Origin of the sequence: Paragemmobacter straminiformis (assembly GCF_014243445.1) — a bacterium.
GTDB classification, from domain to species: Bacteria; Pseudomonadota; Alphaproteobacteria; order Rhodobacterales; family Rhodobacteraceae; genus Paragemmobacter; species Paragemmobacter straminiformis.
In genome coordinates, this window is the sequence record NZ_JACLQD010000001.1 from 56,593 (window position 1) to 285,134 (window position 228,542).

At 64.3% G+C, this 228,542-nt stretch carries 201 protein-coding genes and 2 tRNA genes (1 of these 203 running past the window's edge); 99 read left to right on the forward strand and 104 right to left on the reverse strand.

Annotation, left to right across the window (positions count from 1 at the left end; translation table 11 throughout):
• The first annotated feature begins 44 nt into the window (after positions 1-44).
• On the forward strand, positions 45-1,871 hold the full coding sequence (locus H7F16_RS00260; RefSeq protein WP_185795556.1) for a M3 family oligoendopeptidase: 1,827 nt from the start codon (positions 45-47) through the stop codon (positions 1,869-1,871).
• 164 nt (positions 1,872-2,035) lie between these two features.
• Here H7F16_RS00260 and H7F16_RS00265 read toward each other — a convergent pair whose 3' ends face one another.
• From H7F16_RS00265 to H7F16_RS00290, 6 genes are all read right to left on the reverse strand, one after another.
• Positions 2,036-3,019 (reverse strand): Gfo/Idh/MocA family protein, encoded by a 984-nt coding sequence (locus H7F16_RS00265; RefSeq protein ID WP_185795557.1) that lies wholly within the window; start codon positions 3,017-3,019, stop codon positions 2,036-2,038.
• 124 nt (positions 3,020-3,143) lie between these two features.
• On the reverse strand, positions 3,144-3,767 hold the full coding sequence (locus H7F16_RS00270; protein ID WP_185795558.1) for a class I SAM-dependent methyltransferase: 624 nt from the start codon (positions 3,765-3,767) through the stop codon (positions 3,144-3,146).
• On the reverse strand, positions 3,767-4,528 hold the full coding sequence (gene pssA / locus H7F16_RS00275) for a CDP-diacylglycerol--serine O-phosphatidyltransferase (RefSeq protein WP_185795559.1): 762 nt from the start codon (positions 4,526-4,528) through the stop codon (positions 3,767-3,769). The genes H7F16_RS00270 and pssA overlap by 1 nt, the downstream gene beginning before the upstream one ends.
• A 5-nt stretch (positions 4,529-4,533) precedes the next feature.
• On the reverse strand, positions 4,534-5,232 hold the full coding sequence (locus tag H7F16_RS00280) for a phosphatidylserine decarboxylase (protein WP_185796583.1): 699 nt from the start codon (positions 5,230-5,232) through the stop codon (positions 4,534-4,536).
• Between the two features lie 366 nt (positions 5,233-5,598).
• On the reverse strand, positions 5,599-6,495 hold the full coding sequence (gene rpoH, locus H7F16_RS00285; protein ID WP_185795560.1) for an RNA polymerase sigma factor RpoH: 897 nt from the start codon (positions 6,493-6,495) through the stop codon (positions 5,599-5,601).
• 330 nt (positions 6,496-6,825) lie between these two features.
• Positions 6,826-7,884 (reverse strand): RluA family pseudouridine synthase, encoded by a 1,059-nt coding sequence (locus H7F16_RS00290; RefSeq protein ID WP_185795561.1) that lies wholly within the window; start codon positions 7,882-7,884, stop codon positions 6,826-6,828.
• Between H7F16_RS00290 and H7F16_RS00295 the strand changes: the two genes are divergently transcribed.
• From H7F16_RS00295 to H7F16_RS00325, 7 genes are all read left to right on the forward strand, one after another.
• Positions 7,883-8,179, forward strand: a complete 297-nt coding sequence (locus tag H7F16_RS00295) for a DUF6476 family protein (RefSeq protein WP_185795562.1) — start codon at positions 7,883-7,885, stop codon at positions 8,177-8,179. The genes H7F16_RS00290 and H7F16_RS00295 overlap by 2 nt on opposite strands.
• Positions 8,180-8,483: 304 nt before the next feature.
• Positions 8,484-9,914 carry an amidase gene (locus H7F16_RS00300; RefSeq protein ID WP_185795563.1) on the forward strand — a complete coding sequence of 477 codons (1,431 nt, stop codon included), beginning with the start codon at positions 8,484-8,486 and terminating at the stop codon, positions 9,912-9,914.
• A gap of 94 nt (positions 9,915-10,008) precedes the next feature.
• On the forward strand, positions 10,009-11,058 hold the full coding sequence (locus H7F16_RS00305) for an ABC transporter ATP-binding protein (protein ID WP_185795564.1): 1,050 nt from the start codon (positions 10,009-10,011) through the stop codon (positions 11,056-11,058).
• 2 nt (positions 11,059-11,060) lie between these two features.
• Positions 11,061-11,978, forward strand: coding sequence for an ABC transporter permease (locus H7F16_RS00310; protein ID WP_185795565.1), 918 nt, complete (start codon positions 11,061-11,063; stop codon positions 11,976-11,978).
• On the forward strand, positions 11,971-12,774 hold the full coding sequence (locus H7F16_RS00315) for an ABC transporter permease (protein ID WP_185795566.1): 804 nt from the start codon (positions 11,971-11,973) through the stop codon (positions 12,772-12,774). The genes H7F16_RS00310 and H7F16_RS00315 overlap by 8 nt, the downstream gene beginning before the upstream one ends.
• A gap of 43 nt (positions 12,775-12,817) precedes the next feature.
• Positions 12,818-13,843 (forward strand): extracellular solute-binding protein, encoded by a 1,026-nt coding sequence (locus H7F16_RS00320; protein ID WP_185795567.1) that lies wholly within the window; start codon positions 12,818-12,820, stop codon positions 13,841-13,843.
• Positions 13,844-13,908: 65 nt separating this feature from the next.
• Entirely contained in the window at positions 13,909-15,321 is a 1,413-nt protein-coding gene (locus H7F16_RS00325) for an amidase (protein ID WP_185795568.1), read from the forward strand.
• 24 nt (positions 15,322-15,345) lie between these two features.
• Here H7F16_RS00325 and thpR read toward each other — a convergent pair whose 3' ends face one another.
• The 3 genes from thpR to H7F16_RS00340 are packed head-to-tail and all read right to left on the reverse strand — an operon-like array spanning position 15,346 to position 17,515.
• Positions 15,346-15,885, reverse strand: coding sequence for an RNA 2',3'-cyclic phosphodiesterase (gene thpR / locus H7F16_RS00330; RefSeq protein ID WP_185795569.1), 540 nt, complete (start codon positions 15,883-15,885; stop codon positions 15,346-15,348).
• Positions 15,882-17,051: an acetoin utilization protein AcuC gene (locus H7F16_RS00335; RefSeq protein WP_185795570.1), complete on the reverse strand. Its 1,170-nt coding sequence runs from the start codon at positions 17,049-17,051 to the stop codon at positions 15,882-15,884. The genes thpR and H7F16_RS00335 overlap by 4 nt, the downstream gene beginning before the upstream one ends.
• Positions 16,985-17,515 (reverse strand): glutathione peroxidase, encoded by a 531-nt coding sequence (locus H7F16_RS00340; protein ID WP_185795571.1) that lies wholly within the window; start codon positions 17,513-17,515, stop codon positions 16,985-16,987. Before H7F16_RS00340 ends, H7F16_RS00335 begins: the two co-directional genes overlap by 67 nt.
• Before the next feature lie 229 nt (positions 17,516-17,744).
• On the opposite strand from H7F16_RS00340, the gene H7F16_RS00345 reads away from it, so the two are divergent.
• The 3 genes from H7F16_RS00345 to H7F16_RS00355 all read left to right on the forward strand — a co-directional run bounded on the left by H7F16_RS00345 (position 17,745) and on the right by H7F16_RS00355 (position 19,507).
• On the forward strand, positions 17,745-18,230 hold the full coding sequence (locus H7F16_RS00345; protein WP_185795572.1) for an NUDIX hydrolase: 486 nt from the start codon (positions 17,745-17,747) through the stop codon (positions 18,228-18,230).
• Between the two features lie 60 nt (positions 18,231-18,290).
• Positions 18,291-18,716, forward strand: coding sequence for a DUF1178 family protein (locus H7F16_RS00350; RefSeq protein ID WP_185795573.1), 426 nt, complete (start codon positions 18,291-18,293; stop codon positions 18,714-18,716).
• A 161-nt stretch (positions 18,717-18,877) separates the two neighbouring features.
• The gene (locus H7F16_RS00355) at positions 18,878-19,507 is read left to right on the forward strand and encodes a Hint domain-containing protein (protein WP_185795574.1); all 630 of its coding nucleotides are present in this window, start codon (positions 18,878-18,880) and stop codon (positions 19,505-19,507) included.
• On the opposite strand, the gene H7F16_RS00360 is transcribed toward H7F16_RS00355, so the two are convergent.
• Positions 19,504-19,827, reverse strand: a complete 324-nt coding sequence (locus tag H7F16_RS00360; protein ID WP_185795575.1) for a 2Fe-2S iron-sulfur cluster-binding protein — start codon at positions 19,825-19,827, stop codon at positions 19,504-19,506. The two genes, H7F16_RS00355 and H7F16_RS00360, sit on opposite strands and share 4 nt — an antisense overlap.
• 322 nt (positions 19,828-20,149) lie before the next feature.
• On the opposite strand from H7F16_RS00360, the gene H7F16_RS00365 reads away from it, so the two are divergent.
• The 3 genes from H7F16_RS00365 (at position 20,150) to H7F16_RS00375 (ending at position 21,835) form a co-directional block, all read left to right on the forward strand.
• The gene (locus tag H7F16_RS00365; RefSeq protein WP_185795576.1) at positions 20,150-20,584 is read left to right on the forward strand and encodes an OB-fold nucleic acid binding domain-containing protein; all 435 of its coding nucleotides are present in this window, start codon (positions 20,150-20,152) and stop codon (positions 20,582-20,584) included.
• Between the two features lie 76 nt (positions 20,585-20,660).
• Entirely contained in the window at positions 20,661-21,209 is a 549-nt protein-coding gene (locus H7F16_RS00370) for a peptidoglycan-binding domain-containing protein (RefSeq protein WP_185795577.1), read from the forward strand.
• The gene (locus tag H7F16_RS00375) at positions 21,206-21,835 is read left to right on the forward strand and encodes an HD domain-containing protein (protein ID WP_206682557.1); all 630 of its coding nucleotides are present in this window, start codon (positions 21,206-21,208) and stop codon (positions 21,833-21,835) included. The genes H7F16_RS00370 and H7F16_RS00375 overlap by 4 nt, the downstream gene beginning before the upstream one ends.
• Positions 21,836-21,986: 151 nt before the next feature.
• Here H7F16_RS00375 and H7F16_RS00380 read toward each other — a convergent pair whose 3' ends face one another.
• The 7 genes from H7F16_RS00380 to H7F16_RS00410 form a co-directional block, all read right to left on the reverse strand.
• Positions 21,987-23,420 (reverse strand): DegQ family serine endoprotease, encoded by a 1,434-nt coding sequence (locus H7F16_RS00380; protein ID WP_185796585.1) that lies wholly within the window; start codon positions 23,418-23,420, stop codon positions 21,987-21,989.
• Positions 23,421-23,632: 212 nt separating this feature from the next.
• Positions 23,633-23,821 carry a DUF2065 domain-containing protein gene (locus H7F16_RS00385; RefSeq protein ID WP_185795578.1) on the reverse strand — a complete coding sequence of 63 codons (189 nt, stop codon included), beginning with the start codon at positions 23,819-23,821 and terminating at the stop codon, positions 23,633-23,635.
• A complete protein-coding gene (gene hflC, locus H7F16_RS00390) occupies positions 23,818-24,720 on the reverse strand; it encodes an SPFH domain-containing protein (RefSeq protein ID WP_185796586.1) in 903 nt (300 codons plus the stop codon). Before hflC ends, H7F16_RS00385 begins: the two co-directional genes overlap by 4 nt.
• Complete coding sequence (gene hflK, locus H7F16_RS00395; protein WP_185795579.1) at positions 24,717-25,910, reverse strand: FtsH protease activity modulator HflK; 1,194 nt, start codon at positions 25,908-25,910, stop codon at positions 24,717-24,719. The genes hflC and hflK overlap by 4 nt, the downstream gene beginning before the upstream one ends.
• Before the next feature lie 84 nt (positions 25,911-25,994).
• Positions 25,995-27,353, reverse strand: a complete 1,359-nt coding sequence (gene gor, locus H7F16_RS00400; protein ID WP_185795580.1) for a glutathione-disulfide reductase — start codon at positions 27,351-27,353, stop codon at positions 25,995-25,997.
• A complete protein-coding gene (gene rpiA / locus H7F16_RS00405; protein ID WP_185795581.1) occupies positions 27,350-28,135 on the reverse strand; it encodes a ribose-5-phosphate isomerase RpiA in 786 nt (261 codons plus the stop codon). Before rpiA ends, gor begins: the two co-directional genes overlap by 4 nt.
• A 506-nt stretch (positions 28,136-28,641) precedes the next feature.
• Positions 28,642-29,193 carry a hypothetical protein gene (locus H7F16_RS00410; protein ID WP_185795582.1) on the reverse strand — a complete coding sequence of 184 codons (552 nt, stop codon included), beginning with the start codon at positions 29,191-29,193 and terminating at the stop codon, positions 28,642-28,644.
• Positions 29,194-29,379: 186 nt separating this feature from the next.
• Between H7F16_RS00410 and H7F16_RS00415 the strand changes: the two genes are divergently transcribed.
• Positions 29,380-30,759: an L-serine ammonia-lyase gene (locus tag H7F16_RS00415; RefSeq protein ID WP_185795583.1), complete on the forward strand. Its 1,380-nt coding sequence runs from the start codon at positions 29,380-29,382 to the stop codon at positions 30,757-30,759.
• A 69-nt stretch (positions 30,760-30,828) separates the two neighbouring features.
• Here H7F16_RS00415 and H7F16_RS00420 read toward each other — a convergent pair whose 3' ends face one another.
• Positions 30,829-31,485 carry a sulfotransferase family protein gene (locus H7F16_RS00420; protein WP_185795584.1) on the reverse strand — a complete coding sequence of 219 codons (657 nt, stop codon included), beginning with the start codon at positions 31,483-31,485 and terminating at the stop codon, positions 30,829-30,831.
• A 143-nt stretch (positions 31,486-31,628) separates the two neighbouring features.
• Between H7F16_RS00420 and H7F16_RS00425 the strand changes: the two genes are divergently transcribed.
• Positions 31,629-32,633: a DMT family transporter gene (locus H7F16_RS00425; RefSeq protein ID WP_338401930.1), complete on the forward strand. Its 1,005-nt coding sequence runs from the start codon at positions 31,629-31,631 to the stop codon at positions 32,631-32,633.
• Here the strand turns inward: H7F16_RS00425 and H7F16_RS00430 are convergent.
• A complete protein-coding gene (locus tag H7F16_RS00430; RefSeq protein ID WP_185795585.1) occupies positions 32,593-33,276 on the reverse strand; it encodes a thiamine diphosphokinase in 684 nt (227 codons plus the stop codon). The two genes, H7F16_RS00425 and H7F16_RS00430, sit on opposite strands and share 41 nt — an antisense overlap.
• A 140-nt stretch (positions 33,277-33,416) precedes the next feature.
• On the opposite strand from H7F16_RS00430, the gene H7F16_RS00435 reads away from it, so the two are divergent.
• Complete coding sequence (locus H7F16_RS00435; RefSeq protein WP_185795586.1) at positions 33,417-35,735, forward strand: hypothetical protein; 2,319 nt, start codon at positions 33,417-33,419, stop codon at positions 35,733-35,735.
• Between the two features lie 67 nt (positions 35,736-35,802).
• Here the strand turns inward: H7F16_RS00435 and H7F16_RS00440 are convergent, their stop codons facing one another.
• Complete coding sequence (locus H7F16_RS00440; protein WP_185795587.1) at positions 35,803-36,039, reverse strand: DUF2842 domain-containing protein; 237 nt, start codon at positions 36,037-36,039, stop codon at positions 35,803-35,805.
• 124 nt (positions 36,040-36,163) lie between these two features.
• Positions 36,164-37,456: an adenylosuccinate synthase gene (locus tag H7F16_RS00445; protein ID WP_185795588.1), complete on the reverse strand. Its 1,293-nt coding sequence runs from the start codon at positions 37,454-37,456 to the stop codon at positions 36,164-36,166.
• Positions 37,457-37,743: 287 nt separating this feature from the next.
• Here H7F16_RS00445 and secG point away from each other — a divergent pair, with 287 nt between their 5' ends.
• A complete protein-coding gene (secG, locus tag H7F16_RS00450; protein WP_185795589.1) occupies positions 37,744-38,115 on the forward strand; it encodes a preprotein translocase subunit SecG in 372 nt (123 codons plus the stop codon).
• A 162-nt stretch (positions 38,116-38,277) separates the two neighbouring features.
• Complete coding sequence (locus H7F16_RS00455; RefSeq protein WP_185795590.1) at positions 38,278-39,921, forward strand: CTP synthase; 1,644 nt, start codon at positions 38,278-38,280, stop codon at positions 39,919-39,921.
• A gap of 280 nt (positions 39,922-40,201) precedes the next feature.
• Here H7F16_RS00455 and H7F16_RS00460 read toward each other — a convergent pair whose 3' ends face one another.
• Positions 40,202-40,858, reverse strand: coding sequence for a TerC family protein (locus tag H7F16_RS00460; RefSeq protein ID WP_185795591.1), 657 nt, complete (start codon positions 40,856-40,858; stop codon positions 40,202-40,204).
• A 274-nt stretch (positions 40,859-41,132) separates the two neighbouring features.
• Between H7F16_RS00460 and rlmJ the strand changes: the two genes are divergently transcribed.
• The 12 genes from rlmJ to H7F16_RS00520 all read left to right on the forward strand — a co-directional run bounded on the left by rlmJ (position 41,133) and on the right by H7F16_RS00520 (position 52,902).
• Complete coding sequence (rlmJ, locus tag H7F16_RS00465) at positions 41,133-41,909, forward strand: 23S rRNA (adenine(2030)-N(6))-methyltransferase RlmJ (RefSeq protein ID WP_185795592.1); 777 nt, start codon at positions 41,133-41,135, stop codon at positions 41,907-41,909.
• 60 nt (positions 41,910-41,969) lie between these two features.
• Positions 41,970-42,407, forward strand: a complete 438-nt coding sequence (locus H7F16_RS00470; protein WP_185795593.1) for a tellurite resistance TerB family protein — start codon at positions 41,970-41,972, stop codon at positions 42,405-42,407.
• The gene (locus tag H7F16_RS00475) at positions 42,404-43,174 is read left to right on the forward strand and encodes a phosphate/phosphite/phosphonate ABC transporter substrate-binding protein (RefSeq protein ID WP_185795594.1); all 771 of its coding nucleotides are present in this window, start codon (positions 42,404-42,406) and stop codon (positions 43,172-43,174) included. Before H7F16_RS00470 ends, H7F16_RS00475 begins: the two co-directional genes overlap by 4 nt.
• Before the next feature lie 103 nt (positions 43,175-43,277).
• The gene (locus H7F16_RS00480; RefSeq protein ID WP_185795595.1) at positions 43,278-44,060 is read left to right on the forward strand and encodes an ATP-binding cassette domain-containing protein; all 783 of its coding nucleotides are present in this window, start codon (positions 43,278-43,280) and stop codon (positions 44,058-44,060) included.
• 38 nt (positions 44,061-44,098) lie between these two features.
• Positions 44,099-44,821: a transporter substrate-binding domain-containing protein gene (locus H7F16_RS00485; protein WP_185795596.1), complete on the forward strand. Its 723-nt coding sequence runs from the start codon at positions 44,099-44,101 to the stop codon at positions 44,819-44,821.
• A gap of 81 nt (positions 44,822-44,902) precedes the next feature.
• On the forward strand, positions 44,903-45,784 hold the full coding sequence (locus H7F16_RS00490; protein ID WP_185795597.1) for an ABC transporter permease: 882 nt from the start codon (positions 44,903-44,905) through the stop codon (positions 45,782-45,784).
• A gap of 2 nt (positions 45,785-45,786) precedes the next feature.
• A complete protein-coding gene (locus H7F16_RS00495; RefSeq protein ID WP_185796588.1) occupies positions 45,787-46,614 on the forward strand; it encodes an ABC transporter permease in 828 nt (275 codons plus the stop codon).
• A gap of 147 nt (positions 46,615-46,761) precedes the next feature.
• Positions 46,762-48,099: a glutamine synthetase family protein gene (locus tag H7F16_RS00500; protein ID WP_185795598.1), complete on the forward strand. Its 1,338-nt coding sequence runs from the start codon at positions 46,762-46,764 to the stop codon at positions 48,097-48,099.
• A gap of 133 nt (positions 48,100-48,232) precedes the next feature.
• Positions 48,233-48,913 (forward strand): type 1 glutamine amidotransferase, encoded by a 681-nt coding sequence (locus H7F16_RS00505; RefSeq protein ID WP_185795599.1) that lies wholly within the window; start codon positions 48,233-48,235, stop codon positions 48,911-48,913.
• 40 nt (positions 48,914-48,953) lie between these two features.
• The gene (locus tag H7F16_RS00510; RefSeq protein WP_185795600.1) at positions 48,954-50,309 is read left to right on the forward strand and encodes a glutamine synthetase family protein; all 1,356 of its coding nucleotides are present in this window, start codon (positions 48,954-48,956) and stop codon (positions 50,307-50,309) included.
• Positions 50,306-51,607, forward strand: coding sequence for an NAD(P)/FAD-dependent oxidoreductase (locus H7F16_RS00515; protein WP_185795601.1), 1,302 nt, complete (start codon positions 50,306-50,308; stop codon positions 51,605-51,607). The genes H7F16_RS00510 and H7F16_RS00515 overlap by 4 nt, the downstream gene beginning before the upstream one ends.
• A gap of 104 nt (positions 51,608-51,711) precedes the next feature.
• Positions 51,712-52,902 (forward strand): DegT/DnrJ/EryC1/StrS family aminotransferase, encoded by a 1,191-nt coding sequence (locus H7F16_RS00520; RefSeq protein WP_185795602.1) that lies wholly within the window; start codon positions 51,712-51,714, stop codon positions 52,900-52,902.
• A gap of 81 nt (positions 52,903-52,983) precedes the next feature.
• Here H7F16_RS00520 and H7F16_RS00525 read toward each other — a convergent pair whose 3' ends face one another.
• The 4 genes from H7F16_RS00525 to H7F16_RS00540 form a co-directional block, all read right to left on the reverse strand.
• Positions 52,984-53,931 carry a LysR substrate-binding domain-containing protein gene (locus tag H7F16_RS00525; protein WP_185795603.1) on the reverse strand — a complete coding sequence of 316 codons (948 nt, stop codon included), beginning with the start codon at positions 53,929-53,931 and terminating at the stop codon, positions 52,984-52,986.
• Positions 53,932-53,943: 12 nt separating this feature from the next.
• On the reverse strand, positions 53,944-54,510 hold the full coding sequence (phaR, locus tag H7F16_RS00530) for a polyhydroxyalkanoate synthesis repressor PhaR (protein ID WP_185795604.1): 567 nt from the start codon (positions 54,508-54,510) through the stop codon (positions 53,944-53,946).
• A 161-nt stretch (positions 54,511-54,671) separates the two neighbouring features.
• Complete coding sequence (locus tag H7F16_RS00535) at positions 54,672-55,124, reverse strand: Phasin (protein WP_185795605.1); 453 nt, start codon at positions 55,122-55,124, stop codon at positions 54,672-54,674.
• Positions 55,125-55,289: 165 nt separating this feature from the next.
• A complete protein-coding gene (locus tag H7F16_RS00540) occupies positions 55,290-57,086 on the reverse strand; it encodes a PHA/PHB synthase family protein (protein WP_185795606.1) in 1,797 nt (598 codons plus the stop codon).
• A 104-nt stretch (positions 57,087-57,190) separates the two neighbouring features.
• Between H7F16_RS00540 and phaZ the strand changes: the two genes are divergently transcribed.
• The gene (gene phaZ, locus H7F16_RS00545) at positions 57,191-58,465 is read left to right on the forward strand and encodes a polyhydroxyalkanoate depolymerase (protein WP_185795607.1); all 1,275 of its coding nucleotides are present in this window, start codon (positions 57,191-57,193) and stop codon (positions 58,463-58,465) included.
• Here phaZ and H7F16_RS00550 read toward each other — a convergent pair.
• Together H7F16_RS00550 and H7F16_RS00555 are read right to left on the reverse strand one after the other, a co-directional pair.
• A complete protein-coding gene (locus tag H7F16_RS00550; protein WP_185795608.1) occupies positions 58,446-59,177 on the reverse strand; it encodes an alpha/beta fold hydrolase in 732 nt (243 codons plus the stop codon). The genes phaZ and H7F16_RS00550 overlap by 20 nt on opposite strands.
• Entirely contained in the window at positions 59,174-59,926 is a 753-nt protein-coding gene (locus H7F16_RS00555) for an alpha/beta hydrolase (protein ID WP_185795609.1), read from the reverse strand. Before H7F16_RS00555 ends, H7F16_RS00550 begins: the two co-directional genes overlap by 4 nt.
• Before the next feature lie 164 nt (positions 59,927-60,090).
• Here H7F16_RS00555 and thrS point away from each other — a divergent pair, with 164 nt between their 5' ends.
• Positions 60,091-62,037 carry a threonine--tRNA ligase gene (thrS, locus tag H7F16_RS00560; protein ID WP_185795610.1) on the forward strand — a complete coding sequence of 649 codons (1,947 nt, stop codon included), beginning with the start codon at positions 60,091-60,093 and terminating at the stop codon, positions 62,035-62,037.
• 50 nt (positions 62,038-62,087) lie between these two features.
• Here thrS and H7F16_RS00565 read toward each other — a convergent pair whose 3' ends face one another.
• On the reverse strand, positions 62,088-62,444 hold the full coding sequence (locus H7F16_RS00565) for a hypothetical protein (RefSeq protein ID WP_185795611.1): 357 nt from the start codon (positions 62,442-62,444) through the stop codon (positions 62,088-62,090).
• A 206-nt stretch (positions 62,445-62,650) separates the two neighbouring features.
• On the opposite strand from H7F16_RS00565, the gene H7F16_RS00570 reads away from it, so the two are divergent.
• Complete coding sequence (locus tag H7F16_RS00570; RefSeq protein WP_185795612.1) at positions 62,651-62,857, forward strand: cold-shock protein; 207 nt, start codon at positions 62,651-62,653, stop codon at positions 62,855-62,857.
• Positions 62,858-62,921: 64 nt separating this feature from the next.
• Here the strand turns inward: H7F16_RS00570 and H7F16_RS00575 are convergent, their stop codons facing one another.
• Both H7F16_RS00575 and H7F16_RS00580 read right to left on the reverse strand, forming a co-directional pair.
• Complete coding sequence (locus H7F16_RS00575) at positions 62,922-63,248, reverse strand: arsenate reductase family protein (protein WP_185795613.1); 327 nt, start codon at positions 63,246-63,248, stop codon at positions 62,922-62,924.
• Positions 63,249-63,325: 77 nt separating this feature from the next.
• Positions 63,326-63,718 (reverse strand): DUF2177 family protein, encoded by a 393-nt coding sequence (locus H7F16_RS00580; RefSeq protein WP_185795614.1) that lies wholly within the window; start codon positions 63,716-63,718, stop codon positions 63,326-63,328.
• Between the two features lie 171 nt (positions 63,719-63,889).
• Between H7F16_RS00580 and H7F16_RS00585 the strand changes: the two genes are divergently transcribed.
• Together H7F16_RS00585 and H7F16_RS00590 are read left to right on the forward strand one after the other, a co-directional pair.
• Complete coding sequence (locus H7F16_RS00585) at positions 63,890-64,114, forward strand: type II toxin-antitoxin system RelE/ParE family toxin (RefSeq protein ID WP_338401932.1); 225 nt, start codon at positions 63,890-63,892, stop codon at positions 64,112-64,114.
• The gene (locus tag H7F16_RS00590; protein WP_241741106.1) at positions 64,098-64,388 is read left to right on the forward strand and encodes a HigA family addiction module antitoxin; all 291 of its coding nucleotides are present in this window, start codon (positions 64,098-64,100) and stop codon (positions 64,386-64,388) included. Before H7F16_RS00585 ends, H7F16_RS00590 begins: the two co-directional genes overlap by 17 nt.
• Positions 64,389-64,507: 119 nt before the next feature.
• Here the strand turns inward: H7F16_RS00590 and H7F16_RS00595 are convergent, their stop codons facing one another.
• Both H7F16_RS00595 and H7F16_RS00600 read right to left on the reverse strand, forming a co-directional pair.
• Positions 64,508-64,984 carry a dihydrofolate reductase gene (locus tag H7F16_RS00595; protein ID WP_185795617.1) on the reverse strand — a complete coding sequence of 159 codons (477 nt, stop codon included), beginning with the start codon at positions 64,982-64,984 and terminating at the stop codon, positions 64,508-64,510.
• 13 nt (positions 64,985-64,997) lie between these two features.
• Positions 64,998-65,777: a thymidylate synthase gene (locus H7F16_RS00600; RefSeq protein ID WP_185795618.1), complete on the reverse strand. Its 780-nt coding sequence runs from the start codon at positions 65,775-65,777 to the stop codon at positions 64,998-65,000.
• A 106-nt stretch (positions 65,778-65,883) separates the two neighbouring features.
• On the opposite strand from H7F16_RS00600, the gene H7F16_RS00605 reads away from it, so the two are divergent.
• Positions 65,884-66,312 carry a VOC family protein gene (locus H7F16_RS00605; protein WP_185795619.1) on the forward strand — a complete coding sequence of 143 codons (429 nt, stop codon included), beginning with the start codon at positions 65,884-65,886 and terminating at the stop codon, positions 66,310-66,312.
• 74 nt (positions 66,313-66,386) lie between these two features.
• Here the strand turns inward: H7F16_RS00605 and ribD are convergent, their stop codons facing one another.
• From ribD to H7F16_RS00670, 13 genes are all read right to left on the reverse strand, one after another.
• Positions 66,387-67,454 (reverse strand): bifunctional diaminohydroxyphosphoribosylaminopyrimidine deaminase/5-amino-6-(5-phosphoribosylamino)uracil reductase RibD, encoded by a 1,068-nt coding sequence (ribD, locus tag H7F16_RS00610; RefSeq protein ID WP_185796589.1) that lies wholly within the window; start codon positions 67,452-67,454, stop codon positions 66,387-66,389.
• Between the two features lie 14 nt (positions 67,455-67,468).
• Complete coding sequence (gene nrdR / locus H7F16_RS00615; protein ID WP_185795620.1) at positions 67,469-67,936, reverse strand: transcriptional regulator NrdR; 468 nt, start codon at positions 67,934-67,936, stop codon at positions 67,469-67,471.
• Positions 67,937-68,104: 168 nt separating this feature from the next.
• Complete coding sequence (locus H7F16_RS00620) at positions 68,105-68,359, reverse strand: Txe/YoeB family addiction module toxin (protein WP_185795621.1); 255 nt, start codon at positions 68,357-68,359, stop codon at positions 68,105-68,107.
• Positions 68,356-68,628, reverse strand: coding sequence for a type II toxin-antitoxin system Phd/YefM family antitoxin (locus H7F16_RS00625; protein ID WP_185795622.1), 273 nt, complete (start codon positions 68,626-68,628; stop codon positions 68,356-68,358). The genes H7F16_RS00620 and H7F16_RS00625 overlap by 4 nt, the downstream gene beginning before the upstream one ends.
• Before the next feature lie 248 nt (positions 68,629-68,876).
• Positions 68,877-70,868, reverse strand: a complete 1,992-nt coding sequence (rpoD, locus tag H7F16_RS00630; protein ID WP_185795623.1) for an RNA polymerase sigma factor RpoD — start codon at positions 70,866-70,868, stop codon at positions 68,877-68,879.
• A gap of 170 nt (positions 70,869-71,038) precedes the next feature.
• A complete protein-coding gene (gene dnaG, locus H7F16_RS00635) occupies positions 71,039-73,000 on the reverse strand; it encodes a DNA primase (protein WP_185795624.1) in 1,962 nt (653 codons plus the stop codon).
• A gap of 185 nt (positions 73,001-73,185) precedes the next feature.
• Positions 73,186-73,761, reverse strand: coding sequence for a sarcosine oxidase subunit gamma family protein (locus H7F16_RS00640; RefSeq protein ID WP_185795625.1), 576 nt, complete (start codon positions 73,759-73,761; stop codon positions 73,186-73,188).
• The gene (locus H7F16_RS00645; protein ID WP_185795626.1) at positions 73,754-76,675 is read right to left on the reverse strand and encodes a sarcosine oxidase subunit alpha family protein; all 2,922 of its coding nucleotides are present in this window, start codon (positions 76,673-76,675) and stop codon (positions 73,754-73,756) included. Before H7F16_RS00645 ends, H7F16_RS00640 begins: the two co-directional genes overlap by 8 nt.
• Positions 76,672-76,947 (reverse strand): sarcosine oxidase subunit delta, encoded by a 276-nt coding sequence (locus H7F16_RS00650; RefSeq protein ID WP_185795627.1) that lies wholly within the window; start codon positions 76,945-76,947, stop codon positions 76,672-76,674. Before H7F16_RS00650 ends, H7F16_RS00645 begins: the two co-directional genes overlap by 4 nt.
• Positions 76,948-77,119: 172 nt before the next feature.
• Positions 77,120-78,370, reverse strand: a complete 1,251-nt coding sequence (locus H7F16_RS00655) for a sarcosine oxidase subunit beta family protein (protein WP_185795628.1) — start codon at positions 78,368-78,370, stop codon at positions 77,120-77,122.
• Between the two features lie 155 nt (positions 78,371-78,525).
• Positions 78,526-79,863 carry a TadG family pilus assembly protein gene (locus H7F16_RS00660; RefSeq protein ID WP_185795629.1) on the reverse strand — a complete coding sequence of 446 codons (1,338 nt, stop codon included), beginning with the start codon at positions 79,861-79,863 and terminating at the stop codon, positions 78,526-78,528.
• A 5-nt stretch (positions 79,864-79,868) separates the two neighbouring features.
• Positions 79,869-80,282 carry a TadE/TadG family type IV pilus assembly protein gene (locus tag H7F16_RS00665; protein ID WP_185795630.1) on the reverse strand — a complete coding sequence of 138 codons (414 nt, stop codon included), beginning with the start codon at positions 80,280-80,282 and terminating at the stop codon, positions 79,869-79,871.
• Between the two features lie 109 nt (positions 80,283-80,391).
• Positions 80,392-81,822 carry a Glu/Leu/Phe/Val family dehydrogenase gene (locus tag H7F16_RS00670; protein ID WP_185795631.1) on the reverse strand — a complete coding sequence of 477 codons (1,431 nt, stop codon included), beginning with the start codon at positions 81,820-81,822 and terminating at the stop codon, positions 80,392-80,394.
• A 323-nt stretch (positions 81,823-82,145) separates the two neighbouring features.
• Between H7F16_RS00670 and H7F16_RS00675 the strand changes: the two genes are divergently transcribed.
• From H7F16_RS00675 to H7F16_RS00715, 9 genes are all read left to right on the forward strand, one after another.
• On the forward strand, positions 82,146-83,825 hold the full coding sequence (locus tag H7F16_RS00675) for a hypothetical protein (protein ID WP_185795632.1): 1,680 nt from the start codon (positions 82,146-82,148) through the stop codon (positions 83,823-83,825).
• A 5-nt stretch (positions 83,826-83,830) separates the two neighbouring features.
• Positions 83,831-84,358, forward strand: coding sequence for a TadE/TadG family type IV pilus assembly protein (locus tag H7F16_RS00680; protein WP_338401964.1), 528 nt, complete (start codon positions 83,831-83,833; stop codon positions 84,356-84,358).
• The gene (locus tag H7F16_RS00685; RefSeq protein ID WP_185795634.1) at positions 84,355-84,942 is read left to right on the forward strand and encodes a TadE/TadG family type IV pilus assembly protein; all 588 of its coding nucleotides are present in this window, start codon (positions 84,355-84,357) and stop codon (positions 84,940-84,942) included. Before H7F16_RS00680 ends, H7F16_RS00685 begins: the two co-directional genes overlap by 4 nt.
• Positions 84,943-85,057: 115 nt before the next feature.
• A complete protein-coding gene (locus H7F16_RS00690; protein WP_185795635.1) occupies positions 85,058-85,969 on the forward strand; it encodes a pirin family protein in 912 nt (303 codons plus the stop codon).
• A 144-nt stretch (positions 85,970-86,113) separates the two neighbouring features.
• Positions 86,114-86,329, forward strand: coding sequence for a hypothetical protein (locus tag H7F16_RS00695; RefSeq protein ID WP_185795636.1), 216 nt, complete (start codon positions 86,114-86,116; stop codon positions 86,327-86,329).
• Positions 86,330-86,430: 101 nt separating this feature from the next.
• Entirely contained in the window at positions 86,431-87,723 is a 1,293-nt protein-coding gene (locus H7F16_RS00700) for a homoserine dehydrogenase (RefSeq protein WP_185795637.1), read from the forward strand.
• Complete coding sequence (locus H7F16_RS00705; RefSeq protein ID WP_185795638.1) at positions 87,723-88,115, forward strand: VOC family protein; 393 nt, start codon at positions 87,723-87,725, stop codon at positions 88,113-88,115. The genes H7F16_RS00700 and H7F16_RS00705 overlap by 1 nt, the downstream gene beginning before the upstream one ends.
• 61 nt (positions 88,116-88,176) lie before the next feature.
• Positions 88,177-89,040, forward strand: a complete 864-nt coding sequence (locus H7F16_RS00710) for a carbohydrate ABC transporter permease (protein WP_185795639.1) — start codon at positions 88,177-88,179, stop codon at positions 89,038-89,040.
• The gene (locus H7F16_RS00715) at positions 89,037-89,834 is read left to right on the forward strand and encodes a carbohydrate ABC transporter permease (RefSeq protein WP_185795640.1); all 798 of its coding nucleotides are present in this window, start codon (positions 89,037-89,039) and stop codon (positions 89,832-89,834) included. The genes H7F16_RS00710 and H7F16_RS00715 overlap by 4 nt, the downstream gene beginning before the upstream one ends.
• Positions 89,835-89,898: 64 nt before the next feature.
• On the opposite strand, the gene H7F16_RS00720 is transcribed toward H7F16_RS00715, so the two are convergent.
• From H7F16_RS00720 to H7F16_RS00735, 4 genes are all read right to left on the reverse strand, one after another.
• Positions 89,899-89,973, reverse strand: a tRNA-Glu gene (locus H7F16_RS00720).
• Between the two features lie 81 nt (positions 89,974-90,054).
• Complete coding sequence (gene recJ, locus H7F16_RS00725; RefSeq protein WP_185795641.1) at positions 90,055-91,806, reverse strand: single-stranded-DNA-specific exonuclease RecJ; 1,752 nt, start codon at positions 91,804-91,806, stop codon at positions 90,055-90,057.
• Between the two features lie 319 nt (positions 91,807-92,125).
• Positions 92,126-93,091, reverse strand: coding sequence for a class II fructose-bisphosphatase (gene glpX / locus H7F16_RS00730; RefSeq protein ID WP_185795642.1), 966 nt, complete (start codon positions 93,089-93,091; stop codon positions 92,126-92,128).
• 340 nt (positions 93,092-93,431) lie between these two features.
• Positions 93,432-94,328 carry a LysR substrate-binding domain-containing protein gene (locus tag H7F16_RS00735; RefSeq protein ID WP_185795643.1) on the reverse strand — a complete coding sequence of 299 codons (897 nt, stop codon included), beginning with the start codon at positions 94,326-94,328 and terminating at the stop codon, positions 93,432-93,434.
• 129 nt (positions 94,329-94,457) lie between these two features.
• On the opposite strand from H7F16_RS00735, the gene katG reads away from it, so the two are divergent.
• Positions 94,458-96,668, forward strand: coding sequence for a catalase/peroxidase HPI (gene katG, locus H7F16_RS00740; RefSeq protein ID WP_185795644.1), 2,211 nt, complete (start codon positions 94,458-94,460; stop codon positions 96,666-96,668).
• A gap of 202 nt (positions 96,669-96,870) precedes the next feature.
• Here the strand turns inward: katG and H7F16_RS00745 are convergent, their stop codons facing one another.
• The 3 genes from H7F16_RS00745 to H7F16_RS00755 form a co-directional block, all read right to left on the reverse strand.
• The gene (locus H7F16_RS00745; RefSeq protein ID WP_185795645.1) at positions 96,871-97,359 is read right to left on the reverse strand and encodes a hypothetical protein; all 489 of its coding nucleotides are present in this window, start codon (positions 97,357-97,359) and stop codon (positions 96,871-96,873) included.
• 266 nt (positions 97,360-97,625) lie between these two features.
• The gene (locus H7F16_RS00750) at positions 97,626-99,125 is read right to left on the reverse strand and encodes a pyridoxal phosphate-dependent decarboxylase family protein (RefSeq protein WP_185795646.1); all 1,500 of its coding nucleotides are present in this window, start codon (positions 99,123-99,125) and stop codon (positions 97,626-97,628) included.
• An 18-nt stretch (positions 99,126-99,143) separates the two neighbouring features.
• Positions 99,144-100,223 (reverse strand): PLP-dependent cysteine synthase family protein, encoded by a 1,080-nt coding sequence (locus H7F16_RS00755; protein ID WP_185795647.1) that lies wholly within the window; start codon positions 100,221-100,223, stop codon positions 99,144-99,146.
• Between the two features lie 114 nt (positions 100,224-100,337).
• Between H7F16_RS00755 and H7F16_RS00760 the strand changes: the two genes are divergently transcribed.
• The 13 genes from H7F16_RS00760 (at position 100,338) to modC (ending at position 113,854) form a co-directional block, all read left to right on the forward strand.
• Entirely contained in the window at positions 100,338-102,014 is a 1,677-nt protein-coding gene (locus H7F16_RS00760) for a winged helix-turn-helix domain-containing protein (protein ID WP_185795648.1), read from the forward strand.
• A gap of 68 nt (positions 102,015-102,082) precedes the next feature.
• Positions 102,083-103,141 carry a substrate-binding domain-containing protein gene (locus H7F16_RS00765; protein WP_185795649.1) on the forward strand — a complete coding sequence of 353 codons (1,059 nt, stop codon included), beginning with the start codon at positions 102,083-102,085 and terminating at the stop codon, positions 103,139-103,141.
• A 171-nt stretch (positions 103,142-103,312) separates the two neighbouring features.
• Positions 103,313-104,629: an ABC transporter substrate-binding protein gene (locus tag H7F16_RS00770; protein ID WP_185795650.1), complete on the forward strand. Its 1,317-nt coding sequence runs from the start codon at positions 103,313-103,315 to the stop codon at positions 104,627-104,629.
• A gap of 193 nt (positions 104,630-104,822) precedes the next feature.
• Positions 104,823-105,767: a carbohydrate ABC transporter permease gene (locus tag H7F16_RS00775; RefSeq protein WP_185795651.1), complete on the forward strand. Its 945-nt coding sequence runs from the start codon at positions 104,823-104,825 to the stop codon at positions 105,765-105,767.
• Positions 105,764-106,705 (forward strand): carbohydrate ABC transporter permease, encoded by a 942-nt coding sequence (locus H7F16_RS00780; RefSeq protein ID WP_185795652.1) that lies wholly within the window; start codon positions 105,764-105,766, stop codon positions 106,703-106,705. Before H7F16_RS00775 ends, H7F16_RS00780 begins: the two co-directional genes overlap by 4 nt.
• 127 nt (positions 106,706-106,832) lie before the next feature.
• Positions 106,833-107,021 carry a hypothetical protein gene (locus tag H7F16_RS00785; protein WP_185795653.1) on the forward strand — a complete coding sequence of 63 codons (189 nt, stop codon included), beginning with the start codon at positions 106,833-106,835 and terminating at the stop codon, positions 107,019-107,021.
• Between the two features lie 2 nt (positions 107,022-107,023).
• Positions 107,024-108,118, forward strand: coding sequence for an ABC transporter ATP-binding protein (locus H7F16_RS00790; RefSeq protein WP_185795654.1), 1,095 nt, complete (start codon positions 107,024-107,026; stop codon positions 108,116-108,118).
• Positions 108,111-109,103 carry an ABC transporter ATP-binding protein gene (locus H7F16_RS00795; protein ID WP_185795655.1) on the forward strand — a complete coding sequence of 331 codons (993 nt, stop codon included), beginning with the start codon at positions 108,111-108,113 and terminating at the stop codon, positions 109,101-109,103. Before H7F16_RS00790 ends, H7F16_RS00795 begins: the two co-directional genes overlap by 8 nt.
• Positions 109,104-109,112: 9 nt before the next feature.
• Positions 109,113-110,735: a dihydroxyacetone kinase subunit DhaK gene (locus H7F16_RS00800; RefSeq protein ID WP_185795656.1), complete on the forward strand. Its 1,623-nt coding sequence runs from the start codon at positions 109,113-109,115 to the stop codon at positions 110,733-110,735.
• Positions 110,736-110,835: 100 nt separating this feature from the next.
• Positions 110,836-111,201 (forward strand): winged helix-turn-helix domain-containing protein, encoded by a 366-nt coding sequence (locus H7F16_RS00805; protein ID WP_241741109.1) that lies wholly within the window; start codon positions 110,836-110,838, stop codon positions 111,199-111,201.
• Positions 111,202-111,273: 72 nt separating this feature from the next.
• Complete coding sequence (modA, locus tag H7F16_RS00810; protein WP_185795657.1) at positions 111,274-112,035, forward strand: molybdate ABC transporter substrate-binding protein; 762 nt, start codon at positions 111,274-111,276, stop codon at positions 112,033-112,035.
• Positions 112,036-112,055: 20 nt separating this feature from the next.
• Positions 112,056-112,754 carry a molybdate ABC transporter permease subunit gene (gene modB / locus H7F16_RS00815; protein ID WP_185795658.1) on the forward strand — a complete coding sequence of 233 codons (699 nt, stop codon included), beginning with the start codon at positions 112,056-112,058 and terminating at the stop codon, positions 112,752-112,754.
• Complete coding sequence (gene modC / locus H7F16_RS00820; RefSeq protein WP_185795659.1) at positions 112,751-113,854, forward strand: molybdenum ABC transporter ATP-binding protein; 1,104 nt, start codon at positions 112,751-112,753, stop codon at positions 113,852-113,854. Before modB ends, modC begins: the two co-directional genes overlap by 4 nt.
• A 44-nt stretch (positions 113,855-113,898) precedes the next feature.
• On the opposite strand, the gene H7F16_RS00825 is transcribed toward modC, so the two are convergent.
• Positions 113,899-114,597: a hypothetical protein gene (locus H7F16_RS00825; RefSeq protein ID WP_185795660.1), complete on the reverse strand. Its 699-nt coding sequence runs from the start codon at positions 114,595-114,597 to the stop codon at positions 113,899-113,901.
• A 25-nt stretch (positions 114,598-114,622) separates the two neighbouring features.
• Between H7F16_RS00825 and H7F16_RS00830 the strand changes: the two genes are divergently transcribed.
• Positions 114,623-115,690 (forward strand): helix-turn-helix transcriptional regulator, encoded by a 1,068-nt coding sequence (locus H7F16_RS00830; protein ID WP_241741113.1) that lies wholly within the window; start codon positions 114,623-114,625, stop codon positions 115,688-115,690.
• Positions 115,691-115,694: 4 nt separating this feature from the next.
• Here H7F16_RS00830 and H7F16_RS00835 read toward each other — a convergent pair whose 3' ends face one another.
• Together H7F16_RS00835 and H7F16_RS00840 are read right to left on the reverse strand one after the other, a co-directional pair.
• Entirely contained in the window at positions 115,695-117,809 is a 2,115-nt protein-coding gene (locus tag H7F16_RS00835; protein WP_185795661.1) for a VIT domain-containing protein, read from the reverse strand.
• Between the two features lie 3 nt (positions 117,810-117,812).
• Complete coding sequence (locus H7F16_RS00840) at positions 117,813-118,157, reverse strand: MerR family transcriptional regulator (RefSeq protein WP_185795662.1); 345 nt, start codon at positions 118,155-118,157, stop codon at positions 117,813-117,815.
• Between the two features lie 198 nt (positions 118,158-118,355).
• On the opposite strand from H7F16_RS00840, the gene H7F16_RS00845 reads away from it, so the two are divergent.
• Genes H7F16_RS00845 through H7F16_RS00855 form a run of 4 tightly spaced genes read left to right on the forward strand, consistent with a single transcriptional unit; the run spans position 118,356 to position 122,539 of the window.
• Complete coding sequence (locus H7F16_RS00845; RefSeq protein WP_185795663.1) at positions 118,356-119,492, forward strand: metallophosphoesterase family protein; 1,137 nt, start codon at positions 118,356-118,358, stop codon at positions 119,490-119,492.
• Positions 119,489-122,098: an AAA family ATPase gene (locus H7F16_RS00850; RefSeq protein ID WP_185795664.1), complete on the forward strand. Its 2,610-nt coding sequence runs from the start codon at positions 119,489-119,491 to the stop codon at positions 122,096-122,098. Before H7F16_RS00845 ends, H7F16_RS00850 begins: the two co-directional genes overlap by 4 nt.
• 19 nt (positions 122,099-122,117) lie before the next feature.
• The gene (locus H7F16_RS19940; protein ID WP_338401933.1) at positions 122,118-122,246 is read left to right on the forward strand and encodes a hypothetical protein; all 129 of its coding nucleotides are present in this window, start codon (positions 122,118-122,120) and stop codon (positions 122,244-122,246) included.
• Entirely contained in the window at positions 122,243-122,539 is a 297-nt protein-coding gene (locus H7F16_RS00855) for an SDR family oxidoreductase (protein WP_338401934.1), read from the forward strand. The genes H7F16_RS19940 and H7F16_RS00855 overlap by 4 nt, the downstream gene beginning before the upstream one ends.
• On the opposite strand, the gene H7F16_RS00860 is transcribed toward H7F16_RS00855, so the two are convergent.
• From H7F16_RS00860 to H7F16_RS00870, 3 genes are all read right to left on the reverse strand, one after another.
• Complete coding sequence (locus H7F16_RS00860; protein WP_185795666.1) at positions 122,536-122,883, reverse strand: Hpt domain-containing protein; 348 nt, start codon at positions 122,881-122,883, stop codon at positions 122,536-122,538. The two genes, H7F16_RS00855 and H7F16_RS00860, sit on opposite strands and share 4 nt — an antisense overlap.
• Before the next feature lie 11 nt (positions 122,884-122,894).
• Entirely contained in the window at positions 122,895-126,956 is a 4,062-nt protein-coding gene (locus H7F16_RS00865; RefSeq protein WP_185795667.1) for a response regulator, read from the reverse strand.
• Positions 126,957-127,576: 620 nt separating this feature from the next.
• Positions 127,577-128,482: a LysR family transcriptional regulator gene (locus tag H7F16_RS00870; RefSeq protein WP_185795668.1), complete on the reverse strand. Its 906-nt coding sequence runs from the start codon at positions 128,480-128,482 to the stop codon at positions 127,577-127,579.
• Between the two features lie 104 nt (positions 128,483-128,586).
• On the opposite strand from H7F16_RS00870, the gene H7F16_RS00875 reads away from it, so the two are divergent.
• From H7F16_RS00875 to H7F16_RS00885, 3 genes are all read left to right on the forward strand, one after another.
• The gene (locus H7F16_RS00875; protein WP_277818340.1) at positions 128,587-129,261 is read left to right on the forward strand and encodes a glutathione S-transferase family protein; all 675 of its coding nucleotides are present in this window, start codon (positions 128,587-128,589) and stop codon (positions 129,259-129,261) included.
• Between the two features lie 99 nt (positions 129,262-129,360).
• Positions 129,361-129,918 (forward strand): DUF2269 family protein, encoded by a 558-nt coding sequence (locus H7F16_RS00880; RefSeq protein ID WP_185795670.1) that lies wholly within the window; start codon positions 129,361-129,363, stop codon positions 129,916-129,918.
• Between the two features lie 70 nt (positions 129,919-129,988).
• The gene (locus H7F16_RS00885) at positions 129,989-130,291 is read left to right on the forward strand and encodes a putative quinol monooxygenase (protein WP_185795671.1); all 303 of its coding nucleotides are present in this window, start codon (positions 129,989-129,991) and stop codon (positions 130,289-130,291) included.
• 134 nt (positions 130,292-130,425) lie between these two features.
• On the opposite strand, the gene H7F16_RS00890 is transcribed toward H7F16_RS00885, so the two are convergent.
• Together H7F16_RS00890 and H7F16_RS00895 are read right to left on the reverse strand one after the other, a co-directional pair.
• Positions 130,426-130,803 (reverse strand): GFA family protein, encoded by a 378-nt coding sequence (locus H7F16_RS00890; protein ID WP_185795672.1) that lies wholly within the window; start codon positions 130,801-130,803, stop codon positions 130,426-130,428.
• 3 nt (positions 130,804-130,806) lie between these two features.
• Complete coding sequence (locus H7F16_RS00895; RefSeq protein WP_185795673.1) at positions 130,807-131,439, reverse strand: NADPH-dependent F420 reductase; 633 nt, start codon at positions 131,437-131,439, stop codon at positions 130,807-130,809.
• A 74-nt stretch (positions 131,440-131,513) separates the two neighbouring features.
• Between H7F16_RS00895 and H7F16_RS00900 the strand changes: the two genes are divergently transcribed.
• The 17 genes from H7F16_RS00900 to H7F16_RS00980 all read left to right on the forward strand — a co-directional run bounded on the left by H7F16_RS00900 (position 131,514) and on the right by H7F16_RS00980 (position 149,937).
• Entirely contained in the window at positions 131,514-132,440 is a 927-nt protein-coding gene (locus H7F16_RS00900) for a LysR family transcriptional regulator (protein ID WP_185795674.1), read from the forward strand.
• A gap of 378 nt (positions 132,441-132,818) precedes the next feature.
• Positions 132,819-133,736 (forward strand): dihydrodipicolinate synthase family protein, encoded by a 918-nt coding sequence (locus tag H7F16_RS00905; RefSeq protein WP_185795675.1) that lies wholly within the window; start codon positions 132,819-132,821, stop codon positions 133,734-133,736.
• A gap of 3 nt (positions 133,737-133,739) precedes the next feature.
• Entirely contained in the window at positions 133,740-135,248 is a 1,509-nt protein-coding gene (locus tag H7F16_RS00910; protein WP_185795676.1) for an aldehyde dehydrogenase, read from the forward strand.
• A 7-nt stretch (positions 135,249-135,255) separates the two neighbouring features.
• Positions 135,256-136,602 (forward strand): NAD(P)/FAD-dependent oxidoreductase, encoded by a 1,347-nt coding sequence (locus H7F16_RS00915; RefSeq protein ID WP_185795677.1) that lies wholly within the window; start codon positions 135,256-135,258, stop codon positions 136,600-136,602.
• Positions 136,602-137,537, forward strand: a complete 936-nt coding sequence (locus H7F16_RS00920) for a LysR substrate-binding domain-containing protein (RefSeq protein ID WP_185795678.1) — start codon at positions 136,602-136,604, stop codon at positions 137,535-137,537. The genes H7F16_RS00915 and H7F16_RS00920 overlap by 1 nt, the downstream gene beginning before the upstream one ends.
• Before the next feature lie 326 nt (positions 137,538-137,863).
• On the forward strand, positions 137,864-138,718 hold the full coding sequence (locus H7F16_RS00925; protein WP_185795679.1) for a glycine betaine ABC transporter substrate-binding protein: 855 nt from the start codon (positions 137,864-137,866) through the stop codon (positions 138,716-138,718).
• Positions 138,719-138,782: 64 nt separating this feature from the next.
• Positions 138,783-139,241 carry an ATP-binding cassette domain-containing protein gene (locus H7F16_RS00930; RefSeq protein WP_185795680.1) on the forward strand — a complete coding sequence of 153 codons (459 nt, stop codon included), beginning with the start codon at positions 138,783-138,785 and terminating at the stop codon, positions 139,239-139,241.
• 311 nt (positions 139,242-139,552) lie between these two features.
• Complete coding sequence (locus H7F16_RS00935; RefSeq protein WP_185795681.1) at positions 139,553-141,175, forward strand: phage tail protein; 1,623 nt, start codon at positions 139,553-139,555, stop codon at positions 141,173-141,175.
• A 1-nt stretch (position 141,176) separates the two neighbouring features.
• Complete coding sequence (locus H7F16_RS00940) at positions 141,177-142,319, forward strand: hypothetical protein (protein WP_185795682.1); 1,143 nt, start codon at positions 141,177-141,179, stop codon at positions 142,317-142,319.
• 8 nt (positions 142,320-142,327) lie between these two features.
• The gene (locus H7F16_RS00945) at positions 142,328-142,840 is read left to right on the forward strand and encodes a hypothetical protein (protein ID WP_185795683.1); all 513 of its coding nucleotides are present in this window, start codon (positions 142,328-142,330) and stop codon (positions 142,838-142,840) included.
• A gap of 125 nt (positions 142,841-142,965) precedes the next feature.
• Positions 142,966-143,175, forward strand: a complete 210-nt coding sequence (locus tag H7F16_RS20020; RefSeq protein ID WP_185795684.1) for a Com family DNA-binding transcriptional regulator — start codon at positions 142,966-142,968, stop codon at positions 143,173-143,175.
• Positions 143,147-144,046 carry a DNA cytosine methyltransferase gene (locus tag H7F16_RS00955; RefSeq protein ID WP_185795685.1) on the forward strand — a complete coding sequence of 300 codons (900 nt, stop codon included), beginning with the start codon at positions 143,147-143,149 and terminating at the stop codon, positions 144,044-144,046. Before H7F16_RS20020 ends, H7F16_RS00955 begins: the two co-directional genes overlap by 29 nt.
• A gap of 92 nt (positions 144,047-144,138) precedes the next feature.
• Positions 144,139-144,948 carry a DNA adenine methylase gene (locus H7F16_RS00960; RefSeq protein WP_185795686.1) on the forward strand — a complete coding sequence of 270 codons (810 nt, stop codon included), beginning with the start codon at positions 144,139-144,141 and terminating at the stop codon, positions 144,946-144,948.
• A 130-nt stretch (positions 144,949-145,078) separates the two neighbouring features.
• Positions 145,079-146,011: a hypothetical protein gene (locus H7F16_RS00965; RefSeq protein WP_185795687.1), complete on the forward strand. Its 933-nt coding sequence runs from the start codon at positions 145,079-145,081 to the stop codon at positions 146,009-146,011.
• 3 nt (positions 146,012-146,014) lie between these two features.
• The gene (locus H7F16_RS00970; RefSeq protein WP_185795688.1) at positions 146,015-146,524 is read left to right on the forward strand and encodes a hypothetical protein; all 510 of its coding nucleotides are present in this window, start codon (positions 146,015-146,017) and stop codon (positions 146,522-146,524) included.
• Between the two features lie 665 nt (positions 146,525-147,189).
• Positions 147,190-148,566, forward strand: a complete 1,377-nt coding sequence (locus H7F16_RS00975) for a tyrosine-type recombinase/integrase (RefSeq protein WP_185795689.1) — start codon at positions 147,190-147,192, stop codon at positions 148,564-148,566.
• 171 nt (positions 148,567-148,737) lie between these two features.
• The gene (locus H7F16_RS00980) at positions 148,738-149,937 is read left to right on the forward strand and encodes a Fic family protein (protein WP_185795690.1); all 1,200 of its coding nucleotides are present in this window, start codon (positions 148,738-148,740) and stop codon (positions 149,935-149,937) included.
• Between the two features lie 149 nt (positions 149,938-150,086).
• On the opposite strand, the gene H7F16_RS00985 is transcribed toward H7F16_RS00980, so the two are convergent.
• Together H7F16_RS00985 and H7F16_RS00990 are read right to left on the reverse strand one after the other, a co-directional pair.
• Positions 150,087-151,853, reverse strand: coding sequence for a GmrSD restriction endonuclease domain-containing protein (locus H7F16_RS00985; RefSeq protein WP_185795691.1), 1,767 nt, complete (start codon positions 151,851-151,853; stop codon positions 150,087-150,089).
• Between the two features lies 1 nt (position 151,854).
• A complete protein-coding gene (locus tag H7F16_RS00990) occupies positions 151,855-156,720 on the reverse strand; it encodes a DEAD/DEAH box helicase (protein ID WP_185795692.1) in 4,866 nt (1,621 codons plus the stop codon).
• A 973-nt stretch (positions 156,721-157,693) separates the two neighbouring features.
• Between H7F16_RS00990 and H7F16_RS00995 the strand changes: the two genes are divergently transcribed.
• Entirely contained in the window at positions 157,694-157,954 is a 261-nt protein-coding gene (locus H7F16_RS00995) for a hypothetical protein (protein WP_185795693.1), read from the forward strand.
• 21 nt (positions 157,955-157,975) lie between these two features.
• On the opposite strand, the gene H7F16_RS01000 is transcribed toward H7F16_RS00995, so the two are convergent.
• The 4 genes from H7F16_RS01000 to H7F16_RS01015 all read right to left on the reverse strand — a co-directional run bounded on the left by H7F16_RS01000 (position 157,976) and on the right by H7F16_RS01015 (position 165,962).
• On the reverse strand, positions 157,976-159,223 hold the full coding sequence (locus H7F16_RS01000) for a PDDEXK-like family protein (protein WP_185795694.1): 1,248 nt from the start codon (positions 159,221-159,223) through the stop codon (positions 157,976-157,978).
• Between the two features lie 160 nt (positions 159,224-159,383).
• Positions 159,384-162,533, reverse strand: coding sequence for a UvrD-helicase domain-containing protein (locus tag H7F16_RS01005; protein WP_185795695.1), 3,150 nt, complete (start codon positions 162,531-162,533; stop codon positions 159,384-159,386).
• Positions 162,530-165,172 carry a PD-(D/E)XK nuclease family protein gene (locus tag H7F16_RS01010; protein ID WP_185795696.1) on the reverse strand — a complete coding sequence of 881 codons (2,643 nt, stop codon included), beginning with the start codon at positions 165,170-165,172 and terminating at the stop codon, positions 162,530-162,532. Before H7F16_RS01010 ends, H7F16_RS01005 begins: the two co-directional genes overlap by 4 nt.
• Before the next feature lie 67 nt (positions 165,173-165,239).
• Positions 165,240-165,962, reverse strand: coding sequence for a hypothetical protein (locus tag H7F16_RS01015; RefSeq protein ID WP_185795697.1), 723 nt, complete (start codon positions 165,960-165,962; stop codon positions 165,240-165,242).
• A gap of 93 nt (positions 165,963-166,055) precedes the next feature.
• Between H7F16_RS01015 and H7F16_RS19945 the strand changes: the two genes are divergently transcribed.
• Positions 166,056-167,048, forward strand: a complete 993-nt coding sequence (locus H7F16_RS19945) for a WCX domain-containing protein (RefSeq protein ID WP_185795698.1) — start codon at positions 166,056-166,058, stop codon at positions 167,046-167,048.
• A gap of 6 nt (positions 167,049-167,054) precedes the next feature.
• Here the strand turns inward: H7F16_RS19945 and H7F16_RS01025 are convergent, their stop codons facing one another.
• Both H7F16_RS01025 and H7F16_RS01030 read right to left on the reverse strand, forming a co-directional pair.
• Complete coding sequence (locus tag H7F16_RS01025) at positions 167,055-167,462, reverse strand: hypothetical protein (RefSeq protein ID WP_185795699.1); 408 nt, start codon at positions 167,460-167,462, stop codon at positions 167,055-167,057.
• Positions 167,459-169,228, reverse strand: a complete 1,770-nt coding sequence (locus tag H7F16_RS01030; RefSeq protein ID WP_185795700.1) for a DUF262 domain-containing protein — start codon at positions 169,226-169,228, stop codon at positions 167,459-167,461. Before H7F16_RS01030 ends, H7F16_RS01025 begins: the two co-directional genes overlap by 4 nt.
• A 226-nt stretch (positions 169,229-169,454) precedes the next feature.
• On the opposite strand from H7F16_RS01030, the gene H7F16_RS01035 reads away from it, so the two are divergent.
• Positions 169,455-169,697, forward strand: a complete 243-nt coding sequence (locus H7F16_RS01035) for a helix-turn-helix domain-containing protein (RefSeq protein WP_185795701.1) — start codon at positions 169,455-169,457, stop codon at positions 169,695-169,697.
• Between the two features lie 15 nt (positions 169,698-169,712).
• Here H7F16_RS01035 and H7F16_RS01040 read toward each other — a convergent pair whose 3' ends face one another.
• The 5 genes from H7F16_RS01040 to H7F16_RS01060 all read right to left on the reverse strand — a co-directional run bounded on the left by H7F16_RS01040 (position 169,713) and on the right by H7F16_RS01060 (position 174,488).
• Positions 169,713-170,624, reverse strand: a complete 912-nt coding sequence (locus H7F16_RS01040; protein ID WP_185795702.1) for a recombinase family protein — start codon at positions 170,622-170,624, stop codon at positions 169,713-169,715.
• Between the two features lie 87 nt (positions 170,625-170,711).
• Positions 170,712-171,212 (reverse strand): hypothetical protein, encoded by a 501-nt coding sequence (locus H7F16_RS01045; RefSeq protein ID WP_185795703.1) that lies wholly within the window; start codon positions 171,210-171,212, stop codon positions 170,712-170,714.
• A gap of 171 nt (positions 171,213-171,383) precedes the next feature.
• The gene (locus H7F16_RS01050; RefSeq protein ID WP_185795704.1) at positions 171,384-172,319 is read right to left on the reverse strand and encodes a hypothetical protein; all 936 of its coding nucleotides are present in this window, start codon (positions 172,317-172,319) and stop codon (positions 171,384-171,386) included.
• 408 nt (positions 172,320-172,727) lie between these two features.
• Positions 172,728-173,945 (reverse strand): DUF429 domain-containing protein, encoded by a 1,218-nt coding sequence (locus H7F16_RS01055; protein ID WP_185795705.1) that lies wholly within the window; start codon positions 173,943-173,945, stop codon positions 172,728-172,730.
• Positions 173,946-174,488 carry a hypothetical protein gene (locus tag H7F16_RS01060; protein WP_185795706.1) on the reverse strand — a complete coding sequence of 181 codons (543 nt, stop codon included), beginning with the start codon at positions 174,486-174,488 and terminating at the stop codon, positions 173,946-173,948. It abuts the gene before it with no gap.
• Between the two features lie 117 nt (positions 174,489-174,605).
• On the opposite strand from H7F16_RS01060, the gene H7F16_RS01065 reads away from it, so the two are divergent.
• Both H7F16_RS01065 and H7F16_RS01070 read left to right on the forward strand, forming a co-directional pair.
• On the forward strand, positions 174,606-175,229 hold the full coding sequence (locus H7F16_RS01065) for a hypothetical protein (protein WP_185795707.1): 624 nt from the start codon (positions 174,606-174,608) through the stop codon (positions 175,227-175,229).
• Entirely contained in the window at positions 175,226-177,568 is a 2,343-nt protein-coding gene (locus H7F16_RS01070) for a hypothetical protein (RefSeq protein ID WP_185795708.1), read from the forward strand. Before H7F16_RS01065 ends, H7F16_RS01070 begins: the two co-directional genes overlap by 4 nt.
• Positions 177,569-177,613: 45 nt before the next feature.
• Here the strand turns inward: H7F16_RS01070 and H7F16_RS01075 are convergent, their stop codons facing one another.
• From H7F16_RS01075 to H7F16_RS01115, 9 genes are all read right to left on the reverse strand, one after another.
• The gene (locus tag H7F16_RS01075; RefSeq protein ID WP_185795709.1) at positions 177,614-178,507 is read right to left on the reverse strand and encodes a metallophosphoesterase; all 894 of its coding nucleotides are present in this window, start codon (positions 178,505-178,507) and stop codon (positions 177,614-177,616) included.
• Positions 178,508-179,343: 836 nt separating this feature from the next.
• On the reverse strand, positions 179,344-179,745 hold the full coding sequence (locus H7F16_RS01080; RefSeq protein WP_185795710.1) for an XRE family transcriptional regulator: 402 nt from the start codon (positions 179,743-179,745) through the stop codon (positions 179,344-179,346).
• Positions 179,746-180,232: 487 nt separating this feature from the next.
• Entirely contained in the window at positions 180,233-181,873 is a 1,641-nt protein-coding gene (locus tag H7F16_RS01085) for an OmpA family protein (RefSeq protein ID WP_185795711.1), read from the reverse strand.
• Positions 181,874-181,946: 73 nt separating this feature from the next.
• The gene (locus H7F16_RS01090) at positions 181,947-183,287 is read right to left on the reverse strand and encodes a hypothetical protein (RefSeq protein ID WP_185795712.1); all 1,341 of its coding nucleotides are present in this window, start codon (positions 183,285-183,287) and stop codon (positions 181,947-181,949) included.
• A gap of 1 nt (position 183,288) precedes the next feature.
• The gene (locus tag H7F16_RS01095) at positions 183,289-184,098 is read right to left on the reverse strand and encodes a hypothetical protein (RefSeq protein WP_185795713.1); all 810 of its coding nucleotides are present in this window, start codon (positions 184,096-184,098) and stop codon (positions 183,289-183,291) included.
• Complete coding sequence (locus H7F16_RS01100; RefSeq protein WP_185795714.1) at positions 184,095-185,735, reverse strand: hypothetical protein; 1,641 nt, start codon at positions 185,733-185,735, stop codon at positions 184,095-184,097. The genes H7F16_RS01095 and H7F16_RS01100 overlap by 4 nt, the downstream gene beginning before the upstream one ends.
• 383 nt (positions 185,736-186,118) lie before the next feature.
• Positions 186,119-187,654: a GTPase gene (locus tag H7F16_RS01105; protein ID WP_185795715.1), complete on the reverse strand. Its 1,536-nt coding sequence runs from the start codon at positions 187,652-187,654 to the stop codon at positions 186,119-186,121.
• Positions 187,641-189,560, reverse strand: a complete 1,920-nt coding sequence (locus H7F16_RS01110; RefSeq protein WP_185795716.1) for a TerB family tellurite resistance protein — start codon at positions 189,558-189,560, stop codon at positions 187,641-187,643. Before H7F16_RS01110 ends, H7F16_RS01105 begins: the two co-directional genes overlap by 14 nt.
• A gap of 2 nt (positions 189,561-189,562) precedes the next feature.
• Positions 189,563-190,000, reverse strand: coding sequence for a hypothetical protein (locus H7F16_RS01115; protein ID WP_185795717.1), 438 nt, complete (start codon positions 189,998-190,000; stop codon positions 189,563-189,565).
• A 729-nt stretch (positions 190,001-190,729) separates the two neighbouring features.
• On the opposite strand from H7F16_RS01115, the gene H7F16_RS01120 reads away from it, so the two are divergent.
• Together H7F16_RS01120 and H7F16_RS01125 are read left to right on the forward strand one after the other, a co-directional pair.
• Positions 190,730-195,844: a RecQ family ATP-dependent DNA helicase gene (locus H7F16_RS01120; RefSeq protein WP_185795718.1), complete on the forward strand. Its 5,115-nt coding sequence runs from the start codon at positions 190,730-190,732 to the stop codon at positions 195,842-195,844.
• Positions 195,845-196,141: 297 nt separating this feature from the next.
• A complete protein-coding gene (locus H7F16_RS01125) occupies positions 196,142-199,903 on the forward strand; it encodes a hypothetical protein (protein ID WP_185795719.1) in 3,762 nt (1,253 codons plus the stop codon).
• A gap of 339 nt (positions 199,904-200,242) precedes the next feature.
• Here the strand turns inward: H7F16_RS01125 and H7F16_RS01130 are convergent, their stop codons facing one another.
• From H7F16_RS01130 to H7F16_RS01140, 3 genes are all read right to left on the reverse strand, one after another.
• The gene (locus tag H7F16_RS01130; protein WP_185795720.1) at positions 200,243-201,970 is read right to left on the reverse strand and encodes a DUF927 domain-containing protein; all 1,728 of its coding nucleotides are present in this window, start codon (positions 201,968-201,970) and stop codon (positions 200,243-200,245) included.
• Positions 201,967-202,233, reverse strand: coding sequence for a helix-turn-helix transcriptional regulator (locus H7F16_RS01135; protein WP_194308388.1), 267 nt, complete (start codon positions 202,231-202,233; stop codon positions 201,967-201,969). The genes H7F16_RS01130 and H7F16_RS01135 overlap by 4 nt, the downstream gene beginning before the upstream one ends.
• A 316-nt stretch (positions 202,234-202,549) precedes the next feature.
• Positions 202,550-202,625 (reverse strand) — tRNA-Phe (locus H7F16_RS01140).
• 155 nt (positions 202,626-202,780) lie between these two features.
• Here H7F16_RS01140 and H7F16_RS01145 point away from each other — a divergent pair.
• Entirely contained in the window at positions 202,781-202,975 is a 195-nt protein-coding gene (locus H7F16_RS01145) for a hypothetical protein (protein WP_185795721.1), read from the forward strand.
• Between the two features lie 1,008 nt (positions 202,976-203,983).
• Here the strand turns inward: H7F16_RS01145 and H7F16_RS01150 are convergent.
• The 13 genes from H7F16_RS01150 to H7F16_RS01210 form a co-directional block, all read right to left on the reverse strand.
• A complete protein-coding gene (locus tag H7F16_RS01150) occupies positions 203,984-204,169 on the reverse strand; it encodes a DNA gyrase inhibitor YacG (RefSeq protein ID WP_185795722.1) in 186 nt (61 codons plus the stop codon).
• On the reverse strand, positions 204,166-205,200 hold the full coding sequence (locus H7F16_RS01155) for a ribonuclease E/G (protein ID WP_185795723.1): 1,035 nt from the start codon (positions 205,198-205,200) through the stop codon (positions 204,166-204,168). The genes H7F16_RS01150 and H7F16_RS01155 overlap by 4 nt, the downstream gene beginning before the upstream one ends.
• The gene (locus H7F16_RS01160; protein WP_185795724.1) at positions 205,197-205,772 is read right to left on the reverse strand and encodes a Maf family nucleotide pyrophosphatase; all 576 of its coding nucleotides are present in this window, start codon (positions 205,770-205,772) and stop codon (positions 205,197-205,199) included. The genes H7F16_RS01155 and H7F16_RS01160 overlap by 4 nt, the downstream gene beginning before the upstream one ends.
• Positions 205,769-205,987: a translation initiation factor IF-1 gene (gene infA / locus H7F16_RS01165; RefSeq protein WP_108434436.1), complete on the reverse strand. Its 219-nt coding sequence runs from the start codon at positions 205,985-205,987 to the stop codon at positions 205,769-205,771. The genes H7F16_RS01160 and infA overlap by 4 nt, the downstream gene beginning before the upstream one ends.
• 163 nt (positions 205,988-206,150) lie before the next feature.
• A complete protein-coding gene (locus H7F16_RS01170; protein ID WP_185795725.1) occupies positions 206,151-206,942 on the reverse strand; it encodes a hypothetical protein in 792 nt (263 codons plus the stop codon).
• Positions 206,939-208,036, reverse strand: a complete 1,098-nt coding sequence (locus H7F16_RS01175; protein ID WP_185795726.1) for a GSCFA domain-containing protein — start codon at positions 208,034-208,036, stop codon at positions 206,939-206,941. Before H7F16_RS01175 ends, H7F16_RS01170 begins: the two co-directional genes overlap by 4 nt.
• 91 nt (positions 208,037-208,127) lie before the next feature.
• The gene (locus tag H7F16_RS01180) at positions 208,128-208,733 is read right to left on the reverse strand and encodes a GNAT family N-acetyltransferase (RefSeq protein WP_185795727.1); all 606 of its coding nucleotides are present in this window, start codon (positions 208,731-208,733) and stop codon (positions 208,128-208,130) included.
• Positions 208,730-209,140: a ketosteroid isomerase-related protein gene (locus tag H7F16_RS01185; protein WP_185795728.1), complete on the reverse strand. Its 411-nt coding sequence runs from the start codon at positions 209,138-209,140 to the stop codon at positions 208,730-208,732. Before H7F16_RS01185 ends, H7F16_RS01180 begins: the two co-directional genes overlap by 4 nt.
• Positions 209,137-209,565, reverse strand: coding sequence for an arsenate-mycothiol transferase ArsC (locus tag H7F16_RS01190; RefSeq protein ID WP_241741210.1), 429 nt, complete (start codon positions 209,563-209,565; stop codon positions 209,137-209,139). The genes H7F16_RS01185 and H7F16_RS01190 overlap by 4 nt, the downstream gene beginning before the upstream one ends.
• A 68-nt stretch (positions 209,566-209,633) precedes the next feature.
• The gene (locus H7F16_RS01195) at positions 209,634-210,113 is read right to left on the reverse strand and encodes a UPF0262 family protein (RefSeq protein ID WP_185795730.1); all 480 of its coding nucleotides are present in this window, start codon (positions 210,111-210,113) and stop codon (positions 209,634-209,636) included.
• 238 nt (positions 210,114-210,351) lie between these two features.
• Positions 210,352-211,656, reverse strand: coding sequence for a histidinol dehydrogenase (gene hisD / locus H7F16_RS01200; RefSeq protein WP_185795731.1), 1,305 nt, complete (start codon positions 211,654-211,656; stop codon positions 210,352-210,354).
• A gap of 52 nt (positions 211,657-211,708) precedes the next feature.
• A complete protein-coding gene (locus H7F16_RS01205; protein WP_422121093.1) occupies positions 211,709-212,350 on the reverse strand; it encodes an aminotransferase class IV in 642 nt (213 codons plus the stop codon).
• The gene (locus H7F16_RS01210; protein WP_185795733.1) at positions 212,305-213,447 is read right to left on the reverse strand and encodes an aminodeoxychorismate synthase component I; all 1,143 of its coding nucleotides are present in this window, start codon (positions 213,445-213,447) and stop codon (positions 212,305-212,307) included. The genes H7F16_RS01205 and H7F16_RS01210 overlap by 46 nt, the downstream gene beginning before the upstream one ends.
• 521 nt (positions 213,448-213,968) lie before the next feature.
• On the opposite strand from H7F16_RS01210, the gene H7F16_RS01215 reads away from it, so the two are divergent.
• The gene (locus H7F16_RS01215; RefSeq protein WP_185795734.1) at positions 213,969-215,528 is read left to right on the forward strand and encodes an amino acid permease; all 1,560 of its coding nucleotides are present in this window, start codon (positions 213,969-213,971) and stop codon (positions 215,526-215,528) included.
• A 320-nt stretch (positions 215,529-215,848) separates the two neighbouring features.
• Positions 215,849-219,193, forward strand: a complete 3,345-nt coding sequence (carB, locus tag H7F16_RS01220; RefSeq protein WP_185795735.1) for a carbamoyl-phosphate synthase large subunit — start codon at positions 215,849-215,851, stop codon at positions 219,191-219,193.
• A 268-nt stretch (positions 219,194-219,461) separates the two neighbouring features.
• On the opposite strand, the gene H7F16_RS01225 is transcribed toward carB, so the two are convergent.
• A complete protein-coding gene (locus tag H7F16_RS01225; RefSeq protein ID WP_185795736.1) occupies positions 219,462-219,935 on the reverse strand; it encodes a BrnA antitoxin family protein in 474 nt (157 codons plus the stop codon).
• A gap of 323 nt (positions 219,936-220,258) precedes the next feature.
• On the opposite strand from H7F16_RS01225, the gene H7F16_RS01230 reads away from it, so the two are divergent.
• Both H7F16_RS01230 and H7F16_RS01235 read left to right on the forward strand, forming a co-directional pair.
• The gene (locus H7F16_RS01230) at positions 220,259-221,650 is read left to right on the forward strand and encodes a DEAD/DEAH box helicase (protein WP_185795737.1); all 1,392 of its coding nucleotides are present in this window, start codon (positions 220,259-220,261) and stop codon (positions 221,648-221,650) included.
• A 147-nt stretch (positions 221,651-221,797) separates the two neighbouring features.
• Positions 221,798-222,376, forward strand: a complete 579-nt coding sequence (locus H7F16_RS01235; protein ID WP_185795738.1) for a thymidine kinase — start codon at positions 221,798-221,800, stop codon at positions 222,374-222,376.
• Positions 222,377-222,545: 169 nt separating this feature from the next.
• On the opposite strand, the gene H7F16_RS01240 is transcribed toward H7F16_RS01235, so the two are convergent.
• Positions 222,546-223,466 (reverse strand): DMT family transporter, encoded by a 921-nt coding sequence (locus H7F16_RS01240; protein ID WP_185796593.1) that lies wholly within the window; start codon positions 223,464-223,466, stop codon positions 222,546-222,548.
• A 104-nt stretch (positions 223,467-223,570) separates the two neighbouring features.
• On the opposite strand from H7F16_RS01240, the gene H7F16_RS01245 reads away from it, so the two are divergent.
• Positions 223,571-225,199, forward strand: a complete 1,629-nt coding sequence (locus tag H7F16_RS01245; protein WP_185795739.1) for an AMP-binding protein — start codon at positions 223,571-223,573, stop codon at positions 225,197-225,199.
• A gap of 120 nt (positions 225,200-225,319) precedes the next feature.
• On the forward strand, positions 225,320-226,339 hold the full coding sequence (locus H7F16_RS01250; protein WP_185795740.1) for a hypothetical protein: 1,020 nt from the start codon (positions 225,320-225,322) through the stop codon (positions 226,337-226,339).
• Positions 226,340-226,402: 63 nt separating this feature from the next.
• Here the strand turns inward: H7F16_RS01250 and H7F16_RS01255 are convergent, their stop codons facing one another.
• The 3 genes from H7F16_RS01255 to H7F16_RS01265 form a co-directional block, all read right to left on the reverse strand.
• Positions 226,403-227,647, reverse strand: a complete 1,245-nt coding sequence (locus H7F16_RS01255; protein ID WP_185795741.1) for an SPOR domain-containing protein — start codon at positions 227,645-227,647, stop codon at positions 226,403-226,405.
• A 68-nt stretch (positions 227,648-227,715) separates the two neighbouring features.
• Positions 227,716-228,348: a uracil phosphoribosyltransferase gene (gene upp, locus H7F16_RS01260; RefSeq protein ID WP_185795742.1), complete on the reverse strand. Its 633-nt coding sequence runs from the start codon at positions 228,346-228,348 to the stop codon at positions 227,716-227,718.
• Between the two features lie 9 nt (positions 228,349-228,357).
• Positions 228,358-228,542, reverse strand: the final stretch of a protein-coding gene (locus H7F16_RS01265; RefSeq protein WP_185795743.1) for an adenosine deaminase. It continues 793 nt past the right edge of the window; only the last 185 of its 978 coding nucleotides appear in the window; its start codon lies beyond the right edge, outside the window — the gene reads right to left on this strand; its stop codon occupies positions 228,358-228,360.

The window sequence follows — 228,542 nt, forward strand, 5'->3', positions numbered from 1 at the left end:
CAGCCCCCTAGATACATCCCAGCACGTTAGATGAGGTTTGCCGAATGACGCTTCCCCTTCCCCGCCCCGTTTTCGACGCCAACGCCGCAGGCGGAGCCTTTGGCAAGCTTCCCGACTGGGACCTGACCGACCTTTACCCCGCCACGGACGCGCCCGAATTCACCCGCGACATGGGCTGGCTTGAAACGGCCTGCGCCGGTTTCGCCGCCCGATACGAAGGCAAACTCGCCAGCCTCGACGCAGCCGCCCTTCTCGCCTGCGTCAAGGAATACGAACAGATCGACGTGATCGCGGGCCGCATCATGTCCTTCGCGGGCCTGCGCTACTACCAGAACACGATGGACAGCGAGCGCGCCAAGTTCATGGCCGACGCGCAGGACAAGATCACCACCTTCACCACGCCGCTCGTGTTCTTCACGCTGGAATTCAACCGCCTCGACGAAGCCCACCTTGCAGGGCTGCTGGCGCAGAACGCCGACCTTGCCCGCTACAAGCCGGTGTTCGACCGCATGCGCGCCATGCGCCCCTACCAGCTGTCGGACGAGCTTGAGAAGTTCCTCCACGACCAGTCCACCGTCGGCTCGGCCGCATGGAACCGGCTCTTCGATGAAACCATGGCCGGCCTCATGTTCAGGGTCGCGGGCGAAGACGAGGAGCTGAACCTCGAAGCCACCCTCAACCTGCTCACCGACACCGACCGCAGCAAGCGCGAAGCCGCCGCCCGCGCGCTGGCCGAGGTGTTCGACAAGCACATCAAACTCTTCGCCCGCGTCCACAACACGCTGGCCAAAGAGAAAGAGATCGAGGACCGCTGGCGCAAGATGCCGAACCCGCAGACCGCGCGGCACCTTTCCAACCACGTCGAACCCGAGGTTGTCGAAGCCCTGCGCAATGCCGTGGTCGCGGCCTATCCCAAACTCTCGCACCGCTACTACCGACTGAAAGCGAAATGGATGGGGCTGGACAAGCTGCAAATCTGGGACCGCAACGCCCCCCTGCCCATCGAAAATCCGAAAACCGTCGACTGGGACACCGCCCGCAGCATGGTGATGGACGCTTACGGCGCCTTTGCCCCCGAAATGGCCGACCTTGCCAAGCCCTTCTTCGAAAAGGGCTGGATCGACGCAGGCGTGAAACCCGGCAAAGCCCCCGGCGCCTTTGCCCATCCGACCGTCACCACCGTCCACCCCTATGTCATGCTCAACTACCTGGGCAAACCGCGCGATGTGATGACGCTGGCCCATGAACTCGGCCACGGCGTGCATCAGGTCCTCGCCGCAGGCCAGGGCGAACTCCTTTCCTCCACCCCCCTCACCCTTGCCGAAACCGCATCCGTCTTCGGCGAGATGCTGACCTTCCGCAAACTCCTCGACAACGCCAAAACCCCCGCCGAGCGCAAGACCCTCCTCGCCGGCAAGGTCGAGGACATGATCAACACGGTCGTGCGCCAGATCGCTTTCTACGATTTCGAATGCAAACTCCACGCCGCACGGGCGACAGGGGAACTCACCCCCGACGACATCAACGCCCTGTGGATGAGCGTTCAGGCCCAATCCCTCGGCGATGCCTTCGACTTCATGGACGGGTATGAGACTTTCTGGGCCTATATCCCGCATTTCGTCCACTCGCCCTTCTACGTCTATGCCTATGCCTTCGGCGACGGCCTCGTGAACGCGCTCTATGCCGCCTATGCCGATGGCCTGCCCGACTTCCAGACCAAATACTTCGACATGCTGAAAGCGGGCGGCTCGAAACACCACAAGGACCTTCTCGCCCCCTTCGGCCTCGACGCCTCGGACCCGAAGTTCTGGGACAAGGGCCTGTCCATGATCGCGGGTTTCATCGACGAACTCGAGGCGATGGAAGACTGACACAGCAAAAAGGCGCGGGATACCCCCCGCGCCCTTTCAGCCTTGCAAGAAATACTCCGGGGGGGATCGGCCATGGGCCGATCGGGGGGCTGGCCCCCCTCCTCGCCGGGTCAGGCAAATACCCCGCCCCAAGAAGGGGCGGGATTTTTCGCAGAAAAATCGCCCTAAAGCGAAATCTCCCGCGCCGTGGCAAAGGCCGCGTCGATCATCTTCTGCGTGCCGATGGTGAACTCCAGCGGGCAGGGATAGGCGGCACCCGTCCGCAGCGAACGCCCGAAATTCTCGACCTGCAACTTGTAATGGTTCGCCGCGGGCCAACGCTCGCTCGTCACCGTCTGCCCGTTGTGCAACTCGATCCGCGCCTCGGCAAAAAGGTTCGCGTTGAACGGCCCGTTCGCCACCTTGAGCAAGCCCTTGTCGCCGTGGAACGTCACCTCCTGCCGGTTCTGCAACCGCATCGAGGTCATGGCGGTATAGGTCGCGCGTCCCAGCGGCCCTTGCAGGATCGCATCGACCTCGGCCCAGACATCGACGCCATTCTCGCGGATCATCCGGCAGGACAGGTCCACCGCCTCGGCCCCCGTCACGAAGCGCGCCGATCCATAGGTGTAGACCCCGATGTCGCGGATACCGCCGCCGCCCGTATCGGGGCGGTTGCGGATGTTTTCCGGCTCATCCTCGTTGTTGTAGCTGAAAAAGGCATCCACATGCTTCAGCTTGCCGATGGCCCCGCCCTGCACCAGTTCGCGCGCGCGGATCCATTGCGGATGGTGCACGATCATATAGGCCTCGGCCACCAGCAGCCCCGATTTGTCCCGCGCCGCGATCAACTGGTCGATCTCTGCGGCGGTCATCGAAATCGGCTTCTCGGTCAGCACATGCTTGCCCGCCGCCACCGCCTTCAGCGTCCATTCCACATGCACGTGGTTCGGCAGCGGAATATAGACCGCGTCGATCGTCGGGTCGGCCAGCAACTCGGCATAGCTCATCTGTTTCAGCGAGGGGCAGAAATCCCAGCCTTCCGCCGCTCCGGGCTTCGAGGTGCCAAGCGCCACCAACTCGGCATTGTCGGCCATATGGATGGCGGGCGCCATCTGCTCGCGTGCGAATTTGGCGTTGCCAAGCACGCCCCAACGGACGGTTTTCATCGCGGTTTCCTCCCAAGGATTGTGATGCGGACGCTATTGCCAAGCGCCGGCGGGCGCAAGCGCGGCCACGCCATGCCCTTGCGCGGGGTCCGGCACGACGGGCGGGCCCGATGCCCGCCGCCGCTCAGTCCTTGCGCAGGCGCAACAGGGTCATCATGCGGAAAGGCGGCAGATAGGCTTCCTCGACCAGCGTGACGCCCTTGGTGCCCAGAACCACCTCGCGGCGGAAATCCGAATGCCAGCCGATCAGGTTCGCCAAGGGGGCCGCCCAGTCCTCGAGCGTCGCAAGCAGGCCCTTGTCCGACGGGTCGCGCGCGAAATGGTTCACCACCAGCAAGGTGCCGCCGGGGCGCAGCACGCGCACCATCTCGGCCATCACCCGTTCGGGTTCGGGCACCACCGACATGATATGCATCGCCGCCACGGAATCGAAGCTGCCATCGGCAAAATCCATCCGCCGCGCATCCATCTCGCGCAGCGCCGCCACATGGCCAAGCCCAAGTTCGGCCACCTTTTCGCGCGCCTTCTCAAGCATCTCGGCCGAAGCGTCGATCCCCGTCACCTCGACACCCGCGCCATAGTGCTGCAAGGCCAGCCCCGTGCCGACCCCGACTTCCAGCACCCGCCCCCCCAGACCGTTCAGCACCGAAACCGCACGCCGCCGCCCGACGCCCGTGACCCGCCCGAAGGTCAGGTCATAGACAGGCGCCCAAAGCGCGTATGATTTCCGAACGGCCTGAATATCCATCAATGCGCCTTTCTTTCCGCGACTTCACGCCGCCACAGGAACCCGATCGCCACCAGATAGGCCACAGCCAGCCCCAGCAGCGTCACCCAAGGATAGGTCAGCAGCGCGGCAACCACCGCCGCCCCGCCAACCAGATAATACTTCGCGTTCTCGGCATAGACCGTCACCCGCTTGAGCGAGGGCGTGCGGATGCGGCTGATCATCAAAGCCCCCATCGCCACCATCCAGATCGCGATGGCCGCCCCGGGCACCTTCAGCCCGCCATACCAGCAGAACGACAGATACATCGGCGCCAGCACCAGCATCGCCCCCGCAGGGCTGGGAACGCCGATAAAGGTGGTGCGTTCCGCAGGCTCGGCCCCGACCGCGGCCTTGTTGCCCACGTTGAACCGCGCCAGCCGCAACATGCAGCAGATGGCATAGATCAAAGCCGCGATCCAGCCGAGCGACGCCTCCCCCTTCAGCCCCCAGAAATAGAGAACCATCGCCGGGGTGACGCCGAAATTGACGAAATCGCCAAGGCTGTCCAGTTCGGCCCCGATGGCGCTTTCCGATTTCAGGATCCGCGCCAGACGCCCGTCAAGCGCATCGAGCGCCGCCGCCAGCCCGATCAGCGCAATCGCCGTGGCATAGCGCCCGTCGACCGCGAAGCGGATCGCCGTCAGCCCCGAACACAGGCCAAGGATCGACACGAGGTTCGGCAAAAGCTGGAGGATATGCAGCTTGCGGCGCGGCGTCGGCGCGTTGTGGGGCGCGTCCATTCCCGTCACTCCATCCGCGCCATGCGCTGCGGCGTCTCCTGTCCCAGCACCGCGATCACGGTTTCGCCCGCCACGCAGTTCTGGCCCAGCGCCACCTGCGGCTGCACGCCATCGGGCAGGTAGATGTCAAGCCGCGACCCGAAGCGGATCAGCCCGAACCGCTCGCCCGTGCGCAACTCCTGCCCCTTGACGGCGAAGCAGACGATCCGCCGCGCCACCAGCCCGGCAATCTGCACCACCGCGATCGAGCGGCCATCGGCCATGTCGATCCGCAGCGAATTGCGCTCGTTGTCGATCGAGGCCTTGTCCATCGCCGCATTCAGGAACTTGCCCGGACGATAGGCGATTTCCGCCACACGCCCCGCGATCGGCGCGCGGTTCACATGGCAGTTGAATACCGACATGAAAACCGACACCCGCATCAGCGCCTCGGGGCCCATGCCAAGCTCTTCCGGCGGCACGGCCCGCTCGATCAGCGACACCACCCCGTCGGCGGGCGAGACCATCAGCCCCGCATTCAGCGGCACGGCGCGTTTCGGATCGCGAAAGAAGTAATAGCACCAGACCGTCAGCCCGACGCCAACCCAGCCCAGCGGCTCCCAGACCCAGAACAGGACCAGCGTCACGGCGGCGAAAGCCGCGACAAAGGGATAACCCTCGCGGTGCATCGGCTTCAGGAAAGTCTCAAGCATCGTCATCGGCATCACTCCGGGTTCGGGCGTCGTAACGGCTGCCCCCCGAACGGGCAACCGGAAACGACGCTTCATCACGAAAAAACGTCAGACACGGCGGCCCGACGGGTTCACGGGGTTAGATAATGCAATCCCGCCCCCGCAACCACCCCGACAAACCGCCCCGCCCCGCTGCCTCCCGCCAAAGGGGGGCCGTCTGCCCCCCTCGCGCCCCTGGCGCTCACCCCCCGAGAGTATTTGGGCAAAGGTGACGCACAAAAAAGAAAAGGCGCAGGCCGGAAAGCCGCGCCTTTGCCCATTAGCGCTTGCCAAAATAGGCGGGGTGGGTCGGGCGGCGGAGGGGCTGGCCCCCCGTCTTTGCCGGGGCAAGGGGCAGGCTCAGCCCGGAACGACCATGCCCTTGCCCTTGGCCAGTTCGCGCATCCGCACCTGCAGCTTTTCAAAGGCGCGCACCTCGATCTGGCGGATGCGCTCGCGGCTCACGCCATAGCTTTCCGACAGTTCTTCCAGCGTGACGGGCGTGTCGGCCAGACGGCGCTGCATCAGGATGTCGCGCTCGCGCTCGTTCAGCACCGAAAAGGCCTGCGTCAGCAGGGCGCGCCGCGTGTCAAGCTCGTCGCGCTCGGCATAGGCGCCCGCCTGATCGCTGTCCTCGTCCTCCAGCCAGTCCTGCCACTGGGTCGACCCGTCGCCATCGGACCCGACCGTCGCATTCAGCGAGGCATCTGCCCCGGCCATGCGGCGGTTCATGTCGATGACTTCCTCTTCCGTCACCGACAGGTCCTTGGCGATCTGCGCGACATTCTCGGGGCGCAGGTCACCCTCCTCGAGAGCGCCAAGCTTGGCCTTGGCCTTGCGCAGGTTGAAGAACAGCTTTTTCTGCGCGCTGGTGGTGCCCAGTTTCACAAGGCTCCACGACCGCAGGATGTATTCCTGGATCGACGCGCGGATCCACCACATGGCATAGGTCGCAAGCCGGAAGCCGCGCTCGGGATCGAAGCGCTTGACGGCCTGCATCAGACCGACATTCGCCTCCGAGATCACCTCGGCCTGCGGCAGGCCATAGCCGCGATAGCCCATCGCGATCTTGGCGGCGAGCCGCAGGTGGCTTGTGACCAGCTGGTGTGCCGCGCCCGCGTCCTCGTGGTCGACCCAGCGCTTGGCCAGCATGTATTCCTCTTCCGGTTCCAGCAGGGGAAACTTGCGGATCTCCTGCAGGTAGCGGTTCAGCCCCTGTTCCGGACTCGGCGCCGGAAGGTTGGTATAGGTGCTCATGTCGTGCCCCCTCTCTGTCCCCCGGTCTTTTCTAAGCCCCGGCGGGATCGGCTAAGTTAGGAAAGCCCGGCGTCGCTTGCAAGACCGCCGCGCATTCCAGATTTTAACGCAAGATGGTGACCATTCCGTTGCGACCCAAGGCCCGCTTCGGTGCGCTCACGCACATGTCAGCGATTGTTTCAGCATCCGCCGGCGCTGTTTGCGCCGGACATGTGCACAGATGCGCGGCACATGCGCCGACCCAACGCCCGACTCTGCCTGCCGTTCCCCCCGAACGCCCGCCCCAGACCGCCCGCGCCCGTCTGACGGCGCCCGACTGGCAGACCGCCTTCACACGCCTGCCCGCAGCGCCTCGACCAGTGCCGCCAGATCGTCGGGCAGAGGGGCCTCGAATTCCATCCGCGCGCCCGTCACCGGATGGTCGAAGCCAAGCGAGGCCGCATGCAGCGCCTGCCGCGCAAAGGCGTTGCCCAGGGCCGCCGCCGCATCGCCCACCGCCTTGGGAGACAACCGCCGCTTGCCGCCATAGGTCTGGTCGCCCAAAAGGCCGTGCCCCGCATGGGCCATATGCACCCTGATCTGGTGCGTCCGCCCCGTTTCCAGCCAGCATTCCACCAGCGCGGCCCCGCCCATCGCCTGCCGCCCGCCATAGCTTTCCAGAACCCGCGCCCGCGTCACCGCATGCCGCCCGGCCCCGTCCCAGACGACCGCCTGCCGCTGGCGGTCGGTCTTATGCCGCGCAAGGCCCGTGGCGATCCGGACGATGCCGCCGGTCTCGAAGGTCACCCCCTTCATCCCGCGCAGGCGCGGGTCGGCGGCATCGGGCGTGCCGTGGACAAGCGCGATGTAATGGCGCGTGACCGAATGGTCCTCGAACTGCCGGGCAAGGCCGTGATGCGCGCGGTCGGTCTTGGCCACGACCAGCAACCCCGTCGTGTCCTTGTCGATCCGGTGCACGATGCCCGGCCGCCTCTCTCCGCCGATCCCCGACAAGCTGTCGCCGCAATGATGCAGAAGCGCATTGACCAGCGTGCCATGCGGCGTGCCGGGGGCGGGATGCACCACCATCCCCGCCGGCTTGTCGATCACCACCAGATCCGCATCCTCGTAGATGACCGCCAGCGGAATATCCTCGGGCAGGGCGTCATATTCCTCGGCCGGCGCGAGGATGAGGGTGAACACCTCCCCCTCGGCCACCTTCGTCTTGGGATCGGTGACCGCGACGCCCTCGCGCAGCACGTCCCCCTCGGCGATCATCTTCATCAACCGCGACCGCGACAGCGCCGCTTCCTCTGGCACCTCGCGCGCCAGCGCCTTATCAAGACGGTCAGGCGGGTTTTCCCCGATCACCACGGTCAAACGGGCATCCGTCTCGGAAAGGGCTGGCATGGACGACGCTCCGCAGGTTACCGGTCTGACGCCGGGTCTGAAATTTCTCAAGGCGCTCGTGATCCTTCTGATGATCACGATGATCGGGGGTGTCATAACCATCGTGGCCGTGCTTGTCACCCGCATGCCGGACGGCAACACCATTCCGCTTCCCGAAAACCTGACCTTGCCCGACGGGGCGCAGGCCGCATCCTTCACCCTCGGCACCGATTACATGGTCATCACCACGACCGACGGGCGCATTCTGGTCTTTGGCCGCGACGGCACCTTCCGCAAAAGCGTGCCGCTGGACTGACGCGCAAGGGGGGCTGTCCGCCCCCCGCCGCCGCGGCATCGCCTCGCCGCCTCCCCCCGAGGATATTTGGACGAGCATGAAAGGGCCAAGGGCGCGCCTCCGCCCTTTCAGCCTTGCACAAATACTCTCGGGGGGCGCGGGGGGCAGACGGCCCCCCGCTCCGCCGGCCGCCGGTGCCGCCCCGCGATCAGACCTTGCCCCTTCCCCCCCCGAAACGCCGGAAACCGACCCGGCCACGCCGCATCGGGGCTGGACCTCGCGCGCCCTTGCCGCCACCCTTGCCGCGACCAACAGGAGAAGCGACATGATCGGCGACCTCGGCGCGGAAGATGCAACCGAACTGGCAAACTGGGTCGCGCGCGGCGATGTCAGCCCCTCGGAACTGCTTGACGCAGCCCTTGCCGCCACCGCCAAACGCAACCCCGTGATCAATGCGGTCGTGCTGGTCCAGGAAGAAACCGCCCGCAAATCCATTGCCGACGGCCTGCCGCACGGCCCGTTCCGCGGCGTGCCCTTCCTGCTGAAGGACCTCGGGGCAGAGGCCATCGATTTTCCCAGCCACAACGGCTCGCGGCTGCTGGCCAACACGCGATACGCCCGCGATTCGGCCATCTTCGAACGGATGCGCGCCACCGGCGTCGTCACCTTCGGCCGCACCACCAGCCCCGAGATGGGCATCGGTGCCGCAACCGAATCCGCCGTCTACGGCGGGCCGACGCGCAATCCGTGGAACCTCGACCACACCTCGGGCGGCTCGTCAGGGGGCGCGGGGGCGGCGGTTGCGGCGGGCATCGTGGCCTTCGCCCATGGATCGGACGGGGGCGGCTCGGTCCGCATCCCCGCCTCGAGCTGCGGGCTTTTCGGCTTCAAACCCACCCGCGCCCGCCTGCCCGACGGCCCCTATGCCGGCGAGGGCTGGGCCGGCATGGCCATCGACGGCTTCCTGACCCGCTCGGTCCGCGACACGGCCACCATGCTCGACGCCTGCATGGGCCCCGACCTCGGCGCGCCCTATGTCGCCCCGCCCCTGCTGCGCAGCCATGCCGATGCCATCAGCCGCCCGCCGCGCCGCCTGCGCGTGATGCTCTGCGACACCACCTTCACCGGCACCGCCATCGACCCGCAGGTCGCTTCCGCCGTCCGCGCCGCAGGCAAACTGCTCGAGGACCTCGGCCACCATGTCACCCCCGGCTGCCCCAAGGCCGACGTGCCGATGATGATGCGCGCATGGACCGACATCGTCGGCATCGGCACCGCCCTTTCCGTCCGCTCCGCGCTCGGGGGCCGCGACGCGGCCGCGCTTGTCGAGGGCGTCTCGCGCGGGGCGCTGGCCCATGCCGAAACCCTCCACCCCACGCGCTACCTGCAAGCCGTGGGCGAAATCCACGACTTCGGCCGCCAGATGGCCCGCGCCATCGAGGGGTTCGACATCATCCTGTCGGCAACCCTGGCCGAACCGCCCGCGCTGGTGGGCCGCTTCTCGCACAAGACCGATGATTACGTCGCCTTCCGCATGGGGCCGGACGGGGTATTCCCCTATTCCCCCTTCTGCGCCGTTTTCAACGCCTCGGGCCAACCCGCGGCCTCGGTTCCCTTGGGCCAATCCGACACGGGCCTGCCCATCGGCATCCACCTTGCGGCACCTTTCGGACAGGACGAAACCCTCATCGCCCTATGCGCAGAACTTGAGCGCGCAACCCCCTGGGCCGCCCGACGTGCGCCTATGGCGGGGTGAACGCGCGTATAACGCTTGCATTACGGCGAATCGACGGTCCTAATATGATCAAAAATACGGGGAGACCGCCGCTTTGACCGCAGCGACGCAAAGCATGATCGAGGCCCGCCACACGGTGAAGGCTTTCGGTCAGGGTGACCACATCGTCCGCGCCCTCGACGATGTCTCGATCACCATAAACAAAGGTGAATTCTTTACCCTGCTCGGGCCTTCCGGCTGCGGCAAGACCACGCTCTTGCGCCTGATCGCCGGGTTCGAGATGCCGACCGCGGGGCACATCCTGCTCGACGGGGTCGACATCACCGACCTGCCGCCGAACCGGCGGCCCGTGAACACCGTGTTCCAGAGCTACGCGCTCTTCCCCCACCTCACCGTGGCGCAGAACATCGGTTTCGGCCTCGAAATGCAGGGCCGCCCCAGGGCCGAGGTGGCAAAGACCACCGCCGAGATGCTCGCCCTCGTGAAACTCGAGCCGATGGCCAACCGCAAGACCAGCCAGCTTTCCGGCGGCCAGCAACAGCGCGTGGCGCTTGCCCGCGCGCTGGCGCCGAAGCCCAAGGTGCTGCTGCTCGACGAACCCCTGTCCGCGCTCGACCTCAAACTGCGCAAAGAGATGCAGGTGGAACTCAAACGCCTGCAACAGGAAACCGGCATCACCTTCGTCTTCGTCACCCACGATCAGGAAGAGGCCCTCACCATGTCCGACCGCATCGGCGTGATGAGTGCGGGCAAACTGCAACAGGTGGGCAGCCCGAAAGACATCTACACGCGGCCCGTCAACCGCTTCGTTGCAAGCTTCATCGGCGAGACGAACTTCCTGCCCGCCACCCCCGTTGCGGGCGGGCTGCAACTCGGCTGCGGCGCGGTGGTCGAGGGGCTGACGACGGCGAAACCCTCGGTCACCCTGACGATCCGCCCCGAACAGATCCGCATCACCCCCGCCGATGACGCGGGCGCGATCCCCGCCACCGTCACCTCGCTCGTCTATTTCGGAACCGACACGCATTGCCACATGGCGCTGTCCGACGGGGCCGAGGTCGTCGTCCGCGTCCAGTCCCCCGCCTCGGGCGAAGCGGGCGTCAGAACGGGCGACAGCGTCGGCCTGCGCTTCCAGCCCGCCGCGGCCCAAGTGCTGGAGGACTGACCTTGGCAAGCGAAGCCGAAACCCGCCAAGTCGCCGCCTCGACCCGCGCAGGCTGGCTGCTCTCGACCCCGGCGCTGGTGCTTCTGGCCTTTGGCGCCATCGGCCCGCTCCTGATCGTCGTGGTCTATTCCTTCCTGCTGCCGGGCAAATACGGCAACGTGGAATGGGGCTTCAGCCTCGATGCATGGCGCGGCATCCTCTTCACCCGCGACATCTTCGACGACACCCTCGTCCTTGCCGACGCGCATCTGTCGATCTTCTGGCGTTCGGTCAAACTCTCGACCCTGACGACTCTTTTCACCTTTGCCGTGGGCTTTCCCACCGCATGGTTCATCGCCACGCGCCCGCAGAAGCAACGCGCCTTCTGGCTGTTCCTCATCACCATCCCCTTCTGGACCAACCTGCTGATCCGCACCTTCGCGATCAACGAGATCATCCGCTCCGAAGGGCTGTTGAACACGCTGCTGCTGTGGCTTGGCGTGATCGACCGGCCGCTCGAGATCATCTACACCGATTTCGCGGTCTTCGTCGGCATGACCTATGTCTACCTGCCGCTCATGGTGCTGCCGCTCTTTGCCGCCATCGACCGTTTCGACATGCGCCTTCTGGAAGCGGGCTACGACCTGTATGCGAGCCGCTGGCAGGTGCTGCGCCGCATCATCCTGCCCATCGTCAAACCGGGCATCATCGCAGGCTCGATCCTCGTTTTCGTGCCTGCACTGGGGGCTTACGTCACGCCGCGCATCCTTGGCGGCGGCAAGCAGATGATGATCGGCAACTTCATCGAACTGCAATTCGGTCAGGGCCGCAACTGGCCGCTCGGCGCCTCGCTTTCGGTGACGCTGCTCGTCATCGTGACCGCCGCCCTGCTGGTCTATGTCCGCTTCGCCAACCGCGACCGCGAGGTGAACCATGGCTGACCGCGGTTTCTCCGTCTCGCGCCTGCCGGGCTTCACCCCCACCGCGATGCTTGTTTTCGTGGCGCTTTACCTGCCCATCCTCATGCTTGTGGCCTTTTCCTTCAACGCGGGCAAATCCGTCGCCTCGTTCGAGGGCTTTACCCTGCAATGGTTCGTCAAGGCATGGGCCAACGACCATGTGAAAGACGCGACCCTGCGCTCGCTCGTCATTGCGGTCGTCGCGGCCAGCGTGGCCACCGTGGTCGCCACCGCCGCGGCACTTGGCACCACGCGCAGGAAAGCGTTCAAGGGCCAGACCTTCATCTATGTCGTCATCAACCAGCCGCTGATGGTGCCCGAAATCGTCACCGCCGTGGCCCTGCTGATCTTCTTTGCCCAGATCAAGGTGCTGACCGGCTATCAGGGCTTGGGCTACCTTGTCACCGCCCATGCGGCCTTCTGCATTCCCTTTGCCTATCTGCCCATCCGCGCGCGGCTCGAAGGCATGGACCTCACGCTCGAATCCGCCGCGGCCGACCTTTATGCCAGCCCGTGGCAGACCTTCCGCTTCGTCACCCTGCCGCTTCTGCTGCCGGGCATGATCGCGGGCTTCATGCTGGCCTTCGTCACCTCGCTTGACGATGTGGTCATCACCCTCTTCGTCAAATCCGCCGGTCAGGACACGCTGCCCACCTATATGCTGGGCCAGATCCGCCGCCAGATCACGACCGAGGTCTACGCCATTTCCACGGTGCTGCTGGGACTTACGGTCGTGCTTCTGACCGCCTTCTTCCTGCTGACCCGCAAGAAAGACTGACAACGACACTCTGCCAATAAGAAACCAACGGGAGCCTGAGACCATGAAAAGACTGCTGACAGCCACGGCGATGCTTCTCGCCACCGCCGCGATGGCGCAAGCCGAGGGAGAGCTGCAACTCTTCAACTGGGGCGACTACACCAGCCCCGAACTGCTTGCGAAATTCGAGAAAGAGACGGGGATCAAGGTCACCGTCACCGATTACGACAGCAACGACACGGCCCTTGCCAAGATCGAGGCGGGCGGCCACGGCTTCGACCTCGTGGTGCCGTCGGCCAACTACGTGCCGATCTACGTCGAAAAGGGCCTCGTGCAGGAACTCGACCTGTCCAAGCTGCCCCACCACGGCAACATCGCCCCCGAATGGGTCAATGTCGACTACGATCCGGGCCGCAAATACTCGGTTCCGTGGCAGTGGGGCCTGACCGGCATGGCCGTCAACCAGACCGTCTATTCCGGCGACATCAACACCTCGGCCATCTTCCTCGACCCGCCGCCCGAACTGGTCGGCAAGGTCAACGTGACCCCCGAGATGAACGACATCATCTCGCTCACCACCATGTATCTGGGCGGCGAGCTTTGCTCGGAAGACCCCGAGCTGATGAAGAAGGTCCGCGACAAGCTGCTGGAAGCCAAGCCGAAATGGGTGTCGATGGACTACGGCATGACCGAGAAGATGGCGACCAACGACGTCATGGCCTCGGTCTACTGGAACGGCGCCATCTTCCGCTCGCGCCTGCAGAACCCCGATGTGAAATTCGGCTTCCCGAAAGAGGGTTTCCCGATCTTCATGGATCAGGTCATGCTGCTTGCCGACGCGCAGAACGTGGAAGAGGCGTATAAATTCCTCGACTTCATCGAACTGCCGGAAAACGCCGCGCTGATTTCCGGCTTCGCGCGCTACGCCAACGGCATCTCGGGCTCGGGCGAATTCATGCCCGCCGACATGAAGGACGCGCCCGAAATCAACATCCCCGAAGAGTTCAAGTCGAAGGGCGTGTTCCTCAAGACCTGCACCGGCAAGGCGCAGGACTACATCACCGCCATCTGGACCGAACTCCAGAAGTGATGACCAACGCCGGAGGGGGCCAGCCCCCTCCGGACCTCCCCCGGAGTATTTGGGCAAGGATGAACATGCAGGATCTGTGCGGGCTTTCCGCCTCTGACCTCGCGCGGCTGATAGCGGGGCGAGAGGTGAAACCCTCCGAACTGATGGAAGCCACCCTGGCCCGCATCGCTGCGGTGAACCCTTCGGTCAACGCCATCGTCTCGATGCCCGATGCCGATGCGCTGATGGATCAGGCCCGCGCCGCCGATGATGCGGCGCCCGCAGGCTGGCTGCACGGCATCCCGATGGCGGTCAAGGACCTGTTGGCCGTCAAGGGCATCCGCACCACATGGGGCTCGCCGCTCTATGCCGGGCACATCCCGCAAGCCGACGATCTTCTGGCCGCCCGCATGCGCGCGGCGGGGGCGATCTTCATCGGCAAGACCAATACGCCCGAATGGGGCCACGGCTCGCACAGCTTCAACCCCGTCTTCGGCGCGACGCGCAACCCCTATGAGCTGTCGCGCAGCGCGGGCGGGTCCTCGGGCGGGGCCGCGGCGGCGCTTGCCACGCGCATGGTGGCGGTGGCAGACGGCTCGGACATGATGGGATCGCTGCGCAACCCCGCCGCCTTCTGCAACGTCTACGGCTTCCGCCCCAGCTACGGCCTTGTCCCTGCCGATGCCGAGGGCGACACCTACCTCGCCACACTCGCCACCGAAGGCCCGATGGCCCGCAACGTCGAGGACATCGCCCGCCTTCTGGCCGTGCAAGCGGGCGAAAACCCCGCCGTGCCCTTCGGCCGCCCTGCCGAACCCTTTGCCGACAGGCTGCACAGCGACCTGCGCGGCAAGCGCATCGCATGGCTTGGCGACTGGGGCGGCGCCTACCGGTGCGAGGACGGCATCCTGCCGCTCTGCGAAACGGCGCTTGCAACCTTTGCCGACCTCGGCGCCACGGTCGAGGCGCTTACCCCGCCCTTCCCCGCCGAAAAGCTGTGGTTCGCCTGGACCACGCTGCGCGCCATGCTCAACTCGAACGGCAAGCGCGCGCTTTACGACGATCCGGCCAAGCGCGCGCAGCTCAAGCCCGAAACCCTGTGGGAGATCGAGCAGGGCCTCGGCCTTTCTGCCGACGCGGTCTTTGCCGCCTCGGAAATCCGCTCGCGCTGGTATGCCCATGCCGCGCGCCTTTTCGACCGCTATGACGCCCTTGTCATGCCGACGGCGCAGGTCTGGCCCTTCCCCGTCGAATGGCGCTGGCCGCAATCCATCAACGGCCATCCGATGGACACCTATCACCGCTGGATGGAGGTGGTCATTCCCGTCTCGCTTCTTGGCCTGCCCGCGCTGAACATCCCCGCGGGCTTCGGGCAGAACGGCCTGCCGATGGGCATGCAGCTCGTCACCCGTTTCGGCACCGACGCGGCCTGCCTTGCGCTTGGCCACAGCTACCACATGGCGACCGACTGGCCGAACCGCCGCCCGCCCGTCCTCTAGCAGCCCGACCTTTAGAGACCCGTCCTACAGATCGTAGCGGAACAGTTCGTCATAGCGCGCCCCCTTGGGCGACAGATGCGACTGGAACAGGCAGAAATGGTCCACCTGCCAAGGATCGGTCGCGAACCCTCCGCCCAGCGCCACGGCGCGTTCCAGCCGCATCGCCTCGTCCGGAGGCGGCGGGGCAAAGCGCCCCAGCGTCACATGCGGCACGAACTTGCGCGCCGCGCAGTCGATCCCGGCCACCTGCGCCGCCCGCTCCAGCTTGGCCTGCAGGCGCACCAGCGGCCCGGACGCCGCCACCCCGGCCCAGGCGGCCTTGGGCTTGGCCCCGCCGAACAGCCCCAACCCCTGCAAGCGCAGCTCGAACGGCGGCACCCGCACCTCGGCAAAGCGTTCATGCGCGGCCTCGAGCGCCCAATCCTGCACCTCGCCCAGAAACACCAGCGTCAGGTGGAACCCCTCGGGCTCGACCGACTTGGGCAAAGGCAGCAGGAACTGCTGCACCCGCAGCGCAGACATCACCGCCTCGGGCAGGGGCAGCGCCAGAAACACCCGCATCATCGCCGTGCCAATGCCTCCAGCCGCGCCTTCACCTCGTCGCGCAACATGCCCTCGCGCGCGGGGTCAAGCAAGGTCTCCATCATCGCGGCCCCGGGCAGCGCCCGCCCGCCGCCGTTCCACGACAGGCCGCGCAGCACGGCGCAGGCCGCCTCGGGCAGGCGCAGCGGCAGCTCGAACCCCGCCAGCACGCCCCAAAGCGCCGTCCAGCAGCGCCCGACCGACCACGGGTTATAGCCGCCCCCGCCCAGCAGCAGGAACCGCTCGGCCAGCGGCAACAGCCCGCGCAACACCCCGATATAGGCGCGGTTCGACAGGCACAGCCGCGACAGCGGATCCTCGAGCAGACTGTCGGCCCCTGCCTGCAACACGATGACATCGGGCCGGAACGCCGCCACGCGCGGCAGGATCAACTCCTCGCGCACCGCCCGCATTTCCGTATCGTTGAACCCCTTCGGCACCGGCAGGTTGAAGGCATTGCCCCCCGCATCCTCGGCAAGTGCCCCCGTAAAGGGCCAGCGCGCCTCCTCATGGACCGAGATCATCAGCACATCGTCGCGCCCCGCAAAGACCGGCTCCACCCCGTCGGCGTGATGCGCGTCGATATCGACATAGGCCACCCGCAACCCCGCCCGCAGAAAGGACAATATCCCCAGCACCGGATCGTTCAGATAACAGAAACCGTTGGCGCGGTCGGGCATCCCGTGATGCGTCCCGCCGCCCGGCACGTAAATGCGCCCCGCCCCCTGCGCCAACATGTCGGCAGCCAGCAGCACGCCCCCCGCCCCCGTCGCGGGCCGCGAATAGATCTGCGGAAAAACCGGGTTCGACGCCGTCCCGATCTGGTGGCGCGCCCGCGTTCCGGCATCGACAGCGCCCTCCGCCTCGGCCCGCAGAAGGGCTGCGATATACTCGGGCGTGTGAAAGGCGGTCAAAGCGGCAGGTTTCGCCTTGGGGCTGGTGCGATAGCGCCCGTCAAGCCAGCCCAGCGCGCGCGCCAGATCCATCACCACCGGCACGCGCGGAATACGCAGCGGATGCGCCCCGCCATAGGACGAGCCGCGATAGACCTCGGCGCCGATGAACAGCGCCTCGCCGCCTGTCACGGCAGCAGCGCCTCGATCTTGCGCGTCACGGCACTTGCATTGGGCCGCATCAGGCTGCCCCATGTCGCCACGACCCCGCCTTGCCCGTCCAGCAACACCTTGTTGAAATTCCAGTTCGGCTCGAAGCCGTGATCGGCCTTGAGCATGGCATAGAACGGATGCGCCTCGGGTCCGGTGACATGGGTGATGTCGGTCATCGGAATGGTCAGGTCGAAGTTGGTCGCGCAATACTCCTTGACCGCCTTGCCATCGCCCAGCTCCTGGTTGAAATCGTCCGACGGCACCGCCAGCACGACAAGCCCCTTGGCGCCATATTCATCCTGCAAGGCCTGCAAATCGTCGAACTGCGGCGCGAACCCGCAAAGCGAGGCGGTGTTGACCACCAGCACCGGCTTGCCCCTGTAATCGTCCAGATCGATCTTTCCCCCGTCGATCGAGGGGAAGCTGTATCCGGCCAGCGCAGGAACCGGCAGCAGTGCTGCGGCGCTGACAAGGGCGGCGGCAAAGGCTTTGGCAAGGGTGCGCATGTCTGTCTCCGGGTTCATCTCTGTTGCTAGATAAGCCCCGAACCGCCGCCGTCAAACGCCAAAGCTGCGACAAACGTGGCCGCAGCGGCACAGCTTTGCCCTCTTCGCGCCGCTCAAGCGGAAATGATCACGGCCAAGGCTGGAAATAGCGCCCCGGCCAGCGCATAATATCCACCAGAGCAGGCATGCCCTTTGCACATATAGATCGCCAAGATCAAAACGGGGCCGAATGAAACGGACAACCGAAGCCAGCCTACAAGGGGCCGAACAGGCCCCGCGCAGCCAGTACGGCGCGATCTGCTGGCGCATGCACCGTGGCCATGTCGAAGTGCTGCTGATCACCTCGCGCGATACGGGGCGCTGGGTCATTCCCAAGGGCTGGCCCATCGACGGCCTCGCCCCCGCCGCCTCTGCCGCGCGCGAGGCGTGGGAGGAAGCGGGCGTCCACGGCGAACCCGACCCCGAGGCGCTTGGCCTTTACACCTATGACAAGGTGCTCAACCCCGACGCCTCGCTGCCCTGCGCGGTCGTCGTCTTTCCGCTGCGGGTAGAGGAACTGGCCGCCAAGTTCCCCGAACGCAAAGAGCGTCGCCGCAAATGGTTCGCCGCCGCCAAGGCCGCCAAGAAGGTCGCCGAACCGGAATTGCGCAACCTGTTCAAGACCCTTGCCGAAGACCCTTCCCTCCTCTCGGGCGCGGCGGTTGCCCCGGCTTGATTTTCCGCCCATGATGCCTAGCTGTCATCGGTCCCTCTCATCGCAAGCAGCCGCACCGGAATGATCCGCTTCTCGCTCAAATGCCCCTCCGACCACGGCTTCGAAAGCTGGTTCCAGTCGGGCGCGGCCTTTGAAACGCTGCGCGCGGCGGGCCATGTCGCCTGCCCCGTCTGCGGCAGCACCGGCGTCGAAAAATCGCTGATGGCCCCCAGCGTGCGCCCCGCCCGCAACGCGGCGGGCAAGCCCGACCTCTCGACCCCCGAAACCGATGCGGAAAAGGCGCTGGCCGAACTGCGCCGCAAGGTTGAAGAGACGTCGGAATATGTCGGCCTCGATTTCGTGACCGAGGCCCGCCGCATGCACGAAGGCGCGGTCCCCGAACGCGCGATCTACGGCGAAGCCCGCCTCGACGAGGCGAAGAAACTCGTGGAAGACGGCGTCCCCGTCGCACCGCTGCCCTTCATGCCGCAGCGCCGCACCAACTGATCCGGTCACATTCCGTTAACCACTTTCCCCGACTTCGGTGCCTTTCCGTCGCAAACCCGCCCGAATCCCGGGCCACCTTTCCGGCAGGGGCATGTTGCCCCCCTGTGTAAGTGGTGCCCCGTCCTTGTCCGGGGAATGTGTGTGTGTGGAGCCTGCCCGAAATGACCGTTGTCCCCCCTCCTTCCGTCTCGCTGCTCGACCTTGCCGAGCGGATCTTCCATGAAACCGAACTCGCCTGTTTCGTCGCGGGCAGTTGCATCGACACCGTGTCGGGCGAAATCGCGGTCGAAGAGATCACCGCAGGCACGCTCGTGCTTACCGCCGATCACGGCCCGCAGCCCGTGCGGCGGGTTCTGTCGAAAACGGTGTCCGGCCGGGGCGCGCTTGCGCCCGTCTGCTTCGACGCCGGAGTGCTGGGCAATCATCGCCCGCTTCTCGTCTCGCCCAACCACCGCATGATGGTCTGGGGCTGGCGGGCCGAAATCCTGACGGGCGAGCCCGAAGTGCTGGTGCCGGCCGATCTTCTTGCCCAAGGCAGCGACCGCATCCGGTCAAGGCCGATGGACAGCGTGACCTATTACCACCTGCTCTTCGACCGGCACGAAATCATCTTTTCACAGGGCGCGCCGAGCGAAAGCTACCAGCCCTTCGGTCAGGACGCCGAAGAGCGCGCGCCCGCCGTGATGGCCGAACTGCGCGCGCTTTTCCCCGAACTCGTTCCCGAACTGCTGCGCGCGGCCCCTGCCCGTCCCTGCATGGCACCGCACGAGGCCGCCTTGCTGCGGCTTTAGATCTGCTTTTCGGGCATCTGCACCCGCAGGCCGTCCAACGCATCGGAAACCTTGAGCTGGCAGGTCAGACGCGACCGGGCCGGATCGGGGTTCCATGCAAAGTCGAGCATGTCCTCCTCCATGCTGTCCTTCTTGGGCAGCCGGTCCACCCATGCGGGGTCGACATAGACATGGCAGGTCGAACAGGCGCAGGCGCCGCCGCAATCGGCCTCGATCCCCGGCACGCCATTGTCGCGCGCGCCTTCCATCACGGTCAGCCCGTTGGCCACGTCGATGACGTGTTCCTTGCCGCCGAATTCCACATAGGTGATCTTGGCCATCGTCCACATTCCCTGAAAAGATACGTCCTTTGCCCACGACATAGGCGAATTGCAGGGCTTTTGCCATAGGTCGGCAAGAACTGTCGCGACATCGTGGCCTTGCACGGCTGCGCTTCGCGCGGCTGGGGTGTCAGGGCGGCAGGCGGCAACGTCATCCGCTTCCGGCGGATGAAAGTCTCACGCTCCTAACGGGCAACTTGCCGCCCCCCCCTGCATGGCTTCCCCCTGCATGGCCGCCCATACCCCTCCCGCATACCCCTCCCGCATACCCCTCCCGCATACCCCCTTGCCTCCGTTCGCAAATGTTCTACATTTGTTCACCATGCAACCTGTCGCCCCCCGCTTCCGCAGCGTCACCGAAATCTGGCAAACGCCCGCGCGGCCGCCGAACACATGGCCGCGCCCGCCCTCGGCGCTCGTGGCCGAACGGCTCGACGAACCGCCCGCGGGCGCCCGGGTCTGCGTGGCGGGCCTCGTCCTCGTCCGCCAGCGCCCCGGCACCGCCAAGGGCGTGATCTTCCTCACGCTCGAGGATGAGACCGGCACCTGCAACGTCGTCGTCTGGGCCAAGCTCTACGAACGCCACCGCCGCGCCGTGATCGCGGGGCGCATGCTGCGCGTCACCGGCCGCCTGCAACGCGAGGCGGGGGTGGTCCACATCGTCGCCGAACAGATCGAGGATATCTCGCATATGCTCGACACCCTCCTGCGCCCGGATTTCCGCCATGACGGCACAAGGGCGGGCGACCAGCCCTGACCCTTTGCGCAAGCCCCGCCTTGCCGCTATGCTGCGCCAAAGGTCCGGACAACGGGCAGCACAGGCAGGGGCATCCATGACATTCCACCACAGGACCGGCGCGGCGCTGCTTGCTGCCCTTGCGCTTTCCGCCTGCCTGCAACGCCCGCCCGTCCCCGAAACCCCGAAACAGGCCGATCTCTCCGCCGAAATCGTCACCACCCGCGACGACACGGCCCCCACCGGCCCCGATGGCGCCTGCTGGGCCACCGACTCAAGCCCCGCCGTGATCGAGACCGTCACCGAACAGGTGCAGGTCACCCCCGAAGAACGCGCCGAGGATGGCAGCATCACAGCCCCCGCCTCTTACCGCACCAAGACCCATACCCGCATGCTGCGCGACCGTCAGGTCATCTGGTTCCGCGCGCCCTGCCCGATCGACATGACCCCCGATTTCATCGCCACCCTGCAACGCGCGCTCAAGGCACGCGGCTACTACCTTGCCCCCCTGACCGGCACGCTCGACGCCGCGACCGTCGATGCGATCCGCCGCTTCCAGACCGAACGCGGCCTTGCCAGCCGCCAGCTCTCGCTGGCCGCCGCGCGCGAACTGGGCATCGTCCCGACCGAGCTGGACGCGCTGTGATCTGGGCCACCCGCGCCCGCGCCCGCATCGCCGACCTCTGGGCCAACCAGACCGACGGCGCGCATGATCTGGGCCACCTCGACCGCGTCTGGCGCGCCTGCCGCCTGATCGCGATGGACGAAGCCGCCGACCTCGACATCCTCGCCGCCGCCGCCTATTTCCACGACGCGGTCAACCTGCCCAAGGATGCGCCCGACCGCGCCACCGCCTCGCGCCAAAGCGCCGATCTGGCCGTGGCCGAACTGGCTGCAATGGGCTTTCCGCCCGCGAAACTCGCGGCCCTGCACCACGCCATCCTTGCCCACAGCTTTTCGGCCAACATCCCCCCCGAAACGCCCGAGGCGAAAATCCTGCAAGACGCCGACCGCCTCGAAGCCCTTGGCGCCATCGGCATCGCCCGCATGTTCCTGATCTCGGGGCAAATGGGCGGCGGCCTGTTCGACGCCGCGGACCCGATGGCCCTGAACCGCCCGCTCGACGACCGCCGCTACGCGCTCGACCATATCGCGGTCAAGCTGACCCGCATCGCCGAAACCATGCAGACCGCGACAGGCCGCGCCATCGCTGCCGAGCGTCTGGAATGGATGGAAAGCTTCCGCACGCGGCTGTTGTCCGAAATCGGCTGACAGCGGTTCCCGACACAAGACCCTGAACCGGCGCGAATGCCGCCCCGCTCTGGCGTAAGCAAAAAAGGCGGGGCCCAAGCAAAAAAGGCGGGGCGCAAGCAAAAAGGGCGGCAGGTTCCCCCGCCGCCCCCTTGCCTGCAAGGCTTGCGCCTTACTTGATCTCGTCCACCGACAGCGCCACGAAGCGCGGGTCACCGCCACGGCGCACCAGCAGCAGCAACGACTTGCGCCCCGCGTCCTTGGCTTCCTTCAGCCGGTCCTGCAAGTCCTGCAGACGCACCACCTTTTGCTGGCCCGCCTCGGTGATCACGTCGCCTTGCCGCAACCCCTTGCCAAAGGCTTCCGACTCTTCGCTCACCTTGGTCACGACCAGCCCTTCGGTGCCGACCGGCAGGCCCAGTTGCTGGGCCGCATCCGCCGTCACCGGCTCGAGCGTCAGGCCAAGCAGTTCGACCGATTGCGGCTCGGCAGGCTTTTCGGCCACCGCAGGCACCGCCTCGTCGGCCTCGGCCTCTTCGCGGCGGCCCAGCGTGACCGACAGCGTCTCGGTCTTGCCCTCGCGCAAAATGATCACCGGCACCGCCGAACCGACAGGGCTGTCCGCCACTTGCCGCGTCAGGTCGCGCACCGTGCCGATCTCCTTGCCGTCAAAGGTGGTGATCACGTCGCCCGCCTGCAATCCGGCCTCTTTCGCCGGGCCTTCCGGAACGTCGGTGACCAATGCGCCTTTCGACGCCGCAAGCCCCATCGCCTCGGCCACATCCGGCGTCACGTCCTGGATGCGCACACCCAGCCAGCCGCGCCGCGTCTCGCCGAATTGCTTGAGCTGCGCCACGACCTTGTCGACCACGTTCGACGCCATCGAGAAGCCGATCCCGATCGACCCGCCATTGGGCGACAGGATCGCCGTATTCACCCCGATCACCTGCCCGTCCATGTTGAACAACGGCCCGCCCGAGTTGCCGCGGTTGATCGCGGCATCGGTCTGGATGTAATCGTCATAGGTGCCCTGCAACTCGCGGCCACGGGCCGAGACGATCCCGGCAGAAACCGAGAAGCCCTGCCCCAGCGGGTTGCCCATCGCCACGACCCAGTCACCCACGCGCATCAGGTCCGAATTGCCGAACTGCACGAAAGGCAGGGGCTTTTCCGACTTCACCTTCAAAAGCGCGATATCGGTCTTGGGGTCGGTCCCGACCAGCTCGGCCTTGAGCTTCTCGCCCGAGAAGAACTCGATCGAAATGTCGTCGGCCCCCTCGATCACGTGGTTGTTGGTGACGATATAGCCGTCCTCGCTGATCACGAAGCCCGAACCAAGCGCCTCGGACCGGCGCGGTTCGGCAGGGGCGCCGTCGCCGCCCTGCCCGTTGCGATCCTGAAAATCCTTGAAGAACTCTTCAAAGGGTGACCCTTCGGGCACCATCGGCCCGCCCTCGGTCGAGGCGGCGACCACCGAGGTCGTGGTGATGTTCACCACGCTGGGGCTGATCTGTTCGGCCAGATCGGCAAAACTTTCCGGCGCCCCGCGGGCGGCGGCGACATCGGCCTGACCAAGGCCGAGCGACAGGCCAAGCGTCGCAGCCATTGCCAACCGCGACAGGCCACGGGCAGGGTTTGCCCTCTTGATATGGGATTGGACCAGAGACTGCACTCCGAACTCCTTTTCGTTTCCAGTGACCGCAAGGCAACAAACACCCTGCGGCCGAGCACAGTGCGGATCATCGCCCAACGCGGGCCGAACGCAATGCAAACCCGGTCGCGCCGCGTCAAAGCCATGTGATGCCAAGGCACCGATTGTTACAATCCGCCCGCCAGCCACAGCAATCCGACACCCGAGGCCAGCACCGCCAGCCCGATGGCCCGCCTCTGGTCACGGCTCAGCGCCGCAAGGGTGGCAAGCAAACGCTCCATGCGCAAAGGGGCCAGCGCCATGGCCAGCCCCTCGATCACCAGCACAGCCCCAAGGCCATGCAGCAGCGCCGTCATTGCCCCTCGGCAGGCGCGGGTTTCGCCGCATCCGCCCCCACGTCCGACCGCAGATAGTTGAAGAACTCGCTGTCCGGGTTCATCACGATCGAGGTGTTGTTCGACTGCAAGGCCCGCTCGTAGCTCGTCAACGAACGGGTAAAGGCGAAGAACTCGGGGTCCTGCCCGAATGCCTCGGCATAGATTCGGTTGCGTTCGGCATCGGCCTCGCCGCGCACCACTTCCGCCTGCCGCCGCGCGTCCGAGGTCAGCTCGACCACCGTCCGGTCGGCACTCGCCCGCACCCGCTGCGCCGCTTCGCCACCGCGCGCGATCTCGTCCGCCGCCTCGCGCTCGCGCTCGGCCCGCATACGGGCAAAGGTCGCCTCGAGGTTCTGCTCGGGCAGGTCCGTCCGCGTCAGCCGCACGTCGACCACGTCGATGCCCAGCGATGCCCCCTCGCGCCGCGCGATATCGCGGATCTGGTTCATCAGCGACGACCGGTCCTCGGACAGCACGCGGTTGCTTTCCACCGCGCCCAGCACCTGCGGGATGGCATCGTTCAGAATGCCCTCAAGCCGCGTCATGGCCTGCCCCACGCCATTGGCGCCCACCGCCTCGCGGAAACGGACCGGATCGACGACCCGCCAGCGCGCAAAGGCATCGACCACAAGGCGGCGGTCATCGCTCATCGTCACTTCGATGGGCCGCGTCGGCAAGGACAGGATACGGTCGTCATAGCGCACCACGTCCTGAATCAGCGGCAGCTTGAAACCGACACCCGGTTCGTCGCGCACCTGCTTCACCTGTCCGAACTGCAACACCAGCACCTTTTCACGCTCGTCCACGATGAACACCGACGAAAGGCCCAGCGCCGCCACAATCGCGATTCCGGGAAGAATGAATGCAGCTTTCATCAGTTGCTCCCCACGCTGTTGACCGCCGCCGCAGGCGCACCCGCCGGACGGTTCAGCTCGTTCAGCGGCAGGAAGGGCACCACGCCCCCGCCCCCGCCTTCGCCCGATCCGACGCCGTCGAGGATCACCTTGTTCATCCCGCCAAGCACCTTTTCCATCGTTTCCAGATACATCCGCTTGCGCGTCACCTCCGGTGCCTTCACATATTCGGCATAGACCGACAGGAAGCGGCTCGCCTCGCCCTGGGCGTTGTTCACCACCTCGGCGCGGTAGGCTTCCGAGTTTTCAAGCAACCGCGCCGCCTCGCCGCGCGCGCCCGCCGTCACCTTGTTGGCATAGGCATCGGCCTCTTTCTCGAGCCGGTCGCGTTCCTGCTGCGCGGCCTGCACCGCGCGGAAGGCATCGATCACCTCGCTCGGCGGGGCCGCCTGCTGCAGGTTGACCCGCACCACGTTGATCCCGGCATTGTAGCTGTCGAGCGTCTTTTGCACATTCGCCCGCAAATCCGACGCAATCGCCCCGCGATCCCGGTTCAGAATGGGCGACAGCTCGGACCGCGCGATGATATCGCGCATGGCCGATTCCGACACCGCGCGGATCGTGTCCTCGGGGTCGGCAAGGTTGAACAGGTATTTCGACGGGTCGGAAATGTTCCAGACCACCTGAAACCCGATATCCACGATGTTCTGGTCACGCGTCAGCATCAGCCCCGCAGCGGTCGGGTCGGTGCTGGACCGCCCCACTTCCGTCTGCCGCTCGCCCGTGACCTGCACGATTTCCGCCGTCACGAAAGGCCAGGGCGCAAAGTTCAGCCCCGATTCCCCGATGGTGGAAAACTCGCCAAGGAACAGCTCGACCGACCGTTCTTCCGGCTTCACCGTGTAGAACGACATAAAGGACCACAGCGCCAGAACACCCAAAGCGCCCAGCGCGACCCCCTGCCGCGACAGGACCGGCCCGCCGCCCGAAGGCCCGCGCCCGCCGCCACCGCCGTTAAAGCCGCCACGGCCACGCCCGCCCATCAGAACGCGAAGCTGCTCCTGCCCCTTCTTCATCAGGTCTTCGATTTCGGGAATCTGCGGCCCGCCCTCGGGTCTGCGGCCGCCGTTTCTCCGGTCATCGCCACGCCCGCCATTCCGGTCATCATCGCCCGGGCCGCCACCGCCGCCCCAGGGACCTCCGCTACCTGCCATCTACCTTACCCTTTTGCCTGTCGTCGGGTCTAAACTGTGTATCACCCGCCGAATTTCAAGAAGCCAACCGCAATACGTCGGGCCTCAGCCCCGCCGAACGGGCTTCCTCATCGTCACCAGTTCTTCCGCCATCGTCGGATGCACGGCGAGCGTGCGGTCGAAATCCTCTTTCGTCGCCCCCATCCCGATGGGAATAGCGGCAAGCTGGATCAACTCGCCCGCCTCGGGCGCCACGATATGGCAGCCCAGAACCCTGCGCGTCTCGGCGCTGACGACCAGCTTCATCATCACCCGGTCCTGCCGGCCCGCGAACAGCGATTTCATCGGACGGAACGAGGTGGCGTAAACCTCGATCGGCCCCGCCGCCCGCGCCGCCTCCTCGGTCAACCCGACCGAGCCAAGCTCGGGCTGCGTGAACACCGCCGAAGGGATCAGCCCGTGGTCGAACCGCGTGGGCCGCGCGCCAAAGACCGTATCGGCAAAGGCATGCCCCTCGCGGATCGCGACGGGGGTCAGGTTGACGCGGTTGGTCACATCGCCCACGGCAAAGATCGACGGAACGGCGGTCTGCGACCACGCGTCCACCACGATCTCGCCCTGCCGCCCGAAGGCAACGCCCAATTCCTCAAGACCCAAGCCGCGCGCATTCGGCACCCGCCCCGTGGCGTAAAGCACCAGATCGAACTCCTGCGCGGTTCCGTCGGTGGCCACGGCGACAATCCCGCCCGCGCTTTTCTCCAGCCGGATCACATCGGTTCCGCAGTGAACGCCGATACCGCGCGCCAGCATGGCATTGGCCACATGCCCGCGCGCCTCGTCGTCGAAACCGCGCAGGATCTGCGCGCCGCGATAATACTGGCTGACATTCACCCCCAGCCCGTGCAGGATGCAGGCGAATTCGCTGGCAATATAGCCGCCGCCCACCACAAGGGCCCGCTTGGGCAATTCGTCCAGATGGAAGATCTCGTTCGAGGTGATCGCCAGCTCGCGCCCCGGAATATCGGGCACGAAAGGCCATCCCCCCGTGGCGATCAGGATGTGCTTTGCCGAAAAGCGCGTGCCGTCGGCCAGCTCCACGCAATGCGGGTCCACCACCCGCGCGCGGGCATCATGCACCGTCACACCCGCGTTTTTCAGCGTGTTGCGATAGGCCCCTTCCAGCCGGTCCAACTCGCGCTCGAGTGCGGCACGGAACAGCGGCCAGTCGAAGCGCCCGCCCTGCACATCCCATCCATAGGCCCGCGCATCCTCGATCGCCTCCGGAAACCCCGAGGCAAAGACCATCAGCTTTTTGGGCACGCACCCTCGGATGACACAGGTGCCGCCCATGCGGCTTTCCTCGGCCAGCCCGACCTTTGCCCCCCAGTCGCCCGCAGCGACCCGCGCCGCCCGAACCCCGCCCGAGCCGCCGCCGATGACGAAAAGATCGTAATCGAAGCTCATTCCATATCCGCGAAAATGTTGTCGCTGGGTTTGAACTCGACGAAATCGTCGCGCTCCGATCCTTGGTTGATGTCGCGCACCGTCACCCGCCCGTCGCCATGGCCGATCACCACGATGTCGCAGATGTCGATGAAAAGGCCATTCTCGACCACGCCCGGAATCTGGTTCAGCACCAGCGCCAATTGCCGCGGATTGCCGATCCGCTTCAGATGCAGGTCGATGATGTAATTGCTCTCGTCCGTGATCAGCGGCTTCGCCCCGTTCATCCGCAGGCTGCAATCGCGGTTCATCACGTCGAGGCTGACCAGCGTCTCCTCGATCAGCGCCTTGGTGGTCTGCCAGCCAAAGGGGATCACCTCCACCGGAAGCGGGAATGCGCCCAGCTGCGCCACTTCCTTGGCCGCATCGGCAATCACGATCATCTGGTCCGATGCGGTGGCGACGATCTTCTCCTGCAACAGGGCCGCCCCGCCCCCTTTTATCAGCGCAAGATTGGGGTCGAACTCGTCCGCCCCGTCGATGGTCAGGTCAAGCCACTTGGCCTCGTCCAGCGTGGTGATCGGAACCCCCACCTGCCGCGCCAGCTCCGCCGTGCGGCTCGACGTCGGCACGCCCACCACCTTCAAACCCTCCTCGCGGATGCGCTCGGCCAGGCACCGCACCATCCAGGCCGCCGTCGATCCGGTGCCGAGACCGACCTTCATTCCGGTCTCGATGAACTCGGTCGCACGCTTGGCGGCAACGAATTTGGCCTTGTCGATGGGCGAGAGATCGGCGGGCATGGCGGCTCCTCGGATGGTCACGGCCCACTTATAGGCAAAGCCCCGTCAGGGTGTAAGCAGGAATTGCCGCGCCAAAGCGGCGCAATCCCCGCTTTCCGCCCGACCCGCCCCGCCGAACCCGCCCCGCCCCCGAAGATCGCCACCGCGCAGCGCCAACCTCAGGCCCCGCACCCGCGCCCCCCTCCGCGCCCCCGTCCCACCCCGATTTTTCTGCGAAAAATCCCGCCCCCCTCCCACCGCCGCCCGGAAACAAGCCCCGCAAGCCAAATCCCCCCGTTCAGCCTTGCCCAAATACTCACCACGCAACGCCCCAAACCGCGCGCCACCAGCCACCCGCCCCCTTGCCCCGACACACCGCAAGCCAAATCCCCCCGTTCAGCCTTGCCCAAATACTCACCACGCAACGCCACACCCCGTCACGCCGCCAGCCATCTTGCCAGCCACCCCGTCACCCCCCCCCCGAATTTTCGCAGAAAATTCGTCTGGCGCAGACCGGGCCCGAGGCGTCATCCCGCCGACAGCGCCGCCCGAAGGGCCTGGACCTCTTCCACCGTCAAGCGCCCGTCCCCGTCGAGGTCGAAAGCCATGTAGCGTTCCGCCCCCTGCCCTGCCCGCAGGGTCGCTGCGGCCTCGGCCACGGCGCGCATCTCGGCCCCGCTCACCACCCCGTCGGCATCGCCGTCAGCGGCGGCGAATCCCGCAAGCAGCCGCGCCCGCGCATCGGCCCCTTGCACCGCCGCCCGCGCCTCGGCCTCGGCCCGGGCCACGGCCCCGTCATTGTCCAGATCGCTTTGCACAAAGGGCGCCAGCGCCCGCGCCCGCCGCTCGGCGCGGTCGATGGCATCGGCCTGTTCGGCCTCTTCGCGCCGCAGGGCCCCGCCCTTCCCGTAGCCGAAGATCAGCGCCATCGCACCCGCGGCGAAACGGTCCGGATCGGCCCGCAGCCGCTTCAGCTGCGCCTCGGGCAGGCCGGCCAGAACCCGCGCCACCCCATCCTCTTGCGCCACGGCCTGAAACGGCAAGACCGCCAGAACCGACACCCAGAGCCATCGCCGCATCGTCACCTCCGTGAAAACCCTGCCGCGATCCTGCCGCATGATTGGTTAACACCCCGTGAATCGCCCCCCGCGACCCGCTTTGGCAAAATTCGCATCAACCATGTCGCTTTTCGCCCTTGCCGGACCCCGCCATATGCCCACTTTGTCGCAGGCAGGCGCGGATGGTCACGCGCGGGGGGTCTTGCGATGTTCCTTTCGGTTTTCGACATGTTCAAGGTGGGCGTCGGCCCCTCATCGAGCCATACGATGGGGCCGATGGTGGCCGGCGCGCGGTTCCTCGAGCTGCTCCGCGCCTCGCCGTTCCACCCGCGCGGCCTGCGCGCCTCGCTGCACGGCTCGCTCGCCTTCACCGGCGTGGGCCACGCGACCGACCGCGCCACGATCCTCGGCCTTGCGGGGTTCGAACCCGCCACCTATGACGCCGAAAAGGCCGAAGCCACCCTCGCCGCGATCAAGGCGACCGGATCCATCACCCCCCCCGGCCTGCCCGAACTGCATTTCGACCCCTCGGCCGACCTTCTGTTCGACTACGGCCCCGCCCTGCCGGGCCATGCCAACGGCATGATCCTCAAGGCGACCGACGCGCAGGGCGACGTGATCCTCGAGGAAACCTACTACTCCATCGGCGGCGGTTTCGTGCTGACCGCGGGCGAGATGGCCGAGGCCGGCGGCTCGAAGGCCAAGGCCCGCGCCGATGTCCCCTACCCGTTCGACTCCGCCGACGAGATGATGGCGATGGCCAAGGCCTCGGGCCTTTCCATCGCGCAGATGAAACGCGCGAACGAGCTGAAATTCCGCAGCGCCTCCGATCTCGACCGCGGGATGGAGCGCATCTGGCAGGTGATGAACGACTGCATCACCCGCGGGATGGCGGGAACGGGCATCCTTCCCGGCGGCCTGAAAGTGCGCCGCCGCGCCAAGGGCATCCATGACGCCCTGATCGCCGAACGCGGGCTGAACATGACCGCCCCGCATACGATCAACGACTGGATGTCGCTTTACGCGATGGCCGTGAACGAAGAGAACGCCGCCGGCGGCCAGGTCGTCACCGCCCCCACCAACGGTGCTGCGGGCGTGGTTCCGGCGGTCATCCGCTACTGGCTCGACCATGTGCCGGGCGCCTCGGCCTCGCGCGTGGGGGAATTCCTGCTCACGGCCTCGGCCATCGGCGGGCTGGTCAAGCACAATGCCTCGATCTCGGGCGCGGAATGCGGCTGTCAGGCCGAGGTCGGATCGGCCGCCGCCATGGCTGCGGCGGGCCTTGCGGCGGTGCTGGGCGGCACGGTGGAACAGGTGGAAAACGCCGCCGAAATCGCGCTGGAACACCACCTCGGCATGACCTGCGATCCGGTCAAGGGGCTGGTGCAGGTGCCCTGCATCGAACGCAATGGCCTTGGCGCGATCAAGGCGGTCTCGGCCGCCTCGCTTGCCCTGCGCGGCGACGGCATCCACCTCGTCAGCCTCGATGTCTGCATCGAGACGATGCGGCAGACCGGCCGCGACATGCACGAGAAGTACAAGGAAACCTCGCTCGGCGGCCTTGCGGTCAACGTGCCCAACTGCTGATCCGGCAGGACCGGGGCGCTGCCCCGGACCCCGGAGTATTTGGGCAAGGATGAAGCCGGGGCGGCAGGGCTAGTCGTCCGCGAACAGCACACCCGTCTCGGCCACCGCCGCGTGCAGCGCGAACTCGCCCGCCATATGGCTGTGCAGCGCGGCAAGCAGATCGGGCGCCACCTCGGGCAAAGCCGCGCGCGGCACGGGCGAGACGTTCTTTTGCGGCAGATGCAACCGCTGTCCGACGCGATCGGCAAGGAAATCCATCATCAGATCCAGCCTGTCATAGTCGAACAACACATCCACTCCTGCCCGCGCGCCGGTCCAGCCGACAAAGCGGTCCTGCGCGCCGACGCGGGCGAAATCGGGCACGGGGTCGGAGAGCACCGCGCGCAGGAAATCCTCGAAACCCATGCCTTGGGTGCTGCGCGCCTCGCCCGCGGGGTTGCGCTGGCGGTAGCGGTACCAGCTGTCCAGACGCGCCAGGGGCGCGCGGACCACGGCAAAGACCTCGACCGGGCCGCCGACACGTTCTTCCACCAGCTTGCGCCATTTGCGGTCAAAGGGCGCAATCCCCGCATGGCGCGCGTTCGGGTCGTTCTGCCATTCCCCCGACAACGCGCGCGGGCGCAGCATGGCCCGCACCGATTGCGTGGCCGTCTTGGGATTGGCAAGAAACACCAGCCGCGACGCTTCAAGCACCAGCAAAAGAACGGCCCCCACTCGTTGTTCCACACCTCGCCCAGCAAGGGCACCGCAAGGTTAGGCCAAGGCGCGGCGGTTGAAAAGCCGCGATCCGCGCGGCGATGGCGGCAAAGCCCCGCATCCCTGTCGCTTTCGGAATGGACGCATGCCGCCCCGCCCGCTAGGGCGACAGTATGACATCCGCACCCGCCCCGACCCGCCCCGCCGCCCGCGCCTCTGCCAGCGCCCCGGCCAGCACCACGGCCAGCACCACCGACCGCATCCTTCCCGGTGTGGCGCTGATGCTTTCCTTCTGCGTTCTGGCACCGCTCCTCGACGTCTCGTCGAAACTCGCGGCCGAGGCGGGGATGCCCGTGGGCCAGATCACCACCGCCCGCTTCATCGTGCAGGGCGCGCTGATGCTTCCGGTGCTTCTGGTCATGCGCCTGCCCTGGCGCATCCCGTCGCGCGTGGCGGGGCTTGTCCTGCTGCGCGCCTTCTTCCTGATGCTGTCGACCTTCTCCTTCGTCTCGGGGATCGCGGTGATGCCGCTGGCCGATGCGCTGGCCATCGCCTTCGTCGAACCCTTCGTGCTGCTCATCCTCGGCTACCTGATCTTCGGCGACGAGGTCGGCCCCCGCCGCATCATGGCCAGCATCGTGGGCTTTGCGGGCGCGCTTCTGGTCATCCAGCCCTCGCTTGCCGCCTTCGGCCTCGTGGCGCTCTGGCCGCTCGGCACGGCCTTTGCCTTTGCCTTCTACATGCTGGTCACCCGCGCCATGTCGACCATGATCCACCCCGTCGCCATGCAGCTGCACACCTCGGTTGCAGGGATGGCGCTCTGCCTGCCGGTGATGGTGTTCTTCGACGGGTCGGGGATCGCGCCGCTCGATCCGGTCATGCCTGCGGGCATCAACTGGCTCTGGCTCTTCGGCGTGGGCTTCTGGGCGGCGGTGTCGCATATGTGCATGACCTACGCGCTGAAATTCGCGCCCTCGGCGACCCTTGCCCCGCTGCACTACACCGAGATCATCGCCTCGGTCATCCTCGGCTACCTGATCTTCTCCGATTTCCCCAACGCGCTGACATGGGCGGGGATCGCGGTCATCACCTCGTCGGGTCTCTATATCATCCACCGCGAGCGCAGCACCGCCGCCCTCAAGCAGCGCGAGGCGTCCATTCCGGTCGAAGTGCCGTAAGCGCCGCGCCAAGCCGTCCGCGCGGCAGGATCACCAGCATCCCCGCCCCGTCCATCTCGAGCCGCACGCGGGACGAGACCACGCGGTTCGAGGTGCCGATCATCCCGTCGGGCGCAAAGCCGATGCCGTCGATGGGCCATTCCAGCCCCGCGCTGCGCCCCGTCACCTCGCGCATCGGAAACAGCGACAGCCGGTCGCCCACCCGCAACCGCAGATCAAGCCGCGCGGGCGCGTGGAACACCACGTCACGCGGCCCGATCAGCAGGCAGACCCGCTCGGCCTGCCGCACCATCCCGTTCAGCACCGCAAGCCCGTGGTCGATCCGCGCCCCCGCAAAGCCCAGCGCCAGCACGAAGGGCGCATCGACCGACCGCAGCGCCTTGTCGAAATCCGTCGTCGCCTGTTCGGCGATCACATGCTGCCGCCCGGCCGGAATGACGCCCCGCGCATGGGCCGAGATCGAATCGAAATCCCCGACCACCGCCTCGGGCATCAGACCTGCCGCCAGCACCCGGTCCGCGCCGCCATCGGCCGCAACGATCCGCGGCGCGATGCGCAGCGCCAGCGCCAGTTCCGCCTTGGAAACCGGCCCCCCGCCCACCAGCGTGATCCCATCTCGGGATTGGACAATAGGCCGATTCATGGTGATACTGTCTCTCGAATAAGGCAGGTGGGCTGGGCTTGGGCCATAATCAATCCTTCAAATCACCCCAGTCTGTCCATGAAAAGGATCGGCCGGTCAGGTGATGTGAAGCGGCGAAGTTGGTGGAAGGCAAGCATCCGATGATCGGTGCGAGTAAGATCCTCACGGTCTCCTACGGGACCTTCTCTTGTACGTTGGAAGGGTTTGACGACCCTTTCAACACGATGCGTGCCATTGCCGAGTATTTCCGCGACCTTGCCGCAGAAGACCGCTATTTCGGCGCCGAACCGCCCACGCCCGATGCCGCAATGCTGCACCGCATCGCCGAACGCGAGGTGCAGCGCCGCGTCGATGCCAAGGTGCAGGAAAACGGCATCGTGCTGCGCGCCACCGGTGACAGCACCGCCGCACCCGCCGAACGGCCCGCCGTCGCCCCCGCCGTCGCAGAAGCCCCCGCTGTGGTCGCCGCCGCAGCGCCCGCTATGGTCGCTGCCGCAGCCCCCGCTATGGTCGCTGCCGCTCCGGCCCCGTCGGTCGCCGCCGTCGCTTCCCCCGCCGCACAACCCGCCGCCGACGCCGCGCCCGCTTCCGCAGCACCCGAATCCATCGCGGAACGCCTGCTGCGCCTGCGCTCCGAAGTCGCCGCGCAACAGGAAAGCCCCGCCGTTCCCGTGCCCGGCCCTGCCAGCCGCGAAACCGTCGTCCTTCCCGACTATGTCGAGGATGCGATCGACACGGCCGGCACCGCCGCCGCCGCACAGGCCGCCTTCATGGCCGATGCCGATGCCGAACCCCGGCCCGTCACCGCCGACACGGTCGACGCGCCCCCCCCCGCGCATCCGGCCGCCGCCGAAGCACCCGCCGCAGATACCCCCGTCGCCGCTGAGGCCGAGGCCGAAGCCGACCAGTCCCCCGTCGCCGCTGAGGCCGGGGCCGAAGCCGACCAGCCCCTCGTCGCCGCCATCCTCGCCAGCCTCGACCCGCTGCCCGAAGACCGCGCCGCCGAAACTGCCGACCTGCCCGAAGACGCCGCCGAAGACGACCTTCCCGAATCCGGCGACCTGCCCGAATCCCTCGTCGCGGCCCTTGCCGGACAATCGGGGCACATGCTCGACTTTGCCGAGGATCTCGACGCCGAGGCCCCCGCCCCGTCCACCTTCGCCGAAGCGGAAGCCGAAACCGAAACCGCAAGCGCCGCCAAAGTCACCTCCGACGACGAAGACGACCTCGACGACATCTTCGCCGAAGCCGACCTTGCCGACGAGGCCGACGAACCCTCCCTCGCCGCCCTGCAACCGGATTTCGAGGACGACACCCCCGCACCGGCCCTGACCGCCGCCAAAGCCGAAGCGCCGCTCGAACTGCGCCCCGGTGCCGCCGACAAGCTGCAACGCGCCCGTGCGCGCGTCATCCGCATCCGCCGCTCGGATATCTCCGATGCCGCGCCCGCCGACACCGCGCCCGCCGCCGCCCCGCTTTCGCCCGAGGCCGAGCTTGATCTCGAACGCGAACTCGCCGGTCTCGACGCGCAAGACACTCCCGCACAGGACACCGCCGCACAGGACACCGCCGCACAGGACACCTCCGCACTGGGCGCCCGCGCTTCGGCCAACCCCTTCGGCGACGACCCGTCAGCCGAGGATGCGGTCAGCCGCCTCATGGCGCAGGCCGATACCGAAATGGAAGGCGAAGAGACCAAGCGCCGCCGTTCTGCCATCGCGCATCTGAAAGCGGCGGTCGCCCAGACCGTCGCCGAACGCCGCGCGGGCGAAACCAAGCCCAGCCCCGAACCCTCGCGGATCGCGCGCTATCGCAACGATCTGGCAATGGTCGTCCGCTCCGCCCTTCCGGGTGGCACGCCCACCCCGCCGAAACCGGCAGGAGAGCGCCCCGCCCCCCTCGTCCTCGTCTCGGAACAACGCATCGACCGGCCCCGCCCGCCGGGCGGGCCGATCCCTGCCGCCGCCACGACATCGGCCCCCGCCATCGCCCAGCCCGTCCGCCCGCGCCGCGTCAGCAGCTCGGGCTCTGGCCTTGCCATGCAGGCGCAGGCCTATGACGCGGGCGACATCGACGATCTGGACCTCGACCTCGACCTCGAAGATGCCCTCGCCGACGACATCGCCGCCGAAGGCCAGCCCGAAGGACTCGTCGACCCGCAGGGCGCAAAGCACGCGTTCCGCGACTTTGCCGAAAGCCTCGGCGCGACTTCGATGCGCGACATGATGGAGGCCGCCGCCGCCTACCTGACCTGCGTGCTGAACCGCCCGCACTTCACCCGCCCGCAACTGATGCGGCAGATGTCCGACATGATTCCGCAGATCGAGACTCTGCGCGAAGATGCCCTGCGCGTCTTCGGCACGCTTCTGCGCGACGGCCACCTCGTCAAGGTCCGTCGCGGCCAGTTCACGCTGACCGAAGCATCGCCCTTCCATGCAAGGGCCAAAGACCTTTCGTGACACAGGCGCGGGGCTGCCACCCGCATCCTGACGGAAAAGGCGGACGGGTCACCCCGTCCGCCTTTTCTCATTTCCGCGTCCCGTTCTCCGGCGCGTCGGGGTCGGCCTGACCTATCCCCTTGAACACGAATTTGAACGGCAGCGCCCAGACCACGCCCAAAGCGACATAGACCAGCAATTCCACCCAGATCGACGGACGCTCGAACAGGCTCACCGCCTTGACCGCCACCACGATGTAGAGCGGCAAACCCACCAGCAGGATCAGCAGCGAAAGCCGCCGCCGCGTCTTGTAACCCAATGCCATTCCGCTTTCCTTTCGATGCCCGCCGCAGATAGCGCGGCAGGCCCGCGCATCAATTCGCGCCCGATCTGTCGGTGTCCGATCCGTCGGCGCCCGATCAGTCCGCGCCCGATCAGTCCGCGCCCGATCAATCCGCGAAAGGATCGGTCACAAGGATCGTGTCATCCCGCTCGGGGCTGGTCGACAGCATCGCCACCGGGCACTGGATCAGTTCCTCGATCCGCCGCACATATTTGATCGCGGCACCCGGCAGGTCGGCCCAGGACCGCGCACCTGCGGTCGACTCCTGCCAGCCTTCCATCTCCTCGTAGATCGGCTTGACCCGCGCCTGAAGGTTGGCCGCCGTCGGCAGGTAATCCAGCTTCTGCCCGTCCAGCTCGTAGCCCACGCAGATCTTCAGCGTCTCGAACCCGTCCAGCACGTCAAGCTTGGTCAGCGCGATCCCCGAAACCCCGCTCGTCGCGCAGGTCTGGCGCACCAGCACCGCATCGAACCAGCCGCAGCGCCGCTTGCGCCCGGTCACGGTGCCGAATTCATGCCCCCGCTCGCCCAGACGCTCGCCATCGGCGTCGAACAGCTCGGTCGGAAACGGCCCCTCGCCCACGCGCGTCGTATAGGCCTTCACGATCCCCAGCACGAAATCCACCGCCGTCGGCCCCAGCCCCGTGCCCGTGGCGGCCATGCCCGCAAGCGTGTTGGAACTGGTGACATAGGGATAGGTGCCGAAATCCACGTCGAGCAGCGACCCTTGCGCCCCCTCGAACAAGATGCGCTTTCCGGCGCGGCGGGCGTCGTGCATCACCTTCCACACGGGCTTGGCATAGGGCAGGATCTTCGGCGCGACCTCTAAAAGCTGCGCCTTCAGCGCCACCGGATCGACCGGACCAAGGCCCAGCCCCGCCCGCAGCGCGTTATGATGGCCAAGCAACCGCCCGATGCGCAGATCCAGCGTCGCCTCGTCGGCAAGGTCGGCCACACGGATCGTGCGCCGCCCCACCTTGTCCTCATAGGCCGGCCCGATGCCGCGCCCCGTGGTGCCGATCTTGGCCACCCCCGTCTGGCCTTCGCGCGCACGGTCCAGCTCGCCATGCACCGGCAGGATCAGCGGCGTGTTCTCGGCAATCATCAGGTTGTCGGGATCGACCGTCACACCCTGCCCGCGCAGCTTCTCGATCTCCGACAGCAGCGCCCAGGGGTCCAGCACCACCCCGTTGCCGATGACGGAAAGCTTGCCCCCGCGCACGATCCCCGAAGGCAGCAGCGACAGCTTGTAGACATTGCCGTCGATCACCAGCGTATGGCCCGCATTGTGCCCGCCCTGGAAGCGCGCGATCACATCGGCCCGCTCCGAGAGCCAATCGACGATCTTGCCCTTCCCCTCGTCGCCCCACTGGGCGCCCACGACGACGACATTGGCCATGAAGGATTCCTTTCAAGGGTTCGCTGAAACCGTGCGTCCTATAGCCGCCCGCCCCCGCAAGGGAAAGGCAAAACCGCCGCCCGCCGCACGGGCGCGCCGCAGCCCGCCCCGCCCGCGCCCTTCCCCCTATCACTCCCCCCGTTCCTCTTGCCCCAAATATCCTCGGGGGGTGAATTGCCGCCTGCGGCAAGAGGGGGGGGCGAGCCCCCCCTTTCCCCGCTAGGGGCTTGCACCCCTGCCCCCTTCCGCCTAGATAGGCGCGTCAGTTCCGAGCAAAAAGCGGCCCAATGGAAAACGTCATCCTCACGATCCACCTGATCCTCGCCCTTCTCCTGATCGGCGTGGTGCTGTTGCAGCGGTCGGAAGGTGGCGGTCTGGGCATGGGCGGCGGTGGCGGCGGCAATTCCGTCATGACCGGACGCGGTGCCGCCAGCGCGCTTGCGAAACTGACATGGGTCTTTGCCGTCTGCTTCATCGCAACCTCGGTCACGCTGACCGTCCTCGCCGCGCAGAAAGCGGGGTCCGGCTCGGTCCTCGATCAGGCCGGCATCGACGCGCCTGCCGCACCCGCCCCGACCGACGCGCCGCTCGGCACCGACCTGCTGCCCCCGCAACCCGCCGACGCTCCGCTCGCCCCGCCCCCGGCGAACAGCAACTAAACCACCATTCATTGGGTAGCTTTTCCGGCCAGGGACTGCATCTAGCGGTCAGGTTGCGCGCGGCCGAAAGCTGCGTTACAGCTTGTCTCCCGTGATGATGCGATTCCCGCGCCCCGAATCGCCGCTCGATCGCACCGATTGAACCAACACGGGAGTTTACCGATGGCACGCTATATCTTCATCACAGGCGGCGTCGTCTCCTCCCTCGGCAAGGGTCTCGCCTCCGCCGCCCTCGGTGCGCTCTTGCAGGCCCGCGGCTACACCGTCCGCCTGCGCAAACTCGACCCCTACCTCAACGTCGACCCCGGCACGATGTCGCCCTTCGAACATGGCGAGGTTTTCGTCACCGACGACGGCGCCGAAACCGACCTCGACCTTGGCCATTACGAACGCTTCACCGGCGTCTCGGCCCGCCAGACCGACAGCATCTCCTCCGGCCGCATCTATTCCAACGTGCTGGAGAAAGAGCGCCGCGGCGACTACCTCGGCAAGACGATCCAGGTCATTCCCCACGTCACCAACGAGATCAAGAACTTCCTCCGCATCGGCGATGACGAGGTCGATTTCATGCTCTGCGAAATCGGCGGCACCGTGGGCGACATCGAGGGTCTGCCCTTCTTCGAGGCGATCCGCCAGTTTATCCACGAACGCCCGCGCGGCCAGTCGATCCTGATGCACCTGACGCTGCTGCCCTATCTGGCGGCCTCGGGCGAGCTGAAAACGAAACCCACCCAGCACTCGGTGAAAGAGCTGCAATCCATCGGCCTCGCCCCCGATGTGCTGGTCTGCCGATCCGAACACCCGATCCCGGACCGCGAGCGGGAAAAGATCGCCCTCTTCTGCAACGTCCGCAAGGACTCGGTCATTCCTGCCTATGACCTGAAAACCATCTACGAAGCGCCCCTTGCCTATCACCGCGCGGGCCTTGACCAGGCGGTGCTTGACGCCTTCGGCATCACCCCCGCGCCCAAGCCCAACCTCGCCCGCTGGGAAGACGTGATGGACCGCCTGACCCATGCCGAAGGCACGGTCCGCGTCGCCATCGTCGGCAAATACACCCAGCTCGAAGACGCCTACAAATCCATCGCCGAGGCGCTGACCCACGGCGGCATGGCCAACCGCACCCGCGTCAAGGCCGAATGGATCGACGCCGAAATCTTCGAACGCGAAGACCCCGCCCCCTATCTGGAAAACTTCCACGCCATCCTCGTCCCCGGCGGCTTTGGCGAACGCGGCACCGAAGGCAAGATCAAGGCCGCGCAATTCGCCCGCGAAAAGAAGATCCCCTATCTCGGCATCTGCCTCGGCATGCAGATGGCCGTGATCGAAAGCGCGCGCAACCTTGTGGGCATGAAGAACGCAGGCTCCGAGGAATTCGACGTCGAGGCGGGCGAGAAACGCTTTACCCCCGTGGTCTACCACCTCAAGGAATGGGTGCAGGGCAACCATGTCGTCGCCCGCAAGCTGTCTGACGACAAGGGCGGCACGATGCGGCTGGGCGCCTATACAGCCAGCCTGACCCCCGGCTCCAAAGTGGCCGGCGTCTATGGCACGACCACCATCGAGGAACGCCACCGCCACCGCTACGAGGTGGACATCCAATACCGCGACAAGCTGGAAAATTGCGGGCTGATCTTCTCGGGCATGTCCCCCGACGGCCGCCTGCCCGAGATCGTCGAGGTCAAGGATCACCCGTGGTTCATCGGTGTCCAGTTCCACCCCGAGCTGAAGTCGAAACCCTTCGCCCCCCACCCGCTGTTCGCCGATTTCGTCCGCGCCGCGGTCGAGGTGAGCCGTCTGGTCTAAGCGAAATCTGACGCAGATTTCGCGCCGTTTCCTGACGCAGGAAACGGTGCCGACCGGCGGTCGCCTGTTGAAGACACCACCAGACCGACCCGACGGTCGAACCGCGGAATTTGCGTCAAATTCCGCCGCGATTTCTGCGACAGAAATCGCCCTTCGCCCCGCTCGGAACGCGGTCACCGGGCTTTGCTCCCCCGTGGTCAACACGCCGTAGAAAGCGCAAAAGGCGGCCCCACCGGACCGCCTTCCCTGCAATTCCCGATCTTTGGCGCAGCCGAGGGGTTCAGCCCAGCGACGACAGCACCACGGGCTGCACCTGATGCCAGCCCTCCCAGATCATGCGCAGCGCCACATAGAAGATGATGGCAAGCCCGACATAGGCGATCCAGCGGTGCTTGTTCAGCAAGCGCGCCACGAAACTCGCGGCCAGACCCATCAGCGCGATGGACAGGATCAGCCCCACCACCAGCACCGTGGGATGTTCCCGCGCCGCCCCCGCCACTGCCAGCACGTTGTCGAGGCTCATCGACACATCGGCCACGACGATCTGGATCGCCGCCTGCCGGAAGGTTTTCTTCGGCCCGCCGCCCACCGTGCCATCGGCGTTCAGATCGGTGCCCGTCAGCGCCTCTTCGGCGGCATTGTCGTTGCCATGCCCCTCGCGCAGCTCGCGCCACATCTTCCAGCAGACCCACAGAAGCAGGATGCCCCCCGCCAGCAGCAGGCCCGTCATCGCCATCAGATAGGTCGTCACCGTGGCAAAGATGATCCGCAGCACGGTCGCCGCGATGATGCCGACCAGAATGGCCTTGGTGCGCATCTCCTTGGGCAGACCTGCCGCCGCAAGGCCGATGACGATGGCATTGTCGCCCGCCAGAACAAGGTCGATGGCGATGACCTGCGCCAAGGCGGTCAATCCGGCGAGCGTAAAGATTTCCATAAGACCCTCATCCAAGCTTCCGCAGCATCCCTACGCAATGACCGCGCTTTCGGCAACCGCCTGGACGACATGGGGCGCGCCACCCCGCCCCGCAACCCCGCCGCTTCGGGTTCGGCCCGCCGCATCCACGGTGGCGGAATGTCCTGACAAAGGCTTAAGCCCGCTTGCCCCGCGTCTGCATCCCCTGTGCATCCGCGCCCCATAACAGACAGCTAACGCCAACCGCCGCCCAAGCCCGCTTGATCCAACGCCCGCAACAGGTTAGCCAAGCGGCATGCTCTCCTACCAGCACATCTACCACGCCGGGAATCTGGCCGATGTCCAGAAGCACGCGCTTCTGGCCTTCATGCTCGATTACATGACCCGCAAGGACAAGCCGCTCAGCTACATCGAAACCCACGCAGGCCGCGGCGTCTATGACCTGACCGCCCCCGAGGCCGCAAAGACGGGCGAGGCGGCGGCCGGAATTTCCCTTCTGGAACAGCGGTTTCCGCCCGACCACCCCTACCGGCAGCGCCTTGCCCAGACCCGCGCGCTCTTTGGCCCGAACGCCTATCCCGGCTCGCCCCTCGTCGCGGCGCTCGGCTTGCGCGAAACCGATGCGATCCATCTGGCCGAATTGCACCCGCAGGAACACGCCGCCCTGACCCGCGCGATGGGCCAGTGGGGCCTGCACATCGAAAAGCGCGACGGTCTCGAAATGGCCCTTGCCCTCACCCCGCCCACCCCGCGCCGCGGGCTGCTGCTGATCGACCCCTCCTACGAGGTCAAGACCGACTACCAGACCCTTCCCAAACTCGTCGGCCAGATCGCCCGCAAATGGAACGTCGGCACGATTGCCCTTTGGTATCCAATACTTGTCGACGGCCCCCATACCCCCATGCTGCGCGAGCTGATGGCCGCCCACCCCGACAGTTTCCGCCACGAACTCCGCTTCCCCCCCGTCCGCGACGGGCACAAGATGATCGGCACCGGCATGTGGATCCTCAACCCGCCCTACGGGATCGAGGCCGAAGCCGCCGCCCTTTCCGCGCTCTACAAGACCCTCTGATCCCGCAGGCGTGACCCGCCACGGCTTGCCCCGCCCCGAAGCGCGGCCTATCCTCGGGCCATGTTCGAACATCTCCTGCGCGGCCTTCTGGCCCCCGCCCCGTCCCGCCTGCCCGAACCCGATGCCCGCCTTGCCTTGGCGGCGCTGCTCGTGCGCATCGCCAAAACCGATGGTCTCTATTCGGCCGAAGAGGTCGAGAACATCGACCGTATCCTGATGGCCCGCCACCACCTCGGCCCGTTCGAGGCCGCGCGCCTGCGCTCGGACGCCGAAACGCTCGAGGCGGAAGCCCCCGATACCGTCCGCTTCACCCGCGCCATCAAGGCCGCGACCGACCTCGAGGACCGCTCCGCCCTGATGCAGGCCATGTGGTCCGTCGCCCTGTCCGATGGCCTGCGCGACGCCGAGGAAGACCGGCTGTTGCGCATGGTCGCCTCGCTTCTCGGCCTTTCCGATGTGGAATCGAACCTTGCCCGCAAAAGGGCCGAGCGCGCATGATCGCCGCCCTTCCCATGTATGACCGCGCGGAAAACCGTGCGGCGACAGACCGTTACTGGTCGCTCATCCGTGCAGGCCTGATCGCGCGCGGCATCGACGCACCGCAATTCCTGCGCCGGGACGATGCCGAGTTGATGCCGCAATGGACCGACCCTTCCCTGCTGCTGTCGCAGACCTGCGGCTTTCCCTTCCGCGCGAAACTGCACGGTCGGGTCCAGCTTGTCGGCACCCCCGATTTCGGGGTCGGGGGCTGCCCGCCGGGCTATTACCGTTCGGTCCTGATCGCGCGCCGCGACGACCCGCGCCGCACCCTCGCCGATTTCGACGGCGCCGCCCTTGCCTACAACGACGCCATGTCACAATCGGGCTGGGCCGCACCGCAGACCCACGCGGCCAAGCTTGGCCTCACCCTTCGCGCAGGCGTGCAAACCGGCTCGCACGCGGCCTCGCTTGCTGCCGTTGCGACAGGCCGCGCCGATCTTGCGGCGCTCGACGCCGTGACCTGGTCCCTGCTGGCCGAACACGATCCGCAAGCCGCCGCGGTCCACGGCATTGCCCTGACCGACCCGACCCCCGGCCTGCCCTACATCACGGCGGCAGGCCGCGACTCGGCCGGCATCTTCGAGGCCATTGCCGGGGCCATCGGCCAGCTTGACGCAACGCAAACCAGCGCCCTGCGTCTTAGGGGAATCGTTTACATTCCGGCCGAAACTTATCTCGCGGTGCCAACTCCCCCCGCGCCCGATGCGCTTGCACCGGAAAAATGATCAAATTCCGCCGGACTCGGCCCCAAACCCGCGCAAAGCGCGTTGCAAAGCGTCCGAACCTGCGCCTTACTCGACTGTCATAAAAAGCAACATCCAGACCTAAGTGCCAGACGCAACCGCCGACACACCCGTTATCCGCATCCGCAACCTGCACAAGAGCTATGGCCCGCTCGAAGTGCTGAAGGGTGTAGACCTGACCGCGCCGCGTGGTCATGTCGTGTCCCTCATCGGCTCGTCGGGGTCGGGGAAGTCGACGCTGCTGCGCTGCTGCAACCTGCTCGAGGAAAGCCAGGAAGGCGATATCGAGTTCGAGGGCGAAGCCGTCCGCTGGCGCGGGCAGGGGCTGAACCGCCACCCCTCCGACCGCGCGCAGGTCACGCGGATGCGCACCAACCTGTCGATGGTTTTCCAGCAGTTCAACCTGTGGTCCCACATGACGATCCTGCAAAACGTCATGGAAGCCCCGGTCACCGTGCTGAAACGCGATCCGGCCGAGGTTGAAGCCGCCGCGCGCAAATACCTTGCCAAGGTCGGCATCGCCGACAAGGCCGATGCCTGGCCCGCGCAGCTTTCGGGCGGCCAGCAGCAACGCGCCGCCATCGCCCGTGCGCTGTGCATGGAACCCCGCGCCCTGTTGTTCGACGAACCCACCTCGGCGCTGGATCCGGAACTCGAGCAGGAAGTTGTAAAAGTCATCAAGGCGCTTGCCGAAGAAGGGCGCACGATGATCCTTGTGACGCATGACATGAAACTCGCCGCCGATGTGTCGGACCATGTGGTCTTCCTGCATCGCGGCAAGATCGAAGAAGAGGGTCCGCCGGACCGTTTGTTCGGCAACCCGCAGACCGACCGTCTGCGCGGTTTCCTCTCGGCCACCTCGGCCTGAAACCTACGACCAAGACCAAAACGAAGGGGAGCTACCACATGAAGAAACTTATGCTTGCGACAGCCCTTGTCGCCCTGTCCGGCATGGCCGCCAGCGCGCAAGACACTGTCCGCATCGCCACCGAAGGGCTGTACCCGCCCTACAACCTCGTCAATGACGCGGGCAAACTCGACGGCTTCGAAGTCGACCTCGGCACCGAAATCTGCAAGCGCGCGGCACTGACCTGCGAATTCGTGCAGAACGACTGGGATTCGATGATGCCCAACCTGAACTCGGGCAACTTCGACGTCATCATGGCGGGCATGTCGATCACCGAAGAGCGCAAGGCCGACCGCCTCTTCACCCAGAACTACTACCCGCCGGCCACCTCGTACTACGTGGCAGCCAGCGCCGATGTCGATCTGAAAGCCGGCGTCGTCGCCGCGCAGACCGCCACGATCCAGGCGTCGCATGTGGCCGAATCCGGCGCGCAGCTTCTGGAATTCAAGACGCCCGACGAAACCGTCGCCGCCGTCCGCAATGGCGAAGCCGATGCCGTTCTGGCCGACAGCGAATTCCTCGACCCTGTCGTGGCCCAGTCGAACGGCGAGCTTCAGATCGTCGACAAGGTCCAGCTTGGCGGCGGCGTGGGCGCGGCCTTCCGCCAGTCCGACACCGAACTGGCCGGCAAGTTCGACAAGGCCATCGGCGAAATGAAGGCCGACGGTTCGCTGAACGAGCTGATCACCAAGTGGTTCAAGGACAAAGCCGTCCTGTTCTGATGATCTTTCGGGAAACCGGCCCCGCGCCGGTTTCCCCTTTTTCCCGTCACCCTTTCCCCCGTAACCCAGGCCCGAGGTGCGATGTTTTCCCAATGCGCAGACCCCTCGACCCTGTCGGGGTTCAACTGGATGCTGTGCTACCTGACATCGGGCAAGCACCTTCTGTTCTATTACAGCTTCGGCACCGTCCTGATCCTTCTGGCCGTCACCGCCCCCGTGGCGCTTGGCTTCGGTTTCATGGGGGCCATCGCCGCGCGGTCGCACAGCCGCGCGCTCTCGCTGCTGGGCAAGGCCTATATGCTGATGGTGCGCGGCATCCCCGATATCATCTTCTTCATGTTCTTCGTGATCGCCCTCGATCAGGCGTTCGAGACGGGTCTGCACTATATCCGCTGCCCCGACTGGACCGAACCGATCCGCACGGGCCTTGAATTCAAGGTCTGTCCTGAAGCGAAAATCCCGCCCAATTCCGCCCCGCAGATCTTTCACCAGATCTACGGCTTCGCCTTGGCCGTGGTGACCTTTGCCATCGTCTTCGGCGCTTTCACCGCCAACGTCCTTTACGGCGCGATGAACGCCGTCCCCCGCGCCCAGCTCGAAACCGCCGAGGCCTATGGCCTGTCCAACCGTCAGGTGTTCCGCCGCATCCTCGTGCCGCAGATGTGGGTCTATGCCCTGCCCGGCCTGTCCAACCTGTGGCTGATTCTCATCAAGGCCACGCCGCTGCTGTTCCTGCTCGGCGTCAACGACATCGTCTACTGGGCGCAGGAACTGGGCGGGTCCAAGACCGACAGCTACGCCTACCCGCATGACGACTGGCGGCTGTGGTATTTCCTGTTCCTTCTGGCCTTCTACCTTGCCTTCACCCGCGTCTCGGAAATCGTGCTGGGCCGCCTGACGGCACGCCTGTCGCACGGGCAGGCCACGATGGCGGGCGAAGCGATGCGAAAGGCCGCCGCATGACGATGACCTGCGCCGAGACCATCGCCGCCTATGCTTTCCGCTCGATCGGTCTGGGCGAGCGGATGCTGCCCAAGACCGGCTTCACGCTGTGCGAGCAGTTCACCCTCATCGGCTCGGGCCTGATCTGGAACATCTACTACGGCGCGCTTGCGCTTTTTGCGGGGTTCTTTCTGGCCAACGCTCTGGCACTGGCAAAATCCGCCCGCAGCCCCTGGCTGCGCAAACCGGCCGAGTGGTTCATCTTCACCTTCCGCGGCTCGCCGTTGTTCATCCAGTTTTTCCTTGGATATCAGGCCTTTGTGCTGCTTCCCAAATCCGGCATCGACCTGCTCGGGGTAACGATCCACACAGATTGGTTAACAAAAGCCTGGTGTGGCGCGCTGGTCGTGCTGTTCCTCAACACGGCCGCCTATTCGGCCGAAATCTTCTACGGCGCGCTGCGCTCTGTGCCAAAAGGCGATCTCGAAGCCGCCGACGCCTATGGCATCACCGGCTTCAAACGCTTCCGCCGCATCCTCTGGCCCACCATGCTGCGCTTGGGCTGGCCTGCCTACACGAACGAGGCGATCTTCCTGTTCCACGCCACGACACTGGTGTTCTTTTCCAGTTTCCCCGCGTTCCGCCAACAGGGCGACGCGCTCTACTACGCCAGCTATTTCGCCGACAAGACCTACAACCCCTTCATCCCCTACCCCATCGTGGGCTTTTACTTCATCTGCCTGACGCTGACCCTGACCTTTGCCTTCAACGCCGTGAACAAGCGGTTGAACCGCCATCTGCCATCGAACCAACGCGCAAGAATTCGCTTGCGTCCTCAACTGATCCGATAGTAGCCTAGATTTGATCAAATTCCTCGGGCGTCTTGCCCGGGTCCGCCCAAGGGGTGGCAGTGCGGCATGGGGCTGCATGGGAATAGGGTCGAACACAAAGGGAAGGACCGGGGCCGGGCACATCGCTCCCCCGCCTTATGAACGATGATGAAAGATTGGCTGAGAAAGCACCCGGACGTGCGGACCATCCGCGTGGCCGCTGCCGACTTGAACGGACAGGCGCGCGGCAAACGCGTGCCCGCCCGCTTCGCTGAAAACGTGACGAAGAACGGAACCCGTTTCCCGTTCTCGGTCCTGAACCTCGACATCTGGGGCGAGGATATCGACGACAGCCCGCTGGTGTTCGAACAGGGCGATCAGGACGGGGTTCTCAAACCCACCGAACGCGGCTTCATGCCCATGCCCTGGCTCGAGGCGCCCACCGCGCTGCTGCCGATCTGGATGTTCCGCGAAAACGGCACCCCGTATGAGGGCGACCCCCGCCACGCCTTGCGCGCCGTGGTCGAGAAGTTCAAGGAACGCGGTCTGACCCCCGTGGTCGCGATGGAGCTTGAATTCTTCCTGATCGACGACTCGGGCAAGACCATGCAGGTCCCCGCCTCGCCCCGGTCGGGCAAGCGCCGCAAGGCCGCCGAAACGCTTTCGATCCGCGCGCTCGACGCCTTCGACACCTTCTTCACCGACCTCTACGATGCCTGCGAGGCGATGGACATTCCCGCCGACACCACCACCTCGGAAACCGGCCTCGGCCAGTTCGAGGTGAACCTGATGCATTGCGACGACGCGCTGCGCGCCGCCGACGACGCATGGTTCTTCAAGATGCTGGTCAAAGGTCTGGCCCGCCGCCACGGCTTTGCCGCCAGCTTCATGGCCAAGCCCTATCCGGAATACTCCGGCTCGGGCCTGCACACCCATTTCAGCCTGATCGACGAAGACGGTCGCAACGTCTTTGACAGCGGCGGCCCCAAGGGCACGGCGACCTTGCGCTCGGCGGTGGCGGGGTGCCTCAATGCCATGCACGATTCCGCGCTGATCTTCGCGCCGCACCAGAACAGCTACGAACGCCTCGTTCCGGGGAAACATGCGCCCACCTCGATCTGCTGGGGCTACGAGAACCGCACCGCCGCCATCCGCATCCCTGCCGGCAACCCCGGCGCACGGCGGATCGAGCATCGCGTGGCGGGCGGCGACGTGAACCCCTATCTCATGCTTGCGGCCATCCTCGGCGCGGCACTCGACGGGATCACGCAGGCGATGGAACCCCCCGCCCCGATCACCGGCAACGCCTATGCGATCGAGGATCTGCCCCAGATTCCCGACAGCTGGGAAGCCGCGATCGACGCGCTCGAGCAAAGCCCGATCGTGCCGCGCTTCATCCACCCCGAGCTGATCAAGAACCTGATCCACACCAAACGGCAGGAACTGCACTACATCGGGGAACTCACGGAAACCGAACGGGTCGAGCTTTACCTCGACACGGTCTGACGGGCCCTGAATTTTCGCAGAAAATTCGTTGGGCCCGACCAAGGGGGCAACGATTTTTCTGCGAAAAATCAGCCCCCTTGCCGAAAGTGCAGCGCAGACACTACCTTTCTTCTATCGGCAATCAGGCAAACCCATGCTCATCGGCATCCTGCAGACTGGCCTCGCCCCCGAAATGCTCGCCCCCGAGATGGGCGATTATCCCGACATGTTCGCACGCCTGCTGGGCGGGCATGGTTTCACCTTCCGCACCTGGCGCGTGGTCGAGGGGGAATTTCCCGCCTCGGTCCATGATGCCGACGGCTGGCTCATCACCGGCTCGCGCCACGGGGTCTATGAAGACCACGCATGGATCCCGCCGCTCGAGCAATTCATCCGCGACAGTTTCGCGGCCCATGTGCCGGTGGTGGGAATCTGCTTTGGTCACCAGATCGTGGCGCAAGCCATGGGCGGCAAGGTCGAACGCTACGCGGGCGGTTGGGCCGTCGGCGCGCAGGACTACGATTTCGACGGCGAGACGCTGACCCTGAACGCATGGCACCGCGATCAGGTGGTCGAGGTGCCAAAGGGCGCCAAGGTCATTGCCAGCAACGATTTCTGCACCAACGCGGCACTGCTTTATGACGACCGCGCCTTCACGGTGCAGGCCCATCCCGAATTCCGCCCCGAATTCGTCGATGGGCTGATGAAGACACGGGGCAAAGGCGTCGTCCCGGACGAGGTGATGGCCAAGGCCGCAACCCGCCTGACCGACCCCTTGCAAGACAAAAGCATCGCGGCCCGCATCGCCGCCTTTTTCAAGGAACCCCGCGCCTGAACCCCTTCCGGCGCGGCAACCCCGAACCATAGTGTGACCCATGTCCAACTGGACCGACAAACTGCCCGAAGCCGCCCGCGACTGGATCGCCGGACGCCGCGTGGACGAGGTGGAATGCATCATCGGCGATATCGCCGGCGTGGCGCGTGGCAAGGCCATGCCCGCCTCCAAATTCGCCAAGCAGGCCAACTATTTCCTGCCGAATTCCATCTTCCTGCAAACCATCACCGGCGAATGGGCCGATAACCCCACGGGTGCCTTCACCGAACCCGACATGATCCTCGTGCCCGATTTCAGCACGGCGACGGCGGCCCCCTGGACCGCCGACATCACGCTGCAAATCATCCACGACGCCGAAGACCAGCAGGGCCGCCCCGTTCCGACCGCCCCGCGCAACGTCCTCAGACGCATCGTCGAGCTTTACAACGCCGAAGGCTGGCAACCCATCGTCGCCCCCGAGATGGAGTTCTTCCTTGTCGCGCGCAACATCGACCCCAACATGCCGATCATCCCGCCCATGGGCCGCTCGGGCCGCCGCGCGGCGGGCAAACAGGCCTATTCCATGTCGGCGGTCGACGAATACGGCAAGGTCATCGACGACATCTACGACTTTGCCGAAGCGCAGGGCTTCGAGATCGACGGCATCCTTCAGGAAGGCGGCGCGGGACAGGTCGAGATCAACCTTGCCCACGGCGACCCCGTGGCGCTGGCGGACGAGATCTTCTTCTTCAAACGCCTGATCCGCGAAGCCGCCCTGCGCCATGACTGTTTCGCCACCTTCATGGCAAAGCCGATCGAGGGCGAACCCGGATCGGCCATGCATATTCACCACTCGGTGGTCGATACCAAAACCGGAAAGAACATCTTTTCCGACAAGAAGGGCGGCGAAACCCCCGCATTCCTGCATTTCATCGCCGGTATGCAAAAGCATCTTCCCGGCGCGGTGGCGCTGCTTGCGCCCTATGTCAACAGCTACCGCCGCTACGTGCCGGACTTCGCGGCGCCGATCAACCTCGAATGGGGGCGCGACAACCGCACCACGGGCCTGCGCGTGCCGATCTCGCCGCCCGAGGCGCGGCGGCTTGAAAACCGCCTCGCTGGGATGGATTGCAACCCCTATCTCGGCATCGCCGCCAGCCTTGCCTGCGGCTATCTCGGTCTCAAGGCGCAACAGATGCCCAAGCCCGAATGCACGGGCGATGCCTATATGAACGAAACCGACCTGCCCTATAACCTCGGCGATGCGCTTGACCTGCTCGAAGAGGACAGCGCCCTGCGCGACATCCTCGGCGTCGAGTTCTGCGAGGTCTACACCAGCGTGAAGCGGAACGAATACAAAGAGTTCCTGCAAGTCATCAGCCCGTGGGAGCGGGAGCATCTTCTGCTGAACGTATGAACCTGCTGCACGTCAATGATCGGGCGGGGGAATACCCCGCCTCATACTATGCCGCGACCCGCGCGCCGCTCGGCCCGTTCGCCCCGTTGCAAGGGGCGGTCCGGGCCGATGTCTGCGTCGTGGGGGCGGGATATACCGGCCTGTCGGCAGCCTTGCATCTGGCGCAGCGCGGGCTGTCGGTCGTGGTGGTCGAGGCGCATCGCGTGGGCTTCGGCGCATCGGGACGCAACGGCGGGCAGGTCGGCTCGGGGCAGCGCAACGATCAGGACGATCTGGAGCGCGTGGTCGGTGCCGCGAACGCCCGACACCTGTGGGATTTGGCGGAAGAGGCGAAAGGGATGGTCAAATCCCTGATCGCCGATCACGCCATGCCGCTGCGCTTCCATCCCGGCATCGCCCATGCCTGCTGGACACAATCGCAGGTGCGCCATGCCCGGGACTACGCCGAGAAGCTGCGCCGCGACTACGGCTACGACGAAATCGAACCGCTCGACCGCGAGGCCATCGGGCGGCTCATCCCCTCGGGTGTCTTTGCAGGCGGCGACATCGACCGCGGCGCGGGCCATGTGCATCCGCTCAACTACGCCATCGGCCTTGCACAGGCCGCCGTGGCGGCGGGGGCCACGATCTTCGAGCGGTCCGAGGTCACGCGGATCCACCACGGCGCAAAGGCGCAGGTGCTGACCGCCCAAGGCAGCGTCACGGCCGACCATGTGATCCTTGCCGCGAACGGCTATCTTGGCGGGCTGGAACCACAGGTCGCAGCCCGCGTCATGCCGATCAACAACTTCATCGTGGCGACCGAACCCCTTGGCGACCGCGCGGCAGGCGTCTTGTCCGAACCCGTGGCCGTGGCCGACACGCGCTTTGTGGTGAATTACTGGCGCCTGTCCGATGACAACCGCCTGCTTTTCGGCGGGGGAGAAAGCTATGGCTGGCGCTTTCCCGATATCGTCAAGACCGTGATGCCCGCCCTGACCGACATTTACCCCGATCTGCGGGGCGTAAGGATCGACCGCGCATGGGGCGGCACGCTTGCCATCACCATGACCCGCAACCCCTGTTTCCTGCGTGTTGCACCGAATGTCCTCTCTGCCTCGGGTTACTCGGGCCACGGGGTGGCGATGGCGACGCTGGCCGGACGTGTCCTTGCCGAGGCCGTGGCCGGACAGGCCGGCCGCTTCGACCTGATGGCCAGCCTGCCCACCCCCCGCTTTCCGGGCGGTGTCGCCTTGCGCTGGCCGCTCTTGGTGCTGGCGATGACATGGTATTCGCTGCGCGACCGGCTGGGCCTCTGAACGGCAAAAACCGCCGACTTCCCGCGCGTCATCAACATGTCACTGGAAAACCCGCGCTGCAGCATTTACAGGTTTCCGGAATGTCAGTTTCAGGAAAGCTGTAGATGGCACCCGACGGTCAAGCCTCCCTCGCCCCCAATGTCTATGACGCAGACCCCATCCCCGATGCCGCGCGGGACGAGATCGACCGTCTGCTCTCGACCGGCGACCTGTTCCGCTACACCGCCGCGTCCGGATCACCCGTCGCCCTTCTCGAGGCCGAATTTGCCGATCTTCTGGGGTCGCGTTACGCGCTTGCCGTGTCGTCCTGCTCGGCGGCGCTGTTTCTCTCGCTCAAGGCGCTGGACCTGCCGCGTGGCGCGCGGGTGCTCATCCCCGCCTTCACCTTCGCCGCTGTGCCCTCGGCGGTCGTCCACGCCGATTGCACCCCCGTTCTGGTCGAGGTCGGCAGCAACTATCGCGTCGATCTGGCCGATTTCGAAGCAAAGCTCGATGGCGCGCATGCCGTCCTCATCAGCCATATGCGCGGCCATACCAGCGACATGGACGCGATCATGGCGCTGTGCGATGCGCGCGGCCTTCCGGTGGTAGAGGATGCGGCCCACAGCCTTGGGACCGTCTGGGGCGGGAGAAAGATCGGCACGATCGGCAAGGTCGGCTGCTTCTCGTTCCAGTCCTACAAACTGGTCAACGCGGGCGAAGGCGGGATCATGGTGACGGATGACCCCGAAATCGCCGCCCGTGCGATCATCATGTCAGGGGCCTACGAGCAGAACTGGAAGAAACATCCCGGTTTGCAGAACAGTTTCGGCCACTGGCAAAACCGGCTGCCGCTTTATAACCTGCGGATGCAGAACCTGTCGGCGGCGGTGATCCGCCCGCAACTGCCCGAAATCGCGGGCCGCGTGGCGCAGGGCCGCGCCAACCATGACTGGGTGGCCGACCGGCTGAACGCCAGCCCGTGGCTGTCCGTCCCCCCTGCCCTGCCGCCCGAAGAACGCGCGCCCGACTCCATCCAGTTCAACCTGCAAGGCGATTGGACCGACGCGCAGGCACTGGCCTTTCAGGCCGCAGCCAAGGCGCGGGGCGTGACGGTTCAGGTCTTCGGCCTGTCCGAAGGCAATGCGCGGGCCTATTGGAACTGGCAATTCCTGCCCGACCTGCCCGACCTGCCGCAGACCCGCGCGATGCTGATGCGCGCCTGCGACGTGCGCCTGCCCGCGCGGCTGACGGAAACCGAACTGGCCTATATCGCCGACGCGATCCTGACAGCGGTGCGCGACGTCATGGGGTAAAAGGGGGCTGTCTGCCCCCTCTTGGCCTGCGGCCAATTCACCCCCGAGGATATTTCGGGCAAGAGGAAGCGGGGGAAGGCCCTAGAGGACACGCAGCGCGGGGGCCATCCACGGCCATTCGCGCAAGGCGGGGGCCACGACCTGATCCTGCACCTGCGCCTTCAGCCTTTCAGCGACTTGCGCCGGAATGTCCCGCAAGACCCCGGCCCGTGCCGACAGCGACAGCGACCGGTTCAGCGGTTCGACCGGCAGCGGTTCGACCGTGACCGCATCGCGGAAGCGCGACGCATGGTGCAGCGCAAGCGGGGTCAGGATCGTCCAGCCCGCGCCCGCCGCCACCATCGCAAGGATGGCGTTGTAGCTGTCCAGCTCGAAGCGCGTGGCAAGCCTTTGCCCGTGCCGCGCCAGATGCGCCGCGATCTGCCGCCCCATCAGATGACGCGACGTGTACTGGATAAAGGGCAAACCCTCGCGCGGGGCCGCTTCGGGCCGGATGGCGACGAAAGGCTCGGCCAGCAGCGGATGCACCTCGCGCCATCCCGCCTCGGCCCCGTGATCGGCACTGTCGGCGGCCACCACGATATCGAGCGCGCGGCTTTCCAGCTGTTCCAACAGGCGATGGCTCGCCCCGGTTTCAAGCAGGAAGCGGCACCCCTTGAGAGCGCCCGACAGGCCGTCGAGCAGGCGCGGCGTCACTTCGGCGTCGAAATCCTCGATCATGCCCAGTCGCAGCGTCGTCAGCCCCGACAGATCGGCCATCGCCAGATCGGCCCGCGCCTCGGCCTCGGCGTTCAGGATGGTCTGGGCGTGGCCGCGGAACATCCGCCCTGCCGGCGTCATCCCCATGGGCCTTGCGCCACGGTCCAGCAAGACCGCCCCCAACGCCGCCTCGAGCGAGGCGAGCTGCTGGCTGACCGCAGAGGGGCTGACGCCAAGCCGCCGCGCGGCTGCGGAAATCGCGCCCTCTTCGGCAGCGGCCAGAAAGACCTCGATCCCCCAAAGCGTGACGCGGCCCTGACCTTCGGACACGGCGGTATCCGCTTACAGCTTGGACAGTTTCTTCTGCAATTCGGCCAACTGTCGCTTGATCTGGGCGATGTCGTCCTCTTTTCCGGGGGTCGCCTCGTCCGTGCCATCCTCGCGCGCGGGGCCGGATGCGCTCCACCCCGGCAGGCCGCCCATGAAGGCCTTCATGAACACTTCCTGCTGCTGGCGCATCGCTTCGAACCCCGGCATGGCGGCCATCGGGTTCGGGATGGTCGACAGGTTTTCGAGCATCTTCGACTGCCCTTCGCGCAGCATCTCGAAGCTGGCCGACAGGAACTGCGGCACGACCGATTGCATTTCGGTGGTGTAAGAGCGGACAAGATCGGTCAACACGTTGATCGGAAGGACGTTCTCGCCCTTGGATTCATGTTCGGCCACGATCTGGAGCAGGTATTGGCGCGTCAGGTCATCACCGGATTTGAGGTCGATGATCTGCACCTCGCGCCCGGCACGGATGAAACCTGCGATGTCTTCCAGCGTCACGTAATCGGACGTCTCGGTGTTATAAAGGCGGCGGCTCGCATAGCGCTTGATCAGCAGCGGCTTGTCAGTCTCGGCCATCGGCCAGCCCTCCCCGGCGAAAGCATTTCGCAGCCGCAATGGCTGCAGTGCAGAAGAAAAGCTTAAGACAAGGATATTGAAAAAGAAAGGGCGGGCACAAGGCCCGCCCGAAGACGCCGACAGACAGGGAGGATGCCGTCGGCGTAGATTTTTCCGGCGAATTACTTCGCGGCAGCGGCGGCCTTCTTGGCAACCGTGGTCACGTCGGCAGTGGCTTTCTTGACGGCAGCGGTGGCGTCTTCCGAAAAGTCCTTGCCGGCAGCCAGAACCAGTTCAACGGTTTCCATCTGCACTTTTTTCGCGACTTCGGCGAAAGCGGCGAGGTTCTCGGCGGCCATTTCAGCAGCCGACGAAGCGAAGTCGGTCACCGATTTCGAGTAGTCGGTCACTTCCGATTTGGCTTTCGAGACGTCGCCCAGCTTGGCGATGGTGTCTTTGGCCCATTTCGAGGTGATCTCGGTCGACTTTTCAGCGGCTTCGAGAGCGACTTTCGACAGTTTCTCGGCCATTGCGGCCTGGGTCTTGAACGCGTTCTGCAGCGCCGAAGCGTCGACGGGGAACGAGGCCATCATGTCTTGCATGACTTTGGTGAAATCGGTTGCTTTGTTGGTCATGATCTTCGCTCCTGGCGTTCCGGACGATCCGGCGGGGTTACGTGTTTCCTGAGCCAAGATATACATGCTGCGGTGCAGCATTTCAAGTTTTATTCTGCATCGCAGCATAAATTCCGCAACCGCAGGCTGTGCGGAGGAAATCCCCGCACAGGTTCAAGCACTTGGTCAGGCCGCGGGCGCGGCAGTGACATAGGTTCCCGGAGCGGGGCACAGCACTTCGGCCCCCGAATCACCCGGAACCCGCGGCTTGATCTGCTTGCCCGACCGCTCGGACAGCCAGTCTTTCCAGCGCGGCCACCAGCTTCCCTGATGAAAACGCGCCCCCGCCTTCCACGCCTCGGGTTCACCGGCCACGGGGGCGTCGTTGGTGTAATGGCCGTATTTGCCCTTGGACGGCGGGTTGATGATCCCGGCGATATGGCCGCTTTCCGAAAGGATGAAGGTCTTGTCCTTCGATCCCATCTTCTTCACCCCGTTGAAGCTGCCGCGCCAATGGGCGATGTGATCGGTCTCGCAGGCGATGGCGCAAAGCGGAAGCGTCACGTCCGAGAGCGAGACCTTCTTGCCAAAGACAGTAAATCCCCCGGTGGCGAATTCGTCGCGCTGGCACAGGCCACGCAGGTATTCGACCGCCATCTTGGCCGGAAGGTTGGTGCCGTCGCCGTTCCAGTAAAGCAGGTCGAAAGCGGGCGGCGCCTCGCCCAGCATGTAGCTTTTGATGGCGGGCTGGTAGATCAGGTCGTTCGAGCGCAGGTAGCTGAAGGTCCGGCTCATGAAAAGCCGGGACAGGATGCCGTCGTGCTTCGACTGCCGCTCGATCCCGTCGACGAAATCGTCGTTCAGGAACACCCCGACCTCGCCCGGATCGGAAAAGTCGGTGAGCGTGGTGAACAGCGTGGCCGATTTGACCGACCTGTCGCCCGCCTTTTGCAGATGCGCCAGCGTCAGCGACAGCGTGGTGCCCGCGATGCAATAGCCCACGGCGTTGATCTGCTTCTCGCCGGTGATGCGCCGCACCTCGGCCATCGCCTGGATGAAGCCGTCGCGGATGTAGTCATCCATGCCCACATCGGCATAGCTGGCATCGGGGTTGACCCACGAGACCACGAACAGCGTGAAACCCTGATCCACGATCCATTTGATCAGCGAATTGGCGGGCTTCAGGTCCATGATGTAGAATTTGTTGATCCACGGCGGAAAGATCAGCAGCGGTGTCTGGTAGACCGTTTCGGTCGTGGGTGCGTATTGGATCAGCTCGAACATGCGGTTGCGGTAGACGACCGATCCGGGCGTGGTGGCGATGTTCCGGCCGACGTGGAAGGCTTCCTTGTCGGCCAGCGTGACCAAGACCTCGCCATTGTTGGCCTCGATGTCGTGGACAAGGTTCTCGAGCCCTTTGACAAGGCTTTCGCCATCGGTCGCCACGGCCTTTTCCAGCGCATCGGGGTTGGTCGCCAGAAAATTCGTGGGCGAGAACATGTCGACGATCTGCTTGGTGAAATACTCCACCCGCTTGCGGTCGGCCTCGTCCAGGGTTTCCAGATCGCCCACTGCGGCCGAGACCGCCTCGGCGTTGATCAGATATTGCTGCTTTATGTAGTTGAAGAACGGGTGCGTCTCCCACAGCGGATTGGCAAAGCGCCGGTCCTTGGGGGTATTGTCCTCGGGGGCCTTCAGCTCGCCGCTCGCCAGCGCCTGCTGGGCCTCGACATAATGCCGCAGGCTTTTTCCCCAGTAGCCGATCTGATGTTCCAGAATCTTGGCCGGATTTTGCATCATCTCGGCCAGATAGGCCGCCGCCGCCTTGACGTAGACATCGTTCGACGGCCCGTCCAGCGCCTTGTCATGCGCCTTCTTCTGCGTCATCGCCGCGACAAGCCGCTGCGTAAGCTGTTCAACACGGAGGAGATTTTCGTTCAACCGCTGAAGCTTGGCGCCTGCGTCATTCTCTTGCGTTGTCATGCCGCCAATTCCCCCGTATCCTCGCACCTGCAGCATACCGCCGGCACCCTGTCGGGGAAAGCTGCGATTTCGAAGGAGGTTCGCCTTCGGCCAAGGAGACGCACGTGCGGTACATGTACACCTACGACCTGATGGAAACGGCCCGCAACACCAATGAGTGGCTGGGCGCGACCGCAAGGGCGATGGCCTCTTATCCCGCGTTTGCCTTGTCGATGAACCCGGTCCTGCCGCTGATGGCCGCTTGGGGAGAGGTGACGGAACGCGCCTTTTCCCGCATGGTCGTCAAACCCGACTGGGGCATCCGCTCGATCGTCGGCCCCGACGGGCAGGACCATCTGGTCGATATCGTTCCCGAAGTGGAAAAGCCCTTCGGCAGCCTGATCAAATTCTCGGTCCGCCGCCGTGCGCCGATGGCGCGCAAGGTGCTGCTGGTCGCGCCCATGTCGGGCCACTACGCCACGCTTCTGCGCTCGACCGTGGCAAGCCTGTTGCCCGATGCCGACGTCTATGTGACCGACTGGCACAATGCCCGCGACATTCCGGTGTCGGCCGGCAAATTCGATGTCGAGGACTATACGCTCTACCTCGTCGATTTCATGCGCGCGCTGGGGCCTGACACCCATGTCATCGCCGTCTGCCAGCCCGCGCCGCTGACCCTTGCCGCGACCGCCTATCTGGCCGCCGAGGATCCGGCAGCACAGCCGCGCAGCCTGACACTGATCGGCGGGCCGATCGATCCCGACGCCGCCGCGACCGACGTGACCGATTTCGGCCGCCGCATCACGATGGGCCAGTTGGAACAGATCGCCATCCAGCGCGTCGGCTTCAAGCACAAGGGTGCGGGGCGCTTGGTCTATCCGGGCCTGTTGCAGCTTCAAAGCTTCATGTCGATGAACGCCGACCGCCATTCCAAGGCGTTTTCCGAACAGATCATGCGCGTCTCGCGCGGCGAGGCTTCGGACCATGACGCCCATAACCGCTTTTACGACGAATACCTTGCCGTGATGGACATGACGGCCGAGTTCTACCTTTCGACCGTCGAGCGCATCTTCAAGAACCGTGAAATCGCGCTGAACGCCTTTGTCGTCAACGGCAAACGGGTCGACATCGGCGCGATCACCAATGTTGCGGTGATGACGGTCGAGGGCGCGAATGATGACATCTCGGCCCCCGGCCAATGCGTCGCGGCGCTGAAAATGCTGACCGGCCTGCCCGAGGAGAAAAAGGCCAACCACCTCGAACCCGGCGCGGGCCACTATGGCATCTTCGCGGGCAAAAGCTGGCGTCTGAACATCCGTCCGCTGGTGCTCGGGTTCATCGACGCGCATTCGGGCGCGCCGGTTCCGGCTGGCAAGAGGGTCAAACTGGCTTCCGTTTGACCTGACGCAGCATCAGGGGTCCGTTCAGGAACTCTTCCAAGGCTGCCGTCACGGCTTCGGGCTGCTCCAGCATGGGCAGGTGGCCCGCCTCGGCAATGGTGACCAGCTTGCCATAGGGAAACAGCGCCGCCGTGAAATCCTGCCGCCGCACGGGGGCGATGGGGTCATGCTCGCCCGCGATGACCAAGGCCGGAAGCATTGCCCGCCGGATGGTCTTTTGCTGGTCCGGCCTGCGCTGCAGGGCGCGGGACTGGCGCATGAAGACCCCCTCGCCCAAGGTCAGGCCCATATCCTGCAACAGGGCCATGATCTCGGGCCGCCACGGGTTCGGGACAAAGCTTTCCGCCGGAAACTCGCCCGCGATCGCCTCTTTCAGCCGCCCCGATTTCGCGGCGACGATCCGCGCCTCACGCGCGGCGGCGATGGCGGGTGCCTCGGCCAAGGGGTCGGTCGCGATCAGCGCCACCCGCGTCACGCGGTCCATGTCGCGGCGCAGGATATCGAGTGCCACCGCACCCCCCAACCCGTGCCCCACCAGAGCGAATTTCGCAGGGGCCGTGGCAAGCACCGCTTCGGACATCTGCTCGACCGTTTCGCCCTGTGCGGGCGTGGCGATATGCACGGCGTGCTTCGCCCCCAGATGCACGATCTGCGGCAGAAACACCCGCGCGTCAGACAGGATGCCGGGGATGAACAGGACGGGATCGGTCACGCTTGCACCTGCGCCAGCACGTCGGCCAAGGCGTCGGTCACCATGTCCAGACAGTCTGGCGTCGAGAAGCGGTGGTCTGCCCCCTTGACCAGCACCAGCCGCGCATCGGCGCAGGTGATATGGTCAAGCAGCCGCAGCGCCACGGCGGGCGGCACATCGGTATCCGCCGTGCCCTGCAATATCCTGACCGGAAAGGGCAATCCGAGAGGGCTGCGCAGCACGAGATGGTTGCGCCCGTCCTCGATCAGCCGCCGTGTCAGGATATAGGGGTCGGGCGAATAGTCCGAAGGCCGCGCCACGCGACCCGTTGACGCCAGTTCCTGCCGCTCGGCCTGCGTGAAGCCGGCCCACATGCTGTCCTCGGTGAAATCGGGGGCCGGAGCGATGCCGACGAAACCCGCCACACGTTCGGGCAGGGCGCGGGCGGTCAGCAGGGAAATCCATCCCCCCATGCTCGACCCCACAAGAACCTGCGGCCCTGCGGTCAGGGCCGTGATCGCGGCAAGCGCGTCCTGCGCCCAATCGCCGATGCAGCCGTCAAGGAAATCGCCGCTGCTTTCGCCGTGGCCCGAATAGTCGAAGCGCAGGAAGGCCCGTCCCTGTGCCTGCGCCCATGCTTCAAGATGCACGGCCTTGGTGCCGCCCATGTCGGATTTGAACCCGCCAAGGAACACGACCCCCGGCCCCCTCCCCGCGCTTTGATGATAGGCGATGCGCCTGCCTTGCGGTGTCGTCAGATACTGGGTCATGCGCGTCTCCTGCCTTGCACCCTTTTACCCGCCCCGCCGCGCCATGCCAGTGTCTTTGCGCCCTTTCGCACGGTTGACTTTCCCCATGCGTTTCTGCACGTAAGCGCCAATACCAACCCGCAACCGGGCGTTCCGTGGGCGCCAAACCGACGAGGAGCATGGCCATGAGCCAGATTTCCCTGACCTTTCCCGATGGCAATGTGCGGCAGTATGCGGCGGGCGTGACCCCTGCCGAAGTGGCGGCCAGCATTGCGCCGTCCTTGGCCAAGGCCGCGATTTCCGCGCAGGTCGATGGCGCGCATTGGGACCTGCAATGGCCCATCACGGCGGACGCCAAGGTTGCGATCAACACCTTGAAAGACGACAAGGCCGCGCTGGAACTGATCCGGCACGACTGCGCCCATATCATGGCCCGCGCCGTGCAGGACATCTGGCCGGATGTAAAGGTCACCATCGGACCGGTGCGCGACTATGGCTGGTTCTACGATTTCGACCGCGCCGAACCGTTCACGCCCGAAGACCTTGGCCAGATCGAGGCGCGGATGAAGCAGATCATCAACGCCCGTGATCCGGTGAAAACCGAAATCTGGGACCGCGCCCGCGCCATCGCCTATTACGAAGAGCGCGGCGAGCCTTACAAGATCGAACTCATCAACCGCATTCCGGGCGATGAACCGCTGCGGATGTATTGGCACGGACCGTGGCAAGACCTGTGCCGCGGCCCGCATCTGGCCCATACGGGGCAGGTTCCGGCCGATGCCTTCAAGCTGATGAACGTGGCCGGAGCCTACTGGCTGGGCGATTCCACCCGCCCCATGCTGCAACGCATCTATGGCGTCGCCTTCAAGAACCGCGATGACCTCAAGGCCCATCTGACCATGCTGGAAGAGGCCGCAAAGCGCGACCACCGCAAGCTGGGCCGCGAGATGGGCCTGTTCCACATGCAGGAAGAGGCGCCCGGTCAGGTGTTCTGGCACCCCAACGGCTGGACCATCTACACCACGCTTCAGGACTATATGCGCCGCCAGCAGCGCCGCGACGGCTATGTCGAGGTGAACACCCCGCAGGTGGTGAACCGCAACCTCTGGGAAGCCAGTGGCCATTGGGAGAACTACCGCGAGAACATGTTCATCGTCGAGGTGGACGAGGAAGGCGCGCGGGAAAAGGTCATCAATGCGCTCAAGCCGATGAACTGCCCCTGCCATGTGCAGATCTTCAACGTGGGCCTGAAATCCTATCGTGACCTGCCGCTGCGGATGGCGGAATTCGGGTCCTGCGCGCGCTATGAACCCAGTGGCGCGCTACACGGGATCATGCGGGTGCGGGGCTTTACCCAAGACGACGCGCATATCTTCTGCACCCTCGATCAGGTCGAGTCGGAGTCGAAGAAGTTCATTGAATTCCTTGCGAAAATCTACTCGGACCTCGGCTTTGACAAATGGCGGGTCAAGCTGTCGACGCGGCCCGAAAAGCGGGTCGGGTCGGACGAGATCTGGGACAAGATGGAAGCGGCGTTGGCCAATGCCTGCACCGCGGCGGGCTATCCGTTCGAGCTGTTCCCCGGCGAGGGGGCGTTCTATGCGCCCAAGCTGGAATTCGTGCTGACCGATGCCATCGGCCGCGACTGGCAGTGCGGGACGCTGCAACTTGACCCGAACCTGCCCGAACGGCTGGATGCGTCCTATATCGGCGAGGACGGGGCCAAGCACCGTCCCTTCATGCTGCACCGCGCCTGTCTCGGGTCATTCGAGCGGTTCATCGGCATTCTGATCGAGAACCACGCGGGCAAGCTGCCCTTCTGGCTGGCCCCGCGTCAGGTGGTCGTGGCCTCGATCGTGTCGGATGCCGACCCCTTCGTCCACGAGGTGGTGGCCGCGCTGACCAAGGCGGGTGTCCGGGCGGAAGCCGATGTTCGCAATGAGAAAATCAACTACAAGGTCCGCGAACATTCGGTCGGCAAGGTGCCGGTGATCCTTGCCGTCGGGATGAAAGAGGTCGAGGAGCGCACCGTTTCGGTCCGTCGGCTGGGCGAGACCCAGACCAGCACCGCGACGCTTGATGCCATCGTGGCCGAACTGGTGGCGGCCGCCTTGCCGCCCGATCTGCGTTAACGGTTCTGTTTACCTTTGCTTAAGAAAAGCGCCCTGCGGGGCGCTTTTTGCTAATGCGCGTCGGGTTCGCGCGCGGCCAGCGCCAAGGCCCCCCCGAGCAGGCAGAAACCGATGGGGAACATGGTAAAGACGTTGAAACCGAAGGCCAGATAGACCGCGAGGGCCGAGGCGAAGAGTAGCACGGCCGCCGCCATGTTGCGCGACCGCGCCATCGCACCGCCCGCTATGGCAAGGATCGGGGCAAGGAAACTGGCCGCGCGGATCAACCCCGGATTGTCGACCTGCGTTGCAAGCGTTCCGATTTCGCCATGTTGTTCGATGAACTGGGTGTAACCGAAGCCGAAGAAACCGACAATCATCGCCCAGATCCCGCCGATGATCCCCAGAACCAATGCCGCGTTCCGCATGGTTTTTGCCCTTTTCCCTTGGTTTTCCGTGGCTTGAGGGCCGCCGGATTCGCACTTGATTTTACAATAGGCTTTGGCATGATTTTGACCAGTGACGACTGCTTTCCTGCCGCCTACCCCCTATCCGGTTGCCGCAGCATTGAAAGACTAGGGCGCACGGCCTGTTGGCATGTCGCCAGCAGGGGGGACGCAAAGGGAGATGCGGAATGCCGACAGGCACCGTTAAGTGGTTCAACTCGACCAAGGGTTATGGCTTCATCGCGCCGGACGATGGCGGAAAGGATATCTTCGTCCACATCTCGGCGGTCGAGCGGGCGGGCCTCAAGGGTCTGAACGACAACCAGAAAATCGGCTATTCGCTGCAATCCGGCCGTGACGGCCGTGAATCGGCAAGCGACCTGCAACTGCTCTGACGGGGCGGCACCGCGCAGATTTCGCCGCGCTGACGGGACGCACCCGACAGCGCGGTAAAACGCTTTATTTCAACAGCTTGGCCTGAACCGCATCGTCCCAGCCGATGTACCACGCGTCACCATCGCGGATGATCGGGCGTTTCATCACCGTCGGCTGCGAGGAAATCTGCGCTTCGGGTTCCGACATCTTCAGGAAATCGGAAAACCCGCGATAGGTGGTCGAGGTCTTGTTGATCGCGCGGTCACCGAATTCTGTAACGATATCAGCAATTTCCTGCGTCGAAAGCGGGGTGGCGCGGATGTCGCGGAAGGTCACGTCATGGCCTGCCGCTTCCAGCGCCTTGAGCGCCTTTTTGCAGGTGTCGCAGGTCGAGATGCCAAGCAGGATCATTTACGTCTCCGAAAGGGGCGCGGATGCACAGGGCGTGCATATCGATGCACGGCCGCATTAGGAAAGCCGTAACGCTTCTAGCCGATCATGCGCGCCGCGTTAACCCCTGCCCAGGCCGAAAGCGCGGTCAGGATCGCGCCCCAGGTGACGTCGGTCGCCACCATCTGCCAGTGCCAATCCTTCATGATGGCGTAGCTGGTGAATTCGTAGGTGCCGTAGGCCATCGCCCCGATCACCGCCGCCGGAACGACAAGCGGCGCGCCCGATTTCAGCGCGGGGATGGAGACGAGGTAAAGCAGCCCCGCCACATAGGCGAGGTAGAACACCGCCGCCGGACCCATGCGCGGGCTTTCCAGCATCAGGGGGCCGATGTGGGTGGTGAACAGGGGCTTCATCACGAAGGTCAGCATGATGCCGTCGAGGATGAGGAAGGTGGCGGTGGTCACAAGGTACAGGACGATGAGTTGCATGGGTGTCTCCCTTTGGAAGGAAGCTAGCACGGGGCGCGGGAGTGGAAAGGGGGCGTTAACCATTGGGGGTGTATGGGGGTGGACAGGTGCGGGAGCGATATGGGATACGTATAGCGTATGATTGTAGGCTTTGCGGATCGGGAGACCGAAAGGCTGTTCCGAAGGCAGCGCGTGCCGCGGTTTCAGGCGGTGGAACGGGCGGCGCTTCGGAAGCTGGCGATGCTGGATGCGGCGCTGCGGGTCGAAGACCTGACCGCACCACCCGGCAACCGGCTTGAGGCGTTGCGGGGCGACCGTTCGGGCCAATGGTCCATCCGCGTCAACGATCAGTGGCGCATCTGTTTCGTCTGGAGGGACGGTCATGCTGAAGCGGTTGAGCTTGCCGACTACCACTGACAGGCTTGCCCCCGTCCATCCGGGCGAAGTGCTGGCCGAGGAATTCCTTGCCCCCAAGCGGCTAAGTGCGGCGGCGCTGGCGCGGCATATCGGGGTGCCCGCGAACCGCATATCCGAGATCGTGGCGGGGCGGCGGGCGATAACCGGCGACACGGCGCTGCGTCTTGCGACGGCGTTTGGCACGACGGCCGAGTTCTGGATGGGGTTGCAGATGCGCTGGGAGTTGGAGGTGGCGCGGGACGCCCCGGCTTTGCCGATTCTACCGTTGGGGTAGATGTCGGGGGCGTCAGTTCGCACCCCCCTTTCCCGTTCGCGCAGGGCTTGGGGTGCGCACCTTTTTTCCGAAATGCCGGGGATGTGTGGTGCGCAGCAAGTGCGCACCCTACGGGCGGTTTAACCCCTGATCCATTCGCGCAACACACACCCCGGCCCGCTTTCGCGCAGGCGGTGTTCGTAGATCACCCGCCATTCCCCCTCATCGAAGGCGGGGAAGAAGGCGTCGGCGTCGGGGATGGCAAGATCTACCTCGGTCACCAGCAGGCGGTCGGCCAAGGTGAGCATGGCGCGGTAGATCGCCTCGCCGCCGATGCCGTAAAGCCTTGCATAGCCTGCGGCGCGGGCGGTGGCGATGGCGGCCTCGGGCGATGGGGCTGTGTGGTCGCAGAGCGCTGCATCGCGGGTGACGACGATGTTCAGGCGGTTTTTCAAGGGCTTGAAGGGCAGGCTTTCCCATGTGCGCCGCCCCATGATGACAGCCCCCCCCGTGGTTTCGCGCTGGAAGGCGGCGAGGTCCTCGGGCGCGTGCCAGGGGATTTCGTTCCCCTTGCCGATAGCTCCGTTACGGGCGCGGGCGACGACGAGGGTAAGCATCAGACCGCCCCCGTCATACCGCCACCGGCGCCTTGATCGCGGGATGGGGGTCGTATCCGGTGATCTCGAAATCATCGAACCGGAAATCGAAGATCGACGGCACGTCGCGCGTGATGCGCAAGGTCGGCAGCGGGCGCAGCGGGCGGGAAAGCTGGGTTTCCACCTGTTCCATGTGGTTGGAATAGATATGCGCATCGCCGATGGAATGGACGAAATCGCCGGGTTCGTAGCCCGTGACATGGGCGAGCATCACCGCAAGCAGCGCGTAGGAGGCGATGTTGAACGGCACGCCAAGGAACATGTCGGCGCTGCGCTGGTAAAGTTGCAGGTGCAGCTTGCCGCCCAGAATGCGGACCTGCCACATCGTATGGCAGGGCGGCAGCGCCATATGCGGCACGTCGGGCGGGTTCCATGCCGAGACGATCAGGCGGCGGCTGTCGGGGGATTTGCGGATCATCTCGACCAGCGTGGCGATCTGGTCCACCCCGCCGAAATCGCGCCACTGGTGGCCATAGACGGGGCCGAGATCGCCGTTTTCATCGGCCCATTCGTCCCAGATGCTGACGCCGTTCTCCTTGAGATACCGGATGTTCGTATCGCCTGCGAGGAACCAGAGCAGTTCGTGTATGATGGATTTGAGGTGCAGTTTCTTGGTCGTCACCAGCGGGAAGCCATCGGCCAGCGGGTAGCGGGCTTGCAGGCCGAAATACGAGATCGTCCCCGTGCCGGTGCGGTCGGACGAGGGCGTGCCAAGGGTCAGGACGGTGCGGAGCGCGTCGTGATATTGCTGCATGGGAACCTCTGGCGGGGGACGAGTCGGGCGCTACCATATCTTGCGATGGAAATGGGGCTTTCGCCATGTGTAATGTGGCAGCCGGACGGAATTGAAGGAGCGGACGATGGGACTGAAATATCTGCATACGATGGTGAGGGTGAAGGATCTGGACGCCTCGCTTGCCTTTTACCGGCTTCTGGGGCTGGAGGAGACGCGGCGCTATGACAACGAGGGCGGGCGGTTCACGCTGGTCTTCATGGCGCCCCCCGGCCAGCCGGAATGCCCTGTGGAGCTGACCTATAACTGGGATGGCGATGACGGGTTGCCGAGCGACAGCCGGCATTTCGGGCATCTGGCCTATGAGGTGGACGACATCTACGCCACCTGCGCGCATCTGGCGGCCAATGGCGTGGTGATCAACCGTCCCCCGCGCGACGGGCGGATGGCCTTTGTCCGCTCGCCCGACAATGTGTCGATCGAGCTGTTGCAGAAGGGCACGGCGCTGCCGCTGGCCGAGCCGTGGAAATCGGCGCCGAGCGTCGGGCATTGGTAACCTGCGCGGGGGGCCGGCCCCCCGCACCCCCCCCGCCTCGCACGCCCCGGAGTATTTGACCAAGGATGAAGGGGTCAGAAGCGCCAGCGGGTGAGGATATCGGGGCCGCAGGTTTCGGTGGTCACGAGGCGTGGGCGCGGGGCTTCGGCAAGGGCGGTCAGGCCGAGGGGGCCCAAGACAGGGATGCCTTCGGAGCCGATCAGCGCGCCGGCGCTGAAAAGCGCGAGTTCGTCGACGAGGTTTGCGCGGATCAGGGCTGCGGCAAAGCGGCCTCCCGCTTCGATCAGGATGCGGGTAAGACCCTGATCGGCCAGATGGTGAAAGGCGGCGGAGAGGTCGATATGCGGGCCGTTTGCCGAAATCCCGGAAAGACGGGCGCCTGTGGCCTGCCATGCCTGCCGCGCCGTGTCGGGTGCTGCTGCGGTGTGGAGAAGCCAGACGGGGGTTTCGCGCGCCGTGCGGCCTAGGCGGCTGTCGGGGCGGTGTTTCAGTTGTGAGTCGAGCAGGACGCGCAGCGGCTGGTGGCTGGAGCCGAGATCGCGCACCGTCAGGTCGGGATCGTCGGCCAAGGCGGTGGCGCTGGAGGTCAGCACGGCGTCATGCGTCATCCGCATCAGATGCACGGCGCGGCGGGCGACCGGACCGGTGATCCAGCGGCTTTCGCCGCTGGCCGTGGCGATGCGCCCGTCAAGCGTGGCGGCGAGTTTCAGGGTGACGAAGGGCAGCCCTTGGGTCACGCGCTTCAGGAAACCGGCTTGCAGGGCGCGGGCTTCGGCCTCGCAGACGCCTTCGGTTACGGCGATCCCTGCCGCGCGCAGCAGGGCATGGCCGCGCCCCGAGACGCGGGGGTCGGGGTCGGTCTGGGCCGAGACTACGCGGGCGATGCCCGCCGCGATCAGCGCTTCGGCGCAGGGGCTGGTCTTGCCGTGATGGGAACAGGGTTCAAGCGTCACATAGGCCGTGGCGCCGCGCGCGGCATCGCCCGCCTGCGCCAAGGCCATGCGTTCGGCATGGGGCCGCCCGCCCGCCTGCGTGTGGCCGCGCCCGACGACGCGCCCCCCCGCGACGATCACGCAGCCCACCGCCGGATTGGGCCAGGTGCGCCCGAGCCCCCGCGCCGCAAGCGCGAGGGCGTGTTTCATATGGTCGAGGTCGCTCACTCGTCCGAGGCGGTATTGGGGCGCAGTTCGGAGACGAACTTGTCGAAATCATCCGCCGCCTGGAAGTTCTTGTAAACGCTGGCGAAGCGCACGTAGCCCACGGTGTCGATGCGGGCCAGCGACTCCATCACGATTTCGCCGATCACCTTCGAGGGGATGTCGGTTTCGCCCAAGGATTCCAGACGCCGCACGATGCCGGAAATCATCTGGTCGATGCGCTCGGGGTCGATGGGGCGTTTCTGCATCGCGATGCGGATCGAGCGTTCGAGTTTGGAACGGTCGAAATCCTCGCGCTTGCCCGATGATTTGATGACGACGAGGTCGCGCAGTTGCACGCGCTCGTAGGTGGTGAAGCGCCCGCCGCATGCGGGGCAGAAGCGGCGGCGACGGATCGAGACGTGATCCTCGGCCGGACGCGAGTCTTTCACCTGGGTGTCGATATTGCCGCAGAACGGGCAGCGCATTGGCCACCTCCCCTTGCTTGTTGGTTGTTTGCCTGCCTCGGTAACACACGATCGTCGGGGTATGCCCCGATCTGGCCCAAACTATAGGGGGAAGGCAGAGGTTTCGGCTAGGGGGAAGGTTAATGCCGCAGGATATGGGGTGCGCGGGTGTGGCGAAGCGGACTCAGGTCAGTAGTGATAACGGCATTGGACGATGATCAGCGTTTCGCCCTCGACGCGGTAGACGAGGCGGTGTTCGCGGTCGATCCGGCGAGACCAATGGCCTGCGAAGTCACCCCTGAGCGGCTCGGGCTTGCCTGTGCCGTCAAACGGGTGGCGTCGGCATTCTTCGATCAAACGATTGAGCTTTCGCAGGGTTGCGCGATCTGTGTCGATCCAATGTTGGTAATGATCCCAGGCTACGCCGTGGAATTCGACCCTCATTCGGTTTCATACCGCAGGAGTTCTTCCATCGTCTTGACCACGACTTTGCCTTCGCGGCCTTCGCGGATCGCCCTGTCGAGTGCTGCCTTGTTGGCGGGCGAGGCGGTGAGATAGGTCGTCTCGTCCATGCTGGACCAGTCTTCCAGACTGACCATGACGACGGGCCGCCCACCCGCACGGGTGACGATGACGGGTTCATGGTCATCGTTCACGCGGTCCATGACAGCGGAGAGATTGGCGCGGAGTTCGGTGGAGGTGAGGGTTTTCATGAGTGGGAATGTACGTGAGGGTGTACATTATTGCAAGCCTTAGGTGAAGCTTGCAACGGCAAGCTCAGATCGGCACGATCGGATTACGCTCAAAGCGAAACAGACAAACGTGAGTAGCAAGAGTTTTGTAAACGCTGAGGGTATGCAATGGTTGATACAGGGGCGCACTTGCTGCGCACCTTGGGGGGCGGAATGGTGCGCAGCGCGTGCGCACCCTACGGAAAAGCGCCCCGCGGGGCGCTTTTCGCTTATTGGTCGAGGAAGCTGCGCAGTTTGCGGCTTCTGCTCGGATGCTTCAGCTTGCGTAGCGCCTTGGCCTCGATCTGGCGGATGCGTTCGCGGGTCACGCTGAATTGCTGGCCCACCTCTTCCAGCGTGTGGTCGGTGTTCATGCCGATGCCGAAGCGCATGCGCAGCACGCGTTCCTCGCGCGGGGTAAGGCTGGCCAGAACGCGGGTGGTGGTTTCCTTGAGATTCTCCTGAATGGCCGAATCCAGCGGCAGGATCGCGTTCTTGTCCTCGATGAAGTCGCCGAGCTGGCTGTCCTCTTCGTCGCCGATGGGCGTTTCCAAGGAAATCGGTTCCTTGGCGATCTTCATCACCTTGCGGACCTTTTCGAGCGGCATTTGCAGCTTTTCTGCCAGTTCCTCGGGCGTGGGTTCGCGGCCGATCTCGTGCAGCATCTGGCGGCCCGTGCGCACGAGCTTGTTGATCGTTTCGATCATATGGACCGGAATACGGATCGTGCGGGCCTGATCGGCGATGGAGCGGGTGATGGCCTGACGGATCCACCATGTCGCATAGGTCGAGAATTTGTAGCCGCGGCGGTATTCGAATTTGTCCACGGCCTTCATCAGGCCGATGTTGCCCTCTTGGATGAGGTCAAGGAATTGCAGGCCGCGGTTGGTGTATTTCTTGGCGATGGAGATGACGAGGCGCAGGTTGGCTTCGACCATTTCCTTCTTGGCTTGCCGCGCTTCTTTCTCGCCCTTTTGCACCTGATTGACGATGCGGCGGAATTCGGAAATGTCGACGCCGATGTATTGGCCGACCTGCGCCATTTCGGCACGCAGTTCCTCGACCTTGTCGCGCGATTTCTCGAACAGGGTCTGCCAGCCGCGACCGCCCTTGGCGGCCATGCGGTCGGCCCAGTTGGGGTCAAGCTCGTAGCCCTGATATTCGTCGATGAATTCGCGGCGGTTGATGCGGGCGGCATCGGCCAGTTTGACCATGTTCGAGTTGATCGCCATGATCTTGCGGTTGATGCCGTAAAGCTGGTCGATCAGGGCTTCGATCCGGTTGTTGTGCAGGTGAAGTTCGTTCACCAGCACCACGATCTCCGAGCGCAGCTTCTGGTAGGCCGCTTCGTCCACCGCCGAGAAGTTCGACTTTTCCGACAGCGTGGCCGACATGCGCAGGTCTTGCATCTCGGCAAGCTTCACATAGTCGCGGGCGATGATTTCCAGCGTTTCCAGCACTTTGGGCTTCAACGCGGCTTCCATCGCGGCAAGCGACATGTTCGAGGCTTCGTCATCCTCGTCGTCGTCCTCGGCGCGCGACAGCGGGTTGCCGTCGGCGTCAAGCTCGGGTTCGTCGCTGGCTGCGCGGCGCGGGGCGGCGGGGTCGATCTCGACCCCCTCGATTTCCGGCCCGTCCATTTCGTCATCGCCGTCGAGCGAGCGGCCGAAGGTGGCCTCGAGGTCGATCACGTCGCGCAGGAGGATGTCTTCGGACAGAAGTTCGTCGCGCCAGATGGTGATGGCCTGAAAGGTCAGCGGGCTTTCGCACAAGCCCAGAATCATGGTGTTGCGGCCGGCCTCGATGCGCTTGGCGATGGCGATCTCGCCCTCGCGGCTCAGCAACTCGACCGAGCCCATCTCGCGCAGGTACATGCGCACGGGGTCGTCGGTGCGGTCGAGCGTTTCGGTGGTGGCCCCCACGACGGCGACTTCGCGCGAGGTGGTCTCGGTGGTGACAAGCTCGCCCACCACTTCGCCCTCTTCGGCCTCGTCATCCTCGATGATGTTGATGCCCATTTCCGACAGCATCGACATCACGTCCTCGATCTGTTCGGACGACACCTGTTCGGGCGGCAGCACGGTGTTGAGCTGTTCGTAGGTGATGTAGCCCCGCTCGCGCGCGTCGGCGATCATCTTCTTGACGGCGGTCTGGCTCATATCGAGCGAGACGTCGGCTTCCTGCTCTTCGGGCTTCGCGTCATCGGTGTCTTTGAGGGCCATGAGTGCTCCTGAAGATGCGGTCGAGGGGGGCGCGGCTGGGGTCGCAAAGGCTATATGGGGCGGGCCGGAACGAATCAAAAGGGCCCAACGCGAATCAATAACGCGAATCAGGCGGGGGGGAAGGGGCGGCGGGGTGATTCTTTGCGCCTGTGCGGCGGAAAGGGCGGGTTTCAATCGCGGTGGCGCGGCTTTTCGAAGCGGATGCTGCCAAGGATGCGGCGCGATTCCTCGAGTTCGTCCTTGTCGAGCGCCACGCCATTGGCGGCGATGACCGATTCGCCCGACTTGTCCTGCGGGCCGCGCTGCGCCTCGGCGCGGGCCTCGGTCGCCTTGCGCAGGCGCCATGTCAGGCCTTCGTCCACCACGCCCTCGATATCCTGCGCGGCCTCCTCGATCTCGCGCAGGCGGCCGCGTTCGGCGGTCAGCAGGAACAGGTCTTGCGCCACGGCGAACTCGGCCTTGTCGAGATCGTCGCGGTCGTGGATGGCGGGGGCGTTGCGCACATGGGGGTGGGAAAAGATGGTCTCGACGGCTTCGGGGCGCTGGCTTTCGATCACCGCGCGGGGGTCGGGCGCGTCGACGTGGATCAGCAGCAGGTCGCGCAGATGGGCATGGCCGGGGCCGACGAACTCGCAGCGGTCGAGGGCGGATTCGAAACGGGCGATCAGGCGCGGATGCGTCATCAGCGTGGCAAGGATCACGGCCTCGCGCAGGGCCTCTTCCAGCATGTCGCTTTGCGCCAGAAGCGAGGCGCGGGTCGTGGGCATGGGCGAGACGGGCTGCGGCGGGGCGAACCGCCCCCCTGCCCCCGCGACGCGCGGCGTCCAGGGCTTGAAGGGCCGCGCGTCACGGCCAAAGAGGGTCAGGCGCAGGGCCTTGATATCCTCGCCGTAGTGGCCGCGGATCGAGGGATCGGCGATCTTGGACAGCGCCGCGCGCAGTTTCTTGTCGAGCGCCGCCTTGCGTTCGGGGCTGTCGAAAACCTTGCCTTCGGTTTCGCGCCGCCACAGCAGGTTGACCATCGGCTGCGCCTCGTCGAGGACCTTTTGCATGGCGGCGGGGCCCTGGGCCTTGATCAGGTCGTCTGGGTCCTGCCCCTGCGGCAGCACGGCAAAGCGCAGGCCCTTGCCCGCTTCCAGAAGCGGCAGGGCAAGGTCGATCACGCGCAGCGCGGCGCGGATGCCGGCGGTGTCGCCATCGAGCGCGATCACGGGCTCGTCGCTGATGCGCCACAGAAGGCGAAGCTGGTCCTCGGTCACCGCCGTGCCGAGCGGGGCCACGGTGGCGCGGAAGCCCGCCTCGGAAAGGGCGATGACGTCCATGTAGCCTTCGGCCACGATCAGCGGCAGGCCCTTGCCCGCAGCCTCGCGCGCGGGGGCCTGATTGTAGAGGTTGCGGCCCTTGTCGAACAGTTCGGTTTCCGGACCGTTGAGGTATTTGGCCCGTGCATTCGGGTCCATCGAGCGCCCGCCAAGGCTGATGGCGCGGCCGCGACCGTCGCGGATGGGAAAGATGATGCGGCCGCGGAAGCGGTCATAGGGTGCGCCGTTGTCCTCGGGCTTTGCGCAAACGCCGCTGTCGACGATCAGGTCGGGCGCGATGCCCTTTTGCGTCAGCGCGTGGAACAGGGCCTGACGCTGGTCGGGGGCATAGCCGATTTCCCAGCGGTCCTGCGCTGCGGGCGACATGCGGCGCTTTTCGAGATAGGCGCGGGCCTCGGCGGCGGCGGCGGTTTTGAGTTGCAGGCGGAACCACTTGACCGCCTCTTCCATCACCTCGGCCAACTGGCTGCGGCGGTCGGCTTTCTGCACCGCCTGCGGGTCGCGTGCGGGCATCTGCATTCCCGCCTCGCGTGCGAGGATTTCGACCGCCTCCATGAACGAGACGTTGTCGCTTTCCTTGACGAAGCCCACCGCGTCGCCCTTGGCGTGGCAGCCGAAGCAGTAATAGAACCCCTTGCGGTCATCGACATGGAACGAGGCCGACTTTTCCTGATGGAAGGGGCAAGGTGCCCACCAGTCGCCCTTGGCCATGTTCGACTTGCGCAGGTCCCACGTGACCTTGCGGCCCACCACTTGGCTAAGCGGCACGCGGGTGCGGAGTTCGTCGATGAATCCGGGCGGCAGGGACATGGGTTCTATATCGGCCCGCGCTCCGGCCTTGTCAAAGGGCGAAAGGGGGGCGCTGCCCCCCTCGGGACGCGTGCCGCGCCCCCACCCCCCGGAGTATTTCCGGCAAGGATGAAAGGCAGGGTTTCAGCCTTGCCCAAATACTCTGGGGTGAGCCGCTTGCGGCGAGGGGCGAAGCCCCTGCCCTGTCAGGACATCGCGTCCAGACGGGCGGCCTGGGTTTGCAGGGCCTCGGCCAGTTCGTGCCAGGCGGTGCGGGCCATCGAGCGGAAGACCATGACCTCGTAAGTGGCGGTATCGCTGCGGGTCAGGATCATCTGCATGTGGTTCAGCCCCGAGCGCGCGACCGCGCCCACGGCAAAGGCCGTGTCGCGCAGGTCGAGCGGGACAAGCCGCGCCAGCGTCTCGCGCGCGAGCGGGCCCGAGAGGGTCAGCACCGCCCAGCCGTCGCTCTGGTCGGTAACGGCTGCGGCCCCGTCCAGAGTGGCGGCCAATCCGGGGGCCATTTCGGGGGCGGCAGGCCCGACCAGAAAGGCCTGTTCGCGGCCGGTCCAGACCAGCCGCATCGCGCCGTTCACGCTTTGGCGGTTGGGATCGGGAAAGGTCAGGCCGAAGGGCCGCAGCGCGGCCGCCACGGCCTTTGCCCCGCCCGGAAAGGGCAGGATGGCGGTGATCTGCGTCATGGGCGCCTCGGCCAGCGTGGTGGCGGCCAGCGTCAGGGGCGCATGGCCCGCGAGGGCGGATTTGGCGATGAGTTCAGCCACGGAGTTTCACCCCCTCCTTGTCGTGGAACACGGGATCGCAGACCTCGCACAACAGGTCGATCCCGCGCAGATGGTCGACGAGCCGGATGCGTTCGCCGATGCGGGCGCGGCCGTTTTTCAGGAAGCCGAGTCCGAGCCATGATTTCAGCACGGGCGAATAGCCGACCGAGGTGACGTAGCCCTGATCCGTCTCGCGCTTCACCTGTTCGCCGGGGGTGAAAAGATGCGCCCCCGCCGAAAGGGCGGCATCGGTCACGGGTTTCAGGCCCACGAGCTGCTCGCGTTCGGCCCCGACCATGCCGGGACGGGCGGCGGCGGCCTTGCCGATGCAGTCCTTCTTGGCCGAGACCATCTTTTCGAGGCCGATGTCGAAGGCCGTGGTGCGGCCGTGGATTTCGGCATGGGTGATGAAGCCCTTTTCGATGCGCAGGACGTTCAGCGCCTCCATGCCGTAGGGGCCGCCGCCCATCGTTTCGGCGCGGGCGAGAAGGTCGCGGAACAGCGCCTCGCCATAGCGGGTGGGCACGGCGAGTTCGTAGCCCTGTTCGCCGCTGAACGAGATGCGGAAGAGGCGGGCGGCAACACCGCCCAGCGTGACGGGGGCGACGCCCATGAAGGGCAGGTCGGGCATGTCGCCAAGGGTGGCGAGCAGCTCGCGCGCCTTTGGTCCCGCGATGGCGAATTGCGCCCATGTCTCGGTGACCGAGATGAAGCGCACATCCCAATCGGCGCAAAAGGCCTGATGCACGAAATCGAGGTGGCGCATCACCAGCCCCGCGGCGGCGGTGGTGGTGGTCATCAGGTAGTGGTTTTCGCCCAGCCGTGCGGTGGTGCCATCGTCCAGCACATGCCCGTCCTCGCGCAGCATCAGCCCGTAGCGGACACGGCCCGTGGGCAGGGTGGAGAAGGTGTTGGTATAGACGAGGTCGAGGAAGCGCGCCGCGTCCTTGCCCTGTATGTCGATCTTGCCGAGCGTCGAGACATCGGCCACGCCCACCGAGGCGCGCACCATCATGACCTCGCGGTCGCAGGACTCGCGCCAGGTCGTCTCGCCGGGTTTGGGGAAGTAGCCGGGGCGATACCACAGCCCCGCCTCGATCATCGGCGCGCCACGGTCGCGGCTGGCCTGATCCGAGGTCATGTAACGCTGCGGGGCAAAGCCCGCGCCGCGGCCCCCTGCCCCCATCGCGGCGATGGAGACGGGCGTGTAGGGCGGGCGGAAGGTGGTGGTGCCGGTTTGCGGAATGCCGCGCCCCGTGGCATCGGCCAGCACGGCGAGCGCGCCCACGTTCGAGTTCTTGCCCTGATCGGGGGCCATGCCTTGGGTCGTGTAGCGTTTCATATGCTCGACCGAGGCGAAGTTTTCCTGCGCCGAGAGCTTCACGTCCTTGGTGGTCACGTCATTGGCGAAGTCGAGCCACTGGCGGCCCGACACGTCGGGTGTCTGCCAGAAGGGGGTGATGGCATAGGGCGCATCCTCGGCCTGCGGCAGGTCGATGTCGGGTGCGGTCTTGCCAAGGGCCGCGAGGGCGGCGCGGGCGGCCCCGGCGCCTTCGGCCAGACAGGCGGCGGTGCTGAAGGTGCCGTTGCAGGCCCCGGCCGGGGTCAGGCGCGGCACCGCCTTGGGGGCTGGGACGAAGGCTGCGATATCCTCGCGCCAGACGGGGCGGCCGTTGAGGTGGCAGGTCAGGTGAACGGTCGGGTTCCAGCCGCCCGACATGGCGAGGCAGTCGGTCTCGATCCGCGAGGTGCCGCCGGAATGCGACACGGTGATCGAGGTCAGCCCCTTGCGGCCCGTGGTCGAAAGGATGGTGGCGTCAAGGTAGACGGGGCATTCCTCGACCGCGCTCGCATCGGGGCGGGTGTCGAGGATGGCCGCGACCTTGACCCCTGCCGCCATGAGCTGGCGCGCGGTGGCGCGGGCGGAATCGTTGTTGGCGACCAGCGTCACGCGCTTGCCCGCCGCCACGCCGAAGCGGTTGAGATAGGCGCGCACGGCACCCGCCATCATGATGCCGGGGCGGTCGTTGTCGGGAAAGGCGAGCGGGCGTTCCAGCGCCCCGGCGGCCAGCACGGTCTGGCCCGCCACGATGCGCCAGAAGCATTCGCGCGGCAGATGCGGCGCGGGGCTGCGGTGCAGCGAGACACGCTCGAGCGCGCCGAAGGTGCCGTCGTCATAGGCCCCTGTCACGCTGGTGCGGGGCATGAGGCGCACGTTGGGCAGGGCGGAAAGCTCGGCCAGCACGCCCTCGACCCAGTCGGCCGCGGGCTTGCCGCCCACCTCGCCGCCATCGGCCAGCAGGCGGCCGCCCATGCGGAAATCCTCGTCGGCAAGGATCACATCGGCCCCCGCGCGCGCCGCCGTCAGCGCGGCGGCAAGGCCGGTCGGCCCCGCGCCGATGACCAGCAGGTCGCAAAAGGCCCAGGCCTTTTCGTAATGGCCTTCGTCATGCTTGCGCGACAGGCTTCCCAGCCCCGCGGCGCGGCGGATGACCGGTTCGTAGAGCTTTTCCCAGAAGGGGCGCGGCCACATGAAGGTCTTGTAATAGAACCCCGCCGAGAGGAAGGGCGAGACATAGTCGTTCACTCCCATCACATCGAAGGCGAGCGAGGGGAAACGGTTCTGGCTGCGCGCCCGCAGCCCGTCGAACAGTTCCTGCACCGTGGCGCGGGTGTTCGGGGTCTGCTGGTGCTGGCTTTCGAGGATTTCGACCATCGCGTTCGGCTCTTCCGAGCCTGCGGTCAGAACGCCGCGCGGGCGGTGGTACTTGAAGCTGCGCCCGACCAGCCTGATGCCGTTGGCCAGCAAGGCCGAGGCCAGCGTATCGCCCTTGAAGCCCGAATAGATGCGCCCGTCGAAGCTGAAGCGCACCGGTTTGCTGCGGTCGATCTGGCCCTTGCCCCCGAGTCTCATTTCGCACCGCCTTTCGCGGGGGCGGCGACGGCGTCGACCGCATGGATCTCGTGCGTGACGGTGTTGCGCGTCACGCGCAGCCACGAGGAACAGCCCATGTCGTGATACCACAGGTCATGCGTGATCCCCGCAGGGTTGTCGCGCAGGTGCAGATAGGCGTCCCATGCCTGCGGCCCGTCGCCTTCGGCGGGGCGGTTCAGGTAATCGTCGGACCCGTAATAGTAGAATTCGCGCCGGTCGCGCGGTCCGCAAAGGGGGCAGGTCAGGCGCATGGCATAGCCTTGTGGTTCGTCGTTACGGTTGGAGAGAGGGGCGCTGCCCCTCGCCCGCTGGCGGGCTCACCCCGGAGTATTTGGGCAAGGCTGAAGCGATGCGGCTTCATCCTTGGAAAAATACTCTCGCCGAAGGCATCCGGCAGTGTGGCAGGGCGCTGGCGGTTCATGGTCAATGCAGGTTGTGCTGCGATCCCGTGCCTTCCTCGTCGAGGATATGGCCGGTCTCGAAGCGGTTCAGCTTGAAGCGGGCGGCGACGGGGTGGGACTCACCGGTCGCCATGAGATGCGCCATGCACCAACCGCTCGCGGGCACGGCCTTGAAGCCGCCGTAGTTCCAGCCGCAATCGACGAAGAGGCCGTCGATATGCGTCTTGTCGATGATGGGCGAGCCGTCGGGCGACATGTCCATGATCCCGCCCCATGAGCGCAGCACCTTGGCCCGTCCGATCATCGGCATGAGGGTCATGCCCGCTTCCATCACATGTTCCACCATCGGCAGGTTGCCGCGGCTTGCGTAGGAGGCGTAGAAATCGAGGTCGCCACCAAAGACCAGACCGCCCTTGTCGGACTGGCTGATGTAGAAGTGGCCCATGCCGAAGCTGATGACATGGTCGATGACGGGCTTAAGCCCCTCGGTCACGAAGGCTTGCAGGATGTGGCTTTCGATGGGCAGGCGCATTCCGGCCATCGCGGCCACCTGTGACGAGCGGCCCGCGACGACCATGCCGACCTTTTTGGCCCGGATCGCGCCGCGCGTGGTCTGCACGCCGGTGACGCGCCCGTTCTCGATGTCGATCCCCGTCACCTCGCAATTCTGGATCAGGTCGACGCCGCGCCGGTCGGCGCCGCGCGCGTAGCCCCAGGCCACGGCATCATGCCGCGCCGTGCCGCCGCGCGGGTGCAGAAGGCCGCCGTAGATGGGAAAGCGGGTCTGTTCGAAATCGAGGTAGGGCAGATGTTCGCGCACGCCTTCGCGGTCGAGAAGGATGGCGTCGTCGCCCTGGTTGACCATCATGTTGCCGCGCCGCGCGAAGGCATCGCGCTGGCCGTCGGAATGGAACAGGTTGATCAGCCCGCGCTGCGAATGCATCACGTTGTAATTCAGTTCGGATTCGAGCCCTTCCCACAGCTTCATGGAATGGCTGTAGAATTCGCTGTTGCCTTGCAGGAAGTAGTTGGCGCGGACGATGGTGGTGTTGCGCCCGATGTTGCCCGAGCCGAGATAGCCCTTTTCCAGCACGGCGATGTTGGTCAGGCCGTGGTTCCTGGCAAGGTAATAGGCAGTGGACAGGCCGTGCCCGCCGCCGCCGATGATGATGGCGTCATATTCGGCCTTGGGGGCGGGGTCGCGCCATGCGGGTTTCCAGCCTTTGTTGCCGAAAAGCCCTTCCTTGATGACCTTGAAGCCTGAATAGCGCATCGCGTCCCGTCCCGTTCGTGGCCCGTTCGTGGCCCGATCTCAGCCCGCGCCCGACCCGACCGAGTCAAAGCGCGTCGGGGCGGAGGATGCAACCCCCGCCCCGTAAAGCCATTGCCGGATGCGACAGGATGGTGTCGCTTTAGCGATCTGCGACGTCAGAGCACGAGCTTGGCGTAGATCATGCGGAAGTTCTGCTCCATGCCCGCGCCGCTGCAATAGGACATGGTCACGCCCGAGGTGGTCGAGATCGTCCCGCCCGAGACGAAGGCCGCGCCTTTCACCCCCAGCGCCGAGGCGGAAAAGGCGATGTCCTTCACCGCGAGCAGCTGCGCGCCATAGACTTCGAGGCCCGAGGCAAAGCTCATCCCGCCCATCGTCAGGATCTGCGCGCCGCCGCCCGTGCCGCAGTTGTCATTCTTGCCGAGGACGATGCCGTTCGGCCCGTCGATGGATTTGACATCGGTGTTCGTGGTGGCGATCACCGCATCCTCGACCTTGGCCCCGTTCGAGAAGGTGATCGGGCAATTCGTCGTCACGACCGTCTTGGTCACCACGAAATCCGAGCCGATGGTCATTTTCTGGTTGCCCGTGCAGGTGACCGTATACATCCGCCCCTGCTGGAACGAATTCTTCTTGACCGACGAGGGGTTGACCGAGATCGGGGTGCGGTTGGTGATGTAGGACGGCACGTAGAGCGTGTTGCCCGCGTTCAGCCCGTCGATGATCGTGGTGATCCGGCTGAGGATGCGGATGTCGTAGCGGTTCGACGACAGCGCCGCTTCGAGGCCGGGGCTTGAGGAAAAGCCCGAGTTCGGCATCTGCACCAGTGTCTTGTCGGGCATCGAGACCTTGACGCCGGTTTCGAAGTAATTGCCCGAGCTGACTTTGACGACCGAGTTGGAATGGATGCAGAAGCCGTTCTTGAAGGTGTTGTTGGACTGGATGTCGACCATGCCCTGCGCGACGAAGCCTTCGCGCAGGCAATCGGGGTCATAGCCCAGCATGATCGAGCGGCGGGTGAGGTCGAGCTGTTTGGTCCCGCGGAAGCGCATCAGGAAGGTGCGGACCGGATTGGAATTGGCCGCCGTGCGGCGCAGCGTGACCTGAACGGCCTCGGTCGATCCGGCGACGGGGGTGAAGGTGCGCGAGACAGAGTTCCACGTGCCGAACTGGATATCGGCCGCGCTGAGGACGGTGCCGAAGGTGGCCGAGGGCATGTTGCGGGTGGCGATGTTCACGGCGGTCGTCTTGGCATCGGCCTCGACCTGCGTCGAGCGGGCGATCATCGCGGCATGGGCGGCGCTGTCGGCCACGGCCTGCAACTGCACCTGAAGCGTCGAGGCGCGTTCGAGGTCGATCGCAAAGCCCGCAAGGCCGACGCAGATGGCCATGAAGAACACCGCCAAGGCCGTGCCGCTGCCATCCTCGCGGAGGAGGAAGCGGCGCAGAAGCGGGTGGCGGCGCGACAGGGAAAGGGCGGGACGGTCGGACATCACACTCAGATCTCCTTCATCTGCTGCAGGACGACGCGGACGTTCATGGTGCGCATCATCGGGATGACCCCTGTTGCCACGAGGTCGCGCGCGGGCATGGTGACGGTCGTGGTGATGATGCCGTTGTCCAGAACCGAGGTGGCGGTGGCATTCGGGCTGGTCGCGCGGACGACGCCGAGGATATAGGCGACCGTCGCCGGACCGTCGGCGAACTTGCCCACGGCGAACTGGCGGTTGGCATCCTGCACGACCCGCAGCACCTGGCTTTGCTTGGCGTAGATCAGCGCGGTGTCGGCGCACATGCTGAGGACGACGACGAAGATGGGCAGCCAGAACAGCGCCTCGATGGTGAAGCTGCCCTTGTCATCGCGAAGAAAGCCGCGCAAGCGCGACTTCAGGGAAAAGACCCGGCTCGACATGGGAAAGACTCCGTTAGCATTCCTTAACAAACCTCAGGAATGCTTCCGGAATCCGGCAAAAGTTCGCCCGACCAAAGTCGGCAATGTGTCCACGCCAAAGTATGGGGGATCAGAGCCCCTTGGAGCGGTAGGTCGCGGCCACCCGCCCGATCGAGACGATATAGGCCGCGACGCGCAGGTCCTCGACATCCTCGCGCCCGTGCCAGACCGCCCGCATCGCCTGATAGGCGGTGCGCATCGTGTCATCGAGGCCCGAGCGGACGAGGGCGAGTTCGTCCGACCCCGTCAGGAAACGCTCCTTGAAATCGGCGGTCAGCGTCCAGCCGAGGTTCTGGTCGGCCGAGAGGCGTTCGAGTTCCTCGACCAGAAGGCGCGAGCGCGATTCCTCGGCCCGGCGCTGCATGCGGCCGAAGCGGATGTGGGACAGGTTCTTGACCCATTCGAAATAGCTGACCGTCACCCCGCCCGCATTGGCATACATGTCGGGGATGATGACGCAGCCTTTCTTGCGCAGGATTTCGTCGGCGCCATAGGTGACGGGGCCGTTGGCGGCTTCGATGATGAGCGGCGCGGTGATGCGGTCGGCGTTGGACAGGTTGATGACCCCTTCGAGTGCGGCGGGGATCAGCATGTCGCAGGGACGTTCCAGCACGGCGGCGCCGTCTTCGGTGAAGCTGGCACCCGCGTAGCCTTTGAGCAGGCCACCCGTGGCGTTCATGTGCTGGCGCACGGCTTCGACGTTCAGGCCCGCCTCGTCGATCAGCGCGCCGTCGCGTTCGATGATGGCGGTGATCTTCACACCGTCCTCTTCCGACAGGAATTTGGCTGCGTGATAGCCCACGTTGCCCAAGCCCTGCACCACGGCCCGCTTGCCCGACAGCCCGCCCGCGAGATTGGCCTTGGCCACATCCTCGGGGTGGCGGAAAAACTCGCGCAGCGCGTATTGCACGCCGCGCCCCGTGGCCTCGACCCGGCCCTGAATGCCGCCCGCATGGGGCGGTTTTCCGGTGACGCAGGCCTTGGCGTTGATGTCGGTGGTGTTCATCCGCGCGTATTGGTCGGCGATCCATGCCATTTCCCGCTCGCCCGTGCCCATGTCGGGGGCGGGGACGTTCTGGGCGGGGTGGATCAGGTCGCGCTTGATGAGTTCATAAGCGAAGCGGCGGGTGATCTGTTCGAGTTCGTGTTCGTCCCATGCGCGGGGGTCGATGCAGAGCCCGCCCTTGGACCCGCCGAAGGGGGTTTCGACAAGGGCGCATTTATAGGTCATCAGGGCGGCCAGGGCCTCGACCTCGTCCTGATGCACGGACAGGGCGTAGCGGATGCCGCCCTTGACGGGTTCCATATGTTCGGAATGGACCGAGCGGTAGCCCGTGAAGGTTTCGATCTTGCCGCGCAGGCGCACCCCGAAGCGGACGGTATAGGTGGAGTTGCAGACGCGGATCTTCTGTTCAAGCCCTGCGGGAAGGTCCATCAGCCGCACGGCGCGGTTGAACATGAGATCGACGGATTCGCGAAAGCTCGGTTCCTTGGCGGTCATGGCGCTTGTCCCTTTCCTGTCCGGCCCGTTACGGGGGCGATGTAAACACGAAAACCGCATGGTCCCTAGAGCAATACGGCAGGCTGCGCCGGAGTTGGGCAGGCAGATCGCCGGGCTTTCCGGCAAAGCGCCGGAGGCCGTGGCGGCGTTTACGCTTCGGGCGAAACCGTGACCCGCCTTGCCCGCCTGCCCCGACAGCCCCGCACAGCCGCCGCAAAAGCGGCCAAATCGCCCGGTAGACCCGAAGCGTAACCCCGGAGTCGGGGGTGTTTGTTCCGTCCCGCGATCCGGGCGGATTGGTGCGAGTGGATGCGATGGTACGAGTGAGAAATCTGTTCGGGGCGGTCCGGCGCCTGCGCGAGAACATCCTGCGCGAAGACGGGGCGATGACCTACCCCTCGTTGGTGTTTCTGGGCCTTGCGGTCTTGGCGGGCGGGGTGTCGGTCGATGTCATCCGGCACGAGGCGACCCGATCCAAGGTGCAGCAGGCGCTGGATTCCTGCACCGAGACCGCCGCGACGACCGAAGCCTACAGCTCGACCAGCCAGTCCATCGCGACCACGATCAACGATTGCATGGCGCGTGCGGGGGTGTCGGGCCTGATCAATCCGGTCACGGTGTCCTACAATGCGGGTCTGATCACGGCCTCGGTCACGGGGACGCAACAGAATTTCTTCATGAACATGGTGCAGAAAAGCACCCTGACCTTTGCGGGCGGATCGGTGGCGCGGATCGCGGCACCGCAGTTCACCACCGAAGTCGCCCTGGCCTACGAGGCGACGAACTACATTAGCACCAGCGGGCTGGCCGATACGGTCAAGGGCGGAATGACCGATTTCGTCGACCGCTTCTTCCAAAGCGACGCGGTCGGGCGCAACACGCTGGCGCTGGTGCCCTATAACAGCGGGGTCAACCTGCAACCGGCCCTGCTTGCGCGCTACAACGTCGTGAACGTGGCGAACCTTGCCAATTCCAACTGCCTCGACCTTGACGCGGCGGAATTCGGCAAGGCCGACATGTCGCGGTCAAAGGCGTTCAACACGATCACGCCCGTCGACCTGTTCACCGCGACAAGCACGTCGATCCTGCCGTCGCCCTATTCGAAGCCCACCTCGACCTCGGGGACGCGGTCCGGCCCGTCGACGACCTGCCCGCCCTATGCGGCCACGGTGTTGCGCCTGCCCGCGAATGACGCCACCGCCATCAAGGCGAACATCTCGACGGCGGATTTCCGGGGCGGCACGCGCTGGGACCACGGCATGAACTGGGCTGCGGCGATCCTCGACCCCTCGGCGCAGAACGCGATTTCGGCGCTGATGCCGCAGGCCCTGTCGGACCGGCCGCTGGCCTATGGCACGACCAACACGCGCAAGGTGATCGTCTTCGTGAACAGCTTCGGGTCGGGCGACGACCCGCTGACGGGTGATGCGGTCTTGCTGACCCCGGCATTCAACGTGGCAGCACCGGGCGGATCGGGGCCGCTGTCGCCCGTCTACCAGTCGAAGAACGCGACGGACACCTTCTATTCGATCTATGTCCCGACCGCGAGCACGGCCAACAAATACTGGCGGCCCGACAACGGAACATGGGAGGCGGGACCCTATACGCCCCCCTCGGCCACCCAGAGCGCGCGGCAGCTGAGCTGGGCAGAGCTGTGGTCGAACGTGCGCGCGACATGGGTGGCATGGCAGCTTTACGGACGCTCGGGCGGGACGACGACGGCCACGATGAATGCGGCCTATACGGCGGCGCTGAACAGCATGAAGGCCACGCTGCCCTTCGCCACGCAGTCGAGCCAGTTCCTTGCGGAATGCACGGCCGCCAAGGCCAAGGGGGTCGTGGTCTATACGGTGCTTCTCGATCCGCCCAATGGCCGCGCCGCAGGCCCGATGGCGTCTTGCGCGACATCCTCGGCCCATGCCTTCACCACCAGCTCGGCGAATTTCCGGGCGACGATGACCGCCATCGCCGCGGCGATCCGTGCGCAGGAGACCCCGACGTGAGCAGGATGCACAGCTTTGCCAGACCGGGCCGCCGCTTCCGGCGCAGCGAGACGGGGGCCGCGACGATCGACTTTCTGCTGATCCTGCCGGTGATCTTCGGGATGATGTGCCTTGCCGTGGAAACCGGCGTGGCCACGACACAGGCAGCCCTGCTTGACCGGGCGCTGGACCGCACGGCGCGGTCGCTGCGCTATGGCGAGTTGGCCGACCGGTCGCTTGCGGGGATCCGCGCCAACATCTGCGCCAACATGGCGGGCATGGCCGATTGCGCGACCAAGCTCAAGGTGCAGGTCGTGGCCATCCCGCGGGCGATGACGAACCTGCCGGGATCGCCCACCTGCGCCGATCAGGGCAGCGCGCCCCGGCCCGCGACCAGCCTGATCGCGCAGAACCAGAACAGTTTCGCGCTGCTGCGGGTCTGCATTCCCGTCACCGTGCTGGGCACCGACCTTGCCCGCACCCCGGGGACCGGAACCGAAAGCGCGGGCACCTTCGACATCAGTTCGGAAACCATCATCGCGGTGACAGGATGACAGGCAAGATTTCGCGCTTCGACCCGCGCCAGCGTCTGGGCGGCTTTCTGAGTGGCGAGGGCGGCAGCGCCATCGTCGAAGGTGTCGTCTGGCTGCCGGTGCTGCTGTTCGCATGGCTGACAGTCTTTGGCTTCTGGGATGTCTACCGCGAGCGCGCCACGGTGCAGAAGGCGACCTTCGTCGCCGCCGATCTGCTCTCGCGCGAGATGGTGCCGGTGGATACGGCCTATCTTGACGGGTTGGGTCGCCTGATCGACCGGCTGTCGGACAAGAACATGACGGTGACGAAGCGCTATACGCTTTACCGCCGCAACGGGAGCAACGATTCGGAACTGTCGGTGATCTGGTCCTATGCCCCGAATGCCGGCACGCCGCGCGACGGGGCGCAGTTGCAGTCGATCGCCTCGAGCCTGCCCAAGATCCGGCAGGGAGAGACGGCGATCCTTGTGGAAACCTCGGCCACCTATGCCAAGACGCTGACGCGGCCCTTCGAGAGCCTTGTGCTTGGCGGGACGATGGAGACGCGCGTCGTGCTGCGCCCGCGCTTCTTTCCGACGGTGTGCCTGAACGCTGTGTCGTGCTAGGATGCGATCTGTGCGCGCCTGCACAATATCACTGCGACGCGGCCCGCCGGGTGGCGTTGCCAGACGGGGGTGGGGCCACTAGCTAAGGGGCAGCCCTGAAGCAAGGAGTGTCCCGATGTCGATCCGCCCCGTCACCTATGAAGCCCGCGCCATGCCGACGATGGAGGGCGCAGGCGTCCACCTGCACCGCGCCTTCGGCTTCCAGAACCCCGAACAGATGGACCCGTTCCTGCTGTTCGACGATTTCCGCAACGAGGACCCGCGCGACTATGTGCGCGGCTTCCCGTGGCACCCGCATCGCGGGATCGAGACGATCACCTATGTTCTGGCGGGTGCGGTCGAGCATGGCGACAGCCTCGGCAACCGCGGCACGCTCAAGGGCGGGGATGTGCAGTGGATGACCGCAGGCTCGGGCATCCTGCACCAGGAGATGCCCAAGGGGAACGCCAAGGGCCAGATGCACGGCTTCCAGCTTTGGGCCAACCTGCCCAAGCACCTGAAGATGACCGCCCCGCGCTATCAGGACGTGAAGTCGAACGACATTCCCGAGATCATGGATGATGACGGGACGGTGGTGAAGGTGATCGTGGGGTCGTTCTGGGGCAAGACCGGCCCCGTCGACGGCATCGCCGCCGATCCGCAATACCTCGACATCTTCGTGCCGCCGGAACGGAAGAAAACCTTCAAGGTCGACACGCGGCGCAACGCCTTTGCCTATGTTTTCGACGGCAAGGCGAGTTTCCGCGATGCCGCCCGTCCGCGCGGGGTGCTTCTGGAGAAAGAGGTGCAGGGACAGGAGGTCAACATCCGCGACATGTCGGGCGACCGGACGCTGGTGCAATTCGGCGCGGGCGACGAGGTGACGGTGCAGGCGGGGCCGGATGGCGTGCGCTTCCTGCTGATTTCCGGCGCGCCGATCCAGGAACCCGTGGCATGGCACGGGCCGATCGTGATGAACACGCAGGCCGAATTGCAGCAGGCTTTCGCCGAACTGCGCAACGGCACCTTCATCAAGCCCGCGCATTGAGCGGAGCCTGACGCAAATCCCCCCGCCCGCCGCTGCGCGGGCGGGGGCAAATCCCGCTTCTGGCGCTGCCGCGCGACAAATCCCGCTTCTGGCGCTGCCGCGCGACAGGGGCTAGACTGCATGCGACCCAGCCATAGGCCCGCCATGCGCCCTGCCCCGTTCCCTGCCCTGTTATTTGCCCTGTCCCTTGCCCTGCTTTCGGGTTGCGCCCATGCGGGGGCCAAGACCGTAGCGCCGGGCGGGCCGCCCCCGCGCCTTTTGCCGCTGGAAGAGATCCTGCCCGCCCCGATCGCGCGCACCTCGGCGCAAAGCGCCGATGCGCTTGACGCGAGGGGGGCCGCGCTGAGGGCGCAGCACTGAGGGCGAGCAACAAACCGTCCCGCCCTGCCCTTCGCCGCGTTGCAGTGGCTTTCGCAAACGGCTAACAGGTCGGGGTTTGCAGCACGCCGATGGAGAAACCCATGCCCAGCCCCCTTCGCCTTGGTCTTGCAGGTCTGGGAACCGTCGGCATCGGGGTGGTCAAGATCGTGCAGCGCCACGCCGACCTGATCGCGGCGCGGGCGGGACGGCCTGTGGTGATCACCGCCGTCTCGGCGCGCGACAAGACGAAGAAACGCGATGCCGACCTGTCGGGCTATGCCTGGGAGGTGGACCCCGTCGCCCTTGCCAAACGCGACGATGTGGATGTGTTCGTCGAGGTGATGGGCGGGTCCGAGGGGGCGGCAAAGGATGCCACCGAAGCCGCGATTGCCTCGGGCAAGGATGTCGTCACCGCCAACAAGGCGCTGCTGGCGCATTACGGCCAGTCGCTTGCCGAAGCGGCCGAGGCCAAGGGCCGCGTGATCCGCTTCGAGGCCGCCGTTGCGGGTGGCATTCCCGTCATCAAGGCCCTGACCGAAGGGCTGGCCGCGAACCAGATGCGCCGCGTGATGGGCGTGATGAACGGCACCTGCAACTATATCCTGACGCGGATGCAGAACGCGGGGCTGCCCTATGACGTGGTCTTCGAGGAGGCGCGCCAGCTTGGCTATCTCGAGGCCGATCCGAACCTTGACGTGGGGGGGATCGATGCGGGACACAAGCTGTCGCTTCTGGCCGCCATCGCCTTTGGCACCCGCGTCAGCTTCGACAATGTCGAACTCGAGGGGATCGGCAACGTCTCGATCGACGATATCCGCATGGCCGACGACATGGGCTATCACATCAAGCTGCTCGGCGTGGCGCAGATGACGGGGCGCGGGCTGGAACAGCGCATGACGCCCTGCCTTGTTCCCGCCGACAGCCCCTTGGGCCAGTTGCAGGGCGGGACCAACATGGTCGTGCTGGAAGGCGACTCGGTCGGGCAGATCGTGCTGCGCGGGCCGGGCGCGGGCGAAGGGCCGACGGCAAGCGCCGTTATGGGCGATGTGATCGACATCGCGCGCGGCTTCCGCATGCCGACCTTTGGCCGGCCCGCGACCGGGCTTGTCGCGGCGACGCCCGCGAAATCGGCAACGCCTGCGCCCTATTACCTGCGGATGACGCTGCTCGACAAACCCGGCGCGCTGGCAAAGGTGGCGACCTGTCTGGGGGATGCGGGCATCTCCATCGACCAGATGCGCCAGATCAACCAGCCCGGCGAGGATGACCACGCCGTCGTGCTGATCGTCACGCACAAGGCCGCCCCCGCCGACATCGCCCATGCGCTGGGCGCGATCCCCGCAACAGGGGTGTTGCAGGGCAAGGCCGTGGCGATCCGCATCGAAGCGGTGTGATGTTCAGCCACGCCACGCTTGGCACCAATGCCTTCGGGCAGGCGCTGGCGTTCTGGCGGGCGGTGATGGCGGCGCTGGGCCACCGCGAACGCTTTGTCGACCTGTCGCGCCCCTGGGCCGGGTGGGAGCCTGCGGGCGGCGGGCGGCCCCTGTTCCTGCTGACCGCCCCCCATGACGGCAAGGCCGCCACCGCCGGAAACGGCGCGATGCTGGCCTTTACCTGCGCCAGCCGCGCGCAGGTCCGCGCCGCCCATGCCGCCGGGCTGCAGGCGGGCGGGCGCGACGAGGGCGCCCCCGCCCTGCGCCCCGAATATCACCCCGCCTATTACGGCGCCTATCTGCGCGACCCCGACGGCAACAAGATCGGCTTTGCCTGTCACGACGCGGAATAGCCGCCGCCCCGTTGCGCCCCCGCCGGTTCCGTGCTGATCTGGCGGGCATGACGGACAGCGCATGACCACCAGACCCTATCGCAACGCCGCATGGCTGCTGATGTTGCCCGCCGCCCTTCTGATGGCGGTGGTGGGCGTCGTGCCGCTTGTCGCGGTGTTCAACTATTCGCTGCACGACATCTTTTCGCTGCGCGACGTGCTTTGGGTCGGGGCCGAATGGTATGGCGAGATCGTCACCTCGCCGCGCTTTCACGCAAGCCTGCTGCGCAGCCTGATGTTCTCGGCCGTGGTGCTGGCGGTGCAGGTTCCGCTGGGGGTGGGCATCGCGCTGGTGCTGCGGCGGACGGGGCGCTGGGCGGTGCTGGGGCTGATGCTGGTGGCCCTGCCCCTTGTGGTGCCGTGGAACCTGATCGGGCCGATGTGGCTGGGGCTGGTGAACGCGGAAACGGGGCTGGTCGGGCAGGCGCTGGGGGCGCTGGGCATCGGGTTCGACTGGAAGTTCACCGCGCTGCATACATGGATCTTGCTGGTGGCGATGGATACCTGGCACTGGATCGGGCTGGTGGTGATCCTGTCCTATGCGGGCCTGTCGGGCGTGGCGCCGGAAGCTTACCGCGCCGCCGCCATCGACGGGGCCTCGCGGCTTGCGGTGTTCCGCTTCATCGAGGTGCCACGGCTGGCGCCTGCGCTGGGCATCGTGCTTTTGCTGCGCTTCGTCGACAGTTTCATGATCTATACCGAGGCCTTTGCCATCAACGCGGGCGGGCCCGACATGGCCACGCATTTCCTTGCCATCGATCTGGGCGAGGAGATCAAGGCCTTCAACTACGGCTCGGCGGCGGCGCGGTCGATGGTGTATTTCCTGATCGTCATCACGGTGATCTGGGCCTTTGCCCGCCTTCGCGCGGCGGGGGGGCGGGAATGAGGGCGCTGCGGGCGGGCCTTCCGGCGGCGGTGCTGATGCTGCTGGCGCTGTTCATCCTGCTGCCGCTGGCGCAGACCTTTCTGCTGAGCTTCCTTGCCACCCTGCCGCATGAGGGGGTGGAAAAGGGGACATGGGGGCTGGTCAATTATCGCAACGTGCTGGCGACGCCGGCGCTTGTCGCGTCGATCGGCAATTCGGCGGTCTATGTCACGCTGAACGTGGCGCTTTGCCTTGGCGCCGCCCTGCCCGCCGCCTATGCGCTGTCGCGCTACGAATTTCTGGGCGACCGGCATTTCCTGTTCCTGCTGCTCGCCTTTCGCGCCACCCCGCCGGTGGTGCTGTCCTTGCCGATCTTCATCCTGTTCTCGCGCTTCGGCCTGGTGAACAGCCCTGTCGGCATCGCGCTGGTGCATTGCCTGTTCAACCTGCCCATCGCGATCTGGATTCTGGAAACCTTCATCTCGGCCGTCCCGCGCGCGCTGGACGAGACGGCCTTTCTGGACGGCCATTCGCTGTGCTCGTTCTTCCTGCGCCACCTGATCCCCGCCATCGCGCCGGGGATCGGCGTGGCCGCCTTTTTCTGCTTCCTGTTCAGCTGGGTCGAAGTGGTCTTTGCCCGCATCCTGACGGTGACGGCGGGCAAGCCGATCACGATGGCGATCAACGCGCTTTTCACCTTTCAGACCGATGTCGGCCTTGTCATGGCGATGACCGTCGTCTCGCTGCTGCCGGGGCTGGGGATGATCTGGTTCGTGCGCAACCACATCGCGCGCGGCTTTGCGCTGCGGGCATAGCAAAGGCGCAAAGCGACAGCCGCCGGGGCGCTGCAAAATCTGCGATCTGCGGGGAAGGAACCAGTGGCAGCCCGTAGGGGAGTCGAACCCCTCTTACCTGGTTGAAAACCAGGTGTCCTAACCGATAGACGAACGGGCCGCGGTTGGTGGAGCGGTGTCTAATGGCGGCTGGTCCGCTTCGCAAGAGGGAAAATGAACGCCGGCGCGGGGATTTGGACGCTCAGGCCCGCGCCGCATCTTCCAGCCGCAACTGCACCTTGGTCCGCCCGTTATAGGTGTTCAGCTCGAGCCGTCCGGCAAGGTGGAAACGGCTGTGTCCGCCCTCGGCCAAGGCGGGGCCGAGGGCGGTGTCGAAGGCCCCGAAGGCTACGCCTTCGAGGCTGCCGCCCATGCCGTCGCCGATTTGCAGCCGCAGATGGCTTTCCCCGATCCGCCGCGCGCTGACCGCCATATCGGCAAAGGCAAAGCGCGGCGCGGGCGAGGATGCGCCGTAAGGCCCCGCCTCTTCCAGCTTTTCGACAAGGGCAAGGTCCGCCGCGCCCGGCATCAGCAAGCCGTCAAGCCGCAGGTCGGCGGGTCCGCCCGCCCCCGCGCCCTGCTTGGCCAGAAGCTCGGACAGGCGCGCCATCGCGGCCTCGAGCCTGTCCTCGGCCACGGTCAGGCCCGCCGCCATGCGGTGCCCGCCGCCCTTGAGCAGCAGGCCCTCTTCGGCCAGCCGGTGGATCGACGCGCCAAGGTCCACCCCCGAAACCGACCGGCCCGAGCCCTTGCCGATCCCGTCCTCGAAGCCGATGACCACGGCGGGGCGGTTCGTGGCCTCTTTCAGGCGGCTTGCGACGATGCCGACCACGCCGGGATGCCAGCCGGGCGCTGCGGCCCAGACCAGCGGGGCGTCGAGGCCCCGCGCCTCGGCCTGCGCCATCGCCTCGTCGCGGACGCGGGATTCGATCTCGCGGCGTTCGGTGTTCAACTCGTCCAGCCGCTGGGCGAGGGCCTTTGCCTCGGGCTCATCGGTGCAGCACAGAAGCCGCGCGCCAAGATCGGCCTGCCCGATGCGCCCGCCCGCGTTGATGCGCGGACCCAGCAGGAAGCCCAGCGAATGGCAGGTGGGGGCCGTGTCGAGCCGCGCGATATCGGCCAGCACGCGCAGGCCCACGCGGTCGCGCCGCGCCATCACGCGCAGCCCCTGCCGGACCAGCGCGCGGTTCACGCCCAGAAGCGGGGCCACATCGGCAACGGTCGCCAGCGCCACCAGATCGAGCATCGCCATCAGGTCGGGCCCGGCGACAGCCTCGGCCCGCAACTGGCGGTTCGCCTCGACCAGCATCAGAAAGACCACCGAGGCGGCGCAAAGATGGCCAAGGGTGCCGTCCTCGTCCTGCCGGTTGGGGTTCACCACGGCAAGGGCGGGCGGCAGGGTCGGGCCGCCCAGATGGTGGTCAAGCACCACGACATCGGCCCCTGCCGCCACGGCGGCCGCGATCGGGTCTTGCGAGAGGGTGCCGCAATCGACGCAGACGATCAGATCATGCGCCCGCGCCAGCGCCTGCATGGCCGGCACGTTGGGGCCGTAGCCTTCGTCGATCCGGTCGGGGATGTAGAGCGTGGCGTCATGCCCCATCGCCCGCAGCCACAGGATGAGAAGCGCCGCCGAAGTGCCGCCGTCCACATCGTAATCGGCGAAAACCGCGATGCGCTGGCGGTCGCGCAGCGCGCGCAGGAAACGGGCGGCGGCAGGCCCCATGTCGCGCAGGGCAAGCGGATCGGGCAAGAGGTCGCGCAAGGCGGGGGCAAGATAGGCCGCGGCCTCGGCCGGGGCGACGCCGCGCTTCACCAGCGTATGGCACAGGGCGAGCGGCAGGCGCGTGACCTGCGCCATCGCCTCGGCCAGACGCCCCTCCTCGGCCGTGGGGCCGACCCAGCGGCGCCCGGTCAGCGAGGCTTCGACATTCAGGAAAGCGCGTTGCGTCATGCCCCTTGGGATGCCGCAAAGCCGCGCGCGTCGCAAGCGGGAATGGTGCCTGCGCCCCGCCCCGCCCCCCCCTCGTCACGCGACAAGGCGCCGCCCGACCCGTCGGGCAGGGATGCGCGCCCGTGGCTTCATCCTTGCCCAAATACTCAAAGCTCCGCCTGCGCCGGGCGCAGCACCGGCAAGATGGGACAGCGCGGCTTGGCACCCGCCGTTGCGGCGTGAGTATTTGGGCAAGGCTGAAGCGGCAGGGTCGGGCACGGCCCCCCGCCCGCGCATCACGCGCGGGGGCGGGGGGGTGGGGGGCCCTTGGAGGTGCCGCCTATTTGGCGGGGCTGCGATAGCTCATCCGGCGGACCGAGCCGGTTTTCGAGCGCATCAGGATGGTTTCGGTGGTGATCCAGCCCGGTTCGCGCTTGATGCCTGCCAGAAGCGAGCCGTCGGTCACGCCGGTCGCGGCGAAGATCACGTCGCTGCGCACCAGATCGTCGCGGGTGTAGACGCGGTCGAAATTGGTGATGCCGGCCTTGCGGGCGCGGGCGCGTTCGTCATCGTTGCGGAACAGGAGCTTGCCGAAGAACTGCCCGCCCATGCATTTCAGCGCCGCCGCAGCCAGCACCCCTTCGGGCGCGCCGCCCGAGCCCATGTACATGTCGATCCCCGTCACCTCGGGTTCGGCGCAATGCATGACGCCCGCCACGTCGCCATCGGTGATCAGCCGGATCGCCGCCCCTGTCGCGCGCAGTTCGGCGATCATCGCCTCGTGGCGGGGACGTTCCAGAACGCAGACGGTGATGTCCTCGGTCGAGCAGCCCTTGGCGGCGGCCAGCGCGTTGACGCGTTCGGCGGGGGTCATCGCAAGCGTCACGGTGCCGGTCTTGAAGCCCGGGCCGATGGCGAGTTTTTCCATGTAGACATCGGGCGCGTGCAGCAGCGTGCCGCGCGGAGCCATCGCGATCACGGTCAATGCGTTGGGCATGTCCTTGGCCGTCAGGGTCGTGCCTTCCAGCGGGTCGAGCGCGATGTCGACGGCGGGCCCCTGCCCGGTGCCGACCTCTTCCCCGATGTAGAGCATCGGCGCCTCGTCGCGTTCGCCTTCGCCGATCACCACGACGCCGGCGATTTCCAGCAGGTTCAACTGGTCGCGCATGGCATTGACCGCCGCCTGATCGGCGGCCTTCTCGTCGCCGCGCCCGATCAGGCGGGCCGAGGCCAGCGCCGCCGCCTCGGACACGCGGGCAAGGCCCAGCGAGAGAAGACGGTCTTGGAATTCCTGCTTGTCGGCCATGATCGGGTGCAATCCTTTGCGGCGTTACGGTTAGGAAAGCCCTTAGCCAAGGGGCAAGGGTCGGGCAAGGATGGTGGCGCTAACAGTGGCGATCCGTCCTGAAACCGCTTGAAGAAACGGCGTCAGGCGGGGGTGCGTTCCGCTTGGGGTAGGGAATTGCCCGCAGAACGAGGATCAGGAAAAGGCTCCGGTGGAGCGTTTTCCTGATCCGCCGGTAGGTCTGCGTGCGGCCCGCCGGGTTGTGCGCCTTGGCGCGCAGCCCGAGGGGGCGGGCTGCGCGCGGACCGTGGCTTTGGGCCACGGTCCCATCCAGAGGTTGCGCTTGGGACAGTTGCGGGCGCTACCGCCCCAATTCCATCCCGCAGTCCCTTACCACCTCGGCGATCTGGCCAAGCTGTGCGGCAAGCGCCGATCCCTTGCGCCAGACCATGCCGACGCGGCGGGCCGGTTCCACCCCCGCGAAACGGGCGACCGAAACGGCGGCCGAGCGGGTTTCCACCGCCACCGCCATTTCGGGGATCAGCGTCACGCCGATGCCCGCCCCCACCATCTGCACCAGTGTCGAGAGCGAGCTTCCGTCGAGAAGCTCGCGCGGCAGGCTCGAGGTGGCGCGGCAGAAGGACAGGGCCTGATCGCGGAAGCAATGCCCCTCTTCCAGCAGCAAAAGCCGCATCTCGCGCAGGCGGTCGGGGTCGGGCACGGGAAGGGCGGCATCGGCGGCGGGGCGGACAAGGACGAAGCGTTCGGTGAAAAGTGCGACCTCGGTCAGCCAGGGTTCCGAGACAGGCAGGGCGAGGATGGCGCAATCGAGCCGCCCTTCCCCGAGTTCGGCCAGCAGCTTCGGCGTCACCGTCTCGCGCACATGGATGTCGAGGTCGGCGTTGCGCTGCGTCAGCGCGCCGATGAAGGCGGGCAGAAGATAGGGCGCGATGGTCGGAATCACCCCGATCCTGAGCCGCCCCATCAGCCGCCCCTGCGAGGCGCGGGCAAGATCGCCCAGCTCGTCCACCGCGCGCAGGATATCGCGGGCGCGGGTCAGCAATTCCTCGCCAAAGCCGGTCAGCCGCACCTGCCGCGCCGAGCGTTCGAACAGCGGCGCGCCCAGCGATTCCTCGAGGTCCTTGATCTGCATCGACAGGGCAGGCTGCGAGATGGCGCACAGATCGGCGGCGCGGCCGAAATGGCCCTGCCGGGCGAGCGCGTCGAAGTAGCGGAGTTGCTTGAGGGTCAGGTTCATAAGGGCAAGTTATCGGGTCAATCAGAAAATACAAGTTCCTCTAATCGTTCAGACTTGCTATCACCGCCGCAGCAAGGCGGGCGTCTTTCGCCCCCTTTCCCAAATCATGCGACAGATGGAGAGCACGCGATGGATGGCGACGATCTTGGAAACGTTGGCAAATGCCCGGTCATGCACGGCGCGCCGAAACATGCGAGCCATGCGAACCGCTCGAACCGCGACTGGTGGCCGAACCAGCTGAACCTGAAGATCCTGCACCAGAACGCCCCCGCCGGTAACCCGATGGGGCCGGATTTCGACTATGCGACCGAGTTCGGGAAACTCGACTACGCGGCGCTCAAGGCCGATCTGGTGGCGCTGATGACCGACAGCCAGGACTGGTGGCCTGCCGACTGGGGCCATTACGGCGGCTTGTTCGTGCGGATGGCATGGCACAGCGCGGGCACCTATCGCACCGGAGACGGGCGCGGGGGTGCCGGGTCGGGCACGCAGCGTTTCGCGCCGCTGAATTCGTGGCCGGACAACGGCAACCTCGACAAGGCGCGGCGTCTGCTGTGGCCGATCAAGAAGAAATACGGCAACCGCATCTCGTGGGCCGACCTGATGATCCTTGCGGGCAATGTCGCGATGGAATCGATGGGGTTCAAGACATTCGGCTTCGGCGGCGGGCGCGCCGATGTGTGGGAGCCGGAAGAGGACATCTACTGGGGCGCCGAGGCCGAGTGGCTGGCGACCAGCGACAAGGCGAACAGCCGCTATTCGGGCGACCGCGAGCTGGAAAACCCGCTGGCGGCCGTGCAGATGGGGCTTATCTACGTCAACCCGCAGGGGCCGGACGGCAACCCCGATCCGGTGGCCAGCGGCCGTGACGTGCGCGAGACCTTTGCCCGCATGGCGATGAACGACGAGGAAACCGTGGCGCTGGTCGCGGGGGGCCACACCTTCGGCAAGGCGCATGGCAACGGGCCTGCAACCGCCGTGGGACCGGAGCCCGAAGCCGCCCCGATCGAGGCGATGGGTCTGGGCTGGCTGTCAAGCCACGGCACGGGCAAGGGGCATGACACGATCACCAGCGGCTTCGAGGGTGCGTGGAAACCCAATCCGACCAAGTGGGACATGGGCTATTTCGACATGCTCTTCGGTTACGAATGGGAACTGGTCGAAACCCCTGCCGGTGCGAAACAGTGGCGGGCGATGAACGTCAAGCCCGAGCATATGATCCCCGACGCGCATGACCCGTCGAAATCCTATGCCCCGATGATGACGACCGCCGACCTGTCGCTGCGCTTCGATCCGATCTACGAGCCGATCTCGCGCCGCTACCATGCCGACCCCGAGCTGTTCGCCGATGCCTATGCCCGCGCATGGTTCAAGCTGACCCACCGCGACATGGGGCCGAAGGCGCTGTATCTGGGGCCGGAAGTGCCGTCGGAAGACCTGATCTGGCAGGATCCGCTGCCCGCGCGTGACCACGACCTGATCGACGCCGCCGATATCGCGGCGCTCAAGGCCGAGATCGCCGCCTCGGGGCTGTCGGTGTCCGAGCTGGTCGGGACGGCGTGGGCCTCGGCCTCGACCTTCCGCGGGTCGGACAAGCGGGGGGGCGCGAACGGCGCCCGCGTCCGCCTTGCGCCGCAGAAGGACTGGGCGGTGAACCAGCCGGCGCAGCTGGCCAAGGTTCTGGCCAAGCTGGAAGCGATTCAGGCGGCGTTCAACGCCAAGGCGGGCAAGAAGCGCGTGTCGCTGGCCGATCTGATCGTGCTGGCGGGCAATGCCGGTGTGGAACAGGCGGCAAAGGCTGCGGGCCATGCGGTTGCCGTGCCCTTTACCCCCGGCCGTGTCGATGCAAGCCAAGAGCAGACCGACGCCGAAAGCTTTGCCGTGCTTGAACCCACGGCGGACGGGTTCCGCAACTATCTGCAATCGGCCTATACCGTTTCGGCCGAAGAGCTGCTGGTCGACCGCGCGCAGCTTCTGACGCTGAGCGCGCCCGAGATGACCGTTCTGGTGGGTGGCCTGCGCGTGCTGGGGGCGAACGTGGGCAACAGCCACGGCGTCTTTACCCAGCGGGTCGGCGCGCTGACCACCGATTTCTTCGACACGATCGTCGACATGTCGGTGCAATGGGTGCCCACGGGGGCCAACAGCTACGAAGGCCGCGACCGCGCTTCGGGTGCCGTCAAATGGACCGCAAGCCGCGTCGATCTGGTTTTCGGGTCGAACTCGCAGTTGCGCGCGCTGTCCGAGGTCTATGCGCAGGACGATGCCAAGGGGAAATTCGTGGCGGATTTCGTCAAGGCATGGGTCAAGGTGATGGAGCTGGACCGCTTCGACGTCTGACCGTCGCAAGCAGGATCGGGGGCGCGGGGGGAAACCCCTGCGCCCCTTTTCATTTTGCCCCGAACGGGTCGCAGGGCGAGCGTGCAGAAGGACGAAAGGCCATAGGTCGAAGGTTTTACAGGACAAATAGGCTGCAAGACGAACTTTTTGCAGGCCGAACGACCGAAAGGAAAAGAGATTGCAGGACGAACTGCAGCCCGGATCAGGCCAGCGCCATGATCGCGCGCCATTCCATGCGCAGGCGCAGCCAGTCGCGCAGAAGCTGCGGTTCTGCCTGACCATCGCGGATCGCCTGCACCAACCGCCTGCCCCGCGAGGAGCGCGGATCGACCACGACGCCATTCTCGACCAGCGGGTTGCCCTTGTTCGCCACGAAGAACGCCTCGAGCCGCGTGGCCTGTTCCAGACGGCGCGCGCGCGATGCGGCGGCGGCCCTGTCGCGGTCGGCGGGAGGCGCCCCCCCGAGATCGCGGAACACGCTTTCCAGCGCCGCCGCCATCGGGGCCGAAAGCGTGACGCTGCCCAGACGGATATAGCCCGACGCCCCCGCCCCGCCGCCGGATGCGGCATCGAGCAGGCTGCGCAGCACCTCGGCGGAATGCACATCAAGCCGCGCGGTGCCATCGGGCTGCGGCAGGAAGGCAAAATCGAGATGGCGGTGGTGATAGCTGCGGGGGTTGGCAGGCGGCATGGTGTCCTCGGCGGATGCAGCCGCAGATTGTCGGTTTGCGGCGCCGTGACAACCACGGGTATCGGCCGATTTCGCTGGCCTTGGTGCGGGATACGGACGGATGACAGGCCCGCGCATGGCAATTGGTCGGCCCGATCGGCAGTTGCGGCGCGAGCGCGCCCCGTCCGCGCCCCCCGTCCGCGCGCCCCGGCAAGCGGGCCGTTCCGCAGGGGTGAGGCCCGTTCAGTCGCCGTCTGCGAGCCGCCGCGCGGAGCGCGCCCCGCTGGCTAGGCGGTTCGTGCAAGCGGCGGCCCGGATTCGAGTTGCGCCCCGATCCGGTGCAGCGCGTCAAGCAGCAGGTCGATATCCTCGATCCGCGTGCGGTGGTTGCAAAAGGCCACACGCAGCGCGTAGCGGCCCCGCAGGGTGGTGCCCGAGGGGGCGGCGATCCCCGCCTCTTGCAGGCGCAACAGCAGTTCGCGGTTCAGCGCATCGACCGCATCCGCGTCGCCCGTTTCCGGTTCGTAGCGGAAGCAGACGACACTGGTTGCGGCGGGGGCCATCAGGGTCAGCTTCGGGTCGGCCCCGACCTTGGCGGCAAGGGCGCGGGCCTGGGCAAGGTTGCGGTCGATCAACTGCCCGAAACGCGCCACCCCGTGATGCCTGAGCATCATCCATAGCTTCAGCGCCCGGAAACTGCGCGTGGTTTCCAGCGTGTAATTGTGCAGGAACTCGCCCGCCGCCAGCCCGCGCTGGGACCGGGCAAGGTATTCGGCCTCTTCCGAAAAGGTCGAGAAGTGGAGTGTCCGGTCGCGGATCACCACGCAGCCCGCGTCGAACGGCGCGTGCATCCATTTGTGCAGGTCCATCGCCAGCGAATCCGCCTGCTCCATCCCGCGCACCAGCGCGGCACCCTGCGGCGCGATGGCCAGAAGCGCGCCGATGCAGCCATCGACATGCAGCCAGATCCCCTCGGCCTTGCAAAAGGCGGCGATGGCGGCCAGATCGTCGACCGATCCGGTGTTGGTGCTGCCTGCCGTGGCAATGACGCAGGCCGGCTTCACCCCCGCCGCGCGGTCATCGGCGACCATGCGGCGCAGGGCGGCAAGCTCCATGCGGAAGGCGGCATCGGTCGGCACGCGGCGCAGCGCACGATGCCCGAGGCCAAGCACGTTCATCGCCTTGTCATGGCAGTTATGCACCTGATCCGAGGCGTAGAAGGCCAAGGGCTGCGGCATCGCGGCAAGGCCCTGTTCGCGCAGGTCCGCCCCCGCCATCGCATTGCGGGCCGCCGTCAGGCCGATCAGGTTCGCGGCAGACCCGCCCGAGACCAAGGCCGCACTCGCCGCTTCGGGAAAGCCCACCATCTGCCGGATCCAGTCGGTCACCTGCATGTCGACCGCCGCCGCCGCCGTATCGCCGCCGCCAAGGTTCGATCCGTCGACGGCTGCCAGAAAATCGGCCAAGGCTCCGGTCAGGTCGCCCGCCCCCATGTACCAGCTCCAGAAACGCGGATGCTGGTTGCCCATCGCGTGGGGGATCACGTCGCGCATCACCTGTGCGTAGATTTCGGCCAGAGGCTGCGGCGTCATCGGCAGGGCTTGGCGGAAGCCCTGCCGAAGGGGTTCGGGCATCGGGGTCCAGACCGGACCGTCGCGCAGCGCGGCGATGCGCGCCACGGCGTCATCGACGGCCCTGTGGGCCACGGCCAGAAATTCGCTCCAGTCGGCGGGATCGAGCGATGACGCATCGGCCGGGGGTAGGTCGGTCGGGGAAAGGTTGTCCATGCTGCCCTCGCTTGGCCCTCAGGCCGGTTGATACCCCGGGGTCGAGCGCGAAATCTCCACCTCGTCGGCGTCCATATCCTCGGCGATGGCCTCGAACAGGGGGGTGGTCAGGTAACGCTCGGCGGTGTCGGGCAGCATGGCCAGAATGACCGTGCCTTGCGCGGCCTTTTCGGCGATGCCCATCGCGACGGCGAAACTCGCCCCGCCCGAGACGCCGGTCATGATGCCCTCGCGCCGTGCCAGTTTGCGCGCCCAGTCCATGCCCGCCGCCCCTGCCACGGGCACAAGCTCGTCATAGCCGTGGTTGTCGATGGCCTCTTGCAGCACGTTGGGAATGAAATCGGGCGTCCAGCCCTGGATCGGATGCGGCTCGAAGGCGGGATGGCTTTTGGCGGGCGCGCCCCCTGCCCCGCGTTCCTGCGGCGTGCCGCTGCCGACAAGCCGGGCGTTGGCGGGTTCGGCAAGGATGATCTTCGTTTCGGGCCGCTCGCGCCGCAGCACGCGGGACATGCCCGTCACGGTGCCGCCCGTGCCATAGCCGGTCACCACATAATCCAGCCGGTCACCCGCGAAATCGGCGATGATCTCGCGCGCGGTGGTGGATTCGTGGATGTCGGCATTGGCCCCTGTCTCGAATTGCCGCGCAAGGAACCAGCCGTGTTTTTCGGCCAGTTCCACGGCCTTCATATACATGCCCGTTCCCTTTTGCGCCCGCGGGGTCAGCACAACCTTGGCCCCGAGAAAGCGCATCAGCTTGCGCCGCTCGACCGAAAAGCTGTCGGCCATCGTCACCACAAGGGGGTAGCCCTTTTGCGCGCAGACCATCGCAAGCCCGATGCCGGTGTTGCCGCTGGTCGCCTCGACCACGGTCTGGCCGGGCTTCAGCTTGCCCGTGCGTTCCGCCGCTTCGATGATGTTCAGCGCCAAGCGGTCCTTGACCGAGGCGGCGGGGTTGAAAAACTCGGCCTTGACGTAAAGCCGCACCCCTTCGGGGCCGAGGTGGTTGACCCTGATCGCGGGCGTGTTGCCGACCGTTTCGAGGATGCTGTCGTAAAGCCGCCCGCGTCCGGCGGTGGTTCTGATGCCTTGGACGTCCATCTCGCGCTCCCTTTGACTGGATTTGGACAAGGTTAACAATTCTTGGGGGACGGTGCTTGATCGTGTTATGAAGAAATCATGAAGGCCTTCGCCTTTTTTCCGGGACAAGCGCAGATGACGTGGCATTTCGGAACATTCCGGCTTGATCCGGACCGGCACGAGTTGACGCGGGCAGGCGCGGCGCTGCGGGTCGAGCCGCAGGTCTTTGCGCTGATCGTGCATCTGGTCCGCAACCGCGACCGCATGGTGGCCAAGGACGAGCTTGCCCAAGCGGTCTGGCCCGGCGGCGCGGTTTCGGATGCCAGCATTGCAAGCCGCGTGCGGTCTGCCCGCGCGGCCCTTGGCGATGACGGCGACCGGCAAGAGGTGATCCGCACGCTGCACGGGCTTGGCTTTCGCTTTGTCGCCCCCGTGACCGAGGCCGTGACGGGGGCCGCGACGGGCGGGGCGACGGGGGCCGCAACGGGCGGGATGACGGGCGGGGTGACGGGCGGGATGACGGGCGCCCTGCAAGACGAGGCGGGGGCGGGCAGGCCCGTTGCTGCGGCCGCGCGCAGCCTGCTTGCGCCTTTGCCGCCCCCCGGCGCGGCCGGCGCGGCGCGGCTGGGCCGCCCGTCCATCGCCATCCTGCCCCTGCGGCTGCTGTCGGGCGACGAGGCCTTTGGCATTCTGGCCGAAGCCATCCCGCACGAGATCATCCTTGCCCTGTCGCGCCTGCGCTGGATCGCGGTGACGGCGCGGGGGTCGTCGTTCCGCTTCCGGCAGGCCGAACCCGATCTCGATCTGGTGGCCACCTCGCTGGGCGTGCGCTACGTGCTGTCGGGGCTGCTCGAAGGGGCGGGGCGCAACCTGTCGGTCACGCTGCACCTGACCGATTGCGAGAATGGCGAGGTGATCTGGGCCGACCGCGTCAGCACCACGCCCGATGCGCTGGACGCGTTGCGCGGCATGGTGGTGTCGCGCATCGTCGCCGCACTCGAGGTGCATATTCCCGAAAACGAGGCCCGCATCGCCCTGTCGCGCGGATCGCAGGACTATGACGCATGGGCGAACTATCACCTTGGCCTGCGCCATCTTTACCGCTTCACCGCCCCAGACAATGCCATAGCGCGGGGCTATTTCGAACGGGCGACCGCCCTTGACCCCGCCTTTGCGCGGGCCGAGGCGGGGCTGTCCTTTACCGCATTCATCGACGCGTTCCTGCGGCTTGCGCCCGATATCGCCGCCGCCCGCCGCGCCGCGCGCGACCATGCCGAACGCGGGCTGGAACTTGACCCGATGGACCCTTTCGTCAACTTCGTGATGGGGCGGGCGCATTGGCTGGTGGGCGATGTCGAAAGCGCAAGGCACTGGCTGTCGCGCGCCACCACGATCAACCCGAACTATGCGCAGGGGTTCTATGCCTCGGCCTTCACCTCGATGCTGATCGGCGATGCAACCGCCTGCGAGAGCGAGGTGGTCGCGGCACTCGACCTGTCGCCGGTCGATCCGCTGCTTTACGGCATGTATGGCGTGCGGTCGCAGATGCTGATGCAGCAGGGCGATTTCGCCGCCGCCGCCCGCTGGGGCGAAAAGGCCGCGCTGACGCCCGGCGCGCACCATCTGATCGCGATGATCGCCGCCGCTGCCTGCGGACTTGCGGGCGCGGAGGCGCAGGCCCGCCGCTGGGCCACCGCCGCCCGCGCCAAGCGGCAGGACGCAACCCTTGCCGATTTCATGCAGGCCTTTCCGATCCGCGACGACAGCGCACGGCAGGCCATCACCGGGGCGTTGCGGCGTCAGGGGTTCTGATCGGCCGCGATGCGGATGATTGACGTACCTCATCCGCCGTCAGATACTGCACGGCCAGAGGTGAATCCGTGTCCCGACCAACCGTCAACGATATTGCCCGCGAAGCGGGGGTCAGCCTTGCGACCGTGGACCGTGTGCTGAACGCGCGGCCCGGCGTGCGGGAAAAGACCATCCATGCGGTCAACGATGCCATCGCACGGCTGGGCTATATCCGCGACATGGCGGCGGCGAACCTTGCGCGGTCGCGCAGTTACCGCATGGCCGTGCTGCTGCCCGACGGTGACAGCCAGTTCGTGCAGACCCTTGCCGATGCGATGCAAGAGGCCGCGCAGCAGGCCGCCACCAACCGCACCGAAATGCAGCTTGTGCGCTACCCGCCCGAGGACACCCACGCGCTTGCCGCGCTGCTGGCGGGGCTGGCCGACGAGGGGATTGCGGGCGTGGCGGTGATGGCCCCCGAAACCCCCGTGCTGCGCGATGCCGTGCGCGGGCTGCGGCAAAGGGCCATTCCGGTCGTGGCGCTGGTGTCAGACCTGCCCAACGCGGGCTGCGACCATTTCATCGGGGTCGATTCCCGCGCGGCGGGGCGGACGGCGGGGCTGCTTATGGGGCGCTTCACCGGCAACGGGCCAAGACGCATCGCGGTCGTCGCGGAATCGATGCTGCTGCGCGACGCCATCGAACGCCGCCGCGGCTTTGACGAGGTTTTGCTGGCCGACTTTCCCGAGGCCGAGGCGCTGCCCACGCTGGAAACCCACGGCGCGCCCGAGGCGCTTGCCGCGGGCCTGCGCGAATTGCTGTCGGCGGGGCAGATCGGCGGGGTCTATCTGCTCGGCTCGGGCCACCGCGCGCTGACGGCGGCCCTGGGCGAGATGGGGCTGCTGGGCAAGGTCGTCGTGATCGGGCACGAGCTGACACGCCACAGCCGCGCCGCGCTGACGGCGGGGCAGCTGCACGCCGTGATCGCGCAGAATCCGGGGCATCTGGCGCGATCCACCTTGCGCGTTCTGCGCGCCAAGGCAGACCGTGCGCCGATCGACGAAGGGCAGGAACAGCTTCGCATCGAAATCGTGCTGCACGAAAACCTGCCGCCCGAACCGGTCGAACCCGCCCGAACCAGCCATTAAAATGTTTTGAAACAGACGCTTATTGGTCGCATCATTTTCTGAGGCACGTACCTCAAAAATCATTGGACAGACTCGGCGCAAGCTGTTTATCGTGATCCCCACAAGAAGGCCTGACGGGGGCATGCCCCGATCCGGCCCGCGCTTTCACACGAAAAACCGGGAGGAATAGAGATGAAGACAAGGCTTCTGGCCGCTACGGCGGTTGCGGCGCTGGCTCAGGCCGGTGCGGCTTCGGCACAGTCGAACGAACTCACCCTCTGCTGGGCGGCCTGGGATCCGGCGAACGCCCTTGTGGAACTGTCCAAGGATTTCGAGACCCAGTCGGGCATCAAGATGAATTTCGAATTCGTCCCGTGGCCGAATTTCGCGGACCGGATGCTCAACGAACTCAACTCGGGCGGGCAGCTGTGCGATCTACTGATCGGGGACAGCCAGTGGATCGGCGGCGGGGCCGAGAACGGGCATTACCTGAAACTGAACGAGTTCTTCGATGCCAACGGCATCAGCATGGACGATTTCGCCCCCGCCACGGTCTATGCCTATTCGACATGGCCCAAGGGCACGCCGAACTATTACGCCCTTCCGGCGATGGGCGATGCGAACGGCTGGTTCTACCGCAAGGACTGGTTCGCGCGGCCCGAGATCCAGGCCGATTTCAAGGCCAAGTATGGCCGCGACCTTGCCGAGCCCAAGACCCAGCAGGAACTGCTTGAAATCGCGCAGTTCTTCCAGGGGCGCGAGATCGACGGGCAAAAGGTCTACGGCGCCTCGATCTTCACCGAGCGCGGGTCCGAAGGCATCACCATGGGCGCGACCAGCTCGCTTTACGCCTTCGGCTTCAAATACGAGAACACCCCCGGCAAGTATGACATGGAGGGGGCCGTGAACTCGGCCGATGCCGTGGCTGGGCTCGAGTTCTACAAGGAGCTTTACAAGACCGCGACGCCTCCGGGCTATGACAACGCCTATATGGAACAGTCGCTCGACGCGTTCAAATCGGGTCAGGTGGCGATGGCGATGAACTGGTTCGCCTTCTTCCCCGGCCTTTATGCCGACCCGAACACCGGCGGCGACAAGATCGACTTCTTCGTGAACCCCGGCCAGAAGGTTCAGGCCTCGACGCTGGGCGGACAGGGGATTTCGGTCGTCAACTACTCGGACAACATCGACGGCGCGCTGCAATACATCAAATGGTTCGCCCAACCCGATGTGCAGAAGAAATGGTGGTCGATGGGCGGCTATAGCTGCCACAAGGCCGTGCTGGACGATCCGGGCTTTGCCGCCTCGGCCCCGTTTGCGGGTGACTTCCTGCAGGCGATGGCAGGGGTGCAGGACTTCTGGCAGGAACCGGCCTATGCCTCGTTGCTGCTGGCGATGCAGGAGCGGCTGCACAACTATGTGGTTGCCGACCAGGGCACCGCGCAAGAGGCGCTTGACGGTCTGATCAAGGATTGGACCGAAGTGTTCGAGGACGAAGGCAAACTCTGACCCCTGGCGCGCGCCCCGGACCTGCGGGGCGCGTGACAGCCTGAACAACCCCTTCCCCGCCCGCGGGGAAGGGGGCCAAGGCCCCAACCCTGCGGCCACCCTGCCCTGCCCGTTCCGCCCAGACCGTTCTGCCCAGCCCGTTCCGCACCCCGCATTGCCGCCCCGCATCGAAGCCCGCATCGAAGGATGCCCCATGCCCAACCCCATCGAAGCCGCAGCCAGTGCAACGCCCCGTGCCGTCGCCCGCCGCATCCGCGGCCTTTCGGACCGGACCATTGCCTGGCTTTTCGTGGCGCCCACCATCTTCCTGCTGCTGGCGATCAACATCTTTCCGCTGATCTGGACAGTGCGGCTTTCCTTTACCAACTTTGCCGCCAACAAGCCCAATGCCGAGGTGAAGTGGGTCGGCCTGCGGAACTATATCCGCATCCTGACCGATGACGGCATCTGGGCCAACATGCAGACGACCGCGCATTTCCTGCTGTGGACGCTGTTCTTCCAGGTGGTGCTGGGCTTCACCCTTGCCTGGCTGATCAACCGCAAATTCAAGGGCAACGACCTTCTGACCACGCTGATCGTGCTGCCGATGATGCTGTCGCCCGCCGTGGTCGGCAACTTCTGGACCTTTCTTTACCAGCCCCAGATCGGTCTGGTGAATTACGTGGTCGAAGTCGTCACCGGCACGCCCGCGTCGAGCTTCTCGATGCTGGGGCCGGGCGGTCTGGCGAAATGGTCCATCGTGATCGTCGATACATGGATGTGGACGCCCTTCGTGATGCTGATCTGTCTGGCCGGGCTGCGGTCGATCCCCGATTACATCTACGAGGCGGCCGAGGTCGACCGCGCCAGCAAATGGCGGCAGTTCTGGACGCTGACGGTGCCGATGGTGCTGCCCTTCCTGATGCTGGCCGTGCTGTTCCGCGGCATCGAGAATTTCAAGATGTTCGACATGGTCGTGCTGCTTACGGGCGGCGGGCCGGGGAACGAGACGCTGCTCGCCTCGATCGACCTCAAGCGCGAGGCGTTCGAGAAGTGGCGCACGGGCTATTCCTCGGCCTATGCGATCATCCTGTTCGTGACCGTCTTCGGCCTTGCCTCGATCTATGTCAAAGCCCTGAACAAGGTGAAGGAAAGATGAGCGCCTATTCCATCACCGAACCGACCCGCCGGTCGAAATGGGTCGCGGCCCTGCTGGTGACGCTTTACACCGTCATCACCTTGCTGCCGCTGGTCTGGATCATCTCGACCGGGTTCAAATCGGGTCAGGATTCGATCAGCTACCCGCCCAAGGTGGTGTTCCAGCCCTCGCTCGAGGGATATGTGAACCTGTTCACCACGCGCACCCGCGTCTCGTCGGACGAGTTCGGGAACCTGCCCCCGCCGGCCACATGGTATGACGAGATCGTCCGCGATCAGGGCATGGTGATCGCGGGGCCAAGCCGCTTTGGCGAGCGGTTCCTCAATTCGGTCATCATCGGCTTCGGGTCGACCTTCTTGTCGATCGTGCTGGGCACGCTGGCCGCCTATGCCTTCTCGCGGTTCAAGGTGCCGCTGAAGGATGACCTGCTGTTCTTCATCCTGTCGACGCGGATGATGCCGCCCATCGCGGTCGCGATCCCGATCTTCCTGATGTATCGCAGCCTTGGCCTGTCGGACACGCATCTGGGCATGATCCTGCTTTATACGGCGGTGAACATCAGCCTTGCCGTCTGGCTGCTGAAAGGCTTCATCGACGAGATCCCGCGCGAATACGAAGAGGCCGCGCTGATCGACGGCTACACGCGCTTTCAGGCCTTCCGCAAGGTGGTGCTGCCGCAGGCGGCGACGGGGATCGCCTCGACCGCCATCTTCTGCCTGATCTTCGCGTGGAACGAATATGCCTTTGCCGTGCTGCTGACATCGGGCACGGCGCAGACCGCACCGCCCTTCATTCCCACGATCATCGGCGTGGGCGGTCAGGACTGGCCCGCGGTGGCTGCGGGGGCGACGATCTTCCTGCTGCCGGTGATGATCTTCACCATCCTGCTGCGCAAGCATCTGTTGCGCGGGATCACATTCGGCGCGGTGCGGAAATGAGCGTGCAATCCTTCGGCCAAGACTTGCGGGATCGATCCTTCTGCGAAGGATCGGCAACGCGCGGGGGTCGATCCTTCGCAAAAGGATCGGGGCGCGATTTTTCGCGGAAAGATCGGGGGGCGGCAGCGTGAGCAAGTTCATCAACGGTCTTTTCCGCCTGCGCCGCGGCCCGTGGGAGGCGCTGGCCACCGCCCTGATCGCGCTGGGGGTCTTCATGCTGATGCAACCCTTTGCGCTTGCGCTTTACACCTGGTCCTTCCTCGTCACGCTGGCGGGAACGGTCATGTTCATCATCGTCTCGCATTTTCCGGAATAGTCATGGCCGAAATCGTCATCCGCGACCTTCGCAAGGAATTCGGCAGCTTCACTGCGGTGAAAGGGTCGTCCTTCACCATCCGTGACGGCGAATTCTTCATGCTGCTCGGCCCTTCGGGCTGCGGCAAGACCACGACGCTGCGCATGATCGCGGGGCTGGAGTTGCCCACCAGCGGCCAGATCCTGATCGACGGCGAGGATGTGAGCCAGCGCCCCGCCAGCCAGCGCGACATCGCGATGGTGTTCCAGATGTTCGCGCTTTACCCGCATATGAACGTGCGCAAGAACATCAGCTATCCGCTGGTGAGCCAGGGCGTGCCCCGCGCGCAGGTGCAGGCCAAGGTGGCCGAGGTGGCGCGCATTCTGGGCATCGAAAGCATCCTCGACAAGCCCGTGGGCGGGCTGTCGGGCGGCGACAGGCAGCGCGTGGCGCTGGGGCGGGCCATCGTGCGCAACCCCAAGGCCTTCATGATGGACGAACCCCTTGGCGCGCTGGATGCCGAATTCCGCGAGCATATGGCCGAGGAATTGCGCGCCCTGCACGACCGGATGAAGGCGACCACCGTCTATGTCACGCATGACCAGCTGGAAGCCATGCAGATGGGCGACAAGATCGTGGTGATGAACCACGGCGTGGTCGAGCAGTTCGGAACTCCGCAAGACATCTACGACCATCCGGCGACGATGTTCGTGGCCGATTTCATCGGCTCTCCGGCGATGAATTTCCTGCGCTTCGAGGGCAAGGTGATCCCCGGCGACCAGAGCGTGGCGCTTGGCGACACGCCGGTCGCCCTGCCCGAGGTGCAGGAAAGCGCCTTCGGGCCGCTGGTGCTGGGCGTGCGGCCCGAGCATGTGTCGCTGACCGATGGCGGGGCCTATCGCGGCGGGATCATCGCGGCGGAATACCTTGGCACGACGCAGATCGTCACGCTGGCAACCCCGCATGGCACGATCAAGGCGCGGGTGCCTTCGGGTCAGGTGGCGCGGGTGGGCGAGCAGCTCGGCCTGTCCTTCCGCGCGGGGTCGCTGTCGCTTTTCGATGCGGCGTCGGGCCGCGCGCTGCGCACGGCGGCGAATGCGGGGGTGCATCATGGCTGAGGTATCGCTGGTCGGCCTGACCAAATCCTATGGCACGAACCGCGCGCTGGCGGATGTGAGCATGACCATTCCCGACGGCGCCTTCGTGGTGCTGCTTGGCCCGACGGGGGCGGGCAAGACCACCACGTTGCGGCTGATCGCGGGGCTTGACCGTCCAGACGCGGGCGATATCCGCATCGCAGGGGCCCCGGTCACCGCCGACACGCCCGCCCAGCGCGATGTGGCGATGGTGTTCCAGCAATATTCGCTCTACCCGCATCTGACCGTGCGCGAGAACCTCGCCTTTCCGCTGCGCTCGCCGGTGCTGAACTGGCCCGAGGCCGAGATCACCCGCAAGGTGGGAGAGGTGGCCGAGGTGCTGCGCATCGCCCACAAGCTTGACAACAAGGCGACACAGCTTTCGGGCGGCGAGATGCAGCGCGTGTCCATCGGGCGGGCGCTGGTGCGCAACCCGCGCATCTACCTGATGGACGAACCGCTCTCGTCGCTCGACGCCAAGCTGCGCGCCGATCTGCGGATCGAGCTGAAGCGCATCCATGCCGAGCTGGGCGCGACCTTCCTTTACGTCACGCATGACCAGATCGAGGCGATGACGATGGCGACCCATGTCGGCGTGCTGGACGCGGGCCGTCTTGTGCAGTTCGGCACCCCGCGCGAGATCTACGAGAACCCCGTCTCGGCCTATGTCGCCAGCCGTCTGGGCCAGCCGCGCATCAACCTTTTGCCCGCCGATGCCTTCGGCCCCGCCCCGGCGGGCGCGGTGCAGATCGGCCTGCGGCCGGAACATGTGCGCATCGGAGAGGGCCAGCCCGCCACCGTGCGCCGCGTCGAGCGGCTTGGCGACCAGACGCGCCTGCACCTGACGATGGGCCCGCACGAGATCGTCACCCTGACCGACCCGCACACCGCCCTTGCGGCGGGCGCGCAGATTTCCATCCGTCCCGACACCCCGCTTTGGTTCGACGCCAGCGGCAACCGCACCTGAGGAGACGCCATGAAGCAGTTCATGAACAGCAAGGAGACGCTTGTCACCGAGGCGATCGACGGGCTTTTGCGCACATCGGGCGGCACGCTCGCGCGGCTCGACGGCTATCCGCATATCAAGGTCGTCGTGCGCAGCGACTGGGACAAGGCCAAGGTGGCGCTGGTCTCGGGCGGGGGATCGGGGCACGAACCGTCGCACGCGGGGTTCGTCGGGCGCGGCATGCTGACGGCGGCGGTCTGCGGCGACGTCTTTGCCAGCCCCTCGGTCGATGCCGTTCTGGCGGGGATTCTGGCCGTGACGGGCAAGGCGGGCTGCCTGCTGATCGTCAAGAACTACACGGGCGACAGGCTGAACTTCGGCCTTGCCGCCGAACGGGCGCGGGCCTTCGGGCTGAAGGTGTCGATGGTGATCGTCGATGACGACGTGGCCCTGCCCGACCTGCCGCAGGCGCGCGGCGTGGCGGGGACGCTGTTCGTGCACAAGATCGCCGGGGCGCTGGCCGAGGGGGGGGCGGATCTCGACACCGTCACCGCCGCCGCGCAAGCCGCGATCAGGGGGGCGATTTCCATCGGCATGTCGCTTGATACCTGCACCGTTCCGGGCAGCCCGAAAGAGGACCGCATCGGCGCGGGCAAGGCCGAGCTGGGCCTTGGCATCCACGGTGAGGCCGGGGTCGAGCAGGTCGATTTCGCGGGCGCCCGTGCGGCGATGGGCATGGTGACCGAACGGCTTGGCCCCCATATGGGCGCGGGCGAGCATGTGGCGCTTTTGAACAACCTTGGTGCGACCACCCCGCTCGAGATGAGCATTCTGGCCGAGGAACTGGCCCGTTCGCCCATCGGCGCGCGCATCCGCTGGATGATCGGGCCTGCGGCGCTGATGACCTCGCTCGACATGCACGGCTTTTCCGTCTCGCTGCTTCCGGTCGATGCGGCGCAGGTGGCGGCGCTGGCCGCACCCGTCGGGCCGCATGCCTGGCCGGGCCTTGCCGAACTGGCCGCCGTGCAGGTGCGCCCCCTGCCCGACGGGCTGGCCCCGATCCAGCCGGTGCCTTCGGCGCATCCGGCGCGGCGGGCGCTGCTGGAACGCTGCTGCGACGCGCTGATCGCCTGCGAAGCGGACCTGAACGCGCTCGATGCGAAATCGGGCGATGGCGATACGGGCAGCACGCTGGCAGGGGCGGCGCGGGCGCTCAAGGCGGCGCTCGACCGGTTGCCGCTGGCCGATCCGACGCAGCTTTACCGCGCCATCGGCAACGAGTTGAGCCAGACGATGGGCGGATCCTCGGGCGTGCTGCTGGCGATTTTCTTCGCGGCGGCGGGCGATGCCTCGGCATCGGGAAAGACGCTGACGGGGGCGCTGCTGGCGGGTCTTGACCGCGTGATGCAGGTGGGCGGTGCCGCGCCGGGCCACCGGACGATGATCGACGCGCTGGCCCCTGCGCTGGCGGCCTTGCCGCAAGGGCTGGCCGCCGCCGCCGCCGCCGCCCGCGCGGGGGCCGACGGCACGGCAGGCATGACGCGGGCCAAGGCGGGGCGGGCCTCGTACCTGTCGGCCGACAAGCTTGCCGGGTTCAACGATCCGGGGGCCGAGGGCGTGGCGCGGCTGTTCCGGACCCTTGCCACGGGATAGCCGCCCCTCTGGCACCGCTTGCCCCGCTTGCGGCTTTCCCCTGCCCCCCTTGCCAGTCGGGGGGCAATCCTGAACAGTCGGGCGACCGGCGGGGGGAACCATGACGATCCTGAAACTGCGCATCCTGTTCGACGAGGCGATGATCGGGCCGGGCAAGGCCGAATTGCTGGGCCTGATCCGCGACACGGGGTCGATCTCGGCCGCGGGGCGGGCGATGGGGATGAGCTACAAGCGCGCGTGGATGCTGGTCGAGGAGATGAACGCGGCCTTTGCCGAACCGCTGGTCTTTAGCGCGCGTGGCGGGCAGGGCGGCGGCGGCGCGCGGCTGACGGCGACGGGCGAAACCGTGCTGGCGCTCTACGCCGAGATCCTGACCCTTGCCGCCACCGCCGCCGCGACCCCGCTTGCCGCACTCGAGGGCCTGCTGCGCCCGCGCGGGCAAAGCGATAGCGCCGACGGGAAATAACGCTTGCCAAAGGTGCCACGCTCCGCTTGTTATGTTTTCACGAACATAACGAACGGGTTTCCCATGCGCCCCATGCGCCCTACCCTCCTTGCCTCTGGCCTGATGCTGGCTCTGTTGACCGTCACCCCCGCCCGCGCCGAGGAGGTGGTGGTCTTTGCCGCAGCCTCGCTCAAGACCGCGCTCGATGCGGTGGCCGCCGATTTTCAGGCCCAGACGGGTGACACGGTGACGATCAGCTACGCCGGGTCCAACGCGCTGGCCAAACAGATCCTCGAGGGCGCGCCCGCCGACATCTTCGTTTCCGCCGCGACGAACTGGATGGACGAGGTCGAGAAGGCCGGATTGCTGCGCCCCGACACGCGCCGCGACCTGCTTGGCAACAGCCTTGTTCTGGTCGCGCATGGCAGCGATGCGCCAGCCGTCGAGATCGGGCCGGGGCTGAACCTTGCGGCCCTGCTGGGCGATGGCAAGCTGTCGATGGGCATGGTCGATTCGGTCCCTGCGGGGCAATACGGCAAGCAATCGCTGGAATCGCTGGGCCTCTGGCCTTCGGTCGAAGGCGCGGTCGCGCAATCCGAGAACGTGCGCGCCGCCCTTGCGCTGGTCGCGGCGGGCGAGGCGCCCTTGGGCATCGTCTATGCCACGGATGCGGTGGCCGAACACGGCGTCAGCGTCATCGGCACCTTTCCCGAAGACAGCCACAAGCCGATCCTTTACCCTGCCGCCCTGCTTGCCAGCGCCGCCGATGCCGCCGACACGGCCTTTTTCGAGGCGTTGTCCTCGGATGCGGCGCGTGCGACGTTCACCGCGCAGGGCTTTACCCTGCCCCGCTGAGCCGCCCGCAAAGGAGCGCCATGTTCGACCCGCTGACAGCCGAGGAGTGGCGCGCCGTGGCCCTGTCGCTGCGCGTCTCGTTCTGGGCGACGGCGGTCAGCCTGCCCTTGGGCATCCTTGTCGCCTATGCGCTGGCGCGCTGGCGCTTCTGGGGGCGCGAGGTGCTGAACGGGCTGGTCCACCTGCCGCTGATCCTGCCGCCCGTGGTGACGGGCTATCTGCTGCTTGTCACCTTCGGGCGCAGGGGCAGCGTCGGGGCCTATCTTGACCAGTGGTTCGGCATCGTCTTTGCCTTTCGCTGGACGGGGGCGGCGCTGGCTGCGGCGATCATGGCCTTTCCGCTGATGGTCCGCGCCATCCGCCTTGCCATCGAGGCGGTGGACCCGAGGCTGGAACAGGCGGCCTCGACCCTTGGCGCGGGGCGGGTCTGGGTCTTTGCCACGGTGACCCTGCCGCTGATCCTGCCCGGCATCCTTGCCGGGGCGATCCTTGCCTTTGCCAAGGCGATGGGGGAATTCGGCGCGACGATCACCTTTGTGTCGAACATTCCGGGCCAGACGCAAACCCTGCCCTCGGCCATCTATGCGGCACTTCAGGTGCCGGGGGGCGAGACGCAGGCGCTGCGCCTGGTGCTGGTGTCGATCACCGTGGCGATGGCGGCGCTGCTGGTTTCGGAATGGGTCAGCCGCAAGGTGGCAAAACGGATTTCCGGCGCATGAGCCTGAGCGTCGATCTTCACCACCGGTTCGACGGTTTCACCCTGTCGGCCCGCTTTGACGTTCCGCAGGGGGTGACGGTTCTTTTCGGCAAATCGGGGGCGGGGAAATCCACGGTGATTTCCGCCGTGGCGGGCCTGTTGCGGCCGGATCGCGGGCGCATCCTGCTTGACGGGGTGACGCTGCTTGACACCGATGCGCGGATTGCCCTGCCGCCGCACCGCCGCCGCATCGGCTATGTGTTTCAGGACGGCAGGCTGTTTCCGCATCTGACCGTTCGGCAGAACCTGCTTTACGGGCGCTGGTTCGCCCCGTCTTCGGCGGGGCCTGCCGACCGCCCTGCCTTTGACCGCATCGTCGATCTGCTGGGCATCGCGCCCTTGTTGCACCGCCGCCCCGGATTGCTGTCGGGGGGCGAGAAGAGCCGCGTTGCCATCGGGCGGGCGATCCTGTCGAACCCGCGCCTCTTGCTGATGGACGAGCCGCTCGCCGCGCTGGACGAGGCGCGCAAGGCCGAGATCCTGCCCTATCTGGAACGGCTGCGCGACGAGTTGCGCCTGCCCATCCTTTACGTCAGCCATTCGCTGGCCGAGGTCGCGCGGCTTGCCACCACGGTTGTCCTGCTCGATGCGGGCAAGGTGCTTGCCACCGGACCCGCGGCCGAGGTGCTGGCCGACCCTTCGGTCGCGCCGCTGGTCGGGCTGCGCAACGCGGGGGCGATCCTGACCGCCCGCCTTGCCGCGCATGAAGCCGATGGCCTGTCGCGGCTGGACAGCTCGGCCGGGCCGATCCTGCTGCCGCGTCTGTCGCAGCCGCTGGGGTCCGTGCTGCGGTTGCGGATACTGGCGCAGGACGTGATGATCGCGACCGAAGCCCCCAAGGGGATTTCGGCGCTGAACATCCTGCCCTGCCGCATCAGCGCCATCCATATCGGCGACGGGCCGGGGGCCATCGTGCAGCTTGCCGCCGGAGAGGACATGCTGATCGCCCGCATCACGCGCCGTTCGGTGCAAAGCCTGAAGCTTACGCAGGGGGCCGCCGTGTTCGCCGTGCTGAAGGCCGTGTCGGTGGCACAGGAAAACGTGGGTTTCGGCCAGCCCTAGCGTGGGTCGGGCGCGGGTTTGGTGCGGGTTTGGCGCGGGCCGCTCTAGCCGCGCGACCATTTCAGCCAGACGGTCGGGCGCATCTGGTCGGCGGCCAGAAAGGTCCGCGCGGAAAAGACCGGAACCGTGCCGCCCTGAACCGGTGACAGCCCCCAATCCGGCTCGAGCGAGGTCGCATCCAGACTGCCCGCCCAGACGCCCGCCTGAAGGGCAGGCAGATACCGGTCGCCCGCGTCGTCAAAGCCGCGCTGCCGCGCCATCGCCCGCAACAGCGCCACCGCCTCGGCATCGAGGTCGGCCAGCAGGCCGCGCCCCAAGGTCACGGCACTGCGTTCGACCAGACGCTCGATCGCGTGGCGGCAAAAGCTGGCGCGCGTGATCGTGACAAGAACCTGCCCCCTGTCGCAGCGCAGGCCGATCCGCGAATAGACCAGCGCCTCTTCGGCAAAGACCTCTTCCGCCTCTTTCCGCGTCCGCACCTCGCGGTGGTTGCGGGTGTAAAGGGTGATCCGGCTGCCATCGGGCGCACGTTCGGCCCGCACCACCCCGCGCGCGGCGGCAGAGCGCGCGGCCATGCGCTGCATCGCCTTGGCATTGGGGCGCATTCCCGCCGCCGCCGCAAAGAGGGTGCAAAGCGCCGCCTCGTCGCGCTGCGCATCGGCCATCGCCTGCCTCGCCAACCCCCGCTTGAGCGAGGCGCGGATCGAGGCGGCCGTGGCGAAATCATTGTGCTGGATCTGCATCGGAACGTCCTTTCATGGGGGCGGAATGAAAAGCTTTCGTCTCTGCTCCGACTTTATCTGCTATGGGTGGCAGAAGCTGTCACGGATCGTTAACATGTCCTTCACCAAGGCTTTCGACCTGCTCCGCCTCGCCGAAATGGCGACGGCGCGCTATTCCGGCGTCGGGCTTGCCGACATCGAAGAGGAATTCGGCGTCGACCGGCGCACCGCGCAGCGGATGACCAAGATGCTGGAAGAGGTGTTTTCCAACTGCACCACCCGCACCGATGACGAGCGGCGCAAATACTGGAAGCTCGACAGCAACGCCGCGCGGCTGATGCTGGCGCAGGGCATCCGCGACAGCGAGCTTGCGGCCATCGAAATCAGCATCCGCCGCGCCGAACGCGACGGCGCCACGAACGAGGTGCGGGCGCTGCGTTCGCTGCGCGACCGGCTTCTGGCCAATATGGCCCGCCCCCATGCCCGCCGCGCCGAAAGCGATGCCGAAGCGGTGCTCGAGGCTTACGGCTTCGCCTCGCGCCCCGGCCCGCGCGTGCGCACCGAGGCCATGATCCTCGACACGGTCGCCGCCGCGCTCAAGGGGCCGCATCTGCTGACCATCGTCTATGCGGGCGGCAGCAAGCCGGGCGGGGCCGAACGGGTGGTCGAACCCTACGGGATGCTTCTGGGCACGCGCCGCTATCTGGTGGCCAAGGTCACGGGGGGCAACGGGCGGTTGCAGCACTTCCGCCTTGACCGGATCACCGGGGCGCGGCTGGAAGCCAGCTCTTTTGCCCGCGACCCCGACTTCAACCTCGAGGCCCATGCCGCCCGCGCCTTTGGCAGCTACCACGCCGAAGAGGAATATGCCGAAACCGTCTGGCGCTTTTCGCCCAAGGCCGCCCCCGTCGCGCGCGAGTTCATCTTTCACCCGCTGCAACAGGTGACCGAGGACGCAGACGGCAGCCTTACCGTGCGCTTTGCCGCCTCGGGCCATCTGGAAATGGCATGGCACCTTTACCTCTGGGGCGATGCGGTCGAGGTTCTGGCCCCCGACCGGCTGCGCCGGATGGTGCAGGGCTTCCAGCGCAGCGACTTTCCGGCCCTGCCCTAGGCTGTCACCACGGGTGGCCACCGGACGGGGGTTTCATGCGCCAAAGCCGCAGGTCTTCCCACATCCGCAGGGGCAGATCGCGGAACACGCGCCGCACATAGCGGCCCCCCAGCCTGTCGCCGATCAGGTCCGCGACCAGCCCGAGCGCGACGGCGGAAGGCTCGCGCCCGAAGTGCCGGGAAAAGCCTAGGATCGCCGGGTCCTGCGCCAGATGCCGGACAAGTGCTGCCTGCGGGCCGGACAGGTCGGACAGGTCGCCTGCAAGCAGCCGGTCGCCCAGAACATCCCAGCGCAGCGTCGCGAAAAGGTCGCGGATCTCCTCGGGCGGCAGGGGTGCGGCGGGCGGCGGCCCGAAGCTTTGGACGGCGTCATGGTCGAACCGCCCGCGCCCGCCCCCTTCGGAGGCTTGGGAAAAATGGCCGCTCGGGCGCGGCATGGGCCGGATGCTTTCGGAGCGGAGGGACAGCGAACGCCCCATCCTGTCGGGCAGATCATAGGATTCGTACGCGACATCCATCGAGCAAGCGATATCGGCGCGTTCCTGCATCATCACGCGCGCGCCGGACTGCATCAGCGGCACCTTGCGTTGCTGCGCCATGCCTTCGACGGCCACCCCCGCCACATCGACAAGGATCAGGCTGGTGCGATGGGTGCAAAGCCCGTGGGCGCGGGCCAGGGCCTCGGCCCCGTCTGCGGGAAAGAGCGGCAGCGAGAGGGCGGCGGCGTAACGCCCGATGGCATCGCAAGGGCGCAGTTCCATCGCGTCGGACCATTCCGCCACGATCTCGACCCCGCCGCGCAGCGCCACGATCCGCGTGGCCGCGCCATCTTCCAGCGTCCCCGTGACCGCCGCGCCCTTGCGGCGCAGGGCTGACAGGGCCAGCGACAGGCTTGCCGCCACATCATCGCCCGCCGCATAGAAAAGCTGCCCCCCCGTCATGGCGCACAACTGGCCGATGTTGGCGTCAAGACTGCCCGCCCCGACAAGGATCGCGCTGACCCGCGCCTTGGAAGCCGCGAGTTCGTCAACCGTATGCGCCCAGGTCTGGCCATCGGTCAGCACCAGAATGTCGCTTGCCCCCGACCGCAGCACCGCCCTTACGGCCTCTGCCAGTTCGGTGCCGCCATCGGGCGGTGCCAGCGCCTGCACCAGCCCCGCCGCCGCCGGCCCCGTGGCGGCCCCCAGCGGGGTGCAGCGCGTCCCGAATTGCCACAGCGCGATGCGGTCTGCCGCCCTGACGCGGCCAAGTTCCAGCCGCAAGCCGTCGCGCATCGCCTCCCACAGGGTCAGGCCGCGCGGGCCGCTGGCGCGGCTGTCGGTCGATCCCGAGCGATCCACCAGCACCGCAAGATCGAGCCTATCCGGCCCGCCCGCAGCGGCATGGCCACCAAGGGGCCGCAGGTCAAGCCGCACCTGCCGCCCGTCGGCGGCGATGCCGTGGTGCAGCCCGAAGCCGCCGCCCTGCACCTGCAACTCGATGGCCGCATCAAGCGCGATCTCGACCGCCTCGCCCAGCGCCTGCCCGCGCAGCATGGCCTGCCCCGCGTCGACCGTCACCGAAAGCCGCGCCATGTGGCGAAGCTGCGCGCTTGCCGTCAAGTCATCGACCGGCGCAAGCGGCGAGGCACCGTAAAGCTGGCCCACCGTGACCGGCAGGCGCATCCACGGCCCGCCGACAGCGGGCGACAGCGGCATGACCGCCGTCAGTTCGACCTCGACCTCGGCCCCGGCCGCCAGATTGCCGACCGACAGCGCGTGAACCCCGCGCAGCACTTCCTCGTGCAGGACGGCCAGCTTTCCCGCGTCGAGCGCGCCTTCGTAATCGTCGCGGGCTTCATGCTTGGGCTTTGCCACCGCTTGCAGCACGCGGCCATCCACCACCGCGCGCAGCCCCGTCACCACCGCGTCGAAGCCGACGGGCAGGGTCAGGACCGCTTCGATGGGCAGCGCCTCGGCGTTGCGGAAGCGGCGGCGCGTCGTGACGGTTGCCAAGCCCGCCACGACCGCCACCGAAATCGCGGTATCGACCAGCGGCACGGGCGCGGGTTGCCCGTCCCGAAACACCGTCAATCCGTCGTGGACCGTGCCGAGCGCATGGCCGAATGCCGTAATGTCCATTCCCTAATCCTTTGCAACATAGGCCCTCAGTGCCGCTTCGACGGCGTTCAGGACCGCTTCGATGTCGATCGCTTCCGGTGCAATTCCCGGATCCACCCGCAATTCGACGCCCCCCGCCTGAAGGATCGGCACGGCATCGTCGAAGGCCATCAGGACCTTGATCGAGCCGGGCTTCATCCCCATCCGGTGCAGCGCCAGATACCGCTGGCCTTGCAGGACATGCGTCTCGTCATAGCCATCCGCCGCGCGTCCGGTCTTGGCCGCCGGGGGAAGTATCCCCTCGGCGATCAGGAAGCGGATCTGTCGCGCCGGAACGCCAAGACGTTCGGCAAGGTCATTCAAGGTCATGTCGGGCTCCAACGAGACATGAAGTATGTCGCGTTTCTTGGTCTTTCAAGAGAACGTGACAAAATATTTGTCTTGATCGTCGCAGCCGTGCAAGCCTTAACTAATCGGGGGATGCGACAGATTCTGGCACCCTTGGCATCTATTCATTAACCAAGGGCAGAATCGCCCCTTTGCCACAGCCCATTTCAGGAGGCACCCTTGCCCCCCTTCCGCTTCATCCATTCCGCCGACCTGCACCTTGGCCGCCGTTTCGGCACCTTTCCCGAAGACCTGCGCGGCCGTCTGGTCGAGGCGCGGCATTATTCCATCACCGGCCTTGCCCTTGCGGCGCAGGCCTTCGACGCCCGCCACATCCTGCTGGCCGGAGATGTCTTTGACAGCGAAACCCCGACCGATCCGGTCTGGCGTCAGGCCCTGACCGCGATGGGCGCCGACCCCGCGCTGCACTGGTGGATCATCCCCGGCAACCATGACAGCCTTGCAGCCGAGGCGCTTTGGTCGCGCATCCGCCAGCAGGCCCCCGCCAATGTGCATCTGCTTGACGACATCGAACCCGTCGAGATCGAGGCGGGCGTGTTCCTGCTGCCCGCCCCCGCGCCGCGCCGCTATCCGGGCCGCGACCTGACCGCGCATATGCCCGCCGTGGAAACCGACCCGCGCGCGCTGCGGATCGGGCTGGCCCACGGGTCGATCCAGAACTTCTCCGAAGAGGGCGCGCGCGCCGAGGACACCATCCCCCCCGACCGCGCCACGACGGCGCGTCTCGATTACCTTGCGCTGGGGGATTGGCACGGCCATGTCCGCGTGGGCGAGCGCACGTGGTATTCCGGCACGCCGGAACGCGATGCCTTTACCCATGACGGGCGCGGGTCTTGCATCGGCGTTACCCTGACCGCTCCGGGCGCGCTGCCGCAGGTCGAGACGATCCCGATCGGGCAGTTTCACTGGAGCGACGAGATCCTGCCCCTGCTGCCCGGACAGGATGCCGCCGCCGCCCTTGCCGCATTGCTGCCGCCTGACCGCGCCGCGCGCCGCGACCATCTGATGCGCATCGGCGTGCAGGGCCGCGCCACGCTGTCGGAACGCTCGGCCCTTGCCGAAGCGGCGGCTGCGGTCGAGGCCGACTTCGCCTTTTTCGCGCTTGACCTGTCGGGCCTTGCGACCGAGATCGAGGCGACCGACCTTGACCAGATCGACCGCGCGGGCGCGCTGCGCCTTGCCGCCGACCAGTTGCGGCAGCGCGCCGACGACAGCGCCCTTGACGGCGAAAGCCGCCGCACCGCCGCCGCCGCCCTCAACCGCCTATACGGCTATCTGCGCGAGGATCGGGCATGAAACTCGTCTCCATCGAACTTTCGGACATGCGCCGCTTTGTCACCCCCGCCCGCATCGACGCGATCGGGCCGGGGCTGAACGTGCTGAGCGCGCCCAACGAATTCGGCAAATCGACCCTGTTCGACGCATTGCAGGCGCTGTTCTTCCAACCCCACCGCTCGCGCTCGCGCGAGATCACGGGGTTGAAGCCGCATGTCGGCGGCGCGCCGCAGATCACCGTCGAGGTCGACTTGCCCGAGGGCCGCCACACCCTGTCGAAACGCTGGCTGACCAAGCCGCAAGCCACCGTGCATCGCGGCACCACCCTTGTCGCGCAGGCGGACGAGGCCGAGGCCTTCATCTCGCGCCTTGTGCAGTCGGATGGCGAGGGCGGGCCGGCGGGGCTTTTGTGGGTGCGTCAGGGCCTGACACGGCTCGAGGGCGAATCCGAGACAGCGAAAGAGCGCGAAACCGCCAAGGCGGCGCGGCGCAACCTGATGACCTCGGTCGCGGGCGAGGTGGAAAGCCTGACGGGGGGCCGCCGCATGGACCGCGCCCTGTCGCGCACGCGCGAGGATCTGGCGCGCTACCTGACCAATACGGGCCGCCCCCTCAAGGGGGGGCCGCTGGCCGAGGCGGAAGCGGCGGTGAACGACCTTGCCACCCGCAAGGCCGAACTGGAGTCCACGGCCCGCCAGTTGTCGGACGCGCTGACCCGTCGCCGCGAGGTGGCGAAACTGCTGGCCAGCCTGACCGACCCGCAAGAGGTCGAAACCCGCCAGACCCGTCTGGCCGAAGCCACCCGCCGCCTTGACGAGGCCAAGCGCCATGCCGAAACGCTCGGGGCCGCCGCAAGCGCCCTGCGCGGGGCGACGCTTGAGGAAAAGGCGCTTGCCGACAGGCTGGCCGCCCTGCAGCGCGCGCAGGCCGACCGCGACCTTGCCGCCGCCGCCCTGACCACGGCGCAAGCCGCCGCCGGGGCGGCACGGCAAGCAACGGGCGTGGCCGAAGCCGCACTTGCCCCCCTTGCCGCCGCATTGGCCGCCGCCCGCGCCGGGCGCAGCGCCGCCGATGCCGTGCTGAACGAGGCCCTGCGCGCCGAGGCCGCCCGCTCTGCCGCCGCGCGCCGCGCCGAACTGGCACGGCGCATCGCCGAGGTGCAGGACCTGACCGCGCGCCGCGCCCCCCTTGCCCGCGCCGCAGCCACAGGGCCCACGGCACGGGACCTGACCGATCTGCAAGCCCTGCAACACGAGGTCGAGGTGCAGCGCGCCCTGCGCGACCGCAGCGCCCCGCAGATCCGCTTCCACCACACGGGCGACCGCCGCGTCACCCGCGACGGCACCGCTTTGGGCGACGACACGCTTCCCGTCGTGCAGGAAACCCGCTTCGACATGCCCGGCTTGGGCCATTTCATCCTGTCCCCCGGTGCGGGCAAGGACAGCGCCGCGCTCGACCGCGCCGAAACCGCGCTGTCGGCGGCCCTGTCGCGGCTGAACCTGTCCGATCTTGCCGCAGCGCAGGCCCTTGCCGCCGCGCGCGGAGATGCGGCAGCCGCCCTGCGCGACATCGACGCCGCCCTGCTTGCCGCCGCCCCCGACGGGCTTGCGGCGCTTGAAGCAGACTTGGCCGCCCTGCCCGCCCAGATCACGGCCCGCCCCGATCTTCCGGCGGTCGACGTGGCGCAGGCCGCGGCCCAGACCGCCGCCGCCGCGCTTGACCTTGCCCAGACCGCGCATGATGCCGCCCGGGCCGAGGCCGAGCGTCTGCGTCTTGCCGATGCCAGCGCCAGCGTCACCGCCAAGGCCGCGCAAACCGCGCTTTCCGTTGCGGAACAGGCGCTTGCCGGGTTGGGCGACAGCTCGCAAGCGGGCCTTGCCGCCGATCTGGCCGCGGCGGCGCAGCGTCTGGCCCTTGTCCGCGAGCGGCATGATGCCCTGCTGGCCGATGCGCCCGACCTGACCGCCGCCGAAGCCGCCCTTACCCGCGCGCGCTCGGTCACCGACAGCGCCGCGACCGAGGTCCAGCGGTTGCAGACCGAACGCGCCTCGCTCGACACGCTGATCGACCTGCGGTCAGGCGCGGGGGTGATGGAGGAACTGGCCGACACCGCCGCGCGCCTTGTCGCGGCGGAAACCACGCTGGCCCATATCCGCTTCGAGGTGGCGGTGTTGCAGGAGCTTGCCCGCAGCCTCGAATCCGCGCGCGATCAGGCCCGCGACCGCTATTTCGAACCCGTCCTGACCGAACTGCGCCCGCTTCTGCGCGCGCTTTGGCCCGATGCCGAACTGCGTTTCGACGGCGAAAGCCTGCTGCCCACCGCGCTTGTGCGCGACGGGCGCGAAGAGCCGCTGTCGATCCTGTCGGGCGGCACGCAGGAACAGATCGCGCTGCTGGTCCGGCTGGCCTTTGCCCGCCTGCTCGCGGCACGCGGCACCCACGCCCCGATCATCTTCGACGACGCGCTGGTCTATACCGACGACGACCGGATCGAGAAAATGTTCGACTCGCTGCACGCGATGGCGGGCGACCAGCAGATCATCGTCCTGAGCTGCCGCCAGAGGGCCTTCAGGGATCTGGGCGGGACGGCGTTGCAGGTTGTCCACGCCCGGCACCCGCTGGGATGACAACGATCGTTACGGGCATATGAACAACACGGTGCAGTATCGCCTGTTCGACACCGCCGTGAACGGCTTTGTTGTCGCGGAATGTGGCTTTTCTGCTGCGCGGTCGGATATCCGCATCTCAAATGTGCGCCGCACGGGGGGCGGTTGATCGCGATTTCAACGATCCGCGCGCTGAAGGGGTGGCCCGGCTGCGCCCGTGCAGCCGCTGCCAAGGCAGGGGTCATGCCGCTGATCCGCAGCCTTGCCGTGGAATGGGGACCGGAGGGCATTCTGTGCAACAGGGTCGCTCCCGGTCCGATTGGCGGCACCGAAGGCGTCAAGCGGCTGCATGAAGAAACCGGCCAGTCCACCGCCCAGTCCATTGGCCAGTCCATTGGGCTACCGGCGGGGCGTCCCGGGCGGGCCGAGGATGTGGCGCAAGCCGCGCTTTACCTGTGCTAGCTGGCGGACAGATAGGCCGCCACTTCGGATCGCAGATCGCGCAGCCTTGCGTTTATCGCTTTCGCAGCGGTTGCGGCGTCTGCGACCTCGCCCGCGCGCGCATCTGCTTCCAGTTTCGCGCAAAGGTCGCCCGTCACCCCGTCTCCGAGATCGCGGCAAGAGGATTTGAGCGTGTGCGCGATGCGGTGCAGGGCCTTTACGTCCATCGCAGCGGCAGCGGTGGTCAATTGATCGGACAGGCTGCCCACCTCGTCAACGAAGCTTTGCAGGATGTCGGCGATCACGAGATCGTCGTCGCCGACGGCATCGCGCATCCGCTGGATCGCTTCGCGGGTCAATCCCATCGCCGCCTCCCTCAGGTTCCCGACGGACGCGGCGCCGTCCGGCGTGTTGCGGCGGCCCGCAAGGCGCGGACCAATTCGCCGATCTCGATAGGTTTGCTCACGTAATCGTCCAATCCGGCCTGTAGATACTTCTCGCGGTCGCCGGCGATGGCATTGGCAGTCAGGGCCACGAAACAGGGCTGGTCGGTTCCGGCCGTCTGCCCCCTGATCTTCGCGGTCGCCTCGATCCCGTCCATGTCGGGCATTTCGATATCCATCAGGATCACGTCAAAGCTGGTCCCTGCTGCAAGCGCGACGGCCTCTTCCCCGCTCGCGGCGAGCATGGGCTCGAAACCCAGTTTCCTCAGGGCCGCCGCGCAGAATTTCCGGTTCGTCGGATGGTCGTCGACAACCAGTATCCGCATCGGAAACTCGTCTGCGAGCCGCTGGTCCGGATGCGGGGCAGCCAAGGCGGCAGCGGGCTTTGCCGCAAGAGCATCGGACCGCAACGCCGATCCGATCACCTCGAGAAGCGCCGAAGGCTTGATCGGCTTCGACAGCAGCCCTGCGAATTCGCCGGCCTCGTCCAGCACGCCGATTTGCGAACGGCTGACATGCAGCGAGCTGGACAGGACCAGTGGCACCATGCGCCCCTGCGGCAGCGCCCTGATCCTGCGGGCCAGTTCGATGCCATCGGTTCGCGGCATCTGCATATCGAGTATGACGATATCGGGCTGTGGCCCGTCGGCAAGCATCCGCAGGGCGGTTTCCGCATCCGGCGCCTCGATCGGTGTCATCCCGAAGGTGCGCAGATGAAGGCCCAGCACCCTGCGGTTGGTGGCATTGTCATCGACGACCATCGCCGTCCGGCCGCCGATCTGCACGGCTGCGGTTGCGCTGTCGCCTTCCGCCGGCGTCTCTTCGGCCAGGCCCAGGGGAAGATCGAAGAAGAACTCGGTGCCGTGCCCGACCTCGGAACGAACCGAAATCTCGCCTCCCATCAATTCGACCAGCCGCTTGGAAATCGCCAGCCCCAACCCCGTCCCGCCATAGCGGCGCGTGGTCGATGCATCGACCTGGCTGAACGATTTGAACAGGCGGTCGAGCCGGTCCGCAGGAATGCCGATCCCTGTGTCGAGGATCTGGAACCGCACGGTCAACTTCCCCGCATCCATCGGCTTGGCCAGGGATACGCGCAGGAAAACCTCGCCTGTCTCGGTGAATTTCACGGCGTTGTTGGTCAGGTTCAGGATGACCTGACGCAATCGCAACGGGTCGCCGACGACCCACCTCGGCTGGTCCGGATCAATCCAGTAGACCAGTTCCAGATCCTTTTCGACGGCCCGCACGCTGATGACGTCAAGCGTTCCCTCGACCGTGGTGAAAAGATCGAAGGGTATCTGCTCGACATCGAAGGCACCGGCCTCGATCTTCGAGAAATCGAGGATGTCGTTGATGACCGACAGCAGCGCTTCGGAGCTTTGGGCGATGGTGCTGCAATAGTCCCGCTGTTCGGCGTCGAGCTTCGTGGCGGACAAAAGCTGCGTCATGCCGATGATGCCGTTCATCGGCGTCCGGATTTCGTGGCTCATCGTGGCGAGGAAATGCGACTTCGCCTCGTTCGCCGCCTCGGCCGCCGTCATGGCGGCGCGAAGCCGGTCCTCGCTTTCGACCGCGTCCGTGATATCGGTCAGGGCAAAGACGACGGCAAGATCGATGCCCGACCCCGAAAGTGGTGCGGCATTCATCGACAGGATCCGGCGCTGGCCATCGGGCCAGAGGATCGTCAGACGCCGGTCCTGCTGGGCAGTCTGGCCGCCCGAAGCGCGGCTTACGGGAAAATCATCGGGCAGGATGGGCTTGCCGTTCAGGTCGGACACCTCGCCTGTCGCCAAAAGGGCGTGCAGCGATGCCCCTGCGGTCACGGGCCGCCCCAAGACCCGCTCCGCTCCGGCATTGGCAAAGACGACCCGCCCCATCCCGTCCACCGCCACGATGCCGGATACCGACGTTTCCATGATCTTCGCCAGCGTGTCGCGTTCGCGCGCAAGGGCCGCTTCCATCGCCTTGGCCGCCGTGATGTCGAGGTTCACGCCGCTTGTCCTGACGGGCTTGCCGCTTGCATCCCATTCGGTCGCCTGCGTGCGGGTCAACACCCAGACCCAATGCCCTTCCCTGTGACGCAGACGGATTTCCGTTTCGATCTGCCATTGACCGGCGGCAAAGGCCTGCGCCTCTTGGCGGTTGAGAAGGTCGATGTCGTCGGGATGAACCAGGGCGATCCAGCGATCCAGCGTCAGCGGATTGAGATCGGCCGCGCGGTATCCGAGGATTTCGGCCCAGCGCTCGCTGATTTCGGTCCGGCCGGTGCGCATGTCATGTTCCCAGGTGCCGACCCGCGCGCCGTCGATCAGCCGTGCCAAGCGCCGCTCTGCCCTGATCTGGGCCGAAATGTCCGCCCCTCCCCCGTGCGCCGGGCCAGCGGTGGCCGCTTCCGTCCCGCTGGCCGAAGCCTCTTCCTGTGCCGGTGGCCTGACCTGCGGCAGCACGAATTGCCTCAACCATCCCTTGCGGCGCGATTTCGGAATGAACTGCACCTCCATGTCGGCGGCCTCGCTTTTCGGCCCCACCACCAGCAACCCGACGAAGATGAACCCAAGCGCGATCCACGCACCGTTCGTCATATGCTCGCCAAGCAGCAGCATGCTCCAGAAGATACCTGCCAGCGTCGTCACATAGGCGGCCTGACTGGCAAAGACCGCCCCAGCGACAAGCACCAGCAGGACGTAAAAGACATAGTTGAACGTATCGACAAGGGTATTGACCAGTATCAGCCAGAAGGCCGGGCCAAGATCGGGGGGCAAGGCGAACAGTTGCCCCTGCGCCAAGGCGATGGGCAGGGTCAGCGCGGCGGAGAGAAGATACATCACGCCCAAGCCGCCGATCGGGCTCATGGTGCTTTGGGGTTCGCGCGCGGCGATGACGATGTCTGTCGCGGCCCAGATGACGGGAATCGAGATCGCGAACAGCACCCAAAGCGATGCGTTCATGCCGTCACCCGTCTCGCGCACCGCGATCAGCACCACCGCTCCGGTAAGCCCGATCAGCAGGCCCATGAACCGCCGCCACGAAGCCTCCTCCATCCGCAGGACGGCGGCGAAAAGAAAGACACACAGCCCCTGAAAGGCAAGGATGATGGACAGGATGATCCCGCTGACCCGCCCCGACGCCTCGAACAGAAAGATCGATCCCACCACGTTCAGAACGGCCCAGACGAAAAGAAAGGAAAGGGTCTGGCGCGTCAGACGTCCCATCTTGCCCTGCAAGGCCGCAAAACCGATGCAGAGGAACCCCGGAAGCAGATCGCCCCAGAAGGACAGACCCGTCGCCATCGGTATCTGCTGGAACAGCAGGGCCGACATCGGGGCCATCATCCCGCCGATGACCCCTGCGAGGATGAGAAGAACGAACCCCTGCGATGTTCTCACGCTTCTGAGCAGCGCACGCTCGCGGTCATAGACCTGAAGCGCCATTTCCGAAAACACGCGGGCCAGACGGCCGACCGAGTCATCGCGCCCGGCCACGGCACCCAGACCGAGGTTCTTCGGGTGGAACGCCTTTTCCTCCATCATCGCTGCCGCCGCCGAGACACGTTCGACCTGCGCGAGGTAGTCGAGTTCCGCATCCCGCAAGCGCTTCTTCTCGATGCAGGCCTCGACCCGCGCGCGGAAGATCGCCGCGCTGAAATCCTTGGGAAGAAAGTCGGCGGCCCCCAGTTCTATGGCCCGCGCGACACTGTCCATGTCGCCGTCCATCCCCGAAATCACCAGAACGGGTATGGCCGACAGCCGCGTATCCGCCCGCATCGCCTCGAGCACCCCGAACCCGTCGAGCCCCGGCATCATGATATCGAGAAGGACAAGATCGACATCGTTGTGGCGCAAGAACTCCAGCGCCGCCTCGCCATCGGGCATCTCGGTCCAATGGTGCCCGAGGTTCCGGACCGCCATCGCCATCTTGCGCCGGCTGCCAGCGCTGTCGTCCACGACAAGCACGTGGCTGTTGAAGGCATCGCTGCTGGCAGTAGCGGTCAATTCAGATCCTACTCTGTCAAATCGGCTCCCTTCGGGTGCCCCTTACACGTCTCCGATTTTGCCGGACCCGGCATTGAAACCGCTGCGCGCGGTGGATTGGGGCATCTTGGGCGTGTCGGGGGTCACGCCGGCAGCGAACCGCACAGGGGCTACGGGAGACGGGGCTGCGCGCCGCAAAGACGGTCCTGCGGCGACGGGCGCGCTGTCGTCAAAGATCAGGACACAGGTCGAAAGCGACATTGAAATCCCGCGAAATCAATCAAAGAAATCTCTGCGGCGACGCCTTGCACCGCCAATGGAAGGACAGGAAAGATCGAATAACTGTGCGAAAGATGAACAACTTTGGCGCGAATCGTCAATTCTTATAAATGAACCCCTGTCCAGCCCACGGCCGCCGCCATTCCTTGCCCGCCGCCGCCCTTCCTTGCCCGCAGCAGTCCGGCACAGGAACAGCGAACGGCGCCGCGCTTCTGCACGTAAACCAAGAAGCAAAGCCAAGCGATGAACGCCATTCACGGGCCGTCAGCGACCGGGGAACAAGGCGGGCGGCAACAATCGGTCCGACCTTTGCCACCCTTGCCGGTTCGATCTGACCCCCCTCACCCGCCACGGGGCCATGTTCACGGCGTAGAACGGGCATCCGCCCCCAGCCGATAGCGGCCTTGCGTCATGTATCCCGCAAGGAAATCTACAAAGGCACGGATTCTTGGCTCGTGCCTCAGACGCTCGGTCGTGACGATCCACAGCGGCGTCGTTTCGGTGACCGGCGGCACGAAGCATCGGACAAGGCCGGACGCCGCCGCGACCGTGTCCGACATCAGCCCGACGCCAAGGCCGTTGCGCAGCCCCGAGAGCAGTCCGGGCACGTCGTGGTAGCGCAGGACGATCGCTTCCTCGGGCACGGCCTGATCCATCCACAGCGCCAGCGGAGAATTGCGGAACCCCGCCGAAAGGCTGATCACCGGATGCCGCGCAAGGTCGCTGGCCGAACGCGGCACATCATTCGCGGCGGCATAGCCTTGCGAACAGTAGATCGACCACGCCTCGATAAGCACCCGCCGCGCGACAAGGCCCGGCAGGTCGGGCCGCGGACCCGTGCGCAACGCGACATCCGCCTCCCCCGCGAGCAGGTCCAGCTTCTCCTCGGTTGCGAACAGTTCGACCGAGATGTCGGGACAGGTCTGCCGGAAGTCGCGGATCGCGGCAGACATGAAGGTTTGCCCGAACGCGACCGGCGCCGTGATCCTGACCTGTCCCGTCAGCCCCCGGCGGAATTGCCGTGCGGCGGAAAGGGCCTCGGCCGTCGCAAGGACAATCGCTTCGGCCCGGGGCACCAGATGTTCACCGGCAGGTGTCAGCACGTAACCCGAAGGACGCCGCTCGAACAGCTCCACGGCGATGGCCCTTTCGAGGGCGTCGATCCGCCGCGAGACGGTGCTTTGGCTGACCGACAGCACCCGCGATGCCGCCAAGGTCGAACCCTGCCGCGCGACAGCGAGGAAGATGTGCCAGTCGGTCGCTTCCATGTCCACCGTTATGCAGTTTCGGGTAACGCTTCGGCAAGAGTGGTGTTTGAACCGATGCGCGGCCTGCGCGATACCTTTGAGAACACTCCAAAGGAGATCGACCCATGCACCTTTACGCCGACCCACTTTCAACGAGTTGCCGACCCGTATTGATGATGATCGCGGATCAGTCCCTTGCTGTCGAGATCATCCCCGTGAACCTGCATCTCAATGAGACGGCCGAGCCTGATTTCCTTGCCATCAACCCGAACGGAACTTTGCCCGTCCTGCGGGATGGTGATCTGGTGCTGACCGAAAGCAGCGCCATCCTGAAACATCTCGCCCTGCGCTTCGATCTTGCGGTCTACCCGACGGACCCGCGCGCGCAGATTCTGGTGGATGAGATGGTCTCGTGGTTCAGCACGAATTTCTGGGCCTATCACTGCATCCTCGGGACCTATCCGCGCATGTTGCCCGCTTTGGGATGGTTGAACCCGATCACCCTGAACGAGATTTCCATGCTCGCGGCTCACGGCTCGGCGCGATACCTGACGGTTCTCGACCGTCGTCTGGCGCAGGGCGGCCCCTTTGTCTGCGGCCCCGATCTGACGATTGCAGACTATACGGGAATCGCCAAGGTGACCTTGGCCGACTATGTGGACTTCGACTTTTCGCCCTATCCCGCCGTTTCCAGATGGTGTGCCCGCATGCGCGAGCGTGACGGCTGGACCGCCGCCTTTGCCGGGTTCACCGGCCTTGTAGACGCCGCGCGGCAGCAACGCAGCGCCACGGTCGCCTGACCGGCTTTCGCGTCTTTCATCAAACACCCGCCGCTCCGGGACCGCCTGTCCCGCGGGCCCCGACCTTCTGCGCCCTAAACACACAAGCGAGAACCAAGAATGACGCCGTTTGACATTGCCCGAGCCTTGCACATAACCACCGCCATCCTTTGGGTCGGCGGCGGCATCAGCCTTGCGGTGGGTGCCGAAGTCCTCAGCCGCAAACGCGGTCCGGCAGCCATGTTTTCCGTGGTGGAACTGGTCGCCCTGCTGGGGCCCGGCTACTTTGTCCCGATTTCGATGCTCACCCTGCTGACCGGCGGCATCGCGGCATGGACAGGAACCGGCTTTGCGCAGCTTTGGATCGTGCTTGGCCTGACCGGCGCGGCGGTCACTTTTCTTGTCGGGCTTCTGGTGATCAAACCCCGCACCGAAGAGATCGCGCGCCTCAGGCTTGAAAATCCGGACCACCCCGAGATCATCCTGCCCCGGATCAAAAGCCTGATGGCCATCGCACGGTTCGACCATCTGGTCCTGCTGTTGGTGATTGCGATCATGACCCTCAAACCGACGCCTTACGACCGGGACCTTCTGGCTGGCTTGGCAGCCCTTCTTCTGCTGGGAGTGGCGGCGACCGTCAGGCACCTGCGGCCTGTCCGACGCGCCGCCCCGGTCTGACCTTTGCCGCCAAAGCTCGACACCCCTCGCGTCCTCCACCCCCGCAAACCCGCCAACAAAGGAGACCACCATGCTTATCGCCCATGTTCGCTTTCCGGTCGCGCCGGAACACCGGCACATCGCGACCGAGGCGCTTGTCGCCAGTGTCGAGACTGTCCGCGCCATGCCCGGCTGTATCGCCTTTCATCCCGTCCACGACCCGATCGATGCCGGAATTCTGGGCGTGGTCCATGAATGGCAGACCGAAGCCGATTTCGCGGCCTACACCGCCTCTGATGCCTTCAGGACGTTCGGTGAGAAGATCCGCCCGCTGATGACGGGAACGCCGGTCAGCCGTCGGTTCCGGTCGGACCTGATCGAAGTGGTGAACTGAACGGGTTTTCCACCAGACCCGAAGCCCACGGGCCAGCCGGTGCCGGGCGAGGTGCCGGCGTTGCAGCGAAGCCGCATAGCCATGCGCGCGCCCTGTCTTGACCCTGCGGCGCAAGGCCATGGTGACCGGATCGGTCAAGGCGCGACCCCGGGCAGGTCGTACCAGTCGGGCTTCGATTGCTCCCACAGGTTCCTGATGATCCGCTTGCCGGTCGGTCCCTCGATCAACCCGGCTGAAACCAGCCAGCGTCCGGCCGCTGTGATCTCCTTCACGACCCGCGCCCCGCAGGTCCCGCAAAAGGCGCGGCGCGACGCGTCCGAGGATTGGTACCAGACCAGCGCCTCCTCTCCGGTCACGGCAATGTCAGCCCGTGCCACCGCCACGAAAGCGTTGAAATTGCCGTGCATCTTCTGGCAGTCGTCGCAATGGCAGGCCAAAACCCCGACAGCACTGGCGGGCAGGCGCAGGTGGATACGACCGCAATGGCACCTTGCCCCAAGGATATCGGTCATCGGTCAGCCCTCCACCGCTGAAAATGCCCAATTGCGACCCTTGCCCCGGAACAGGGCCTGATTGATCCAGACCATGCCGAAGGGTTCCAGCAATCGCGCCTTGGTAAGGCTGCCCGCGTCCATCGCGGCAAAGCCGAGGTCGGACAAAAGTTCTGCCACCCGGGCCTTGGCACCATCATCGTCTCCGGCCATGAGCATGACCGGGCGCAGGGGCAGATGGTCGTTGCGGGCCATGATCTCGGCCCCGACCTGATTCAGGGTCTTGACCACATGTGCCGTTGGAAGCCAGCCCTGCACGATTTCGCCGCCCGAGGTGCTGTAACCGGTCGTCAGGCCCAAGGCGCCATCAACCATCCCGAGCGGGTTCATGCAGTCGATGACGGTCTTTCCCGCGAGCGTCCCCAAAGCCTTGACGGCACTTTCGGCCTCGCTCCACGGCAGGGCCAGAATGACAAGATCGGCCGCTGCGGCTGCCGTCGCGGGCAACATGGGCGCGGCATCCGTTTCAGCCGCCAGCGCGACGATATGCGCCGCCTTCGGGTCACGTGTGCCCAAGCTCACAGCGTGGCCCTTGCCCTTCAATCCCAGGGCGATGGCGCGGCCGACATTGCCGGTGCCGATGATCGCGATACGCATCACACTTTCCCCTTGCTTGATTCACAAGGTCAGGGATATGCGGGAAATGAAAGAATATATAATGAATAAGCGTCATGTCTGAGTTAAGCATATCTGAACTCCGCAGGCTGGACCTGACCTTGCTACTGGTCTTTCTGGGACTGCTGCGGCACCGCAAGGCGCTGGACGTCGCGACGGAACTCGGCCTTACCCAATCGGCCATAAGCCAGTCGCTGAAACGGCTGCGCGACATTTTCGGGGACGAGCTGTTCCTGCGGCGTCCGCACGGGATGGAGCCCACGGCCACCGCCCTTGCCCTCGAGGCGCCGGTTGCCTGCGCCGTCGATGCCTTGCGGGGCGCGCTGGGTGGCGCACGCAGCTTTGACGCCGCGACGGGGACTGGCCTTGTCCGCATCGCCGCGCTTGATGCCGAGCAGGCCGTCCTGATCCCGCCGCTCGCGGCCCGTCTGCGCCAGCTTGCGCCCGGACTGACGCTGTCTGTCCTGCCGCTGGGGCGCGGAGCCGCAATGGACGCCTTGGCAGAAGGCCGGGCCGATCTTGCGTTGGGCTTTGTCTGGGACCTGCCCGAAACGATTTCGGCTGAGCCGGTCTACGAAGAGTCCTTTCTGGTCGCGGGCCGCCCCGAAGCTTTGCCAAAGGCCCCGCAGATCGGCATCGATGACTACTGCGCCGCCGACCATGTCCTGATTTCGCCCGGAGGCGATTTGCGCGGGGTGGTGGACGACCAATTGGCCGCCATGGGCCGAACCCGCCGTGTGATCCTGGGTCTGCCGGCCTTTCTGCCCGCCCTTGCCGCCGCGGCCGAGACGGCCGCCCTCGTCACCCTGCCCGCCCGCGTCGCACGTGCCTTTGCCGCAGGCTTCGGCCTCGTCACCGCCGAACCGCCCATTCCCGTGCGCAGGTTTCCGGTATCGGTGTTCTGGCATCGGCGAAACGACGCCGACCCGAGAACGATCTGGATCAGAGGGCAGATAGGCGAGATATCCGTCACCCACCGGTAGGCGTGCCATCCAGTGACCCCGGCCCGATCAACCGCTGCGATCAAGGCTTGGATGCGTGGCCCAAGGCAAACCCCTTGGCTGAACGCCCTGCACCGATCCGCAGACAAACTCCGGCAGCAAAATGCCGTCGCATGATGCGGTGTCGACGTCCGCTCCGGGCCGTCAACTTCCGTCCCGGTGAAAAGGGCGGGAAGCGCAGGCGCCATTGCAGGTCCTGACACCCTGCGCCTTCCCCACCGCAACCAGCCATTAGCCCAACTAATGCCTAACCGAAGATCATTCTCCTTTGCGCCGTTCCGCGCGGGGCCTTAGCCCTGTGCAAAAGGCAACCGTCGTGGCCCCGAACCGCCGCGACACCGCAGCAGAGGAGAGCCGCGCATGGGCGTCCGTTTCAGGTTGGAGGGCATCTATACGCCCGTGATCACGCCCTTCTTCGCGGATGGCTCGATCGACTTCGACTCTTTGGCAGAACTGGTGGACCGTCTGGCCGAAGCAGGCGTTCATGGCCTGATCTCGGGCGGTTCGACCGGCGAGAACTATGCCGAGACGATCGAGGAACGGCTGCAAATCGCCCGCTTCGTGGTTGACCGCGCCAAGGGCCGGATGCCCGTTTTCGTCGGCACGGGGGCGATGCGCACGCCCGATTCCATCGCGCTAGCCACCGGCGCGCGCGAGATGAAGGCCGACGGCATCCTGCTGGGCACCCCGCCCTATTCTGTTCCGACGGAACGCGAGAACGCGCTGAACGCGCTGGCCATCGACCGCGCCGCCGACCTGCCGATCATCCTTTACAACTACCCCGGACGGATGAGCGTCGAGATGGGGCGCGAATTCCTTGACCGCGTGGGGCGGTCGAAGAACGTGATCGGCATCAAGGAAAGCAGTGGCGACATCAACCGCGTCCACCTTCTGGCCCGCGATTACCCCCATATCCAGATGTCCTGCGGCATGGACGACCAGGCGCTCGAATTCTTCGCATGGGGCGCGCAAAGCTGGATCTGCGGCGGGTCGAACTTTCTGCCTGAAGAACACATCGCGCTGTGGGAAACCTGCGTGGTCAAGGGCGACTTTGCCAAGGGCCGCCGCATCATGTCAGCCATGCTGCCGCTGATGGCCGTGCTGGAACAGGGCGGCAAGTTCATCCAGTGCATCAAGCACGGGGTCGAGGTGACGGGGCTGAAGGCAGGCCCGATGCGCCCGCCGCTGAAAGGCCTGAACAAGGAAGAGAAGCGCGAGCTTGAGCAGGTGATCCGCACGCTCAAGACCACCGTCCAAGCGATCCTGAAAGGGAACTGAGCCATGTCCGACCTGCTGACGCATGAAGAATACCAAGCCATCGCCGCCGCGCTGGACCTGCCGCAGAACGCATGGATCGACGGCAGCTACCGCCCCGCCATCTCGGGCAAGACCTTTCAGACGGTGAACCCCGCAACAGGCGCGGTGCTTGGCACGGTCGCCGCCTGCGCCGCCGCCGATGTCGACCTTGCCGTGGCGAAAGCGCGCGAGGCTTTCGAGGACGGCCGCTGGTCGCGCCTGCATCCCGCCGCGCGCAAGGATGTTCTGGTGCGTCTGGCCAAGCTGATGGAGCGCAACGCCCGTGAATTGGCGGTGATGGAAAGCCTCGACAGCGGCAAGACCATCTACGACTGCGAACAGGTCGACGTGCCGGAGTCGATCCATGTCATCAAGTGGCATGGCGAGTTGATCGACAAGATCTACGATCAGGTCTCGCCCGCATCCAACGACCACATCGCCATGATCGTCCGCGAAGCCGTGGGCGTCGTCGGCCTTGTGCTGCCGTGGAACTTCCCGCTTCTGATGCTGGCATGGAAGATCGGCCCCGCGCTGGCGGCTGGCTGCTCGGTGGTGGTGAAGCCTGCGGCCGAAACCTCGCTCACCGCCCTGCGTCTGGCAGAACTCGCCGCCGAGGCGGGCTTGCCGCGCGGCGTGCTGAACGTGGTGACGGGCGGCGGGGCCGAGGTGGGCGAACCGCTGGGGCGCCACCCCGATGTCGATATGGTCTCCTTCACCGGATCGACGGTGACGGGCCGCCGCTTCCTGCATTACTCGGCGGACAGCAACCTAAAGGAAGTGGTCCTCGAACTCGGTGGCAAGAACCCCTGCATCGTTCTCGACGATGCCGAAGACCTAGATGCCGTGGCCGCGCATGTCGTCAACGGGGCTTTCTGGAACATGGGGCAGAACTGCTCGGCCGCTTCGCGGCTGATCGTGCAGCGCGGCATCAAGGACCGGCTTCTGGCCAAGATCACCGAACATGCCCGCGAATGGGTGGTGGGCGACCCGCTGAACCCCGAGGTCCGCGTGGGCGCGCTGGTGTCGAAAGCGCATTTCGCCAAGGTGTCCGGCTACCTGACCGCCGCCGCCAAGGAATCCGTCGTGATGGGCGGCAAGATCGTGGCCGAAGGCTTCATCGAACCGACCGTGGTCGAGGTTGCCAGCAACGCCTCGGTTCTGGCGCGGGAAGAAATCTTCGGGCCGATCCTGACGGTGGTCGCGGTGAACAGCTTCGAGGAAGCCATCGCGGTCGCCAATGACACCGACTACGGCCTTGCCGCCTCGATCTTCACGGCCAACGGCAAGCGGGCGCTGCGCGGGGCGCGGATGCTGCGGGCGGGCACGGTGACGGTGAACAGCTTTGGCGAGGGCGACATCACCACGCCCTTCGGCGGCTACAAACAATCGGGCTTCGGCGGGCGTGACAATTCCATTCACGCGCATGACCAGTATACACAGTTGAAAACCATCTGGCTCGACCTGACCGATACCAGCGACAGCGCAATCGACTGAGGGCACAATGTCACTTCGCAAGGTTGCCCGACTGCCCGTGCATACCGGTCCGGCGGGATGGAATGCCATCCTGCCGCCCGCCCCCCCCTTCCCCGTGCAGCAGGGCGATGCGACCTGCGACATCGCCATCGTTGGCGCGGGCTTTGCAGGGCTTTCCGCTGCCCGTCACCTCTTGATGACGGACCCGTCGCTTTCGGTCTGCGTGCTCGACGCAGGACGCGTGGCCGAAAGCTCGGCAGGCCGCAATTCCGGCTTCATGATCGATTTGCCGCATGAACTCACCAGTTCCGACTATGCCGGAGCGGGCGAGGCGCATGACCGCACGCTGACCCGCCTCAACCGTCAGGCCATCGACTTTGCCGAAGATGTCACCCGCGAATACGCCCTGCCTGCGGGCTATTTCCAGCGCTGGGGCAAGATCAACGGCGCGGCCTCGGGCGTGGGTGAACAGGCCAACCGCACCTATGCCGAACACCTGTCGGCCCTGACCGAGCCGCACGAAATCTATGACGCGCAGACCATGCGCGAGGTGACGGGGACCAGCTATTACTCCAGCGGCCTCTACACCCCCGGCACCGCGCTGATCCAGCCTGCGGGCTATATCCGCGGCCTTGCGGCGGGCCTCGCCGCACGCGGCGTGACGATCTTCGAATCCTCGCCCGTCACCGCCTATGACAGCAAGGGCGCGGCTTGGGTGCTGACCACACCCAAAGGCCGCGTGAAAGCGTCCCGCGTGATCCTTGCCAACAACGGCCATCTCGAAAGCTTCGGCTTCAAGCGCGGCCAGCTTATGCACATCATGCTCAACGCCTGCATGACCGGGGAAATCCCCGACGACCTGCTGCGCGGTCTGGGCGGGCAAGAGACATGGGGCCTGACACCTTCGGACCCAATGGGCTCGACCGTGCGGCGCATTTCCACGGCGCAGGGCGGCAACCGCATCGTCATCCGGCAGGGCAGCTATTACCGCCCGAACATGGAAACCAGCAGCGCCGATCTGGCCCGCGTCACCGCCAAGATGCGCGCCAAGTTCGACGCCCGCTTCCCCTCCCTGCGCGGCGTGAAATTCGAGACCGCTTGGTCGGGCCACCTTTGCCTGACCAAGAACGCCGTCTCGGTCATGCGCGAGCTGGAACCGGGCCTTTACGCGGCCTGCGTCCAGAACGGCCTCGGCACCACGCGGGGCACGCTGACGGGCATCGGGGCTGCCGACCTCGCCCTTGGGCGCACCAGCGACATCACCCGTTTCTTCCTTGCCGAAGCCGAACCCGTTCGCCTGCCGCCGCATCCATTCGACACCATCGGCGCGAACGCCTATCTTCGCTGGAAGGAATGGCAGGCAAGGGCCGAATGATGAGACCGGTTCGCCGCAGACACCTTCCCTCGCTCGGCGCGCTTGCGACATTCGAGGTCGCGGCGAAACACCTCAGCTTCACGCTGGCGGCCAAGGAACTCAACATCACGCAAGGCGCGGTCAGCCAGCAGATCCGCATCCTTGAAAAGGCGCTGGAACTGCCGCTTTTCGTGCGCAAACACAACGCGCTGGAACTGACGGCGGCGGGCAGCGACCTTTACACCGCCGTCTCGGCGGGCCTTGATACCATCAGCGAGGGCGTGGGCCTGTTGCAACCCGACGGGCAGCCCGAAACCGTGACCGTCTCGGCGACCGATGGCATGGCGGTCTATTGGCTGAAACCCCTGATCGAAAGCTTCCGCGCCGAACATCCGCAGATCGGCTTCACCGTCCTCGCCTCGGACGAGGACAACGCGCTTCGCAACTATTCCGGCGTCGATATCGCGCTTCTCTGCGGCAACGAACGCAGCGAGGTGGGCGAGGAGCTTCATTTCCTGTTCCCCGAAGCGGCCCAACCCGTCTGCTCGCCCGAATATCTGGCGAAACACGGCCCCTTTCCCGATGCGCAAAGCCTGAACCGCGCAAACCTCCTCCACCTGCACGAACGGCACTGGAGCGCGGACGCCATCGGCTGGCAGCCGCTCGGCTGGGAGGAATGGTTCCGCGCCCAAGGCGCACGTTGGGAACGAGGGCCATCCAGCCTGTCGACGAACAAGGTCGCCCTGCTGATCGAGGCCACATTGGCGGGCGAAGGCATCATGCTTGGCTGGCAGCACATGGTGGAAAAGCCGCTGGCCGAAGGCCGCCTCGTATTTGCCCATCCCGCGCCCATCACGGCCGGGCGCGGCAACTTCCTGCGCTGCGCGACCGCCTCGCTCCAGCGCCCTGCGGTGGCGCGTTTCGTCGATCACCTGCTGCAATCTCTCAAGCACTGAAAGCGGGACGGTCCCGACCGGAATTCGCACGGATTCGCCAACCCGATCAATGCCTTGACCTTTCGCACCTGCCATTAGGCAGGCTAATGCAAAACCCTGCAAAATTCTCGTTTGCGGCATACTGGCCTAATACGGGATACCGATGACAGGCAAGGCCTGACGGCCTATCCACGGTGCGCCCGCCGACTGCGCCCCGACAGACCGGAGACCGTGCGCGGCGCACACTCCCACCAGACAGATCGCCGGCATCCGGCGGAGGGCGCGAGCGCGCCACCCGTCCGTATGTGCACACGGTGGCACGAACCCCAACACATCCGGAGGATCCCATGCGGAATTTCATGAAAGCTCTTGGCGCGACCGCGATCGCTGCCACCCTGGCCGTTCCCGCCTTTGCGCAGGACGACAAGACCATCACCATCGGCACGATGGGTTGGGAAGACCTGACCCCCATCGCCGGCATCACCAAGAAGGTGCTGGAAGACAAGGGCTACACCGTCGAGGTCGAGGAATTCTCGGAATGGGGCATCGCCTTCGCCGCGCTGACCAATGGCGATGTGGACATCATGGCCAGCCAGACCGATTACGTTGCCCATGACTACTGGGTGAAGAACATGGACAAGCTGGAAAAGATCTCGCCCGTGTCCCACGGCCTCTATCAGGCCATCGCCGTGCCCTCCTATGTGTCGATCAACAGCATGGACGAGCTGGCGGCCAACAAGGACATGTTCGGCGGCAAGATCATCGGCATCGAGCCGGGTTCGGGCCTGATGCGTGACGCCGCCGCTGCGGTGGAAGCCTATGGCACCGACATGGAACTGGTCGAAGGGTCGACCGCCGCCATGACCGCCGCGCTCGACTCGGCCATGTCGCGCAACGAACCCATCGCCGTGACGATCTGGGAACCGTCGTGGATGATGCAGAAATATGACGTGAAGTTCCTCGCCGATCCGAAGGGCGTCTTCCCCGCCGCGCAGTCCTACTACTTAATCGGCACCAAGGGCTTTTCGGAAGCGAACCCCGCCGTCCGCGAACAACTCGCCTCGATCTACATCCCGCTCGCCGACATCACCGCCATCAACGGCGCGATGAACGAGGGCAAGACGATGGAAGAGGCCGTGGCCGACTGGACCGCAGCGCACGCCGACCTGATCTCGCGCTGGGAAGCCATCAAGTCCGAATGATCCATCGGGCCGGTCCGTCACAAGGGGCCGGCCCTTTCCTTTCCTGCCAGATGGGACCGCGCCAATGACCAGCCCCGCCACCGCCAACGACGCCCCGCTGCCCGAAACTGCGCTGCCCGAAGCTGCGCTGCCCGAAACTGCGCTGCCCGAAACTCCGCTGATCGAATGCCGTTCGGTCTGGAAAGTCTTCGGAGACCGCTCGCGCGATGCCATCGCCGCGATCCGCGCCAAGGGCCTTGGCAAGCGCGAAGTCCTGTCGGAATTCGGCTGCGTGGTCGGCGTGCATGACGCCAGCTTCACCGTCGGCAAGGGCGAGATCTTCTGCATCATGGGCCTGTCGGGCAGCGGCAAGTCCACCCTGATCCGCCTGCTCAACCGCCTGATCGACCCCTCGCTGGGCGAGGTTCTGGTCAAGGGCCGCGCCATCAACGGCCTTGGTGCGCAGGATTTGCGCGAGCTTCGCGCCCATACCATCGGCATGGTGTTCCAGAACGTGGCCCTCAGTCCACTGCCGTGTTTTTGACTTCGCGTTTCTTCTGGAAAATCCTTACGGTCACACAAAGACTGTCCCTGCAGTCGGAGTCGGCCAATGTGCCGGTGTGACCTTTCAAAGTGTAGGGGGGTAACGACATTCGGACAAACACATCACACCCCGAAAAGCGCGGTAAGGGGTTGATTGATGGCGATAAAATGGATGGAGGGCCTCGGAGGGTGGTGAAATTTGGGGGGTGGAAATGTTGGGAAAGTGCAGCGAGGGGCTGCAGTTTCTGACGTTCTGCGCGCGTTTTGGACGCATCGGGGCGACATTGGCTAACATGTTGATCGGAAAGGCGCTTGACCGTCACGACGCGGGTCAGTCGGTCGGAACAGTTCAACGCGGTGCGCGGAACGTTCATCAGCCCCGCCAACGACTGGCAGCCCGACGATTTCCCCGCGATCCAGAGCGGCGTCTATCTGGCCGAGGACAAGGGTGACCTGAAGTTCCTCGACGTCGAACTGCCGATGACGACGTCCGCCACGATGGCGCAGCGGCTTGCGAAGATCTTACTCGAGTCGGCGCGCCGCCAGATCACCGTGAATCTGCCCGGCAAGCTGAGCGCGTGGCGCGTCGGCGCGGGAGAGGTGGTGCCGGTGACGATGGCGCGGCGCGGCTGGACCGAGAAGCCGTTCGAAGTGCGGTCGATCGGCACGCAGATCGAGGATGCGGACGGCGTGCCGGTCTTGGTGCCGGACCTTTTGCTGCGCGAGACCTCGCCCCTGATCTGGGACTGGTCGGCGACCGAGGAACAGATCTACGCCGCCGCGCCGCGCACCGCCCTGCCGTCGGCGTTCGACATCGCGGCCCCTGGCATGCCCGAGGTGAGCGAGTCGCTCTATGTCACCCGCGACGGGACGGGCGTGAAGGCCGCGGTGCGGCTGGAATGGGTCGCCTCGGCTTCGCCCTATGTGGCGCAATACGTGATCGAGGCGCGCGAGGCAGGGGGTGTCTGGCGCGAGATCGGGCGGACGGCGAACACGTCGCTGGAAGCACAGGACTGGACGCCGGGGCTGTGGGAGTTCCGCGTGGCCGCGCTTTCGACCCTTGGCGTGGCGTCTGACTGGGCCGTGCGGGCGCAAGAGGTGTTCGGCGTGTCCGCACCGCCGTCGGCCTTGTCGGATGTGACGCTGCAGACGGCGGGGGGGCTCGCCATCCTGAAATGGGCTCGGTCGACCGATGCGGATGTGCGGATCGGCGGGAACATCGTGATCCGGCATTCGACCGATCCGGCCCCGACGTGGCAGTCGTCCTATTCGATGGACCGCGTGGCGGGTGACCAGTCGCTGGCCGTGATCCCGCTGAAGCCGGGCAGCTATCTGCTGCGGGCCGAGGATAGCAGCGGGCAGGTCGGGCCGGTTTCGGTGGTTGCGACGGGTGGCGCGCAGGCGGTAGCTTTCGCCTCGGTCACGGTGGCGCAGGCCGATCCCGCCTTTGCCGGAACCTTTGCGGGTGCTGCCGTGATCGACGGGTATCTGACGCTGCCCGGCGGAACGATGTGGGATGACCTCGGCTTGGTCGATTCCATCGCGAACATCGACTACGCGGGCGGCGTGGTGCCGTCGGGCATGTTCACCTTTGGCTCCGGTTTTGACCTTGGCGCCGTTCGCAACGTGCGGCTGCGGTCGGATATCGGCATGGCGGCGTTTCAGGCCTTTGCCATGTGGGACGACCGCGTGGGCGAGATCGACGGCTGGGGCGATATCGACGGCGTCGATGGGGCCGAGGTCGATGTCGTGATGGAATACCGCGAGACCGATGATGACCCTGCGGCCGCGCTGGTCTGGACCGAGTGGTCCCGCGTGGACAGTTCCGAAATCCGCGCCCGAGCCGTGCAGGCTCGGGCCATCCTTTCAACCAACGATGCGGCATTCACGGTTCGTGTGGACCGGCTGCGTCTCTATGCCGACGAGGTGATCTGACGTGGCACAAAGCACTATTCTGTCCCTTGCGAACTCGCTCAGCTCGGCCTTTCGGGCGAACCTGAACGGGGTTCTTGCTGCGCTGTTCAGCACGAACTCTGGCGCGGCCTTCCCGACCGTCACCGCGCCGGGGATGCTGCATGTCAACACGACCGGCGGTGGTCAGGTCCTATGGATGCGCAACGCGGCCGACAACGCTTGGGTGCAGGTGTCCTTCGGCGCGGGCGATTTCCTTTCGCTCGGGGCGCTGTCGCTGGGCGTGCCGGTCACCAAGACCGCGAACTTCTCGGTCGCGTTGGGCGAAAACCATCTGATCAACAACAAGGCCGGCAGTGCCTGCGTCGTCACCTTGCCGAGCGCGGTCACTTTTGCAGGCCGGATGCTCGCGTTTCTGAACCGTCAAGCACAGACGGTGGTTTCGGCATCTGCGAACGTGGTACCGCAGGGTGGTGGCGCGGCGGGGACGGCGATCCTGCCTGCGGTGATCGGGTCGCAGGCGGTGCTGGTGAGCGACGGGGCGAACTGGCTGGTGCTGGAATCTGGTGCGCTGTTGACGGCATTCGGGCAGGCGCTTGGCACGGCAGCGGATGCGGCGGCGGCGCTTGTCTTGTTGGGCGTGACCGCCCCTGGCGCTGCGCCGCTCTTTGCCCCACGCGCTTGGGTCAATTTCAACGGCACAGTCGGGTCCGGCACCTATGCTCAGACCGGCACGACGATTACCGTCACGATCACGGCGCATGGGTTGGTCACGGGGGATAGCGTGCCCCTGACCTTCACCACCGGCACGGCGGCGAGCGGGACGTATACGGTCACGGTCACGGGGGCGAACACGTTCACGGTGACGAGCGGGACGAGTGCGACGACGAGCGGGAGTGTCACAAGAGGGGTCTATATCCGTGCCGCGGGCAACGTGTCCTCGGTCGTTAGGAATGCCGTCGGGGATTACAACGTCAACTTCGGCACAGCCATGCCGGACGCGGGCTATGCAACGCTCGCCACACGGGATTGGGCGAGCACGGTAGCTAACCAGCCGATTGCCTGCGTCTACGACCAGACAGCGGCAACTGTGCGTATTCTTACATTCCTGTCGAATGCTTCGAACTTCTCTGATCCGACAAGCGTTTATGTCGCAATCTTCCGCTGAGGGGCGTCATGCAAACTATCATCATCAAAACTGAAGCGGGTGGCGTGGCAATCCTGACCCCTGCGCCGGATACGGGGCTGAGTGCCGAGGCGCTGGCTGCAAAAGACATTCCGGCAGCCGTGGCGTGGCGCATCTTGGCCGAAGGGGAAGCGCCAGATGCTCCGCTAGACGCATGGCGCTGGACGGACGCGGGGCCGCTCGGGGTGGGGGCGCTAGTGGCACCCGTCCCCGCCCTCACCCCCGCCCAATGGTCATTCTTCCTCGACCTGACCGGTTTCCGCGCAACGGTCGAATCCGCGCTTTCCGCGCTACCCAAGAGTACGCTGGAGCAGCGCGCGGTCTGGGCGGGGATGAAGGCGGCGGTCTATTCGAGCCAGTCCTACCGGCTGGACGTGACCCTGCAGCTGGCCGCGCAGGTCCGCGCGATGGGCATCGCATCGGTTCCGGCAGATGCCGAGATTTCCGCAGCTTGGCCTATGGCTGCCGCGTTCAACGGCGCTGAAAGCCTGCTTGAGACATGAAGGCCGGAGGGCGGTTTCCCGCCCTCCGGCACCGGGGCCAGCCGGCAAGCACACCCCCCGTCGACCCCGATACCCTCAAGGCCGCTCCGCCCGTCTCAGGGGCTGGACCAGAGGTTACGATTCGGATGAACAAACCCTTAACCGACGTGCGTTGCTGCGATTGCGGACGTCTGCTATTCAAGATGGAAGACGGGGCGCTGCGTGGTGCCCTGTCGATCAAGTGCCCGCGCTGTCGGGCCTATAACTCCCTACGGCCCGCGAGCCCCGTTCCTGACCGCCCCGAGCGCGCCGGAAAGGACCTGCTTTGTGGCTGTTCATCCCACCCAACTACCTAAAGACCTTCGCGGCCTCAGCCTTTGCGCCGGGGTCGGAGGGCTTGACCTCGGGCTGCACATCGCCGAGCCCGGATACCGCACTGTGGGTTTCGTCGAGCGGAACGCAGGTGCTGCAGCCACTCTCGTGGCACGGATGGCGGACGCGTCCCTGGCTCCGGCTCTTGTCTGGGACGATCTGCGATCCTTTGACGGCCGAGCGTGGCGCGGCCGCGTTCATATCGTCTCTGCCGGTTACCCGTGCCAGCCGTTCAGCTTCGCGGGGCGGCGCAAGGGCGAGGATGACCCCCGCCACCTCTGGCCCGAGGTCGCGCGGATCGTCAGCGAAGTTGCCCCCGAATGGTGCTTCTTCGAGAACGTCGCAGGCCATCTGTCCCTCGGTTTCCGAGACGTCTGCGGAGACCTTCAACGCATGGGCTACAGGGTTGCAGCGGGCGTCGTATCAGCGGCGGAAGTCGGCGGGTCGCACATCCGCGACCGGCTGTTCATTCTGGCCCACGCCGACCGCGAAGCTGAACGCCAACCGCGCCTGCGTGGTGCTGAGCCCAGCGGGGCTGGCCTTTCGCAACGACCTGAACCAGACGGGCAAGCAGATCTCGATCAAGCCCGCGGCTGGGGCATGGACGCTTCTGTGGGACATGCTGATGGCGGCGGGGTGGAAGGCTGGGAGCCCGGTCTCTTCCCACCCCTGCCGGGTCGTTTTGCTGAATGGCGAGAAACACTCGACCGGCGCCCTGACCTTAAACCCTGCGTTCACCGACTGGCTGATGGGATGGCCGGATGGGTGGACCGATCCGTCGCAGCCGGTAACGGGGTTGTCCCGCTGGCTGCAGCGCACGCGTGGCGGATGTTGAGGGGGGAGTTGGAGGGGTAATTGCCTGCACGGCTGATCGGAGGTAGGGTTCGGGAATGAGGCCCCCGAGCCCTTACCAGATCGCCGTCGAGCGGCATGGACAAGGGCAGATCATGTCGACCCAAAACCTGACACCCGTCGATCCCGTGCTTCCCGTTGCGCCTTGGATGGGCGGAAAGCGAAACCTCGCCAAGCGCATCTGCTCCATCCTCGACCGAGTGCCGTGCGAAACCTATGCCGAGCCCTTTGTGGGCATGGGCGGAATTTTCCTGCGCCGTGCCTCTCGGCCGAGGGCGGAAGTGATCAATGATGCCGGTCGCGATGTCGCGAACCTGTTCCGCATCCTGCAACGGCATTATCCGCAGTTCCTCGACGTGCTGAAATTTCAGCTGACCACCCGCGTTGAATTCAACCGGCTGGTCGACACCAATCCTGACACGCTGACCGATCTCGAACGTGCGGCGCGGTTTCTCTACCTCCAGCGCACCGCGTTCGGCGGCAAGGTCAGCGGTCGGAATTTCGGGGTGTCGATCGGCCGCCCCGCACGGTTCAACCTGACCACGCTCGAACCCATGCTGGAGGACCTGCACAGCCGCCTGTCGGGGGTCATCATCGAATGCTTGGACTTCGAGGCGTTCATCCTGCGCTACGACAGCGAGGGGACGCTCTTCTACCTCGATCCACCCTATTGGGGCACCGAGGGGGTCTACGGCAAGACGCTCTTCGCCCGTCAGGATTTCGCGCGGCTGTCGGATGTCCTGACAGGGATCAAGGGGCGTTTCCTCAAGTCGATCAACGACGTCCCCGAAGTGCGGGAAATTTTCGGCTGGGCGACGATGGAGGAGGTGAGCACGTCGTACACCATCGGCAAGCAGGCGGAGAGCCGGGGAGAGCGGGGGGAGTTGCTTATCGGCAGGGTATGAAGGTGAGCCGCCATAGCCCACGTCTGGTCGGGGCCAGCACCAATTCTTTGCCGCTTCAATACAACTTTTCGCAGACGAATCGTCGCGCTGTTACTATTCCTGCGGGTGTCAGGATTTCAGGAAGAGTGTGATGCAATCTGTAAAGCGCGTGATTGAATACCGTAAAGCCCTTTGGGTAGCCGAAAAACCCCTTAATCTTCAGGTTCTCGTAGAGGAAGCTTGGCAGACCTTACCATTATCTACACAGCGCGTTGTCCTGAAGAAGGATCAGACTTCAACGATGGGCATGGAGCTTCGGGCGGTCGGAGCAGCGGTCGGTTTTCAAGGTTGCCGTTACGTTGACCGCCAGTCGGTTGGTGTGGTTCCGATGAGTGGTTCCCGCTCGCCAGTCCTTACCGAGCAGCAGCCTGCGCCGGGGGAGAACTTCCTTAGTTCGGACTTCTTCGTTCTGGTCAGCGGCAACGACGTCATCACTTTGAACGCTGGGCGGAATGCGGCTACAGCAAAATTCTACCTGCATGGCCTCTTCCCGATGGCAGGCATGTCGAACGAAAGCACGCAGTTTGACCTTGTGCAGCAGGCGTCGCCCGATGTGGTTCGCAAAATTCAGGTCGGTGGCGGTGTAGAAAGCATCCAGTTCGACATGAGCATCACAGAGGCGACCGCCAGTCTTATTGAAGACGAAGGGAAACCGGTAGGCATCAATGACCGGATTGCCTCTGGCCTGTCTAAAGTGATGGACATGATCTCGAAGCCGGTCGATCGCCGAGCGATCAAGGACAGTTCGGGGTCGCTGCGTCTGCAATTGCGCTTACCCAAAGGCGAACTTCAGCCGGTCCAACAAGCGGCTGACCGTCTTGCTGTAGATATCGTTGAAGACGACGACGCCGACGACTATGTCATCGTGCTTCGAAACGGTGAAACGATACGCCCTCGACACATGTCCACAAGGAAGTCCGTCCCATTGAAACGGTCTGCTAACTCATTTGTTGCAGACGATGTATACGCGGAAATGCAGGATTTCCTTAGGGACGTGCGGGCGAGTGGTCTTGCCGAGGTGTAAGCGATGCGGACGAAGCGGAGGAAGAGAGAGTTCGACTGGCAGCTGATTGCCGGCCTTCTGCTTCTGATCGCCATTTCCGCAGTCGGGTCAGTATTCTTGCAGCCATTGCTCGCTGGCAAGACCGATGCGATCAATACGATCGTTACAGTTTTTTCGATCCTGGCGGGGTTCCTCGTGGCGGTGATCACCTTCATCGGCGAGCCGAGCAATCAGTCTTGGCAGGAACAGCAGCTTTCCCGCCGGGATGTTGTTGCGCGTCTTTCCAGGCATCTGTGGCTTTTCTATTTCTATCTCGCCACCCTCGGCCTTGCGATGGCGATGTATGTTGTGCCGGAAGGCTTTCCTGCCCTGACGATGTGGCTCCAGCGTCTATTCGCCTTCTTTGCAATCTTCGTGTTCGGGGCGTCTTTTGCCCTCCCAAGGTCATTGCTGAAGCTTCAGCTGGAAAAGTATGACAGGGGCCTACAGGAAAAGCTTCCACCGGTTTTGAAACGGCCGGACAGCGACAGCTAAACGGTCTCGGAGCATATGTGTGCCTCGCTACCTACGGCGATGCGTGGCGTCGATATCGGTCCATCGAATAACTATCGCCGCCGCATTCGATGGCTCTTTCTGAGCGAGGTGAACCGTGGGCGATACACTCGCTTCCTCCGCCCGTCGGCGCTTCGATAGAACGATCAGTGCTTGAATAAGCGTCTTCCGAGGATTGCGGGTTGTGTCAGGCAAGTCGTCACCGGAAAAATTCTCGACGCACCCATCGTCCGAAAAATTCTTGTCCGGATGATGTCGCGGTTTTGTCCGGAAGCTGCCGCGCCGCTACACGGTCGCCGTGGTCTTTCAGATTCTTCAGTTTCACGCAGATGCTCATGATGTACCCGCCATGTACCTCGGTGTGTACCCTCGGCCTCGGCAAGCGCCTGCAATCGTTGATTTTATTGGGATTTACCAGAAGTTAAGTGGTGCCCAGAGCCGGAATCGAACCAGCGACACGCGGATTTTCAATCCTCGGTCAGGCTGCTTGACGCGCCCTTGAAACGCTCATTAAAACATAATATTTATCGTTCATAAACAGAGGCTTGGTCGAAAAATTCTTGCTGCACGTAGCTGCATGCGGATGCAGGGAAATGTAACCCAAGGTAAGCGTTCTGTAACCCAGATGTAACCCAGAGAGGACCATTTTGGCGCAAAGGATCACCGCACTCTCTGACGCAGCGCTGCGCAGCCTCAAGCCGACGGGGGAGCGCTACGAAGTTATCGACAAGGTCATGCAGGGCCTCGTGGGACGAGTGTCAGCATCGGGCCGGGTCATGTTTGTCCTGCGCGCGAGAAACGCTGCTGGAAAGATGCAGACGGTCACGCTGGGGGCCTACCCCGACCTTACGCTGAAATCAGCCAGGGATGCAGCGAACCGCACAAAGCTAGAGATGAAGTCGGGCCGCGACATCAATGGAGAGAAGAAGCTAGTCCGAGAGACTACCCTCATGGAGCAGGACAAAACCACGCTGCGCGCGGTTGTCCTTGAATACGAACAGCGGTTTTCGGCAAGCAAGTCTTCTTGGCGGGCTAGAGGGCCGAAAACCGAACGCAGTGGCGCCCGGCAGGTCATCGAGCGTGTCTATGCCGATCTTCTCGACAAGCCGATTACCAAGCTCTCAGACGAAGATTTCGCTGCATCCATCTCGAACTATCGGCGGCTCCGCCCTTCAGATGGTCGAACAACGGCAAACGGTCAGGCTTCGCGGGCGCGCGCCTATCTTAGCCCCGTCCTTGACTGGGTAGCTGGGCGGAAGTCCTTCCAGAAACTTGGCGCCTCACGGACGCAGAGGCTTCCCGTCGCTTCGCTGATGACCACGCATGATCCGGCCTCGGACGATCCGACGATTACGGGCAAGCGCACGAGGGTGCTTACCGAAGCGGAACTGAAAGCAGTGCTTCCCTTTCTCGTCTATCCCGCACCTGAGCTCGAAACCCTGCGTCTTGGACGTCACCTCGATTTTCGTCCGATTGCGATGCGTTTCATGCTGCTCACTGCCGCGCGGCTGGACGAGGTTTGTTCGATGAGATGGCAGGACATCGACCGGACGAACAGCGTCTGGCGAAAACCAGCCGTGAAATCGACCAGGGGCGGACCTCGTGGGCAAGCGCTGCCGCTGCCGGAACCAGTTATGGCGCTGTTGAGAGAGTTACCGGGCTGGAAAGCTGCAAAGCCTGACCAGTTGGTGTTTCCGAACGGCGCCGGCACCGGCCCGTTGGATAACTGGACGCGCTTTCAGAAGGCGCTTCACATAGCGAGCGGAACGACCGACTGGCATCGTCACGATCTGCGTCGGACGGCCGCGACGATCATGCACTCCTTGAAAGTCCCGGCTTCAACGATCGAACAAATTCTGGCGCATACTGACCCGCTTCGGGGAGATAACGTGGGCGCATCGGCTTCGCATTATATCCAGCTTGGCCGCGTGCTGAAGAACGCGCGCGATCCGCAAGAAGAGGCGCTGTCCACGCTGGCAGAGGCGCTAGCCTATATCGAGACGACGGATACGAGAGAAGGCTAGCAAATCGTTCACTGTCTGCTTCTTGTGTAGCGACGCGGGACGATTGCAGGCTCTGTTGTGGGCGTAGACACCTCTCCGAGAGATCGAAATCAAACATCGACAATATCATTCGCCTCCGATCTCTTTTCATATATAGATCATTGAACTAGGGGCAGACAAAGATCGACAGAAATGATCGAAACACCCGGACGCATCGAGCCTTGCCTGTTTGAAGAACGGGTTCCGGCGAAACTGGCTGACCTGGCGGTCGAGCTGCAACGCGCGGCTGACGCTCTCGGTCGCGGACTGCATCCTGACAGCGCCGCCGAGTTGGCGGACCTCGTCCGCGTCATGAACTGCTATTACTCGAACCTGATTGAAGGGCACAACACTCACCCGCGTGACATCGAGGCAGCGCTGGCAGGGGCTGAGCTTGCCGAAGAGACCCGCCCTCTTGCACTGGAAGCGCGGGCGCATGTCATTGTGCAGCGCGAGATCGACCGGCGTTTTCGCGAGGGTCGCCTTGGGTCACCGACCGACCCTGCCTTCCTCGCATGGGTGCATGAGGCGTTCTATCGCGAAATGCCGCCCGAGTTCCGCTTCGTCACCTACCCCGATGGGCGCAGCGAAGAGATCGTGCCCGGTCGCTTCCGTGCCGAGGGCGATGCCGAGGTCGTCGTGGGCCGGCATCAGCCGCCGTCCTCGCATCGCGTCGACGCCTTCCTTGCACATTTCGCAAAACGGTTCCGCACGGCGGAGGCTTCGGCCAGCCGGCGCATCATCGCCATCGCGGCGGCGCACCACCGGCTGAACTTCATTCACCCCTTCCCGGACGGCAACGGGCGCGTCAGCCGCCTGATGTCGCACGCCATGGCCCTGCAAGCCGAGATCGGCGGACAGGGCCTGTGGTCCGTCTCACGCGGACTGGCGAGGGGCCTGGAAGAGCGTGGCGAGTATATGCGGATGATGGACATGGCCGACAGTCCGCGGCGCGGTGATCGTGACGGGAGAGGCAACCTGTCCGAGGCTGCGCTGGAGACCTTCACCGGCTGGTTCATGGAAGTGATGCTCGACCAGATCCGCTTCTCCACGCGGTTGTTCGACGTGGCGGGTCTTGAAGACCGCTACCGCCGACTGGTGTCGGATGTGACCGGCGACAAGCGCGCGCCTGACCTTATCTCTGCCGTTTTGCGCCATGGTCGGCTGGACCGTGGCGATGCCGCATTGGTGCTACGCGTGTCGGCAGTAACAGCGCGCAAGACGCTTGGTGATCTAGTGCGTCTGGGGTTCCTTACCTCGGACAGCCCCAAAACTCCGGTTCGATTGGCGTTTCCGCTGGATTTCCGCGAGCGGTTGTTTCCAAACCTGTTCGCGGAAGCGCCGTTGGGGTGATCCTTGGATGCTGAGTAATGACCTAGCAGTGGTCATTCATCCAATCGCAACCGGAACCGGTAGTTAAGTTGATACGGCCCACTTAGCGTAGGTCGATCAATCGGCCCGCCGGGGAGCCCACCACAAAGTTGGGGGAAAACCTCAGCTTGCTATTTCAGGACGTTGAAGCCTTTCTGTATGACCTGTGCCATCAGGGTGCGACGTGCTTCCAAGAAATGGTCGTAAGCCATAGACTCCCATCCTTCTGGAAGAGCGTGGTCTTGCATCATTTGGTCTGCAACAGCAGCATCCAACCTTGCGAGCACCTTAGGGACATAGACGCTTGGAGCATCGTCACTGATGCTAATGTTATCAGGCCACTCAAGAAGGGCGAAGTTCGCCATCTGGTTTATGTGCCTTATATCCACGATTCCGCTCCCTTCTAGGTATGCTCTGGGGAAAAGATGATGTCTCTCTAGCGGTTTCTTTTTCGTCTGGAGGGATGGATCAATCAGGTCGCGGACCGTCTTGTGGGAATATAGGACGCGCGCACCCAGCAAATTCTGTGAAGCGATATAGCAAAAAAGCTCCGGATTTCGTGCTGACGAACTGTCGAGTTTTGCGGGCAGGGTAATATTCCAGAAGTCATTGGGTAGGTTACTCTCGATAATGTCATTGAGGACTTTGCAGAATTCTTCTGCTGTGGTGATTGATCTTAGGCGCGCAAGATCCCCGTCCATCACCGTCTCAGGTGAACTAGTGTAGCGGCCGGTGAGCGACGTTGCGAAGAACCACCGGCCGATGAGTTTTTGCAAGATGTGTTCATCCACACCATGGCGTTTGCGCCCAAGCAAATAGAATGCGTATGCATAGAGCAATGCATTGTTCGACGAAATCATCTCCGAACTGCGAAAACCCGCTCCCACGATGGCACTAAGAAACTGGTGCCAATTTGTGAGATTAAGAACTTCGGCTTGCGCGTTCTTCAGCACTTCGAATTGGGCTTCACGCTTCGCATCTGAGAAGTCGCCCGTCTCAGCATCTTTGCCTCTGAGAATTTGATAGACACTCTTGAGGCGCCCTCGCCCGAAACCGAATGCAATTGAAACGCGCAGCAGCTGGTCAGGATCTGGGTCAATAAGATGGTTGAACGACGATGCCTTCCCATCGATTTTCGCACCCGTGCGCGCGGAGTGACAAAATGTTTCAAGGGCGCGACGACCTACTTCCCAAAATACAGATAGCAATGTGAGGATAAAGTCTGCTTGGTTCAACGGCACGCCTTTGCTGTTGATCCGCACAAAGATGTCGGCAACCTGCTCCTCGTCGACCGATGACGCGATCTCTAGAGCAGTGAAGGGGTATTTTCTCAAGTCGAAGAGCCGGTCGAGATTGTGGGCTATCGCCTCCTCTTGGTCTTCAGGCAGGTCAATTTTCTCTTTGATGCGGCGCAGATAATCCTTCACAAGTGTGTAGGAAGATTTGCCGCTTGCCCAAAGGTCCGAGATATTCGGTATCCACTCTACATCCCGCCGGATAGCAGCATCCGTAACTTCAAATTTTCCATCCCGTGGCCTGAACGCAATCTCGATCTGGCGTTCCTTGAAATTTGCATCGAGCACTTTTTGGCCGCGAAAAACAGCGTAGAGTGAGGTCAGACGCTGTTGTCCATCGACCACCAATCGCGAAGCCTTCTTGAACTGCTTCGCACCCACGCCGATCTGCTTCACACCGGTCTCGGACTCGCTTTCCCAGAACAGGAAGTAGCCAACCGGAAATCCGCGATACATCGAGTCGAACAGGTCGCGCACCTTGGCATTCGTCCACACGAACGGACGCTGAATGTCTGGCAGGGCGATGTCGCCGAGATCAATGAAATGAAGAAGGCCATCCAGATCGTATTCCACGCGCTTGAACAGGGTCTTTAATTCGCTCATCTCAAATCTCCAGCGGGGGTAGCGCACGGACGATCTTCATCGTCTCGAGGCTGACGGTGATCACGCGGCGCAGCAGGTCGAAGGGGTAGCGCGGATCGCCGACGGTTTCGTTGGCATAGTCGTTGGCGTCGTTGATGATGCCGCTGTCCTTGTCCTGCTTGACCGCTTGACGCTCCATCACCCAGTCGATGGCGGACTTGCCATTGACGATATAGTCATAGGCGTCCAGCGGGATGTCGGTGATCGTGATGTTGGGGTTGTAGTGGATCACCGAGCGGTCTTTGTTCTTGCCGAAGGTCATCTTTTCGACCCTGAAGAACTTCACGGGATCGTCGATCGAGGCTAGTGACAAGTCGCCCTGTTTAACAGTGACTGGATAGGGCTCGACGGTCTCGTAGCCGACATGCAGGTCGCCAAGGGCGCGACCGGCCCTAACGAAGGCCCAGAAGTCGGTGGCCTGTTTCACGCAGGGGATGCGGGGCAGTTCCTTGGTCAGGTTGTCAGCGAAGCGGCGGCGATAGTCTTCGGAGTGCAGGAGGCCGTAGGTATAGTAGAAGATGTCGTCCTTGGTGATAGCCTCACCAGGGTAGGCCGCCTTGAAGTGGGCGAGGCCCGCGTCGGTGATGCCGTGGCGGATGCGGTAGATTGGCTTGTCGTCTTCGATCAAAGAGAACAGGTCGTCACCTGCGTCGGTATCGGCGCGGTCGTAGAGGGTGAGCGGGAAGCACTGATACCCGCCCATCGCGGGTGCGAGGTTCAGATCTGCGATGGTGTCGAGCAGGAAAGCAGAGAACCCTTTGTCCCCTCCCCTCCCAGGAACACAGATGATGCGGTTCGGTAGTCTGTTGTTCGGAAACAGCAGCGGTATCTGCCCCTGCCGGTGATTGAACATCTTCTCGCGGTAGAGCCACGTCCTCAAAAAGGGGCGGTAAGTGGCAGCAACCGCAGCGTCGGGGTTGAATATCGCTGGTGTTCCTCGCTGAAAGTCCGTCGTCAGGCTGCTTGTCCAGCTTAGCCGGCGGGGATTATCTTGCGGGTCGTTGATCGTGCCATCGCGACGCAACTGAAGTTGACGATTATACTCGTCCACATGACCGCGCATGTTCTCGAGCAATCGCCGCTTGGACGAGTTCCAGCACCAAACATCGCGTGCTGTTTCGAGCCCGCGCGAATATGTCTCGAACAAGACAGCTGTAGTCTTGTCCTTCTTGTCGCCGATACTGATGAACTTGCCCACACTGTCGTCGCGCTGCTTCAGCCAGTCGCCGTGATCGTCAGGCACGACCTGCTGCCAGCCGACTTTGGCACCGAGGCCACGAAGACTACGAAAGTCCTTGATAATCTTCAGCTTATCTTCGCGGCTCAGGTAGTCGCCGATGTCGTGGTAGAAGACCTGCCCCTGCTTCGCAGCCGCGGGGTTCTTCACGAACAGCGTGATGACAATAGGCGCTCGGCTACCTGCGCCGAAGATCTTGCCGCCCTCGCGCCGGGACGTCTCGCCGCTGGTGCGCTGGTTGCCCCGCAAGTGGAAGACGTAGATCGACGAGAACTCATCGACCATCGACTTGCGCATCCCGTCGGCGGTGTTCGCATCGATCCAGCCGCCGTTCGTGACGTAGGCCATGACCCCGCTCTCCCCCAGCCGATCCGCGCCCCAACGGATCGCACGAATGTAGCTGTCGTAGAGAGCGTTCTTGTTCGTCGCGGTGGACCGTGCGGCGTAGGTATCGGCGATGCGACTATCGAGATGCGGGTAATCGATGAACTGCGACACAGCATAGGGCGGGTTGCCCATGATGACGCGGATGTCGAGCTCCTGCTGCCGGCGCCTACGTTCGGAGTTGTCCGGCATCACCAGCGCCAGCTCGTCCTGGCCTTCGGACATCGCGAAGGTGTCTGTCAGGAGGATGCCGTTAAACGGCGTGTATTCGCCACCAGAGAGGCCGTGGTAGACGCTCTCTATGTTGATGGCCGCGATGTAGTAGGCCAGCAGCACGATCTCATTCGCATGAAGCTCGTGGCGGAATTTGTGCTCTAGCTCCTCGGGCGCGATCAGACCGGACTGCAAGAGGCGCGTGATGAAGGTGCCGGTGCCAGTGAAGGGGTCGATGATGTGCACGCCCTTCGACCCGAGGGTCTGGCCGAACTCGTCCTCCAGCACGTCGTTGACCGAGCGGATGATGAAATCGACGATCTCGATCGGGGTATAGACGATGCCCAGCTTGTCGCGGGTGCCCTTGAAGGCGACGCCGAAGAAGTTGTCGTAGAGTTGGCGGACCAGCTCCTGCTTCGCGGCCGGGTCTGTAATACCCTGCGCCTTATTGCGGACGCTGGCGTAGAAGTCGTCGAGGTCGCGGGTCTCCTTCTCGAGGTGCTCACCCTCAAGGGCGTCCAACACTCCTTGGATGGCGCGGGAGACCGGGTTCTCCTGTGTGAAGGCATGGCCTTCGAAGAGGGCATCAAAGACCGGCCGGGTGATGATGTGCTGGGCCAGCATCTCCACCGCTTCCTGCTCGGTGATGCCGCTGTTCAGATCATCGCGAATCTCGGCAAGAAACGCGTCGAAGGCTTGGCGCGCGGGACTGTCTTTGACTGAGAGGATCGCCTCAAGCCGAGTGATGTGGGCGAGCGCGATGTCGCGCAGGCTGCTGGCCCAGCGGTCCCAATATTCACGATCGCCGCACTTCTTGACGATCTTCGCCATGATCGCCCGGCTGAAGTCGTCGAGCACCACGCCGGGCAGCTCCGGTTCGCGGTCGTCTTCGATAACGAAATCGTCGTCCGAAGAATCTCGACCGGGAGCAGTGATCCCGGAGCGTTTTGCTGCGGTCTTGGTCGGGAGCTTCTCGACCGTCGCGGTTACAGCCTTCAGCTCGACACTGTCCATGCCGATAATCTGGATCTTGTCCGACACATCCTGACCGAGCGAGGCTTGGTTGATTGTCGCGTCGAAACGCTCATCATGCGCGCGAAGCGCGTTCAGAAGTTGCCAGACGATGCGATACTTCTCGTTATCATTCAGCGCTTCTTCGGGCGACTTGTCCGCCGGGACACCGATGGGAAGGATCACGTAACCCATGCGCTTGCCCGGCGCCCGCCGCATCACGCGCCCGACAGATTGCACGACGTCGATCTGTGATTTCCGAGGATGCAGGAACATGATCGCGTCGAGAGCCGGCACGTCGACGCCCTCGGACAAACAGCGAGCGTTCGTAAGGATACGACAGGTGTTGTCGTCGCTTTCGGCCTTCAACCAATCAAGCAGTTCGCCGCGTGTCTTGGCGTTGAACGTGCCATCAACATGATTGATCTCGCAGCGCAGCTGATGATCGACGAGATCGCCCTCGCGCTCTTTGACTTCGGCGTTGGCGAGATAATCCGTAACAACCGCAGCGAATTCGTCCTGGACGAGCTTTGACGATGCAATGTCGCGACAAAATGCCAACGCACGACGCATGGGCTGCGTGTCAGCACCGACATCCGACAGGATGTCCATCTTAGTGAGCGCTTTATAGCACCCCAAGATGCGGGTCGCATCATCGAGCACGAGCCCGCTGGTTGGATCGGCCATACGGGTCTGCATAGACCGCGCCACGAGGCCCTCGTCCATCGCAAGGACGATCACCTTGTAGTCAGTTAGCAACCCTTCTTGCACAGCCCAACCGAAACCGCGGTAGAACAGGGTTGGGCCGAATACCGCTTCATCGTCCATCGTCGCGAGTGTGACACCAAGGTCGCCGGCCTTAGATTTGGCGGCATCCCCAAAGATGCGGGGCGTTGCGGTCATGTAGATCCGCTTCTTCCCGCCAACTACATCATCGCGGTGAACCTTGACGAAGTTACTCTCTTCCTGACCGTCAATCGTCGCGCCCGTGGTGCGATGGGCTTCATCGCAGATGATCAGGTCGAAGCGGCTCATACCATGAACGTGCTGGGCGTCTGATATGGTCTGGATCGACTGATAGGTCGCGAAAATCACTGTCATCTTGCCGGGCGCGGTAACAGACAGGCCCTTTGCCAAGGACGAAGCATCTGTCGTAGCGGGGAAAGCGAGATCGAGCGTGGTTATTTCTGCGACGTCGTCCTTCCCGACCCTACGCCGACCAACCTGCGTGTCTGAGCACACGGCGAACGAGCGGAGAGGCACTTCGCTGTCCGTGGTCCACTCCCGCACGGTCTGCGCCATCAACGCGAGGGAGGGCACAAGAAAGAGAATGGCACCATGTGCGCCGACGACCTCTTCTGCGATCTTCAGCGCTGTGAACGTCTTACCTGTTCCGCAGGCCATGATGATCTTGCCACGGTCATGTTGCGTGAGCCCGGCTTTGACTGCGGCAAGGGCATCAGCTTGGTGGGGTCTCAACTCCTTCTTCGGCTCAAGGACGATTTCACTCTTCGACGCAAAAATCGACCACTGGATCGCGGATGCGCGCATCTCGACCAGTCCGATCCGGAAGACTGGGATTACCTGACCGTCGAGCATGGCTTCCGCGTTTTCGCTCCACGCCACTTCGGTAGAGTCCATGACCACACGGCGGACAAACAACGGCTTAGATGAAGCGGACAGAAAAGAGTCGATGTCCGCTTTCGCGATCTTGTGATCGGCCGCGTAGAATTTGCACTGGATCGCAGCGTAACCGCTGCCGTCGCGCAGACGCGCAACCAAATCGATGCCGATGTCCTTGCCGTCGATCCCGTTCGTCTTTGCCCAGTCAACCCAGGTCTGAACAGCGTCATACTGAGCGGCTTGCACGGGATCATGAAGTAGGAAAGCAGAGCAGAGGCGCTCGAAGTAGGTCCCCTTCTCTCGCTCGGTCAGTGCCACGTTGCGGTAGCTTTCGAGCAAGGCGTCGAGAGTAAGGGTCATGAAAAACCTGTAAGAATGATCAGGGCGACCCTACGAAGCAACTAAACCCAGATCAACTTTTTCTCGCAAAGGATGTGTCGGAACGAAACGCTAAGTGATCAAAGAAGGGGTTTCTTTGAGACATGACGAGATGTGTCCCTGCACCGCCTCCTTCTCGTCCTTGGCTACTCTCCCACGCTTGAGCTGCAGTCACTCGCTGACCGGTTGGCGCTCTTGGATTATGTCATGCGTTTGCCTGCCATCGGAGCCGCGGACGCAGGGGTCGGAAATGGATGCTCAAAGGTATTCGTGATCGCGATAGCCGAAGCATCGGACCGATTGCTCGTCCCCGTCAGGCAAGCACTCGGCTGCACCGTAAGCTAGTGAGCAGACGATCAAAAGTAAGCGCGCCGACCTACGGGAAGTCAAAGGCTCTGAGGAAGACACATCGGCGTTGGTAAATTAAGACTCTGAGTTGCATTTTACAAAGAAGTGCTGCATATTTACAGCCACCTGAGAAACGAAGCGATGCTGTTTTTCCAACAGCCGCGCTAAATCTTTGCAGAATCATTGATGCTCCTGAATTGAAAATATGACCTCACGCTGCGATATTTGTAATCGACTAGGCGACGTTGAACTCACTTCGAGTGGCTGTGCGCCGATAACGTATTCTGCATGCGCTGAATGCCGAGATCGCAGCGCAGAGAATGTTGATGTTGCAGCTACTTGGTTTCAGATGGAGGCAGGAACTGATGCGGCAGATGCATATCTCGCCAGGTTAGTTATATGGCTTGACGATAAATACAGCGGCGAAGCAGAGCTAAGGGCCTATATAATTTCCAATGCATCGACTGTTCAGGAGGAGTCTGATACAAGCGATCATCTGATCGATGTTCCTATGAAAAATTAGTTTGTTCAACATTGTATGGATGGCAGGTTTCAAGGTTTTCCACACTTATGCTTTATTGCGGCTTTCTGGTCAGAAGGATTGGGGATGAGCGACAATATATACCTGACAGAAGCAGCGGTCCTGCGCCTTTTATCTCAACCCGAAGCAAAGGCTCTTTCGCAAGAGGAGTTTCGTGATGTCGAAGACCTAGTTTGGACGGCTTTAAGCGGCGACAACCATATGAATATTACGACAGCCAAGCGGCGGATTGCACGGATCGTTAACCTGGTGGACGAAAGTAAACAGGCCGGCCTGCGGCAAGTGCTGCTGTCAGCACTAGACATCTCGACAAGGGATCACAATTAAAAGGGACACCCTGCTCGGGCGTTAATTAAAGCTTGATATACTTCTGAAATTGATAAACTTTTCGAGATAATCCGGATCGCCCAACAGCGAAGACGCATAGGAGAGGTCACTCACGACAATTGCTGGCAATGAAGCGAATACATCCTGCGAACTCCCTAAGCTGTCCAGATCGATATGCTGATAGACGAAGCCAGGTGCAAAGCTGTTGATTGGCGCGGCGCGATCCATGCGTGTTCCCATCTTTTTGGGCAACAGGCTCTCCTCTCTCTCATGCAAAGCAGTGATAAACCCGCCCTTCTCCACTTCGGGCGCGAAGAGCCATCGATAGCCGTCCGTTTCGTCGATCGCTTTACGGAGTTGGCTGATTTTTTTGCGCGCACTTTCTTTTGGTGGAATATTGAAATGCGCAAAGAGAATGAAGCGGCGATACTGATCGCCCTGCACTTGAACTCCAAGCGACAGGCTGCCACCGGAAACCGCGCGGCTTATACTCGCTTCGACCATCGGCATCGCGCGCGAGTATCCGGACCCGAATTCGACCTCAAAGGTCGTCGACCTGAAATTCCTGCCGACCTCCGCTCGAATTGAGTCAAGCAAGAAAGATGCCTGCATCTTTCCGATCATATCGATCAATCGAAGATCGCTCAGAACCTGATGGATTTCATCCTGTCTAGGCGTCCGCGTTTTCAAAAGCCAGCTCTCTCTTGGCAGGCCATCACCTTGCAAGGATGCATCAACCAGCTTCGACAGATTGCAGACCAATTCGCCATAAAGTCGGATGATGATCACGTCCTCATCGGAGACGGCTGATCTGTCTACCCAGTCCAATACATTTGAACCAAGCGATTTATAATCGAAATCCAGCCACCCCGATTTCTCCTTCACGGACTTGGCAGCTGGCACGAGCGAGAGCAATATCTTATCGGTCGGAGCATTGCCAAGGTCTCCTTTCAATTTCTCGTCATAGCTCAAAAGCTGTTCCGCCCTCGGGATATCCTTTACTTTATTTTCCAGAACGATGTTATGCTTCAGGCCGCTGTCTGCAATCGCTTCAATCAGAAGATCAAGATTCTTACGCTCCCTGTGCACCGCCGATATGTTGGATACCGAAAAGGAAAGTGGCAATACCGCATTCAGGCTGGCGGGATATTTCCAGAACAGCCAGGCGAGAAAGTTTGAATGAAAAAGCTCTCGTGAACTCAATGACATATGAAAAATCGGATTTTCATCGAGCGCTTTCTGAATTTCGACAAGGTTCAACTGTTCCATTCTGCTCCTTTCGGCGAAGGTTCGGAAAATCCACTTTTGACCGCTTGGTCCGATGAACTCTTCAAAGCTTCGAATTCCTGTTTTCATTCATGCCGGTCAGTCGCCAGTTCCTTTGCCTATGGTGCTGCAAATTCTTTCGACCACTGGCAGCTTCTGGATTTCAGATGCGAACATGCTGACCGGCTTCCTCCATCGGCATCAGGCTGATGGTGCCCTCTTCCATCCAGTGCACGGCGACCCCGATCACGGGCTTGCCCGGAAAGGCAATCTCAAGCGCTTCGGCATAGGCGGACAGCTGGAACCAGTAGGATGCGAAGCGCAGGGCGGGATCGGGGGCCTTGCCTGTCTTGTGGTCGATGACCAACAGTCCCCTCGGACCCACGGCCACCGCGTCGACGATACCGAGCGTTTCGGTGCCATCGGGGTGAATGACATGGATGGGAAGCTCCAGCAGCAGATCGGGACAACCAAGGCGGCCTGCCCATGTCCGCAGGGCTTCGACCTGTTGCGAGATCGCGGCAAGCGTGGCCTCGGGCAGACCCGTCGCAGCGGGCAGCCGATGCGCCAGATCGGGACGCAGGGCAAGGGTTCGGAACGCTTGGTGCCATGCCGTGCCGCGTTCCGTTGCCGACATCGCGGTGCCCGAAGCATGCGGAGTGCCGATCCGCTCGGTTTGCAAGGCGCGGGGCAGGGGCGATCCCGACTGCATCAAGGACGGGCGGCGGCGGAAGGGCAGATCGCTCACAGCCAGCGCCTCGGGTGCCAAAGCGCCGAAGCGGTGATAAGGGCGGGCTGCGGTCGTAGCAGGCAAGGGCGCCGTATCGGCAGGGTCGCGATAGACCTCGGCAGGGAAACTTCGCGGGCCCACCTTCAGACCATCGTCCAGAGACAATTCCGCATCCCGCGCAAGAAGGCCGAGGAAAGTCGTCTTCTCGTCGTCGAGCGCCTTGTCGATCCATTCGAGGATCAGACGGTCACGCGCACGGGTCAGCGCCACATAGATCAGGTTCCGCGCCTCGTCCTCCGCCGCCGCTTGGCGGTCGGCGATGAAACGGTCCCGAATCTCGGGCACGACGCATTTCGGGGTGTGGATCAGCCGCGCATGGTCCAGCACATGCGAGAGGTCGCTGAAGTCGTCAAAGACGGCGCGGGTGGTGTGGGGCCGCTCTGCGATCACCCCGTCGAGTTCGCAGACCACGGTCACGGGCCATTCGCGCCCCTTGCTGGCGTGCCATGTGACGATCTCGATCCCCGGGGCGGCATCGCTGCCCGGATCGGGATGTCGGTCAAAATCCCGCTCGTCGCGCTGCGCTTCGAGCCATGCAAGGAAGACATTTGCCCCGCGCCCATAAAGGCCTGCGGCAGACAGCGTGTCAGGTTCGGCCGCGTCGAAATCGGCGGCGAGGGTTTCGAGCTTCGCCAGATCGGCAAGCGCTTGGACCGGGTCCGGCAGTGACTCCGCCCAAGGGCGCAAAAGCGCGGTGACGCGCAGGGTCAGATCGGCAACCGGAACGCCGTTTGCCGCCCCGGACAGCGCAAGAATGGGGGCAAGCGCCGGATGGTCCAGCAACGTGCCCTCCGCCAGCAGGGTCAGCGCGGTTTGCGGATCAAGGCACGCCGGACCGAAGCCCAGAACCACCAGCGCCGCATGCGCGTCGGACGGGTCTGCGGCAAGGCACAGCGCATAGCGGGCCACCATGACCACCTGCGCGTCGAGCCAGCCTTCGGCCGCGATACGGACCGGCAGGCCAAGGGCGCGCAGGGCGTCCGCATAGCGGGCGGCTTCCTTGTGGCGGCGGCAGAGGATGGCGATATCGGCGGGCTCCACGGGACGGTGCAGGCCGGTCTTCCGGTCGGTCACGACCTCGCCCCCGCCCAGCATCGCCGCGATGCGCGCGGCGACATGGGCGGGCGGTTTGGGGGCGGTTTTGGTCCCGCGCGAGGCCGAAAGCCGGATCACCTCGATCGCCGGATGCCCGGTTTCGGCGCGGTCAGGGATCAGCGGGTGATACCCGCTGCCAAAGAGACCCGGCCCGATCGCGTTGACGAAGTCCATGATGCGCGGATCGCTGCGCCAGTTCTTCGGAAGCGGATCGACGGCTTCGGGGTGAACAGCTTCGAGCGCCTTGCTCAGGCGCGGGTCCGCCCCCTGAAAGCCCATGATGGACTGCTTGACATCTCCCACCAGCAAGGTGCGCGGGGCGCGTTCGGCAAGCCGCCAGAGCAGCGCGAATTGCACGGGGCTGGTGTCCTGGAATTCGTCGATGATGACGCAGTCGACCTCGTTCAGCACGGCCTGCAACACATCGGGGCGGCTGCGCAGGATGGCTTCCGCCTGCACGATCATGTCGTTGAAATCGATGACGCCAAGGCTGCGCTTGCGCTCGGCATAGGCTTGCATGATCTCCTGCGCGCCGTGGATCAGGGCGGTGAAGTTGGTCTTGGCATCCTCGCGCGGGCCGGGATGGGTCAGGATCGCCCCGGCGGCGGTCATGACCTCGGCGGCAAGGTCATCGTAGCCGGGCGGGGTTGGACAGCCGCGCTTGGTCTGGCGCAGGCTTCGCAGCGCGTTCCAAGTCGCCCAATCCCAATCCAGTCGCCCGACTTCCTGCGCATGGCGCAGGGTGGCAAGGTCGGCGCGGAAGTCCTTCGCCGGCCCTTTCTTCAGATCGTCATGCAGCGCCCCTTTCGGAAAAGCGTCAAGCATCGCCTCGACCGCCCCCGCCAGCCTGTCACGGGCGGGGACGGGATCGGCCATCACATGGCCCCAGACCTCGTCGATCCGCTCGCAGGCGATGGTGGCGAGGGCGGGGTTCATCCCCGCCTCCCCCAATCCGCGCAACAGGGCGATCATCTCCAGCACCCTTGCGCGGAATCCCTCCTCCGAGCCCTTGTCCCACGAAGGCGCATGGCCATAGCGCTCGGGATCGGCTGCGACCGCTTCGAGCGCCGCGCATTGCGAGATCGTCTGACGGATCAGGATGTCCTGTTCGGCCTGCTGCAATTGACGCGGCGCAGGGGTCAGCCCCGCTGCAAAGGAATGTTCGGTCAGGATGCGCATGCCGAGCGAATGGATGGTCGAGACATAGGCGCGTTCCAGATCGAAGGCCGCCTCGATCATGCCCTCCTCCAGCAGGCTTTCGCGGATGCGCCCAAGCAGTTCGGCCGCGGCGGCTTCGGTGAAGGTGACGGCGAGGATGCGGTCGGGACGCACCTTTTTCGCCTTCACCCATTCGGTGAGGCGGGTCTGGATGTGATGGGTCTTGCCCGCACCGGCTCCGGCGGGAACGATGGACAACGGGCGGTTCATGCGGCCTCTCCTTCGTCATCATCGCCGGGCCCGATCGTCTGGCCCGCGATCGTCCACGCACGGACAAGGGGGCTGGCGTCGAAGGCATAGGGGGTCAGGTGCGCCTTCTTGGTCAGGAAACCTTCGTCCTTGTCCCCGTTCAGGCGCAGCCGCCCCGCCCCCGCCTCGGCGATACGCTGCTGCAAAAGTGGAAGCGATTGCGCGGCGATGGCCTGCGACAGGTCCTCGACCCGCGACGAGCCGCCGTTGCGGCCCCTCGCCCCGCTGCGGAGCACCGTTCCGTCGTTGAGCGTGTGGTAGGCGATGGCGACGTGGTCCCGGTCCAACCCCATCGTCTCGGGACTGGCCCCTGCGGTCGGACGGCGGAGCATGTCGCGGTAAAGGGCGACCTGCAAATCCCAGCCCGCCTTCATCCGGTCGCGGCGGCTGCGGGCCGAGGATTTCTTGTGATCGACGATCACGGTCTGCCCATCGGGAAGCCGCAGCAGGCTGTCGGCGCGGCCGCTGATATGGATGCCATGCGCCTCGCCCGCCAGCGTCACCTCGTTGGCGACGATCTCGGCACCTTCCTCGGTCAGTATGGAAAGCCAGACCCGCGCCGCGCGCAAGCAGTCACGGCACAGCGTGTCGCGCTCCATCTTCCATTCCGGCGCGGCAAGGAACGGGGCCGTCTGCCGGACCCCTTCGGCAAAGTGCTGACCGACAAGCGCCTCCAGAGCGTCGGCATCGGGCAATGGCGCCTTGGCCGGGAACACCATTTCCAGAACATGATGGGCCAATGTGCCCTTGAGCAGGATGTCCAGCGTTTCGGGCTGCCACGGGCAATCCTCGGCCCCCATCTCTCCCAGCAGCCATGCAAGCGGGCTGACCATCAGCGTTTCAAGACGCGAGGGCGATTGCGGCAGCGGAACGCCATCCTCGGCCTTCCGCAAGCCAAGCAGGTCGCGCGACAGCTCGATCATCCCGTCTTCCGGCAGGTCGGGCCGGGTCTTCGCGGCGGGCGCGATGGCGGACAGGGTCACGGGCGCTTGCGGGAACGGCAGACGGGACGGGTCCTGGGCAAGCTCCGCCTCCTTGCGTCCGAAGCGGCGGGCGATCAACGCGCGGGTCATCGGAGCGGCCAGCGCCTTGCCCATCCCGTCGAGCCGCGGCGTCAGGAAGGTGATCCCTTCGGACGCAGCGCCGATCTGGCGCTGGAACAGGGCCATCCCGCGTGCCATCGCCAGCGCCGCTCCCGGCAGCGACAGGCCGAGATACCGACGGATCGCGCGAAGTTCGCTGTCCATGAACAGAGAGGAGGGTCCTGCCGCCCTTGGATAATGCCCGGCGCTGAACCCCGTGACGATCAGGTGGCGGCACCCGCGCCACGGCAATTCGCCCTCGTCGACAAGGCTCACACCGTCGAGGTGCCGCAGCGTCTCACCCGCGATCCGCCCCCCCGCACGGGCGATCCGCTGGAGGTATGGCCAGTCGATGTTTCCCGATCCCGCCTCGGCAGCGATGCGGCGGAGCAGGGCACGGGCCTCGTCACGCATCCCCTCTGCCCCGGCGGGCGCGATCAGGCGTTCGGCAAGGTGGTTCAGCTTGAAGCCGAGTTGCGCCGCCGTGCTTGCACCGCCCGTCAGCGTCTCCCACAGCTCCGCCCCCGCGCCCGTCAGGCGCGCGGCAATGCGTGAGCGGTAGCGCCCGCGCATGAGGTCGCGGGCAATGGCAGCCCCGTTCGCCGCCCCCCAGGGCATGAGCGGCAGCATGGCAAGGCTCGCCAAGGCCATCGCAGGCGCGGGGCTTTGCAGGACCCGCAGCGCGAGCGAGGCAAGCTCGCCCGCGACATCGCGGCGGGCCGGGCCTTCCTGTCCCGTCAACCGCAAACCCTGCGCGTCGAAGGCTTCGGCCAGATGGGCGCGCGCCACGGGGTCGGCAATGGCAAGGACGGCGATGTCGGATTGCCGCGCAACGCGCCCCTCGTCCAGCATCCGCCGCGCCAAGGCGGCTGCGAAGCGCGCCTCGTGCAGACTGTCGCGCAGATCGTAGAAGGCGAGCGACGGGTCGAGACTGGCAGGCTCGGCCACGGCAAGACCCCGTTGCAGCGCCGAGAGCGCGCCATCTTCCGCGCCCCGTGGCTGACGCGCCTGCCACGCGGCAAAAGCTTCGTCAGAGGCCGGGCCATGATGCGCAAGCAACCGCGCTTCCACGGCATCTTCGGTGGCGGTCGCGTGGGGATCGGGGTCAAAAGGCAAAAGGCGCAGCGGCACCAGCGCCTGATCCGCCGGGGCCGAAAGCACATGGCGCAGCGCGCAAAGGTCGTCCGGCACCGTTCCCCGCCGCTGCCAGACCGAAAGCAGCGCCGAAAGGTGCAGGCGCGCGCGGCCCTCGGGCAGGGCTGCCAGATCGATGTCCTGCGGGCCGGCATGCGGGCAGGCATGGATCACATCTACCAAGGCACGCTCGACCGCCCGCGCCACCCCTTCGGGATCAACGCCGAAGCTCTGCGCCCAAGGATGCGCCGGATCGTCCAGCGCCGTGCTGGCATCCCATCCTGCGGACTTCGGGACCAGATAGACCTCGGCCAGAAGCGACGGGGTCACCGGAAAGCAGGCCCCGCTCTGCGGGTCGACGTAAATCAGCGGCTGCAGACGCATCGGGAATACCTTCGTTCAATATCGGCAGGCTGACGGACAGGGGGCCGCCCCGTCAATCGGCAAAGGCTCAGTTGAGGATGCAGCAGGCCGGGTCGTCCTTCCATTTCAGCCAGACCGTGGGGCGCATCTCTTCGGGCGAAAGGAAGGTGCGGATGGAATAAAGCGGCACGGCGCCGTCCGGGGTCAGGCAAGCAAGGCCGCAACCGTCCTCGAGGGCGCAGCGGTCGATGCTGCCCGCCCAGACCCCCTGTTTCAGCGCGCCGAAGAACGTGTCGCCATCGTCCACGATCCCCTTATTCTGCCAAAGGCGGCGCAGCAGGCGCACGGCTTCCGCATCGATCACCGGCAAAAGCGGCCGGTCGAGCGCGACATCGCTGCGCTCGACGCAGCGTTCCAGCGCATGCAGGCAGAAACTGACCTGCACGAGCGCATAGGAGGTTGCCTGTTTCCCCGGCCGGATCACGAGGCGCGTGTAAAAGAGCGAGGGCTCCGAAAAGACCTCGACCGACTGGGCCTGCGTCACCACCTCGCGCCGGTTGCGCAGGACGACTACGACCCCGCCGCCATCGGCCGCGATCGCCGCCTTGACGACACCGGACAGGCGGGACAGCCGCGCTTGGCTCCGCTCCAGCGCCTTTCGGTTCGGGTGCATGGCACGTGTCGCCGCAACCACGCTGGCAAGGTCGGGGTCCGCCGCTGCCGCCTGCGTAAAGGCCGCGCGGGCAAGGCCCCGCTTGAGCGAGGCGCGGATCGACGGGGAATAGGCAAAGACGGTCTGGGAAAGATCCATGGAAATCTCCTCTTTGGCGCGGCTGCGGAAAGGATTCGTCAACACGTCCAAATTGCGCGATAACCATGTCAAATCCTGTCGTGGAGACTGCCCGTGTCGTTCCAGAAGGCTGTGGATCTGCTGCGTCTGGCCGAAATGGCGGCCTCGCGTCATCGCGGGGTGGGATTGCAAGAGATCGTCGAGGTATTTGGCTGCGACCACCGCACCGCGCAGCGCATGACCAAGGCGCTCGAGGACTGCTTCCCCAACGTTCAGACCGTGACCGATGACCAGCGGAAGAAATACTGGTCCCTGCGCGGCAGCGATGCCCGCCTGATGCTGAGCCAAGGCATCCGCGACAGCGAATTGACCGCGCTGGAAATGGGCATCCGCCGCGCCGAACGCGACGGGGCGACGACCGAGGTGGCGGCGCTGACCTCGCTCAAGGACCGCCTGCTTGCGACCATGCCGAAAAGTCACGCAAGGCGGGCGGAAACCGATGCCGAGGCGGTGCTCGAAGCCTATGGTTTCGCGTCACGCCCCGGACCCAGGGTCGAGGTCGCGGCGCTCCTGCTCGCAACCGTGGCCGAGGCTCTGAAAGGGCCGAACCTCCTGACGCTGGTCTATGATGGCGGCAGTCGCTCCGGGCAGGACCGCACCGTGGAACCCTATGGCCTGCTTCTGGGCATAAGGCGCTATCTTGTCGCGCGCGAGGTGGGCCAAACGCGGCTGCAGCACTTCCGCCTCGACCGGATCAGGACGGCGCGGCTTGAGGCGTCGTCCTTCGTGCGCGATCCGGATTTCTCGCTCGACGATCACGCCGCGCGTGCCTTCGGCAGTTACCACGACGACCGCGAATACGGCGAGGTGGTCTGGCGTTTCAACCGCGAGGCGGCGCCAACCGCGCGGGAATTCACCTTCCACCCGCGCCAAGAGATGGTCGAAGAACCCGACGGGCGTCTCACCGTCCGCTTCCATGCGGGCGGTCATCTGGAGATGGCCTGGCACCTCTACCAATGGGGCGATGCGGTCGAGGTTCTCGCACCCGAAACCTTGCGCGAGATGGTGGACGCGCACCGAAGGGCAGATTTCGCCGCCATGCCGTGACCACAGTCATGTGTCAAGGATCGCTCCAATGACCCTCTCAAGTTGACCGATCCATTCGATCTCCAGTTTGACTAGATCAGCGTTCGCCATGTCCCGCATGGCCTTCAAGGCGGCATGGCGACCATAAATGGGCCGCCCTTTCTCATCCTTCTCGGTGTATAGGGCATGTGCAGGGTATGAGCGCGTTTCACCCAACCCTTTCCCGAGATGACGCGTATGCTCCGCCCTTAGCCACAGCTGAGCGGCCACGTTTGGTGCCTTCTCAAACATGATCGGTATCCGTTCGCCGCTCCTAGAGATGAGAATGTAGCGGGCAGCGAGTTTGGATTGGTGGCCTGCTGGATGTTCAATACACAGTCGATCGAGCAGGGCCAGACAGGCGGCTTTAAACTCCGCTCGGTTGGCGCCGCTCATGCCTTGCCCATCCCAAGCAGATTACTGACACGCTGCCGGATAAGCTTTTCGCGGGCGGCTACGAATTCGGGAAGCCGCAACACGTCGCACATATCGAGCCGTTCAGGGATCATGTGCTGGTCGTAGAAATCGACTCGGCGACCGGTGATCCAGGACCGGAACGGAAGCGCACCCTTCTCGATATTTTCGTCCGACCGGAGCAACTGAAGATTTCCCAGCCGGTTGACCGAATTCAGGATGTCCTGAATGTGATGCTCTGCCAGGTTCCGACCGCGCAGCACGCTTTTCTGCGCTTCGGCTTGCGGGATGATGTGGTCGATGTGCCAGGTGGAGCCTGACCAATCGATGCCGTGATAGAGCAGCGAAAGGGCAAGGAAAGTCCGTGGTTTGCCGTATTCCCATTCGAGCATCGTCTCGATGGCATGCGCGTCGACTTGCGCGATGCGGCCGCTTCTTGCAACGGCATCAAACAGTTTCTGGGCCGGAAAACTCCGCTCACGCGCGATGCGCAGGTGATCGCGGATGGTGTTGCGAGTCAGGGTGATAGTCTGGTCCGAATTGCCCGAAAAGGCGCCGACGATCAGACTGTTCAGAAGCCAGTAGTGCATTTCCGCCCCGTTCGCGCGCTCGAATTCGCTCGATCCGCGAAAATCGAAATCCGGCGTGTTGTAGAGATAGTAGGTCAGCGGCAGCACGGCGTTCAACGAGCCGAGATTGTCGGCGACGAGACCGTGGCGGTTGAGCAGACGGAACGTGTTTTCGATTGCACGTTTGATCTCAGACCAGTTCCGCTCGATTTCCGCGATCGTGTCCGAGGTAAAGTTCCGCACGTTGTAGGTCACATCGAAATCGCAAAGGACGAGGCTGGCCTTGAGAACAAAATCCTTCGTCACCTTGTTCGGTGCGCCCAAACCGCGGTTCACGTAATCGACGAAGCCGAGGATGTCTTCGCGCGCCGAGCCGGACGACCATTTCGAGGTGATCATCGACATCAGCAGATCGGCCTTTGACAGCTTGGTGCCGCCATCGTTCGCACGGACGAAGATGTCCAGGACTCGATCCGGCGACTGGTCTGTTTCAGTGTAGAAGTTGATCGCCTGATCTTGCCAGATGACCCGATGAAGCTGCCTTATCGTATCTTCGGCAAGCTGGCGCTCGACGCTTCCGACCTTTTCGCTCAGTTCGGATTTGATCCGGGCGATCAGCGCTTCAAGACGATCTTCGGTTTCATAATCGAGGATGGTCCCGACCTTGAACCAGTGATGGCGCGCCGTGTTCGCCGGGCGACGGTCGTGGAAGGAAAGTCCGTAGGTTACGCCAAGGTCGCTGTCATCCTCTTCGTCGGCCCCGTCAGCGTCTTTCAAAAGATCGATGAAGAGTGTCTTCGCCGACCATGCCGACGCATTGCTGACGCGCGCGCCTTTGGCTTTTTCGAGGAACGTTCCGCGCAATCCGATCAAGAGCGACGTTAAACGCTGTTGGCCGTCCAAGACGAGCACGACGGACCGACCTTCCGCCGAGGTGATTTCGTTCCGGATATCCGGCTTATAATGCTCGAGGAATTTGTAGCAGCGCACTTCGGCCTTGGTGGCTTCGTCGACCGCCCAGAACATGAAGCTGCTGATCGGATAACCTTTCATCAGCGAGTCGAAGAGCGCGATCACCTGGTTTGACGACCACACGAAGGGACGCTGGATCGCCGGAAGGAAATGGGTGCGGTTCACGTCGTTGATGAGCGAACCGATCGTGGAGGATGCATAAGCCATATTTGTCTATCCATGCGTGTCAGTAAAATCGGGGTCTGGGGATCGATGCAGCACGAGATTTGCTAGGCGCGCATGCTGGCCCTTGAGGCGTAAAGATAAGCGGTAACTTATGTAGCGATTTCAAATGGTAACCTCTCAAGTGCCGCGCTGATCGCGATCACTATCGCGCATAACACGAACAACTGTTCGTGGTCGCCTGTCAATCCTTGCGGCACCGACTACCCGCATGGAACGGGTGAATTCACAACTTGTCGGTGCCTTTGCATCGGTGCTTTCAGATGCACGCACCGAAGCTGGGCTGTCGCAAGAAAGCCTCGCCGAACGCGCGAACATCTCGACACGCCACGTGAGCTATCTGGAAACAGGTGCGCGGCAGCCGACATTGACGATCCTCCACGCACTCAGCATCGGTCTCGATTTACCGCTGAGTGAAATACTTCACCGAGTCGAATTGCGTCTGAAAAAGTAAATCACGGCTTACTTCCTAAAACAGTCCAAAGAGCGGGTTATCCCTGAATGCTTGATCGGTGCTGTCGACTTCATCCGGAGGAACCCTTCCACGCGGATTTCGATCGACAGCGTCTGCTGACGGCATCGAAGCGTGAATAATTTCGCCTGACTTCGGAGCCGGATGCTGTTTGAAGCTTCTGCTCGATGATTTCCGACTTTTTGCGAAATCGTCATCGCCGTCGTCGGCCGCACGTCGCTCATGCAGGATTTCCATGGCGCGCGCCCGGCGATCACGAACCGACGCGGCGTTCCACATTCGCCCCCATCCGGAACGCAACCCGCGCGCGTTCAGGATTTCCGCGAACTCACGGTGTTTGAGCATCTCGAAGTGCGGATCAAGCTCCAAGATATCTGCGATCTGCTCTGCTATCTCTTCGGATCTGATCTTCCGAGAAACCCGCGAGTGTTCGCCCGCCTTCTTACTCGGACGCGATAACCGCGCAGACTTAGCCATCGCTTTCGAAGTTGCATCGCGGGTGACTTCGGCCTGGTCCTCTCCGGCACGAAACGCTTCGCCGAGCTTCTTGCGAGACAAGAAACACTGATCCTTGAGCGAGTAGATTTTTGCACCACTGGCTCGGAGGGTCTTCAAGCCGAAATGCCTGTTCCGGAAAAGGCGCGTAGGTTCTGTCACGATAATGAAAGCGTCTTCGCGAGCCGCAAGAGCCAACGCATCACCCAAACCAGGACGGTGCACGAGGCTATCCTTCCCGACAGCTGATGCCACATCGTCATAGATGCCTAGAAGCTCCCAGCCGTTGTCTCGGGCTGCCTGCCGGATGCGTGCTGTCTGTCGTTCTAGGCTGTCGTCGCGCTCGACCTGTAGATTTGTGGAGACGCGAGTGTAGCCGACAGCTTTCTCTCTAAGATTCATATACTTGGTCATGGTGCTTGCCAGATTGTGAGGGCTGGAGAAATACAGACGCAGGGAACGGCCCTGCGCCTGTTTGGGCGAGTAGATCCTCACCGTTCGTCAAACGGGATCAGTGGTGCCATACTTCGAGAAGGTGCGAAGCACTTTGATAGCGGTCACTTCAGACGGTTCCCGGCCTGCAGGCGCTGCACCGCACCTGCCGCCGCTGCGAACGACAATGTGACCGTCGCACTTTGCAAAGCACCCAACCTGCAGCGCATCCGAGTCAATGAAGTGAAAAGGTTCCTTGCCGAACGCGCGACGCCCATCGCACAGCTCGGCTGCTGCAAAAAGGCTATGCGCAAGTTTCAAAAACTCGTCCGCATAGTTCCGGAGGTTCGCAGATGCGGCTTCGCCAGTCTCGTCAAGAAGATACTGGAAGAAACGATCGGGGTCATCAGGGTGGGAAAGCATGTCAATCGCTTCGCGCAACGACTTGTAGTCAATACTGACAACACCAAAGACGTCGTTTGCGGACTCCCAGAAAGCGTCTTCAAAAGCCTTTCTCTCGGAGTGGGTTTCTTCCAAGGCCCGAAAGATGTTACTCATATCGTCGTGCATTTGGTCGTTCCTCTTTTGTTGATCAGGGGCACTCTGGCTGCCGGACAGGTGCAACTGTCCGGCAGTTATCGTTCCTACCCGCGAGTGCTTCGGGCAGGGTCTTCCTGCAAAGCAGGGAAGGTCAGGAGTGTTTGTGAAATGTGCTTCGGACGCCTATATCGTCGATCAGGATTATGCAGCGCTATCCGTAGTTTCAGCCTGCTGTTCCAAACGGATCAATGCCTGCACGGCTCGCCCAACGAACAACGATTCTTCCGCGCCGAAATACCTTGCCAGTCTTCTCAGCACGTTGACGTCAATCTCTACCGGCCGGCCAGAGACGAGTCCGGCCATCCAATCTTGGTCTACGATCAGACTATCAGCGAGCGGCGCAGGATCGTTACCAGTTGCCGACATAATTTTCGCAAGGGCGTCTACGAAGGGGAGCGTGTGCAACCAGGTTGACATGTTCTCGCCAAGCGATTGATCGGTAGGTTTCGTGGGAGCATGAGAACGCGTCGGCACGAAGCCTCGACGACGCGAGAGCCAAACGAGCGCGTCGTGTTCCGGAAGCACACCATTTTCATCTTTTCCGGCGTCTGCGCGGTAGTTCGCCTCCAGTTTAAAGCCTTCTTTGCTGAGAGATGTGCGCACAGCGGGAACTGTCATGTTCGACAGCAAGGAGAGTTCGCGAACGGACAACCCAGCGTGATACTTGGGATTAGAAAGCTTCCATCTCGCGACGAACGTTTCAAACATCCGCAAAAGCGGCTGATCATTCGGCCTGTAAAGCGGAGACGGCTCGCCCTCTGCATCCGCTTGGGGGTATCCGCCACTCAGGATGCCGCAGCAGACCTCGTGGTAGTCCTCGCCGGTAGCCAGATGCCATGCCTCGGTTTGATAGGCGTAGCCGTAGGCGTGGCGGGCAATCCTGTGCAGGCTGTGCCGCGACAGATCGATCGCATCCGCGACTTCATCAAGATCTTCGGTATCCAGTCCCGCGAACAGGTAAAACATCTTCGGTTCCCAAGGCCCGAACGTTTGGAGGATCGAAAGCTGGCACAGGACGGCCTTGCGAACTTGAGCCTCTATCTCTTCCCACGCGTAAGGGGCGTTTTCGTTGGTCATCGCACAATCTCCAATCTGATATGACTGTTATAGTCATATCATATTCCGATTCGCAAGCCGCTTTTGTGCAATCGATATTATATCAATATCATCGTTTCGGCTTGCCACAGGTTCCTTGGAAGCCTCGTAACCGTCACGCAACCCCTGTCACGTTGGACTGACCATTTTCACAGGCCGGTTGCGTTTGCCTCTGAGGAGGATTTGCCCACCGAAACGTGGCTGGGCCGGAAGGCATCCCCTTCGCTCTGCTCGCCTTTTTCTAGGACTTCGGATTCCCCATGCGACCCGTTCCCCTGCGGAAGTCTAGCCATTCCTAATCGGTCCGCTCAGTCGGAACAGGCACGTCGGGTTTGAACCTGCGCCGCCAGATCCCGCTGAAATACGGCACAGACGAAAGCAGTTGGACCGCTACGGGACCGGAAGCAGCTGGAGAATATGCAGAGGCAGACCGGGATCGCCGCCCCCGCAAGTCGGGCATCGCTGCAGGTCGAAGAGCACTGGGTCCGCACCATAGCGGTTCATGCAGTGTTTGCAGCGCATGACGGCAAGCTGTTGGCTGCTGTCCAGACCAGCAATTGCGACGAGGGCGACCAGTTGCTGTGCTTGGTCATTGAAATTTCCTAGCTCAACCATCTTCGGCTCGTTGTGGGCAGCTTTCTTCGGGAGCGATCGCCGGATTTCGCTAGGGACAGTCGTGCGAGAGTGTCCGAGTATCCAACCCTCCCAGCGGACAGTATCATCGTCATAAGGGCAACCGTCTTCGCGATGACCATCCGCAACTTCGATCATCGCCAGCAGACCGACGATAGCATCGAACTGGTCCTCCCCAACCCCGTTAGCGGAGAACCCTGCGGAGATCGCGCGGGTGAGGTTCTCGTCGGCTTCATGCCCGCGTCTATCGATGACAGCCCGCAGGTGTCTCCCCGCATGCGCGCGACCCTCTGGCTTCCTCTTGCTCCAGAGGGGAGCCCTCGGGATGCCCAGTTGCCCATAGGCATCTCCCGGGTAGGTTTCTGCTACAACGACGGGCTTGTGTCCGAGGAGACTGTCGAGCCGGCCGTCGAACGGCCAGAGAGCGACCTGGCCTGACGTGCGCAGCAACTCCCGCCAGCCGGAGATTGCCGCCTTGCCGACCTGGTTTCCGCCGAGGGTCCAAAAGACGCTGCATGCATCCCCGCGGGACGCGGTTCGTCTGTCGCACTGTCGCAGCAAATCCGTGGCCGAAGACGCCCCGAGCCCCTCAAGCAGATGCCTAAGCTCCGTTCCGCCCGGGCGCATCGGATAGAATGGTCGGTGCTGTGTTATCTCGTGGGGATGCTCACAAACGTCGAACCACTTCGCCCACTTTCCCTCCCCAAGCAGACCCAGCAGGCTGCGATAGTCGGCAATGTCGACTTTCTGCCCGTAGGCTACCGGCAGGCCAATGGGGAAATCGAAACCGACGAAGATCGGCTGCCCGTCGGTCGAGCTTCTTGCGAGGCGCTCGAAAAGGTCATGCGTCGTGCCCACTGGCTCTGGTGGGAAAATACGCCAGTGATCGCCACTTCTCGTCGCAACGGCCATCCAGCGCTTCTTCCTTTCCACGCTCCAGTCGCAGTGCGCGATCAATCCTAGGCGGCCAGCCATCTAGGGCTCCTGCCCAAGCAGGCCAATCTTAATGAAGGCTGCTTCAGCCTCGGCGGTCAGCCGATAGCTGACCCGACCCGTGGCTGTGTCCCTCGTAAACAGGAGGTCGGACATGCGCTCTGACCCGAGCAGAAACTTCCGAAAGAAGCCTAGGCGCTCATAGATCATATGTCCAAGGATCAGGCCGACATCGCCTTTCCCACGAAACCCGACAAGGTCTTGGTAGCTAACCTCTGGGTTCTCATAAATGCGGAGAGTCAGCGCCTTCTCCTCAGGGTTAGCTGGGGCAATGCTGAAGGCCATCTCGATGGCTTCAACGAGGTTCAGATCGGCGGCTTTCTCGGACCAGCTTGCGTGCCGCTCGGCTTGCGAAGCGTCAAGCTCGAAAGCCCCGCGCAGCTGTAGTTCACTATCTATCGCCGCAGCGAGATCAGTCAGCCGGTTTGCCACGGCGCGCGTCCGCAGAGCGCGGAGATCTTTTGATGATGTCGACGTAACGCGCGAGATCGCTTTGGCTACGTTTTCGGCGGAAAATGCACTCATCGTTGAAACCTCGGCTATCATGCTGAAATTATCGATTCTTAATCCCAAAGCTTTCAAGGTGGGAATTTCTATTCATGAAGCAAGCAGCACGTCGCCGCGAACTGGCACCGTTCGCAGATGGATGAAGCAGGAGCGAATACTGCAAGTGCCGATGAGCTTGCGCCAATAAGAGCCGAGCTGGAGCGGATGTTGGGAAAGTGCCTTCTTCAGCTGCAAGCTTACGAATTGCTCATGAAGGCGATAGCAAGTGATCATGCCACCTCCTTTGCCAAAGACGATACGGGGACAACGGTGCGAGGTTCGCGCGCAAATTTCGAACGCAAGACCTTGGGCGAAGTCGTTGGCCACGTTGTCGGAGGGTATTTCGCTTCCGAGGGCGCCGAGATGGCAGACAGACCGGACATCTACCCTGATTTTGGACCGGTTCTGAGCGTGCGCGTGCAAATCACCGTCTCGGACGACGAATTCAGCGAAATGAAGGCCCGGCTGAAAGAGTTCGTGGCCTTGCGGAACACTTTGGTTCACCAATTTCTGGCCATGCATGATTTGTCGAGCGTTGCAGGCTGCCGCGCTGCGCTTCTGGTCCTGGAGACAACGTCGACCCAGATTGATCAGCACATCACTGAAGCCAGAACGTGGTTACAAAGTCTGGTCGAAACCAAGAAATACGCCGCCGAGGTGTTTGACCCAGAAGCTTTTGTTTTGTGGCTGAACGAACGGCGGAAGGCATCCGACGCATGAACGCCGGCTCGGTCTCAGTTTTTCTGCGATTTTCGCTGTTCGCAGTCGCTATCTTCGCGGTGCCGCTGGCGGTATGGCGATACGCATTCCAAGCGACCGACTGGAGCGCCGTGGCGCTGTTGCCGCTTGGTTATGTCATCTTTCGTGCGAACTATGCGCTCACCCTGCCGGCGATGCGCGCCGAACTCCGCTTGGTTCTGAACGAGACATCGGTTCTTTCGCGATGGGTGACGGGCAAGATCTACGTGGGGGCGGCTTCGGCCCTATTCGCGCTGACTTCGATCGTGCTTCTGGCTTGGCAAGCGTTGGTCCTCTCGTCCGCGGAGGCGATGCTGCTCGTCGGGCTCTTGGTCTCGACCTCTCTTGTCTATGCACTGATGCGCGGTTTCTTCGGTTGGCATCTTAACGAGCCCTTCGCGAAGCCGATTTCGACCAAGCTCGCGACTGCGGTGGCGACAGTCCCGTTCTTCTTCGCGCTGGCCTACACCACGTTCAATTTCTCGGGACAGCCGGGTTCGCTGGCAGATGCTACATTGCTCGAGGCAATCCGGATCGGGCTTGCCGACCTTCCAGACCGCGCGGGTTGGATCACGCAGTTCATGGCGCTGCCCTACGGATACGAGGCTGCCAAGCTGTGGGTCGTGGTGAGCTTGAAGGATTATCCCGTCGTCGCGTGGATGTTCAGTCTGGATGCCGCATTGTTCAGCTTCGTTCTCGCCCGAGCGTCGGTCGTCGTTGCCGCATGGTTGCCGTCCGTAAAGCCTCCAAAGCGCGACAAGACGGCAACCGCCGTGGGATGGTTCTGGGGAGTGATCGGCGGCTCGTGCTGTCTTTATCTAGGCTTGGTCCTGGCCGGTGCATTGGGCCGGGATGAAACCCTCCCGAGGGATGAACAGCCCACCTTTCTCTATGAAGCGCTGAGCGAGGCGAACCAAGCGGCTGTGGAGGCGGTGAAGGCGCAGATCGGTCCAGCGTTGGATACGATTTATGAACCTGTCTACAGAGCGGTTCCTGCTTATGCCGAGTTTCATTACAGCGTGCCGGGAGAATACATCGAACTTACCGAAGCTGCGATCGGCGCTCTCGCGGACAGCATGACTGCTAGGCTTTATGTTGGCTTCGAAAAAAGGCTGGGCGCGCTGACACAGAAATTGGACGAGGATTTCGCCGCAGCGTTTTCGTCCCGTCTCAGCGCTGACGCTGTTGGTGCCGAAAGTGGCTCCTTCCTTTTCGAAGATATCGCTCAAACCGCGATACGGGATGCCGAAGCGCGCGTTGCGGTCGCTGCTCCCATTGCAGGAGGAACTCTCGTCTTAGGCGGCAAGGCCGTCGAACTTGCCGTCGTCGTTATCGCCAAGAAGCTGGGTGCCAAGGCGCTGCTTAAGGCGGGATCGAAATGGGGCATGACGGCGGCTGGCGCGGGAAGTGGCGCCATGCTTTGCGCTTGGAGCGGGCCCGTTGCAGCACTCTGCGGTGCGACGGGCGCAGTCATCGTTTGGGTCGGCACAGACATGTTGGCAATTAGGTTGGACGAAGCATTCAACCGAGCAGAGTTTGAAGCCGAACTCAGAATCCTCATCGACGATGATAAGGCGGACCTGAAGCGGAACCTCGAGCTTGCGCTCGATCAGAAAGCCCTTGCTGTCCAGTCGGCGAACAACGTCATCGTGCAAGACTTTACACTGAAGCAGCTTACCTCGCCTGAATACGGAGTGCTGTGTGAGCAGAGCAAAGCTTTAGCCGCTTCGTATTCAGCCTACATCAGTGGGCCGGATTTCGGTGACGAGGCAAAGGCGGCGGAGTTGCGGAAGGCAGCATTGCAACTCGATCTTTTCGCCGCCCGCGACCTGAGGACGGAGGTGATGTCGAACTTGCCTTCGCCCCTTCCTAGGATCGTCACAAAGCTTCTGGTAACCGGTGTGATCCCTGCTGATTTCTCCTCCGACCGCGACGTCTCAGGTATGGCGATGATCAACGGGCGGCGGTTCGATTTTGAGCGGACGCCGTCGTCCGCTGCTACTGGATTCACCTTGGTCAGGGACGAAGCGTTCCCGATGGCTATTGGATCTGGATTGACGATCTCGGTGGCCGTGCAACAACACAACTATCTCGGAAACAGCTTCTTTAGCGGGACAGGGCAGTTCGACGCTGCCTCCGTGGCGGCGGCGACCGATCGGGCGCAAACCAAGCTTCAGGTCCCACTGGAATTCGCGACCAAGCCGCAGGATACGCCCGTCTGGAACAGCAGTCCCTATCCGGGAAACACAGCGAAGGTCACACTCGAGACTGCCTTTGTTAAGCCCCCGGAACTGACAGCCAAACTTCCATGCCTTCAATGAAGCCCCCTTCGTCCTTGATATCCGCGCTTTGTTGATCCGCGTCCGTCAGACGATTTCGAGATCGTCAGCCTCAAGGTAACCGCCGCCGCTCCAATGATAGACGCATGGTGCGTCGGGGTAATCCAGACAGGCGGCTTTCGGGCTTTCGATACAAGGCGCGCCGAGCATCTTGTAATGACCAACGAGAACGGGCGGTTCGTCGTCGCGATAGAAGTCAAGATCGCCGAAAGACTCGATGTCCTCGTCGGGCAACTCATCCGGCTTCGGGATCGAAAGGGATGCGCGTCTCCAAGTCCGCGCATGCGACCGCCACCAGGCAATGCGTGCATGGTGCCGCTTGTGCCCACCCTTGTCGTGGAAGCTGATCCCGGGCGGAAGCGCCAGCTCGGGACCGGTGAGCAGAAGGTTGACCGCCCTCGCGAATTCTGTGGTCTTGGCAGCGACCTCTTCGAGATCTTCTTCTTTCAACCTTCCGTCCGGACGCCGCTCGCCAACGGTCTTGATCGCTGACCGGTTCCAGCAAGCGTGCACCAACCGCAACCCGTCCATCTCGAGCCAAAGCGGCAGCTCCAAAAACCACGATGTCCAGTCGAGTGCGTCCCTCGTCGCCACCCCAAAGGCGTCACAGAAACTCTCATGCTGCTTCGCGTTTTTTGGCTCGCGCGAGCGCAGCGGCTTTTCGTTTTCGCCCGAGCCAGCGGTGCGGTGGAAAAGGATGGCGTTGAGTTCGTGGTTGCCCATGATCGCTACGGCCCGGCCATCCTCGATCCGCCGGCGGACGATCCTCAGCACCTCCCTGTCGTCGGGCTTGGCGACGCTATGTCCGGCGTCGATCAAATCGCCGAGCAAAGCAACGCGGCCGTCACCCGCAGCCGCGAGGCCGCGGTAAAGGCGGTCGGGATCGGCATGTATATCGGGAATGACCGTTAGAGGCGTCATGTTGGGCCTGAATGAAGAGTGTAGATCTGTGGTGCCGAGGGTTTCACCATCTGTTTGTCTGGACAACCGAGAACGATGGTTGGGAGCCAACTTTAGCGATGCATCCGACTCACCAGCCGCTCACCGGTGCGCTCCAAAACTCGGCCGCTACCCTCGTAGCGCTTGACCTGTTCGAGCGCACCAGCGGTCGCCCACGAAGCCTGGCAGCTGTTCCTATCAGCGAGGGACATCTCACGTCTTGAAGGGTTCAAATGCGATGACAGGATGCTGCAGTGGTCGGACAGCAGCGACCCTACTTCAGCCTGCTAGATGACCGAAGTGGCCAATGAGGGGAACATTTAGGGCGGGCAGGACGGCGCGAACAACACCGCGGTGCTCTCCGCAGCTATATCCGCTTCCAGCTTTACTGGTAGAATTACATAGCCCAGCGATCTTTGCCTAGTCATGTGGTATCACTTCGAGCGTAGATGATAGTGGCGCGAAGCGCCAATTCCTTGGCTCCTTAGCAATGCATAAACTGCATGGCTGAGTGGTTGACAGAAGGCGAGATTTTGAAACAGCTCCGAACCTGTTCGCCACGGTTACGGAGTCCCTTATTTTATTGACTCAGACTGGTTTACATCCGTCCAAAGTGTGAACCTACGAGGCGGCTGGACCCGCGTCCGGCCCTTCGGTGTCACCCTGTCTGACCCAGCTGTGTCAACCGAGCGTAAACCGTCTGGTTGTCATACGTGGCGACCTTCTCGCGTCTGGGATTGATCTGCGCGCATGGCTCGCTGCCGGCGGGGCGTTCGGTCAGCCTAACCTCCGCCAAAGCAGCGTTTTCGCGGAACGGTTCAGGTCTCTTGAAGAAAGAGCTTCAGCACCCGCCGGATCGTGCGTGCAGGCGCGGGGTCAGTATTGGGTGACGAGTCACGGATGATCTTGATCCACTCCTTTTCGTTTTCCGTCATCGTGTCGCCCAGCAACTCGGAAAGGAGCTTCAGCATTTCCGGGCCGAAGCTCTGCTCGACCGCAAGCCGCATAACGAACGCCGGATCGGCTTCGAGTGCTTTTGCAAGTGCAGGCACGCGGTCCAGTGCCAGCTTGGCGTTGCCCATCTTGAGCATGGTAATGAAGTTGGCATTCCTGAAACCGGCTTCGCGGGCGATGTCGGCCTGGGTCTTGTGGTGCAGTTCTTCGATGCGCCGGTCGATGAACTGCGCGAGTTGGGAGGAAGCGTAGGGGGTCGTGGTCATGCTGAAATCCTTGAAGACCGTGCACGTTACTGTGCGATGTTTCAAAGATAGCGAGCGAGCAGATGGGGAATTCGTGGGACGTGGGTGGCAGATCAAAGGCTGCAACGAATAGGCCCACAGCGGACATGTTAAGGCCCGCAGAGTCTTCTCGCTAATGGCCTGCGCGATCAGCTTTGTTCTACGGGATTCACCACTTGCCTGTGCCGTGAAACCGCTGCCATTAGACGTTGTTCAAAAGTCGCGCTCAAACACAGAACCACAAGTCCGATAACGCACAAAACGACCAGCGTAGACCGCTGCTCGTAACTGATGACCGTCAACGTCAAGAGTCCGCCACATAAGGCGACGCTCAGCCAGCGAAGCAATTGGATTTCGTGATCAGAGGCTATAGGAATATCTATCGTTTGGACGTCGTTTGCCATTGCCTACTCCCAAGATTGTCATGGGAGGGTGCAACAAACATGCCAAGAACCGCTTAACGAGCCACCTACTGACAGTAGCTTGGAAGCGGAAGCGTCGATTGCGCCTCCGACGTTTCGAGCGACGCGTAACGACCCGTTGAAAAGTGCGTGCAATCGCGACCCAAACCAGCTGTGACGACAGCACCCGCAATGTCTGTCCCGTTCGCAAAGCAAACTCCGACGTCACGGTTGTAGGTGTGCTCGTCGCTTAGCCAGCACTCCACTCCGGCACCGAGGAAGTTCTTCTCAACGAAAGCCTTGGCAAGTCTACCGGCATCTTCCGATCTCTCAGGTGCGTGAAGGCCCTCAAGCCGAATTCGCTCTTGGCCAACAAGGATAGTGTCACCGTCTATCACGCGGGTTATAGAGCCACGGACAATCGAGTAACCCTGCGCATCATAAGCCGCTGCATCAGGAAGCTGGTCGGTTGAGGCTTTGGGTAAATCTGACAACAGAGGCACATCCACGGAAATATCTTCCGTTCCAAGATTTTCCGGAGGCTCGGCCACCAGCCGTTCCATGGTCAGGTCTTCCATCGTTTTGACGTCCAGCGCGAAAACAACCCGCCGCGACAACGTGCGATCTTCCTTGCCTTCGCTGTCCGTTACTGGACGGGACGAGGAATATCCTACAGCGGCCAGCCTAGACTGGGCCCACTGCTCCAGCGGGCTTCCAACGGTGTAATCGAGGCATCGCCGGAATACATTTGCCGCGCGTCTTTGGCTCAAATCGAGGTTGTTTCTAAATGCTACTGCGGGCGTCGCAGACGCCCATTCTGAAGATGCATGACCTTCGATCTGGATGTTGCGAAGAGACCCGTCAAATTCCTGCAGGGACTGAAGCCACGGCACACAGAAACGCGACAGGACTTCGTCGAACTGAGGACGGATAGCGTCTTTACCTGGATCGAAGAGAACACTTTCTGGGAAAACAACGTCCCCATTATCGAGTATCTGCCCTCCCATTTGCGCGATGAGGTCGCCGGCTCGCTCACGGATGGCGTCGGCAATCCTCCTCCCCGAGGTGACCTGTGCTTTGCGAATCTGATCTACAGATTGGACCAGAGTCTTGAGTTCTTCGGGGGCGACACCAAGTGCGGCATATTCGGCGAGTTCTTCTGATAATGCCCCTGCGTCGGCCGCTTCAAATGCCAGGCGCTTCACCTGCTCAGGAGTCAAACCAGTTTCTTCATACTGGTTAAGCTTATGTGCATCCTCCAAAAGATCCTGCGGCGACGCATGGGCGACCTCGACCAGCGAAGCAAACTCTTCAACTTGTGTGAGGTCGGCCAGCTTGCGTTGGGCGTCTTGGGGCAACTTCGCAGAAGCCTCGGCAATCGACTTGATCGTTGCTTCATCGAGAAGTCTAATCCGGTCAAGCATCTCAGCAACTGGCAGTTCAGGATATTGCTGCAAGACTCGCAACGCGTCTCGGACCCTATCTTGCCCTCCAGCCTCGGCGACGAGTTCCTGGAAAGTCTTTAAATCGGTCAAATCGCGACCGAGACCTTCAAGCTGCTTTTGATAGATAGTCGCGGCAACCCTTTGGTTCGGGGTAAACTGGTCGTAAAAGACCAGCGCATCTCGTGTGCTCTCGCGCCAGAGGCCGAGCAAGAGCAACAGAACGAAACAGATCAGCATAAAAGCTTCCGCCGCGGTCAGACCCATGATCGTCCCGCGTCTGAAATTTGCTTCACGCGGTTGCGGCGCCTGCATTCGGTAATTCCTGCTTTCCTGACAATTATAGCGTCTGCGGGACGTCCGCCCTTGATGCCAGCGAAGCCTGCAGCCGGCCGATCTGGTCTAAAATCTGCCGTTGTATTTCCGAGTTCGCGTTCTGATGGCTTTGCAGTTGTTTCGTGTAGAGCTCGATCGCAGAGGTCACATTGGAAAGGCTGCCAGCTACCTCGCGCTGATCGATTTGCGCTTGTGAAGCCAGCACACGAAGAGCATCCGCCCGACTTTGAAGTTCGGCCACGAGTCCTCCCAGCTTGAGGGAAAGGTCGGCAACACTCTTTTCCAACGCAGCGGCAGCAGGATCTACACTAGTGGTCACTTTGGTGATGGAACCGATGAACGATGCGGTCGAGCTTTCAATTGCTTTCAATGAGGTGTTCGCGAGGTTTTCGCTGTTTTTGGCGACGGCGTTCGCTGTTCCTTCAAGTTGCGCTACGGCTGTTTGCGACAAACTCGAGAGGGTTCTGCTTACTTCGGCTACTTGGGTCTCGACCTGTCGGCTAAACTCCAAAATTTGGGCTGTTGTTGTTTGGAGGGCTTCCTTAACCGTGGCCAGCATCCTAGACGTCTCATCCTTGACCGCAGAACTGGATGCATCGATGGCGGTCGCCAAGTCAGCTTGTGCTTTCGTCCGTGAAATCTCGGACGACGACACTGCCAACGTTGCATTTTCTGTCACTTCGTTCGTCATTTTGATGAGCTGTGCTCCGACCGGTTTAAGCGCCCCCTTGAATGAAGCAAGCATCTCATCGTGGAGTGACTGTGCTGCGAACGCATTGGACTTTGCGAGTTCCGCATGATGCTCGTTGAGCGATTGTCGGATCTCAACGCCGAGATATTTTATGCCACGAATCGTATCAGCAAGTTCTGCTCGAAACTGGCGCATAGCGTCGTTAAGCGTCAATCTCGCCTCGCGGTCGCGCGCTACGAGATCCATACGGAACTGCAGGAACATCACGCGCACAGCCACGCCAACGATTGTGGAACTAAGCGCAATGCCAAATCCCGCGATGACCTGGGCGATGAACTCGACCTTCGCGTCGTTTCCGCTGAGTTCATATAGGGTGAACGAAAGCGAAGTCAGAGTAAGAACGAAGCCTAAATAGTAGGCGTTGTCCCCGACCTGATCACTTTCCAGCTGAACTCTCGGCAAGAAGTAAGCGAGTAGCGCGTAAATTAAAATAACCGCAGCTGAGAACGCTGCAGGCACCCAGACATCAAAATGGTAGAGCTTGAGCGTCAGACTCCCGGCAATCCCAACAACAAATGCAGCAGCCAACAAGAACTTGTCTGTCGAGTCGGAACTTGTCGACTGATATGTCGATTTAACTCGGTAATCGGCCATATCAGAGATCCCCCACTCGCTCGTATCTGATCTTCGATGCACCTTGAGCGTCGAAATACCGCGCCCAGAAATCCTCAAGTTCAGGTTGGAAGCCCTCAAGAATGGGGATCTGCATCAGCTTCACCTCGAACCCTGACAGGCTCCGAGCGAGACGCTGATCTCCGCCGGCTGAGCTAAACGACGTCCAATTACCGCCTTCGTAAAAGCTTAGCTCTCCACTGTGCTGCGCGAGATTAGAGAAGATTACTAAAATCTTGTTTTCTCCGACACTCGCTGTGTCCGGAATTCGTGAAAGAAATGTCTGCAAGTCTTCCATGATCGGCGACGAAGGAGCCTCAGAAACGACCATCAGGGACCTCAACATCGAGTCGAGAGGAGCCTTGAATCCATCCTTGTAGGCTTGGTCAACCGCCGCGATGTTCTGTATCAGGCCGTTCGCCTCGTTGGCAGAAGGAGGTTTACATATCGAGAGATACTCTTGCTGCACTACAGCCTCATCTGGGGAGATGACGCCCAAACTGATGCGCGTGCCAGCAGCTGCCGCTTCCACGAGATCCTCGATCTTTGTCTGTGCAAAGGAAAGCTGTCGGATCGTAACAGGGTCCGTCTTGTCCACGAGGATCGCTAGCTGCCCCGTCGGTCCGCTCAAAGGACAAAGCGTTTGTGCGTCCAGCTTGGTGACATTCTGGGCTTGGAAATAGAAGTAACCTATACCTCCACCTAGCGTCACTGTCCCGACGAAAAGAAGAACAATGAGGGCTATCGTCGAGCCCGAGGTTCTCGACGAACGGCCAAGCTTCTTTCTTCTCATTGATTGTCTCCACCCGACCTACGTTCGGACTCGAAAAGGTCGCCATTTTCTTCCGCAGCCCTAGTCGGTGCGCCACTCGGATTAGTTGGAACAGTCCCTTCGTCAGCGGTCGTCGTTTTCTTCCGAGGCGATGCCGACCTCTTCTTGGTGGCAGCAGCTTTTGGAGCCGGCTTCTTGACTTGGTCGTTGCTTTCTTCGCTACGCTTAGCCGGCTCAGGCTCAGGCTCAGGGTTATCCGACACTGGTGTGGAATCGGCAGGGAAGAGCTCGTCCAAATCTTCAATCGATCTTGTGAACCGATGGCTGTCTTCGCCAGAGCGCTGCTCAATGCGTCCAGCCTTGATATCCTGCACGGTCGGAAAAGCCTGAAGTGACCTCTTCTGGGCTTTTGTCAATTTCTCTACGCCTACGTTGACCAGATCTTCCATTTTTCTGATCTCAACTTCGACGAATTCGACATTCAGGCTCTCCAGCTTTCTATCGGTGACATCAGCATCCCCGAAGGAGAAAACTTCGTTGAAGTATTCCGGTGGAGGCTCTTTGCGGCTTGCCAGGTTTGCCTCGCGGTAAACGGCAAGCAACTGGTTCGCCGCCCCGTTGGTAGTGCGCAAGAAAACCCTCAGCCCGTCAAGCATAGCTCCCCTAGAGTCAAGCGCATCCACCGCCGATCTCAAGTTCGCACGCCTCGTATCAACTTCGGAACGGAGTTCTTGAACAAGGTCTTTAAACTCCTTATCCATCGAAGCGTGGGCCTCACCATAGCTGTGCGCGTAATCATCGATAGCACGCTCGACGGAGTCCCAAAGAGCATTATAGCCAGGAAGCGGATCAGCCGAATAATAACCTTTCAAAAAGCTTGAGAGCGTTACGATTAAACCAATCAAAAACAGCATCCAAGAGTCAAGTGACGACAACTCGAGCGGCTTTGCAATCAAAGTAGAAATCGCGAGCTTCATCGCATCGTTCCATGAATTTGCTTCGAGAGCGTCACGAAAATGCGCAACAGCGAAGTTGATCGTAAGCGAAACAATTATCCATATAAAAATACTACCAAAACCCAGGAGCGCACTGCTAAGGCCCTTTAGGTTTTTATGACGCGCGTAAAAGCCTGCCAAGTATCCAATAAAGACGTTGATCGCCGAAATCATACCGGCCTGAAGCACTCCCCCTACCAAGCCGAGTTCATTCCTCTTCGCAAAAAACTGCGCGTTCAGAATGCTTTCTAGCAACAGCATGAATGTCACGAATAAAACTGTCAAAAGCATGTTGGAGTGCGCGGCGGGTGGCCCGACGACGCCATGCCGCAAACGAAACGCATCCAACTTTTGCTGGCTTTCCTTCACACGTATCAGTGCGGTCTCGAGTTGGTTTCTATAGTCTCCTTCCAACCGTTCAAGCCCGTGCGCAGCATCAGCGATCTTAAGCTTGATATTCGACGTATCTGAACGCGCCTCCGAGACGCGTCCTTTGTAAGTGCGCAGCTCGTCATCAAAGTTGTTAAGAGCTTCTTTCCGAAGCGATTCCACCTCGGCGACTGCATCCAACTCAGCCTTTGTCATCGTCTTTTTGTCTGCGCTAGGAATTTCCTTCCCACCATCATCCGCGCCACGCCTAGCCAATCGGAGGCGCTTTGCCACCAGGTCGACGTCAACGTTTGGAAACCTCTCCAAGGATGGGTCGAAACGGTTACCGCTACCGCGAAGAAAACCTAGCACCCTGACCTCGTCATTCTGCTTCTCGGGCCTTTATAGCTACACCAGCAACACAGGTATGGGCAACATCCGAAGGTTAGCCCCGAAGCAGCCGCACTAATGTATCTACCCGTTTCACCGGTTTCGTCTAGGATCGGATATTTTCAGCTTGACTTGGAAGATCTTGGTTTTCGTCGAGGTTGCGTAAGAAATTGTTTATCGATTTCAAACGATGGGGCCTGGGTAGGCTCGCCTTGCTTCACCAGAAGTCTTGGATCGCGAATGGATATTGGTGATCGAACGAGGCGCCCCAAAAACTGGTGAACTCGTCACCGCCCGAACAGCTTCCCGGCTGCAAGGCGTCCTGCTTCCCAGATCCCAGACGCACCACGGGACAGTTCCCGCGACAGTGAACCGCTAGTTTCGGCACCGGTGATCCTTCGACGGTTGCGTTGTGTTGCCAAGGCATCCGACGCGCCATTCGCTATCGCTGCGGTCAGTTGATCCAAGTTCCAGATCTGACCTTCGGCGACGATGGGAATCGCCTCGCGGCAGGACAGGTCGGCGCAGATCGCGGCGCTGACAGCTGCGATTGTGGTCTGCGCCTCAATTGGCAGAAGGTGTTCGGGATAGGGCCAGTCTGGAAGCAGCTGGTCCACCGCGTTCGCAACGACTGTTATGGGCGGCACCCGTCGCAGCGGGCGCGTCGCGAAGGCTGCATCGACCATCTGCAAAAGCTCGACATCCGGCGCGCGTGCGGGACGGTTGGCCCGTAAAATCCAAAGGACTTGGTCGCATTCCAAAACCTGCGAAAGCAGCGACTGGGCTGTTTCGTCCGTTCCGTCGATCCCCCTGCTGTCGATCACGGAATAGGTCATTCCTTCAATTTCTATCGTATGGCGCGTCAGACCGGGGGTCGTGGGAGCCATATCGGTTTCGGCGATGGCGCTTCCCGCTAGGCGGTTGATCAGCGTGGATTTTCCTGCCGAGACCTGACCGATCACCAGCAAGCGTATCGGCTCGTCCGGTTGTGCGAGCATCTGTTTGTCAAGGTCGGCAGACCCGAGTTCGATCTCAAGCAACTCCTCATCTGTAAAGCGCAAATGGCCTGCGTGCAGGTCGACCGCCGCGCGCGCGACCTCTTCCAGGAGGATCTGCTGGACGATGGCCACGCTGAAATTCCTGAACTCACCGCCGTCGCCACTACTGGTCACGGCCGCCTGGATCTCCTGCAGGATGGCGGCGGGCGGGTTGGAGAGCAAACGCTTCGCACGCCATGCCCATCCCAATGCGGTCGCGCCGTGCGTGAACCAAGCCTTGTTTTCCCATGTCCATAGGATCGTCTTCAGGCTGACGCGGTCGGAAAACGGCACCATGTCATGCAGGTTTCGGCGCAGGCGGATCAGCACGCGGTCGGCCAGCAACAAGGCTTCGGGGATCGAGAAATCCAATGCCCCCTTCTGACCCGCAGACAGCCTCTGTGCCGCCTGCTCTACCAGTTCCAGAGCAAGCGGGCGCAGGTCGTTCCAAGGGCGGGGCTCCCTTGGAATCCCTGCGCATAGGCTTTGAAAAACCGCCAGTTCGCGTGCGGTCCATTCGGGGTTAGCAGTGACGATTGGCGAATGGTCGCCATCGACAGGTGTGGCAACCCGCTGTTGCCGCATGCGACCTAGCAAGAGAAGGGTAAGCCGGAGCAGAAGGATCAGACCAAGCGTGATCCCGACGAAGGGCACTAGCCAGTCATGCTCGGCCAGCCAGAGAATTCCCAGAACCACCAGCGCCAGCCAAGGCAGGGCGTAGATGATCACAGCCAGAAGGGCCGGGCTACGCGCGACACGTTTCAGAATCTTGTCAACCGGCAGCATCGTCGCCGTCCTTGATCTCGGCCTGCGAGAAAGCGGCGAGGTATCGATCCCGAAGCGCCTGCTCGTCCACGGTGTGTCCTGCCTTTGTATGATACATCCAGTAGGCTGCGGCCCGCCCCACCCCATAGGTCGATGCAAATCCATAGCCTGCCGTAAGGACGGGCACAGCCGTCTGGCCCACCACCGGAATCAGCCCCGCAAGGCTGCGACCGGCGATGCCGATCAGCGCGCCGCCCACGACGCCTGTCCCAAGAGCCGAGAGGAAGGCCACCAGCCTGCTACGATCCCACGGCAGGCCGTATCCGTTCGCCAGTGCTGTCACCAAGGCCAGTTGCAGGGCAGGGGCGGTCGCTGCCCCCACCACGGGCAAGGCACCAGACGCCGTAGCCATGCCCGCGTAACGCAGGACGGTCGCACGGTGAGCCAGAAAAGCGGCTTCTTCTGCGTTGCCTGCCTTTTGCCGGTCCATCAGCATCGCGACAGAGGGCAGGGTCGTGGCCAAGGCTTGTTTCAGATGGGAAAGATTGGCCTTCGACGGTGAGGACAGATCCAGTTCCAGCCATGGCAGCGTCGTCTTTGCTGCCTTCTCGAACAAAGTCTGGTTCGCCGATCTGATCCGCCCGCGCTCGGCCGCGTCTGGCACCCGGTCTTCGGCGGTGTGCAGGATGACAACGGGAATATCGGGTTTCTTGCGGACAACCTTGGCCAGCGCATCGGCAACGTTGCCCTGCACCGGATCGTCGAGGCGTGACAGCACGAGGATCATTTGCGACACGTCGCCGTTGGACGCCAGATCCTGTTCCGGTCGATAGCCCGCCTCACCCAAGCCGCGCGTATCGAGGAAGCGCAGCACGGGATCTTCCGGGGGGAAGTCGTAAGCGTCCGCCGTGCGCGTGCAGGGAACGAAGCCATTGCCGATCTCGGCGGCATTCCGGCCAGTCATGGCCTGAACGAGCGATGACTTTCCGGCCCCGGTCTTTCCCAGCAACCACAGGACCGGGACCGACCGATCCGACGGCGATGGTGCATCCGCAGTCTGACCATCACTTCCCCAAAGCGCTGCCACCCCATCCGTCACGGTGGACCAAAGATAAGAGGGGGCGGCCGCCACATAGTCCAGCGCGGAACGGGCGGTTTCGGTCCAGCCGCCCGCCGCCTTCTGGAAGATCCGGTCCGTCCGCGCGATGGCCGCAAGTTCAGCATCGTGTAGAATACCATCCGCCGCCGCGATTTCGGTCAGGAAGGAAAGAAGCTCGACCTTCAGAGAATCGAAATTGCAGTCGGGGTTGTCGCGTTTGTAGACCGCCAAGGCCTCTGCAATCTCGTCTACGCTGCGGCCCTCGGCGCTGTGTTCAATCACCGGCAAGGCGGCGGCAACATAGGCCGGATCGAGACCCCACTCTGCGACGAAGTAATCCGCGATTGCCGCACGCTCGGCATCGTCTACCTCTTCCGCCTCGCGCGCCACCCGGATGGCCAGAGACGCCATCAGGTCGAAGAGAGCCGCCCCCAGCACGTCGATGGGCGTATTGATGAAGGCTGGCACCTTCTGGACCCGTGTGCCTTCGTAGCTTCGGAAAAGTCGGAGGACGCCGTAGCAAGCCGCGCCACTGGCGACGGCAGCACCGACGACCCAGCCAACCGGCGTGACCGCAGCACCGATACCAAGGGCGGCAAGCCAGCCGCCGCCGAAGAAAGTTCCTGCGACTGCCGACGAACTCGCTGCCAGGCCGCCCGCCGTTGCGGCGGTTCCGATCTGCCAGAGATCGCCGACCATCCGCGCGGTCTGCAGGGACGCAAAAGCATCCTCGCCAATCCCGAGCTTCGCCTTGAACTTCAGCGGCTCGGCAACGACGCGATCCACACCTTCGAAACGACGGGTTTCGTCGGGAATTGCCGAAGCCAAGATTAGGCCTTCACGGCGGCAAGTTGCGCCTGAAGGGCTGCAACCTTGGTTGACCAAGCGGAGGACCGGAAATCGGACAATGCCCCCATCGTCAGGCCTGTCGCCAGCATGATCGGACCGACGAAAGCCGCAAGCAAAGGTCCCACCAGCGGAATGGTCCCGACAATCAGGGTAACGATGGAAGCGACTGCGACACCGAAAAGGATCCCCGGGAATGTCGTAACGATCTCGATTGCGACCGAAAGGATCTTGCGACCGATAGCAACGACAGTTGATCCAACCGTCCAGGTGACATTTGCCAGATCGCGAAGCAAGGCTTTGAAATCCGCCGATACATCAAGTTGATCGATGTGGGCGGTCAGTTTCCGCAGGGGAAGCGACAGGTTCAATTCTTTCAAAATCTCTGCGTTTTCCGAATTCTCGTGGTGTGTCTGTGACATTAGAGCATTCCGTGTGAATAACGCATTTAAACGGGCACATCTGTTCTCGCCAAGAGAAATGTCCGCCTCGGCCAGCCGTTGGCCTTCAGGTTAAGGGTGAGGACTGTGTGGAGCACCTCGCCATTCATGCTCTTAAACGGGCCCGCCGTTGCCATGAACCTGGATCGTCGGTCAAAATCATCACCAACATTTTGACGAGTTATCAGAATCTCCATGGCTCAGACCACAGGCAAGGGTGAACGCCCTGCTTCTATTGACACTTGTGGGAAGCGTTGGGACCACGGAACCAAGGGGCCGCTAGGCCGCTGGACTGCCTTGCTACAAAACGTTCGCCCAAGAAATTTCCCTTTTTGAATGTGAGCAATTTTCCTTTTGTGTGAAGCCTCCTCGAGAGAAGGAACTCTTGTCGCGCCAGCAAGAGCCATCGCGCAGGATGACCCGGCTCGCCGACAATCGTTCGAGGGCTGAAACGAGTTCAGAAGCGTCGTAATTGTGTCCGCGGCTTTCAAACGCCACACTAGCTGTCAGTTCGTGAAGCAGTTCCCGCATACTAGGACTTGCGACCAGCTCTCAAAGTAGGAGCTCGCATCAGAGACCCAGTCAAATATATGGTTTTGGACACACCATATAAGGGTCAAAGGGGCAAGCGCGCTTATAGCCTATTCTGTTGCGGAACTATGGTCAGTGCCATAACGTGTAGATAGTATTCCTCATAACTAACTGGCCTTCATGCCTTTCTTCGGTTTCTTGCGCTCAAAGGCTGGGGACAAGGCCCCCTTGTTGGAGCGCTGTCTTTCCGTCGATCTGGAGGTCGACCCGAAGACAGCCACGATTTTCGATCTTGCTGCTGTCCGCCATGGGTCAAGCCCTCCAGTTGTTGCGGTGCTGGCCAGACTCGCGCAATCGCTCGACCGGCTCGAAGCGGCGCTCGAAGACGCGGATCATATCATCGGCCACAACATCCTTCGCCACGACATCGAACACCTGCTGGCCGCCCGCCCGAGGCTTCGTGCCAAGATGACGGCGCCCATCGACACGCTGTGGCTGAACCCGCTGGCCTTTCCGCGCAATCCCTACCACCACCTCGTGAAGCATTATCAGGACGGGCGCTTGCAGGCGGGGCATGTGAACGACCCCGAACTGGATGCGCGGCTGGTCTTCGAAGTGCTGGACAACCAGATCGCGGCACTCAAGGCCCAGCCCCCCGATACCCTCTTGGCGTGGCACCATCTCGTGACACGGACGGACCGCTCCGAAGGGTTCGACGCGGTGTTCCGCGAGGTCCGCAGAGCATCGGCTCCCGATGAGGCGACCGCCCTGTCGGCGATCCGAAGGCTGCTAGACGCGCAAGCCTGCGGGGCGCAGGTCGATACAGCACTGGACGGGCTGCGAGACAGGCAAATGGCCTGGCCAATGGCCTATGCTTTGGCGTGGATCTCCGTCTCTGGCGGGGAATCCGTTATGCCGCCTTGGGTGCGGGCCTCGTTCCCGCAGGCGGCGCTGATCGTGCGTGCGCTGCGCGACACGAATTGCGGCAAGCCTTCGTGCCAATGGTGCGCGACCATGAACGACCCCAAGGGTGCGCTGAAGAAGTGGTTCGGCTTTCCGGCCTTCCGCCCCGAACCGACCGACGCCACGGGCCGCCCGCTGCAAGAGGTGATCGTCGAGAAAAGCATGGCGCATGGCCATGTGCTTGGCATTCTTCCGACCGGCACGGGGAAATCGGTCTGCTATCAGGTTCCCGCCCTCAGCCTTTATGAAAAGACCGGCGCGTTGACGGTCGTGATCTCGCCGCTCGTTGCCCTGATGGCCGATCAGGTTCAGGGGATGGAGCGCGCGGGCATTTCCTCGGCCGTCACGATCAACGGGATGCTGTCGATGCCTGAGCGGCAAGAGGCGCTGGATCGCGTCCGGCTGGGTCAGGCGGCTATCCTGCTGATCTCGCCCGAGCAGTTACGCTCGGTCTCGGTCCGGTCGGTATTGAAGCAGCGCGAGGTCGGGCTTTGGGTGCTGGACGAGGCGCATTGCGTCTCGAAATGGGGTCACGACTTCCGGCCCGATTATCGCTACATTGGGCGCTTCATCCGGGAATTTTCGGGGGATGCGCCAATCGCGCCCGTGCTATGCCTGACTGCCACGGCAAAGCCCGAGGTCGTGCGCGACATCACCGATCATTTCCGTGATCGGCTCGGTGTCGAGCTGGGCCTTTTCGACGGCGGGGCGACGCGGACGAACCTGACGTTCTCCGTCTTGCCGACAGGCCGTGAAAGCAAGCTGGGCGACATCCTAAAAGCGATCGAGGATCATTTGCCCGAGGGGCGCTCGGGCGCTGTGGTCTATTGTGCAAGCCGGAAAGCAACTGAAAGGATTGCAGAACATCTGAAAAGTCAGGGACTGGCCGCAGCCCACTTTCATGCAGGACTGACTGCCGAAGAAAAACGGACCGTGCAGGAAGCCTTTCGCATCGGCGACTTGCGGGTCATTGCGGCGACCAACGCCTTCGGGATGGGAATCGACAAGCCCGATATCCGGCTTGTCGTCCATGCCGACATTCCCGGTTCGCTCGAAAACTACCTGCAAGAGGCGGGGCGCGCCGGACGCGACCGACAGCCCGCCGACTGCGTGCTGCTTTACCATACCGACGATGTCGAACGGCAATTTACGTTGACCGCCCGCTCGCATCTGAAACGGCACGAGATCGGTGCGATCCTGAAAGCACTGCGCCGGATCGACGAACAGGGCCGCAACGGTGGCAAGGTGGTTGCGACCACGGGCGAGATCGTGCGCGAGGAGAAGGACCGCGAATTCGTCCGCGACAGCGCGACAGATGACACACGGGTCAAGACGGCGGTGTCTTGGCTGGAGGAGGCGACGCTCGTCGCCCGCGAAGAGAACCGGGTGCAGGTGTTTCCGTCATCGCTGCGCGTCCGCACTCTGGCCGAAGCGGAAACCCTGCTGAACAAGCCCCATATCACCAGCACGCGGCGCAAGCAGCTTCTGGACATCGTGCGCCACCTGATGAACGTGCCCGCCGATCAGGGCGTCTCGACCGATGAACTCACCGGGATCGCGGGCCTGACCCACCGCGGGCTCGCCAAGGCGATGGCCGATCTCGAAACGCTCGGCGTGGCTAAGAATGACATCGCCATCACGGTTCAAGTCCATATCGGGATCGAGAACGCCTCGCGCCAACGCTTCGCGGCGGCCAGCGCGCTGGAACGCGGGCTGATCGGCACGATGCGCGAACTCTCACCCGAAGCCGATGCCCATGGCGGCGGCCATCTCGACCTGACCCTCGCCAGCCAAAGACTGCGCGAAACGGGGAACGCCAGCGCGGGCCCCCACATCCTCGAACGCCTCCTCCGCAGCATCGAACGCGACGGGCGCGACGAGGATGGCGGCCAAGGCAACATCCGGCTGCGCAAACTCTCGGCCAAGACGCTCGAGGTCACTTTGCAACGTTCGTGGCGGGTGGTCGAACAGACGGCGGCCCTGCGCTGGACGGCAGCGGAACGGTTGCTGGAATTCCTCATTTCCAAGACGCCGCCCGGCAGCCGCGGCAAGGATATTCAGGTCGAGACGACACTCGGCGACCTCATCGCCACGCTGAATGGCGATGCGGTGATCCGGGCTGCGGGCATCAAGGACATGACCAAGCTGATGGAGCGTGGCCTCCTATGGCTGCACGAACAAGAGGTCCTGACGCTGGGCAAGGGGCTGACCGTGTTCCGCTCGGCCATGACGATCCACCTCAACCCCGAACGGGGCCAGTTCGCGGCCAAGGACTTCCTGCCCCTGCAAGAGCATTACCGCGAACAGACCGTTCAAACCCATGTCATGGCCGCCTATGCCGACAAGGGGCTGGACAACATCGCCGAGGCGCAGCGACTGGCGCAGGATTACTTCGCCTTGGATCAGGACCGCTTCCTGCGCCGCTGGCTGCCCGGAAAAAGCGTCGAGATCCGCCGCCAGACCACCGGCAAGGCGTGGAAACAGATCGTCGATGACCTCGGCAACCCTGCCCAACAGGACATCGTTGCCGATGACCGCGAGGAGACCAACGTCCTCGTGCTCGCCGGTCCGGGATCGGGCAAGACGCGGGTGCTGGTGCACCGCATCGCCTATCTGCTGCGCGTCCGGCGCGAGGACCCGCGGGGTATCCTCGTCCTGACCTACAACCGCCACGCCGCCGCCGAGATCAAGGCCCGCCTGCGCGGTCTGGTGGGTGAGGATGCCGCTTGGGTCACCGTCTCGACCTGCCACGCACTTGCGATGCGTCTGGTGGGGGCAAGTTTTGCCGGTGCCGCGACCGAGACGCGCGACTTCGACGCCGTCCTGCAAGACGCCGTGCGCCTGATCAACGGCGAAGGTCTCAGCCGAGCCGAAGCCGAAGCACAACGCGAGGCGCTGATCCAGGGCTACCGCTGGATTCTTGTTGACGAGTATCAGGATATCGGCCCCGACGAATACGCGCTGATCGCTGCCGTTGCGGGGCGTTCGCTGGAAGACCCCGACCAGCGGCTCAGCCTCTTTGCGGTGGGGGATGACGACCAGAACATCTACGCCTTCAGCGGTGCGTCGATTTCGTTCATCCGCCAGTTCGAACAGGATTACCGCGCCAAGCCGAAATTCCTGACCGAGAATTACCGCTCGACCCGCTACATCATCGACGCGGCCAATCAGGTCATCGAACCGGCGCAGGGCCGAATGAAGGCGGGCCACCCGATCACCGTGGACAAGGTTCGCAGCCTGCATCCCGGCGGCGGGGTCATGGCGACCTATGACCCCGTGGGGCGTGGCCGTGTGCAATTCCTCGACGTGGCGGGCGATGATGTCGCTCAAGGCGTCGCGGCGGTGGATGAACTGGTGCGCCTGTCGCATCTGGACCCGAACTTCGCATGGTCGCGCACGGCCATCATCTCGCGCGACTGGAAGCGGCTCGCCCCCGTGCGGGCCTATGCCGAAAAGCTGGGCCTGCCGGTCGAGATGGCCAATGAAAAGCTGCCCAGCGTCTGGCGCATGCGCGAGATGCAGCGACTGGTGACGGGCCTGCGCGAGCAGCCTTCGGTGATGTTGACGATCCAGAATATCCTCGAAGTCCTGAACCGCCACCGCCCGACCCGCTGGACCGACCTGATCGCTGAAGGCATTGCCGACCTCGCCCGCGACCTTGGCACCAAGACGATCCCCGTGCCGGACGCGATAGAATGGCTCGCCGAATGGGCACGCGATGTCAGGGGCGCGCAGCGCGGGTTGCTCCTGCTGACCGCGCACCGCTCCAAAGGTCTGGAATTCGACCATGTCGTCATCTTGAACGGCGGCTGGCAGGCACTCTCGCAGGGCGAGGACGGCGAGGCCCCCCGCCGCCTCTTCTACGTCGCCATGACCCGCGCACGCCGCAGCCTAGCCGTCGTCACCAGCGGTGCCCATGCCTTCGTGCGGGCCGATAGCGAAAGCGAGCTCTTGCGCAGGGTCGAGCCACCCCGACCGGCTGATCTGCCAGAACCGGACCAATACCAGCTGCCAGACATGGGAGTGGTCGACCTTTCCTACGCAGGCCGAGTTGCAGACTCGAGCCCGTCGCTGGCGGCTATTGTGGCGACCGAAGTGGACGCACCCGTGACCCTCGACCATCGAGAGGGCAAATGGATGATCCTTGACACGAAGGGGCGGGTCCTCGGGCGTATGGCGTCGAACTGGGACCCTCCGCGGGGAACTCAACTTGTCTCAGGAAAGGTGGGTGCCATCGTCCGCTGGACCAAGGCCGACAATGAGGAGGCGTTTCAGACCTACATCAAGCGCGGGGAGTGGGAGACGGTTCTTCCCGAGCTGGTGTTTCGATAGAGCGTTGGTGCCTTAAAGTTGGGTCGCCTTTGGTCGGAAGAACTTGGGCGTTCGCGGAGGTCTTAACATCGGCAGTTTCGGCCCAAAGCAGCCGTTCCTAAATGGCACCTGATCATGCCAGCCTGCAGGCCCGACGGAAAATTGCCCTTCGGTCGGTGGGGTTTAGTAAGACAAACCTCGTTCCGGATATGTTCCAACCGAGGGTATTGCACATTCCTCGTGGTGCGCAAATATCATGGGCTCGGGCGACGACCCCGACACAACATTTTGAAATTGGTAATCAGAGTTTGACTGACCATGCATCACTTTGATGTTCCATCCCTCAGGCTTGCCAATCTTTCGGACGGTGACTTTCGCGAGTTGGTTGCGCGTCTGTGCGAGGCTGAGCGGGAGCGACAGGGCGGGCATCGCAACGAAGTCCATTGGGGTGGGAGCCAGACGACACCAGATGGTGGCCTAGATGTGGTCGTCGAAGCGATAGGTCCATTCATCCCCATGGGTGCTCTTCAACGGCGACATGTCGGCATCCAGGTCAAGAAAGAGGATTTGCGAGGTGCAAAGATCGGTTCGGAAATGCGGCCAAATGGACGCGTGCGGACGTTGCTTTCCGACCTGGCAGCGAACGCAGGATCCTATTTGATCGTAAGCGCTTCTGCGAACTGTGCGAAAGGAACGATGATCGCCAAAAGAGAGTCTGCAATGCGCCAGGCCATTGCTGATGATCCGAATGCAGACAGGCTTCATGTCGGTTACATGGACCAGAACGCAGTCGCGCGATGGGTCAGCGCGCACCCATCGGTCGCCGCATGGTTGCGAGAGCGTCTTGATTTGCCGACCTTGCGCGGTTGGAAATCATATGGGCGCTGGTCATCCACGCCCCATGGCCACGACGATGAATTGATTTGTGGAGATGGTCTGGTCGTCCGATTTCCGGATGGCACCGAAGTCCGACACATGCCTGACGCTCTCAATGCGATGTGCACGCTCGTCAAAGATGGCAGAAAGGCCCTGAGAATTGCCGGCCTTTCTGGGGTCGGGAAGAGCCGCATTGCGCAAGCACTCTTTGAAGACTGGCCTGTCGAGTCGCCTTTGTCGCGATCATTCGCACTCTATGCCGACTTCGGCGACGATCCGGAGCCGAGCCCCAAGGAAATGCTTCGGCAACTGATCGAGTCCGGTAAGCCACATGTCTTGATCGTGGACAATTGCCCACCTGAGGCTCACACCGCGCTGGCGGAGGAATTGAGCAGAAAGAGCGGCTCGGTCAGGCTCATCACCATTGAGTATGACGTTCAGCTGGACAGGCCCACGGAGACCGATGTCGTTCGGATCGACACAGAGGGTAGTGAAATCCTGCGTTCATTGCTGCGACGAAGGCATCCATCTCTCAGCGACGTTGATGCTTTGCGTCTGGCTGATCTTGCGCAGGGTAATGCCAGGCTAGGATTGGCTCTGGCGGCAGCGATGCCGATGACCGGCTCACTTTCCTCATTCGAGGATACGCAACTCTTCAACCGACTGTTTTGGCAGCGTGGAAAGATCGATCCGCTTCTGGAGGAGTCGGCAGGGGTTTTGTCCTTGGTCTATTCCTTCGACGTCGAAGGAGTAGAAAAGCCGGATGAATTGGCGATCCTAGCCCGACTGATCAATGTCCCGCGGAACTCCCTTTTTCGGCAGGTCGCGGTCTTGCAGAAGCGCGGCCTTGCGCAAGCTCGTGGTCGATGGCGAGCAATCTTGCCTCACGCGCTTGCAAATCGCTTGGCCAAAGAGAGCTTGGCATCGATTCCTCGAATGGACCTTCTTGATGCATTTGCGTCATCGAAGCGTCTTCGCCGCTCCTTCGCGAGACGGCTCTCATATCTGCATGATGCAGACGAAGCCATTCGGATTGTGGAGGATTGGACGAAGGACGGGGGCCCGCTTGCAGGGGCAGCGGCCTCATTGGATCTGCTGGACATCGTCGGCCATCTTGTCCCTCATCATACTCTTGGCATCGTTGATGCTTTGATCTCGGCCGGTTCTCCGCGGTCCTGGGATTCCTTCAGAGCAGATCCAGTCACGCGTGTTTTGATGCGGATCGCTCGTGATGAGGCCTTTTTCGCTCCTGTCTGTGATAGACTTGTGGCGATCATCCGTGCCTTTCCCGAAGCCAAGAAGAACGCCGAGAATGCACTTGGGGCGCTGTTTCAACTCCATCTCTCCGGGACAAAAGCCAAGACTCTAGTTCGTCAAGCGGTCGCAAAGGCACATCTGACCCATCCCGATGAAACGGTCCGGAAGATCGGTGTCGAGATGGTCAGATCAGCCCTGATTACCGAGCATTTTTCGTCACATGGCTTCCTTCATGATGACGCGCTTCCAGAGCCGTATGGGTGGTGGCCGAAGAACGATGAGGCCATAGCGTGGTATGCATCTTGGTATGACCTGGCAGTCGGCTCGGCTCTGAACGGTCATCCCTCCATCAGGGTCATGCTGCGAGCTGTCCTCGCATCGCGCGCCGGAGGCATCTGGCGAAGGGTTCCCTCGTTGCGCCCCGCAGTTGTTGCCGGGGTGAAACGTCTCCATGAGGCGAAGGAGTTCCACGAAGGTCGGGCAGCCCTCATAGCGTTCATCAGTCTGAGCCGTCGCCGAAGGGAGGCATTCCCTCAAGAGGATGTAGAAGCCCTGACAGAGCTGATCACAGCAATGGAGCCAAGCGATCTTCCCGGTAAAGTGCGCCATGAATTGGCCCGCGCCGCAAAACATGATCTCGATTACGATCATGATGACCACGCCAGAGCTAGGGCCGAGAAGGAAAGCCGGCTTGTCGATGTAGGCAGGGAACTGGGTGTCGATATCGACACTTTGAAAAAGGTCGCTCCGGAACTTCTGAGTTCACCCGGAACCATTTACCATATCGGACACGGTATTGCTCAGGGTGCCCATGACTGGAAGGCCGTCTGGGAGATTCTCTGTGAGGAATACTCCGGCCTCGGAGATGCGGCCAAGCAACCAGGCATTTTGGCAACGTTCTTGCACGAGATTGATCCAAAGGATCCCATCGTCGCCGATAGGCTACGGCAGGACGCACGAACGCTTGCTGGGGTTCGCAAGATCTTTGGCATGTTGTTACCAAATGGAGAAATGTCGCAGGCGCAGCTCGAGGAAGTGCTGAGGCTCGCGGGCGATCCATCATGCGAACCGTTCTATCTGTCACGTCTTTTGTGGGAGAGGGATCGGAGTCTCCCGGACGATTTCAAGGCCTCGCTCCTGAGGGTTCTGAGTGCTCGCCCCGATGGACTGACCTGTGCGATGAACGCGCTGAACCATCTTGCAATGGATGATGACGGCATCGCTTGGTCAGATAGTTTGGCAGATGCCGCCACCGGAGCGGTCATTTCTCTTGTTGAAACTGGCGAGACGAATACGAACAGGGAATATGAGGTAGCCCGCGTTGCACGTCGCTGCCTTGAAGGTGATGACGGGACACGTGCCCAGGCGATCCTTGCGGCGGTTGCCAATCGGTCGAATAGACGTCGTCTGTATTGGCCGGACTTCCGACAAGTTCTGGGAGTTATCGCCGAGCTGCATTCCGCTGAGTTTCTTGATTGGATGACGACCGAGCCTCAGTTTGAAGCTTTTCTGGATCTCCACGATGGCTATGAGCACTCACCCATGTGCCAGATCCCGCCCGAAAAGCTCGTCGCCTGGTGTGGAGATGATCCAGAGCGCTGGGAAAAGGTGTCTGCAACCTTGCCGCCGTTCGCGTTCAACCAGTCAAATATGGAAGAAGTCCCTCAAATGACCGAAACGGCACGTGTCTTTTTTTCTTCTGCTCCAGTCTCCGAAACCGTAATTCGTGCCTTCATCGAGAGAGTCAGCCCAATGAGCTGGTCCGGCAGCAGGGCCACAGTCATGGAGCGTCGACTTGAAGCTCTTCTGCAATTGCGCATTGATTGCGACGAACAGGTTCGAGCTATCATCGACCACGCGTCGGTCGCCATAAGCGCAGATATCGAAGCTGAACGTGCGCGGGAGGCCCTCCGCGACAGGGAGCGCGATCAGCGTTTTGAGCACTGACCATCATGTCGCGCGCGTGCGAAGTCTAGACGAGGACATGAGGGAGACAGAAGCCTAGCGTGTAGACCCTCGCCCGTGTCATGGGCTGATGAAGTGGCCTGCCCCGATTCCGATCGGGGTAGGCTCAAAAAGCCGCCCGGATTTTTGCGCAGGGTGAGGGCGAAAGGCAACTTACCGCCAATTGCGACGCTGGCCTCCGCTCTTTACGAAGTTTTTTCTTTCGCGCGGCGTTGAGACCTTCTGCTAGCTCGGACAGCTCGGACAGCTCGGACAGCTCGGACAGCTCGGACAGAGCAGTTCCGCCGCCCGAGATGTCCGAGCAAGGTTTTTCACTTGATCCTACCTCAACTTGATCCGTTGCTTGATGATCGTATAGTAGCGCTGGCGGCCACGTCGAGGATCAGATGCCTTTCGCATCAGATTCTCCCCCTCACCCGGCAGGAGGATGCCTCCTTCCCGCAGGACCATCGCGGCTGCACGCCCCGCAGCGTCGGGGAACAGCATATGCCATGTCTCGGTCGGCAGGTAGATGAGCCTGTCATCCTCCCAAGCAGCAGGCATCACTCCCTCGTCCGGTTCAGAGCCAAACCTGACAACTGCGTTCGAGCCGTTCAGGCAGAATTCCGAGATCTTCGAGAGAAGAGGCTCCATCGCATCGATCATGCTGTCAGTCCGCGTTTCATGCCACGCGATGAATGCCTGTTTTGCAGCCAGCGTGGCCTCTCCGCAGTTCCATCCAGTGATGCCGTGAGTCGTCGCGAGCTCGCCTGCGATGGCGATCACTGCGAAGCGGTCGGCGGCACGACCGACAACGCCGGAAATCCCTGCCTCAACATTCGAGCGGAAGCTTTCGGACAAGCGCTGAACCAGGCTGCGGATCTCATCACGCTTGTTTGAGCGTGCAATGAGTTCGCGCACGAACGCCACTGCAGCCGTTCCATGCTGGACTCGGGTGGCCCTTTTCAGGCGGTCAGCAAAGGCAGCGGCGTCGGGTGCGCCGTGCAGTTCATCAAAGGCCCCGAACCGCTGGCCATCTGCGGTCACATCGAGCAAGCGGACCATCTGGCCGGCCATCTGCCTCTTTCCGCCTTCGGCCAATTTAGTCGCAATGGAAATTTCGCCAGTCGACAGGACACTCACACGCCAGCGCTTCGTAGCGCCCATGTCCTGCGAGGCTGTCATCCGCGTTTTTCCGACACCGTTCGCGAGGCAGTAGAGGACGTCGTTCAGATGACGCCCATCCACCTCGCCCAACTCGTCCAAGGGCAGGAACGTGCCATTCAGAGACGCTGCCAGGACCTCGAGACCATTCGACGTCGCACGCCAGCTACAGGTCGCGTCAGGGCTACCCCAAACTGACGTTGCAACACGAAGAGCCGTAGATTTTCCCTGCGACGAGGCCCCCTTCAGATGCAGCCCACCGCCAAGGTCGAGGTCAAGGAAATCGAGGAGCACTCCAGCAAGGGCAGTCGAAACCGCCAGGATCAAGATATCATTTCCCTTACAGAGGGCCCCGACTTCTGCGCGCCACTCATCAAGGGTCCCCTGCTCAACGTGTGCCGAAGAACTAGGTGAAGTGGTGAGGTTCATGGGCAGAACATCGAGATTGCCAACGACTTTCCCGGTTCCAAAGACAAAGGCTTTCCCATCTTGACCGACCCAGCCGACCGACGACGTGCTCGTCTGGCAGCGCGCCGGTTGCCACTTGAGAAGCAAACGCTGCAATGCTTTTTTGCTCGAGGGGTCCGTTTGCGTCCTGAGGCCGGCATCGATCAACCGACGCAGCATGGCGGTCCACTTCGAAGTGAGATCTGCGTCGGTAAGCGGGAGATAGTGGATCATGCCGTCGCGATCCGTCACCTCGACAAGGCGCCCCCACCCGTTTCCGAGAAGGTCGCGAAACGTCGAGGTCACAATTAACTTAGAACAAAGCCAAACCTTCGATCCATTAGACCCGATATACTCGACTCCTGCCGACGTCATCTCGAAGCCAACGGGGAGACCGAGGGACTCCGCGGCGGGCCAGACCGGGACGATTGCAGTGCTGTTCGACGACGCGCTCATCATGCCACCTCGGCAAGCTGATGTGACGCGCCAAAGAAGCCGGACTCGCTGAGATCAAGCTCGATATTGAAGCCGGCTTTCAGATCGGCCTCATAGGCTTCGATCTCGTCAATCCTCCAGCGGGCTGCGCTACCACCCGGATGATAAGGCTTCGGGAAAGTGCCCTTCCGGCACCAGCGCCAGATGGTGTCAACCGAAACGCTGAAGCGTGCAGCGACCTGTTCGACCGGAATGTAGAGGGATTGGTGGTTCAGAGGCTTGTTCATGGCACATCCTTTGAGAGAAAGAGGATGCCAGTTTAGGCTGGCCTACGAGAATAGCGGTCGGATCGTTGGGATGCGCAGAGATCAGCCTGAAAAGTTAAGCGCTCGCTTACCTAGACCCCACAGCGCGGCATTTCAGCAACACGCTGTCCGTCGGGGCAAGCTCCGCTGCGAACGATCGCGTTAGACAGGAACATGACGATTCACCTCGTCTGCCTCACCTTCCGCGCCACGTAACCCAGATGTAACCCAGCACGGCAAACGGCAGCCACGCTTGCAGCGCACTCTGGCGTTATTCTATCGATTTCAAGGATTTAAGTGGTGCCCAGAGCCGGAATCGAACCAGCGACACGCGGATTTTCAATCCGCTGCTCTACCAACTGAGCTATCTGGGCACCGTTCCCGTGGGGTGCTGCCCTCGGGTGGGCGGGTGATACGTCAGGGCGCGGGGGCTGGCAAGGGGGGGCGGCGAAAAAAACGACGGGGGCGGGCGAGAGTTTGCGGGACACGAAATCTTTTGCGCGGCGCGTGGCGGCGGGTCGGGATTTCGATGCGGCGGCAGTGCTTTGCCGCAGGCGCGGCGGGGGCAGGCACGGCCCTTGGCCTGCCACGCGCTGGCGAGGATGTCACCAAAACGCGCGGACACGGGGCCGCGACGGCTTTCATTCACCGCGCCGGACAGGATGGCGCGCCATGTCTGGCCTGCGGCCTCGACTCCCTGCTCCTGTCGCTGCATAACGGATAGCCGGTCTTCGGAGTTCGGGGCCCTGCCTCTTGATCGGAATCCGCAAGGCTTTGCCTTCGGGCCTCAACCGTGAAACCCTTGCGTTCGGGTCGCAGTGCGTCGGCCTCAGTCTTTGAAAGACTGCCTCGGGCCCCGGTCTTCATGTCTAAACCGACAGACCTCAACCTTCGGACGCTCGCCTTCGGGACCGCGTCGCAAGGCCCCACTCTTGGCGTCCCGCCCTTCGTGTCCCGACCTTCAGACCCTCGCCTTCGTGTCCCAGTTTTCAGGCGTCAGTATTGGAGCCCCCGTTTTCAGGCCCCGACTCTCGGGTCTCACCCTTCGGAACCGCGCCTTCGGGCCCAAGTGCTCGGGCCTCAGCCTTGGAGACCCAGTCTTCCGACCCAAGTCTTCGGGACCCAACCCTCGGGACTCATCCTCCGGGACCGCGTCGCAAGGCCCCACTCTTGGCGTCCCGCCCTTCGTGTCCCGACCTTCAGACCCTCGCCTTCGTGTCCCAGTTTTCAGACTTCAGCCTTGAAGACCCGGTTCTCAAACCCCAACCCCCGGGTCTCACACTTCAGACCCTCGCCTTCGGCCCCCGGTTCTCAGACGTCAGCCTTGGAGACCCAGTCTTCCAACCCCAACCCTCGTGCCTTACCCTTCGGGACCACGTCTTCCGACCTCAGCCTTTGTTTGCCAACCCTCGGCCCTCACCCCCCATACCCTCGCCCTGGGGTGCCGGTGGACAGTCCCCAGCCTTTGAACGCCAACCATCAGGCCACAGCCTTTGAGACCTCGTCTCATCCCCCACCCTTCGGCTCCCGATCTTCAGGCCCATGGCTTCCGATCTCGGCCTTGGAGACCCGACCCCCAGCCCGACCCCCTGCCCCGCCCCCCGGCCCTCAGACCCCAGCCCGAATCCCCTCTCCCGCCAAATGCGCCACGCTTGCCCGCGCCCTGCGTCGGGCGCGTGCCTGTGCTGCGGTGCGGGGGGGGTGATCGCGCGCGCCCCTCGGGGGTGGCCGTTCAGTTCAGCCGCGTCGGGTGCTCTTCGCCGCCGTCGTCGGGGCGGTCGTCCTGCGCTTCCTCTTCGGTCACCGGAATGGCGTAGCTGCCCTTGAGCCACCGCCCCAGATCCACATCGGCGCAGCGGCGCGAGCAGAAGGGTTTGTATTTCGGGTCGCTGTCCTTGCGGCAGATCGGGCAGGTCACGGCATAACCTCGGCCAGCGGCAGGCGGTCGCGCTTGCGGGTCAGCTCGAACAGCCCCAGCGCGGTCCATCCGGCAAGGTTCGTCTCGGCGGCCTCGTGCTTGAAGGCGGCGCGGATCACCTGGTCAAGGATGGCGCGGTCCTTCTTGGGCAAGGGCGCGAAATCTACGACAATCTGCCCGCCAAGGCCGCGCAGGCGCAACTGGCGCGGCAGGTCGCGGGCGGCGGCGATATTGACCTTGAGCGATGCGGCAGGGCTGGTGTCCGGCCCCGTGTTCACATCGACCGCGACCAGCGCGCGCGTCGGCTCGATCATCATGTGACCGCCCCCCGCAAGCCCCACGCGCGGCGCGCGCAGCGCGTCGATCATCTCGAGCACGCCGTGATCGGCAAAACCGCCCTCGACCACCTCGTCGGGGGCCGGATCGGCCCAGTCGCGCCAGGCGGCCTCATGCGCGCCGGGGCCGTCGACCAGCAGTTCGGGCGGCCCGTCAAGGTCGGCCAGAACCGCCTCGGCAAGGGTGCGGACGGCGGTGATGTCGTCCATCACCTCTTCGGCCTCGGCCTCGGCGCTGGCCGATCGCAGGATCAGCCCCATGTCCTCGGCGGCACCCGCCATCGCCTCGGCGGCAAGGGCCGAAAGGTCGGCCCGCACCTCCTCGTCGCGGATCCGGCGCGAGACGTTCAGCCCCGGCGCACCGGGGGTGATGATGGCATGGCGCGATTTGAACAGAAGCCGCGCGGTGACCGGCACGGCCTTGCCCGCCTCGGTCGGCCCCGTGACCTGCACCAGCAGGCGCTGGCCGGGTGCGATGCCGGAAATCTGGCGCAGAAAGCCCGAACCGCCGGGAAGCTTGACGAAAATCCCCCCCTGCCCTTTCACGGGCCGGTCGGCCACGGCGCGAAAGATCGCTCCGGGCAGGATCACATCGCCCTCGGGGTCGATCAGCAGGTCTTCGAGCTGCCCGTCCACCACCAGCGCGGCGGCGGCGCGGCCCGCGATTTCGTCGATCAGGACAACGCGGCCCTTCATGTCATGCTCCAGACTGGATAGCCCGCCGCTTGCAACAGGGCGGCGGTTTCGGCCAAGGGCAGCCCGACGATGCCGGTGAAACTGCCCGAAATCCACGGGATAAAGGCCCCTGCGGCCCCTTGGATCGCATAGCCTCCGGCCTTGCCCTGCCATTCGTTGCTGGCAAGATAGGCGTTCAGCTCGGCATCCGACAGGCGCTTCATCTTGACCGCGCTGACACAATCGCGCGTCCAGACCCTGTCGCCGCGTCTGACGGCCACGGCGGTGATCACCTGATGCCGCCGCCCGCCCAGCGCGACAAGGAATTCCGCCGCCTCGGCCGCATCGCGCGGCTTGCCAAGGATGCGGCGCCCCAGCGCCACGGTGGTATCGGCGCAAAGCACGATGTCATCCGGCCCTGCCGCCACCGCCGCCGCCTTTTCACGGGCCAGCCGCGCGCAATAGGGGCGCGGCAATTCGGCCCGTTTCGGCTCTTCGTCGATATCGGGGGGAAGAACGGCGTCAGGCACCAGGCCCAGTTGCGCCAAAAGTTCCTTTCGGCGCGGGCTGCCGGATCCGAGGATCAGCTTCACTTGAAGCGATAGTTGATGCGGCCTTTCGACAGGTCGTAGGGGGTCATTTCGACCTGCACCTTGTCGCCTGCCAGAACGCGGATGCGGTTCTTGCGCATCTTGCCTGCCATCACCGCGATCAATTCATGGCCGTTGTCCAGCTCGACCCTGAATGTCGCATTCGGCAGGAGTTCCTTCACGACGCCCGGGAATTCGAGGATGTCTTCCTTAGCCATGGTCTCTCCAAATAGGATTACGGCCCGCAGGCAGCACCCACAGGCTTCGGGCTGTGCTAATGCGCCTGTCGGGGCGGATTTTCAAGGGAAAAGTAAGCGCCTCGCCCGCATTTGCGGGCCAAAGGTGCGGCGGGCGGCAGGGGCGGCGGCCTGTCGGGGCAGCCTAGAGGGGCAGCCCCAACCCCTCGGCCAGAAGATGCGCGATGCAGCGGCGGCCATAGAGCGCGTTCATATGGCTGTGGTCGCCCCTTGCATCGGGGGCGGCCGGATCGACGGCCCCGCCCCCCGCCGCCAGACAGGCCGGACGGGTCAGCCCCGTCGGGGCGGAAAGGTCGGCGGGCGGGGCAAGAAAGCCGAACCCCCGCGCCGCCGCCGCCCGCACAAGTTCCGCGCGGTAGCTGTCAAGAAAGACCTGCAAGGCCGCCGTATGGGCCTGCGCCCCGCGCCACGGCGCATAAAGCCTGTGGCCGCTGGCAAGGCAGGTCTCGGCATAGACCGGACGGCCAAAGACGATGGGGCGGTAACGCAGGGCAGGCACGGCGACCCATGCCTCGGCCACCCCCTCGGCGGCCTGTGCAAGTGCGGCCGTCACGAAGCCCGCGCCATAGGCCGGACGCCCGGCCCCCGCGTCCCCGACCGGATAGGGATCGCCCAAAGCCGCAAGTTCGGCGGCCCGTTCGGGGTGCCAGGCCACGCCGATCCAGACCGCATGGTCATAGGCCGACAGATCGCATTCGACCCGCCCGTTGATCCCGGCCACCCTTTCGCGTTCTGCCGGCGTGACGTTGCGGCGCGGCGCGAACAGGCCCGTCGCGCGCAAACGGTATCGGGCATGGATCTTCTCGGGCAGGCTGAAGAAATCCATCTCGATGTCGGGAAATTCGGCGTACAGACCCTCCCAAGCCTCGCGCCACGCGCCGACATGGGAATTGCCAAAGGCAAGGATGCGCATCACCCCGCCTCCGCCGGTCCGGCGAAGCGGTTCAGCAAGGCCTCCTCGCAGCGCAGGTCAAACGCCGCGTCCTCGGCCCGGTCCTGTGCCTGTTCCCGCGCCCGCGCCCGTTCCGTCGCCGCGCTGTCAACTGCGGCGGTCCCCTCAAGCCCATAGGCCGCGCGCAGCGTTGCCATCACCGTGGCCACCCCCTCTTCGGTCACGTCGCGCAGATTGTCGGCAAAGAACCGCCCCCGCGCCGATTGCGATGTCACGATCTCGTACGAAGGGAAGTAATCCACCCCCTCGTCCTCTTGCACGATCTCGTCGCAGGCGGCGCGCAGGATGGCTTTCGACCGGATCGTCGCCACCTCGACATGATCGCCGCTTGCCGTCGCCGCAAGGGGGACCGGCGAGACGGTGACCAGAAAGCGCAAGGCCGGATTGACCGCCCGCGCCAGCGCCATGAAATCGCGGAAAGCCGCCACGGTTTCGGCAACGGTGTAGTTGTGGAACATGTGGCGGTCGGGGTCATAGGCGCCGCCCAGCACCCCCGGTGCCATCGGGTAGACCGTGGCGCTGGCGCGGTGCAGGAAGGCTTCGGTCAAGCCGAAGGTAAAGACGAACACATCCGCCGCCTCCCACGCCTTGCGGATGCACCCGAGGTGGCGCTGCCGGTGCCAGACCACCTCGGCCTCGCTGGCATGGCCCCCGGGTTCGACCGACGGGCGCTGCGAATCGACAAAGCGCGGCCCGAGGGGCCAGACCCCTTCGGCGGGCTGGAAACCGTCCCAGACCTCGCGCGCAAGCTGCGCCAGATGTGCTGCCGTGTAGATATTGCCATGCCGGGCCGAGAACAGGCGGTAGCCGTGGTCCCTTGCAATGGCGTCGGGCACGAAATCGGGCACGGGTTCGGCGTCGATCACCTGCACCCCCGCCGCCCGCAGCGCCCGCCCGACATGCTGGGCAAAGCACGACCCCGCCGTGGCAACCCGCGTCTGCGCGTCGATGGCAAAGCGCGGGCGGAACAGCCCCGACGCGGCAAAGGATGCCCGCGCCTCGACCCCCGTTTTCCAGAACGCGCGCCGCTCGAGCTTTTGATAAGGCGAACGGGCCATCCCGACACTCCAACCGACACGCCCTGTTATCGGCGGGCAAAGGGGGCGGCGTCAAACCCGATATTGAAGCCCGCGAGGGCCGCGCCCGGCGTCAGACCTTGCGCATCCAGAACTGCAAGGGCTTCACCGTCTCGCCCTCCTCGCCCACATCCTTCCACGAGAATTCGGCCACGACGCCCGCAAGCGGCGCATAGCCGCGCCCCTGCCAGAAAGCGTCGTTGGTGCGATAGGTCGCAGGCCGCAGCGGGTGGTCCTCAGGCCGCATCACCGAACAAAAGGCCACATGGCTGCGCCCCAGCGCCCGCGCATGGTCCTCGCGCAGGTCAAAGAAGCGATGCCCGATCCCCTTGCCGCGATATTCCGGCAGCAGCACCGACTCCGCCCCGTAGAGAATATGCTCCAACGCCACCCCGCGCCCCGCGAAGGGTGCGGCGAAAGCCTCGGCATGGTCCTCCATCGGGGTCGAGGTTGAGGCCCCCACCAGCACATCGCCAAAGAACGCCCCGACCAGCAGGGCATCCGCGCTGTCGCGATATGTCTGAAGATACTCGCGCTCGTATTCCAGCGATCCGTCATACAGATAGGGCCAGTCGCGGAACACCGCGATGCGCAGCCGCGCCACATCGTCGAGTGCGGCTTCAAGCGCCGCCCCCCGCAAGGCGCGCACCGCAATTCCGTCGGGCAGATCGCGGCTCATGCGGAAACCTGCCGGATCCAGTCGTTCAGGTTGTAGAACGTCGTCACCCGCACGATCTTGCCGCCGCTGATTTCGAAGAACCCGCCCGCGGGCAGTACATAGATTTGCCCCTTGGCCTCGGGCAGGCCCGGATCGGTTTGCAGATATTCGCCATGCACCACGAATTCCGCCGCACCGCGCGTGCCTTCGGCATTGGCAAAGATCACCAGATCCTTCAATTCCTCGCGGTAGCTGACACCCATATGCCCGCAGAATTCCGCAAAGCGCGCGCGGCCGCGCCGGATGCCGCCCTCGTTCACGCGATGCTCGACATCCTCGGCCACGCAATCGAGCATTCCCTTTGCATCGCCCGCGTTGAAGGCAGCGTAGTAACGGGCGATCAGCGCCTCGGCGGCTTGGCGGGTCATGGCGTGTTTCCTTCTTCCGGTTCGGGGCCTTCCGCCTCGCTCGGCGGTCCGAAGCGTTGCAACATGCGGTCGCGGATCTGGTCGCGCGCCTGACGATAGGCGGCAAGCTTGGCCTCGCGCCCCTCGCCCAGCCCCGTCGGGTCGAGGATGGGCCAGTATTCCACGTCGAGGTGATAATACCGTGTCAGTTCCAGCGCCATGCGCTGGCTGGCGGGCGACAGGGCGACGATCAGGTCGAATTGCGACAGATCATCCCCCCATTCCTGCATTTCCTCAAAGGACCGCGAGCGGTGGCGCGAAAGCTCGATGCCCAGCTCCTGACAGACGGCGATAGAGAAGCCGTCCACCTCCATGTCATTGCGCACTCCGGCCGACTGGACATAGGCGCGCTGGCCGTAAAGCTTTTTCATCAACCCCTCGGCCATCGGCGACCGCACGGCGTTGTGGTCACAGCAAAACAGCACCGAGGTGGGGAAAGCTGCGGTCAATCCGGTCAGCCCCAATGCAGAACGCAAATCAGGGTGAACAGGCGGCGGGCGGTGTCGATGTCGACATCGGCCTTCCCCTCGAGCCGCTCCTGCAACACCCGCGCGCCTTCGTTGTGGATCCCGCGCCGCGCCATGTCGATGGCCTCGATCTGGCTGGGGGGCAGGCGCTTGACCGCCTCGAAATAGCTTTCGCAGATCTGGAAGTAGTCTTTCACCACCTGCCGGAACGGGCCAAGGCTCAGATGGAACTCGCCCACCTTGGTTTCGTCCTCGGTGGCGATGTCAAAGACCAGCCGCCCCTCGCGGATGGCAAGGCCAAGCCGATAGGGGCCAAGCGGCACCTCACGCCCCTCGCGCCGCGGCAGGGCAAAGGAATTCTCCTCCAGAAGATCGAAGACCGCGACCCGCCGCTCCTGCTCGATTTCCGGCGTCGGGCGGGCAAGGCCCCGCTCGTCGATCTCGATATGGCAGATACGGTTGGTCATAGCGCGCCCTTTTCACCCCGAAAGCGTGATGCCCGAGAGGCGGCAGCAGCGCAAGGGTGTTGGGGCAGCCCCGCAGGGAACTACGGAGCGGGAAAGGCTTCGGGAAAGCGTTTCCGACCCTCGCCCCTATGTTCGCGCGCGGACCGTGGCTTTGGCCACGGGCCAATCCCGACCGTTGCGCAAAGTCATTTCACACAGGAAAAGCGCCGCGCGCCCCGCGATGCCCCCACCCCCCGCCTCAGCGGTCGTTCAACCGGTCCAACCTTGCCCGCACGCTCAGGCCATGCGCCTGCAAACTCTCGCTCACCGCCAGCCGTTCGGCGCTTGGCCCGATGGCGCGCAATGCCTCGGGCGTCATCCGCGCCATCGTCGTTTTCTTCATGAAATCAAGCACATTGAGTCCCGATGAAAACCGCGCCGACCGCGCCGTGGGCAGCACATGGTTCGGCCCGCCCACATAGTCGCCAATCGCCTCGGGCGTCCATGCGCCAAGGAAAATCGCCCCCGCATGGGGGATTTTCGCGGCCAGCGCCTCGGGGTCGTCCACCATGATCTCCAGATGCTCGGCCGCGATGCGGTTGGCCAAGGCCGCCGCCTCGTCCAGATCGCGCACCACGATCACCGCGCCATTGTCGCGCCACGAGGCCCCCGCAATCGCCCGCCGCTCCAGCGTTTCCAGCCGCTTGGCCACGGCCGCCGCCACCGCCTGCCCGAAAGCGGCATCCGTGGTGATCAGAATGGCCTGCGCGCTTTCGTCGTGCTCGGCCTGGCTCAGCAGGTCGAGCGCCACCCAATCGGCGTCATTGTCGCCATCCGCGATCACCAGCACCTCGGACGGGCCCGCGATCATGTCGATGCCCACGCGGCCGAACACCCGCCGCTTGGCCGCCGCCACATAGGCGTTGCCCGGTCCGGTGATCTTGTCGACCGGCGCGATGGTCGCCGTGCCATAGGCCAGCGCCGCAATCGCCTGCGCGCCGCCCACGCGGTAGACCGTATCCACCCCCGCAATCCGCGCCGCAAGCAACACCAAAGGGTTCACCACGCCCCCGGGGGTCGGGCAGGTCACCACCAGCCGCTCCACCCCCGCGACCTTGGCCGGAATGGCATTCATCAGCACCGAGGACGGGTAAGACGCCAGCCCCCCCGGCACATAAAGCCCCGCCGCCGAAACCGGCGTCCAGCGCCAGCCAAGGGTTGCCCCCGCCGCATCGGTCCAGCTTGCATCCTCGGGCAGCTGGCGCGCGTGATAGGCGCGGATGCGCTCTGCGGCCAGTTCCAGCGCCGCGCGGTCCTCGGGCGATACCTTGGCAATCTCGGCCTCGATCTCGGCGGGGGAAAAGGCCAGCCGGTCGGCGGTCAGCGCCATGCGGTCGAACCGCGCGGTCAGCTCCAGCACCGCCGCATCGCCCCGCGCGCGGACATCCGCGATGATGGCGGCCACGGCCTGATCGACATCCTCGGCCTCTTCCCGCTTCATCCCCAGAAGGGCGGCGAAATCGGCCTCGAAACCGGCATCGGCGGTCGACAGGAAAAAGGTCATGGCGGACGTCTCCTTCAGCTTGCGCCTCCCTTAACGCCGAAGGCGCACCCCCTCAACCCGCGTCATCGCCGCGCCCCGCCCAGACCGCAGGGATGATCCCGCGCAGCGCATTGCCGACCCAAAGCCGCACATGGGGCAGATCGGCGGCCAGCAACACCTCTTCCGGCAGGGCGAGTTCGGCCCGCAGCACCCCCGGCAGCAGCCCGCAGGCAAGGGGCGGCGTGCGCATCCCCGCGCCACGGTCGAAGAAAACCGTCGTGATCGTCCCGTCGCAGACCTCGCCCCGCTCGTTCAGGAACACCACCTCGTCCAGCCCCTCGGGCAGGGCCGCCCGCGCCGCGTCATAGGCCGCCCGCTCGGTCGATTTGACCGCAAGCCACGGATCGTCCGACCGCAGCCGCCCCTCCGCCAGCCCCAGCCGCCATTCGGCCTTGGCCGGGGGCAGGGCGGCGACCGTCACCTCGGCATCGCCCGCAGCCCCCAGCGTCAGCCGCACGCGCAGCGGCCCCGTTCCGACCGCCGCCGCCAAAGCCCCGCGCAGCGCGGCCCCGTCGAAAGGGTAGCCCAAGGCGGCCGCCCCCTGCGCCAGCCGCGCCAGATGCAGCGGCAGCCGCGGAAACCGCGCCCCGTCCCACAAGAGCGTCTCGATCAGGCGGACGCCTGCCCCAGCCCCTCGGCGTAACGCGCTTTCCACAAGGCCTCCTCCCATTCGCCGCCTTCGGTCGAATCATAGACCACCCCGCCGCCGACATTCAGCCGCACGCGACCGTCGGGCTGCAAGGACAGCGTGCGGATCGCCACGTTCCACGCGGCATCGCCATCGGGGGCCATCCAGCCCATCGCCCCGCAATAGACCCCGCGCGCCCCGCGCTCGACCTCGCGGATGATCTCCATCGCGCGGATCTTCGGCGCGCCCGTCACCGATCCGCAGGGAAACAGCGCCGCCATCAATCCGGCGACATCCGCCCCCCCGCGCAACCGCCCCGTCACGGTCGAGGACATCTGGTGCACGGTCGAGAACGCCTCGACCGCGTAAAGCTCGGGCACCCTGACCGACCCCACCTCGGACAGGCGCGAGATGTCGTTGCGCAGCAGATCGACGATCATCAGGTTTTCCGCCCGCGCCTTTTCCGACGCGCCCAGTTCGGCCGCAATCGCCGCATCGCGCACGGGATCGGGATCGCGCGGCGCGGTCCCCTTCATCGGGCGCGCCGAAATCACCCCGCCCCGAACCCGAAAGAACAGCTCGGGCGAGCGCGAGATCACCACGGGCCCCGCGCCAAGGTCGCAGAACATGCCGTATCCCACCACCTGCCGCGCCCTCAACGCCGCGTAAAGGCCCAGCGGCGACCCTGCGGCAAGCCGCGCGGCCATCGGGAAGGTCAGGTTGATCTGGTAGCAATCGCCCGCCGCGATATAGTCGGCCACCCGCCGGAACGCGGCGCCATAGGCCTGCCGCGACACAAGCGGGCGCGGCGGTGTCAGGCTCACGCCCTCCGCCTCGGCCGCCGCGCGCGCAAGCACGGCCCCCGCATCCTGCGGCGCATCATAGACGCCCAGCGCCACCAAAGGCCCCGCGCGCCGCTTCGGCATCAGCCGCCGCAAGCGCGGTTCAAGCGCATAGCCCGCCTCATAGGCGACATATCCCGCCAGCCAGCCACCCGCACGGCGCAGCGCCTCGGCCCGCTCGAGCGCCGGACGCACCTGATCGGCCCGCCAGGCAAGAACCGTCTCGCGCGGGGTCTCGAACAGTGCAGGGCGCCCCTCGGGGCCATGCTCGCAAAGGATCACCGAACTCTCCTCGGGCGGCGATGCGGGGGGCCGCCTCTGGCACGCCCCGGTCAGGCGCGGCAGATAGCACGCGGCAGGGGGGGCGAACAGTCCACCCGCGACACTTCGCCCCGCCGATCCGCCAGCCCCCGCGCAACGGCGCGCCTGACCTCGCGTCATCCCTCCCGCATCCCCGCCCCCCGCACCCGCCCCGCACCCGCACCCCCGCCCCGCACCCGCACCCCGCGTGATCCGCCCGTCAGCGCGGCGCAATCCGCCCGCCCGTTTCGAGCCAGCCCCGACAGGCCCCGACATGGGCAAACCCCCCTCCCGCCGCGCAAGGCCGCCCGAAATCTGCACAATCCGCCCCGCAGCGCCCGATTTCCGGCCGCCGCAATCCTGAAAAGATTGTTTCAATGCTTGCCGGATTGAAGAAATCCGAGTCTAATCATCTCCACGAGAAGCGGGTCAGAACCGCTCCGGTGAGTGACCAGTCAGAACAAAGACGACACACACGAAAACGAACAACAACGGGGAAGAACATGGCATCGGACAATTACACCGATCATGAGAAACACGAGGACATGAAGGTCCTCCACGGGATGGGCTACGCGCAGGAACTCTCGCGCTCGATGTCGAAGTTCTCGAACTTCGCCATCTCCTTCTCGATCATCTGCATCCTGTCGGGCGGCATCAACTCCTTCGCACAGGCGATTTCGTCTGTCGGCGGCGCTGGGGCGGGCATCGGCTGGATCGTGGGCTGCCTGCTTTCGGGCATGTTCGCGCTGTCCATGGCCCAGGTCGCCTCGGCCTTTCCGACGGCGGGCGGGCTTTACCACTGGGCCTCGATCCTCGGAAACCGTTTCTGGGGCTGGCTTACCGCATGGCTCAACCTTCTGGGCCTGATCACGGTGCTTGGCGCCATCAACATCGGCACGGCCTATTTCTTCGCGGGCACCTTCGGCAGCTTCGTCGGCTTTTCGGGAAGTGACGGCCAGGTCGTGATCTTCGTCGCGGTGATCACCATCATCCAGGCGCTGTTCAACCACCTCGGCATCAAGGTCACGACGATGCTGACCGACATGTCGGGCTATCTGATCTTCGCCGCGACCGCTGTTCTGGTGCTGGCCTGCCTCTATTTCGCTCCGGCGCTCGATGTCTCGCGCCTGTGGACCTTTACCAACTACTCCGGCGACGCGGGCGGCGGCGTGTTCCCGCAATCGGACAACATGCTCTACCTCTTCCTGCTCTGCCTTCTGCTGCCGGTCTACACGATCACCGGCTATGATGCCTCGGCCCATACCTCCGAGGAAACCAAGAACGCCGCCATGTCCGTGCCGCAAGGCATCGTCAGCGCCGTGTTCTGGTCGTCGATCGTCGGCTGGGTGATGATCTGCGCGATCACCCTTGCGATCCCGGACATGACCACCGCCGCCACGCAAGGCTGGGGTATGTTCTTCGCCACGATGGATGCGATCCTTCCCGTCGGCCTCAAGTTCGTCCTCTACCTTGCCATCTTCATCGCCCAGCTGCTCTGCGGTCTGGCCACGGTGACCTCGGCCAGCCGGATGCTCTTTGCCTTCTCGCGCGATGACGGCGTGCCGCTCTTCTCCAAGCCCTTGTCGACCGTCAGCCCGAAGTACCGCACGCCCGTCAACGCGATCTGGACGGCAACGGTGCTTTGCATCCTCTACGTGGTGCTGGCGATGACGATCAAGGTCGGTGAAACCTCGATCTACGTGATCGTGGTGAACTCGACCCTCGTGTTCCTGTTCCTCTCCTTCACCATTCCGCTGATCGCCGGTGTCTTTGCCTATGGCACCGCCAAATGGCCGAACCCCGGCCCGTGGAGCCTTGGTGGCGGTGTCTACAAACTGGTCACGATTCTGGCCGTGGTCGGCATGGGGGTGATCCTGTTCATCGCCGTCGCCCCGCCGAACGAACGTGTGCTTTATGTGGTGCTGGGCTTCGTCGCCCTCGCGCTGGTGCTTTGGGTCGCGGTGGAAAACCGCCGTTTCGAAGGCCCGCCGACGGGTGACCGCATCGCAGCCCGCAAGGCCGCCATCGCTGCCGCCGAAGCCGCCGTGGGCGAAAAGGCCTGACGACAGCCGAAGGTCAAGTCAAAGGGCCAGGGGGAAACCTCTGGCCCCTTTCTTTTGCAAAGCGGAATTTGACGCAAATTCCGCGACGGTTTCCGGCGCAGAAACCGGACCACGCCAACCCGCGGCGCAACCGGAATTTGCGTCAAATTCCGGCGCGATTTCTGCGTCAGAAATCGCCCGGCAGGGCCGGATGCTCGAGGGGGGCGCCACTATCCCTTGCGCGGCGCAGTCGAACCCCCTAAACCCCCGTCAATTTGCGATTAGCACGAATCCACCACCCGCCGCATATCGCAGCGGGATGGCACATGCGGGACAGAGAAATGCCGAAAAGAACCGATATCTCCTCGATCATGATCATCGGCGCCGGTCCCATCGTCATCGGGCAAGCCTGCGAATTCGACTACTCGGGCGCACAGGCCTGCAAGGCCCTGCGCGAGGAAGGCTACCGCGTCATCCTCGTCAACTCGAACCCCGCGACGATCATGACCGATCCGGGTCTGGCCGACGCCACCTACATCGAACCGATCACCCCCGAGGTCGTCGCCAAGATCATCGAGAAAGAGCGCCCCGACGCGCTTTTGCCCACGATGGGCGGGCAGACCGGCCTGAACACCGCGCTGGCCCTTGCCGACCTTGGCGTGCTGGACAAATTCGGGGTCGAGCTGATCGGGGCCAACCGTCAGGCCATCGAAATGGCCGAAGACCGCAAACTCTTCCGCGAGGCGATGGACCGCATCGGCCTCGAGAACCCCAAGGCGACCATCATCGCCGCCCCGAAACTCGCCAGCGGCAAATACGACATCGCCGCCGGCATCCGCGAGGCGATCGAGGCGCTGGAATACGTGGGCCTGCCCGCCATCATCCGCCCCGCCTTCACCCTTGGCGGCACCGGCGGCGGCGTGGCCTACAACCGCGACGATTACGAAGCCATCGTGCGCTCGGGGCTCGAAGCCTCGCCCATGGCGCAGGTGCTGATCGACGAATCCCTCCTCGGCTGGAAGGAATTCGAGATGGAGGTGGTGCGCGACCGCAAGGACAACGCCATCATTGTCTGCGCCATCGAGAACATCGACCCGATGGGCGTGCATACCGGCGACAGCATCACCGTGGCCCCGGCCCTGACGCTGACCGACAAAGAATACCAGATCATGCGCAACGGCTCGATTGCCGTGCTGCGCGAGATCGGCGTGGAAACCGGCGGCTCAAACGTGCAATGGGCGATCAACCCCGTCGACGGCCGCATGGTCGTGATCGAGATGAACCCGCGCGTGTCGCGCTCCTCGGCGCTGGCCTCCAAGGCCACGGGCTTCCCGATCGCCAAGATCGCGGCCAAACTTGCCGTCGGCTACACGCTGGACGAACTCGACAACGACATCACCAAGGTCACGCCCGCCTCGTTCGAGCCGTCCATCGACTATGTCGTGACCAAGATCCCGCGCTTCGCCTTCGAGAAATTCCCCGGCTCCGAACCGAACCTGACCACCGCGATGAAATCGGTGGGCGAGGTCATGGCCATCGGCCGCACCATCCACGAATCCCTGCAAAAAGCCCTCGCCTCGCTCGAAACCGGCCTTTCCGGCTTTGACGAGATCGCCATTGCCGGCGTTTCCGCCTCGGGCGCGCCCGACAAGGCCGCCGTCATCAAGGCGCTGTCCCAGCAAACCCCCGACCGGCTTCGCACCATCGCCCAAGCCATGCGCCACGGCCTTTCGGATGACGAGATCCAGGCCGCCACCGCCTTCGATCCGTGGTTCCTGTCGCGCATCCGCGAAATCATCGACATCGAGGCCGAGGTCCGCAAATCCGGCCTGCCGCTCGACGCGGCCGGCATCCGCCGCCTCAAGATGTACGGCTTCACCGACGCCCGCCTTGCCAAACTCACCGGACGGGACGAGGCGCAGGTCCGCCGCGCCCGCCGCAACCTTGGCGTGACGGCCGTGTTCAAGCGCATCGACACCTGCGCCGCCGAATTCGAGGCCCAGACCCCCTATATGTATTCCACCTACGAATCCCCCGTCATGGGCGATGTGGAATGCGAGGCGCGCCCCTCGAACGCCAAGAAGGTCGTCATCCTCGGCGGTGGCCCGAACCGCATCGGACAGGGGATCGAATTCGACTATTGCTGCGTCCACGCCTGCTACGCCCTGACGGCGGCGGGCTACGAGACCATCATGGTCAACTGCAACCCCGAGACGGTCTCGACCGACTACGACACCTCGGACCGGCTTTACTTCGAGCCGCTCACCCTTGAACATGTGCTGGAAATCCTGCGCGTCGAACAGGACAACGGCACGCTGCACGGTGTGATCGTGCAATTCGGCGGCCAGACACCGCTGAAACTGGCGCAGGCCCTTGCGAACGAGGGCATCCCGATCCTTGGCACCACGCCCGATGCCATCGACCTTGCCGAAGACCGCGAACGCTTTCAGGGCCTGCTGCAATCGCTCGGCCTGAAACAGCCGCACAACGGCACCGCCCGTTCCCGCGACGAGGCCTTCGCCGTGGCCAAGGACGTCGGCTACCCGCTGGTGATCCGCCCCTCCTTCGTCCTCGGCGGCCGCGCGATGGAGATCGTCCGCTCCGACGAACAGCTCGAGCGTTACATCACCACCGCCGTGCAGGTCTCGGGTGACAGCCCCGTGCTGCTCGACAGCTATCTGTCGGGCGCGATCGAGGTCGATGTCGACGCGCTTTGCGACGGCACCGACGTCCATGTCGCGGGCATCATGGAACATATCGAGGAAGCGGGCGTCCATTCGGGCGACAGCGCCTGCTGCCTGCCGCCGCACTCGCTTTCGGCCGAAACCATCGCCGAATTGAAGCGCCAGACGGTCATCATGGCCAAGGCGCTGAACGTCGTGGGCCTGATGAACGTGCAATTCGCCATCAAGGACGGCACGATCTACGTCCTCGAGGTGAACCCCCGCGCCTCGCGCACCGTGCCTTTCGTGGCGAAAGCGACCGACAGCGCCATCGCCTCCATCGCGGCGCGGCTTATGGCGGGCGAGAAGCTGGCGAACTTCCCGCTTCGCGCCGCCTATCCCGCAGGCGTCGGCCCCGACAGCCCGCTGCCCCTTGCCGATCCGAACACCCTTGCCGACCCGATCACCCCGTGGTTCAGCGTCAAGGAAGCCGTCCTGCCCTTTGCCCGCTTCCCCGGCGTCGACCCGCTGCTTGGCCCCGAGATGCGCTCGACGGGCGAGGTGATGGGCTGGGACCGCAGCTTCGCTCTCGCCTTCCTCAAGGCGCAGATGGGCGCGGGCACCATGCTGCCCGAAACGGGCCGCGTCTTCCTGTCGGTCAAGGACATGGACAAGACCGAGGCGCTGGCCAATGCCGCCCGCGACCTTCTGTCGATGGGCTTCGAGATCGTCGCCACCAAAGGCACCGGCGACTGGCTCAAATCCCAGGGCATCAAGGCCGAGGCCGTGAACAAGGTCTACGAGGGCCGCCCGAACATCGTCGACCGGCTGAAGAACAGCGACATCGCGCTGGTCCTGAACACGACCGAGGGCACGCAGGCCATCAGCGACAGCCGCGACATCCGCCGCGTGGCCCTGATGGACAAGATCCCCTACTTCACCACCGCCGCAGCCTCGATCGCCGCCGTCGCCGCGATGAAGGCACGGGGCGAAGGCTACGGGGTGCGCACGCTTCAGGGCTGACAGCCCCGCGCAGGCGGCACATGGCGCGGGGGGCTTTCCGCCCCCCACGGCTCGCAAGGGCGAGCCTCCCCCCGAGGATATTTGGGCGAGCATGAAAGCAGCCCCGACACGGGCTTCGCGCGGGGCCATCGGGCAGGGCAAGGCGGGTCGCCGCTGTCCGGCCTGCTTGCGTTAGGCCACCCCTTGCAGGCCAGCCCTTGCCGGCCAGCGCAGGCGGCACCGCAGAAGGACAGGTCCGCATTACGCGGGCGGCACGGGGCGGCCTCGCCTATCCCTCCTCCAGACGCCGCAAGCGCCGCGCTTCCTCGGCCCGCGCGGCCTCTTCCGCCGCCACCGCCTCGGGCCTCGGCCCGCCGCCTTCCAGCGCGCGCACCAGCGCCCCCCAGACCGGCCGCTCTCCGGCGAATTGCCCTTGGGCGCGCAGGAACCACGGGTCGGTCTCGCCCCCCCTGACCACACCCGCAAGACGCGCATGCATGAACGAGCGCAGCACCTCGTTCATGCGCGGCCCATGCCCCGGCCCCATCGACTTGAAAAAGCGCACCACATCCTCGTCGATGCCCACGGTCATCCGCACCTTGGCCTTGGGGTGGCGGCGCGAAGCGATCTCGTGCCATTCCTCGGGCACGCGGCTTGTCGCCTCGATCGTGTGGTGCAGGTCCCATTCCAGCCGCCGCATCGCATCGGCCATATAGTGGTAATGCTCGGCCCGGCGGCCCTTGAGCTTTTTCAGATCGACCATCCCGCCCCCGCTTCTGCCCGCTGGAAAGCCTGCCATCACAAGGTGAAGACGGCCTTAAGCCAGCGTTTCGCGCCTCTGCATGGCCTGTGCATCCACGCCCCTTTGCAAAGCATTGCTTGACAGACGGGCCGAAAACCCCCATCTGCCCCTCACGCCCGCCCTCCGCTGCCGCGTGAGCAGCCCCCTGATGGGGAGACCGACCGGGCCAAAGGTTCCCACCTTCACGCAGGGGTTCCGCGCGATTTGCCTCGCGCCCGACCTGCAACCGGCCGCAGATCTGTGGCCCCCTTGGCCCATGAAGCATGGGCAGGAAAGACATATATATGACCACCTTCGCCGAACTCGGCCTTTCGACCAAGCTTCTGAAAGCCTTGGAGAAAACCAACCTCAAGGAACCGACGCCCATTCAGGCGCAGTCCATCCCCCATATCATGAAGGGTCGCGACCTGATGGGTCTGGCCCAGACCGGAACGGGCAAGACCGCCGCCTTCGGCCTGCCGCTTCTGCACCGCATCCTCGACATCGGCCACCCCCCGGCCCCGCGCACCGTGCGCGCCCTGATCCTTGCGCCCACGCGCGAGCTGGTCACGCAAATCCATGACAACCTTACCGTTTTCACCAAAGGCACCCCCGCCAAGGTGATCATGGTCGTGGGCGGCGCCTCGCTGAACCGTCAGGCGATGAACCTCGCCCGCGGTGCCGATGTGCTTGTGGCCACCCCCGGCCGCCTGATCGACCTGCTGGAACGCGGCGACGTCGACCTGCAAGCCACCGGCTATCTGGTGCTGGACGAGGCCGACCACATGCTCGACATGGGCTTCATCCACGCGCTGCGCCGCATCGCCAAGCATATTCCGGTCAAGCGCCAGACCCTGCTCTTTTCGGCCACCATGCCGAAGGACATCGAGGAAATCGCCGACACCTACCTGCGCGACCCGATCCGCGTTCAGGTCGCCCCTCCGGGCAAGCCGATCGAAAAGATCGTGCAGGGCGTCCATTTCATTCCCAACGGCGACAAAGCGCGGCTTTTGGAGGAATACCTCAAAAAGCACCCGACCGAACAGGCGCTGGTCTTTGGCCGCACCAAGCATGGCTCTGAAAAGCTTGCCAAATTGCTGGCGGCATGGGGCTTCAAGGTCGGCTCCATCCACGGCAACAAAAGCCAGAACCAGCGCGACCGCACCCTGACCGAATTCCGCACGGGCGAGCTTGACGTTCTGGTCGCAACCGACGTGGCCGCCCGTGGCATCGACATTCCGGGTGTCCGCCACGTCTACAACTTCGACCTGCCCAACGTGCCGGAAAACTACGTCCACCGCATCGGCCGCACCGCCCGCGCAGGGGCCGAAGGCACCGCCGTGGCCTTCTGCGCGCCGGCCGAGATGGACGAACTCCGTGCCGTGGAAAAGGTGATGAAAAAGGCGATTCCGGTGATCGGCGGCGCGCCGTGGTCGGCGGAAATGGTCGCAGCCGCCCCCAAGCCCGGCCAGAACCGCGGCCAGCGCCCCGCAGGCGGCCGCCCCGGCCAGTCCAAGGCGCAGGGTCAGGCGCAGAAATCCTTCGCCCCGCGCGGCGATGGCAAACCGCAGGGCAAGCCGCAAGGCAAACCCCAGGGCGCCAAACCCGCCCGCCCGATGGGCGGCGGCCAAAGCCCCAGCCGCCCCGCAAGCGGTGCCAAGCACAGCCGTCCGCAGCAAAACCGCCGCCCGGCCTGACACCCAGGCCTGATACCCCGGCCAAAGGCGAAGCTGCAATTGCTTCACCCTTGCCGAAATACTCTCGGGGGGCGCGGGGGGCAGACAGCCCTCTGTTCCCCGCTTTCGGCCCTTCCACGGCTGGCGTCGATGCGCTAATCCGCCGCCATGGCAAAGCTCTACTTCCATTATTCGACCATGAACGCGGGCAAATCGACCCTGCTGCTTCAGGCCGCGCATAACTATCGCGAAGGCGGCATGGCGACCTATCTGGTCACCGCGCAATTCGACAACCGCGCAGGACAGGGCCGCATCGCAAGCCGCATCGGCATCGGCGAGGATGCCGACACCTTCGCCGCGACCGACGACATGTTCGCCAAGATCGCGGCCCGCCTCGCCCTCGGCCCCGTCGCCTGCGTCTTCATCGACGAGGCGCAATTCCTGTCCAAGGAGCAGGTCTGGCAACTTGCCCGCGCGGTCGACGATCTGAAGACCCCCGTCATGTGCTACGGCCTGCGCGTCGACTTCCAGGGCAACCTTTTCCCAGGATCGGCCGCCCTCTTGGCATGGGCCGACGAAATGCGCGAGGTCCGCACCATCTGCCACTGCGGCAAGAAGGCGACCATGGTCATCCGTCGCGGCCCCGACGGGCGGGCGCTGACAGCGGGCGAGCAGGTGGTGATCGGAGGCAACGAGACCTATGTCAGCCTCTGCCGCAAACACTGGCGCGAGGCGGTCGGCGACTGACCGGATTCCTTCGAAGGAAGGCGCAAAAATCTTTGAAGATTTTTGCCTGTCCTGACAGGTGGCACCGCCTGACCTTGGGGAAAGGGGGGCCGTCTGCCCCCCTCGCCGCGGGGCGGCTCACCCCCCGAGGATATTTTCGCTTGTGTGAAAGCGCGAAGGCGAAAGGGCCTCAGGCCGCCGCCGCCTCGCGTCCCTGCAGGGCGATCATCGACCCTGCGGCGACGATCAGCGCCATGCCGACCACCGCAAGCGGCGCGAGCCCCGTGCCCCAAAGCATCCATGTCCAGAAGGCCGAAGCGGGCAGGATCACATATTCCAGCACGCTTGCTTTCGAGGCATCGGTGATCTGGTAGGCGCGGATCATCATGACCACGCCGACAAGCGACCCCGACGCCTGCACGAAGGTCCAGAAATAGAAGACACCTCCGGGCCAGACCGGCCCGCGTTGCAGGAAGCCCGCGGTGCCTTCGGGCACGGCCAGCGGCATCACCGCCAGCACCGCCATCCCGATGGCGCCAAGCACGCCCAGCGCCACGAAGAAGCCGGCGACCAGCGTCGCTGCACTTTCCTCGGCGCACCATTCCCGCGTGGCGATATTGCCCATCGCATACATCGCCCCCGCCAGCACCGGCAGCACCGCAGGCAGCGACGCCCCCGCCATCGCCTCGGGCCCGAGGACAAGGATCACCCCCGCAAAGCCCAGCACCACGGCCAGCACCTGCACCGGTCCGATCTTCTGCCCATAGACAAAGCGCGAGATCAGCAGAACCCAGATGGGCGCCGAGAACAGCCCCGCCGCCACCAGCGCCACGTCAAGAAAGGCGAGCGCCCCGAAATAGATCAGCATCGCAAGGCCATGAATCGCCGACCGCGCCGCCACCCCGCCCCAACGGACGGGCCGCACGCGGAAGCCCGCCGCATAGGAGGCAATTGCCAAAAGGACCATCGCCATGCAGGTCCGCGTAAAGTGGAACTGCCACAGCCCGACCTCGGACGCGATCACCTTGACGTAATTGTCGGTGAATCCGATCACCATCGCATAGACGAGGATCAGTCCGGCGGCGGCCAGCGTTCTGTCGGGTTTCGTCATCATCACGCCTTCTTGCAACTCTCGCATCTGACGAGAACCCTGCTAACCTTGTGCCTGCACGTCTGAAAGCGACATGGGCGCGGTTTGCTTGGGAGGTATTGGAAATGGGTTGGCTGGCCGATGAAACGGGTCTGGAAAAATGCGCGGCAAACTACACGCCGCTGACGCCGCTCTCGTTTCTGAAACGCGCGGCGGACATCCACGCGGACCGCACCGCCGTGGTGTGGAAATCGACGCGCCTCAGCTATGCCGACTATGCCGAACAGGTCTCGCGCATGGCCTCGGCCCTTGGCCGCCACGGCATCGCGGCGGGCGATGTGGTGGCCACGCTCATCCCCAACATCCCCCCGCAGGCGGTGGCGCATTTCGGGGTGCCTGCGGCGGGCGCGATCCTGAACACGATCAACACCCGCCTCGATGCCGATACCGTGGCCTATATCTTCGGTCATGCGGGGGCCAAGATCGTGCTCTGCGACACGGCCTTCCTGCCGCTGGCGCAAGAGGCGATCAAGCGCATGGAAGGCCCGGCCCCGCAGATCGTCGAGGTGGTGGACCACGGCTTTACCGCCTCGGGGCAATACCTGACCTATGACGCGCTTCTGGCGCAGGGCGACCCTGCGGCGGATTGGGTGATGCCCGGGGATGAATGGGAATCCATCGCCATAAACTACACCTCGGGCACCACGGGGCGGCCCAAGGGCGTGGTCTACCACCATCGCGGGGCGTATTTGTCGGCCACGGCCAATATCCTGTCCTGGCGCATGGTGCTGCACCCCGTCTATCTGACCATCGTGCCGCTGTTCCATTGCAACGGCTGGACCCACACATGGATGACGCCAATCCTTGCCGGAACCCTTGTCTGCTGCCGCGACATCACGGCCAAAGCCATCTATGACGCCATCGCGGATGAAGGCGTCACGCATTTCGGCGGTGCGCCCATCGTGCTGAACACCGTGATCAACGCCCCCGAGGCCGACCGCCGCCCCTTTGACCATATCGTCGAGGTCTTTACCGCAGGCGCCCCCCCGCCCGCCGCCACCCTTGCAGCCTTCGAGCCCTTGGGCTTCAACGTGACGCAGGTCTACGGCCTGACCGAAACCTACGGCCCCGCCACCGAATGCACATGGCGGCCCGAATGGGACAGCGCGACCAAGGACGACCGCGCCGCCTACAAGGCCCGCACCGGCGTCGCCATGCCCATGCTGGAAGGGGCCGAGGTGCATGACACGAACGGCAATCCCGTTCCCCGCGACGGCCAGCACCTTGGCGAAATCGCCATGCGCGGCAACATGGTGATGAAGGGCTATTACAAGAACCCCAAGGCCACAGCCGAGGCGTTCAAGGGCGGCTGGTTCCGTTCCGGCGACATCGCCTTCCAGCACCCCGACGGCTATATCAAGATCACCGACCGCGCCAAGGACATCATCATTTCCGGCGGCGAGAACGTGAGTTCCGTCGAAGTCGAAGGCGCGCTCATGCACCACCCTGCCGTCAGCCTTTGCGCCGTGGTCGCCAAGCCTGACGCGAAGTGGGGCGAGGTGCCCTGCGCCTTTGTCGAGCTGAAAGCGGGGGCGATAGCAACCGAGGCCGAGCTGATCGCCCATTGCCGCGCGCGGCTTGCGGGCTTCAAGACCCCGAAGCATATCGTCTTTGCCGAACTGCCCAAGACCTCGACCGGCAAGATCCAGAAATTCGAACTGCGCGCCGTGGCGAAACTGATGGATTCGGCCTGAAAATCGGCGATACAGCCTGCCTTGGCAAAGGGTTCTGTAATGAGTGCTTCCTTGTGGCGACGTCTGCGCTGCGGTATCGTTTCAACATCTCTTAACGAAGCGTCAGGCCCACCGCCCCGCATGACCGCCCTCGCAAAATACCAGAGGCTGGAAAGCCCCGGCCTTTGGCGTGACGCGCCCGATGCCCAGCGGCGCGAGGTGATCGTCGCCTTCCGCGATGCCACGCTTGTGCTGACCGATCCGCGCACCGAACGGCCCGTCACGCATTGGTCGCTGCCCGCGCTGATCCGCCAGAACCCCGGCCTGCTTCCGGCGCTTTATGCCCCCGGTCCGGATGCCGACGAGACGCTGGAAATCGACGATGCCGACATGATCGGCGCGCTCGAGACCGTGCTGGGCGTGGTCCGGCGCAAGACACCGCGTCCGGGGCGGCTGCGGGGCACCCTGCTTGGCGCGGCGACTCTGGCGATCCTTGCCGTGGGGGTGGTTTTCGTTCCCGACGCGCTGCTGCGGCACACGGCCGGCATGTTGCCCTTTGTCACCCGCGCAGCCATCGGTCAGGCGGCGCTGGCCGATGTGATCCGCCTGACGGGTAAACCCTGCACCTCGCCGCTGGGCGACCGTGCGCTGTCGCTTCTGTCCGAACGGCTGTTCGGCGGGGCGGGCACCACGCTTCTGGTCATGCGGCAGGGGGTGAACGGCGCGGTGCATCTGCCCGGCAACATCGTGCTTCTCGGCCGCGACACGCTTCAGGCCCCGCTGCCCGAAGCGCCCGCAGGCTACGCCCTTGCCGAGGCCACGGCCGCCGCCACCGCCGACCCGATGCTGCCGATCCTTGGCCATGCGGGGCTGTCCGCGACGGTCCGGCTGCTCACCACGGGGGCGCTGCCCGATACGGCGCTTGCGGGCTACGGCGAGGTGCTGCTCAAATCGCCACCCGTGCCGCTGCCGGCCGAAGCCCTGCTTGCCGCGTTCCAGAAAGCCGCCGTATCCTCGGCCCCCTATGCCTATGCCCTTGATCCAAGCGGAGAATCCACCCTGTCGCTGATCGAGGCCGACCCCTATCGCGGCGGCAGCCCCCGCGCGCTGCTCAACGCCGCCGATTGGGACAGCCTGCGGGCGATCTGCGACGCGACATGAAAAAGCCCCCCGTTGATCGGGGGGCTGTCACCATGAACGCGCCGTCCTGCCCGACGATCTCACCTATCTGACAAAAGCATCTCCGAAGCCCGAGGCCCGCGCGATCTGCAACGCTGCGGCAAGGTCGCCCCCCGAGGCGAAGGGGCCTGCCATCACCACCGTCATCCCGCGCGACCGGCCTTGCGCCACGGGCAGACCCGCCGAAGCAAGCCGCGCCACGGCACCCGCCGCATTGGCAGGCACGCCGAAGCTGCCGACCTGCACGAAACGGCCCGCAACCGCCACGGGTGCCGATTTGGACGAGAGCGAAAGCCCGCCACCCTGATCGCCGCCGCCCTCATAGCCGCCCGTCATCGCCGCCCGCGCTGCCATACGCCGCGCGCGGGGGGTATCCCCCACCAGCTTGGCCGGAACCTTGCGCGTCCAGACCTGATCCTGCATCGCCTGCCCCTGCGCGGTGCCAACGCCGCGCAACGGGTTCAGGCGGTCATCCTTCCATGCCGCCGTATAGCCTTGGGGCGCGGCCACCGTGGCCGAGGCCACGCGCAGATCACGCACCGCGCGCCCCTGCGCCGAAGGCTGACCCAAGGCCGCCGATGCGGCACGCACCGGCGCGTCGGCCGACCCCTCCCCAAGCGGGCCTTCCCCAAGCGGCCCCCCCTCGAAGGCGGCACCGACTCCGCCACCGGCAAAGGTGGGCGACCGCAACCCGCGCAACTGCCCGTCACCGGGGGCGCAGACCAGCACCGTTCCGCCATTGGTCAGCGGCAGACGCTTCAGCGACGGGGCCGAGGCCGGGCAGCTCACCCGTCCCGCCGATGCCGCGACCGAAGCCCCCGGCGCCACCGTGACCATCAGGGCCGATGCCGGACGCGGCGCGGCCAAGGGTGCGGCCGCCTGCACCATCGGCGCGGGCATCGCGGTCGGGATCGGCTTGCCGACCCGTGCGGGCGGCGGCACATAGCTCGATTCGGGAACAGCCTCGGCCATGCGCTGCGGCTGGCGCAGCGGGGCCGGTTCGGGCGCGGGGGTCGCCTGCGCGACAGCGACGCTGCCCTTGCCGCCAAAGGTGGGCGGATAGCCGCACAGGACCTTGCGGTTCGAACCGACGCGCGGCACCCAGTTGATATTGCCGCCCAGCCCCGCCCTCAGGAAGACGCAGCCGCGGCTGTCGATATATTGCATCCCCGTGAATCCGGCGGGCGGAAGCTCTTTCGGCCCCCCCACCTGCGACACGGTCTGGGCTTGGGCAAAGGGTGCCCCCAGAACGGCGGCCAGTGCGGCCACCGTTACAAACTTGATAAACATGAACTACCCCCAAGTAGCGTAGGGGAAATCATGCGATATCGACAGGCCCGAGTAAAGCGAAAGCTGGCTTATTTTGTGCCGAACATGCGGTCACCCGCATCCCCTAGTCCCGGAACAATATATCCATGGTCATTCAGATGCCGGTCTACCGCCGCTGTGACGATGGGCACATCGGGATGCGCCTCTTTCATCCGCGCAACCCCCTCGGGTGCGGCCAGAAGGCACAGGAACCGGATGTTCTTCGCCCCCTTCGACTTGATCAGGTCGATCGCCGCCACGCTGGAATTGCCCGTGGCAAGCATCGGATCGACCACGATGGTCACGCGGTCCTCAAGCTGCTCGGGCAGTTTGCAGTAATATTGCACCGGTTGCAGCGTCTCGGGGTCGCGATACAGCCCCACGAACCCGACCCGCGCCGCCGGAATCAGCTCGAGTATCCCGTCGAGCAATCCGTTGCCCGCCCGCAGGATCGACACCAGCGCCAGTTTCTTGCCCTCGATCATCGGGGCGTCCATCTCTTCCAGCGGTGTCTCGATGCGCTTGGTCGTCATCGGCAGCCCGCGCGTCACCTCGTAGGCAAGCAAAAGGCTGATCTCGCGCAACAACTGCCGGAACGAGGCGGTCGAAGTGTCCTTTTCCCGCATCAGGGTCAGCTTGTGCTGCACCAGCGGGTGCGAAACGACGGTCAGATGGTCCAGCATGGCACGCCCCTATAGCTTCTTGGCAATCCTCTCGCGGGTATCGGCGTCACAAAAGGCGGCGTCAAGCGAGGCGCGCGCGATCCCCTCGAAAACCCCTTCGTCCCAGTCGAAGGCGCGGTTCAGCATCTCGTATTCCCGCGCCATCGTGGTGTGAAAGAACGGCGGATCGTCGGTCGAGACCGTCACCTTGACCC

Excerpts from the sequence above, each read along its gene's own strand:
- H7F16_RS00260 (WP_185795556.1), top strand. The coding sequence starts at position 45 with ATGACGCTTCCCCTTCCCCGCCCCGTTTTCGACGCCAACGCCGCAGGC.
- H7F16_RS00265 (WP_185795557.1), bottom strand. The coding sequence starts at position 3,019 with ATGAAAACCGTCCGTTGGGGCGTGCTTGGCAACGCCAAATTCGCACGC.
- H7F16_RS00270 (WP_185795558.1), bottom strand. The coding sequence starts at position 3,767 with ATGGATATTCAGGCCGTTCGGAAATCATACGCGCTTTGGGCGCCTGTC.
- pssA (WP_185795559.1), bottom strand. The coding sequence starts at position 4,528 with ATGGACGCGCCCCACAACGCGCCGACGCCGCGCCGCAAGCTGCATATC.
- H7F16_RS00280 (WP_185796583.1), bottom strand. The coding sequence starts at position 5,232 with ATGCCGATGACGATGCTTGAGACTTTCCTGAAGCCGATGCACCGCGAG.
- rpoH (WP_185795560.1), bottom strand. The coding sequence starts at position 6,495 with ATGAGCACCTATACCAACCTTCCGGCGCCGAGTCCGGAACAGGGGCTG.
- H7F16_RS00295 (WP_185795562.1), top strand. The coding sequence starts at position 7,883 with ATGGACGACGCTCCGCAGGTTACCGGTCTGACGCCGGGTCTGAAATTT.
- H7F16_RS00290 (WP_185795561.1), bottom strand. The coding sequence starts at position 7,884 with ATGCCAGCCCTTTCCGAGACGGATGCCCGTTTGACCGTGGTGATCGGG.
- H7F16_RS00300 (WP_185795563.1), top strand. The coding sequence starts at position 8,484 with ATGATCGGCGACCTCGGCGCGGAAGATGCAACCGAACTGGCAAACTGG.
- H7F16_RS00305 (WP_185795564.1), top strand. The coding sequence starts at position 10,009 with ATGATCGAGGCCCGCCACACGGTGAAGGCTTTCGGTCAGGGTGACCAC.
- H7F16_RS00315 (WP_185795566.1), top strand. The coding sequence starts at position 11,971 with ATGGCTGACCGCGGTTTCTCCGTCTCGCGCCTGCCGGGCTTCACCCCC.
- H7F16_RS00320 (WP_185795567.1), top strand. The coding sequence starts at position 12,818 with ATGAAAAGACTGCTGACAGCCACGGCGATGCTTCTCGCCACCGCCGCG.
- H7F16_RS00325 (WP_185795568.1), top strand. The coding sequence starts at position 13,909 with ATGCAGGATCTGTGCGGGCTTTCCGCCTCTGACCTCGCGCGGCTGATA.
- thpR (WP_185795569.1), bottom strand. The coding sequence starts at position 15,885 with ATGATGCGGGTGTTTCTGGCGCTGCCCCTGCCCGAGGCGGTGATGTCT.
- H7F16_RS00335 (WP_185795570.1), bottom strand. The coding sequence starts at position 17,051 with ATGGGGCAGCCTGATGCGGCCCAATGCAAGTGCCGTGACGCGCAAGAT.
- H7F16_RS00340 (WP_185795571.1), bottom strand. The coding sequence starts at position 17,515 with ATGCGCACCCTTGCCAAAGCCTTTGCCGCCGCCCTTGTCAGCGCCGCA.
- H7F16_RS00345 (WP_185795572.1), top strand. The coding sequence starts at position 17,745 with ATGAAACGGACAACCGAAGCCAGCCTACAAGGGGCCGAACAGGCCCCG.
- H7F16_RS00350 (WP_185795573.1), top strand. The coding sequence starts at position 18,291 with ATGATCCGCTTCTCGCTCAAATGCCCCTCCGACCACGGCTTCGAAAGC.
- H7F16_RS00355 (WP_185795574.1), top strand. The coding sequence starts at position 18,878 with ATGACCGTTGTCCCCCCTCCTTCCGTCTCGCTGCTCGACCTTGCCGAG.
- H7F16_RS00360 (WP_185795575.1), bottom strand. The coding sequence starts at position 19,827 with ATGGCCAAGATCACCTATGTGGAATTCGGCGGCAAGGAACACGTCATC.
- H7F16_RS00365 (WP_185795576.1), top strand. The coding sequence starts at position 20,150 with ATGCAACCTGTCGCCCCCCGCTTCCGCAGCGTCACCGAAATCTGGCAA.
- H7F16_RS00370 (WP_185795577.1), top strand. The coding sequence starts at position 20,661 with ATGACATTCCACCACAGGACCGGCGCGGCGCTGCTTGCTGCCCTTGCG.
- H7F16_RS00380 (WP_185796585.1), bottom strand. The coding sequence starts at position 23,420 with ATGGCTGCGACGCTTGGCCTGTCGCTCGGCCTTGGTCAGGCCGATGTC.
- H7F16_RS00385 (WP_185795578.1), bottom strand. The coding sequence starts at position 23,821 with ATGACGGCGCTGCTGCATGGCCTTGGGGCTGTGCTGGTGATCGAGGGG.
- hflK (WP_185795579.1), bottom strand. The coding sequence starts at position 25,910 with ATGGCAGGTAGCGGAGGTCCCTGGGGCGGCGGTGGCGGCCCGGGCGAT.
- gor (WP_185795580.1), bottom strand. The coding sequence starts at position 27,353 with ATGAGCTTCGATTACGATCTTTTCGTCATCGGCGGCGGCTCGGGCGGG.
- rpiA (WP_185795581.1), bottom strand. The coding sequence starts at position 28,135 with ATGCCCGCCGATCTCTCGCCCATCGACAAGGCCAAATTCGTTGCCGCC.
- H7F16_RS00410 (WP_185795582.1), bottom strand. The coding sequence starts at position 29,193 with ATGCGGCGATGGCTCTGGGTGTCGGTTCTGGCGGTCTTGCCGTTTCAG.
- H7F16_RS00415 (WP_185795583.1), top strand. The coding sequence starts at position 29,380 with ATGTTCCTTTCGGTTTTCGACATGTTCAAGGTGGGCGTCGGCCCCTCA.
- H7F16_RS00425 (WP_338401930.1), top strand. The coding sequence starts at position 31,629 with ATGACATCCGCACCCGCCCCGACCCGCCCCGCCGCCCGCGCCTCTGCC.
- H7F16_RS00430 (WP_185795585.1), bottom strand. The coding sequence starts at position 33,276 with ATGAATCGGCCTATTGTCCAATCCCGAGATGGGATCACGCTGGTGGGC.
- H7F16_RS00435 (WP_185795586.1), top strand. The coding sequence starts at position 33,417 with ATGATCGGTGCGAGTAAGATCCTCACGGTCTCCTACGGGACCTTCTCT.
- H7F16_RS00440 (WP_185795587.1), bottom strand. The coding sequence starts at position 36,039 with ATGGCATTGGGTTACAAGACGCGGCGGCGGCTTTCGCTGCTGATCCTG.
- H7F16_RS00445 (WP_185795588.1), bottom strand. The coding sequence starts at position 37,456 with ATGGCCAATGTCGTCGTCGTGGGCGCCCAGTGGGGCGACGAGGGGAAG.
- secG (WP_185795589.1), top strand. The coding sequence starts at position 37,744 with ATGGAAAACGTCATCCTCACGATCCACCTGATCCTCGCCCTTCTCCTG.
- H7F16_RS00455 (WP_185795590.1), top strand. The coding sequence starts at position 38,278 with ATGGCACGCTATATCTTCATCACAGGCGGCGTCGTCTCCTCCCTCGGC.
- H7F16_RS00460 (WP_185795591.1), bottom strand. The coding sequence starts at position 40,858 with ATGGAAATCTTTACGCTCGCCGGATTGACCGCCTTGGCGCAGGTCATC.
- rlmJ (WP_185795592.1), top strand. The coding sequence starts at position 41,133 with ATGCTCTCCTACCAGCACATCTACCACGCCGGGAATCTGGCCGATGTC.
- H7F16_RS00470 (WP_185795593.1), top strand. The coding sequence starts at position 41,970 with ATGTTCGAACATCTCCTGCGCGGCCTTCTGGCCCCCGCCCCGTCCCGC.
- H7F16_RS00475 (WP_185795594.1), top strand. The coding sequence starts at position 42,404 with ATGATCGCCGCCCTTCCCATGTATGACCGCGCGGAAAACCGTGCGGCG.
- H7F16_RS00485 (WP_185795596.1), top strand. The coding sequence starts at position 44,099 with ATGAAGAAACTTATGCTTGCGACAGCCCTTGTCGCCCTGTCCGGCATG.
- H7F16_RS00490 (WP_185795597.1), top strand. The coding sequence starts at position 44,903 with ATGTTTTCCCAATGCGCAGACCCCTCGACCCTGTCGGGGTTCAACTGG.
- H7F16_RS00495 (WP_185796588.1), top strand. The coding sequence starts at position 45,787 with ATGACCTGCGCCGAGACCATCGCCGCCTATGCTTTCCGCTCGATCGGT.
- H7F16_RS00500 (WP_185795598.1), top strand. The coding sequence starts at position 46,762 with ATGAAAGATTGGCTGAGAAAGCACCCGGACGTGCGGACCATCCGCGTG.
- H7F16_RS00505 (WP_185795599.1), top strand. The coding sequence starts at position 48,233 with ATGCTCATCGGCATCCTGCAGACTGGCCTCGCCCCCGAAATGCTCGCC.
- H7F16_RS00510 (WP_185795600.1), top strand. The coding sequence starts at position 48,954 with ATGTCCAACTGGACCGACAAACTGCCCGAAGCCGCCCGCGACTGGATC.
- H7F16_RS00515 (WP_185795601.1), top strand. The coding sequence starts at position 50,306 with ATGAACCTGCTGCACGTCAATGATCGGGCGGGGGAATACCCCGCCTCA.
- H7F16_RS00520 (WP_185795602.1), top strand. The coding sequence starts at position 51,712 with ATGGCACCCGACGGTCAAGCCTCCCTCGCCCCCAATGTCTATGACGCA.
- phaR (WP_185795604.1), bottom strand. The coding sequence starts at position 54,510 with ATGGCCGAGACTGACAAGCCGCTGCTGATCAAGCGCTATGCGAGCCGC.
- H7F16_RS00535 (WP_185795605.1), bottom strand. The coding sequence starts at position 55,124 with ATGACCAACAAAGCAACCGATTTCACCAAAGTCATGCAAGACATGATG.
- H7F16_RS00540 (WP_185795606.1), bottom strand. The coding sequence starts at position 57,086 with ATGACAACGCAAGAGAATGACGCAGGCGCCAAGCTTCAGCGGTTGAAC.
- H7F16_RS00555 (WP_185795609.1), bottom strand. The coding sequence starts at position 59,926 with ATGACCCAGTATCTGACGACACCGCAAGGCAGGCGCATCGCCTATCAT.
- thrS (WP_185795610.1), top strand. The coding sequence starts at position 60,091 with ATGAGCCAGATTTCCCTGACCTTTCCCGATGGCAATGTGCGGCAGTAT.
- H7F16_RS00565 (WP_185795611.1), bottom strand. The coding sequence starts at position 62,444 with ATGCGGAACGCGGCATTGGTTCTGGGGATCATCGGCGGGATCTGGGCG.
- H7F16_RS00570 (WP_185795612.1), top strand. The coding sequence starts at position 62,651 with ATGCCGACAGGCACCGTTAAGTGGTTCAACTCGACCAAGGGTTATGGC.
- H7F16_RS00575 (WP_185795613.1), bottom strand. The coding sequence starts at position 63,248 with ATGATCCTGCTTGGCATCTCGACCTGCGACACCTGCAAAAAGGCGCTC.
- H7F16_RS00580 (WP_185795614.1), bottom strand. The coding sequence starts at position 63,718 with ATGCAACTCATCGTCCTGTACCTTGTGACCACCGCCACCTTCCTCATC.
- H7F16_RS00595 (WP_185795617.1), bottom strand. The coding sequence starts at position 64,984 with ATGCTTACCCTCGTCGTCGCCCGCGCCCGTAACGGAGCTATCGGCAAG.
- H7F16_RS00600 (WP_185795618.1), bottom strand. The coding sequence starts at position 65,777 with ATGCAGCAATATCACGACGCGCTCCGCACCGTCCTGACCCTTGGCACG.
- H7F16_RS00605 (WP_185795619.1), top strand. The coding sequence starts at position 65,884 with ATGGGACTGAAATATCTGCATACGATGGTGAGGGTGAAGGATCTGGAC.
- ribD (WP_185796589.1), bottom strand. The coding sequence starts at position 67,454 with ATGAAACACGCCCTCGCGCTTGCGGCGCGGGGGCTCGGGCGCACCTGG.
- nrdR (WP_185795620.1), bottom strand. The coding sequence starts at position 67,936 with ATGCGCTGCCCGTTCTGCGGCAATATCGACACCCAGGTGAAAGACTCG.
- H7F16_RS00620 (WP_185795621.1), bottom strand. The coding sequence starts at position 68,359 with ATGAGGGTCGAATTCCACGGCGTAGCCTGGGATCATTACCAACATTGG.
- H7F16_RS00625 (WP_185795622.1), bottom strand. The coding sequence starts at position 68,628 with ATGAAAACCCTCACCTCCACCGAACTCCGCGCCAATCTCTCCGCTGTC.
- rpoD (WP_185795623.1), bottom strand. The coding sequence starts at position 70,868 with ATGGCCCTCAAAGACACCGATGACGCGAAGCCCGAAGAGCAGGAAGCC.
- dnaG (WP_185795624.1), bottom strand. The coding sequence starts at position 73,000 with ATGTCCCTGCCGCCCGGATTCATCGACGAACTCCGCACCCGCGTGCCG.
- H7F16_RS00645 (WP_185795626.1), bottom strand. The coding sequence starts at position 76,675 with ATGAGACTCGGGGGCAAGGGCCAGATCGACCGCAGCAAACCGGTGCGC.
- H7F16_RS00650 (WP_185795627.1), bottom strand. The coding sequence starts at position 76,947 with ATGCGCCTGACCTGCCCCCTTTGCGGACCGCGCGACCGGCGCGAATTC.
- H7F16_RS00655 (WP_185795628.1), bottom strand. The coding sequence starts at position 78,370 with ATGCGCTATTCAGGCTTCAAGGTCATCAAGGAAGGGCTTTTCGGCAAC.
- H7F16_RS00660 (WP_185795629.1), bottom strand. The coding sequence starts at position 79,863 with ATGTCCGACCGTCCCGCCCTTTCCCTGTCGCGCCGCCACCCGCTTCTG.
- H7F16_RS00665 (WP_185795630.1), bottom strand. The coding sequence starts at position 80,282 with ATGTCGAGCCGGGTCTTTTCCCTGAAGTCGCGCTTGCGCGGCTTTCTT.
- H7F16_RS00670 (WP_185795631.1), bottom strand. The coding sequence starts at position 81,822 with ATGACCGCCAAGGAACCGAGCTTTCGCGAATCCGTCGATCTCATGTTC.
- H7F16_RS00680 (WP_338401964.1), top strand. The coding sequence starts at position 83,831 with ATGCACAGCTTTGCCAGACCGGGCCGCCGCTTCCGGCGCAGCGAGACG.
- H7F16_RS00685 (WP_185795634.1), top strand. The coding sequence starts at position 84,355 with ATGACAGGCAAGATTTCGCGCTTCGACCCGCGCCAGCGTCTGGGCGGC.
- H7F16_RS00690 (WP_185795635.1), top strand. The coding sequence starts at position 85,058 with ATGTCGATCCGCCCCGTCACCTATGAAGCCCGCGCCATGCCGACGATG.
- H7F16_RS00695 (WP_185795636.1), top strand. The coding sequence starts at position 86,114 with ATGCGCCCTGCCCCGTTCCCTGCCCTGTTATTTGCCCTGTCCCTTGCC.
- H7F16_RS00700 (WP_185795637.1), top strand. The coding sequence starts at position 86,431 with ATGCCCAGCCCCCTTCGCCTTGGTCTTGCAGGTCTGGGAACCGTCGGC.
- H7F16_RS00705 (WP_185795638.1), top strand. The coding sequence starts at position 87,723 with ATGTTCAGCCACGCCACGCTTGGCACCAATGCCTTCGGGCAGGCGCTG.
- H7F16_RS00710 (WP_185795639.1), top strand. The coding sequence starts at position 88,177 with ATGACCACCAGACCCTATCGCAACGCCGCATGGCTGCTGATGTTGCCC.
- H7F16_RS00715 (WP_185795640.1), top strand. The coding sequence starts at position 89,037 with ATGAGGGCGCTGCGGGCGGGCCTTCCGGCGGCGGTGCTGATGCTGCTG.
- recJ (WP_185795641.1), bottom strand. The coding sequence starts at position 91,806 with ATGACGCAACGCGCTTTCCTGAATGTCGAAGCCTCGCTGACCGGGCGC.
- glpX (WP_185795642.1), bottom strand. The coding sequence starts at position 93,091 with ATGGCCGACAAGCAGGAATTCCAAGACCGTCTTCTCTCGCTGGGCCTT.
- H7F16_RS00735 (WP_185795643.1), bottom strand. The coding sequence starts at position 94,328 with ATGAACCTGACCCTCAAGCAACTCCGCTACTTCGACGCGCTCGCCCGG.
- katG (WP_185795644.1), top strand. The coding sequence starts at position 94,458 with ATGGATGGCGACGATCTTGGAAACGTTGGCAAATGCCCGGTCATGCAC.
- H7F16_RS00745 (WP_185795645.1), bottom strand. The coding sequence starts at position 97,359 with ATGCCGCCTGCCAACCCCCGCAGCTATCACCACCGCCATCTCGATTTT.
- H7F16_RS00750 (WP_185795646.1), bottom strand. The coding sequence starts at position 99,125 with ATGGACAACCTTTCCCCGACCGACCTACCCCCGGCCGATGCGTCATCG.
- H7F16_RS00755 (WP_185795647.1), bottom strand. The coding sequence starts at position 100,223 with ATGGACGTCCAAGGCATCAGAACCACCGCCGGACGCGGGCGGCTTTAC.
- H7F16_RS00760 (WP_185795648.1), top strand. The coding sequence starts at position 100,338 with ATGACGTGGCATTTCGGAACATTCCGGCTTGATCCGGACCGGCACGAG.
- H7F16_RS00770 (WP_185795650.1), top strand. The coding sequence starts at position 103,313 with ATGAAGACAAGGCTTCTGGCCGCTACGGCGGTTGCGGCGCTGGCTCAG.
- H7F16_RS00775 (WP_185795651.1), top strand. The coding sequence starts at position 104,823 with ATGCCCAACCCCATCGAAGCCGCAGCCAGTGCAACGCCCCGTGCCGTC.
- H7F16_RS00780 (WP_185795652.1), top strand. The coding sequence starts at position 105,764 with ATGAGCGCCTATTCCATCACCGAACCGACCCGCCGGTCGAAATGGGTC.
- H7F16_RS00790 (WP_185795654.1), top strand. The coding sequence starts at position 107,024 with ATGGCCGAAATCGTCATCCGCGACCTTCGCAAGGAATTCGGCAGCTTC.
- H7F16_RS00795 (WP_185795655.1), top strand. The coding sequence starts at position 108,111 with ATGGCTGAGGTATCGCTGGTCGGCCTGACCAAATCCTATGGCACGAAC.
- H7F16_RS00800 (WP_185795656.1), top strand. The coding sequence starts at position 109,113 with ATGAAGCAGTTCATGAACAGCAAGGAGACGCTTGTCACCGAGGCGATC.
- H7F16_RS00805 (WP_241741109.1), top strand. The coding sequence starts at position 110,836 with ATGACGATCCTGAAACTGCGCATCCTGTTCGACGAGGCGATGATCGGG.
- modA (WP_185795657.1), top strand. The coding sequence starts at position 111,274 with ATGCGCCCTACCCTCCTTGCCTCTGGCCTGATGCTGGCTCTGTTGACC.
- modB (WP_185795658.1), top strand. The coding sequence starts at position 112,056 with ATGTTCGACCCGCTGACAGCCGAGGAGTGGCGCGCCGTGGCCCTGTCG.
- modC (WP_185795659.1), top strand. The coding sequence starts at position 112,751 with ATGAGCCTGAGCGTCGATCTTCACCACCGGTTCGACGGTTTCACCCTG.
- H7F16_RS00825 (WP_185795660.1), bottom strand. The coding sequence starts at position 114,597 with ATGCAGATCCAGCACAATGATTTCGCCACGGCCGCCTCGATCCGCGCC.
- H7F16_RS00830 (WP_241741113.1), top strand. The coding sequence starts at position 114,623 with ATGAAAAGCTTTCGTCTCTGCTCCGACTTTATCTGCTATGGGTGGCAG.
- H7F16_RS00835 (WP_185795661.1), bottom strand. The coding sequence starts at position 117,809 with ATGGACATTACGGCATTCGGCCATGCGCTCGGCACGGTCCACGACGGA.
- H7F16_RS00840 (WP_185795662.1), bottom strand. The coding sequence starts at position 118,157 with ATGACCTTGAATGACCTTGCCGAACGTCTTGGCGTTCCGGCGCGACAG.
- H7F16_RS00850 (WP_185795664.1), top strand. The coding sequence starts at position 119,489 with ATGAAACTCGTCTCCATCGAACTTTCGGACATGCGCCGCTTTGTCACC.
- H7F16_RS19940 (WP_338401933.1), top strand. The coding sequence starts at position 122,118 with ATGAACAACACGGTGCAGTATCGCCTGTTCGACACCGCCGTGAACGGC.
- H7F16_RS00860 (WP_185795666.1), bottom strand. The coding sequence starts at position 122,883 with ATGGGATTGACCCGCGAAGCGATCCAGCGGATGCGCGATGCCGTCGGC.
- H7F16_RS00870 (WP_185795668.1), bottom strand. The coding sequence starts at position 128,482 with ATGGAAGCGACCGACTGGCACATCTTCCTCGCTGTCGCGCGGCAGGGT.
- H7F16_RS00875 (WP_277818340.1), top strand. The coding sequence starts at position 128,587 with ATGCACCTTTACGCCGACCCACTTTCAACGAGTTGCCGACCCGTATTG.
- H7F16_RS00880 (WP_185795670.1), top strand. The coding sequence starts at position 129,361 with ATGACGCCGTTTGACATTGCCCGAGCCTTGCACATAACCACCGCCATC.
- H7F16_RS00885 (WP_185795671.1), top strand. The coding sequence starts at position 129,989 with ATGCTTATCGCCCATGTTCGCTTTCCGGTCGCGCCGGAACACCGGCAC.
- H7F16_RS00890 (WP_185795672.1), bottom strand. The coding sequence starts at position 130,803 with ATGACCGATATCCTTGGGGCAAGGTGCCATTGCGGTCGTATCCACCTG.
- H7F16_RS00895 (WP_185795673.1), bottom strand. The coding sequence starts at position 131,439 with ATGCGTATCGCGATCATCGGCACCGGCAATGTCGGCCGCGCCATCGCC.
- H7F16_RS00900 (WP_185795674.1), top strand. The coding sequence starts at position 131,514 with ATGTCTGAGTTAAGCATATCTGAACTCCGCAGGCTGGACCTGACCTTG.
- H7F16_RS00905 (WP_185795675.1), top strand. The coding sequence starts at position 132,819 with ATGGGCGTCCGTTTCAGGTTGGAGGGCATCTATACGCCCGTGATCACG.
- H7F16_RS00910 (WP_185795676.1), top strand. The coding sequence starts at position 133,740 with ATGTCCGACCTGCTGACGCATGAAGAATACCAAGCCATCGCCGCCGCG.
- H7F16_RS00915 (WP_185795677.1), top strand. The coding sequence starts at position 135,256 with ATGTCACTTCGCAAGGTTGCCCGACTGCCCGTGCATACCGGTCCGGCG.
- H7F16_RS00920 (WP_185795678.1), top strand. The coding sequence starts at position 136,602 with ATGAGACCGGTTCGCCGCAGACACCTTCCCTCGCTCGGCGCGCTTGCG.
- H7F16_RS00925 (WP_185795679.1), top strand. The coding sequence starts at position 137,864 with ATGCGGAATTTCATGAAAGCTCTTGGCGCGACCGCGATCGCTGCCACC.
- H7F16_RS00930 (WP_185795680.1), top strand. The coding sequence starts at position 138,783 with ATGACCAGCCCCGCCACCGCCAACGACGCCCCGCTGCCCGAAACTGCG.
- H7F16_RS00945 (WP_185795683.1), top strand. The coding sequence starts at position 142,328 with ATGCAAACTATCATCATCAAAACTGAAGCGGGTGGCGTGGCAATCCTG.
- H7F16_RS20020 (WP_185795684.1), top strand. The coding sequence starts at position 142,966 with ATGAACAAACCCTTAACCGACGTGCGTTGCTGCGATTGCGGACGTCTG.
- H7F16_RS00960 (WP_185795686.1), top strand. The coding sequence starts at position 144,139 with ATGTCGACCCAAAACCTGACACCCGTCGATCCCGTGCTTCCCGTTGCG.
- H7F16_RS00965 (WP_185795687.1), top strand. The coding sequence starts at position 145,079 with ATGCAATCTGTAAAGCGCGTGATTGAATACCGTAAAGCCCTTTGGGTA.
- H7F16_RS00970 (WP_185795688.1), top strand. The coding sequence starts at position 146,015 with ATGCGGACGAAGCGGAGGAAGAGAGAGTTCGACTGGCAGCTGATTGCC.
- H7F16_RS00980 (WP_185795690.1), top strand. The coding sequence starts at position 148,738 with ATGATCGAAACACCCGGACGCATCGAGCCTTGCCTGTTTGAAGAACGG.
- H7F16_RS00985 (WP_185795691.1), bottom strand. The coding sequence starts at position 151,853 with ATGAGCGAATTAAAGACCCTGTTCAAGCGCGTGGAATACGATCTGGAT.
- H7F16_RS00990 (WP_185795692.1), bottom strand. The coding sequence starts at position 156,720 with ATGACCCTTACTCTCGACGCCTTGCTCGAAAGCTACCGCAACGTGGCA.
- H7F16_RS00995 (WP_185795693.1), top strand. The coding sequence starts at position 157,694 with ATGAGCGACAATATATACCTGACAGAAGCAGCGGTCCTGCGCCTTTTA.
- H7F16_RS01000 (WP_185795694.1), bottom strand. The coding sequence starts at position 159,223 with ATGGAACAGTTGAACCTTGTCGAAATTCAGAAAGCGCTCGATGAAAAT.
- H7F16_RS01005 (WP_185795695.1), bottom strand. The coding sequence starts at position 162,533 with ATGAACCGCCCGTTGTCCATCGTTCCCGCCGGAGCCGGTGCGGGCAAG.
- H7F16_RS01010 (WP_185795696.1), bottom strand. The coding sequence starts at position 165,172 with ATGCGTCTGCAGCCGCTGATTTACGTCGACCCGCAGAGCGGGGCCTGC.
- H7F16_RS01015 (WP_185795697.1), bottom strand. The coding sequence starts at position 165,962 with ATGGATCTTTCCCAGACCGTCTTTGCCTATTCCCCGTCGATCCGCGCC.
- H7F16_RS01025 (WP_185795699.1), bottom strand. The coding sequence starts at position 167,462 with ATGAGCGGCGCCAACCGAGCGGAGTTTAAAGCCGCCTGTCTGGCCCTG.
- H7F16_RS01030 (WP_185795700.1), bottom strand. The coding sequence starts at position 169,228 with ATGGCTTATGCATCCTCCACGATCGGTTCGCTCATCAACGACGTGAAC.
- H7F16_RS01035 (WP_185795701.1), top strand. The coding sequence starts at position 169,455 with ATGGAACGGGTGAATTCACAACTTGTCGGTGCCTTTGCATCGGTGCTT.
- H7F16_RS01040 (WP_185795702.1), bottom strand. The coding sequence starts at position 170,624 with ATGACCAAGTATATGAATCTTAGAGAGAAAGCTGTCGGCTACACTCGC.
- H7F16_RS01045 (WP_185795703.1), bottom strand. The coding sequence starts at position 171,212 with ATGCACGACGATATGAGTAACATCTTTCGGGCCTTGGAAGAAACCCAC.
- H7F16_RS01050 (WP_185795704.1), bottom strand. The coding sequence starts at position 172,319 with ATGACCAACGAAAACGCCCCTTACGCGTGGGAAGAGATAGAGGCTCAA.
- H7F16_RS01055 (WP_185795705.1), bottom strand. The coding sequence starts at position 173,945 with ATGGCTGGCCGCCTAGGATTGATCGCGCACTGCGACTGGAGCGTGGAA.
- H7F16_RS01060 (WP_185795706.1), bottom strand. The coding sequence starts at position 174,488 with ATGAGTGCATTTTCCGCCGAAAACGTAGCCAAAGCGATCTCGCGCGTT.
- H7F16_RS01065 (WP_185795707.1), top strand. The coding sequence starts at position 174,606 with ATGGATGAAGCAGGAGCGAATACTGCAAGTGCCGATGAGCTTGCGCCA.
- H7F16_RS01070 (WP_185795708.1), top strand. The coding sequence starts at position 175,226 with ATGAACGCCGGCTCGGTCTCAGTTTTTCTGCGATTTTCGCTGTTCGCA.
- H7F16_RS01075 (WP_185795709.1), bottom strand. The coding sequence starts at position 178,507 with ATGACGCCTCTAACGGTCATTCCCGATATACATGCCGATCCCGACCGC.
- H7F16_RS01080 (WP_185795710.1), bottom strand. The coding sequence starts at position 179,745 with ATGACCACGACCCCCTACGCTTCCTCCCAACTCGCGCAGTTCATCGAC.
- H7F16_RS01085 (WP_185795711.1), bottom strand. The coding sequence starts at position 181,873 with ATGGGTCTGACCGCGGCGGAAGCTTTTATGCTGATCTGTTTCGTTCTG.
- H7F16_RS01090 (WP_185795712.1), bottom strand. The coding sequence starts at position 183,287 with ATGGCCGATTACCGAGTTAAATCGACATATCAGTCGACAAGTTCCGAC.
- H7F16_RS01095 (WP_185795713.1), bottom strand. The coding sequence starts at position 184,098 with ATGAGAAGAAAGAAGCTTGGCCGTTCGTCGAGAACCTCGGGCTCGACG.
- H7F16_RS01105 (WP_185795715.1), bottom strand. The coding sequence starts at position 187,654 with ATGCTGCCGGTTGACAAGATTCTGAAACGTGTCGCGCGTAGCCCGGCC.
- H7F16_RS01115 (WP_185795717.1), bottom strand. The coding sequence starts at position 190,000 with ATGTCACAGACACACCACGAGAATTCGGAAAACGCAGAGATTTTGAAA.
- H7F16_RS01120 (WP_185795718.1), top strand. The coding sequence starts at position 190,730 with ATGCCTTTCTTCGGTTTCTTGCGCTCAAAGGCTGGGGACAAGGCCCCC.
- H7F16_RS01125 (WP_185795719.1), top strand. The coding sequence starts at position 196,142 with ATGCATCACTTTGATGTTCCATCCCTCAGGCTTGCCAATCTTTCGGAC.
- H7F16_RS01130 (WP_185795720.1), bottom strand. The coding sequence starts at position 201,970 with ATGATGAGCGCGTCGTCGAACAGCACTGCAATCGTCCCGGTCTGGCCC.
- H7F16_RS01135 (WP_194308388.1), bottom strand. The coding sequence starts at position 202,233 with ATGAACAAGCCTCTGAACCACCAATCCCTCTACATTCCGGTCGAACAG.
- H7F16_RS01145 (WP_185795721.1), top strand. The coding sequence starts at position 202,781 with ATGCGGCGGCAGTGCTTTGCCGCAGGCGCGGCGGGGGCAGGCACGGCC.
- H7F16_RS01155 (WP_185795723.1), bottom strand. The coding sequence starts at position 205,200 with ATGAAGGGCCGCGTTGTCCTGATCGACGAAATCGCGGGCCGCGCCGCC.
- infA (WP_108434436.1), bottom strand. The coding sequence starts at position 205,987 with ATGGCTAAGGAAGACATCCTCGAATTCCCGGGCGTCGTGAAGGAACTC.
- H7F16_RS01175 (WP_185795726.1), bottom strand. The coding sequence starts at position 208,036 with ATGGCCCGTTCGCCTTATCAAAAGCTCGAGCGGCGCGCGTTCTGGAAA.
- H7F16_RS01180 (WP_185795727.1), bottom strand. The coding sequence starts at position 208,733 with ATGAGCCGCGATCTGCCCGACGGAATTGCGGTGCGCGCCTTGCGGGGG.
- H7F16_RS01185 (WP_185795728.1), bottom strand. The coding sequence starts at position 209,140 with ATGACCCGCCAAGCCGCCGAGGCGCTGATCGCCCGTTACTACGCTGCC.
- H7F16_RS01190 (WP_241741210.1), bottom strand. The coding sequence starts at position 209,565 with ATGGCCGAGGGGTTGATGAAAAAGCTTTACGGCCAGCGCGCCTATGTC.
- H7F16_RS01195 (WP_185795730.1), bottom strand. The coding sequence starts at position 210,113 with ATGACCAACCGTATCTGCCATATCGAGATCGACGAGCGGGGCCTTGCC.
- hisD (WP_185795731.1), bottom strand. The coding sequence starts at position 211,656 with ATGACCTTTTTCCTGTCGACCGCCGATGCCGGTTTCGAGGCCGATTTC.
- H7F16_RS01215 (WP_185795734.1), top strand. The coding sequence starts at position 213,969 with ATGGCATCGGACAATTACACCGATCATGAGAAACACGAGGACATGAAG.
- carB (WP_185795735.1), top strand. The coding sequence starts at position 215,849 with ATGCCGAAAAGAACCGATATCTCCTCGATCATGATCATCGGCGCCGGT.
- H7F16_RS01225 (WP_185795736.1), bottom strand. The coding sequence starts at position 219,935 with ATGGTCGATCTGAAAAAGCTCAAGGGCCGCCGGGCCGAGCATTACCAC.
- H7F16_RS01230 (WP_185795737.1), top strand. The coding sequence starts at position 220,259 with ATGACCACCTTCGCCGAACTCGGCCTTTCGACCAAGCTTCTGAAAGCC.
- H7F16_RS01235 (WP_185795738.1), top strand. The coding sequence starts at position 221,798 with ATGGCAAAGCTCTACTTCCATTATTCGACCATGAACGCGGGCAAATCG.
- H7F16_RS01240 (WP_185796593.1), bottom strand. The coding sequence starts at position 223,466 with ATGACGAAACCCGACAGAACGCTGGCCGCCGCCGGACTGATCCTCGTC.
- H7F16_RS01245 (WP_185795739.1), top strand. The coding sequence starts at position 223,571 with ATGGGTTGGCTGGCCGATGAAACGGGTCTGGAAAAATGCGCGGCAAAC.
- H7F16_RS01250 (WP_185795740.1), top strand. The coding sequence starts at position 225,320 with ATGACCGCCCTCGCAAAATACCAGAGGCTGGAAAGCCCCGGCCTTTGG.
- H7F16_RS01255 (WP_185795741.1), bottom strand. The coding sequence starts at position 227,647 with ATGTTTATCAAGTTTGTAACGGTGGCCGCACTGGCCGCCGTTCTGGGG.
- upp (WP_185795742.1), bottom strand. The coding sequence starts at position 228,348 with ATGCTGGACCATCTGACCGTCGTTTCGCACCCGCTGGTGCAGCACAAG.